The following is a 219592-nucleotide window of genomic DNA, read 5'->3' on the forward strand; positions in this document are numbered from 1 at the left end:
ACCGCGTCGTCGCCATGCCGGCCAGTCCGAAAAGCGGCCCCCACATCAGCGCCGCCCGTACTGGCGCCACAGCCAGATCAGCACGAAAGCGCCCAGAAGCGCCCCGACAAAGCCGCCAAGCGCGCCGGTCAGTGCCATCAGGAAGCGCAGCACCAGCCCGCCGATCAGCGCGCCGATCACGCCGATGGCGACGGTGGTCGGAATGTCGGTTTCCATCTTCATCGCCCGCGTGGCGATGAAGCCCGCCGCGGCACCGATGATGATGAGGGCGATGACCTGCATGGGGTTCTCCGGTTTCAGCCTCAATATGGGCCCCGGGGGCGGCCCGCAAAAGGGGGAAAACGGCACGCCGCGCGGCGCTGATGCGCGAATGCGTCACCCCCTGCCGCGTCCTCTCCGGGCCGAAGATACGCTTTGGTAAGCATTTCCGGCTAGTCTGCAGCCGTGATCGGTAGTCGGAGATGCAGTGATGAACCTTTATGCGGAAGCCCTCGGCGGGGCGCTGGTGGTGCACCTGCAGGAAGAACGCCTCGATGCGGCGATCGCCATCCGCTTCAAGGACCGGATGCGGGAAGTGGCGCTGCAGCCCTCCTCACGCGTCGTGCTCGACCTGTCCGACGTGACCTTCCTCGACAGTTCCGGCCTTGGCGCGATCGTCGCGGTGATGAAATCGCTCGCCCCCGCCCGGCAGCTCGAACTGGCCGGACTGACACCCACGGTCGAGAAGGTGTTCCGACTGACCCGGATGGACACGGTGTTCCGGATTCATCCGGACGTTGCCGCCGCCACATCCGAGAGGTTGCGCGATGCAGGTTGAGAGGAGCTCTCACCCTGCTCCCCGGCCGGACCCCTCAGCGCCGGACCGGGAGGGGTTCCGGCACAGTTTCTGCGCCGATCCGCTGTCCGTTCGGGCCGCGCTGCGCACCACCCTTGCCCGCTTCATCCGCCAGATGACCGAGGAGGAGGCCGGCACGCTCGAGATCGTTCTGGCCGAGGTGTTCAACAACATCGTCAAGCACGGCTACGGCGACAGCGGCAAGGGCACGATCACCATCGCCCTCTCGCGCGATCCGCGCGGGCTGAGCTGCCTGGTCAGCGACGAGGGGATCGCGCTGCCCGACCGCTGCCTGTCCGGCATCGGCGACCATCCGCGCCCGGTGCCGGACACCCTGCCCGAAGGCGGATTCGGCTGGTTCCTGATTCGGGATCTGGTCGAGGATTTGCAGTATTCTCGCCACGACGGCCGCAACGAGCTGGTCTTTCACCTGCCGCTCGCGCCGCTTGCCCTGGCACCGTGAGGCGGCTCAGTTCAGCTGGAACTGCAGCGGATAGCGCCCGTCGGTGAACGCCCCGAACAGATCGTCGAGATCGGGATGCTCGACCGGCTCGCCCGTGGTGTCGGCCACCAGGTTCTGCTCGGAAACATAGGCGACGTAATAATTTTCGTCATTCTCCGCCAGCAGGTGATAGAAGGGCTGATCCTTCTTCGGCCGGCTGCTTTCGGGGATCGCCAGATACCATTCCTCGGTATTCGAGAAGATCGCGTCGACGTCAAAGACCACGCCCCGGAACGACTTGTTCCGGTGCCGGACGATCTGGCCAATGGCGTATTTCGCGCTTGTGGTCTGCATGTCGGCCCCCAATGAAAAGGTAAGTAATCCCTTACCTGCCCCGCTGTCCACCGCACAGCGCCGAGATCGGGGGAAACAGATTGTGGTCCGCTGCCCAACAGTTGCCGCAATCGGGCAGCAGGATCATGGCTTTGTCATTTCCCCCGAAGGGGATTTCCTGTAAAAATGTCCAAAAACAAGACCGATCTGGCAGAGCAGTGATGAACAAGTACCTCAAGCTGGCCGTCTTGCTGATGGTCGCCTCCTGTGGGGGTGGCAGCTCGCAGGCGCCGCGCAACCTCGACAACGCCTGTCTTCTGGCGCGCGAAAAGCCACAGTATTACTCGGCGATGAAGCGTACCGAGGCCCGCTGGGGTGTTCCGGTGCATGTCCAGATGGCGACGATTCATCAGGAATCGAAATTCGTCGGCACAGCCAAGACGCCCTATCGCTTTGCCCTTGGGGTGATTCCGCTCGGCCGCACCAGCTCGGCCTATGGCTACAGCCAGGCGCTCGATTCCACCTGGGACGATTACCGCGAGGCCACGCGCCGCTTCAGCGCCAAGCGCAACCGGATCCAGGACGCGACCGATTTCATGGGCTGGTACATGGACGGCACGGCAAAGAAGCTGGGCGTGTCGAAATACGACGCGCGCAACCAGTATCTGGCCTATCACGAGGGCCGGTCTGGCTTTGCCAACGGCAGCCACAACGCGAAGGGCTGGCTGCTCTCGGTTGCCGACAAGGTGCAGGCCCGCGCCAACATGTATCAGTCGCAGCTGCGCGCCTGCGGCAAGTGATCACTTCTTGCGGGCGTCGAGCTCGGCCGACAGGCTGAACAGCCGTGCGCCGAGGTCGACGCCGGACTTCAGATCGCTCAGCACCACGGCGGTCTTCGCGCCGCTGTCATCGGTGATGATCCACTGCTTCAGCGCCACGGGCGCATTGCTGAACACCAGCCGGATGGTGCCGTATTCCGGGTGCTCGGGGTCCTGCGCGACGATCGTGGTGGTGGTCGCGTCGCTTTCCTGCCCGACCACCATCTTCGCCCGGCCAAGGTCCACCGTCGGCGCCAGAATCAGGTTCAGCGGCGTGCGGGCGAGCGGATATTGCTCGGCCGGCTGGTTCGACTTCGGATCGAAGATCGCCACCTGCCCACCCGAGGCCATCACCAGCGTCTTGTCGGTGGTGTATTCGAACCGCACCCGCCCCGGCCGCTTGATGTAGAGCACCCCTTTCGAGGTCGAGCCATCCGCGTTCACCTGCAGGAAATCCGCCTGCGCCGTCTGCAACCCGTTCAGATAGGTCGAGATCTGGTCGAGCGACAGCGCCCCGGCCATGGCCGGAACCGCAAGAACCAGGGCGAAGACGGGCGCGAGAGCGAAGCGAAGCAGGGTCATGGCGGAAATCTAATCCAAGTGCGGCAAAGAAAAAGCCCCGCCCGATCACTTCGGGCGGGGCGTCGCATCACGTTCGTGCCAGATCACTGCTCGGGCACGAGGATCTCGCGCTTGCCGACGTGGTTCGCCGGGCTGACAACGCCCTGCTCTTCCATCTGCTCGACCAGCCGCGCGGCCTTGTTGTAGCCGATGCCCAGCTTGCGCTGGATATAGGAGGTCGAGCACTTGCGGTCCTTGATGACGATCGCCACCGCGGTGTCGTAGAGCGCGTTCTCGGCGTCGTCGCCCGAGCCGAGGCCCAAGACCGCGTCGATATCGCTCGCCACTTCCTCGTCCGGCCCCTCGAGCACGCCCGACATGTATTGCGGCGGGCCGAAGCTCTTCAGGTGGTTGACGATCTCCTCGACCTCTTCGTCACTGACGAAGGGCCCGTGGATGCGGGTGATGCGCGAGCCCGCGCCCATGTAGAGCATGTCGCCCATGCCCAGCAGCTGTTCCGCCCCCTGCTCGCCCAGGATCGTGCGGCTGTCGATCTTCGAGGTCACCTGGAACGAGATCCGGGTCGGGAAGTTCGCCTTGATCGTGCCGGTGATGACATCGACCGACGGGCGCTGCGTCGCCATGATCAGGTGGATGCCCGAGGCACGCGCCATCTGCGCCAGACGCTGGATGCAGGCCTCGATCTCCTTGCCCGCCACCATCATCAGGTCGGCCATCTCGTCGACGATGACGACGATATAGGGGAAGGGCTGCGGCTGGAATTCCTCGGTCTCGAAGACGGGCTCGCCGGTCTCCTCGTCAAAGCCGGTCTGGACGGTGCGCTTGAACAGCTCGCCCTTGTCCATCGCCTCGCGGACGCGGCCGTTGTAGCCCTCGATGTTGCGCACGCCCATCTTCGACATCCGGCGATAGCGCTCTTCCATCTCGCCGACGACCCATTTCAGCGCGACGACCGCCTTCTTCGGGTCGGTGACGACGGGCGACAGCAGATGCGGGATGCCATCGTAGACGCTGAGTTCCAGCATCTTCGGGTCGATCATGATCAGCCGGCATTCCTCGGGCGACAGCTTGTAGAGGAGCGACAGGATCATCGTGTTGATCGCCACCGACTTGCCCGAGCCGGTGGTGCCGGCGATCAGCAGGTGGGGCATCTTCGCGAGGTTGGCGATCACCGGCTCGCCACCGATGTCCTTGCCAAGCGCCAGCGGCAGCCGCAGGTTGCTGTCACCGAAATCGCGCGCGGCGAGGATCTCGCGCAGCACGACCTTCTCGCGGTGCACGTTCGGCAATTCGATGCCGATCACCGAACGGCCCGGCACGGTCGAGACACGCGCCGACAGCGCCGACATCGAACGCGCGATGTCGTCGGCCAGACCGATGACGCGCGAGGCCTTCAGACCCGGCGCCGGTTCGAGTTCATACATCGTGACCACGGGGCCCGGACGGACCGAGACGATCTCGCCCTTCACGCCGTAATCGTCGAGCACGTTTTCCAGCATCCGCGCGTTTTCTTCCAGCGCGTCGTCCGACAGGCTGTGGCGCTGGATCGTGGTCGGATTGGTCAGCAGGTTCAGCGGCGGCGGCTCGTAGGCCGGATGCGCCGGCGGCTCGAAGCGCAGCTTCGGCTGGGCCTCGGCGATCGCCTGCTTCGAGGGCGCCTGCGCCTTGCGCGGCGGCGCCACCACGCGGCGCTCTGGCGCGGGCGGGATCACCTGACGGTTCAGCATGATCCGCGGCGCCGAGGCCGGAACCTGCGGGATCTCCTCGTCGAGATCGGCAAAGGCGTTGCGGTCGAAATCGGTCTCGGACCAGTCGTCGGCCGGCAGCGGCTCGGGGGCCGACAGCGGCGCGTCCCAGCCGCCCATGGCCGGGTCGACCGCCTCGCGCGGCACGGCGCGCTCGACATAGGCCGGGGCCTGCAGCGGCCCCTCGTCGACGGCGGTCTCCCACACCGGCGGCAGCTCGGGCGCAACGGCCTGCGGCGCGACCGGCGCGGCGGCGCGCAGCACCGGCTCGTTCAGATGCGGCACCGGCGCGGAGACCTGGCCGGGCAGATAGCGGGGGCGGGCCTGCAGCGGCGGTTCCGAGCGCCGGACAGGCGCCGCGGGGGCCGGGGCGGCCGGGCGGGCACCGCGGGCCAGCCGCGCGGCAACCGCCGCCAGAACCGAGGCGGGCGTTGCGGGCGCGGGCGCCGGCTGCGGCGCGTGATAGGCCGGCGCGGGCTCGGCGTAGCGCGGTGTCGCGCGCAGCTCGGGCGTCGGCGCCTGCATCGGCGCGGGCTCGATCGCGTCCCATTCCTCGGGCTCGGCATGGATCATGGGCGCCACGGCGCGGGTCTTGACCGCCTGCGCGATGCGGGCGCGGATGCGGTCCTCGGAGGGGGCTTCCGCCGCCGGCACCTGCCAGCCGCGCTCGACCAGTTCGGATTCGGGCTCGAACAGCATGTCGTCGGGTGCATACTCGGGCTCGGGCGCACGACGGATACGCGACAGCAGCGAGGATCTCTGCGCCTGCGCGCTCATCGCGGGCTGGGCGCCCATGGGCTCATAACCGCCCTGGCTCTGGCCCCAGGCGGCCTGCTGCGCCTCCCAGGCGGCCAGATCGGCGGCACGTTCGGCCGCTTCGGCCCGGCGCTGGCGCGCCCGTTCGGCGGCCTGCTGCGCCGCGCCCTGCGCCATCCGCACCGAGGCGGCGGCGCCACGGCCAAAGGCGGTCAGCGCCGCGTCATAGGCAGCCACCGAGCCGAGCAGCAGGAAGCGGGTGATGGTCTGGATCTCGCGCCGGTCGAAGCCGAGCACGAAGGCGCTCATCGCGATCGTCGCGAGTGCCAGCACCAGCGACATCAGCTTGAGCCCGATCGAGCCCGAGACCGGCGACATGCCCAGCAGCGAGCCGGCGATCATGTCGCCGAAATGGCCGCCCAGACCGAAGGCCTGGCCCCAGTCGGCGCTCGGCACCAGCAGCGCGGCATAGACCGAGGCCAGCGCCACGCCGATCGGCAGGAAGACCGCGCGGGTGCTCAGCCGTTCCTCGCCACGGTGCAGGATGTGGCGCACGCCCCAGGCGATCAGCCCGAGCGGCAGCAGCCAGGCACCGCGCCCGACGATGACGTAAAGCGGCGAAGCGATCCCCGCCCCGATCCGGCCGAGCCAGTTCTGCACCGGCGCATCCGACACCGCCATCCAGCTCGGATCGTCGGGCGAATAGCTTGCCAGCAGCATCCCCACCAGAACGCCCGCAAAGACCAGAACCCCGCCCAGCAATTCCTTGCCGCGCCGTTCAAGCGCTGCCTGGGTGTTCTGGTCCAGAAGCGGGTCGCGTTGCCGTGCCTGATAGGATGCCATGCTCTACCGTCCTCACGTATACAGGCAGTCGCGGAGCCGGATCAGCCCGCGCTGCGTTTCTTCTCTTGGGGCGACCAGGGCCACCCGGATATATCCCTTGCCGGGGTTTTCCCCGTTCACCTCACGCGCGAGATAGGCGCCGGGCAGCACCCGCACCCCGGTCTCACGCCACAGCTTCAGCGCCGCTTCCTCGCCGTCGGGCACCGGCAGCCAGAGGAAGAAGCCGCCGTCGGGCAGGCGGAAGCTGTTGACGCCGGCGAAGATCTCGGCGGCATCGGCGTATTTCTCGGCATAGAGCGCGCGGTTTTCCACCACATGCGCCTCGTCCGCCCAGACCCGTTCGGACACCCGCTGGATCGGCAGCGGCAGCGGCGCCCCGGCATAGGCGCGCAACCGGCGGATATGGCGGATGTTCTCGACGCCGCTCGCGACGAAGCCCGAGCGCAGGCCCGGCAGGTTCGAGCGTTTCGACAGCGAATGGAACACCGCCACCCGCTCGGGGTCGATGCCCTCGGCCGCGGCGACCTCGAGCGCGCCGGGCGGCGGCGCCTCGCGCCACAGCTCGGAATAGCATTCATCGGCGAAGACGCGGAAATCGTGCTTCTCGGCCAGGTGCAGCAGCTGCGCGAGATAGTCGCGCGGGGCCACCGCCCCCTGCGGGTTCGCGGGCGAGCACAGATAGGCGATCGTGGCACGGTCCAGCACCTCGGCCGGCAGGCTCGCGTAATCGGGCAGAAAGCCGGTTTCCTCGGTCGCCGGCACGAAGACCGGCTCGGCGCCGACCTCGACCGCGGCCACGGCATAGACCTGATAGAACGGGTTCGGGATCAGCACGACGGGTTTCTTGCTGCGCTTCGTCTCGGGGCTCAGCGCGACGGCGGCGTTGAACAGCCCCTCGCGCGTGCCGTTGAGCGCCATGATCCGGTTTTCCGCGACCTCGACGTGAAAGCGCCGCTTCAGCCAGGCGGAGATCGCCGCCAGCAGTTCGGGCGTGCCGTCGTTCGCCGGGTATTTGCCAAATTCCGCAAGGCTTTGCGCCAGAACCTCGCCGACGAAGGCGGGCATCGGATGGCGCGGTTCCCCGATGGTGAACGCCACCGCTTCGCCGCCCGGAGCGTGCGAATCGAGAAGCGCCCGCAAACGCGGGAATGCGTATTCGGGCAGGTTCGCAAACCGCTCGGGATAATCCATCTGTGCCTCGTTCATCGGGGTCGTGTCGCCCCGTATGTCGGCAGGTTACCGAAGCCGGGCGCCCGCGTCCAGAAAAAGCACGCCCGCGCCATGGCTTGCCGGGCGTGCCTGTGGCTTTTCAGTGCAGCGCCGCCTCGGCCGCGATCCCCAGTCGCAACAGGCGTTCCTCGGCCATCGGCGCGGCCATGAGCGAAATTCCGCACATCGGTTCGCCGGTCGGCAAGGTCAGGGCGCACAGCCCGAAGATGTTGCCGATCCGGGTGTTGCGCAGGGCGAGCAGATTCTCGGCGGCGAAATAGGCGGGATCGGTCTGCAGCCGGGCGGCGTCGGGCGGCAGGATCGGCGCCGTCGGCACCAGAACCGCGTCATAACCCGCCGTCGCCGCCAGCCAGCGCGCGCGATAGTCGTCCAGTGCCGCCCAGCCCGCGACGTAATCGGCGGCGGACGCCCCTGCCCCGCCGCGGAAACGCTCGAGGATCGGCGGATACATCTTCTCGGGCGCCGCCTCGATCTCGGCCTGCCACAGCCCATAGGCCTCGGGCGCAAACAGAAGCCCCGACAGCGCCATCGCCGGCGCCACCATCGGCAGCGCGCGCCGCTCGATCAGCGCGCCTGCACGGCCCAGCCGCTCGACCGCCGCCTCGAAGCCGCGCAGCGGCTCGGTCCGCGCACCCTCGAGCGGCAGGCCCTCGAGCACCAGAAGCCGCGCGCCCGCAAGTGTCGCGCCGCGCAGATCGGGCGCCGGCTGGCCCTCAAGCGCCGCCAGCACCAACGCACAATCCTCAACGCTGCGCGCAAGCGGCCCGACCGTGTCGAAACGCCGGCACAGCGGCACAACGCCCCGCGTCGACACCCGGCCATGCGTGGTCTTCAGCCCGACGATGTCGTTCCAGGCGGCCGGGATCCGCACCGAGCCGCCGGTGTCCGAGCCCACCGCCGCCGCGGCCAGCCCCAGCTTCACCGAGACCGCCGCGCCCGAGCTCGACCCGCCCGGGGCGAGATGCGGGGTCACGGCATTCGGCGGCGTCGCGGTCATCGGGTTGATGCCAAGCCCGGAGAACGCCAGTTCCGTCATATGAGTCTTGCCAAGGCAGACCGTGCCCGCCAGCGTCGCCTGCGCCAGCACCTCGGCGTCCGCCTCGGGCACCCGGCCCTCGAGCAGGCGCGAGCCCGCCTCGGTCTCGGTGCCGGCGCTGTCGAACAGGTCCTTCCAGCTCAGCGCCACACCGTCGAGCGGCCCGCGCCCGAGGCCAAGCCGCAGCCGCGCCCGCGCCGCCATCGCCTCGCCCCGCGCCCGTTCCGGGGTGAGGCGGGCATAGACGTCGGGCACCGCCGCCGCGGCCTCGAGATAGGCCTCGGCCATCTCCACCGGATCGAGCCGGCCCTTGGCCATCGCCCGCCCCTGCTCCGCCGCCGACCAGAACCGTTCGTCCATCGCGCCCTCCGCTCGTTTGCGCCACGCTAGCCATTGCCCGCCCGCCGGACAATCCCACCCGGACAATCCCGCGCATGGACAATCGCGCGCGCCGCGCCATACTCCGCGCCATGACACATGATTCAGACATCCTCATCGCCGGCGGCGGGCTGAACGGCCCCGCGCTTGCCCTCGCCCTCGCGCAATCGGGGCTGACCGTCACCGTCGTCGACGCCGCCCCCGCGCGGGCGCGGGCCGAGGATGACTTCGACGGCCGCGCCTATGCCCTGGCGCTTGCCTCGCAAAAGCTGCTTTCCGCAATCGGGCTCTGGCCGATGCTGGCGACAAACGCCCAGCCGATGCTCGAGGTGAAGGCCTCGGACGGGCGGCCGGGCGAAGGCGCCGCGCCGTTCTTCCTGCATTTCGACAGCCGCGAGCTTGACCAGACGCCGGTCGGCTACATGCTCGAGGACCGCTTCCTCTACCGCGCCTTCCTGCACGCGATGGAGGTCGACCCGAAGATCACCCTGCTCACCCAGACCGCGGTCACCGCGCAGCAGGTGGTGCCGGGCGGTATCAAGGTGACGCTGTCGGATGGCAGCACGCGGCTGGTGAAACTGCTGGTCGGCGCCGACGGCCGCCGCTCGGGCGTGGCCGAGCGCGCCGGCATCACCCGCGAGGGCTGGGGCTATGGCCAGACCGCGCTGGTCGCGGCGATCGAGCACGAACTGCCCCACCAGGGAATCGCGCAGCAGTTCTTCATGCCGAACGGGCCGCTCGCCATCCTGCCGCTGCCGGGCAACCGCTCGTCGATCGTCTGGTCCGAGACGGACGCGAATGCCAAGGTGATCTCGGCGCTGTCGGACGAGGATTTCCTCGCGATCCTGCGGCCGCGCTTCGGCGATTTCCTCGGCCAGATCCGGCTGGCCGGGCCGCGCTTCAGCTATCCGCTGAACCTGACGCTGGCGAAAAGCTATGTCGCGCCGCGGGTGGCGCTCATTGGCGATGCGGCGCATGGCGTGCACCCGATCGCCGGGCAGGGGCTGAACCTCGGCCTGCGCGATGTGGCGGCCTTGGCCGAGGTGCTGGTCGAAGCGACACGCCGGGGCGAGGATCTCGGCGCCCCCGATGTGCTCGAACGCTATCAGGGCTGGCGGCGTTTCGATTCCGTCTCGCTCGCGCTTGGCATGGACACGGTGAACAAGCTCTTCTCGAACGACAACCCGATCCTGCGGGCCGGGCGCGACCTCGGGCTCGGGATCGTGCAGGCGGCGGGCCCGTTGCGGCGCGCCTTCATGCGGCAGGCGGCGGGGCTGTCGGGGCCCTTGCCGCGGCTGCTTCAGGGCCGCGCGATCTGACCGGAAAGGCCGCCCCTCGGGGCGGCCTTTTCAGTCCAGCGGGCGGGCCTCGTCGGGCACCATGATCGGGATGCCCGCGCGGATCGGATAGGCCAGATGCGCGGGTTTCGAAATCAGCTCCTGCCGCGCCGCATCATAGTGCAGCGGCGCCTGCGTCAGCGGGCAGACCAGCGCCTCGAGCATCCGCCGGTCGAACGCCGCACGGTCCTCTTCCTCGGGTACATCGCTCATTGCTCACGCTCCTCGCAGCCGCCGTGCAGGTGGAATTCCAGCAGCGTCACCAGCGTCTCGCGCCGCGTCGTCAGGCTCGGCGCCTCGAGCAGTGCCTGCTTGTCCTCGGGCTCGAGCGGCAGGAGCATCGAGAGCGAGTTGATCAGCAGCTCGTCCTCCGCCTCCTTCAGCGTCTCCCAGTCGGTGTCGAGCCCCTGCGAATGGAAGAACCGCGCCAGAAGTTCAAGGAAGCCGTCGCGGTCGAAGCCCGGGTCATGCTCGGCCCGGCCAAGGTCGCGCTCGAAATCGCTCCAGCCGACTTCGGCGCGGAGATAGGGGCAGAACCCCTCCTGCTCGCGCAACAGCCGAAACCGCGAGATCCCCGACAGGGTGATCATGTAGCGCCCGTCCTCGGTCTCCGAGAACCCCGTCAGCCGTCCCGCACAACCGATCGCGTTCAGCTTCGCCGCCCCGTCGCGCCCCTTGCAGGGCTGGATCATCCCGATCAGCCGGTGCGGCGTCTTCAGGCAATCCTCGACCATCTGCAGATAGCGCGGCTCGAAGATATGCAGCGGCAACCGCCCCCGGGGCAGCAACAGCGCCCCGGGCAGCGGAAACAGCGGGATCAGATCTGGCAGGTCACAGGCTTTCATCATGCGCATGAGCTAGCCCGCCCGCGCGATCAGGCAAATATCATCGACGAAAGACGCCGACGGCCCTTCACCGCGATCGGGTCGGTGGGCTTCAGCGCGTCGAAGATGGTGAAGAGCTGCGTCTTCGCGGCGCCCTCGTTCCACTCGCGGTCGCGGCGGAACAGCTCGAGCAGCTGCTCGACCGCAGCCTCGACCTCGCCCGCGGCATGCAGCGCGGTGGCATAGTCGAAGCGCGCCTGATGATCGGCGGGGTCAGCCTCGACCTTCGCCTTCAGCGCATCAAGCGGGCCGGCCTTCGCCGCCTGCTTCGCCAGTGCGAGCTGCGCGCGCGCGGCCTCGACCGGCGCGGCGGTCGCGATCTTCGCCGGCACCGCGGCGAGGAACTGTTCCGCCTGCTCGAGATTGCCGAGCGCCAGATGGGCGCGGATCAGCCCGCCATAGGCCTCGGCGTTCTCGGCGTCCTCACCGAGGATCGCGGCGAAGGTCTCGGCCGCGTCGACCGCGGCGCCCTCGGTCAGCATCTCCTCGGCGGCCGCAACCGCATCCGCCAGCCCGCCGTCGCCCGCAAGGGCCGCGAGCTTGTCGACGAAGGTCTTCAGCTGCGAGGCGGGCAGCGCGCCCTGGAACCCGTCGACCGGCTGGCCCTGCCAGAAGGCATAGACGGTCGGGATCGACTGCACCCGCATCTGGCCGGCGATCATCTGGTTCTCGTCGACGTTGACCTTGACCATCACGACCTTGCCCTTGGCCGCCTCGACCGCCGCCTCGAGCGCCGGGCCAAGCTGCCGGCACGGGCCGCACCAGGGCGCCCAGAAGTCGACGATCACGGGAACGGTCATCGACTTGTCGACGACTTCCGCCATGAAGGTGGTCTCGTCGACGTCTTTCACGAATTCGGAATGGGTGGTTTTCGCTTCGGTGCCAATCATGGTCGCCTCTCCCAGATCTTTTGTTCCCTATATGCGCGCCGGGGCGGCCCTCGCCAAGGGGCGGATCGCCTCAGAGATCGAAAGTCGCGAAGACCGGAACGTGGTCGGAGGGCTGCTCCCAGCTCCGCGCGGCGCGCAGGATCCGGCTGCCATGCGCCGCGTTCGAGATGTCGGGCGTCGCCCAGACGTGATCAAGCCGCCGCCCCTTGTCGGCCGCGTCCCAGTCCCTGGCGCGATAGCTCCACCAGGAATAAAGCTGCCCCTCGGGAATGTCCTGCCGGGTCACGTCGACCCAGTTCCCCGCGTCGCGCGTCTGCGCCAGATGCTCGACCTCGATCGGCGTGTGCGAGACGATCTTCAAGAGCGCCTTGTGGCTCCAGACGTCATCCTCGCGCGGCGCGATGTTCAGATCGCCCACCAGGATCGCCTTCTCGGGCCGGTTCGCGAGGAAATCGTCGCGCATGTGGGTCAGGAAATCGAGCTTCTGGCCGAATTTCTCGTTCTCGTCGCGGTCCGGAATGTCGCCGCCCGCGGGCACATAGAAATTGTGGATCGTCACCCCGTTCTCGAGCCGACCGGCGACGTGCCGGGCATGGCCGAGCCCGGCATAATCGCCCGCCCCCGCCTCGACGAGCGGCAGCTTCGACAGGATCGCGACGCCGTTGTAGCCCTTCTGCCCGCGCGCCACCATCCAGTCGTAGCCAAGCGCGCGGAAGCGCTCGAGCGGGATCTTCTCGACCGGGCTCTTGCATTCCTGCAGGCAGAGCACGTCGGGCGCCTCCTCCCGCATCAGCCTCTCGACCAGCCCCTCGCGCAGGCGGACCGAGTTGATGTTCCAGGTGGCAAGGGTGAAGGTCATGGGCGCTCTCCTCTCAGGCCGCGCAGTTTCACCCGCGCGGACCGGAAGGGCAAGGCGCCCGGCCCCGGCGACGGATGAGTATTTTTCCAAGGAAAAGGCGCATCGGCTTTTTCCTGGCCCAAAGACTCATCTTGCCACGCCGGGGCCGGGGGCGACGGCGGGGTTACTCGACCCAGCCGCCGATCGATTTCACGTCGCAGAACTCCTCAATGCCCCAGCGGCCGCCCTCGCGCGCCCGGCCCGACGCCTTGACGCCGCCGAAGGGGGCGCCGGCGCCGCGGCTCTTGCCGTTCGCGACGACCATGCCTGCGTCGAGCGCGCGCAGCAGCCGGTTGGTGCGCACGGGGTCCTGCGTCTGCAGGTAGTTCGTCAGCCCGTAGGGGGTGTCGTTGGCGATCGCCACCGCCTCTTCCTCGGTGTCGAAGGGCATGATCGACAGCACCGGGCCGAAAATCTCCTCGCGCATGATCGTCATGTCCGGGGTGCAGTCGGCAAAGATCGTCGGGCGCACGTAATAGCCCTTGTTCAGCCCCTCGGGCCGGCCAAGACCGCCCGCGATCAGCCGCGCGCCTTCCTTGATGCCGCTCTCGATCAGGCCCTGGATCTTCTCGAACTGGCTCTTGTTGATCACCGGACCAAGGTGACGGCCGGGCTCGCGCGGGTTGCCGGTCTGGGTCTCGGCCGCGGTCTGCGCCGCGATTTCCAGCGCCTTTTCGTAATAGCTGCGCTCGACCAGCATCCGGCTCGGCGCGTTGCACGACTGCCCGGTGTTCTCGAACATGTGGCGCACGCCGCGCTTCACCGCCTTCTCGTCGCAATCGGCAAAGACCAGGTTCGCGCCCTTGCCGCCCAGTTCCAGCACCACGCGCTTCAGCGTCTCGGCCGCAGCGATGGAGATCGCCTTGCCGGCCCGCGTCGAGCCGGTGAAGGAGATCATCTGGATGTCGGGATGGGTCGAGAGCTGCGAGCCCACACCGACGCCATCGCCGTTCACCAGGTTGAACACGCCCGCGGGCACGCCGGCCTGATCGATGAACTCGGCAAAGAGCAGTGAGCTGAGCGGCGCCTCTTCCGAGGGTTTCAGCACCATGGTGCAGCCCGCGATCAGCGCCGGGATCACCTTCAGCGTGACCTGGTTCATCGGCCAGTTCCACGGCGTGATCAGGCCGACGACGCCGATCGCCTCATAGGCGATCATCGCCCCCGGGGTGCCGTCGCCGAGCGGGTGGACCCATTCGAATTCCTTCGCCGCGCGGATGAAATTCTCGATGTGCCAGGTGCCGGCGCCGGCCTGTTCGGAGCGCGCGAAATCGATCGGCGCGCCCATCTCGAGGCTCATCGCCTCGGCCATCTCCTCGTAGCGCGCCTTGTAGATTTCAAGGATCTTCTCGACATAGGCGAGGCGTTCCTCGGGCGCGGTGGCGCGCCAGGCGGGCAGCGCCGCCTTCGCCGCGGCGACGGCCGCCTCGGTGTCGGCGCGATCGCCGAGCGAGATCACCGCGCAGGGCTCTTCGGTCGACGGGTCGATCACCGCATAGTCGCGCGCCGCGGCCGGGGCGGTCCAGCGCCCGTTGATGTAGAAATCGCGTTTTTCGATCATGGAAACCTCCTGTTGGCGCGCAGGGTGGCACCCGCGCGCGGCAAGGGCAAGCCGGCGCTTCGCGCAGCGGCTGCGCAAATCGGCAAGCCCGGCGGATGCAGAAGAACGTTCCACCACGGCGAGTGCGGGTGGCATTTCCTCCCATTCTGCAGCGAATTCACCGCAGGGGGATGAAACTTCGTTCTGCCTGTCTTAAGTTTCCGCCCGAAACGTCAACCAGGGAGACCAGCATGGCTCTGCGCATCAACGACATCGCCCCCGACTTCACCGCCGACACCACCGAGGGCAAGATCAGCTTCCACGACTGGATCGGCGACAACTATGCCATCCTGTTCTCGCACCCGAAGGATTTCACCCCGGTCTGCACCACCGAGTTCGGCGCCGTCGCGCAGCTCGCCGACGAATGGGCGAAGCGCAACACCAAGGTGATGGGCGTCTCGGTCGACACCGTCGAGGAACACAAGAAGTGGAAGGCCGACATCTCGGCCTATGCCGGCGCGCCGGCGACCTTCCCGATCATCGACGACACCTCGCTGACCGTGTCGAAGCTCTATGACATGCTGCCCGCCGAGGCCTATCTGCCCGAGGGCCGCACGCCCGCGAACACCGCGACCGTGCGCACCGTCTTCATCATCGGCCCGGACAAGAAGATCCGCCTGATGATGATCTATCCGATGTCGGTCGGCCGCAACTTCGCCGAGGTGCTGCGCGCCCTCGACGCGATCCAGGCGACCGACGGCGTGCCCTTCGCCACCCCCGCGAACTGGGTGCCGGGCGAGGACGTGATCCTCGCGCTCTCGGTCTCGACCGAGGACGGCAAGGCGAAGTTCGGCGACGTGGACGTCAAGCTGCCCTACCTGCGCTTCGTCAAGAAGCCGGAATGAGGCGGATCTGACCGTTTCGACGCGACGGGGGCCTTCGGGCCCCCGTTTCCGTTTCGGGCCTCAGTAGTCGAAGGCCTCGTAATCGGCGGCATAGATCGCGCGCACCCGCGCCGCCTGCGCCTCGGTCGGGCTGTATTTCCGCGCCCGCGAGACATTGGTGCGCATCGTCAGAAGCCGCTCCAGCTCGGGCCGCCAGACCCCCGATTCCTGCAGCACGCGGGTCATCTCGGCCGCGTAATTCTCGAGCCGGCAGATCCGGCGATACTGCACCGTGCCAAGCGCAAGATTGTGCTTTTGCAGGCGGAAATGCGGGTCGGTCCAAAGCTCGCTTTCGGCGAAGCTCGCCGCGACATAATCGAGGAAGACGTCGAACTGCCGCTCCTCGGAGGTGTCGGGCCGCCAGCCGAACTCGCGCAGCCGCGGCAGGTGGTGACGGGTGCCCGGGTTGGTGCGGTCGAGCACGAAATCCTGAAAGGCCGAGACCGCGCGGGCCAGCGGATCGCGCACGAAGGAGAAGGCATAGACCTTCGGGTCGCGCAGCGCGTCGAGGCATTCGCGCACATGCAGGTGGCCGGCGATCTGCTTCTTCGCGTCATGCACCCGGCCCTGGAAGGTCGCCCCGGTGTCGCAGGCATAGAGCACCTGCGCGACGGTGGTGCAGCCCGCCTTCGAGTTCTTCACGAAGGCCAGCCGGTGATCGCGGGTCAGCACGATATGGGTGGCGATCGCCAGCAGCGCCTCGGGCTCGCCGCGCAGCGTCAACCGCGCGCGATAGCGCGCCGAGAACGGCGCAAGCAGCTGCGCCTTGAGGAAATTCGGGCGTTTCGCCAGGGATACTTTCGCGCTCATGCTGTCTTCTTTCACCTTGCGGGCCCGGGCGGCAAGCCCCGTCGACTCACGCGCCGCGCAACCGGCCGAGGGCCGCCTTCAGCAGGTTGCCCCCCTGCCGGCGCAGCCGCAAGGCGGTATAGCCCGCCGCACGCGTGCCCTTGCGTCCGGCGCCGCTGCCGATCTCGCTTGCCGCGCCCGAAAGGCCGAAGAGCGCCGGCGCGCAGGCCCAGCCCCGGCCGCTGCCGCTCAGCCAGCGCTGCAAGAACACGTCGACCGGCGCCTCGAGCCGGTGCTCGGCCAGGAAACGTTCCGCCCCGGCGCGCGACCACAGCAGCGCACTGGTCGTCACCGGGAAGTAATAGGCCCGGCCAAGCGCGCGCCCCGAGGGCAGCACCCGCTCGGGCCGGAAGAATTTCGAGGGCGCCCGCCCCAGATTGACCAGATCCGCCGCCGCGGGCAGCGCGGCCATCAGACCTGCAAGATCCGCCGCAAGGTCCGGCCCGGGCCGCGCATCATCCTCGAGCACGATCGCATGCGGCAGCCCCGCCGCCACGATCCGCCGCGCCGCCTCCAGATGGCTGAGGAAACAGCCGACCTCGCCCGGGCTCAGCGCCCGGCCGATCGCGGCCATCGCCGCCGCCTCGATCTGCGCCAGTTGCCCGGGCGGCAGCGCGCGGCCGTCGACCGCCGCCACCCGTTCGGGGACGATGCCGACAGGCGCCAGCGCCGCGCGGGCCGTCTCCAGCCGCTCGGGATTGCGATCGAGATTGATGAGAAACACAGGGGGCGTCGTCATGCGCGCTCCGCAAGATGCGGCCGGCGCCCCGAAGGGCGCCGGCTCCGGCCTTATTCGGCCGTTTCTTCTTTCTTCTCGGCGGCGAGTTCCTCGCCGGTCTCCTGGTCGACCATCTTCATGCCGAGCCGGACCTTGCCGCGATCGTCGAAGCCGAGCAGCTTGACCCAGACTTCCTGGCCTTCCTTCAGCGCATCCGACGGATGGTTCAGGCGCTTGTTGGCGATCTGGCTGACGTGCACGAGGCCGTCACGCTTGCCGAAGAAGTTCACGAAGGCGCCGAAATCGACGAGCTTCACGACCTTGCCGCGGTAGATCTTGCCTTCTTCCGGCTCCGCCACGATCGAATAGATCATGTCGTAGGCGCGCTTGATCGCCTCGGCATCGCTCGAGGCGATCTTGATCACGCCGTCGTCGTTGATGTCGACCTTGGCGCCCGAGGTTTCCACGATCTCGCGGATGACCTTGCCGCCCGAGCCGATCACTTCGCGGATCTTGTCGGTCGGGATCTGCATCGTCTCGATCTTCGGCGCGTATTCCGAGAAGCCCTGCGGCGCGGAGATCGCCTTGGCCATCTCGCCGAGGATGTGCATCCGGCCGTCCTTCGCCTGGGCGAGGGCCTGCTCCATGATCGCCGGGGTGATGCCCGCGACCTTGATGTCCATCTGCAGCGAGGTGATGCCGTTCTCGGTGCCGGCGACCTTGAAGTCCATGTCGCCGAGGTGGTCTTCGTCACCGAGGATGTCGGTGAGCACCGCCCAGCGGCCGTCGTCCTCGAGGATCAGGCCCATCGCCACACCCGCGACCGGCGCCTTCAGCGGCACGCCCGCGTCCATCATCGACAGCGACCCGCCGCAGACCGAAGCCATCGACGAGGAGCCGTTCGATTCCGTGATCTCCGACACGACGCGGATCGTGTAGGGGAAGTCGGTCGCCGCCGGCAGCACCGCCTGCAGCGCGCGCCAGGCAAGCTTGCCGTGGCCGATCTCGCGACGGCCGGGCGAGCCCACGCGGCCCACTTCGCCGACCGAGTAGGGCGGGAAGTTGTAGTGCAGCAGGAAGTTCGAGCGGAAGTTGCCGTTCAGCGCGTCGATGATCTGTTCGTCATCGCCGGTGCCGAGCGTGGTCACGACCAGCGCCTGGGTCTCGCCACGGGTGAACAGCGACGAGCCGTGGGTGCGCGGAAGGACGCCGGTTTCCGACACGATCGGACGCACGGTGGTGTTGTTGCGGCCGTCGATACGGGCGCCACCGTTGATGATGTCACCACGCAGGATCGACGATTCAAGCTTCTTGATCGCCATGTCCAGGTTCGGATCGGCAAGCTCTTCCTCGCTCAGGCCGGCCTTCGCGGTCGCCACGGCGGCGGCGATGGCGTCCTGACGGGCGAGCTTGTCCTTGATCGCGAAGGCGGCGCGCATGTCGGCCTCGCCGGCGGCCTTCACCTTGGCGTAGAGCGCGGCATAGTCGGGCGGGGTGAAGTCGAAGGGTTCCTTCGCCGCAACCTCGGCCAGCGAGATGATCAGGTCGATCACCGGCTGCATCTGTTCGTGGCCGAACTTGACCGCGCCCAGCATCTCGGCTTCCGAAAGCTCATAGGCTTCGGATTCGACCATCATCACCGCGTCCTTGGTGCCGGCGACGACGAGATCGAGCCGTTGCTCGGGGTTCTCGCGCAGCTTGGTCATCTCGTCCATCTTCGGGTTCAGGATGTAGGCACCATCCTTGAAACCGACGCGGGCGGCGCCGATCGGGCCGCGGAACGGCACGCCCGAGATCGTCAGCGCGGCCGAGGCAGCGATCATCGCGACGATGTCGGGATCGTTCTCGAGGTCGCACGACAGCACGGTGGCCATCACCAGGACTTCATTCTTGAAGCCCGGCACGAAGAGCGGACGGCAGGGGCGGTCGATCAGGCGGGAGACGAGGGTCTCCTTCTCCGACGGGCGCGCCTCGCGCTTGAAGAAGCCGCCCGGGATCTTGCCGGCGGCGTAGTATTTTTCCTGGTAATGCACGGTCAGCGGGAAGAAGTCCTGGCCGGGCTTCGGCTGCTTGGCGAAGGTGACGTTCGCCATGACCGAGGTCTCGCCGACCGTGGCGATGACCGAGCCGTCAGCCTGGCGGGCGACCTTGCCGGTTTCCAGCGTCAGCGTCTCGTCGCCCCACTGGATGGATTTTTTCATAACGTTGAACATTCAGCGTATCCTGTCTGGGAAACTCCGGACCCTCCGGGTCTCCCGTTTGCATGGCGGCCCCATTGCCGCCGCCCCCTGATCCTTTGCATGTGCCCGGGGGCTCTGGGCGTCACGTCGCAGATGGCCCGGGCCATACAGGAAAACAGGGGTTTTGGAAAGCGGGGAGTTGAGTCGGCCGCCCCGCCGCCTAGGCCAGAGCAAGCAGATCGCGCGCGGTGACCCAGGTCTTTTCGCGCGGGCGCAGGCTGGGGCGGCGACGCTCGAAGGCATCGCAGAACCGCGCCGGATCGTCGAAGGAGAACTCGGCCAGATCCTTCAGCGAATAGTCCCACCACGTCGTCGCCAGAAGACGCGCGCGCAGCTCCTCGGGGAAGCGAGACTTGATCACCCGCGCCGGCACGCCTCCGACGATCGCATAGGGCGGCACGTCCTTGGTGACCACCGCGCGCGCCGCGATCACCGCGCCGTCGCCGATCGTCACGCCGCCGCCAAGCAGCACGTCCTGGCCGATCCAGACGTCATTGCCCACCACGACCGGCGGCTGCGCCCGCACGAAGGGGGTGCCCAGCCGGATCTCCCGCGCGCCCAGCTCTGCCGCCGCAACCCGGTAATACTCGGCATAGCTGAGCGAATGGCTCGACACCCGCTCGTAGGGATGCTGGTCGCCCATCACCTTCACATTCGTCGCGATCGCGCAGAAGGCGCCGATCTGCACCCCCATCAGCGGCGAGTGCGAATAGCTCATGTGGGCAAGAGAGCCGATGACCATCTCCTTCACCGGCCGGATCATGTGGCGGGTGTAGGGCTCGACCCGCAGCGCATCGGGGAAAACGATGCGCTGCAGCCCCGACAGATCCGCCTCGAGCGGCCAGGGCTTTGGGATGATCCGCTTTTCCCAGAGAAAATCACGCAGGGATGAATTGAGGGAAAGGGTGTGAACGGCCAAAATGCGATCCTCCGAAGGTAGCCCCATAGTGCGGCCGGGCCGTCGCAACCGCCAGAGATTTCGCCGCCGAAAAGCAAAACGCCCGCCTCTTTCGAGACGGGCGTCTGCAATCCGGTCAGAACAGGATCAGCGGCGCAGGCCGAGACGCTCGATCAGCGTGGCGTAGCGCGACTCGTCCTTCTTCTTCAGGTAGTCGAGCAGCTTGCGGCGCTGCGCGACGAGCATCAGAAGGCCACGACGCGAGTGGTTGTCCTTCTTGTGCATCTTGAAGTGCTCGGTCAGGTTGGCGATGCGCTTCGACAGCAGCGCAACCTGGACTTCGGGGGAACCGGTATCGCCTTCTTTGGTGGCGAATTCCTTCATCAGGCGGTTCTTGTCTTCGACGGTGATCGACATCGGGATCTCCTGTGTCAAAAGGGTGATGGCGCAAGCCGGGATGTCGTCCAGCAAGGCCCGTGGAGGCATCCGTTCCCGGACCGAGGACCGGCGGACGGATGCGCGCCTATAGGCGAGAATCGCCCGAAAAGGAAGGGCAAAACCCGCGCCGGCTCAGAAATGGGCGAATTCGGCCGGGGTGAGCAGCAGCACATCCTGTGCGGCAAGGCTTCCGGCCCCCAGCACCTCGGCCAGCCGGGTGCCGTTCAGCACCACCCAGGCGGCGCCGTGGGTCTCGGACGGTTCGATGCTCAGCCGTGGCGCCACGCCCGCGTCGGGGTCATAGACGACGACGATCTGATCCTCCCAGGCGTCATAGTCGGCAATCGTCGCCGGGTCGCGCGGGTCGATCCAGTCGCCGAGCGCGAAAAGCTCGCCGCCGGTCTGGTCCTGGCCGTCGCTTTCCGTCCCGATCATCCGCGTCTGCGCCTCCGCGCGCCCCGCCCGTCGCCGTGATCTTGCCACTGTCACCGCTTTCCACCCCCCGCACAAGCCTGCGGCCCCGGGCCCCGCCCGCACCGCCGCCAGCTTAGGCGCGAAATCCCTGACCGAAGGTGAACGGCTCAGCGCGGCCAGAGTTCCGGCTGGCGGTCATAGCCGATGTAGAGCGGATGCTTCGGCGCGCCGGCCTTGGTCAGGCCGAGGTGCCACAGCTCGCGCCCGGTCGCGCGCAGAAGCCGCTCGACCGCCGCGCCGCGATCGAGATGCGCGCCATGCGCCCCCCAGGCACAGACGATCTTCGCGCCCGCGCCCGTGGCCCAGTCGACGCTCGCGCGGATCGCCGCGTCATTCTCGGGCCCGACCGGATCGGGCTGCGCGCGCATCTCCTTCGGGTCGGTGGCACGCCAGGCGAAGATGTTCGTCACCCGGAAGGCGCCGAAGCCCAGCGTCCGCGCCCGCCGCTCGCAGCGCTCGACGGTCGGGTCATTCTGCACCTCGGTCGCGGTCGAGGGGTTCAGCATCACGAAAAGCGCGCGCGGCCGGGTCTCGTCCCAGACCCGGGTGAGCAGATAGCGGTAGTGCTCGCAATCGGAATAGACCGCGACCGAGGGGGCATCGCCCTTGATGTGGCTGCGGGTGATCATGACCCGGCGGTGTTGAACACGCGTGCGGGGTGCAGCTCGCCCCCCATGTAGCGCCCGACCGCCACCGCGCGGCCCTCGAAGCTGGCCCAGGCCTCCTCGCCGAACTCGACATCGCGGGCGATCACCTGCCCCGGATTGCCATGCGACAGCCGCACTGCGCCCTCGGCCGTCGCCCGCACCTCGGGCAGATCGGCCAGCCCGTATTCGAGCGGCAGCAGATGGTTTTCAAGTTCCGGCGTGCGGGCAAGCCGGTCGACCTCGTCAAGGCTCAGCCCCGCCTCGGCCCGGAACGGGCCGGCCCAGTCGCGACGCAGCCACAGCACATGGCCCAGACAGCCAAGCGCCCGACCCAGGTCGCGCGCGATCGAGCGGACATAGCCGCCCTTGCCGCAGACCATCTCCAGCTCAACGGTGTCGCGGTCGGGTCGGGCGACGAAATCGAGGCTCTCAACCCAGAGCGGACGGGCGGCAAGATCCATCACCTCGCCCTCGCGCGCCAGATCATAGGCGCGCTCGCCCTCGACCTTCACCGCGGAAAACTGCGGCGGCACCTGCTCGATATCGCCGCGAAACGCCTTCAAGGCCTCCTCGATCTCGACATCGGTCGGGCGCAGATCCGAGGTCTCGATCACCTCGCCCTCGGCATCGTCAGTGGTGGTGGCGGCGCCCAGCCGGACCTGGAAGCGATAGGATTTCAGCGCATCGGTGACATAGGGCACGGTCTTCGTCGCCTCGCCCAGCGCGACGGCCAGAACCCCGGTCGCCGCCGGATCGAGCGTGCCCGCATGCCCTGCCTTCTTCGCGTCGAACGCCCAGCGCACCTTGCCCACGACCGAGGTCGAGGTCACCCCCGCCGGCTTGTCGATCACGACCCAGCCCGAGATGTCGCGTCCCTTCTTGCGGCCCATCATGCCCTCCGTCTCAGAAGGCCCGCCTGCTAACGCGAAGCGGGGCCCGGGTCAATCTTGCCCGTCGACGGGCGCCACCATGCCGACGATCGGCCCCATCGGCAGGCCGAGATCCGCGCGCCCCTCGGCCGGCACGATCAGCCGCGAGATCGAGCCGTCGAGATAGAGCGCATCGCGCGCGCCCAGCACGTCGCGGAAGAAGCGGGCGAAGCGGTGGAAGGTGACGGGCCGGTCCGAGATCACGAACCAGGCCCGGTCGCCCTCGGCCGAAACGCCGACGCCGTTGCGGATATTGGTGCTGTCGCTGTCGGGCAGGAAGCGCGGATGCAGCGCCCCGTCGATCACCAGCATCGGCCCCGACTGGGTGGCAAAGCGGCACGCCGGCGGCGCCGCGGCAAAGGCGCGGCTCTCGATCACCCGCAGCCGCTCGCCGATGCAGAAGACGCCATTCGGCAGCAGGCCGAAATTCCCCGGCCCCTCGGCGGTGACGATCGGACGAAGCTCGACGCCGTTCTCGATGAAAAGCCCCACCGGCTGCCGGTCGGGCGCATACATGCCGGCGTTCATCGCGAAGACCAGCCGCTCGCTCGGGGCAAGCTGCGCGCGCAGCCGCTCGGGCGTGCCAATGAGCGCGCCGGTTCCGTCCTTCAGCCACAGCCGGATGTCATCGCCCGCCCGCGCCTCGCAGACCGAGAAGGGGATGCCCTCGAAGTCGAGCGTGCGGCACGGATCCGCGGCCAGCGCGACGCGCGGCACAATGAGCGCCAGCGCGGCGAACAGGCTAGCCCAGATCGTCTTCGTCTTCATCGTCGTCGCGCTGCGCAATGTCGCGCTGCACCGTCTCGTCCGAGAACATCCGCCGCGTCTCGTCCAGCCGGTCAAAGGTCTCGTCCAGCCGGAAGCGCAGGTCGGGCGCGTATTTCAGCGTCATCGCCTTGGCGACATGGTGGCGCAACTCGCCGGTGTGGCGGCGCAGTGCCGCGAGCATCGCCTCGGCGGTCTCGCCGCCGAGCGTGCCGCCCAGCGGCGCGACATAGACCGTCGCCACCTTCAGGTCGGCCGAGGGACGCACCTCGCCCACGGTGATCGAGATCCGGTTGAGGTCGGGATCGTGCACCTCGCCACGGATCAGCACGTCCGACAGGGTGCGCCGGATCAGCTCGCCGACGCGGAGCTGACGTTGCGAAGGGCCATCGCCCGAGGAAAAACGGTTCTTTGCCATGACCCGCACATAGTGCCTTGTGCGCGCCCCCGCAACAAGGACTGTCGCGAGCCTTTGCCAAGCCCGCCGCCACGGGCTAGAACGCGGCAAAACAGGAGGGTTTCATGAGCGATCTGCCGGGTATCGTCGTCACCGGGGTCTCGGGCCGGATGGGCCGGATGCTGGCCGAGGTCATCACCGCCTCGGGCAAGGCCCGCCTTGCCGGCGCGGTCGTGCGCAGCGGTCACGACTGGATCGGCCGCGATCTCGGCACCTGCTTCGGCACCGCGCCGATGGGGGTCACCGTCACCGACGACCCGCTGACCGCCTTTGCCGGCGCCAAGGCGGTGATCGACTTCACCACCCCCGCCGCCACCCTCGCCTTCGCGAAGATCGCCGCGCAGGCGCGCTGTGTGCATGTGATCGGCACCACCGGCTTCGAGAAGGAACAGATCGAGGCGCTCGCCCCGGCCTCCCGCCATTGCGCACAGATCCGCGCCGGCAACATGAGCCTGGGCGTCAACCTGCTCACCGTGCTGACCCGCAAGGTGGCCGAGGCTCTCGATGCCGAGTGGGACGTCGAGATCGTCGAGGCGCATCACAACCGCAAGGTCGACGCGCCCTCGGGCACGGCACTGATGCTGGGCGAGGCGGCGGCCGCGGGCCGCGGCATCTCGCTCGAGGAGAACCGCGAATCGGGCCGCGACGGCATCACCGGCGCGCGCAAGCCGGGCGCGATCGGCTTCTCCTCGATCCGCGGCGGCGACATCGTCGGCGAGCATGACGTGATCTTCGCGACGGCGGGCGAGCGGATCGTGCTGCGCCATATCGCCACCGACCGCGCGATCTTCGCCCGTGGCGCGCTCAAGGCCGCGCTGTGGGGGCTGGACCGCAAGCCCGGCCAGTATGACATGATGGACGTGCTCGGGCTGTAAGCGGCCCCCGTCCTTCATCTTGCCTGAAATACCTCGGGGGGCCGAGGCCTTGCCTCGGCGGGGCAGCGCCCCACCGACGCTGCCGCCATCGGCTCAGAAGTCGATGGCGAGCCCCTTCTTCTCCCAGTCGCCATAGCGCACCGGTTCGGGCCCCTCGCGGCCGCCGAGCTCGGGCGGCAGGCCCAGCCCCTTGTCGGCCTTGCGCCGTTCCTCCGCCTCGGCCAGCGCGCGCAGCGCGGCGGCGGGCAGTTCCTTCTTCGGCTCTTCGCTCATCGCGACCTCCGTTTCCTTGTCAGGGCACGGCGCTTGTTATAGGCCGCCCCTCGACACGGAACAAGAAAGCTCAGGAGGGCAGCCATGGCCGGCATCGACCTTGCGCGCCGCGCGGCCGCGGCACTGATCGCCGGGGTGACCGAGGCGCACGAGACACTTGCCGAACAGGCGGGCGTGCTCGAGGGCCTTGCGCCGCCCGACCGCGCCCGGGCGCAGCGGCTTGCCATCGCCACGCTGCGCGCCCTGCCGCGCGCCGATGCAATGCTGAAGCCGCATCTGCGCAAGGCGCCCCCCGCCGATCTGCGCGCACTGCTGCGGCTTGCCACGGTCGAGCTCTGCACCGGTGGCGAGGCGCATGGCGTGGTCAGCGCGGCGGTCGAGCTGACCCATGCCGGCGGCCGGCGGACCGAGGGCTATGCCGGCCTCGTCAATGCCGTGCTGCGCAAGGTCGCGGCCGAGACCGACCGCTGGGCGCGCCTGCCCGAGCCCGCCCTGCCGGGCTGGCTGCGCGGCCGGCTGATGTCGGCCTGGGGCAAGGTTGCGGTGCAGCACATGGAGGCCGCGCATCTTGCCGGCGCGCCGGTCGATCTGAGCGTCAAGGCGGATGCCGAGGGCTGGGCCGGGCGGCTCGGTGCGACGCTGCTGCCCACCGGCTCGCTGCGGCTTGCCCCCGGCATGCAGATCTCGGAGCTTCCGGGCTATGCCGAAGGCGCCTGGTGGGTGCAGGACGCGGCGGCGGCGATGGCGGCGAAGGTGCTCGCCCCCGCCCCCGGCACGCGAGTGCTCGACCTCTGCGCCGCGCCCGGCGGCAAGACACTGCAACTCGCCGCCATGGGGGCCGAGGTCACCGCGCTCGACATCTCGCCCGCGCGGATGGAACGGGTGCGCGAGAACCTCGCCCGCTGCGGCCTGAAGGCCGAGACCGTCACCGCCGACGCGCTCGAATGGCAGCCCCCGGCGCCCTTCGACGCCGTGCTTCTGGATGCCCCCTGCTCGGCCACCGGCACGATCCGGCGCCACCCCGACCTGCCCTTCGTCAAGGATGCGGCCGGGATCAAGCCGCTTTTCGCGCTGCAGACGGCGCTGCTCGAGCGCGCGCTCGAGCTCGTCGCGCCGGGCGGGGTGCTGGTCTTCTGCACCTGCTCGCTGCTGCCCGAAGAGGGCGAGGCGCAGCTTGCCGGCCTGTGTGAGCGTCACCCCGAGCTCAGCGTCGAGGCGCCCGACCTGCCCGGCATCGAGCCCGCCTGGCGGGCGGACAGCGGCGCGCTGCGGCTGCGGCCCGACTTCTGGCCCGAGCGTGGCGGCATGGACGGCTTCTTCATCGCCCGCCTGCGCCGGCCCGCCTGAGCCCCGGAAAACGCCGATGACAGCCGCCGCCCCCCGCACTATGGTGCGCGCGACTTCGACAGGCAGAGACGGGCTGAGTCCGCGACAACCATGACGGGCACGAAACAGGGCACGGGCAGCAACGGGATGCGCGGACGGTGGGCAGGCACGCTCGACCGGCTGGCCGTGCTGCGCGCCACCCGCGCCCGCCCGGCGACCGGCTTTGCCAGCCACCCCGAACCGCGCACCATCGGCTCCTTCGCCCGCGGCCGGCAGCTGATTGCCGGCAACTTCCTGTTCGCGGGCTACCTGATCGAGGGGCCGGGGCTGAAGATCTGGGATCTGCCGATGCCGGATCCCTCCTTCGAGGAAGAGCTGCAGGGCTGCACCTGGCTCGACGACCTTGCCGCCGTCGGCGACCGCGCCGCACGCGAGCGGGCGCAGGACTGGGTCTTCGACTGGATCGCCCGCTATGGCGCGGGCAAGGGCCCGGGCTGGACGCCCGAGCTGACCGGGCGGCGGTTGATCCGGATGATCAACCACGCGCTCCTGATCCTGAACGGCCGCGACCGCGCCGCCTCGGAACTCTTCTTCCGCGCGCTCTCGCAGCAGACGCTGTTCCTCGCGCGGCGCTGGCACTCGGCCGCACCCGGCCTGCCGCGTTTCGAGGCGCTGACCGGGCTGATCTATGCCGGGCTCGCGCTGAGCGGGATGGACCGCCTTGCCGGCCCCGCCGAAGAGGCGCTGGCGCGCGACTGCGCCAGCCAGATCGACGCCACCGGCGGCATCGCCACCCGCAACCCCGAGGAGCTGCTCGAGGTCTTCACCCTGCTGATCTGGGCCGCCGATGCGCTGACCGCCGCCGGCCGCACCCCGGCTCAGGCCCATCGCGATGCCATCGCCCGCATCGCCCCCACCCTGCGCGCGCTGCGTCATGCCGATGGCGGGCTTGCCCGCTTCCATGGCGGCGGCCGCGGGGCCGAGGGGCGGCTTGATACCGCGCTTGGCGCCTCGGGCGCGCGGGCGCCGGCGCGGCCGGGCCTTGCCATGGGCTTTGCGCGGCTCCACGCCGGGCGCACCACGCTTATCCTCGATGCCGCCGCCCCGCCGCAGGGCGAGGCCTCGGCCAATGCCCATGCCTCGACGCTGGCCTTCGAGCTGACCTCGGGGCGCCGGCCGCTGATCGTCAACTGCGGCTCGGGCCGGCTGTTCGGGCCGGAATGGGCGCGCGCGGGCCGCGCCACCGACAGCCATTCGACGCTGGCGATCGAGGGCTATTCCTCGTCGCGGCTCGGCCCCGAACGCCGCTTCGGCACCACCACCCGCACCTGGCTCGACGAGACCCCGCGCGAGGTCTGGATGCGGCCCGAAAGCGACCCGGCGCGCCACGCGCTCTTCGGCCATGACGGCTATGTGCCGACGCACGGGCTGACCCATGTGCGCGAGCTCGAGCTGAGCCCCGACGGCCGCACCCTGCGCGGCGAGGACACGCTCGGCGCGATGATCACCGCCGACCGCAAGCGCTTCGACACCGTGTTCGAGCGCGAGGGGATGCGCGGCATCCCCTTCCAGGTCCGCTTCCATCTGCACCCCGATGTCGACGCCGCGCTCGACATGGGCGGATGGGCGGTCTCGATGGCGCTGAAATCGGGCGAGATCTGGGTGTTCCGCTTCGATGCCCCGGTCGATCTGAGCCTCGAACCCTCGGTCTACCTGGAAAAGGGCCGGTTGCGGCCGCGCGCCACCCGTCAGATCGTGCTTTCCGGCCGCCTCTATGACCATGCCGTCCAAATCGGCTGGACCTTGGCCAAGGCACAGGATACCCCCGCCGCCATCCGTGACACCATTGCCGATGCGCCAATCGACCTCTGAGCATAAGGACTGCCAGCCGTGACCAGAAACGTCCCCCTCACCCGCGCCCTGATCTCCGTCTCCGACAAGACCGGGCTGATCGACTTTGCCCGCGCGCTTGCCGCCCGTGGCGTCGAGCTGCTGTCGACCGGCGGCACCGCCAAGGCGCTGCGCGAGGCCGGGCTGAGCGTGCGCGATGTGGCCGAGGTGACGGGCTTCCCCGAGATGATGGACGGCCGGGTGAAGACGCTGCACCCGAAGGTGCATGGCGGTCTGCTTGCGCTGCGCGACAACGAGGAGCACCTCGCCGCGATGGCCGCCCATGACATCGAGGCGATCGACCTGCTCGTCGTCAACCTCTACCCGTTCGAGGAAACCGTCGCCAAGGGCGCCGATTACGAGACCTGCATCGAGAACATCGACATCGGCGGGCCGGCGATGATCCGCGCCGCCTCGAAGAACCACGCCTTCGTCGCCACCGTGGTCGACGTGCAGGATTACGCGGCGGTGCTGAAGGAACTGGACGCGCAGGACGGCGCCACCAGCTACGAATTCCGCCAGAACCTCGCGCAGATCGCCTATGCCCGCACCGCGGCCTATGACGCGGCGGTCAGCACCTGGATGGCGGGCGCGATCCACGAGGAGACGCCGCGCCGGCGCGCCTTCGCCGGCACCCTCGCCCAGACCCTGCGCTATGGCGAGAACCCGCACCAGAAGGCGGCCTTCTACCTCGACGGCACGAACCGCCCGGGCGTTGCCACGGCGCAGCAGCTGCAGGGCAAGGAACTGTCCTACAACAACATCAACGACACCGACGCGGCCTTTGAGCTCGTCGCCGAATTCGGTGCCGAGACCCCGGCCTGCGCGATCATCAAGCATGCGAACCCCTGTGGCGTCGCCACCGGCACCAGCCTGCTCGACGCCTACAAGCGCGCCTTCGACTGCGACCGCACCTCGGCCTTCGGCGGCATCATCGCGCTGAACCAGACGCTCGACGCGGAAACCGCCGAGGCGATCACCGAGGTCTTCTCGGAGGTCATCATCGCCCCCGCCGTCGACGAGGCGGCGAAGGCGGTCGTGGCGAAGAAGAAGAACGTGCGGCTGCTGGTGACCGGCGCGCTGCCCGACCCGAAGGCCGAGATCACCACCTATCGCCAGGTGGCGGGCGGCTTCCTCGTGCAGGGCAAGGACAACGGCGACATCACCCTTGACGACCTCAAGGTGGTGACCGAGCGCGCCCCGTCCGAGGAAGAGCTGAAGGATCTGCTCTTTGCCTGGAAGGTCGCCAAGCACGTCAAGTCGAACGCCATCGTCTATGCCAAGGCGGGCCAGACCGTCGGCGTCGGCGCCGGCCAGATGAGCCGCGTCGACAGCGCGATGATCGCCGCGAAGAAGGCCGAGCGGATGGCGAAGGCCGTGGGCCTTGCCGAAAGCCCCGCCAAGGGCGCGGCCGTCGCCTCGGACGCCTTCTTCCCCTTCGCCGACGGCCTGCTCGAGGCGGTCGAGGCGGGCGCCACCTGCGTGATCCAGCCCGGCGGCTCGATGCGCGACCAGGAAGTGATCGACGCGGCGAACGAGCGTGGCCTGGCCATGGTGTTCACCGGCATGCGGCACTTCCGCCACTGACACGACCCCGGCCCGTGCCCTGCGGCGCGGGCCTTTCCGACAGCGGAGACAGGAGCGCGGATGCGGCTGACAGCCTGGATTGCGGCGGCGGTGCTGATCGTCGACCAGATCTCGAAATACGTGGTCGTGCACCTGATGGGGCTCGACCGGGTGGGGGCGATCGAGGTGTTGCCGCCCTGGCTCAACTTCCGCATGGCCTGGAACCAGGGCGTGAACTTCGGCCTCTTCGCGGGCGAGGATGCGCTCACCCGCTGGGGGCTGATCGCGCTGGCGCTTGTCATCGTCGTCTGGGTCTGGCGCTGGATCGCGCGCGACGGGGCGGCGGGGCGCGGGCTGCGGGTGTCGGCGGGGCTGCTGATCGGCGGCGCGCTCGGCAATGTGATCGACCGGCTCGCCTATGGCGCGGTGGCCGATTTCCTGAACATGTCGCTGCCCTTCTGGCGCAACCCCTTCTCCTTCAACGTCGCCGATATCGCGATCTTCGTCGGCGCGGTGGGGCTTGTCTTCCTGTCGGGCGAGACGGGGGCGAAACGCCGCCGCTGACGCCGATCAGGGCGTGACGGACGCAAGGCGATAGGCTAAGACGGGATCGAAACGGTGAGGGAGAGCTTCATGCACGGGTCTTTCGGCAAGATCGGGATCGCACTCGCGATTGCCCTGCTGGCGGCCGGCTGTTCCTCGAACCGCACGCCGGAGCTGATGCACCTGCGCTCGGCCACCAACGGGCCGGACGAGTTCGGCATCCTGCCGACGAAACCGCTGCAGATGCCCGAAAGCCTGAGCGAGCTGCCGGTGCCGACCCCGGGCGGCAGCAACATCACCGATCCGACCCCCGTTACCGATGCGGTCACCGCACTTGGCGGCAAGCCGCCGGTTGCCGGCAAGGGCGTGCCGGCGGGTGACGGCGCGCTGGTTGCGCGGGCGGGCCGCTACGGCACCGATGCCGGCATCCGCCAGGAGCTGGCCGCGGCCGATTACGACTACCGCAAAAAGAACGACGGCCGCCTGCTCGAGCGGATGCTCAACGTCAACGTCTATTACAAGGCCTACCGGCCGATGGCGTTGAACCAGGAGGCGGAACTCGAACGCTGGCGCCGGCTCGGCCTGACCACGCCGGCGGCCCCGCCCTCGGGCGTGGCGCAGCAGGCGCTGCCGTAACACCCGTTCAACTCCGCGTTTTTCGGCGCATCGGCGGTTGCCTCGTGCGACGGGCGACGTAAAGTTCGCCCGTCATCAACGAGGAGCCCATGCGCGCATCGCTTGCCACCGCTTTCGCGGCCTTCGCCGTCTTCCAGGCCTCCGCCCTTGCGGCCGAGGCCGCCCCTGTCAGCCATTTCACCCTGCCCAATGGCCTCGAGGCCGTGGTGATCGAGGATCACCGCGCCCCGGTCGTGGTGCAGATGGTCTGGTACAAGGCGGGCTCGGCCGACGAGCAGCGCGGCCGCTCGGGCATCGCGCATTACCTCGAACACCTGATGTTCAAGGGCACCGACACGATGGCGGCGGGGGAACTGTCGAAGACCGTGGCGGCGAATGGCGGCTCGGACAACGCCTTCACCTCCTATGACTACACCGCCTATTTCCAGCGCATCGCCGCCGACCGTCTGCCGCTGGTGATGAAGATGGAAGCCGACCGGATGCGGCATCTGAAGATCTCGCCCGACGACTGGCAGACCGAGCGGGACGTGATTCTGGCCGAGCGCGCGCAGCGCACCGACAGCGATCCGGGCGCGCTCTTCGGCGAGCAGTCGCGCGCCGCGCAATTCCTCAACAGCCCCTATGGCACGCCGGTGATCGGCTGGCGCCAGGAGATGGAACAGCTGACCCGCGACGACGCGCTGGCCTGGTATCGCCGCTTCTATGCGCCGAACAACGCCGTGCTGGTGGTGGCGGGCGATGTCACGCCGGACGAGGTGAAGACCCTCGCCACCGAATATTACGGCCCCCTTGCGCCCTCTGACGACATCCCGCCGCGTGTCCGCCCGCAGGAGCCGCCGCAGCTTGCCGCGCGCCGGCTGACCTTCACCGACGACCGCGTGGCACAGCCCTATCTGAGCCGCTCCTATCTCGCGACCGAGCGCAACCCGGGCGACCAGAAGAAGGCCGCGGCGTTGACGATGCTGGCCGAGATCCTCGGCGGCAATCCGCAGACCTCGGTGCTGTCGCGCAAGCTGGTCTTCGACAAGGGCGATGCGATCTATGCCTCGGCCTTCTACGACGGCATGTCGATCGACAAGACCACCTTCTCGATCGCGCTGATGCCGGCGCAGGACGTCGCCCTGCCCGAGGCCGAGGCGGCGCTTGACGCGGCGTTGAACGAGTTCCTGAAGGAAGGCATCGACCCGGCGCAGTTCGAGCGCATCCGCACCCAGATCCGCGCCGCGCAGATCTATCAGCAGGACGATGCGCAGGGCCTCGCCCAGCAATATGGCGAGGCGCTGGCCTCGGGCTTTTCGGTCGAGGACGTGCAAAGCTGGCCCGACGTGCTGATGTCGGTCACTGCCGATGACGTGATGGCCGCCGCGCGCGAGGTGCTGACCCCCGCCGGCTCGGTCACCGGCTATGTCGAGCGGCCAAAGGACGCGCCGCCCCCCGCCCCCGATGCCCCCGTCTCGCTGCCCGCCACCCAGGAGGTGACGCGATGATCCGCGTGGTTCTCTCCACTCCGCTGCGCCTTGCCGCGCTGACCCTTGCGGCGCTTCTCTTCTCGGTGCCGGCGCAGGCGCTCGACATCGAGGAGGTGACCTCGCCCGGCGGCATCAAGGCCTGGCTGGTCGAGGCGCATGACATCCCCTTCACCGCGCTCGAGATCCGCTTTCGCGGCGGTGCCTCACTCGATGCCGAGGGCAAGCGCGGCGCGATCAACCTGATGACCGCGACGCTCGAGGAAGGCTCGGCCGATCTCGACAGCCAGGGCTTTGCCGCGGCACAGGAGGCGCTGGCGGCGAAATTCGGCTTCGACGTCGATGACGACACGCTCTCGGTCTCGGCCCGGATGCTGAGCGAGAACCGCGACAAGGCGGTGGAACTCTTGCGCGGCGCACTGGCCGATCCGCATTTCGATCAGGCCTCGGTCGACCGGGTGCGCGGCCAGGTGCTGTCGATCCTTGCCTCGGACGCGAAGGACCCGAACGCGATCGCCGGCACCACCTTCCGCAAGCTCGCCTGGGGCGATCACCCCTATGGCAGCTCGCTCAACGGCACCGAGGAGAGCGTCAAGGCGCTGACCCGCGAGGACCTGTTCGACGCCAAGGCGCGGGTGATGGCGAAGGACCGGCTGGTCGTCGCCGCGGTCGGCGACATCACCCCCGAGGCGCTTGGCCAGATGCTTGACCGGCTGCTGGGCGATCTGCCCGCGACCGGTGCGCCGATGCCGCCCAAGGCCGAGCTGAAGCTGACCGGCGGCATCACCACCGTCGACTGGGACAGCCCGCAATCGGTGGTGATGTTCGGCCAGAAGGGGCTGGCGATGGACGACCCCGACTTCTTCCCGGCCTATGTGCTGAACCAGATCCTCGGCGCCGGCGGCTTCTCCTCGCGGCTGATGGACGAGGTGCGCGAGAAGCGCGGCCTGACCTATGGCATCTACACCTATCTGGTGCCGAAGGACCTGTCCGAGACCTGGCAGGGCGGCTTCGCTTCGGCCAATGACAAGGTGGCCGAGGCGGTGACGCTGGTGAAGCAGGAATGGGCGAAAGCCGCGACCGGCACGGTCAGCGACAAGGAACTCGAGGACGCCAAGACCTACCTGACCGGCGCCTATCCGCTGCGCTTCGACGGCAATGCGAACATCGCCGACATCCTCGCCGGCATGCAGCTCGGCCACATGCCGATCGACTACATCGCCACCCGCAACGACAAGGTGAACGCGGTGACGAAGGACGACATCGCCCGCGTGGCGAAGCGGCTGCTCGACGCCGATGCGCTGCGCTTCGTGGTGGTGGGCAAGCCGGTCGGCCTGAACTGAGCCCGGCCCCGGGGCGCGCCCGAATCAATTGGGCTCGCCCCGGGGCTGTGCTATCCCTTGTGGAATGAACGCACAGCCCCCCCAGATCAGCCTCGAACGCCCGGTCATCCGGCAGCTTGACGACGCCGCTGCGAACCGGATCGCGGCCGGCGAGGTGGTCGAACGCCCCGCCTCGGCGGTGAAGGAGCTGGTCGAGAACGCGCTCGACGCCGGGGCGCGGCGCGTCGACATCGCCTATGCCGACGGCGGCAAGACGCTGATCCGCATCACCGACGACGGCTGCGGCATGACCGCCGAGGACCTGCCACTGGCGATGAGCCGGCATGCCACCTCGAAGATCGACGGCTCGGACCTTCTGAACATCCACACCTTCGGCTTCCGCGGCGAGGCGCTGCCCTCGCTCGGCGCCGTCGGCCGGCTGACCATCACCTCGCGCGCCGAGGGGTTCGAGGCGGCGGCGATCACCGTCGCGGGCGGGCAGATCGGCGCGGTCAGGCCCGCGGCGCTGAACCGCGGCACGGTGGTGGAGCTGCGCGATCTGTTCTTCGCCACCCCGGCGCGGCTCAAGTTCATGCGCACCGACCGCGCCGAGGCCGGCGCCATCGCCGATGCGGTGAAGCGGCTGGCGATGGCCGAACCCTATGTCAGCTTCACCCTGCGCGACGTCTCGGGCGGCGGCGAGGGGCGCGAGATCTTCCGCGCCGATGCCGAACAGGGCGAGCTTTTCGGCGCGCTGGCCGGCCGGCTTGGCCGCGTGCTCGGCCGCGCCTTCAGCGACAATGCCCTGCCGCTCGACGCCGAGCGCGAGGGCATCCGCCTGACCGGCTATGCGGCCCTGCCGACCTATTCGCGCGGCGCCGCGGTCGAGCAGTTCCTGTTCGTGAACGGCCGTCCGGTGCGCGACAAGATGCTTCTGGGGGCACTGCGGGCGGCCTATATGGACGTGCTCAGCCGCGACCGCCACCCGGCGGCGGTGTTGTTCCTCGGCTGCGATCCCGAGCGGGTCGACGTCAACGTGCACCCGGCGAAGGCCGAGGTCCGCTTCCGAGAATCGGGCATCCCGCGCGGGCTGATCGTCACCGCGATCCGCCACGCCCTGGCCGAGGCCGGGCACCGTGCCTCCTCGACCGTCGCCACCGCGACGCTCGGCGCGATGCGGCCCGAACCCGCGCAGATGCCGCCGCGGGTCTATCAGATGGACCGGCCGAGCCTTGGCGCGATGCGCACGAGCTATGCCGCGCAGATGCCGCTGATGCCCGAGCCCGGCCTTGCCGAGGCCCCGGCCCCCTTCGCCGCGCCCGCCTGGCCGCCCGTCGAGCCCGCCCCTTACGACGTGCCAAGCGCGCGCGCCGAAGTGCCGCCCGCGCAGGACGAGGCGCTGACCCACGCCCCCCTCGGCGCCGCCCGCGCCCAGGTGCACGAGAATTACATCATCGCCCAGACCGAGCGCGGCATCGTCATCGTCGATCAGCATGCCGCGCATGAACGGCTGGTCTACGAGCGATTGAAACGGCAGATGGCCGAGAAGGGCGTCGCGGCGCAGGCGCTGCTGATCCCCGAGATCGTCGAGCTTTCGCCCGCCGACGCGGCGCGGCTGCTGGACGCCGCCGACGATCTCACCCGCCTTGGCCTGACGATCGAGCCCTTCGGCGGCTCGGCGATCGCGGTGCGCGAGACCCCGGCGATTCTGGGCGAGATCAACGCCGAGGCACTGCTGCGCGACGTGCTCGACGAACTCGCGGACCTTGGCGACAGCGAGCTGGTGCTGGCAAAGATCGACGCGGTGCTGTCGCGCATGGCCTGCCACGGCTCGATCCGCTCGGGCCGCCGGATGCGGGTGGACGAGATGAACGCGCTGCTGCGCGAGATGGAGGCGACGCCGCTTTCCGGGCAGTGCAACCACGGCCGACCGACCTATGTCGAGCTGAAGCTGAGCGACATCGAACGGCTGTTCGGACGGACATGACGACGCTTCCCACCCTGAATGATCCGCTGGTCCTCGCCGGGCTCGGCGGCGCGGCGCTGGTCGTCGTGCTGTTGCTCTTGGTGCTGCGCGCCGCCGGCCGCTCGGCCCGCGCGCTCGATCCGCTGGTGGCGCAGCTCACCGCGCTTGGCGGCCGGGTGCAGGCGCTCTCGGACGGGCAGCACCAGCTTGCGGGCGGGCTCCACCACGTCTCCGAGGCGCAGGCGGCAAGCCAGGCGCGGGTGCTGCAGCTGATGGAGGCACGGCTTGCCGAAGTGAACCGGGCGATGACCGAAAGCCTGCACGGCACCGCCACCCGCACCGCGCGCTCGCTCGGCGACCTGCAACAGCGCCTTGTCGCGATCGACAAGGCGCAGGCGAATATCGAGAAGCTGTCGGGCGACGTACTGGGCCTGCAGGACATCCTGTCGAACAAGCAGACCCGCGGCGCCTTCGGCGAGATCCAGCTGCATGACATCGTGCTGAAGGCGCTGCCCGCCGACAGCTACACGATGCAGGCGACGCTCTCGAACGGGCGGCGGGCGGATTGCCTCATCCACATGCCGAACCCGCCCGGCCCGATCGTGATCGACAGCAAGTTCCCGCTCGAGGCCTACGAGGCGCTGCGCCGCGCGAAAAGCCAAAGTGCGCTGATCGAGGCACAGCGGATGATGCGCATCGCCGTGCGCGCCCATATCCGCGCGATCGCGGAGCGCTACATCGTGCAGGGCGAGACCGCCGACAGTGCGCTGATGTTCCTGCCCTCCGAGGCGGTCTATGCCGAGCTGCACGCGAATTTCCCGGAACTGGTGCGCGAGGGCTTTGCGGCGAAGGTCTGGATCGTCTCGCCCACCACCTGCATGGCGACGCTGCACACCATGCGCGCGGTGCTGAAGGACGCGCGGATGCGCGAGCAGGCCGGCGCGATCCGCCAGGAGCTGGCCGCGCTTTACGCCGACATCGACCGGCTCGGCCAGCGCGTCGGCAACCTCGACCGGCATTTCTCGCAGGCCGCGAAGGACATCGAGGAGATCCGGATCTCCGCCGACAAGGCCGGAAAACGCGCGCATCGGCTCGACAATTTCGACTTCGAGGAGCTGGCCCCCGGCGCTGATGTGACGCGCCCCCCGGGGCTGCTGCCCTGACAGATGCGCCTTGCGCCCGCCGCCGTCTGGGGCGACACTGCAAGACCACAGGAGGTCTCCATGCAGCTGCCGATCAGCCCGTCCAAAGTCGCCCATGTCATCATCCGAGCCCGCAAGTTCGACGCCGACATTCCCGGCTCGGGCCAGGGCCGCGAGCTGCGCGCCTTCATCGCGTCGCTGAACGAGGACGAGCAGGCGGCGCTGACCGCGATCATGTGGATCGGCCGCGAGACCTTTGACGCGAGCGAATTCGACGAGGCCTGGGAGACCGCCAAGGCCGAGGCGAGCGCTCCGACCGAGGATTACCTGCTCGGCGTGCCGATGCTGGCCGATTACCTCGAAGACGGCCTGAACGCGCTCGATATCAGCCTCGAGGAAGCCGAGGAAGGCATCGACCCCTCCGTCTGAGCGCGGATCGAGGGGCGCTGCCCCTCTTCGCCTGCGGCGAATTCACCCCGAGGTATTTGCGGCAAGATGAAAGACCATTTTTCATCTTGCCTCAAATACCTCACGGGGGTGCGGGGGTGTGAAACCCCCGCCCTGATCGCTTACGCCACCAGCCGGTAGCCACCCGATTCCGTCACCAGAAGCCGCGCATTCTGCGGATCGGGCTCGATCTTCTGCCGCAGCCGGTAGATGTGGGTTTCGAGCGTGTGGGTGGTGACCCCGGCGTTATAGCCCCAGACCTCGTGCAGCAGCACATCGCGCGGCACCACGCCATCGGTGGCGCGGTAGAGGAACTTGAGGATGTTGGTTTCCTTCTCGGTCAGCCGGATCTTGCGATCCTTGGCATCGACCAGCATCTTCATCGCCGGCTTGAACGTATACGGCCCAAGCTGGAACACCGCGTCTTCCGACTGTTCATGCGTGCGCAGCTGCGCGCGCAGACGCGCCAGAAGCACCGGGAACTTGAACGGCTTCGTCACGTAATCATTCGCGCCGCTGTCGAGGCCAAGGATGGTGTCGGCGTCGGTGTCATGCCCGGTCAGCATCACGATCGGGCATTTCACCCCCTGCTTGCGCAGCTTCTTGCACAGCTCGCGCCCGTCGGTGTCAGGCAGGCCGACATCCAGCACCACGAGGTCATAGAGCGCTTCCTTCGCCTTCTCCACCGCCTCGGCGCCCGAGCCCGCCTCATACACTTCGAAATCCTCGGTGGCGACCAGCTGCTCGGCCAGCGCCTCGCGCAGATCGGTATCGTCGTCCACCAGAAGGATCTTTTTCAGTCCAGCCATCTTGTTCGGGCCTCCGTTTCTGTCGGTGTCCTGCGTTCGGTGCAAAGCTGATGCCCGATCACGCGAACGGCAAGGGGCGTGAAATCTTTCTCACGCGCTCGTGTCGCAGCACCGCGCCATGTTTCAATTTGTTTCAGGCATCGCTATCTCTTGGGCCATGATGACGCCCTTCTCCCTTGGCCCGACGGCCGCCGAACGCCTGAACCGTGCCCGCGCCGACCTGCGCATGGGGTTGCCCGTAGTGCTGTCGGGAGAGCTTGCCGTGGCGATCGAGACGCTGAGCCCAGAGCGGCTGGCGGCGCTTGCCACACTCGGCCCGCTCACCCTCGCCATCACCTCCTGGCGCGCCGAGACGCTGAAGGCCCGCGTCTATGACAATGACCTCGCCCGGATCGTGGTGCCCGCGGACGCCGATCTTACCTGGCTGCGGGCGATCGCCGATCCGGCCGACGACCTGCGCATGCCGATGAAAGGGCCGCTGACAAGCCGCCGCGAGGGCGACGCCACCCTTGCCCGCGCCGCGATCGCCTTGGCCAAGACTTCGCAGCTGCTGCCCGCGGCGCTGCTTGCCCCGCTTCCCGATCCCGCACCCGAGGGGCTGACCACGCTCGACGCTGCCGAGGTGCTGCGCGAGATCTCGGCCGCGGCGGTGCTTGCTCCGGTCTCGGCCGCCCGCGTGCCGATGCGCGCGGCCGAAAAGGGGCGGCTCCATATCTTCCGCCCCGACGATGGCGGCGAGGAGCATTACGCCGTCGAGATCGGCTCGCCCGACCGCTCCGAGCCGGTGCTGGCCCGGCTGCATTCGGCCTGCTTCACCGGCGACGTGCTCGGCTCGCTGAAATGCGACTGCGGGCCACAGCTTGACGCCGCGCTGACGCAGATGGGGCACGAGGGGGCGGGGATCCTGCTCTACCTCAACCAGGAAGGCCGCGGCATCGGCCTTGCCAACAAGATGCGCGCCTATGACCTGCAGGATCAGGGCTTCGACACCGTCGAGGCAAACCACCGCCTCGGGTTCGAGGATGACGAGCGCGACTTCCGCATCGGCGCCGCCCTGCTGAAGAAGCTCGGCTTCTCGAAGGTGCGGCTGCTGACCAACAACCCCGCCAAGGTGCGGATGCTCGAGGCGAATGGCATCGAGGTGGTCGAGCGCGTGCCGCTGAAGGTCGGCCTCAGCCGCCACAACGCCGCCTATCTGGCCACGAAGGCGGCGAAGTCGGGCCATATCCTGTGAGCGCGCCGCTGCGCCTGACACCGCGCGGGCTGCTCGCCCACGGGCGCTGCATGCCGGTCGAGATCGGCCGCGGCGGGCTCAGCTGCACGAAACGCGAGGGTGACGGCGCGACCCCGGTCGGCCGGCTCAGGATCGTCGGCATGCTCTATCGCGCCGACCGGGTGAAACGGCCCGGCCGCTGGGCGAAACCGATCGGTCCGGGCGATCTGTGGTGCGATGCGCCCACGCATCCCGCCTATAACCAGCCGGTGCGCGGGCCCTTCGCGGCCAGCCATGAACGCCTCGCCCGCCCCGATCCGCTTTACGACATCGTGCTGATCACCGACTGGAATTATCCCGACGCGCAGCCCGGCCGCGGCTCGGCGATCTTCGTGCATCAGCGCCGCCGGCCGGGCTTTCCGACGGCCGGCTGCCTCGCCCTGCGCCGCGCCGACCTGATCCGCCTCGCGCGCAGCCTCCGGCCGGGAACCGAGATCGTGATTCCCGACCTCGCCTGCTTTCATCTTGGCAAAAATACCTCGGGGTCCGGGGCAGCGCCCCGGAACGCCCGCCCCGCCCGCGACAAGGCCTGAGGCTCAGCCCGCCCGCGGCCCATAGTCCCGCGCCCCGAAGATCGCGGACCCCACGCGGACATGCGTTGCCCCGGCGGCGATAGCGGCCTCGAAATCGGAACTCATCCCCATCGACAGCCCGGTCAGCCCGTTGCGTGCCGCCATCCCGGCCAGCGCGGTGAAATGCGGCACCGGGTCCTCGCCCTCGGGCGGGATGCACATCAGCCCGACGACCGGCAGATCCATCCCCCGCGCCTCGGCCACGAAGGCGTCGACGCCCTCGGGCAGCACACCCGCCTTCTGCGGCTCGGCGCCGGTGTTCACCTGGATGAAAAGCTCGGGGCTCGCGCCGCGCGCCTGCGCCAGATGCGCAAGCTTCGTCGCCAGCGACGGCCGGTCGAGGGTGTGGATCGCCTCGAACAGCTCGACCGCGATCTTCGCCTTGTTGGTCTGCAGCGGCCCGATCATGTGTACGGCAACGCCCGGGAAAGCCGCGCGCCAGGCCGGCCACTTGCCCTGCGCTTCCTGCACGTAATTCTCGCCGAAAAGCGTGTGGCCGGCGCGCAGCACCGCCTCGACCCGTTCGGCCGGCTGCACCTTCGACACCGCGATCAGCTGCACCGAACCGGCAGCCCGGCCCGCAGCCGCCTCTGCCGCGGCGACGCGGCGGGTGATTTCGTCAAGTCCCATGGCATCCTCCATCGCGCCCCAGAAACCACGCGATGGCCCAAAAGAAAAGAGCGGGCGCAAGGCCCGCTCTTTCCCAATCAGGTTCTGAAGGATCAGAACTTGAACTTCACGCCGAGGTCGGCAACCGGGTCCGAGCCCTTGATGTCGTCATCAGCGATGCCGCCGACGACCGAAGCGCCGCCGCCCAGATCGTAGGCCGCGCCGAGGCCGTACCAGGTCACGTCGGCGCCGCCGACGAACTCAGCCTTCTGCACGTAGCCCATGACGGTGGTCGCGCCGAAGACCGACGAAACGCCGAGGCCGTAGGAGTTGTCGACCGGGTTCAGGTCGTCGCCCACAGCGTAGTAGGCCTTGACCGAGGTGTCGCCGAAGGTGGCAACGCCGGCCAGCTCGGCCTGGGTCATCTTGCCGCCAGCAGCGAGCTCGAGGTCTTCGTAGCCGAGGCCAACGGTGTAGTTGCCGAAGGTGTAGGCAGCGGCAACGCCGTAAGCCTGGTTCGCATCAACCGAGGTCTGGTCGACGAAGCCGTCCGACAGCGACGCGGCGACCGAGAAGGCACCGGCGGTGTAGGTGTACAGCAGAGCCGACTGGGTGTTGTTGTCGAGGGTCAGGTACGGGATGTCGTTTTCGAGGCCAGCGCCCGAGGTCACGAGATCGGTGTAGCCGACTTCCGGCAGGTCGCCGAACAGGGCTTCCGGAGCCGAGACGACGTCGCCCATTTCGAGCTTGCCGAAGGCGCCCGAAACGTAGACCGAGCCTTCGGTGCCGTAGGCGGCGCCGTTGTTGGCGATCGAGTCGCCAGCCTGGTCAGCGCGGAACGAACCACCGAACTCGAGGCCCGAGTCGGTCTGGCCCGAGAGCGTGAAGGTCACGCGAGCGCGGCTCGAGAAGTTCCAGTCGGAACCGTTGTAGGTGACGCCCATGCGGCCGTCGCCCGAGAGAGTCACTTCAGCAGCGGCGAAGCCAGCCGAGAAGACCAGGGCGGTCGTCGCGAAGAGAACCTTTTTCATCGTTTTCCCTCATTGTCTCTAAGGTAAGCCCCAACTCAGGGAAATCCGAATTGGGTATGGCTGCTTTTTCCCTCCCGGCGCCTCTCATTGCAATGAAAACGACTGGCGTGGGGGCATTGACGCGGGGCGTGGTGCACTCTTGCCACAGTCCACGCGACCCCCTCGGCGCAGCCCTGCACACACGCCCCGCACACGCCCACGTGAAAGCGGTAACCTGCCGGATGAGGCGTGCAAGGGCGCGTCCTGCCGGGAAAATCCTTGTCGCCTCGCGGGGCTTGGGCTAGAGACGGTCAAGGCCATCAGCTCGAAGCTCACGGGGACTGCATCCGATGAAAATCCGACACATCCTGCGCGCCGGGACCATTGCAGGTGTCACCCTCACGCTCGCGGGCTGCGGCGGCATTTCCAGCGGGAATCTCTTCGGTGGCGGCTCGCGAAAGGCCGCTCAGACCGAGACGACCGGGCCGATGCCGGACCCGACGCAGGTCTCGCACATGGCCGGCGGCAACAACGACTGGGAATATCGCCAGAAGTCCTCGACCGTGTGGGATCTGTTCTCGAACAGCGACGATCCGAACGTGAAGCTCGAGGTCAACAAGTACATCTGGAACGCCACGCTCGAGGTGCTCGACTTCCTGCCGATCCAGACCGTCGACCCGTTCTCGGGGCTGATCGTCACCGGCTATGGCACGCCCCCGGGCGGTGGCCGTGCCTATCGCGCCACGATCCACATCACCGATCCGGCGCTCGATGCGCGCAGCCTCAAGGTGTCGCTCGAAAGCAAGGGCGGCGCGGTGTCGCCCGACACCGTGCGCGCGGTCGAGGATGCGATTCTCACCCGCGCCCGTCAGCTGCGGATCGCCGATTCGAACCTCTGAGCCCGGTGCGGGCGGGGAATTTTGCCCCTGCCCGCCGGCTCGTCTCTGGACCTTGAGCCCCGCCACGGTGTAGCAAGCGCCTCGCAGACTTCGTTTGAGGGGCCGAGATGACGCGCTACGCACCCGCCGAGACCGAGAAGAAATGGCAAGCCGCCTGGGATGACGCCGGCGTCTTCACCGCGAAACGCGACCCGGCCAGACCGAAATACTACGTGCTCGAGATGTTCCCCTATCCGTCGGGGCGCATCCACATGGGCCATGTGCGCAACTACACGATGGGCGACGTCGTGGCGCGCTACAAGATGAGCTGCGGCTTTTCCGTGCTGCACCCGATGGGCTGGGACGCCTTCGGGATGCCGGCCGAGAACGCGGCGATGGAGCGTGGCGGCCACCCGAAGGACTGGACCTACGGCAATATCGCCGACATGCGCGGGCAGATGAAGCCGCTCGGCCTGTCGATCGACTGGTCGCGCGAATTCGCCACCTGCGACCCCGAGTATTACGGCCAGCAGCAGGCGATGTTCATCGACATGCTCGAGGCGGGCCTTGTCTATCGCAAGAACGCGGTGGTGAACTGGGACCCGGTCGACATGACGGTCCTGGCGAACGAGCAGGTGATCGACGGCAAGGGCTGGCGTTCGGGCGCGGCGGTCGAGCGCAAGGAACTCACCCAATGGTTCTTCCGGATCTCGGATTTCGCCGGCGAGCTGCTCGATGCGCTCGACGGGCTTGAGCACTGGCCCGAGAAGGTGCGCCTGATGCAGGCGAACTGGATCGGCCGCTCGCGCGGGCTGCAATTCGCCTTCTCGACGATCGACGCGCCGGAGGGATTCGACCGCATCGAGTGCTATACCACTCGGCCCGACACGCTGATGGGGGCAAGCTTCTGCGCGATCTCGCCCGACCATCCGCTGGCCAAGCATCTCGAACGCCACGACCCCGAGATGGCGAAGTTCATCGCCGAGGCGCGCCGCGGCGGCACCACCGAGGAAGCGATCGAGACCGGCGAGAAGCTGGGCATCGACACCGGCATCCGGGTGCGCCACCCGCTCGACGAGGCCTGGGAGCTGCCGGTCTGGATCGCGAACTTCATCCTGATGGATTACGGCACCGGCGCGATCTTCGGTTGCCCGGCGCATGACGCGCGCGACTTCGAATTCGCCACCAAATACGGCCTGCCGATCCACTCGGTGTTCCGCCCGCTGGCCGACGAGGCGGCCGAGGCCGACCTGCCGCCCGCCGAGGAATTCGTGCCGCTGAAGTCGGAGAAGGTCCGCTACATCCGCGGTTTCTCGGGCGAGGAGGTGCAGACCGGCGAGGAAGCCGTCGCCGCCGCGATTGCCTTCTGCGAGGCGAATGGCATCGGCCGCGGCGTGACCAACTATCGCCTGCGCGACTGGGGCCTCAGCCGTCAGCGCTATTGGGGCTGCCCGATTCCGGTGGTGCATTGCCCCGATTGCGGCGTGGTGCCCGAGAAGAAGGAAAACCTGCCGGTCCGCCTGCCCGACGACGTCACCTTCGACAAGCCCGGCAACCCGCTCGACCGCCACCCGACCTGGCGCGACTGCACCTGCCCGAAATGCGGCGGCAAGGCCCGGCGCGAGACCGACACGATGGACACCTTCGTCGATTCGTCGTGGTATTACGCGCGCTTCACCTCGCCGCATGCGACGACGCCGACGGTGGCCGAGGACGCCGATTACTGGATGAACGTCGACCAGTATATCGGCGGCATCGAGCACGCGATTCTGCACCTGCTCTATTCGCGCTTCTTCGCCCGGGCGATGCACCGCACCGGCCACCTGCCGGCAAAAGCGATCGAGCCGTTCAGCGCGCTCTTCACCCAGGGCATGGTGACCCACGAGATCTACATGACCCGCGATTCGTCGGGCCGCCCGGTCTATCACCTGCCCGAGGACATCGACCGCGAGGCCGGCACGGTGAAGGCCACCGGCGAGAAGCTCGAGATCATCCCCTCGGCGAAGATGTCGAAGTCGAAGAAGAACGTCGTCGACCCGATGAACATCATCGCCTCCTTCGGCGCCGATACCGCGCGATTCTTCGTGATGTCGGACAGCCCGCCCGAGCGCGACGTGGAATGGACCGCGGCCGGTGCCGAGGCGACCTCGAAGTTCCTCGCGCGCGTCTGGCGCATCGCCGACGAGATCGCGCAGGGCGCGGGCGGTGATGGCAGCGCCGAGGACGAGGCACTGCTCAAGGCCGTGCACAAGACGATCGACGAGGTCACCCGCTCGATCGACGGCTTCGCCTTCAACAAGGCGGTGGCGGCGATCTATGGCCTGACCAACACGCTGTCGAAATCGGCCGCCTCGAACGGGGCGAAGCGCGACGCGATGAAGCTGATGGCGCAGATCATGGCGCCGATGGTGCCGCATCTGGCCGAGGACGTCTGGTCGATGCTGGGCGGGGCGGGCTTTGTCGTGCAGGCGGGCTGGCCCAAGGCCGACCCGGCGATGCTGGCCGAGGACAGCGTGACGCTGCCGATCCAGATCAACGGCAAGCGCCGCGGCGAGATCACCGTTCCCAAGGACATGCCGAAGGACGAGGTTGAAAAGCGCGTGCTGGCGGACGAAGCTGTGCTCAAGGCGCTGGCCGGTGGCCAGCCGAAGAAGCTCATCGTCGTGCCGGGGCGCATCGTCAATGTCGTCATCTGACCGCAGAACCTTCCTGCTTCTTGCTGCCGCGGCCCTTGCGGGCTGCGGCTTCACCCCCGCCTATGGCCCGCAGGGCGGGGGCGCCCGGCTCCTCGGCACCGTGCAGACCGATTCGCCGAAGACCCGAGACGATTTCGCTCTGACCCGGCGGCTGAGCGAACGTCTCGGCCCGCTGGAAACCGCGCGCTACCGGCTGGCCTACACGGTCAAGACCCAGGCGCTTGGCCAGGCGATCACCCCCTCGAACGCGACGACGCGCTATTCGCTCACCGGCACGGTCGATTACACGCTGCACGACATCGGCACCGATGCCGTGCTGATGGCGGGCAAGGTCGCCTCCTTCACCTCCTGGTCGGCGACCGGCACGGTGGTGGCGACCGATTCCGCCGAGGAAGACGCGCACCGCCGGCTGATGTCGATGCTGGCCGACCAGATCGTCACCCGGCTGCTCGCGCAGGCGGGCTCGCTGCCGCAATGAAGCTCGCGGGCGTCGCAGCGGTCCGCTATTTCGCCAAGCCCGATCCCGCGCGCACCGGGCTGCTGATCTATGGCGCCGACGCGATGCGGGTGGCGCTGCGCCGGCAGGAGGTGATCGCCGCCCTCGTCGGCCCCGAGGGCGAGGCCGAGATGCGCCTGACCCGGATCCCGGCCTCCGAGCTGCGCAAGGACGGCGCGGCGCTCAATGACGCGGTGAAGGCCGTGGGCTTCTTCCCCGGCCCGCGCGTCGTCTTCGTCGAGGATGCGACCGACACCCTTGCCCCCACCGTCTCGGCCGCGCTCAAGGACTGGCGCGAGGGCGATGCGCAGATCATCGTCACCGCCGGCTCGCTCACCGCGAAATCGGCGCTGCGCAAGCTCTTCGAGCCGCATCCGAACGCCGTCGCCATCGGCATCTATGACGATCCGCCGACCCGCGAGGAGATCGAGGAGATCCTGCACCGCGCCGGGCTGCGCCACGTCGATCAGGCGGCGATGACCGACCTTCTGGCGCTGGCGAAGGCGCTCGATCCCGGCGATTTCCGCCAGACCGTCGAGAAGATCGCGCTCTACAAATACGACGATTCGGCGCCGCTGACACCGGCCGAGATCGCCGCCTGCGCCCCCGCCACGGTCGAGGCCGAGGTCGACGACGTGCTGAACATCGTCGCCGAGGGCCGGCCGCAGGAGCTTGGCCCGATGATGCGCCGGATCGAGGGGCAGGGCGTGCTGCCGGTGACGCTGGCGATCATGGCGCTGCGCCATTTCCGCACCCTGCATGCCGCGGCCTCGGACCCGGGCGGGCCCGGCGCCGGCATCGGCCGGGTGCGGCCGCCGGTCTTCGGCCCGCGCCGCGACCGGATGCAGGCGCAGGCCAGCCGCTGGGGCATGTTCCGCCTCGAGGAGGCGCTGAAGTTGCTGATCGAGACCGACCTCACCCTGCGCTCGGCCTCGAAGGCACCGCAGATGGCGGTGATGGAACGCGCGCTGTTGCGCCTGTCGATGCTGGCGCGGCACTGATGGCGCGGGCGCTGGTCATCGGCGGCGGGCCGGCGGGGCTGATGGCCGCAGAGGAGATCGCCCGCTCGGGCCATTCGGTGCTGTTGGCCGAGGCGAAGCCGACGCTCGCGCGCAAGTTCCTGATGGCGGGGAAATCGGGGCTGAACCTGACCAGGGACGAGCCGCTCGACCGGTTCCTGACCGCCTATTCGCCCGACTGGGTGCGGCCGCTGATCGCGGGCTTCGGCCCGGCGGCGGTGACCGCCTTTGCCCGCGGGCTGGGGATCGAGCTCTTCACCGGCACCACCGGGCGGGTGTTTCCGACCGGGATGAAGGCCTCGCCGATGCTGCGCGCCTGGATCGCGCGGCTGACCGGCATGGGGGTCGAGCTCCGCCCCCGCTGGCACTGGCAGGGCTTTGACGGCGACGCCTTCGTCTTCGACACGCCCGAGGGCCGGGTCGAGATGCGCCCCGAGGTCACGGTCCTGGCGCTTGGCGGCGCAAGCTGGCCGCGGCTTGGCTCGGATGCCGCCTGGGTGCCCTGGCTTGCCGCGCGCGGGGTCGAGATCGCCCCCTTCCGCCCGGCGAACATGGGGCTGGTGGTCGAGTGGTCGGCGCATATGGCGCCCTTCCTCGGCCAGCCGGTGAAGGGGGCGGCGCTCGTCACCCCGGGCGCCCGCTCGCGCGGCGAATTCGTGCTGTCGGCCCGCGGCATCGAGGGCGGCGGCGTCTATGCCATCGCCGCCGCGGTGCGCGAGGGGGCGCCGCTGACGCTTGACCTCGTGCCTGATGGCGATGCCGAGACGCTCGCCCGCCGCATCGCCCATGTCAGCCCGAAGGAAAGCGCCTCGAACCGGCTGCGCAAGGCGCTGCGGCTCGATCCGGTGAAGCTCGCGCTGATGAACGAATGGGGCCGGCCGCTGCCCTCGGACCCGATCGCGCTGGCACAGCGGGTGAAGGCGCTGCCGGTGCGGCACGCGGGGCCACGGCCCTTGGCCGAGGCGATCTCGTCCGCCGGCGGCATCACCCGCGACGCGCTGCACGAAGGGCTGGAGCTGGCCGCCCTGCCCGGTGTCTTCGCCGCGGGCGAGATGCTCGACTGGGAGGCGCCGACCGGGGGCTATCTGCTCACCGGCTGCCTCGCCACCGGGCGGGTCGCCGGGCGCGCGGCGGCGCGGCGGCTGGGGCGTTAAACGCCCCAGGTCCGTTCGAGCACCGCCAGCCAGTTGCGGAAGGCAAGCTTCTCGACCAGCGCCGCGCCGAAGCCGTGGTCGTGCAGCGCCGCGAGCAGCCGCGGCAGCCCCGCGACATCGCCCAGATCCGCCGGCACCGTCGCCCCGTCGAAATCGGAGCCGAGCCCGACCCGGTCCTCGCCCAGGATGCCGATCAGATGATCGAGATGGCGCAACACCGGATCCCAGCCGGTGAAACTCTCGCCCACGCCATCCGGGCGCAGGAAGCCCACGGCATAGTTCAGCCCGACCATGCCGTCGCTGTCGCGGATCACCTGCAACTGCCGGTCGGTCAGATTGCGGCTGTGCGGCGACACCGCATGCGCGTTCGAATGGGTGGCGACAAGCGGCGCGTCGGACAGCGCCGCGACGTCGTCAAAGCCCTTCTCGTTCAGGTGGCTGAGGTCGAGCATGATCTTCAGCGCATTGCATTCGCGCACCAGCCGCTTGCCCGCCTCGGTCAGACCGTCGCCGGTATCGGGCGAGGACGGATAGGCGAAGGGCACGCCATGGCCGAAGGCCGTGGGCCGCGACCAGACCGGGCCCAGCGAGCGCAACCCCGCCGCGTGCCAGACATGCAGCGCATCAAGGTCGGGCAGGATCGCCTCGGCCCCTTCCATGTGCAGCACCGCGGCGATCTTGCCCGCCGCCATCGCGGCACGGATCTCGGCCACGCTGCGGCAGATCGCCAGCGTGCCGGTGCGCTCCATCCACCGAAGATGCCCGATCTCGGCCACCGCGACCTCGAGCGCGTCGGCATAGGGCACCGGCTCGGGCAGTGGCACGGCATAGGGCGGATGGCGCAGCATCGCATCGAAATCGGGCGCGTCGGGCGGCATCGGCGAGGGCACCCAGACCGCGAAGAAGCCGCCCGCAAAGCCGCCTGCACGCATCCGCGGCAGGTCGAGATGCCCCTCGCCCGTGCCCTCGAGCCACAGCGCCTCGCGCCGCGCGGGCTCGCGCAGCAGGCGCAGCAGGAAATCGTTGTGCCCGTCAAAAACCGGAATCATCGCCCTCTCCGTCAGTCCTGAGCCTCATGCGCCGCGGCCCGGCCCCAGGCCGGCCGCGCCCGCATCCGTGCCAGATACTCCGTCAGGCGATGCTCGACGATCGGAAACTTGGCGCTCAGCGCCCAGGTCAGGCAATGGGTCAGGATCAGGTCGGGCACGGTCATCGCGTCGCCCATGACGAAATCGCCCTCGCCCATCCGGCTGACCAGCACATGTTGCGAGCGCTCGAACTCCCACCGCAAGGTGTTGCGGATGCCCGACAGGCGCAGCTCCTCGGGCAGGATGTAGCTGTGCCGCGCCGCCATCCACAGCGCCGCATCGAATTCATCAAGCAGGAACTGCGTCAGCCCGTCCTGCCGCGCCCGCGGCAAGGTGCCGGCCTTGTGGGTCAAGGCGCCGTGGCGGTCGGCCAGATACTGGATGATCGCCGTCGTGTCCGACACCGGCGTGCCGTCGACGATCAGCACCGTGCCCTTGCCGGCGGGGGCGATCTCGGCCACGCCTTCGGGCTGCGGATGGGTCTTCACATGGTCGTAGGACTGGCCGAGCTCCTCGAGCATCCACAGCACCCGCATCACGCGCGAGCCCGCGGTTCCGATCACCGTATACATGTCGCCCCCCTTTCGCGCGCATTGGGCCACGCGGCGCGGGCAGGTGCAAGCGGCATTGTTCCCGGCACAATCGCCCCGTTGACGCAGCCGCGCGGGCATGGCGAAAGTGGTCCTCCGCGCGCCGGGAGATGCGCGCAGGGAGACCACACATGACCAAGGCCCGTCTGCTGACCCCCGTGCTGATCGGGGGCTGCGTCATCCTGATGCTGAACTTCGCCGTCCGCGCCTCGTTCGGCGTGTTCCAGATTCCGATCGCGGCAGAGTTCAACTGGCCGCGGTCCGAGTTCAGCCTGGCGATCGCGATCCAGAACCTGGCCTGGGGCATCGGCCAGCCGATCTTCGGCGCGCTGGCGGAACGTTTCGGCGACCGCCGCGCGATCGTCGTGGGGGCCTTGATGTATGCCGCGGGGCTGGTGCTCTCGGCCTTCTCCGTCGCGCCCTGGCAGCACGACCTGCTCGAGATCCTGGTGGGCTTCGGCATCGCCGGCACCGGCTTTGGCGTGATCCTTGCCGTCGTCGGCCGCGCGAGTTCCGACGAGAACCGCTCGCTCGCGCTTGGCATCGCGACCGCGGCGGGCTCGGCCGGGCAGGTGTTCGGCGCGCCGGTGGCCGAGGCGCTGCTCTCCGTGCTGCCGTGGCAGGGCGTGTTCGTGATCTTCGCCGTGGTGATCCTCGCAAGCCTTCTGGCCCTGCCGATGCTGCGCGCCGAGCCCCGCGTGAGCCGCGCCGAGCTTGAGGAAAGCATGGGCAAGGTGCTGGTCCGCGCCTTCCGCGACCCGTCCTACACGCTGATCTTCCTCGGCTTCTTCAGCTGCGGCTATCAGCTGGCCTTCATCACCGCGCATTTCCCCGCGATGGTGACCGAGATGTGCGGCGCGGTGCCGCCTGACAGCATGCTGGCCGGGCTCGGGATTTCCTCGCAATCGGCGCTTGGCGCGGTGGCGATCTCGGTGATCGGGCTCGCCAATATCGTGGGCTCGATCTATGCCGGCTGGGCGGGCAAGCGCTGGTCGAAGAAATACCTGCTCGCAGGCATCTACACGCTGCGCACCATCGCCGCGGCGGTGTTCATCCTGGTGCCGATGACGCCCGCCTCGGTGCTGATCTTCTCGCTCGTCATGGGCGCGCTGTGGCTGGCCACGGTGCCGCTGACCTCGGGGCTTGTCGCCTATATCTACGGGCTGCGCTACATGGGCACGCTCTATGGCTTCGTCTTCCTCAGCCATCAGATCGGCGCCTTCCTCGGCGTCTGGCTGGGCGGCAAGCTCTATGACCTTTACGGCAACTACACCATGGTGTGGTGGGTCGGCGTGGGGGTCGGGGCCTTCTCGGCGCTCGTCCACCTGCCGGTGCGCGAGCGGCCGATGGCGGCTCAGCCGGCCTGAAGCAGCGCCGCGAGCCCAGCGCGATAGTCGGGGTAGCGCAGCCGCACGCCCAGCTCGGTCTTGATCCGGTCGTTCCGCACCCGCTTGTTCTCGGCATAGAAGCTGCGCGCCATCGGGCTGAGCTCGGCCGCGTCGAACGGCACGCCCGGCGGCTCGGGCAGGCCCAGAAGCGCCGCGGCATGGCTCAGCACATCCTCGGGCGGGGCCGGGTCGTCGTCACAGACGTTATAGACCCGCCCCGGGTTCGGCTGCGCGATCGAGGCCGCCAGCACCTGCGCGATGTCGTCCACATGGATGCGCGAGAACACCTGCCCCGGTTTCAGGATCCGCCGCGCCGTGCCCTCGCGCACCTTCTCGAAGGGGCCGCGGCCGGGGCCGTAGATGCCGGCAAGGCGGAAGATGTGCAGCGGCAATCCCGGGATCGCGGCCCAGGCACGTTCCGCCGCCACCCGCATCTCGCCGCGCTTCGTCGCGGGCGTCAGGGGCGTGTCCTCGTCGACCCAGCCGCCGGCATGGTCGCCATAGACGCCGACGGTCGACAGATACCCCACCCAGTCAAGCTGCCCGGCCGCGGCGGCGATCTGCGCGCCGCAGGCCGTCAGCACCGGATCGCCCGCCGCATCGGGGGCGACCGAACTCAGCAGATGGGTGACCCCCGCAAGCGGCAGCGAACCGCCGGCCCAGACCTGCGCCTCGACCCCGGTCGCGCGCAGCGCCACCGCCTTCTCCGCGCTGCGCGTGGTTGCGATGATGCGCCAGCCCTGCGGCCGCAGCACCCGCGCCAGCGCCTGCGCCGAATAGCCGTGACCCACCGACAGCAGCACGCTCATGCGCCGCTCCGGTCGATATGGCCAAGGTCGCGGCCCGGCTCGATGATGTCGCGGATGCGGGCCTTGAGCACCTTCGCCTCGGGGAAACCGCCGTCGCGCTTGCGCTCCCAGACGAGGCTCTCGCCCACCCGCACCTCGTAGATGCCGCCATGGCCGGGGATCAGCGCCACCTCGCCCAGCTCCTCGCCGAAGGTCGACAAAAGCTCCTGCGCCATCCAGCCGGCGCGCAGCAACCAGTTGCAGCCGGTGCAATAGGTGATCGTGATGCGGGGTTTCTGAGCCTGTTCCATCCCCAAGATGTAGCGCGCACCCCCTGTCATCACAACATCACTTGCACGGGCCCGGCACTGGTGGCACCCTGAGACATGGAACAGATGAACACCTTGAAATCATGGCCCGAGGCCGCGCCGCGTCTGATCGCCGTCGCTGCGGGCCGGGCGCCTGCCGACACCGTGATCCGGCAAGGCAAATGGGTCAACGTCCAGTCGCGCGAGGTGCTGGACGGTTATGACATCGCCATCGCCGAGGGGCGCTTTGCCGCCATCGCACCGGATCTGTCGGGCGCCATCGGCCCCGACACCCAGGTGATCGAGGCGAACGGGCGCTTCATGCTGCCCGGGCTGATCGACGGCCACATGCACATCGAATCGGGGATGCTGACGCCCGCGGAATTCGCCGCCGCCGTCATCCCGCACGGCACCACGACGATGTTCACCGACCCGCACGAGATCGCCAATGTGCTTGGCCTTGCCGGCGTGCGGATGATGCATGACGAGGCGCTGATGCAGCCCGTCAGCATCTTCACCCAGATGCCCTCCTGCGCCCCCTCGGCGCCGGGGCTCGAGACCACCGGCTTCGAGATCTCGGCCGAGGACGTCGCCGAGGCGATGACCTGGCCTGGCATCATCGGGCTCGGCGAGATGATGAACTTTCCGGGCGTGATCGCCGGCGATCCGAAGATGCTGGCCGAGATCGCGGCGACGCAGGACGCACGCAAGACCGTCGGCGGCCATTACGCCAGCCCCGACAAGGGCGCGCCGTTCCGCGCCTATCTGGCCGGCGGGCCGGCCGACGACCATGAAGGCACGCGCGAGGATGACGCCATCGCGCGGGTGCGCAACGGCATGCGCTCGATGATGCGGCTGGGGTCTGCGTGGTATGACGTCAAGACGCAGATCACCGCGGTCACCGAGAAGGGCCTTGATCCGCGCAACTTCATCCTGTGCACCGACGATTGCCACTCCGGCACGCTGGTGGAAGACGGCCACATGAACCGCGTCTATCGCCACGCGGTTGCCTGCGGCTGCCCGCCCCTGGTGGCGCTGCAGATGTGCACGGTCAACACCGCGACGCATTTCGGGCTGGAGCGCGAGCTCGGCTCGATCGCGCCCGGGCGGCGGGCGGACGTGATCCTGTCCTCGGATCTCGTCACGCTGCCGGTCGAGACGGTGATCGCCCGCGGCCGGATCGTCGCCGAGGGGGGCCGGCTGCTGGCCGAGTGCCCGCATTACGCCTGGCCCGAAAGTGCGCGCCAGACCGTGCATCTGGGCAAGCACCTGACGGCGGCCGATTTCGCCATCGCCGCGCCCGAGGGGGCGAATACCGTCACCGCCAAGGTGATCGGCGTGGTCGAGAACCAGGCACCGACGAAAGCGCTGACCGCCGAGCTCGCCGTGGCCGACGGCCTCGCCCAGCCCGACGCGGCGAAGGACATCGCCCAGATCGCGCTGGTCGAGCGGCACCGCGGCACCGGCGGCGTGGTGAACGGCTTCGTCTCGGGCTTCGGCTACACCGGCCGGATGGCGATCGGCTCGACCGTCGCGCATGACAGCCACCACATGATCGTCGTCGGCACCGACCGCGACAGCATGGCCGCCGCAGCGAACCGGCTGGGCGAGATGGGCGGCGGCATCACCGTGTGGAAGGACGGCGCCGAGATCGCCGCCGTGCCGCTGCCGATCGCCGGGCTGATGTCGGACGACCCGGCCGCCGAGGTCGCCGCCCGCGCCAGCCGCATGGTCGCCGCGATGGCCGAGTGCGGCTGTACCCTGAACAACGCCTACATGCAGCATTCGCTGCTCGCGCTCGTCGTCATCCCCGAGATCCGGATCTCGGATCTCGGCCTTGTCGACGTGACGCGCTTTGAACTGACGGATCTTTTCGAATGAACGAACCGCTGACCATCCTGACGCCGCATTCCCCCGCGCCCGAGCTGTTCACCGATGCGAAGGCCGCGGTGGCGCGGCTGGAACAGCTTTACGCCGAGGCGACGGAGTTCCTGCTGACGAAATTCAACGAGGTGCTGGAAAGCGGCCGCGCGATGGCGCGGTTTCGCGCCTTCTACCCCGAGGTGCGACTGACCGTCTCCTCGCATCTCAAGGCCGACAGCCGGCTCAGCTTCGGCCATGTGCCGCTGCCGGGCACCTATGTCGCGACGATCACCCGGCCGGACCTGTTCCGCAACTATCTGAGGCAGCAGATCGGGCTTCTGATCCGCAACCACGGCGTGCCGGTGCAGATCGGCCCCTCGGCCACGCCGATCCCGGTGCATTTCGCCGTCGCCGCGCAGCCCGGCGTGACCGTGCCGCAGGAGGGCGTGCTCGCCTTCTCGCTGCGCGACGTCTTCGACGTGCCCGACCTTGCCACGATGAACGACGACATCGTGAACGGCACCGCCGGGCGGAACCCGGACGGCTCGGGCCATCTTGCGCCCTTCACCGCGCAGCGCGTCGACTATTCGCTGGCGCGGCTCAGCCATTACACCGCGACCGCGGCCGAGCATTTCCAGAACCACGTTCTCTTCACCAACTACCAGTTCTACGTCGAGGAATTCGAGAAGGTGGCGCGGGCGAAGCTTGCCGATCCGGCCGAGGGCTATACAAGCTTCGTCGCCCCCGGCAATGCCGAGATCACCAGCCCCGACGGGGTGATCCCGCCGCTGGCGAAGATGCCGCAGATGCCGACCTATCACCTCAAGCGCGCCGACGGGAACGGCATCACGCTGGTGAACATCGGCGTCGGCCCCTCGAACGCCAAGACCGCCACCGACCACATCGCGGTGCTGCGCCCGCATGCCTGGCTGATGGTCGGCCATTGCGCGGGGCTGCGCAATTCGCAGCAGCTGGGCGATTTCGTGCTGGCCCATGCCTATCTGCGCGAGGACGGGGTGCTGGATGACGACCTGCCGGTCTGGGTGCCGATCCCGGCGCTCGCCGAGGTGCAGGTGGCACTGCAGGAGGCGGTGGCCGAGATCACCCGGCTCGAGGGCTACGAGCTGAAGCGGATCATGCGCACCGGCACCGTCGCCACCATCGCCAACCGCAACTGGGAGCTGCGCGACCAGTCCGGCCCGGTGCACCGGCTGAGCCAGTCGCGCGCCGTCGGGCTCGACATGGAATCGGCGACGATCGCGGCGAACGGATTCCGCTTCCGCGTGCCCTATGGCACGCTCCTGTGCGTCTCGGACAAGCCGCTGCACGGCGAGCTGAAACTGCCCGGCATGGCGACCGAATTCTACCGCACCCAGGTCGCCAATCACCTGCGCATCGGCGTGCGCGCGATGGAGAAGTTGCGCGACATGCCGCTTGAGCGCATCCACAGCCGGAAGTTGCGCAGCTTCGAGGAAACAGCCTTCCTCTGACGCGTGGAAATCCGCCCAAGGGCGCCGAAATCGCTTGCCATGCTGGGAAAAACCGTGTGTTAGAGGGCGCACGAAGCCGCGTCACGCGGAAGCTGATGACCCCGGACCACGGGGCACATGAGAGGAAGATTCATGTCGAAACCGATGACCAAGACCCAGCTCGTGGCGGCTGTCGCCGAAGCGATGGGCTCGGACAAGAAGACCGCTTCGGCCGCGCTCGACGCCGTTGCCGCGGTCGTGACCAAGGAAGTCGCCGAGGGTGGCGCCGTCACCCTGCCGGGGATCGGCAAGGTTTCCTGCAAAGCCCGTCCGGAGCGCCAGGTGCGCAACCCCGCCACCGGTGAAACGATCACCAAGCCGGCCGACAAGCAGGTCAAGGTCACCGTTGCGAAGGTCCTGAAGGACAGCGTCAACGGCTGATCATCCGCCGCCCCTTGCGGGGCGCGCCAGGATCGGACAGGGTCGCCCTTCGAGCAATCGGGGCGGCCTTTTTCTTTGCCCCCGCAGGGCAGGAGAACAGCATGGATCTGCGCGCAATCGGCATGGGGCTGGCCTTCGCCCTGATGTGGTCCTCGGCCTTCACCTCGGCGCGGATGATCGTGGCCGAGGCGCCGCCGCTTTTCGCGCTGACGCTGCGCTTCCTGTTCTCCGGGGTGATCGGGGTCGGCATCGCGCTGGCCCTTGGCCAGAGCGCGCGGCTGACCCGGGCGCAGTGGCGCGCGACGCTGATCTTCGGGCTGTGCCAGAACGCGCTTTACCTCGGGCTGAACTTCGTCGCGATGCAATGGGTGCAGGCCTCGGTCGCCTCGATCATCGCCTCGACCATGCCGCTGATGGTGGCCTTCCTCGGCTGGGCGGTGTTTCGCGACAGGGTGCGGCCGCTCGGCCTTGCGGGGCTGGTCGCGGGGGTGATCGGCGTCGCGATCATCATGGGGGCGCGGCTGTCGGGCGGGGTCGATCCGGTCGGCATGGCGCTGTGCTTTGCCGCCGCGCTGGCGCTCTCGGTCGCCACGCTCACCGTGCGTGGCGCCTCGGGCGGGGGCAATGTGATGATGATCGTCGGGTTGCAGATGTTCGTCGGCGCCGCGGTGCTGTCCATCGTCTCGGCGGCGACCGAGGACTGGAGCGCGGTGCAGATGAGCCCGCGGCTGCTCGGCGCCTTCGCCTATACCGTGCTGATCCCGGGCGTGCTGGCGACCTGGGTCTGGTTCAAGCTTGTGGGCCGGATCGGCGCGGTCAAGGCGGCGACCTTCCACTTCCTCAACCCGTTCTTCGGCGTCGCCATCGCGGCCGCGGTGCTGGGCGAGCGGCTTGGCGCGCTCGACCTGCTGGGCGTTGCGGTGATCGCCGGCGGCATCCTGGCCGTCCAGCTCTCGAAACAGGCCTAGTCGCGGAAGGCGGCGGCGAAGGGCTCGGGCAGGTCGAACTCGGCCAGCGCCCGGGCGCGGCCCTCGGCCGACATCTTGCGCGCCGTCTTCTCGACGATCTTCAACAGCGCCTCGGACGATTGCGTCGGCGCGAAGGGCGCGAAGTAGTGGCGCAGGAAGACGAAGCAGATCACGTCTTCCAGCGCCTGCACCTCGGCGTCGCGCTTGATCCCCTCCTTGCGCAGCATCCGCCCGGCCTGCGCGATCGCGTCCTCGTCATAGCCTGCCGCACGCATGATCGCGCCCACCCGCTCGGCATGACGGCGGCCCTGCTCGCGGCGCCACTCCAGATAGCCCGTGCGCCCCTCGGGATAGTCCTTGCGCGGCAGGAGCCAGCGCTCGACATGCTGGCCGCGGGCGGCGATCTGCAAGGGCTCCGAGGCATCGGGGACAAGCCGGGCAAGTTCCGCCGACATCCGCCGGCCATAGAGCAGCGCCGCGGGTTCGCCATCCTCACGCGTCGGATCGGCGGCATTGGCGGTATCGAGCGCGGCAAGCGCGCGGGCAAGGGGCGTGGTCATGGGCAGCTCGGCTGATTGCGGTTTCCTCAGCTTTGCATCATTTCTGGGGACGGTCCAAGAGGAGGCGGCACGATGGCAGGCTGGGGCGAATTTCTTCTGGCAGGGGGTCTGTTCATCGCCTCGCATCTGGTGCCGGCGAATCCACGGCTGAAGGCCCTGCTGATCGCGCGGCTTGGTCGGCGGGGATGGGTCTGGGCCTTCAGCCTGATCTCGACGGCGCTGCTGTTCTGGCTGATCTTCGCCGCCGGGCGGGCGCCCGCTGTGGTGCTGTGGATGCAGCAGGACTGGATGCGCTGGCTCGCCAATCTGGTGATGCCGGTGGCGATCGTTCTGGCCGCCTTCGGCATCGCCGCCCCCAACCCCTTCGCTTTCGAGGGCCGCACCGAGGGTTTCGACCCGGATCACCCCGGCATCGCCGGACTGGTGCGCCAGCCGCTCCTGTGGGCGCTGGTGCTGTGGTCGGGCGTGCACCTGCTGGTGAACGGCGACCTCGCCCATGTGATCCTGTTCGGCGCCTTCCTGATCTTCTCGGTCACCGGCATGCGGGCGATGGAGGGGCGCAAGCGCAAGGCCTGGGGCGCGGCCGAATTCGCACGCCTTTCGGCCCGCACCTCGGCCGTGCCGTTTCAGGCGCTGCTCACCGGCCGCTGGCGCCCGGCGCGAGGTCCGTCGCTTGCCCGGCTCGGCCTGGGGCTTTTCGCCTGGGTCGCTCTGTGGCACCTGCACGCGCCGGTGATCGGCGTCACGCCCCTGCCCTGACGGCCGCGCTCAGCGCAGCCGTTCCAGCAGCGAGAGCGAGGCATAGCCATCGGGCGCCAGCCCGTTCGCGCGCTGATAGGCCTCGATCGCGGCGATGCTGTTCGCGCCGATCATGCCGTCGGTGCCCTGGGTGTCATAGCCAAGCGCGGTGAGCCGCGTCTGCAGCTCGCTGCGCTCGGCCTGGGTCAACGAGCGCGCGTCGCGCGGCCAGGGATGGACAAGGGGCCCCGCCCCCTTCAGCCGGTCGGACAGATGCCCCACCCCGATCACATAGGCATCGGCGTTGTTATAGCGCGAGATCGCGGTGAAATTGCCGAAGATCATCAGCGCCGGGCCGTCCGCGCCGGCGGGCAGCAGGATCGAGGCCGGGCCGTAATTCGGCACCGTGCCACCACCCATCGTGCGCACCCCGAGCGCCGCCCAGTCAGAGGGCGACTTCTTCGTCTTCTTGCCGGCGAGGTTGAAGTTGAACCCCTGCGGCAGGCGCACCTCGACGCCCCAGGGCTGCCCCTTCGACCAGCCCGAACGGGCGAGGTAAGCCGCGGTCGAGGCGAGCGCATCGGCCGGGTTGTCCGACCAGATGTCGCGTTTGCCGTCACCGGTGAAATCGACCGCGAAGGACAGGTAGGACGAGGGGATGAACTGCGTGTGTCCCATCGCGCCGGCCCAGGACCCGGTCATGTGCCGCGCGTCGGTGTCGCCCGCCTGGATGATCTTCAGCGCGTCGATGAACTGCTGCGCGAAGAAGTTGCCGCGGCGGCCATCATAGGCGAGCGTCGCCAGCGCCGGCACGATCAGCACCTTGCCGCGGTTGTTGCCGAAGTTCGACTCCATGCCCCAGACCGCGACGACGACCTCCTTCTCGACGCCATAGCGCGCCTCGATCTGGTTCAGCAGCGCCGCATGCTCGCGCAGCGCCGCGCGGCCGTTCTCGATCCGGGTGTCGGAGACCGCGCTGTCGAGATATTGCCAGATCGTCTTGGTGAACTCGGCCTGATTGCGGTCGCGCTCGATCACCTTCGGGTTGTAGCGGATGCCGCGGGTCGCGTTGGCCCAGGTCGCCTCGCTGATCCCCGAGGCCATCGCGCGCGGCTTGAAGGTGACGAGCCAGTTCTCGAAGCCGCGCTGCACGGCCGGGTCGACGGCGGGAATCTCTTCGATCATCGGGCTCTCCGCGCGTTTCGGCTGCTCGGCGCGGCCGATCGGGCCGGCGCAGGCCGAAAGCCCGGCAAGGGCGACGAGGGACAGGGTGGCAATCTTGACGACACGGATCATGGGCTCTGCTCGGCTGTTCGTTGTTGCGAAACAGTGTAGCAGGCCGGCGCCCGGTCGCAATCCGCCTCGGCGGGCGATCGCTCAGCCGAGATCGCCGCGGTCCTCGCCGTAGAAGGGGGTCATCTGCGCCACGATCACCGAGTTCTCGGCCAGCGCGCGATCCATCAGCGCGCGTTCCTCCTCGTCGATCTCGTGGCCGAGCTTCTCGCGCTCGGCGAGCGTGCCATAGCCGGTGACGTCGAGCGGCGCGAGATCGGCCTGCTTCAGGATCGCCACGGTCTCGCGCACCGCCTCGGCCTCGTCGACGCCCGAGGCATAGATCAACAGCCCCGCCCCGGTCGCGCCCTTCGGCAGGCCGTCGTTCTCGTGCCGGCCGACCTCGACCAGCAGGGTATAGACCTGCTGCGGCCGTTTCGCCTTGGCGGGCTTGTCCTCGGGGGTCTCGGTCATGGCGGGGCTCCGGAAAAGGGGGGCAGGCCCGCGGGCCCGCCCCGGTCGCGCTCAGTCGCGCAGCAGCTCGTTGATGCCGGTCTTCGACCGGGTCTGCGCGTCGACGCGCTTCACGATCACCGCGCAATAGAGGTTCACGCCGTTCTTCGACGGCATCGAGCCCGAGACGACGACCGAATAGGGCGGCACTTCGCCATACATGATCTCGCCGGTCTCGCGGTCGACGATCTTCGTCGACTTGCCGATGAACACGCCCATGCCGAGGACCGAGCCCTCGCGCACGATCACGCCCTCGACCACCTCGGACCGGGCGCCGATGAAGCAGTTATCCTCGATGATCGTCGGGCCGGCCTGCATCGGTTCCAGCACGCCGCCGATGCCGACGCCGCCCGACAGGTGCACGTTCTTGCCGATCTGCGCGCAGGAACCGACCGTCGCCCAGGTGTCGACCATCGTGTTCTCGTCGACATAGGCGCCGAGGTTGACGAAGGACGGCATCAGCACCACGCCCTTGCCGATGAAGGCCGAGCGGCGCACGATGCAGTTCGGCACGGCGCGGAACCCGGCCTGGGTCCATTCCGGCTCGCCCCAGCCGGCGAACTTGCTGTCGACCTTGTCCCACCAGCTCGAGCCCTGCGGCCCGCCCGACTGCATCGCCATGTCCTTCAGCCGGAAGCCGAGCAGCACCGCCTTCTTCGCCCACTGGTTCACGTGCCAGCTGCCGTCGGCCAGCTTTTCGGCGACGCGCAGCTTGCCGGTGTCGAGCGCGGCGAGCGTCTCCTCGATCGCGTCACGCACCGCGCCCTTGGTGGCGGGGGTGATGGTGTCGCGGGTTTCCCAGGCGACTTCGATGGCGGCTTCGAGCGGGAAGTTGGACATGGGCGTCCTCCGGATCTTGCGGTTTCAGGTGGCTTCTGCTTGCCTCTCCCTATAGTTGGTAGCAGCCGCAGGCGCAACGAGCAGGACCGCCATGACAGAAGAGCACCGCAGCCACACCTTCCGTGATTCGATCGAGGATGCGAAGGCCTCGCACCGCATCCCGGACACGCCGCAAAGCCGCTCTCCCGCCTACCGGCTCGCCTTCATCGACGAAGAGTTCATGATGCGCCCCGAGCTGCGCCCGGTGCGGCTGCAGCTCGAACTGCTGAAGCCGCAGATGGTGCTCGACGAGCGCGGCATCGAAAGCACGGTGGTGATGTTCGGCGGCGCCCGCATCCCCGCGCCCGAGAAGAAGGAGACGGCCAAGACCCCGGCCCTGGCCGAGCTGTCGCATTTCTACGAGGAGGCGCGCCGCTTTGCCCGCGCGGTGACCGAGCGTTCGCTCGAGACCTATGGCCGGCAGCTGGTCGTGTGCACCGGCGGCGGGCCGGGCGTGATGGAGGCGGGCAACCTCGGCGCGCACGAGGCCGGCGGCCAGTCGATCGGGCTCAACATCATGCTGCCGCACGAGCAGGCGCCGAACGCCTGGGTGACGCCCGACCTCAGCTTCAATTTCCACTATTTCGCCATCCGCAAGATGCATTTCCTGATGCGCGCGCGGGCGATCTGCGTCTTCCCGGGCGGCTTCGGCACGCTCGACGAGATGTTCGAGGCGCTGACCCTGATCCAGACCCGGCGGATGCGGCGGGTGCCCTTCATTCTCTTCGGCACCGAGTTCTGGAAGAAGGTGGTGAACTGGGAGCTGCTGGCCGAGTCGGGCACGATCGCGGCCGCGGACCTTGAACTGATCTCCTTCGTCGAGACCGCGGGCGAGGCGCTCGAGATCATCGACGGCTGGGACTACGAGTGTGAGTGATCCGATGGACACGACCCGCGCCCGCGCCCTGGCGCTTTCGATGCTGGCGGCCTTTGCCGCTGTCGCCGTGGCGGGCGTGGTGCTGCGCCCGCTGATCCCGATCGACGAGACGCGCTATATCGACGTCGCCTGGGAGATGCGGGTGACCGGCGATTTCCTGGTGCCGCACAAGAACTTCGAGATCTACACCGACAAGCCGCCGATGCTGTTCTGGCTGATGAACCTGGTGTGGTTCCTCACCGGCCATGTCAGCGACATCGGCGCGCGGCTGGTCGGGCCGGCCTTCGGGCTCGCGGCGGTCTGGGGCAGCTGGCGGCTTGGCGCGCGGCTGTGGGACGAGACGACGGGCGCGATCGCCGCCGCGGTTCTGGCCGGAACGAGCTTCTTCGCGATCTATGGCGGCGCGGTGATGTTCGACACGATGCTCGCCGCGGCGACGGTCGGCGGCCTGCTCGCGCTGGTCAGCGCGACCGCGGCGCCGGGGGTGAACCGGCGGGCCTGGGCGGGGTTTGGCCTGGCGCTGGCCTTCGGGGTGCTGGCGAAGGGGCCGGTGATCTTGCTGCACCTCGGACCGGCGCTGCTGACGGTGCCGCTCTGGGCGAATTCCATCCGCCGGCCGGGCGGTGGCGAGATCGCGCGCGGCGCGGCGCTCGCGCTTGTCATCGCGCTGGCGATCATCGGGCTCTGGGTGGTGCCGGCGGCGATTTTGGGTGGGCCGGAATACCGGCACATGATCCTGTGGGAACAGACCGCGGGCCGCACCGTGCAATCCTTTGCCCATGCCCGGCCGTGGTACTGGCTGCTGGCGCTGACGCCGCTGCTGCTCTTCCCCTGGGTCTGGACGCCCTCGCTGTGGCGCGGGCTGCGGCGGCTGTCGCTGTCGGACCGCGCGCTGCGGCTGTGCCTGATCCAGGCCGGGGCGGGGCTCGTGCTGTTCTCGCTCGTCTCGGGCAAGCAGGTGCATTACCTGATCCCGGAGCTTCCGGCCGTGGCGCTGATCTTCGCCCGCGCGCTGATCGCGGGCGGGCGGGGCGAGGTGCGCGGGTCCGGCGCGCTGCCGGCGGCCATTCTGGTGCTGCTTGCGGGCGGGGCGGCGCTGGCCGTCGCACTTGGCAAGGGCGATGCGACGACGGTCGCGATGCTGCAACCGCTCGCCCCGGTCGCGGGCTTTGCGGTCTTGTGCCTGATCCTTGCGCTCGCCGCGCTGGTGCTGCCGCGCGTCGCGGGTCTTGCCACGCTGGGCCTTGGCTTCGTGCTGGCGCTGCTGGGGTTGATCGGCACCACCGGGCTGGCGCCGGCCTATGACACCACCCCGATCGCGCAGATCCTTGCCGCGCATCAGGACCAGGGCATGGCCGTGGTCACCGACCGCTACAATGCCGAATTCGGCTTCGAGGGGCGGCTGACAAAGCCCGTCGACGTGCTGGAACCGGAACAGGCCGAGGGCTGGCTGAGCACGCACCCGGGCGGCATGCTGGCGAGTGAGTGCAAGGCGGTGAAGCGGCCGGGCGAACCCGATCACCGCATCCACTTCTACGGCGCCGACTGGTGCCTGTGGCAGGGTCGCTGAGAACGTCCTGAAACGATCGCGATCCCGGCCGCCTCACGCGGCCGGGCGCGGGGCTTACAGCCCCGCCTCGGCGGCGATCTGCGCCTTCGACTTGCGCGCCCGCTCGGTCGCCGATTTCAGCTGACCGCAGGCGGCCATGATATCCTCGCCGCGCGGGGTGCGGATCGGGCTGGCATAGCCCGCCTTGTAGATGATGTCGGCGAAGGCCTCGATCCGTTCCCAGTCACTGCGCTGATAGGGCGCGCCGGGCCATTCGTTGAACGGGATCAGGTTGATCTTCGCCGGGATGCCGCGGATCAGCTTGACCAGCCGGCGCGCGTCGTCATCGGTGTCGTTCACGTCCTTCAGCATCACGTATTCGAAGGTGATCCGCTCGCTGTTCGACAGCCGCGGGTATTCGCGCAGCGTGTTCAGCAGCGTCTCGATGTTCCAGCGCTTGTTGATCGGCACCAGCTTGTCGCGCACCTCGTCGGTGGTGGCGTGGAAGCTGACCGCCAGCAGGCAGCCGATTTCCTCGGCGGCGCGGGCGATCTCGGGCACCACGCCCGAGGTCGAGAGCGTGATCCGCCGCCGGCTGAGCGAGATCCCCTCGCCGTCCATCACCACCGACATCGCGTCGCGCACGTTGTCGAAGTTGTAAAGCGGCTCGCCCATGCCCATCAGCACGACATTCGACACCAGCCGCACGTCGTTCTTCGGTTCGCCCGGCACGGGCCATTCGCCGAGGTCGTCGCGCGCCACCAGAACCTGGCCGACGATCTCGCCCGCCGTCAGGTTGCGTACCAGCTTCTGCGTGCCGGTGTGGCAGAAGGTGCAGGTCAGCGTGCAGCCCACCTGCGAGCTGATGCACAGCGTGCCGCGGCTCTCCTCGGGGATGTAGACCATCTCCACCTCGTGCCCGCCGGCGATGCGCAGCAGATACTTGCGGGTGCCATCGAGCGAGACCTGCCGGGTCACCACCTCGGGCAGGCCGATCTCGAACTTCTCGTCAAGCAGCGCGCGATAGTCCTTGGCCAGGTTGGTCATCTGCGCGAAGTCGCGCACGCCCCAGTGATAGATCCACTGCCAGATCTGGCCGACGCGCATCTTCGCCTGCTTCTCGGGCGTGCCGGCCTCGATCAGCGCGTCGCGCAGCTGGTCTCGGGTGAGCCCCACAAGGTTCACCTTGCCGCCTTCGGGCAGCTTGCGCGGAATGGTCAGCACGTCTTGAGTGATCGGTGCGGAGGGCGTGGTCATGGCAATGTCCCGGCAATGAAGCGCTTCATATAGGGGATTCGCGCCCGAAACGGTAGTGCAAATGCAAAAGCCCCGGCACTGCCGGGGCCTGCGTCGCGCAACGGGGCGCCTTGCTTACTTGCAGCGCTTGGCCGCCTCGTCCATCGCGGCGGTGAAGCCCATCAGCGAGAACTTGTCGCTGGTCTGCGTGCCGCGCGCCGAATGCGCGGTGATCGTCACGTCGGCACCGCCCTTCAGCGCCGCGATGATCTTCGCGTCCTGATCGGCCGAGCCCGCCCAGGCGCCCTCGCCATCGGTGAACAGCTGGAACTTGGCGCCGTTGTTCACCACCATGTCGGCGGTCGAGCCCGGGGCGAAGGGATAGCCGCCCATGAACGAAACCTCGCCGCCCTTGCCCGGACGGAAGGTGACGAACAGCAGGATGTCGCCGCGCCGCACCTCGGTGGGCTTGCCGTCCTTGGTGTTCACCGATTCCTTGGGCGAGGTGACGCCCCAGCATTCCTTGGGCTTTTCTTCGACGAAGACGCTCCAGTCGGTCTTGGCGGCGACGCGGTTCGAGGTCTGCTGCGCGCCGGCAATCCCGGGAACGAGAAGCGAAGCAGCCAGAATCGCAGCGCCCCGCAGGATGAAAGTCTTCATTGTTACAGCCTCCAGCTGCCTGATGCCTCTAGACCGCCCGCGCGGGCCTTTGGCCCTTCTTGACAATGGCGGTTGCGGATTCAACTCGATATCCCCCAGATAACAAGAAAGTGCCCGGGGACGAAAGCCCCCCGGGCCGCATTTCGCGCATGCGTGAAGAGGAAAAGCCAATGACGGCAGTGCCGATGATCGAACTGTGGCGGGGCGGGATGCTCGAATCGGTCCATGCGGGCCATGCGGTGGTCTTCGGCCCGGGCGGGATCGAGGCGGCCTGGGGCGACCCCGAGGCGGTGATCTTCCCGCGCTCGTCGTGCAAGATGCTGCAGGCGCTGCCGCTTCTGGAAAGCGGCGCGGCCGATGCGGCGGGGCTGAGCGAGCGCCAGCTTGCCCTGTCCTGCGCCAGCCATTCGGGTGCGGCGCTGCACCGCGATGCGGTGGCACACTGGCTCTCCGATCTGGGCATGGCCGAGGGCGATCTGCGCTGCGGCGTGCACATGCCCTGGGACAAGGCCGAGAACACCCGCCTGACCTGCACCCACGAGACGCCCTGCCAGCTGCACAACAACTGCTCGGGCAAGCACGCGGGCTTTCTCACGCTGAACCGCCACCTGAAGGGCGGCAGCGAATATGTCGAGATCGACCACCCGGTGCAGCGCGCGGTGAAGGCCGCCTTCGAGGAGGTGACGCAGGAAACCTCGCCGGGCTACGGCATCGACGGCTGTTCGGCGCCGAACTTCGCCTGCACGGTGACGGGGCTCGCCCGCGCGATGCAGTTCTTCGCCGCGGCGAACCCCGAGGGCTCGATCCGCGAGGCCGCCGCCGCCCGGCTGGCCCGCGCCATGGCCGCCTTCCCCGAGATGGTGGCGGGTGAGGAACGCGCCTGCACCCGGTTGATGCGCGCCATGGGCGGCACCGTCGCGGTGAAGACCGGGGCCGAGGCGGTCTATATCGCGATCCTGCCCGCGCAGAAACGCGGCATCGCGCTGAAGATCGTCGACGGCGGCACCCGCGCCTCGGAAGCGGCGATCACCGCGCTTCTGGTGAAACTCGGCGCGCTCGATCCCGCGCATCCGGTGGTCGAGGAACTGATCCCGAGCGTGCAGAAGAACTGGCGCGGCCTCGTCACCGGCGGCATGCGTCTGGCCCCGGGCTTCGCCTGAACCTTAAAGCATCTGCCAGATCAGCCGCAGCGCGAGCAGGGTCGAGGTGGTCACCAGCAACGGCTTGATCACCTTCGCCCCCACCCGCATCGCCAGCCGCGCGCCCAGCCGGGCGCCGGCCGCCTGCGCGAGCCCCATGGCCAGCCCCATCGCCCACCACGGCGCCCCCGCCGCGGCAAAGGCGATCAGCCCGCCGAGGTTCGAGGCGAAGTTCAGCAACTTCGTATGCGCGGTGGCCTTCAGCACGCCATAGCCCGCGAGCGTGACGAAACCGATCATGTAGAAGGCGCCGGCGCCGGGTCCGATCAGCCCGTCATAAAATCCGATCAGCGGCACCACGAGGGCGGTGAAGGTGGCCGGTCGGATGCGCTCGGCCCGGTCGGTGTCATCCAGCCCCTTCTTCAGCGCGAAAAAACCGGCGATGGCGATCAGCACCACCGGCAGCGCGATCCGCAGCCCGCCGGTCGGGATCACCGAGATGAGCCCCGCCCCCGCAAGCCCGGCAAGGAAGGCCAGCACCGCCGGCCGCAGCTGATGCGACAGCCGCACATGCCCGGCCCGCGCATAGGCGAGCGCCGCCGTCGCCGCACCGAACACCCCCTGCACCTTGTTCGTCGACAGCGCCTGCAGCGGCGTCGCCCCCGCAAGCAGAAGCACGGGCAGGGTGATGAGCCCGCCACCGCCGGCGATCGAATCGACGAAACCGGCGGCAAAGGCCGCGCCGATCAGCATCAGGGCAAGGTCGAGAGACACTTCGAACATCGGGAAAACCGCCGTTGCGCCCGGCGCGCCGCGGGCGGCGCTTCTTCCCCCGCCGCCCGGGCAATGTAAAGCGCGCCTTGCCCCCCGCGCGCCGCAGCATTAGCCTGCGGCGGCCTGCGCAAACCGAGGAAGCAATGCCCTTCAACCTCCTGGTGATCCGTTACGAACCCGCCCGTCTGACGATGGTGGTGATTCCGAAATGCGGCTCCACCACCCTGATCTCGACCTTCCTGATCCTCGCCGGGCTGGGCGACAAGGCCAAGGCGCCCCGCCAGTTCCGCCGCAGCGAGGGCAGCACCGCGCTGATGGCCGCGCATGGGCTGACGATGGAGGCGATGCCGCTTCCCGCGCTGATTGCGCTGCATGAGACCCACCCCGAAGACCGGCTGGTGACCGTGATGCGCGACCCGGCGCAGCGCTTCCTGTCGGGCTATTTCAGCAAGATCAACCGCTTCGCCAAGCGCTATGCAAAGTCCGTCTATCTCTGGGGCAAGCTGTGCCAGGCCTTCGAGGGGCCGCGCGCCTGGGGCGACGTGAACCGCGGCAACCGCCACATGCTGGCCCATATCTCCTTCGAGCGCTTCCTGCGCGGCTTCGAGGAGCACGGCACCGAATGGGACAGCCATTTCGCCTCGCAGGCGCGGATGATCGGACTTGGCCGGCTGCGCTATGACCGGATCTTCGCGCTCGAGCGGCTGGACAGCGAGCTGATCCCCGCGCTTGCCGACTTCGGCGTGCCCGCCGAGGCGCTCGCCCGGCTCGAGGCGCTGCCGCGGATGAACCGCACCTCGCGCGCCGGCGACGGGCGCGAGGCGCTGCTCACCCCCGAAATCCGCGCCCGCATCGCCAAGCTCTATACCGACGATCACGTCGCCCTCGGCGGCGCGGCATGACGCCCGCCTGGCGCCCGCTCGCGGCCTTTGCCGCCCCGGCGCGCCCGCGGGCCGAGCTGTGGCGCACGGCGCTTGGCCTTGTGCTGATCGTCGCGCTCTACTGGGGCGGGGTCTTCGGCCCGCTGACGCTGATCGGCCGTGAACTGAGCGAGATCCGCTTTGCCCGACTGATGGGCGAGATCGCCCGCGCCGGCACGCCTGCGGGGCTGGCGATGCTGCTGGCCACCTTCGTGCCGATGGTGCTTGCCGTGCTCGCCGTGACGCGGGTGCTGCACCGGCGCGGCCCGAAAAGCCTGCTCGGCCTCGGCGCCGGGCGCGACGCGCTGCGCGTGGGCGTGCCGCTCCTCGGCCTTGCCCTCGTGCTCTTCCCGCTGTCGCTGCTCGATCCGAACGTCGGCCGCTCGGTGCCCCTGGCGACGGTGCTGCGCTGGCTGCCGGTGATGCTGCCGCTCCTCTTCGTGCAGATCGCCGCCGAGGAGCTGATCTTCCGCGGCTACCTGCTGCAACAACTGGGCGCGCGCAGCCGTTCGCCCTGGGTGTGGATGGTCGCGCCCTCGGTGCTGTTCGGCGCGCTGCACTACTCGCCGGCCGAATTCGGGCCGATGGCGCTCTGGCCCGCGCTCTGGGCCATGGGCTTCGGCTGCCTTGCCGCCGACCTGACCGCGCGCACCGGCAACCTCGGCGCGGCGCTGGCGCTGCACTTCACCAACAACCTCTCCTCGATGGTCCTCGTCGGGCTCTACGGCCAGCTCGACGGGCTCGCGCTCTACACCATCGTGATCAACCCGCGCGACCCTGCGGCCTTCGGCCCCTATCTCGCCGCCGACGTCGCCGCGATCCTCGTCGCCTGGCTTGCCGCACGGCTTGCCTTGCGCGTCTGATTGCAATTCCCGGCCTGCCGGCTTATCTGGACCAGACGTCGCGGCAAGCGCACGAAAGGGGCTCAAGACCGATGAACTGGATCTCGAACTACGTCAAACCGAAGATCAACTCGTTGTTCTCGCGCCGCGAGATGCCCGAGAACCTGTGGACCAAGTGCCCCGAATGCGGGACCATGCTGTTCCACCGCGAACTCGCCGAGAACCTGAACGTCTGCACGAACTGCGACCACCACATGGCGATCTCGCCGCGCGCGCGCTTCACCGCGCTGTTCGACGGCGGCATCTTCTCCGAGGTCAAGGTGCCCGAGCCGATCGCCGACCCGCTGCAGTTCCGCGACCAGAAGAAATACCCCGACCGGATGCGCGCTGCGCAGAAATCGACCGGCGAGAAAGAGGCGATGCTCGTCGCCGAGGGCGAGATGGGCCGCACCCCGATCATCGCCGCCGCGCAGGACTTCTCCTTCATGGGCGGCTCGATGGGGATGTATGTCGGCAACGCCATCGTCGCCGCGGCCGAACGCGCGGTGAAGACGAAACGCCCGCTGATCCTCTTTGCCGCGGCGGGCGGCGCGCGGATGCAGGAAGGCATCCTCAGCCTGATGCAGATGCCGCGCACCACCGTCGCCGTGCAGATGCTGAAGGAAGCGCACCTGCCCTATATCGTCGTGCTGACCCATCCGACCACCGGCGGCGTCACGGCCTCCTATGCCATGCTCGGCGATGTGCAGATCTCGGAACCGAATGCGCTGATCTGCTTTGCCGGCCCGCGCGTGATCGAACAGACGATCCGCGAGAAACTGCCCGAAGGCTTCCAGCGCGCCGAATACCTGCTCGACCACGGCATGCTCGACCGCGTCACCCACCGCAAGAAACTGCGCGAGGAGCTGGTCACGATCACCCGCATGCTGATGGGCCTCACCCCCGCGATCGCCGGCGACCTGCCCGCCCCGGGCAAGGTCGAAGACCTCGCGAAGGCCTGAGCCCTTCATCTTGCCGAAAATACCTCGGGGGTCCGGGGGCAGCGCCCCCGGCCTCCGACCATTCCGGGGGCCCCGATGGCTGCTGAGACGACCCTTCCCTCCGACGCGATCCTGACGCAGCTGATGGCGCTGCACCCGAAGGTGATCGACCTCACCCTCGACCGGGTCGAGCGGCTGCTCGCCGCCCTCGGCCATCCCGAAAACGCGCTGCCCCCGGTGATCCACATCGCCGGCACCAACGGCAAGGGCTCGACCCAGGCGATGATCCGCGCCGGGCTCGAGGCGGCGGGCAAGCGCGTGCACGCCTATACCTCGCCCCATCTCGCCCGCTTCCACGAGCGCATCCGGCTGGCCGGCACGCTGATCTCGGAACCCGCGCTTGCCGCGCTCCTCGAGGAATGCCGGCAGGTGAACGGGGCAGAGCCGATCACCTTCTTCGAGATCACCACCGCCGCGGCCTTCCTGGCCTTCGCCCGCACGCCCGCCGATTTCACCCTGCTCGAGGTCGGGCTGGGTGGCCGGCTCGATGCGACGAATGTGATCGAGCGACCGGCGCTCACCATCATCACCCCGGTCTCGATCGACCATCAGGCCTTCCTGGGCGAGACCCTGCCCGAGATCGCCGGCGAGAAGGCCGGGATCCTGAAACGCGGCGTGACCTGCGTCGTCGGCCCGCAGGAAGAGGCTGCGCTCGAGGTGATCGAGGCCCGCGCCGCCCGGGTCGGCGCGCCGCTCTTCGTGCATGGCCAGCACTGGCATGCCTTCGAGGAACGCGGCCGGCTGGTCTATCAGGACGAGACCGGGCTGCTTGATCTGCCGCTGCCGGTGCTGCCCGGGCCGCATCAGATCCAGAACGCCGGCGCCGCGATTGCCGCGCTGCGCCTGCTGGGCTTCGACGCCGAGGCCTGCGAGGCCGCGGTCGCCCGCGCCGAATGGCCCGCCCGGATGCAGCGGCTGCGCCGCGGCCCGCTCGCGGAAAGCGCGCCGGGGGTCGAGCTGTGGCTTGATGGCGGGCACAACCCGGCGGGCGGGGCCGCGGTGGCGGCGACGCTGGCGCGCCTGCCAGAACGGCCGACGCATCTGATCTGCGGCATGATCAACACCAAGGACGAGGCGGGCTACATGCGCCCGCTCGCCGCCGTCGCGCAAAGCCTGACCGCGATCACCATCCCCGAGGAGCCGAACTCGCAGCCTGCCGAGGTGACCGAGGCCGCCGCCCGCGCCGCGGGCTTTGCGCGCACCGCCACCGCCCCCTCGGTCGCGGCGGCGCTCGCCACGCTCGCAGCGGCCGATCCCACTGCCCGGGTGCTGATCTGCGGCTCGCTCTACCTCGCGGGCAAGGTGCTGCGCGACAACGGCTGAGCTCCGCATTTCTGCGAAGATCCCTGTGCAGCCCTGCGACTAGGCGCCGGCGCCGCCGGCCCCTATCTTCGCGGCTGCACAACAGGAGCCCCGTCATGACGCAAGCCACGCCCCTCGAATTCGGCCTCGACACCTTCGGGGACATCACCCGCGACGACACCGGGCGCCGCTCGGGCGCCCAGGTGATCCGCGACACCCTGGCCGAGGCGGAACTCGCCGAAGCCGTCGGCGTCGACTACTTCGGCTTGGGCGAGCATCACCGCCCCGATTTCGCGATCTCGGCGACCGAACCGCTGATCGGCGCGATCCTCGCCCGCACGCAGCGGATCCATGTCGGCACCTCGGTGACGGTGCTGTCCTCGGACGACCCGATCCGGCTCTATCAGCGCTTTGCCACGCTCGACGCGATCGCACCGGGCCGCGCCGAGATCACCATCGGCCGCGGCTCCTTCACCGAAAGCTTCCCGCTCTTCGGTTTCGCGCTCGAGGATTACGAGACCCTGTTCGAGGAGAAATCGCAGCTCCTCCACCTGCTCCAGACGCAGGAGAAGGTCAGCTTCCAGGGCCGGCACGTGCCCGCGCTGAAGGGCGTCACCGTCTATCCGCGCGCGGAAACGCCCCTCAAGATCTGGCGGGGTGTCGGCGGCAGCCCGCAATCTGTGGTGGAAGCCGCGGCGATGGACATGCCACTGGTGATGGCGATCATCGGCGGCGACGCCGCCCGCTTCGCGCCGCTCGCCGATCTCTACCGCCGCGCCCGCGCACAGATGGAGGGCCCCATGCTGCCGCTTGGCGTGCATTCGCCCGGCCATGTCGGCGAGACCGACGAGAGCGCGAAGGAGGAGTTCTTCGAGGGCTATGCGACGATGCACGACATGATCGGCCGCTCGCGCGGCTGGCCGCGGCTGACCCGTGCGGCCTACGAGGCCGAGATCGCGCATGGCTCGCTTTACATCGGCTCGCCCGAGACGGTGGCGCAGAAGATCGCGCGCACGGTGCGGGTGCTGGGCCTCGACCGCTTCACGCTGAAATACTCTTCCGGCCCGCAGCGGCCCGAGGTGCAGCTGCGCAACATCGCGCTGTACGGCGAGAAGGTGATCCCGCGGGTGCGCGACCTGCTCGCCTAGTCGCGGGCCCAGTCGGCCGACTGCATCTCGCGCAGTCGGCTGGCGGTGCGCTCGAACTCGAAGCTGCCCTCGCCCTCGATGTAAAGCCGCTCGGGTTCCTCGGCGGCCGAGCAGATCAGCCGCACCTTGGCCTCGTAGAGCGTGTCGATCAGGGTGACGAAGCGCTTCGCCTCGTTGAAGTTCGACGACGACAGATGCGGGATGTCGTCAATCATCAGCACCCGCACGGCGCCGGCGATGGCAAGGTAATCGGCCGGGCCGAGCGCCGCGGCGCAAAGATCCCAGAAGGTGGCGCGACCGACGCCGTTGTGGAAATGCGGGATCACCACCTCGCGTCCCTTCACCTCGAGCCGCAGCACCGCGCTGTCGTCATGGCCCGACAGCTCTTCCCAAAGCGCCGTCATCGCCTCGGTCGCCGGCCGGCCGAGCGGGGTGAAATAGACCTGCGCCCCCGACAGCCGGTGCTGGCGGTAGTCGTTTTCCGAAACGATCTCCTGCACCTCGAGCTCGGCGCGGATGATGCCGATGAAGGGCAGGAACAGCTGCCGGTTCAGCCCGTTCTTGTAGAGATCCTCGGGCACCCGGTTCGAGGTGGTGACCACCGTCACGCCGCGCTTGAACAGCTCGTCGAAAAGCCGCCCGACAATCATCGCGTCGGCGATATCGGTGATCTGCATCTCGTCGAAGCACAAAAGCCGCACCTCGGCCGCGATCGCCTTCGCCACCGGCAACAGCGCATCCTCGGTCTTCGCCCGCCGCGCCGCCTCGATCTGCGCCTGCACCTCCTGCATGAAGGCATGGAAATGCACGCGCCGCTTCGGCACCTCGACCGCGCCGCAGAACAGATCCATCAGCATCGACTTGCCGCGCCCGACGCCGCCCCACAGGTAAAGCCCGCGCACCGTCTCGGGGGGCTTGGCGAAGAGGCCGAAGAGACCCGGCTTCTTCACCGGCGCCTCGAGCTCGGTGCGGATCCGCTCCATCAGCGGCAGGACCGCGCGCTGCGCCGCGTCGGCGTGCAGCGTGCCGGCGGCGACACGGGCGTCATAGATTTGCAGCAGGCTCTGTTTCATCCCCTTTCCCTAGCTGCTCCTCCGGCGCTTGAAAAGCGCTCGCTGCGACATTCGCGCACGGGCGCCGCTTGAGCGCAGGGCGCGCTTGGCATAGGGTTCGCCCGCCATCTCAACGACAGGAGAGATCATGTCCAAATCGACCCAGCGGCTGCACCTCGTGTTCGGCGGCGAGCTCATCGACCCCGCGCACACGCAGTTCAAGGATGTGAGCAAGATCCACATCGTCGGCATCTTCCCGAACTATTCGAGCGCCTTCAACGCCTGGAAGGCCGAGGCGCAACGCTCGGTCGATGACGCCCACATGCGCTATTTCATCGCCCACCTGCACCGGCTGCGCGACGAGGAGGTTCCCGCCTCGCCGACCGAGGAACTCGGCGCCTGATCCCTGACGGAGCCTGCAATGCGCCGGTCCTTCCTGCTGTGGCTGCGCCTCGCGCTCAGCCGCTCGCGCCGGCCGGAGCTGGCGGCCGAGGCCCCGGCGCGTCCGGCGGGCCCCCTGATCTGGCTGGTGCCCGACCCCGGCGCCGCGGACGGGCATGACACCGGCGCCAATGCCGCGCTGCTGCTGCGCCGGTTGCGCCAGCAGCGCCCGGGGCTTTCGCTGCTGGTCAGCGTGCCGCCGACGCTTGAAACCCCCTTGCCCGACAGCGTGATCCGCATCGCCCCGGTCGAGGATGCCCCGACCGCGGTGCGCACGGCGCTGGCACAGTGGCGCCCGGACCTGATCGCGCTGATGGGCAATGCGTTGCCCCCCGCGCTGATCGAGGGCGCGCGCGAGGCCGGTGTGCCGGTGATGCTGACCGATGCCCATGCGCCCGGTCGCGCGGCGCGGCGCGGCTTCTTCGCGCGCCGGTTGCAGCGCGCACTGCTGACGCGCCTCGCCCGGATCAGCGTGCGCGATCCCGAAAGCCAGGCAGCGCTCGTCCGCCTTGGCGCCGATCCCGCCCGGATCGAGGTCGGCGGTCTCCTGTCCGAGCCGCCCGAACCACTGCATTGCTCGGAAACCGAGCGCGCCTCGATCGCGCAGATCACCCGCACCCGGCCGGTCTGGCTGGCCGCCGCGGTGCCGCCGGGCGAGGTGCACGCGGTGCTGACCGCCCATGCCCAGGCACAGCGCCATGCGCACCGCATGCTCTTGATCCTCGCCCCCGACATGCCCGTCGACGGCGCCGAGCTGGTGAGCGAGCTCGAGGCGATGGGATGGGCCGCCGGCCGACGCACGCTCGAGGGCGAGCCGGACGACGAGATGCAGATCTTCGTGGCCGACGACCCAAGCGAATACGGGCTGTGGTATCGCATCGCCCCCGTCACCTACATGGGCGGCACGCTGAGCGGCGCAGCCGGTCAGGCGCGCTCGCCGCTCGAACCCGCGGCGCTCGGCTCGGCGGTGGTGCACGGGCCGCAGACCGCCCCTTACGGGGCCGAATACAGCCGGCTGGATGCCGCCCGCGCGGCGCGCGCGATCTATGACCCGCGCTCGCTTGGTGACGCGCTGGCCGACCTGATCGCGCCCGACCGCGCCGCGATGCTGGCGCACAACGCCTGGGCCGTGACCTCGGGCGGGGCGGGCGCGGCCGAAGCCGTGGCGCGCACCATCCTCGGCACACTCGACACCGCAACGACCGGGGAGATCCGCTGATGGGCGCACCGCTGTTCTGGTTCACCCCGCCCGGCCGCCCGGCGCTTGCGGCGCGGCTTCTTGCCCCGCTCGGGGCGCTTTATGCGGCGGCGACGGCGCGGCGCCTGCGCCGGCCCGGGGCGCGCGTCGGCGTGCCGGTGATCTGCGTCGGCAACATCAACGCCGGCGGCACCGGCAAGACGCCCACGGTGATCGCGCTGGTGCAGCACCTCGCCGCGCGCGGCATCACCGCCCATGTCGTCAGCCGCGGCCATGGCGGCAGCCTGGCGGGCCCGGTGCAGGTCGACGAGCGCCGCCACCGCGCCGCCGAGACCGGGGACGAGCCGCTGCTGATCTCGGCCTTTGCGCCGACCTGGGTGGCGAAGGACCGCGCGGCGGGGGCCCGCGCGGCGGTCGCAGCCGGAGCACAGGCGATCGTGCTCGATGACGGCCACCAGAACCCGGCGCTGATCAAGGATCTGTCGATCGTGGTGGTCGATGCGGCGAAGGGCTTCGGCAACGGCCGCTGCCTGCCCGCGGGCCCGCTGCGCGAGCCCGTCGCCACCGGGCTTGCCCGCGCCCACCTGCTGCTCTCGATCGGCCCCGCCCCGGCACAGGCAGGCTTTGCGGCCGAATGGGGCGGCAAGATCGCCGTGCCGCACCTGACCGGCGCGCTCGAGCCCTTGCAGACCGGGATGGACTGGCAGGGGCTGCGGGTCCTCGCTTTCGCGGGTATCGGCCATCCGGAAAAGTTCTTCGCCACCCTGCGGGGACTGGGCGCCGAGCTTTTGCGCGCCGAGGCGCTCGAGGATCACCAGCCCTACACCCCGCGGCTGCTCACCCGCCTCGAGACCGAGGCGCGGCTTCTGGGCGCGCAGCTGGTGACCACTGAGAAGGACGCCGTGCGCCTGCCCGCACGCTTCCGCCCGCAGGTGCTGGCACTGCCGGTGCGGCTGCAGATCGCCGACACCACAGCGCTCGATGCGGCGCTGGCGCGGCTTGGCCTTTAGGCAAAGGAAAAGGGGGCGCCGCCCCCTCTGCGCCTGACGGCGCATTCACCCCCGAGGTATTTCCGGCAAGGAGAAAGCCCAAAGATCTTTCCGATGGGTTTTTCCCTGGCGCAAATACTCCGGGAGGAGCGCAGCGGGGGGCAGCGCCCCCCGAGCCCCTCAGCCCGCAAGCTTCGCGTCGAGGATCTTCTTCAGCTCCTCGTAGCTCATGTTCGAGTATTTCTCGCCGTTGATGATCAACGTCGGCGTGCCCTCGACCTGGTCGTCGGTCGCGTGCTTCTGGAAGGTGGTCACCATCGCCTCGGCGCGGGCCTGATCCTTCAGGCAGGTGTCGAGCTGCTCGCCGGTCAGCCCGGCCTTCAGCCCGATCTTGCGCAGGTTGTCCGAAATCGTCTGTTCCTTGCCGTCGCCGATCCAGTCGGTCTGCGTGCCATAGAGCATGTCGACGATGCCGTAATACTTCATCGTACCACCGCATTGCGCGATCAGCCCGGCCCAGAGGCCGAACTTGTCGAAATAGACCTCGCGGTGGATGAACTTCACCTTGCCGGTGTCGATATAGTCGCGCTTGAGCGCGCCGAAGACCTCGTCATGGAAATGCGCGCAATGCGGGCAGGTGTAGGAGGCATATTCGATCAGCGTCACCGGCGCATCGGGGCTGCCGAGCGGCACGTCGGGCAAAAGCGCCGCCGCCGGGGCGTCCTCGGCCATCGCCGGCACGGCAAAGCTCGTCTGGCCCGCGCCCTGGCGCGAGGCGATCCAGCCACCCGCGACGGCGATCACGGCGGCCCCGGACAGCCCGAGGAGGAGGGTGCGTCGGTTCATCAGTCAGCCTTTCTTTCTTTCGCCCGCCTTGCGGACTTCATCAGGACGTTTTCAGCAAGTTGTTCGAGTGCGGCGCGCAGGCCGGCGTCAGCGCAGCCCTCGGCGGTCTCGCGCGCCTCGGCGCGCTGCGCCGGGGTGGGTTCGGGGCGGGCCGCGCGCGGCGCCGGGGCGAATTGCGCCTGGCCCTCGGCAAAGCCGGTGGCGGAGGTCTGCGTCAGCACCACCCGCGAGATCGCATTGTAGCCATAGCAGGCGTTCACCTTCTCGCGGATGCGCTCGCGGCTCATGTCGACCATCGGCGCGGCGGCGCCTTCGACGAGCAGCGTCAGCGTCGCGCCGAAGCCGCCCTTGGCATAGCCGATCTTCACCGGGCGGGTGAGGCGGGCGAGATCCTCGCCCACCACCTCGGGCCAATGGGTGAAGAGCCGCGCCACGGCGAACCCGCGCGCCTCGCCCGCGGTGCGGATACGCTCGCGCACGAGCTTCGAGGCGGGCTCGAAGCCGCGGGTGCGGCGCTCTGCATTCGGCGTGGTGCGAGACGTGTCGCTCATCGGCTCCTTCCGGCCTGTCCTTCCCGGCGTTCGGCGTTATTCTAGGCTCCCGCCGGGGCTTTGCCAGATCCCGGACGGGAAGGGGAGCATAAAGATTGCGTGACGGAGACGAAGCGGCGGCGGGCGAGGCCCTTCTGGCCTGGTATGACAGCGCCGCGCGGGTGCTGCCCTGGCGGGTCGGGCCGGCAGAGCACGCCGCGGGTGAGCGCGCCGATCCCTATCGGGTGTGGATGTCCGAGGTGATGCTGCAACAGACCACCGTCGCCGCGGTGAAGGACCATTTCCACCGCTTCACCACGCGCTGGCCGCGGGTCGAGGATCTGGCCGCGGCCGAGGATGGCGCGGTGATGGCGGAATGGGCGGGGCTTGGCTATTACGCCCGCGCCCGGAACCTGCTGAAATGCGCCCGCGTGGTGGCGCAAGACCACGGCGGGGTGTTCCCGGCGACCTCCGAGGGGCTGCGCGCCCTGCCCGGCATCGGCCCCTATACCGCCGCCGCCATTGCCGCGATCGCGCATGACGAGCCCGCGGTGGTGGTCGACGGCAATGTCGAGCGGGTGGTGTCGCGGCTCTGGGCCGTCGAGACACCGCTGCCCGGGGCGAAGGCCGAGCTGACGGCGCTGGCCGGCCGGCTGACGCCCGCGGCGCGCCCCGGCGATCATGCGCAGGCGATGATGGACCTTGGCGCGACGATCTGCACGCCACGCAACCCGGCCTGTGCGATCTGCCCGCTGCGGCCGTTCTGCGCGGCCGCGGCACAGGGCATCGCCGACAGCCTGCCGCGCAAGGCGCCGAAGGCGGAAAAGCCGGTGCGGCAGGGCTTTGCCTTCGTCGCGCGCGACGGCGCGGGGGGCGTGCTGCTGGAACGGCGGCCGGAGAAGGGGCTTCTGGGCGGGATGCTGGGCTTTCCGGGCTCGGACTGGGGGCCGGCGCCCGAATTCACCCCGCCGCTGGCCGCCGACTGGCGCGAGGCGCCCTCGATGGTGCGCCACACCTTCACCCATTTCCACCTGCAGCTGCGGGTCTTCGCCGCGCAGGCGGAGGGGGCGGGCTTCACCCCGCGCGCCGAGTTCCGTCCGGCATCGCTGCCCACCGTGATGCGCAAGGTCTGGGACGCCGCGCAAAGCGCGCTTTCGCCGCATCCCGAGTGATTGCCTCGGGAAAGTCCTCGGCTATCATGGCGCGGCGCGAGAGAGGGGAATGATGTCCAGCCGTGAAGAGATCCGCCGGCCCGGCCGGGCCCTGCCCTTCTGGGTGTCACTCGGCACGCTGCCGCTTGCCGCGATCGAGGCGCGCTTCGGCGGCTGGTCGCTGATCCTGCTGCCGACCTATGCCTGGTGGTCGGTGACCGTGCTCGACCAGATCCTCGGCCGCAACGAGGACCAGCCCGATGTCTCGACCCCGGTCGAGGATCTGTTCTGGTATCGGCTGATCACCCTGATCTGGTTCCCGATCCAGGCGGTGGTGATCTATGGGCTGATCTGGTGGGTGACCCATACCGACCATCTGGCCTGGGGAGAGATCGTCGCGCTGTTCTTCGGGGTCGGCGTGATCTCGGGCACGATCGGCATCGTCTACAGCCACGAGCTGATGCATCAGAAGACCCGGGGCGAGCGCTGGCTCGGCGATCTGCTGCTCGCCTCCGTGCTCTACTCGCATTTCCGCACCGAGCATCTGCTGGTGCATCACCTCTGGGTCGGCACGCCGCGCGACGCGGTGACGGCGCGCTACAATGAAGGTTTCCACCACTTCTTCTGGCGCGTGCTTGCCGAATGCCCCGCAAGTGCCTGGCGTGCCGAGCGGCTGAAGCTTGCCCGTGCCGGCCGGCCGGTCTGGCACGCCAGCAATCCGTTCTGGCGCTATGGCGCGCTGCAACTGCTGACGCTGGCGCTGGCCTTTGCGGTCGGGGGATGGCTGGGCGTCGGGCTCTTCGTGCTGCAAGCCTTCTTCGCCGTCTGGCAGCTCGAGCTGACGAATTACGTCGAGCATTACGGGCTGACCCGCGAATACAAAGGCGAGGGGCGGTACGAGCATGTCCTGCCGCGGCACAGCTGGAACGCCGACCAGATGGCGTCGAACTGGCTGCTGATCAATCTGCAGCGCCATTCGGACCACCATTACAAGCCCGACCGGCGTTTCCCGCTGTTGCAGACCTATGCGCCCGAGGAGGCGCCGCAGCTGCCCTTCGGCTATCCGGCGATGACCGCGCTCGCCATGGTGCCGCCGCTGTGGCGGCGCCGGATGAACCCGCGGGTGCGGGCCTGGCGCAAGCGCTATTACCCGCACATCGAGGACTGGACCCCCTACAGGGAAGGCACCACGCCGATGCCGCGCGGCTCGGTCTGAACCCGCCGGGGGCTTCGCGCCCCCGGACCCCTGCGAGGTATTTTCGGCAAGAAGAAAGCAGCCGGTCTTGCGGGAAGGACCCGTGCTTTGTCCTGGCCCGAATATTCATCTGCCTCAGGTCACCACGCGCAGCGTCAGGTTGAGGCGCCCGCCTTTCGGCAGAAGCATCGAGGTGCCCGCCGCGATCCGGTCGATGCCGTGATGGCGCAGCCGCGCCGCGCCGCCCATCACCAGCACATCGCCCGAGCGCAGCCACAGGCTTTGCGTCGCCCCGCCGCGGCTTTCGTTGCCGATGCGGAAGAGCCCGTCGTCGCCGAGCGAGATCGACACCACAGGTTCGCCGAAATCGGCCTCGTCGCGATCCTGATGCAGGCCCATGCGTGCGCCCGCATCGTAGAAGTTGATCAGGCAGCATTCGGGCTGCCGCGCCGAACCCGAGACCGCGGCCCACACCGAAAGGACGCTGTCGGGGATCGCGGGCCAGGGCGTGCCCTGCGGATGGGTCTCGGCATAGCGGTAGCCGCGCCGGTCGCTGACCCAGCCGAAGCGCCCGGCCGCGCTCATCCGCACCGACATCGGCCGGCCCGAGGGGGTCACCGGCGTGACCATCGGCGCCGCGGCCACCACGGCACGCAGATCGGCAAGCATCTGCCGCTGCTCGGCCGGGGACAGCCAGCCCGGGTAATGCAGAAAGTCCCGGATTTCCTGCGCTTGCGGGCGTTCCGCCGCGTTCTTGTCAGATTCCGTCATTTGTTGCGATCTTCCCCCGGAACGGGTTCTTGCAGGGCCCCGGACCCCTCCTTATATACGCCCAGAAGCCCGGAGAGGACAGTTCCCGCACGGGCAGAGACTTGAACCCTGGGATAGGGGACGGGGGCCTGACGGGACCCGGCCCCGCCGTATCGCCGAAAGAAGAGGTATTGAAATGGCCAAAGTCATCGGGATCGACCTCGGCACCACGAACAGCTGCGTCGCCATCATGGACGGGGCTCAGCCGCGGGTGATCGAAAACTCCGAAGGCGCGCGCACCACGCCGTCGATCGTCGCCTTCACCGACAATGAACGCCTTGTCGGCCAGCCTGCCAAACGTCAGGCCGTCACCAACCCCACCAACACCATCTTTGCCGTGAAGCGCCTGATCGGCCGCCGCGTCACCGACGCCGAGGTGCAGAAGGACAAGAAGCTCGTTCCCTTCTCGATCGTCGACGGCGGCAATGGCGACGCCTGGGTCGAGGTGAAGGGCGACAAGTATTCGCCCGCGCAGATCTCGGCCGTGATCCTGCAGAAGATGAAGGAAACCGCCGAAAGCTATCTCGGCGAGACCGTCACCCAGGCCGTCATCACCGTCCCCGCCTATTTCAACGACGCCCAGCGTCAGGCGACGAAGGACGCCGGCAAGATCGCCGGCCTCGAGGTGCTGCGCATCATCAACGAACCGACGGCCGCGGCGCTTGCCTATGGCCTCGACAAGAAGGACACCAAGACGATCGCGGTCTATGACCTCGGCGGCGGGACCTTCGACATCACCATCCTCGAGATCGACGACGGTCTGTTCGAGGTGAAATCGACGAACGGCGACACCTTCCTTGGCGGTGAAGACTTCGACATGCGGATCGTGAACTACCTCGCCGAGGAGTTCAAAAAGGAGCATGGCGTCGACCTGACCAAGGACAAGATGGCGCTGCAGCGTCTGAAGGAAGCGGCCGAAAAGGCGAAGATCGAGCTGTCGTCGAGCCAGCAGACCGAGATCAACCAGCCGTTCATCTCGATGGATGCCTCCTCGGGCACGCCGCTGCACATGGTGATGAAGCTGACCCGCGCCAAGCTGGAAAGCCTGGTCGCCGACCTGATCAAGGCCTCGCTCAAGCCCTGCGCCGCGGCGCTGAAGGATGCGGGCGTCTCGAAGGACGAGATCGACGAGGTCGTTCTTGTGGGCGGCATGACCCGCATGCCGAAGGTGGTCGAGGAAGTGACGAAGTTCTTCGGCAAGGAACCGCACAAGGGCGTGAACCCGGACGAGGTCGTGGCGCTTGGCGCGGCGATCCAGGCCGGCGTGCTGCAGGGGGACGTGAAGGACGTGGTCCTGCTCGACGTGACCCCGCTGTCGCTCGGCATCGAGACGCTGGGCGGTGTCTTCACCCGTCTGATCGACCGCAACACCACGATCCCGACGAAGAAGTCGCAGATCTTCTCGACCGCCGAGGACAACCAGTCGGCCGTGACCATCCGCGTCTTCCAGGGCGAGCGTGAAATGGCCGCGGACAACAAGCTGCTTGGCCAGTTCAACCTCGAGGACATCCCGCCGGCGCCGCGCGGCGTGCCGCAGATCGAGGTGACCTTCGACATCGACGCGAACGGCATCGTCTCGGTTTCGGCCAAGGACAAGGGCACCGGCAAGTCGCAGAACATCACGATCCAGGCCTCGGGCGGTCTGTCCGACGACGAGATCGAGAAGATGGTCAAGGACGCCGAGGCCAACGCCGAGGCCGACAAGCAGCGCAAGGAGCTGGTCGAGACCAAGAACCAGGGCGAAAGCCTGCTGCACTCGACCCGCAAGTCGCTGGAAGAGCATGGCGACAAGGTCGACGGTTCGACCGTCGAGGTGATCGAGCTGGCCTGCAACGCGCTGGAAGAAGCGCTGAAGTCGGAAGAGCCCGGCAAGATCAAGGGCGCGATCAGCAACCTGACCGATGCCGCGATGAAGCTGGGCGAGGCGATCTACAAGGCGCAGCAGTCGCAGGGCGGCGGCGATGCTGAGGCCGAGGACGAGGCCCGTGGCGGGTCGTCGGATGACGACGACATCGTCGATGCCGACTTCGAGGACATGGGCGAGAACAAGCGCAAGTAAGCGCCGGAACAGCGGAGCGGGCCCCATGGGGCCCGTTCCCGTTCCCCGAAGGGGGCTTCAATGGCAAAACGCGATTTCTACGAGGTGCTGGGCGTTGTCCGCACGGCCTCGTTCGAAGAGATCAAGAAGGCCTATCGCGGCAAGGCGAAGGAACTTCACCCCGATCGCAACAAGGACAACCCCGACGCCGAGGCGCAGTTCAAGGAAGTGAACGAAGCCTATGACGTGCTGAAGGACGCCGAGAAGAAGGCGGCCTATGACCGCTATGGCCACGCGGCCTTCGAGGGCGGCATGGGCGGCGGCCGCGGCGGCTATGGCGGCGGCCAGGGCGATTTCGCCTCGGCCTTCTCGGATGTGTTCGAGGACCTGTTCGGCGACTTCATGGGCGGGCGTGGCGGCCAGGGCGGGCGCTCGCGCGCCACCCGCGGCTCGGACCTGCGCTACAACATGCGGGTCACGCTGGAAGAGGCCTTCAAGGGCGCGCAGAAGACGATCACCGTGCCCGGCTCCTCGGCCTGCACCGCCTGCAACGGCACCGGGGCCGAGGGTGGCGCCGAGCCGCAGACCTGCCCGACCTGTTCGGGTCTGGGCAAGGTGCGGGCGCAGAACGGCTTCTTCACCGTCGAGCGGACCTGCCCCACCTGTGGCGGCCAGGGCCAGGTGGTGAAGAACCCCTGCCGCGTCTGCCATGGCGCCGGCCGGGTCGAGAAGGAGCGCACGCTTTCGGTCAACATCCCCGCGGGGGTGGAGACCGGCACCCGCATCCGGCTTGCCGGCGAGGGCGAGGCCGGGCTGCGTGGCGGACCGGCGGGCGATCTCTACATCTTCCTCGAGGTGCGCGAGCACGCGATCTTCCAGCGCGACGGCGTGCACCTGTTCTGCCGCGTGCCGGTCAGCATCACCTCGGCCGCCCTCGGCGGCGAGGTCGAGGTGCCGACGATCGACGGCGGCCGCTCGCGGGTGAAGATCCCGGCGGGCAGCCAGTCGGGCCGGCAGATGCGGTTGCGCGGCAAGGGGATGCCGGCGCTGCGCGGCGGTGCGGTCGGCGACATGGTGATCGAGCTCGCTGTCGAGACACCGGTGAACCTGACCACGCGGCAAAAGGAACTGTTGCGCGAATTCGAGAAGATCGAGGCCGAGAACAACCCCGAGGGGGCGTCGTTCTTCAAGAAGGTCAAGAGCTTCTGGGACAGCATGACGGGTTGAGAGGGGCGCCTTCGGGCGCCCTTTCCATTTCCGGCCTTCAGGTTTCGTTAACCAGGCGCAGGCACACTTGCCGCATGACCCGCCCGGACCCCGCCTTTGATGACCCGACGCTGCCGCTTTTCGGCGATGCCGACGAGGCGGAGCCGGCCGCGCTGACGGGCGAGCGGCTGCCCTCCTACATCCGCGACCATCGCAAGCGGCTGCGCGCCCGCTTCACCGAGGGCGGCGCGGCGGCGATGCCGGATTACGAACTGCTGGAACTTCTCCTCTTCCGCGCCCTGCCCCGGCAGGATGTGAAGCCCCTCGCCCGCCGCCTGATCGACCGCTTCGGCGATTTCGGCCGGGTGATCTCGGCCGCGCCCTTGCGACTGATGGAGGTCGAGGGCGTCGGCGAGGCGGTGGTGCAGGAGCTGAAGATCACCGAGGCCGCGGCACTGCGGCTCGCGCGCGCCAAGGTGATGCAGCGGCCGGTGCTGTCGTCCTGGGATGCGCTGCTCGATTATTGCCACACCGCGATGGCGCATCGCGAGACCGAGCAGTTCCGCGTGCTCTACCTCGACCGCCGCAACGTCCTGATCGCCGACGAGGAGCAGGCGCGCGGCACCGTCGACCATGTCCCGGTCTATCCGCGCGAGGTGATCCGCCGCGCGCTCGAGATCAACGCCTCGGCGCTGATCCTGGTGCACAACCACCCCTCGGGCGACCCGACGCCCTCAGAGGCCGACATCGCGATGACGGAGCAGATCCGGCAGGCCGGCGCGCTTCTGGGCCTCGTGCTGCACGACCATCTGGTGATCGGCAAGAGCCGCGAGGTCAGCTTTCGCACCGCGGGCTATCTTTAGTTCGTGGCGACCGAGACCGGCAGGTCGGGCAGCGGCACGACCACATCGCCCATCAGGTCGTCGCAGCCGGGCATGGCGACGGCGATCTCCTCGGGCGCCTCGGCCCGGCCGGCGATCACCCGCTGCATCCCCGCCCGCAGATCGGTGCCGCAGGTCACGTCACTCACCGGCGCCTCGAGGTCGAGCGCAAGGCCCGTGAGCCCCGCGGGCGCGGTATAGACCTGCAGATGCGGACCGTCCTCGGCCAGGCCATAGCTCAAGAGCCAGCCCATTCCCGGCGCCTCGGGCATGCCCGGCGCCTCGGCCCGCACATGGCCGGCCCCGCCCCAGGAGGCGCCACGCTCGAAGGCGTTCAGCAGGAACGCGGGCGCGCCGGTCCAGCTCACCACCACCCGGTTCACCGTCTCGAGCCCCGACACCGTGACCGAGGCCGCGAGCGTCTGGCCCTCGGGCAGCTCGAGAGCATAGCCGGCCACGGGCGCCAGTGCCGGCACCAGCCCGCTCCAGTCGCCCGCCGCGTCGAGCTGCACCGGGATCACCAGCCCCTCGTGCCGGATCGCGGCCGCCGCATCCGCCGCACAGGGCGCCGAGATGCTCAGCAGAACCGAAGCCCCCGCGGCGGGGGCAAGCTTCAGCGTCGGCGCGGCGCAGCGGGCAAAACTGGCCGGGGGCGCCTCGGCGAGCGGCAGCGGCCCGATTGCGGCATCCGCGGCCACGGTGCGCCGCGGCAGCGCCTGCAGCTCGGCCACCGCGCCCATGCGCACGCCCGTCACCTCGACCCCGGCGGGGGCATCGGCGATATTCGCGACGGCCGTGACATTGGTCAGGCCGGCGACATCAAGCCCTGCCGGCTGCGACGCCAGACCGAACTGCGAGGCGTTCTGCATCACATGGCCCATCATGCCCGCAAGCGTGACCATCATCGCCGCCGTCGTGATCTTGTGCAGGGCCTTCATCGCCGCCTCCGGAACTTCCACGAGTCGCAGGAGTAGCGGGCGAAACGGGCAAGGCCATGGCCCCGATGGGGCAATGTTTCCAAAATCAGGACGAAGAGGCGGCGTTGTTCACGCGCAGAAAATCAAATGCGATCAACTGGATATGAGAAGGGCGGCCGGTGTCGCCACCGCGCCGCCCCAAGGGTGCCGCAATTCGGTCAGACGATCCGGCCGTGGCAGTGCTTGAACTTCTCGCCCGAGCCGCAGGGGCACGGATCGTTGCGCGAGGGGTTGCCCCAGGTGGTCGGATCCGATTCGACGAAACCGGGCGCCGGCGTGCCGGGCTGCGGCGCCGCACCGGCCGGCAGGTCCGGCTCGGGCTCGATCTCAGGCGCGGCCATCTGCGGCATCTGCTGGGCCAGGATCGCGGCACGCTCCTCGTCGGTCAGCGGGCGGATCTGCGCCAGCCGGCGGGTCACCTCGACGCGCAGCCCGTCGAGCATCGTCTCGAACAGATGGAACGCCTCGGTCTTGTATTCCGACAGCGGGTCGCGCTGCGCATAGCCGCGGAAGCCGACGACCGAGCGCAGGTGTTCGAGCGTCACCAGATGCTCGCGCCACTTGCCGTCGATCGTCTGCAGCAGGATCTGCTTCTCGATCACCCGCATCGTCTCGTCGCCGAAGGCCTCGGCCTTCTGCGCCATGTAGGCATCGGTTGCCGCCTCGAGCCGCTCGCTCACCACGTCCTGATCGACGCCTTCCTCGGCCGCCCAGTCGGCGAAGGGCAGGTCCAGGTTCAGCTGGTCGATGACCGCGGCGCGCATGCCCTCGACATCCCACTGATCGGCATAGGATTTCGGCGGCATGTAGGTGTCGAGGAGATCGGCGACCACCTGCAGGCGCATGTCACGGGTGATCTCCGAGATGTCCTCGGCTTCCATGATCTCGCGGCGCTGGCTGAAGATCGCCTTGCGCTGATCGTTCATCACGTCGTCGAATTTCAGCAGCTGCTTGCGGATGTCGAAGTTGCGGCCCTCGACCTTCGCCTGTGCGCGTTCGAGCGACTTGTTCACCCAGGGGTGGATGATCGCCTCGCCTTCCTTCATGCCAAGCTTCGACAGCACCGCATCAAGCTTGTCCGAGCCGAAGATCCGCATCAGGTCATCTTCGAGCGACAGGAAGAACAGCGAGCGACCCGGGTCGCCCTGACGGCCAGACCGGCCGCGGAGCTGGTTGTCGATGCGGCGGCTCTCGTGCCGTTCGGTGCCCAGAACGAAGAGGCCGCCGGCCTCGATCACCTTCTGCTTCTCCTCGGCGTGCTCGGCCTCGATGCGGCTGCGCAGCGCGTCGGGGTTCGCCTCGGGGTGGGCGGCCAGCTCGTCATGCACCTTCATCTCGACGTTGCCGCCCAGCTGGATGTCGGTGCCGCGGCCGGCCATGTTGGTGGCGATGGTCACCGCGCCCAGACGGCCGGCATCGGCGACAATCTGCGCTTCCTGCGCGTGCTGGCGGGCGTTCAGGACGTTGTGCGGGATGCCGTCCTTCTTCAGCATCTCGGACAGCATCTCGGACTTCTCGATCGAGGTGGTGCCGACCAGGATCGGCTGGCCCTTGGCATGGGCCTCCTTGATCGCCTCGATCACCGCGGCGTATTTCTCGGCGGCGGTGCGATAGACCCGGTCGTGTTCGTCCTTGCGGGCGACGGGGCGGTTCGTCGGCACCTCGACCACGCCGAGGCTGTAGATCTCGGCGAATTCCTCGGCCTCGGTGGCGGCGGTGCCGGTCATGCCGGCCAGCTTGTCGTAAAGGCGGAAGTAGTTCTGGAAGGTGACCGAGGCGAGGGTCACGTTCTCGGGCTGGATCGCCACGCCTTCCTTCGCCTCGATCGCCTGATGCAGACCGTCGGACAGGCGCCGGCCCTTCATCATGCGGCCGGTGAACTCGTCGATCAGCACGATCTCGCCGCCGGCGACAACATAGTTCTGATCCTTGTGGAACAGCTTGTGCGCGCGCAGGGCTTGGGTGATGTGGTGCACGATCGTCGTCGATTCCGGGTCGTAGAGCGATTGCCCCTCGGGCAGGATGCCGACCTCGTGCAGGCGGCGCTCCATGTATTCGTTGCCCTCTTCGGTGAAGGTCGCGTTGCGGGTCTTCTCGTCGACCGTGTAATGCGCCTCGGTCAGCTCGGGGATATACTTGTCGAGCGCGACATAGAGTTCCGAGCGGTCCTGCGACGGGCCCGAGATGATCAGCGGCGTGCGCGCCTCGTCGATCAGGATGCTGTCGACCTCGTCGACGATCGCGAAGAAATGATCGCGCTGCATCATTTCCTCGACCGATCCCTTCATGTTGTCACGCAGGTAATCGAAGCCGAGCTCGTTGTTCGTGGCATAGGTGACGTCGGCGGCATAGGCGATGCGCTTCTCGTCGTCGGGCTGGAACGGATAGACGACACCCGTGGTCAGGCCAAGCGCGCCATAGACCTTGCTCATCCATTCGGCGTCGCGCCGCGCGAGGTAGTCGTTCACCGTGACGACATGCACGCCCTTGCCGGCCAGCGCGTTCAGATAGGCCGGGAAGGTCGCCATCAGCGTCTTGCCCTCGCCCGTCTTCATCTCGGCGATATTGCCCTGATGCAGGAAGATGCCGCCCATCAGCTGCACGTCGAAAGCCCGCAGGCCAAGGGCGCGGCGCGCGCCCTCGCGGCAGTTGGCAAAGGCTTCCGGCAGCAGCGAATCCAGGCTTTCGCCGCCCTCCTGCGCGCGCTTTTGCAGCTCGCGCGTCTTCTCGATGATCTCGGCGTCCGAGAGCTTCACGAAATCGGGTTCGAGCGCGTTGATCTTCGCCACCAGCGGGCGGACCGATTTCACCTTGCGGTCGTTCGGCGTCCCGAAGACCTTTTTCGCGAGTGTTCCGAGGCCCAGCATGTTTTCTCCGCGGGTTGGTCTGACCAAATCGTGTGCATTGCGGCCTTGCCGCCCCCCCGGCCGTTGCCTAGAACAGCGAACGAATACAGGGCGGAGCTGCCTTCACAGGTCCCTAGGCGATGTAAGGGGCGGCCGTCAGAGTGTCAACGCCGCGGGCTGCCGCGGCCCTTGCTGGAGTGGCCTTGATGGCGAAACTGACGAAACTTCTGGGCACCGCCGCGCTGGTGGCCTGCCTTGGCGGCGTGGCCCTGGCCGAGGACGCGAAACCGGCGCCCCGCACCGACCTCGGCGCCGATACCGTCGTCGCCACGGTGAACGGCAAGGACATCACGCTGGGCGAGATGCTGACCGTGCGCAACGGCCTGCCCGCCGAATACAAGCAGCTGCCCGATGACGTGCTGTTCAACGGCATCCTCGACCAGCTGGTCCAGCAGACCGCGCTGTCGCAGATCGGCGAGGGGATGATGACCCACCGCGACGAGATCGCGCTCGAGGTCGACCGCCGCGCCTATCTCGCCGGCGTCGTGCTCGACAGCACCGCGAAGAAGGCGGTGACCGACGAGGCGCTGCAGAAGGCCTATGACGAGAAATACGCCAAGGCCGAGCCGACCAAGGAATATCACGCCGCCCATATCATCGTGCCGACCGAGGACGAGGCGAAGGCGATCAAGGCCGAGATTGACGGCGGCAAGGACTTTGCCGAAGAGGCCAAGGCCAAGTCGCAGGACGGCGCCGCGGCGAATGGCGGCGACCTTGGCTGGTTCGCGCTCGACAAGATGGTGCAGCCCTTCGCCGATGCCATCGCCGGGATGAAGGACGGCGATGTGGTCGGCCCGATCCAGACCGAATACGGCTGGCATGTGGTCAAGCTCTACGGCACCCGCATGGCCGAGGCGCCGAAGCTTGACGACGTGCGCGACCAGCTGACCGGCGATCTGCGTCAGAAGGCGGTCGAGGACCGCGTCAACGACACCATCGCCAAGGCGAAGGTCGAGAAGAAGACGGATGGCATCGACCCTGCCGTCCTGAAAGACGACAAGATCCTCGGCGAGTGAGCCGATTTCGGAGGGGGTGAGCCCATGGCGAAGAAGAAGGACCTCGAGGACAAGGTCGAAAAGCTGAAGTCCAAGGTGAAGAAGCTGAAGACCGAGCTGGCCGATGTGGCCGGCGACGCGGGCGCGGTGGCCGCGGCGGTTCTGGGCGAGATCCGCGAGGAGATCGTCGAGAAGGCCAAGGCAAAGGTGAAGACGGCCAACCCCGTCTCGCCGCTCGCCCCCGAGGCCTTCCCGGCGCTGCCGGTGATCGACGGCGTCGACTTCGCCGCCGCCGCCGCCGGTGTGCGCTATGCCGGGCGCACCGACGTGATGCTCGCCCGCATCGCGCCAGGCTCGGCGATCGCCGGGGTGTTCACCACCTCCTCCACCCGCGCAGCCTGCGTGCTCGATTGCCAGGCGAAACTGGCGGGCCCGGTGGACGAGACCGCGGGCGCCGCGATCATCGTCAACTCGGGCAATGCCAACGCCTTCACCGGCGCGCTTGGCCAGGCCTCGGTCGATGCGGTGACCGGCGCCGTCGCCGAAGCGCTCGGCGTGCCGGCGGCGCGCGTCTTCTCCTCCTCGACCGGGGTGATCGGCGAGCCGCTGCCGCATGACCGCATCGTCGCGGCGATCGACACGCTCAAGGCGGGCCTCAATGCCACCGGCATCGAGGCCGCGGCACGCGCGATCATGACCACCGACACCTTCCCGAAAGGCGCCACCGCCGAGATCGAGGGCGAGGGCGGCACGATCACGATCGCCGGCATCGCCAAGGGCTCGGGGATGATCGCGCCGAACATGGCGACGATGCTGGTCTACATCTTCACCGATGCGAAGATCTCGGCCGCAAATCTGCAGAAGATCCTGTCGCGCAACGTGGACGACACCTTCAACGCGATCACCGTCGACAGCGACACCTCGACCTCGGACGCGCTGATCCTCGCCGCCACCGGCCGTTCGGCCGCGGCCGAGATCGACGACCTGCGCTCGAAGACCGCGCATGCCTTCGAGGCGGCGCTGCGGGGCGTGATGCTCGATCTTGCGCAGCAGGTGGTGCGCGACGGCGAGGGCGCGACGAAGTTCGTCGAGGTCCGGGTCACCGGCGCCGAGACGCCCGAGGACGCGCACAAGGTCGCGATGTCGATCGCCAACTCGCCGCTGGTGAAGACCGCGCTTGCCGGCGAGGATGCGAACTGGGGCCGCGTGGTCGCCGCCGTCGGCAAGTCCGGCGCGAAGGCCGACCGCGACAAGCTGCGCATCGGCTTTGGCGACATGGTTCTGGCCGAGAACGGCTGGCGCGTGCCCGATTACGACGAGGCGGCGGCCTCGGCCTACATGAAGAACAAGGAGCTGGTGATCGCGGTCGATCTCGGCCTTGGCTCGGCGGCGAAGACGGTGTGGACCTGCGACCTGACGCATCGCTACATCGACATCAACGCGGATTACCGCTCTTGAGCGGCGGCTGCGGCCCCGAAGGCGCGCCGGCCCCGGTTTCCCCGGGGCGGGTGCTGCTTGTCTCCGCCGTCGCCCTGATCGACACCGACGGGCGCGTGCTTCTGGCACAGCGCCCGGCGGGCAAGTCGCTGGCCGGGCTGTGGGAATTTCCGGGCGGCAAGGTCGAACCCGGCGAGACACCCGAGGCGGCCCTCATCCGCGAATTGCGCGAGGAGCTCGGCATCGACACCTGGCACAGCTGCCTGGCGCCGCTGACCTTCGCCTCGCACAGCTACGAGGGCTTTCATCTGCTGATGCCGCTCTTCGCCTGTCGCCGCTGGGAGGGCACGCCCATGCCGCGCGAGGGCCAGGTGCTGAAATGGGTGCGGGCGCAGAACCTGCGCGACTATCCGATGCCGCCGGCAGACGAGCCGCTGATCCCGATCCTGCGCGACTGGCTCTGACCGCTCCGGCCCCGCTTCACATTTTGTCCAAAACGCATCCAAAGACCGCGAAAAGCGGTCTTTTTTGTTTGCCAATTAACAATGTTCTGTGACAATGGGCCAGCATGAGAGATTTGGAGGATATCTGATGCTCCGCACCATCACGGTTGGAAGCTGCGTGTCCGTGCAGGGCACCTTCGAAATGCAACATGACGACGGCCGGGTCTCCGTCCGCGTCGACGGGCGTCTCTTTGTCGGGCGCCCCGTCACCCGCAAGGCCGACTGAGCGGCGCTTGCCGCAGCCTGTGCCGCGCACACCATTCACGGAAACGAAGAAGGGGGCCCACCGGGCCCCCTTCGCATTTCGTGCGGCATCCTGCGATTACAGGCTGCGCTCGACCTCTTCTCGTTCGAAGATTTCGATGACATCGCCGGGGCGAACATCGTCGTAATTCTCGAAGGCCATGCCGCATTCCTGGCCGGAGATGACTTCCTTCACCTCGTCCTTGAAGCGCTTGAGCGTCTTCAGCGTGCCCTCGTGGATCACCACGTTGTCGCGCAGCAGGCGCACGCCCGCCGAGCGGCGTGCCACGCCCTCGGTGACGAGGCAGCCCGCGACCTTGCCGACGCCGGAGACCTTGAAGACCTCCTTGATCGTGGCATAGCCGATGAAGTTCTCGCGAACCTCGTTCTTCAGCAGGCCCGAGGCCGCCGCCTTGATGTCGTCGACCAGGTCATAGATGATCGAGTAATAGCGGATCTCGACGCCCTTCTGGTTCGCCGCGGCACGGGCCGGGGCATTCGCACGGACGTTGAAGCCGATGACCGGCGCCTGGCTCGCCTCGGCCAGACCGATGTCGCTTTCGGTGATCGCGCCGACGCCGGAGTGGATGACGCGCACCCGCACCTCGTCGTTGCCGATCTTCTCGAGCGCCTGGACGATCGCCTCGGCAGAGCCCTGCACGTCGGCCTTCACCACCACCGACAGCTCGGCCACGTTCTCGTCGGCCTTGGCCTTCGCCATCAGCTGCTCGAGCGTGGTCGCGGCCCCGGCGGCAGCGCGCTTGTCCTTGGCGGCCTTGATCCGGTAATCGGCGATCTCGCGGGCCTGCGCCTCGGTCTCGACGACGTTCAGGACGTCGCCCGCCTCGGGCGTGCCGTTGATGCCAAGCACTTCGACCGGAACCGACGGACCGGCCTCGTCGACGCGGTCACCCTTGTCGTTGATGAGCGCGCGGACCTTGCCCCACTGCTCGCCGACGACGAAGATGTCGCCCTTCTTCAGCGTGCCGTTCTGCACCAGGACGGTCGCGACCGGACCGCGGCCCACATCGAGCTTCGCCTCGATCACCGCACCCTGCGCCGCCCGGTTCGGGTTGGCGCGGAGTTCGAGGATCTCGGCCTGCAGCGCGATCGCCTCGAGCAGCGTATCAAGCCCCTTGCGGGTCTTGGCCGAGACCTCGACGGTCTGCACGTCGCCGCCCATCTCCTCGACGACAACCTCGTGCTGCAGCAGATCGGTGCGCACCTTCTGCGGGTTGGCAGAGGGCTTGTCGATCTTGTTGATCGCCACGATCATCGGCACCTTCGCAGCCTTGGCGTGGTTGATCGCCTCGATCGTCTGCGGCATCACCGCGTCATCCGCAGCGACGACCAGCACGACGATGTCAGTCACCTGCGCACCACGGGCCCGCATCGAGGTGAAGGCCGCGTGGCCGGGGGTGTCGAGGAAGGTCAGCACCGCCCCCGATTCCGTCGTCACCTGATAGGCACCGATGTGCTGCGTGATACCGCCGGCTTCGCCCGACACGACATTGGTCGAGCGGATCGCATCGAGCAGCGAGGTCTTGCCGTGGTCGACGTGGCCCATGATCGTGATGATCGGCGGGCGCGACTGCCGGTCCTCGTCCTTGTCCTCGACGGTGTCGATCACCTGCTCGACGTCCGAATCCGAGACGCGAACGGCGTGGTGGCCGAATTCCTCGATCACCAGCTCCGCGGTGTCGGCGTCGATGGTCTGGTTGACGGTGACCATCATCCCCATCTTCATCAGCACCTTGACGACATCCGCGGCGCGTTCGGCCATGCGGTTCGCCAGTTCGGAGACGACGATGGTCTCGGGCAGCTGCACGTCACGGGCCTGCTTCTCGGCCTTGTGGCCCATGCCCATGGCCTTCTGCCGCGCCTTCTCCTGCTTGCGCTTCATCGCCGCAAGAGAGCGCTGACGCCCGCCTTCGCCTTCCATCTCGCTCAGGCTGAGCTTGCCGGCGCGACGACCGTCGCCGCCCTTGCCCTTGCCGCGGCTGTCGCGATCCGTCGCGGTCGAGCGATCGTCACGGTCGCGGTCGGTCTTGCGCGGACCGGTGGCCGAAACGCCCTTGGTCGCGGCACGCGCGGCCGCAGCCTCGGCCGCGGCCGGATCGGCCGGGGTCTCGGGCTTCGGCGCAGGCTTCGCCCGGACCTCTTCCTTCTTCTTCTCGCGCAGTTCGGCCTCGCGGGCCTTGCGTTCCTCTTCCTCGGCCTTCAGGCGCAGCGCCTCTTCGCGCTCGCGTTCCTCGCGCTCCTTGGCCTCGATCTCGGCACGCCGGCGCTCGCGCTCTTCCTCGCGGGCCTTCTCATCAGCCTCGCGCTGCGCGGCTTCCTCGACCTCGCGGGCCTTCGCGGCCCGCAGAGCGGCGAGACGGCGTTCCATCTCGGCGTCGGAGATCCCGGCCGGGCGGCGCGACGGATCGCCCAGGTGCGCCTTGCCGGTCCCCTTCACGGGGGCTGCGGCTGCGGGTTTCGGCACCACCACCTTCTTGCGCTTGGTCTCGACCACGACATTCTTCGTGCGCCCGTGGCTGAAGCTCTGCTTCACCGAACCGGGTCGCGCGCCGCCACCAAGGCCGAGGGGTTTTTTGCCGTCCGTATCGCTCATGCCGTCTTACTATCCTTCATGGCGGTCTTGCCGCCGTCCTGCCTGCGCAACCCCGCAAGCCTTGCCGCTTCTCTAATCACACGAGGGGTGAGTCCGCCAGCCGCAAGCGCGCCGTGTATCGCATGATCGCGGCCGAAAGCCAAACCCAATTCCGAGGAGGTCAGGCAGCCAAACCAGCGCCCGCCCTCCGGTGTCCAGAGCTTGCCCTTGCCGCGCTCCGATCCATCGGAGGCTTGCAGGAGGACTTTCGCCTTGCCGTCGGCAAGCCAGCCCTTGACCTTCTCGAATCCGACGACAGCTCCGCCGGCCTTCCTCGCCAGAGAAATAAGCTCAACCACGCGATGCGCAAGCCCTTCCTCGACCATGTCGGCAAGGTTTTCAGGCACCCGCACCTGCGCCCTGGCCGCGCGGGCGAACAATCCCTTCGCCGCGGCCTTCTCGATGACCTCCCGATCGGAGGTCACCCAGATCCCCCGGCCCGGCAGCTTTTCCGCCAGGTCCGGGAAGATCGTGCCATCGGGGCCGACGACGAAACGCACAAGCCCCGGCTTGGGCTGCACGTCACCCGTGACGATGCAGCGCCGTTCCGGCCGCTCGTTTTCCTTTTCCCGGCCCCCGCGGCTCATCTTACTCCTCGACCTCCTCTTCCGACTCCTCGGGCTCTTCGGCGAGCTCCGACGGGTCGACCCAGCCAAGCTGGATGCGTGCGGTCATGATCATGCTCTGCGCGTCCTCGAGGCTCACGCCGAACTTCTCGAGAATGCCCTCGTCCTTGACGCGGGCGCCGTTCACCGTGGTCCAGCCACCGGCAAGTTCCCAGTCGGCGCAGGTGGCGAAGTCCTCGAGCGTCTTGACGTCGTCCTTGGCCAGCGCCTCGATCATCTGCGGCGTCAGCCCGTCGAAGTCAAAGAGCGACTGCTCGACACCCAGAGCCTTGGCGGCCTCGATGGCCTTGCGGTTCTGTTCCTCGATGTAGTCGCGGGCGCGCGCCTGCAGCTCCTCGGCGGTGCCTTCGTCCACACCCTCGATCGACAGCAGCTCGTCGAGATCGACATAGGCCACTTCCTCGAGGTTGGTGAAGCCCTCGGCCACCAGCAGCTGGGCGAAGAACTCGTCCAGATCCAGCGCATCGACGAAGAGCTTGGTGCGCTCGGCGAACTCGGCCTGACGACGCTGCGATTCCTCGGCCTCGGTCAGGATGTCGATATCCAGCCCGGTCAGCTGCGAGGCAAGGCGCACGTTCTGGCCGCGACGGCCGATGGCGAGCGACAACTGCTCGTCGGGCACCACGACCTCGATCTTGCCGGCGTCCTCGTCGACGACCACCTTCGACACTTCGGCCGGCTGCAGCGCGTTCACCAGGAACGTCGCCTGATCCTCGTTCCACGGGATGATGTCGATCTTCTCGCCCTGCAGCTCGCCCACCACGGCCTGCACGCGCGAACCGCGCATGCCGACGCAGGCGCCGACCGGGTCGATCGAGTTGTCATGGCTGAGCACGGCGATCTTGGCGCGCGAGCCCGGGTCGCGCGCGACGGCCTTGATCTCGATGATGCCGTCATAGATTTCCGGCACTTCCATCTTGAACAGTTCCGCCATGAACTGCGGATCGGTGCGGCTGAGGAAGATCTGCGGCCCGCGGGTCTCGCGGCGCACATCCTTCACATAGGCGCGGATGCGGTCGTTCGGGCGATAGCTCTCGCGGCCGATCTTCTCGTTGCGGCGCAGGATCGCCTCGCCACGGCCGACATCGACGATGATGTTGCCGTATTCCTCGCGCTTGACCACGCCGTTGATGATCGTGCCCTTGCGCTCCTTGAACTCGTCGAACTGACGATCGCGCTCGGCCTCGCGCACGCGCTGCAAGATCACCTGCTTGGCCGACTGCGCCGCGATGCGGCCCAGATCGACCGGTGGCACCTCGTCGATGATCTCGTCACCGATCTCGGGATCACGCTTGTACTGCTTCGCCTGGGCGACGGTCAGCTGCGCCTGATAGTTCTCGACCTCTTCATCGGCCACGACCGTGCGCACGCGGGTGAAGGTGGCGCGCCCCGTCTTGCGGTCGATGTGGACGCGGATGTCCATCTCGCTGCCGTAGCGCGACTTTGCCGCCCGCGCGAGGCTGTCCTCCATCGCCTGGATCACCAGATCCGGGTCGATCATCTTCTCGCGCGCGACGGCTTCGGCCGTCTGCAGCAGTTCGAGCTGGTTGGCAGAGGTGATTGCCATCTCTCAGATCTCCTCGTCGGGGGAATTCGTGTCGTCTTCTTCTTCGATCTCGTCGAACTTCGTCTCGTCGAGCGTGCCGTCGGCCTTCTTCTGCCGCAGCATCTCCTCGATCAGCTCGTCGGTCAGCACGAGCTTGGCGTCCGACAGCCAGTCGAACTGCAGCCCGATGGTGACCATCTCGCCCTTCTCCTCGATCTCGACCAGCACCTCGTCGCCCTCGGTGCCACGCAGGATGCCCTTGAAGCGCTTGCGCCCGTCGATCTGCTCGAAGGTCTCAAGACGCGCCTCGTAGCCCTCCCAGACATCGAAGTCCTTCAGCCGGGTCAGCGGCCGGTCGATGCCGGGCGAGGAGACCTCGAGCGTGTATTGGTCCTCGATCGGGTCCTCGACGTCGAGCACGGCCGAGACCGCGGTCGAGATTGCGGCGCAATCGTCAACGACGATGCCGCCCTCGGGCCGGTCCGCCATGATCTGCAGCAGCGGGTGGCGCCCGCCCTGCAGCCGCAGGCGGACAAGCTCGAAGCCCAGCCCCTCGATCACGGGGGAGACGATCTCGGCAAGACGCCGGTCGATCGCGGTCTTGGCGATCAGGTCGGTCATGTTCCGATCCTCTGAATAACAAAAAACGGGCCGAAGCGGCCCGTCACACTTCTCCGGTGGGCGTCAGGTTTGGACCCCGGCGCGCCGCTGTTGAGAAGCCATATAGGGCAAACGCCCCGAGTCTGCAAGCGTTTCACGCCGGGCGCCCCGTGCGGGTGCGCAACAGCGAGGTCACGACGCCGGTGGCGAGGATCGCGACGGTGATGCCAAGCGACCAGACCGGCGGGAATTTCTCCCAGCCCATCAGGTCGGCCACGAACATCTTCGAGCCGATGAAGACCAGCAGGATCGCCAGCGCATATTTGAGATAGGCGAAGCGGTGCAGGATCGCCGACAGCGCGAAATAGAGCGCGCGCAGGCCGAGCACCGCGAAGATGTTCGAGGTGTAGACCACGAAGGGATCGGTGGTGATGGTGAACACCGCCGGCACCGAGTCGACCGCGAAGATGATATCGGCGAACTCGATCATCAGCAGCGCAAGGAGCAGCGGCGTGGCGTGGCGCACGATCCGCCCCGTCCGGTCCGGCTGTTTCACGGTGAAGGCATGCCCCTCGATCCGGTCGGTGACCGGCAGCACCCGGCGCAGCAGCTTCAGCAGCGGGTTGTTCGACAGGTCCGGATGCGCCTCCTCGCGGGTGAACAGCATCTTGACGCCGGTCAGCATCAGGAAGACGGCAAAAAGATACAGAACCCAATGATATTGCGCGACGATCGCCGCACCGAAGCCGATCATCAGCCCACGCAGCACGATCACGCCGAGGATGCCCCAGAACAGGACCCGGTGCTGATATTGCCGCGGTATGCGGAAAAAGCCGAAGATCAGCGCGATGACGAAGATGTTGTCGAGCGCGAGCGTCTTCTCGACGACGAAGGCGGTCACGTAATCAGCCGTCGCCTCCGCCCCCTTGAGAAACCAGACGAAGCCCGCGAAGGACAGGCCAAGCGTGATGTAAAGCGCCGACATCCGCAGGCTTTCGGCAACGCCGATCTCGTGATCGGTGCGGTTCAGAACGCCCAGATCCAGCACGAGAAGTGCCAGAACCAGAGCAAGAAAGACGAGCCACATCCAGACCGGAGTGCCCAGGAACGCAAAGAGAAGGAATTCCACCATGACCTCGTGTTGCAACGCGCCGAGGTCGACCGTGCCACCGGGCCGACATCGAGCGCACTCGATGCGGTCCGACATCGCGTCTCACAGGAAACGCCAGAGGGGCCCGGCCCGCCGGAAACAGATGGGAAGCCGCCATGGACTTTCAAGAGGTCGTGATCGGCTTGCTCTCAGCGCATCCGGTCCATCGCCGCGACCAGCGCCGAGGCGATGCCGGGCTCGCTCAGCGCGTGGCCGGCGGCGGGCACCATGCGCAGCTCGGCCCGGTCCCAGCCCTGCGCCAGCCGCCAGGCCGAGACCGGCGGGCAGATCATGTCCATCCGCCCCTGCACGATCATCGCCGGAATGTGCGCGATGCGGCTGCGGTCGCGGAGGATCTGGCCGTCTTCCTCGAGGAAGGCGCCATGGGTGAAATAGTGGTTCTCGAGCCGCGCGAAGGCGCGGGCGTAATCGGCCGGGGCCTCGCCCGGGAACCCGTCGTAATCCACCGAGGCAAGGGCATTTTCCCACATCGCCCAGTGCCGGCCGAAGCGTGCCTCCTCGGCGTAATCGCCCGAGAAGAGGCGCTTGTGATAGGCCGCGATCAGGTCGCCGCGCTCATCCTCCGGGATCGGCCGGGTGAAGCGCTCCCACAGGTCGGGGAAGAACTGCCCCGCGCCGCCGCCATAGAACCAGTCGAGCTCGCTGCGCATGGCGAGGAACACCCCGCGCAGCACCAGCGCATCGACCCGCTCGGGATGGGTCTCGGCATAAAGCAGCGACAGCGTCGCCCCCCAGCTGCCGCCGAAGACGATCCAGCTGCGCAGCCCGAGGGCGAGGCGGATCTTCTCCATGTCGGCGACCAGATCCCAGCTGGTGTTCCTTGTCACCGAGGCATGCGGGCGCGACAGACCGCAGCCGCGCTGGTCGAACAGAATCACCCGGTAATGCGCCGGATCGAAGAACCGCCGCATCGCCGGGCTGCACCCGCCCCCCGGCCCGCCGTGACACACCACCACCGGGCGCCCCTGCGGATGGCCCGATTGCTCGACATAGATCCGGTGGCCATCGCCCACGTCGAGCATGCGCTGGTCGAAGGGCTCGACCGGCGGGTAGAGAAAGGCGCCGGCTGCGCGTTTTTGCCCTGCGTTTCTATCCATGATCCGACTATATAACGGCTCAGCTCCGCCCGCCACGGGGGAGGCGCAAGGAATGACGGAGGACGGCATGGAAGCTGCGACGCAGACGATCGACCCGGCAGAAGTGGCCAAATTCGAGGCAATGGCCGCCGAATGGTGGGATCCGAACGGCAAGTTCAAGCCGCTGCACATGCTCAACCCCTGCCGGCTCGACTATCTGGTGACGCAGATCGCCGCGCAGTTCGGCCGCGACCTGAAGGCGCCGCGCCCGTTTGACGGGCTGCGGCTGCTCGACATCGGCTGCGGCGGCGGGCTGCTGAGCGAGCCGATGGCGCGGCTTGGCGCGACCGTGATCGGCGCCGATGCCGCCGGCGGCAACATTCCGGTGGCGAAACTGCATGCGGAACAGTCGGGGCTGACGATCGACTATCGCCACTGCGCGGCCGAGGACCTGGCCGCGGCGGGCGAGCGCTTCGACGTGGTGCTGGCGATGGAGATCATCGAGCATGTCGCCGATCCGCAGGGCTTCGTGAACACCTGCGCCGAGCTGCTGGCGCCCGGCGGGCTGATGTTCTGCTCGACGATGAACCGCAATCCGAAAAGCTACATGATGGCGATCATCGGTGCCGAACGGGTGATGCGCTGGCTGCCGGTGGGCACGCATGACTGGTCGAAATTCGTGACGCCCGACGAGCTTTACGCACTGATCCGCGGCGCGGAGCTCGATCCGGTCGACCGCAAGGGGATGGTGTTCAACCCGCTGTCCTGGCGCTGGTCGCTGTCGGACCGCGATCTGAGCGTGAATTACGTCACCGCAAGCGTGAAACGCTGAACCGGGGCGCTGCCCCGGACCCCGGGATATTTGGAGCAATCGGAAGCGGGAAAGCGGCCCGCGCCTTCCGAGGGCGCGAAAGGCCCGTGACCGGCCGTCACTTCGCCTTCGGGCGGAACGCCGCGATCTTCGCGGGATCGGTTTCGATGAAGGCGGCGCCGATCAGGTCGAGGCAATAGGGCACGGCCGCGAAGACCGCATTCAGGCAAGTGGCGATCGCCGAGGGCTTGCCCGGAAGGGTGATGATCAGCGACTTGCCGGCGATGCCCGCCGACTGGCGCGACAGGATCGCCGTCGGCACCTCGAGCAGCGAGGCGCGGCGCATTTCCTCGCCAAAGCCAGCGAGTTCCTTCTCGATCACCTGCGCGACACCCTCGGGCGTCTCGTCGCGCGGCGCCGGGCCGGTGCCGCCGGTGACAAGGATCAGATCCGCCTCTTCCCCGACAAGCATGCGCAGCGTGTCGGCCACGCTCTCGCGCCCGTCGGGGATGATGTGGCGGGTGATGGCGAGGGGGGTGGTGACCACCTCCCGCAGCCAGGCCTCGCAGCCCGGGCCGCCCTTGTCCTCATACTCGCCGCGCGAGGCGCGGTCGGAGACGGTGACGATGGCGGCGCGGGGCTGCGAGTGGCTCATTTCTTCGCCACGCGGGCGTTGCGGGTCGCGATCAGCTTCAGCCGCAGCGCGTTCAGGTGGATGAAGCCTGCCGCGTCGCGCTGATCATAGGCGCCCGCGTCTTCCTCGAAGGTCACGTGCTTCTCGGAATAGAGCGAGTAGTCCGACCACCGCGCCACGGTCCGCGCCGAGCCCTTGTAGAGCTTCAGCTTCACCGTGCCGGTGACGTATTCCTGGGTCTTGTCGATCAGCGCCTGCAGCGCCTCGCGCTCGGGCGAGAACCAGAAGCCGTTGTAGATCAGCTCGGCGTAGCGCGGCATGATCGAGTCCTTGAGGTGGCCCGCGCCGCTGTCCAGCGTGATCTGCTCGATGCCGCGGTGGGCCTCCAGCAGGATGGTGCCGCCGGGGGTTTCGTAGACGCCGCGCGACTTCATGCCGACGAAGCGGTTTTCCACGAAATCGAGCAGGCCGATGCCGTGCTTGCCGCCGAGCTCGTTGAGCTTGGTCAGGATCGTCGCGGGCGACATCTTCTCGCCGTTGATCGCGACCGCATCGCCCTTCTCGAAGGTCACCTCGATGAATTCGGGCTCGTTCGGGGCCTGTTCGACCGGCACGATGCGCTGCGCGACATAGTCGGGCGCCTCTTCGGCCGGGTTTTCCAGCACGGTGCCTTCCGACGAGGTGTGCAGCAGGTTCGCGTCGACCGAGAACGGCGCCTCGCCGCGCTTGTTCTTCGCGATCGGGATCTGGTTCTGTTCGGCGAATTCCAGAAGCTTGGTGCGCGAGGTCAGATCCCACAGCCGCCAGGGCGCGATCGTCTTGATCGAGGGATCGAGCGCCGCGACGCCCAGCTCGAACCGGACCTGGTCGTTGCCCTTGCCAGTCGCGCCATGCGCCACCGCATCGGCGCCGGTGCGCTGCGCGATCTCGACCAGATGTTTCGAGATCAGCGGCCGCGCGATCGAGGTGCCGAGCAGGTAAAGCCCTTCATACTGCGCATTCGCCCGGAACATCGGGAAGACGAAGTCGCGCACGAATTCCTCGCGCAGGTCGAGAATGTTGATGTTCTCTTCCTTGATGCCCAGCATCAGCGCCTTCTGCCGCGCGGGCTCCAGTTCTTCGCCCTGGCCGAGGTCGGCGGTGAAGGTCACCACCTCGCAGCCGTATTCGGTCTGCAGCCATTTCAGGATGATCGAGGTATCGAGGCCGCCCGAATAGGCGAGGACGACTTTCTTGGGCGCGGACATGGAGAGCCTCCGGATATGGTTTTGGCGCGGGATAGTGCGTTTTGCCCTGCATCTCAAGGCCTGCAAGCATGCAGGGGGGCGCGGAATTGTTCCCGACACAAAGGGAATCGGCTTGCCTGCCCGAAGTTTGCGCGCCACAGCTGGCGCCATGACCCAGTTCGCCCTTTCCGCCCTCGCCGCCACCCGCGCCCTGCGCGCACTGTTCGAGCCGACCCCGCTGCAGCGCAACGACTTCCTGTCGAAGCGCCATGGCGCCGAGATCTGGCTCAAGCGCGAGGATCTGACGCCGGTGCGCAGCTACAAGCTGCGCGGCGCCTTCACCGCGATGCGCAAGCTGCGCGAACACGACCCCGAGGCGCGCCATTTCGTCTGTGCCTCGGCCGGCAACCACGCGCAGGGCATGGCCTTCGCCTGCCGTCACTTCGGGGTGAAGGGGACGATCTTCATGCCGGTGACGACGCCGCAGCAGAAGATCGACAAGACCCGCACCTTTGGTGGCGATGCGGTCGAGATCGTGCTGACGGGCGACTACTTCGACCAGACGCTGGCCGCCTCCAAGGCCTATTGCACCGATGTGCAGGCGCATTTCCTGGCCCCCTTCGACGATACGGACGTGATCGAGGGCCAGGCCTCGGTCGGGGTCGAGATCCTCGACCAGCTTGGCCGGGCGCCCGATCTGGTGGTGCTGCCGGTGGGCGGCGGCGGGCTGGCGGCCGGGGTCACGGGCTATCTGCGCGCGACCGCGCCCGGCACCGATTTCCGCTTCGTCGAGCCCGCGGGCGGCGCCAGCCTGACCGCGGCCGTCGCGGCGGGCGAGCCGGTGACGCTGAAACAGGTGAACAGCTTCGTCGACGGCGCCGCGGTGGCGCGGATCGGCGCCCTGCCCTTTGCCGCACTCGACTGGGTCGCGCCCGAACAGATCCTGCGCGCGCCCGAGGACCGGATCTGCGTCACCATGCTCGAGATGCTGAACGTCGAGGGGATCGTTCTTGAGCCCGCCGGTGCGCTTGCCGTCGACGCCCTGCCCGAGCTTGGCCCCGAGATCCGCGGCAAGACCGTGGTCTGCGTCACCTCGGGCGGCAATTTCGACTTCGAGCGCCTGCCCGAGGTGAAGGAGCGCGCGCAGCGATTCTCGGGGCTGAAGAAGTATTTCATCCTGCGCATGCCGCAGCGCCCCGGCGCGCTGAAGGAATTCCTGCAGATGCTGGGCCCGGACGACGACATCGCCCGCTTCGAGTATCTGAAGAAATCGGCGCGCAACTTCGGCTCGGTGCTGATCGGGATCGAGACGAAACAGGCCGGGGCCTTTGCCGCGCTGACCGATCAGCTCGATGCGGCGGGCTTCACCTATCGCGACATCACCGATGACGAGGCGCTGGCCGAATTCCTGATCTGAGCCTCGGGGCGGGACAGGAATTCCGCCGCGCGGGCCATGAAGGCCTGCTTCGAGCGGGCATAGCTTTCGCGCACCGCGCCGATCTCGACGCTGCCCCCCCGCCCCGCGGCACATTGCCTTTCGCCGTCCTGACACAGCGCACCGAATTCGCGGAAACCGAGATTCCACGCCGAGCCCTTGAGAAAATGCAGCTCGTCCTCGAGCTGCCCCGGGGCCTCGCCAAGCCGGGCGAGCGTGGTCTCGACCTCGTCGAGGAACAGATCGACCACCTCGGCGAATTCCTCGGCGCCAACCTCCTCCCGCAACTCCGTCACCCGCTCCCAGTCAATCATCGCGCGCGCCTCCTCGGCATGTCTCCTGATGCGCAAGCTAGGCGGCAATGCTTGCGGAAGGCTTAACCAGATCGATTCACCTGATCTTAAGCCCGTCGCCGGACACTCCGAGCGATGCAGATGGCCCTTGCCGAGAGTTCGAGTCAGACGATGCTGCCCCAGCGCAGGTCCGCGCAAGACGCGGCCACCTTCCGCACGACCCGACGCGTCCTGGTTGTCGACGACAGCCGGATGCAGCGGCGCATCCTCTCGGCGCAGCTCACCCGCGCCGGCTATGAGGTGATCGAGGCGGGCTCTGCCGAGGAGGCGCTCGCGATCTGCACCGAGATCGAGCCTGACATCGTGCTGTCCGACTGGATGATGACCGGCATGACCGGCATCGAATTCTGTCGTCGCTTCCGCCAGATGGACCGTGCGAGCTATGGCTATTTTGTTCTTCTGACCTCGAAGAACGACAAGAACGACGTCAGTTACGGGCTGGAGAGCGGTGCCGACGACTATCTGTCGAAGCCGGTGAACGGCACCGAGCTGCGCGCCCGCCTTGCCGCGGGCGAGCGGATCCTGACGATGGAGCGCGAGCTGCAGGAGAAGAACCGCATGCTCTCCTCCACCCTGCGCGAGCTGCAGGGGCTCTATGATTCGGTCGACCGCGACCTGACCGAGGCCTGCAAGCTGCAGCAGAGCCTGGTGAAGGAACGCTATCGTTCCTTCGGTTCGGCGCAGGTGTCGCTGATGCTGCATCCCTCGGGTCATGTCGGCGGCGATCTGGTCGGTTTCTTCCCGATCAACGCGCGCCGCGTCGGCCTCTACGGGATCGACGTCTCGGGCCACGGCATCACCTCGGCGCTGATGACGGCGCGGCTGTCGGGCTATCTGTCGGGCTCCTCTCCAGACCAGAACATCGCCCTGATCCAGACCGAATACGGCATCTACGACGCCCGCGACCCGGCCGAGCTGGCGGCCTTCCTGAACGCGCTCGTGCTGCAGGAAATGTCGACCGACAGCTATTTCACCCTGATCTATGCCGATGTCGACCTGATCTCGGGCCGGGTGGCGCTGGTGCAGGCGGGCCACCCCTACCCGGCGGTGCAGCGCAAGGGCGGCGAGATCGAGTTTCTCGGCACCGGCGGCATGCCGATCGGTCTGATCGACGATGCGCAATACGAGACCATCACCACCCAGCTCAACCCGGGCGACCGGCTGCTTCTGGCCTCCGACGGCATCACCGAGGCCTCGAGCCAGCACGGCATGCTGCTGGCCGAGGAGGGGCTCGCGCGGATCATGCGCAGCTGCAGCGGCCTGCGCGGCCCCGCCTTCCTCGATGCCTTCTACTGGGATCTCGAGAAATTCACCGGCGGGCAGCTGAGCGACGACGTCTCGGCGATCCTGTTCGAGTTCGACGGCTCCAAGCAGAACGCCGACTAGACCGCGCCCCCGCGCAGCACCTGCGCCAGGAAATGCCGGTCGCCCGCGCTGGCAAGCAGGTCGATCGCCTCCTCGGGCGCCAGCCAGACGGCGCTGTGGCCCGGCTCGCTCGGCGGACCGCGGCGCAGCACCGGGCGTGCGAGGAATACGGTGCAGATCTTCTCGGCCCAGCGGTCGTATTCGGGCATGTAGGCGAAGCGGCGATAGGCGCCAAGCCGCCGCGCCGCGCCGATCGACCAGCCGGTTTCCTCGAACACCTCGCGGTGCAGCGCCTGCAGCGCGCCCTCGCCCGGGTCGATGCCGCCGCCCGGCAGCTGGAACTCGGGATGTGGCCGCGACTGATGGGTGATCAGCACCTGGCCCGCGCGCATCAGCACCGCATAGGCCCCCGGCCGTGGCCGATAGGCCTGCCCCCGCACGATCGCCTCTCCAAACCGCCGCATCCTGCCCTCCTGTGCTGCGCCCCCTTGGTCGAAAGGTTGCCGCGCCTATATAGGCAGGATATGGCAGCCCAAGGGCTGAACGAAAACCCCCGGGAAATACATGACCACGCTTTCGCAAATCGCATGGGACGATACCGTCCTGCCGTTCCAGCTCGACCGTTCCGACGTGCGCGGCCGCATCGCGCGCCTTGACGGCGTGCTCGAGCAGGTGCTCGCACAGCACAATTACCCGCCGATGGTCGAGGCCCTGGTGGCCGAGGTCGCGCTGCTCACCGCGCTGATCGGCCAGACCATCAAGCTGCGCTGGAAACTCTCGATCCAGGTGCGCGGCAATGGCCCGATCCGCATCCTCGCCACCGATTACTACGGCCCCGGCGAGAATGGCGAACCCGCCCGTATCCGTGGCTGGGCGAGCTTCGATGCCGACCGGCTCGACCCCGACGCGCCGCCCTTCTCGCAGATTGGCGAGGGCTATTTCGCCATCCTGATCGACCAGGGCGAGGGCACGCTGCCCTATCAGGGCATCACGCCGCTTGACGGCGGCTCGCTGGCCGCCTGCGCCGAGACCTATTTCGCGCAGTCCGAACAGCTGCCCACCCGGTTCGAGCTGGCCTATGGCCGCTCGATCCTGCCCGGTCAGGGCGAGCGCTGGCGGGCGGGCGGCGTGATGCTGCAGATGATGCCGGCCGTTGCCGGCGCCGCGCGCGAAGGCTCGGGCGAGGGTGGCCTGCTGCGCCACACCGACATCCTTGCGGGGGAAGAAGACGAGAACTGGGTGCGCACCAACGTGCTGCTCGACACCGTCGAGGACATGGAGCTGATCGGCCCGGGCGTCGAACTGACCGGCCTGCTGGTGCGGCTGTTCCACGAGGAAGTGCCGCGCGTCTTCGATCCGCAGCGGGTGGAGTTCGGCTGCACCTGCTCGGCCGAGCGGGTGCGCGACAGCCTGGCGATCTATTCCGCCAAGGACATCGGCCACATGACCACCGAAGACGGCAAGGTCACCGCCGATTGCCAGTTCTGCGGCGCGCACTACGAGTTCGACCCTGCCTCGCTCGGCTTCGAGGCGACGGTGAACCCCGACGGCACGCCGAAGGCGGCTGCCGATGAGTGATGCGTTCGCCCCGGTTCTGGCCGCCCTGGCCCGCCCGGGGCGGCCCTCCTCGGATTACGACCTGAACCCGGACGTCGTCCTGCCCGAGGGGCGCAAGCTGCGCCCGGCGGGGGTTCTGGTCGCGCTCGAGGAACACGAGGCGGGGCTGCGGCTGTGGCTGACCAAGCGCAGCTCGCATCTGCGCCACCACCCCGGCCAGATCGCCTTTCCGGGCGGCAAGGTCGAAAGCGGCGATCCGAGCGCAGCGATGGCCGCGCTGCGCGAGGCGCGCGAGGAAATCGCCCTGCCCCCCGAGAACGTCGAGATCCTCGGCACGCTCGATCCGCACGAGACCGTGACCGGCTTTCTCGTCACCCCGGTGATCGCCCGCGTCGCCCGCCCCTTCGTGCCGCAGGCCGAACCCGGCGAGGTCGAGGAAGTGTTCACCGTGCCCTTCGCCCATGTCGCCGACCCCGCGCGTTTCCGCATCGAGAAGCGGCGCTGGCGCGGCACCTGGCGCAGCTATTACGTCGCGCCCTTCGGCCCCTATTACATCTGGGGGGCAACCGCGCGGATCCTGCGCGCGCTGAGCGACCGGATGGCACCATGAGGCTGACCGGCGCCTGGATCGAGGCCGCGCATGTGCAGCGGGTTCTGGCGCTGCTCGAGGCGGGCGGGCATCTGGCCTTCCTGGTCGGCGGCTGCGTGCGCAACGCCGCCCTTGGCACGGCAGTCTCGGACATCGACATTTCCACCGACGCCCGGCCCGAGCGGGTCGTGGCGCTGGCCGAGGCGGCCGGGCTGCGCGCCGTGCCGACCGGGATCGAGCATGGCACGGTCACGGTGATCGCCGATCACGAGCCGCACGAGATCACCACCTTCCGCCGCGACATCGAGACCTTCGGCCGCCACGCCACCGTCGCCTTCTCGACCCGGATCGAGGAGGACGCGGCGCGGCGCGACTTCACGATGAACGCGCTCTACGCCCGCGCCGACGGCACCGTGCTCGACCCGCTGGGCGAGGGGCTGGCCGATCTGGCGGCGCGCCGGCTGCGCTTCGTCGGCGAACCCACGCAGCGCATCCGCGAGGATTACCTGCGCATCCTGCGCTTCTTCCGCTTCACCGCCTGGTATGGCGCGCCCGAAGAGGGCTTCGATGCCGAAGGGCTGGCCGCCTGCGCGATGCTCGCCGAGGGGATCGAGCGGCTCTCGCGCGAACGGGTCGGCCACGAGATGCGCAAGCTTCTGGGCGCCCCCGACCCCGCGCCCGCCATCGCCGCGATGGCCACGACCGGCATCCTGCCGCATGTGCTTCCGGGCGCCGATCCGGCCGGGCTCGCGCCGCTTGTTCACCTCGAGGCCGGGCTGCCCGCCGACCCGATCCGCCGGCTGGCGGTGCTGGGCGGCACCGATCCGGCCGAGCGGCTGCGGCTGTCGAAACCCGAGGCGCGGCGGCTCGAGCGGCTGCGCGAGGGCGCGCTCTCGGGCGAGGGGCCGGCGGTTCTGGGCTATCGGCTGGGCGCGCGCGACGGGTTGGATGCGGTGCTGATCCAGGCCGCGCTGACCGGCATGCCGCCCGCGGAAACGAGCCGGAACAGGGTCGAATTCGGCGCCGCGCAGCGCTTCCCGGTGCAGGCCGCCGACCTGATGCCCGCACTTCAGGGCGCGGCGCTTGGCGCCCGTCTGAAGGAGCTCGAGGCGCGCTGGATCGCCTCGGGCTTTGCCCTCGACCGCGCCGCCCTTCTGGGCTGAGCCCTTTCCCCCGGCCGCCCCGCCCCTATATTCGGCGGGCAGAAAGGGTTTTCGATGATCGACGCATTCCGCCCCGCCGAGGGGCCACCGCCGCAGCGCCTTGGCGCCTTCTTCCGCTGGTGCCTGCGCGGGGCCTGGCCCGCGATCTGGGTCTCGGGCTTCTTCTCGGCCGCCGCCGGCACGATGGAGGTCGCCGCCGCCTGGCTGCTGGGCCTGGTCATCGACAGCGCCACCGGCACCCCGGGGCCGACCTATCTGCAGGACAACTGGGCGCTGCTGCTGGCCTTTCCGCTGTTCTACCTGGTGATCCGGCCGGCGGCCTTCGGGCTCTCCACCTGGTCGTCGAACATGCTGATCGGGCCGAACGTTCTGCCGCTCGTGCTGTCGCGGCTGCACCGCTGGACGATGGGCCAGGCCGTCACCTTCTTCGACAACGACTTTGCCGGCCGCATCGCGCAAAAGCAGATGCAGACCGCCCGCGCCGTCACCGACACCGTGTCCGAGGTGATCGGCACGGTGTTCTTCGCGCTCGCCTCGATCGTCGGTTCGGTGGTGCTGCTGGCCGGCATCGACGGCTGGGGGGCGCTGGCGCTGGCGATCTGGCTGGTCGCCTATCTGGCGCTGATCCGCAGCTTCCTGCCGCATGTGCGTGGCCGCTCGAAGGCGCGGGCCTCGGCGCGGGCGATGGTCACCGGGCAGGTTGTCGACACCATCACCAACATCAAGACGGTGAAGCTCTTCGCCCATGCCGAGCACGAGGACCGCGCCGCGCTTGGCGCGATGGAGACCTTCCGCGACCGCGCCCGCGACTTCGGCGTCACCAGCACCTGGTACCGGCTGTCACAGATCACCTTCTCGGGGCTGCTGCCCATTCTGCTCGTCGGCGGCGCGATCCTGATGTGGCAAAAGGGCGCTGCGACCCCCGGCGACATCGCCGCGGCCGGCGCCATCGCCATTCGCATCGCGCAGATGTCGGGCTGGGTGTCGCAGGCGCTGATGGCGATGTGGGGCAATGTCGGCGAGGTCGAGGACGGCATGCGCACCCTGACCCCGGCACACGCGCTGACCGATGCCCCCGACGCGCTCACGCTCGCGCGGGTGCGGGGCGAGATCGCCTTCGACCATGTCTCCTTCGCCTATGGCCGGCAGGCGGGCGGGCTCGATGACGTCACCCTGACCATCCGTCCGGGCGAACGCATCGGCATCGTCGGCGCCTCGGGGGCGGGGAAATCGACCCTCGTCGCGCTGCTCTTGCGGCTCTATGACACCGAGAAGGGCGCGGTGCGCGTCGACGGCCACGACCTGCGCGCGGTGACGCAGGAATCCCTGCGCCGGCAGATCGGCATGGTCACGCAGGAGACCGCGATGTTCAACCGCTCGGCGCGCGAGAACATCCTTTACGGCCGCCCCGACGCGACCGAGGCCGAGATGATCGCCGCCGCGAAGGCCGCCGAGGCCGACGAGTTCATCCGTGGCCTCGTCGATTTCCAGGGCAACCGCGGTTATGACGCGGCGCTTGGCGAACGTGGCGTGCGGCTCTCGGGCGGGCAGCGACAGCGCATCGCGCTCGCCCGCGCCTTCCTCAAGAACGCGCCGATCCTGGTGCTGGACGAGGCGACCTCGGCGCTCGACAGCGAGGTCGAGGCGCAGATCCAGGAGGCGCTGACCCGGGTGATGGAGGGCAAGACCGTGCTCGCCATCGCGCACCGGCTGTCGACCATCGCCGAGATGGACCGCATCGTCGTGCTCGACCGCGGCCGCATCGTCGAACAGGGCAGCCATGCCCAGCTGCTGGCGGCGCAGGGGCTCTATGCCCGCTACTGGAGCCGGCAATCGGGCGGATTCCTCGGCACCGAGGAGGTCACGGCCGAGGAGGAGGCCGCGCAATAACGATGGCGCGGCGGGCCCGGCTTTGCTACTTCCCGCGCAAAGGAGCCACGCCATGACGCTGACCATCGACCGCCTTTCGCTGCACGCCGACGGGGTTGCCCACGGCCCCGAAGGCACCGTGCATGTCGCCATGGTCCTGCCCGGCGAGGAGGTCGAGGGCGAGGTCGAGGCCGGCCGCATCGCCGCGCCGCGCATCCTCACCCCCTCGGCCGACCGGGTGAAGCCGCCCTGCCCGCATTACCGCGCCTGCGGCGGCTGCGTGCTGCAGCATGGCTCGGACGGGTTCGTCGCCGGCTGGAAGGCCTCGGTGGTGCTGAACGCGCTTGCGCAGCGCGGCATCGAGGCGACGGTCGCCCGCGTCGAGACCTCGCCCGAATTCTCGCGCCGCCGCGCCACGCTTGCCGGCCGGCGCACGAAGAAGGGCACGCTTGTGGGCTTTCACGCCCGCGCCTCGGACACGCTGGTCGAGGTGCCCGGCTGCCGCATCCTGCGCCCCGAGCTTTTGGCGATGGTGCCAGCACTGCAGGAGGCGACCGCGCTTGGTGCCTCGCGCAAGGGCGAGATCGCCTTCGCCCTGACCCTGAGCGAGGCCGGCGTCGAGATCGCCGCGAAGGGCGGCAAGGACATGGACCCGGCACTCTTCGAGGCGCTCGCGGGGCTTGCCCGCCGCCATGACCTTGCGCGGCTGAGCTGGGGCGAGGAAACCGTCGCCGCCCGGCGCCCGGCGCAGCAGGTCTTCGGCCGCGCCCGCGTCACCCCGCCGCCCGGCGCCTTCCTGCAGGCAACCGCCGAGGGCGAGGCGGCGCTGGTGGGCTTCGTGCGGCAGGCGGTGGGCAAGGCCGCCCGCGTCGCCGACCTGTTTGCCGGCTGCGGCACCTTCGCCCTGCCGCTCGCCGAGACCGCCGAGGTCCATGCCGTCGAGGGCGAAGCGGCGATGCTGGCCGCGCTTGATCGTGGCTGGCGCGAGGCGCAGGGCCTCAAGCGTGTCACCCACGAGGCCCGCGACCTGTTCCGCCGCCCGCTGCTGCCCGACGAGATCGGCCGCTTCGACGCGGTGGTGATCGACCCGCCGCGCGCCGGCGCCGAGGCCCAGATCGGCGAGATCGCCGCCTCGCGACTCGGCCGGCTGGTGCATGTCTCGTGCAACCCCGTCACCTTCGCGCGCGACGCCCGCCGTCTGCTGGATGCCGGTTTTTCGCTCGAAGAACTGATCGTCGTCGATCAATTCCGCTGGTCTGCGCATGTCGAGCTTGCCGCACGTTTCGAACGGCGCTAGGGGCTTCGCGCGATCCGAGAATTGTGCTAGGGTCAGCGAAAAATGAGCAGCAGATAACAGGCATGAACATGCACCGGCGCACGCTTCTTGCGGGACTTTCGACCGTCCCGTTCCTCTCCGCCTGTGGCGGCGATTCCACCAAGTTCCAACGCTATTCCGGCCCGCCCGTGACCCAGATCCAGGTGCACAAGGCGCAGCGGGAGATGTATCTGATCTCGGGCGACAAGGTCGTGCGCGACTACAAGGTCGCGCTTGGCGGCAACCCGGTCGGACGCAAGCAGTTCGAGGGCGACGGCCGCACCCCCGAGGGGCTTTACTACATCAACCGCCGCAATCCGAACTCGGCCTATCACCTGTCGCTCGGCATTTCCTATCCGAACGACCAGGACCGCGTCTTCGCCGAATCGCTCGGCCGCAAGCCCGGTGGCGACATCTTCATCCATGGCCGCGCCGGCAAGGACGGCGGCCGCCAGGACTGGACCGCCGGCTGCGTCGCGGTGACCGATCCCGAGATCGAGGAGATCTACGCCATGGTCGGAACCGGCACCCCGGTCTTCCTGATGCCCTGAGCGGCGGACAGATCCCGGAGACGGCAAAGGGCCCCGCGGGGCCCTTTTTCATGCGCTGTCGGTGGCGGACCGGGCTCAGTTGTGCCCGGTCACCATGGTCCACCAGATCTTGCCCGAGGGCTCCTGATACCAGGCAAAGCCCATCTCGGTCGCAGTCGGGTTCAGGATCACGTCGCGGGTGTCGGAGAGCCCCATCCAGGCCGAGAGCGTCTCGGTCTCGGTCTCATAGGTCTCGGAGATGTTCTCGCCCACCAGCTCGCCGGTGAAGCCCTGCCGGCGCGCCCGGTCGATCGGCGAGGAGCCGTCAGACCCCCAGTGCCACGGCCGGTTCTGCTGCGCCATGTCCTGCGAATGCGCCGCCGCCGCCGCCATCAGCTGCGGGTTCAGCACGACAGGTGCGGTGCCGCGCGCGGCGCGCAGCGAGTTCACCGCTTCGAGCACGCGGCCGGGAATTTCTTTCCCGACCTTCGAGGTGATCTGGTACACCTCCGGCAAGGGTTTGCCGTCAGGGCCGAGTTCGGGCCCCGAAGGCTGGCAGGCGGCCACTGCCATCACGGCAAGCAGCATCAGGGCTTTCACGCTGGTCATTCTCTGTCCCCCGGAATTTCAGCGCCGAGCCTTACACCTCGCGCAAAGGCCACGCAAACCCACAGTTGCGTGAAATCGCCTGATGACGATGGTTTGATTTGCACCTGCGGCAAAGGCGCACTAATGCTGCGCGCGAAGCGGCCGCGGGACTCGGCCGCAAGCGGAGTTGACCCATGACCATCGCGCGCAAAACGCTTGATCGTCGCGCCTTCCTCGGCACTGCGGCCCTTGCCGGTGCAAGCCTTGCCGCCCCTGCCGTGTTCGCGCAGACCCCCGACGCCGGGCTCGAGACCTTCGAGGAATCGGCGAACACCAACATGCGGCGCAACATCTCGAGCTTCCGCGAGCTCGACTGGCATGATTACTTCAGCAACACGACGAACGGCATCATCCTCGTCGACACGATCTCGCGCTGCCTGCATTTCTGGTCCGAGGATCAGTCGGTCTACAAGCTCTACCCGACCTCGGTTCCGGTCTCGAACGAGCTGACCCGCCGCGGTCGCACCGAGGTGATCCGCAAGGTCGAGGGCCCGACCTGGTCGCCCACCCCCTCGATGAAGCAGCGCAACCCCGACTGGCCGGATTTCGTGCCCGCGGGCCCGGACAATCCGCTTGGCACCCACGCGCTCTACCTCAGCTGGCAGTATTACCGCATCCACGGCACCCACGACACGCGCAAGATCGGGCGCAAGTCGTCGAACGGCTGCATCGGTCTTTACAACCAGCACATCAAGGAACTCTACGGCCTGACCAAGGTCGGCACCCAGGTCGTGCTGATCTGACCCCACGCCGCAGACCGGATGCGAAAGGGCCCCTCGGGGCCCTTTTTTCATGACCGTTCGCAGCGGCCGACGCGGATCCTGCAGATCCTGCCGACACGCGGCGCCGCCGTCCCCGGTCTCAGTCGATCCAGCCGGCGAGGTTTTCCTCGACCACTTCCATCAGCGCGCGCACATGCGGTTCGTCGTCGTTGAGGCAGGGGATGTAGGTGAAACTCTCGCCGCCCGCATGCACGAAGGCCTCGCGGATCTCGCCGTTGATCTCCTCGAGCGTCTCGATGCAATCGGCCGAGAAGGCCGGCGAGATCACCGCGATGTTCTTCTTGCCGGCCTTCGCAAGCTCGGCCACGTGCTCGACGGTATAGGGCTTGAGCCATTCCTCGCGGCCGAAGACCGACTGGAAGGTGGTGTCGATATCGCCCTTCTGCCAGCCAAGCCGTTCCATCAGCAGGCGCGAGGTCTTCTGGCACTGGCAATGGTAGGGGTCGCCTTCCATCAGATAGCGCTTGGGCATGCCGTGATACGAGGCCACCAGCACGTCGGGGCGGGCGGGCAGCGTGGCATAGACCCGCTCGACCGACTGCGCGAGCGCGTCGATATAGCTCGGCCGGTCGAAATACTCGGGCACGGTGCGGGCGGCGGGCGCGCGCTTTTGCGTCATCAGCGCGCGGAAGAAGGCGTCGTTCGCGGTGGCGCTCGTCGCGCCCGCGTAGTGCGGGTAAAGCGGGAAGAACAGGATCTTCTCGCAGCCCGCCTGCACCATCCGCTCGACCACCGAGGCGGTCGAGGGATTGCCGTAACGCATGCAGAAATCGACCATCACGCCGGCGCCGAAGCGCGCCTCGATTGCCTCGCGCAGCTTCGCGACCTGGCTCTTGGTGATCGTCATCAGCGGGCTTTCATTCGCCTCGGTATTCCAGATCGAGCGGTAATTCGCCCCCGAGGTGAAGGGCCGCTTCGTCAGGATGATCAGCTGCAACAGCGGCTGCCATTTCCACGACGGGATGTCGATCACCCGCTTGTCCGAGAGGAATTCGTTCAGATAGCGCCGCATCGACCAGTAGTCGGTCGCATCCGGCGTGCCGAGATTGGCGAAGAGCACCCCGATCTTGGCTTGCGGCACCGGCGGGTGGTCGGCGGGGGCGTGGGCAAGGCGCGGGTTCGGGTCGATCTTCATCTCATGTCCTGTCGCTTCGGGAACCACCCCCGACTTATCGCGTTTTCCCCCCGGGTCAATGCGACCGTTGCAATCAGGACAGGATGACCTACCCTTCAGCCATGACTTCCGACAGCCCCTTTTCCGCAAGCGCCCCGCCCGCGCCCGATTTCGCGCGCGCCTCCCTCTTCCTCGACTTCGACGGCACCCTCGTCGGTATTGCGCCGCGACCCGACGCGGTGGTGGTCCCGCCGGGCCTTGCCGCGCATCTGCGCCGGCTGAGCGAGATCTTTGACGGTGCGCTCGCCATCGTCTCTGGCCGCTCCCTGCCCGAACTCGCCCGCTTCCTCGACGGCTTCGACGGGCTCCTCGTCGGCAGCCACGGCGCCGAGGCACGGGGGATGGCCCCGCCCCTCGCCCGCCCCCCCGCCGGCATCGTCGCGGTGCAGGCTGCACTTTCGGGCTTTGCCGCACGCGAAGGCCTGCTTTACGAGCCGAAGACGCTGGGCGGGGCGGTGCATTTCCGCGACCGGCCCGCGGCCGGGGCCGCGGTGGCCGCCTTCGTCGAGGCCCTTGCCGCGGCGAGCCCCGGCTTTGCCGTGCAGCCCGCGAAGATGGCCTTCGAGCTGAAACCCGAGGGCGCCTCGAAGGACCGGGCGCTGGCCGCACTGACCGCGCTGCCCGCCTTTGCCGGCCGCGCGCCGGTGTTCCTCGGCGATGACGCCACCGACGAGCCGGCGCTGGCCTGGGCCGGCGCGCAGGGCGGTTTCGGCATCAAGGTCGGCCCAGGCGACAGTGCCGCGCGCTATCGCCTGCCGGACCCGCAGGCGGTGCTGCACTGGCTTGGCATGGAGGGCTGAGATGGGACGCCTGATCTGCCTCTCGAACCGCCTGCCGCTTGGCCCCACCCCCTCGGGCGGGCTGGTCGTCGCCCTTGCCGATACCCTGGCCGAACGCGGCGGGGTCTGGATCGGCACCTCGGGAGAGCTCTCCGAGACGCCCGAGAACCGCTTCACCGAGATCGAGGGCGGCCCGTTCCGCCGCCTGGCCTTCGACCTCAGCCCCGAGGAGCAGGCAAGCTATTACCACGGCTATGCAAACTCGGTGCTCTGGCCGCTGTTTCACGGCCGAACCGACCTGCTCGACATCCGCGGCGATTATCTCGCGGGCTACAAGGCGGTGAACCGGCGCCTGGCAAAGATGCTGCTCGAGGTGCTGGAGCCCGACGACCGGATCTGGGTGCATGATTTCCATCTGCTGCCGCTGGCCCATGACCTGCGGGTGCTGGGTGCCGAGAACCGGATGGGGTTCTTCCTGCACACCCCCTTCCCGACGCCGCTTGCCCTTCAGGCGCTGCCGAACGGGCCCGAGCTGTGCGCATGGCTTTCCCATTACGAGCTTGTCGGCCTGCAATCCGAACGCGACGTGCGCAACTGCATGGATGCGATGGTGCAGATCGGCGGCGCGACCGAGCTTGCCGGCGGCTTCATCCACCTCGAGCCGCGGCAGGTGCGCATCGCCGCCTTCCCGATCGCCATCGACGCGGCCGAGTTCCGCACGCTCGCCGAAGAGCAGGTGACGAAACTGCCCGAGGGGCTGGTGAAGCCGAACCGGCGGCTGATGATCGGCGTCGACCGGCTCGACTACACCAAGGGCGTGCCGCAGCGCTTCCGCGCCTTCGGGGAATTCCTCGACCGGCACGAGGACTGGCACCGCCTCGTCTCGCTGATCCAGATCTCGCCGCCGACGCGCGAGGGGGTGCCGGCCTATGACGACATCCGCCAGGAGACCGAGCATCTCTCGGGCCAGATCAACGGCACCTTCGCCGACATCACCTGGACGCCGATCCGCTTCATCAACCGCCCCGTCCCGCGCGAGGTGCTGGCCGGGCTCTACCGCGCGGCCGACATCGCGCTGGTGACGCCGCTGATGGACGGAATGAACCTCGTTGCGAAGGAATTCGTCGCGGCGCAGGACCCCGACGACCCCGGCGTGCTGATCCTGAGCCAGTTCGCCGGCGCCTCCGAGCAGCTGGTCGACGCGCTCACCGTGAACCCGCACGACCCCGAGCAGATGGCGACGGCGATGATGACCGCACTCGCCATGCCGTTGGCCGAGCGCCAGCGCCGGCACGAGGGGATGATGCAGCTCCTTCTGAAGAAGGATGTGCACTGGTGGTCGAAAGGGTTCCTGACCGCGCTTGGTTAGCGCCCGGCCTTGTCGCCCGCCAGCAGCTCGAAGGTGCCCAGCACCTCGGCCAGCCGATGCGCGGCCGAGCCGGGGCGCAGCGGCTTCTGCTGGCTTTCATGCGGCTTCCAGCCGGTCAGCCAGACCATGTCGAAGGTCGCCCGCACCCGGCCGTCCGGCTCGGCGAAATTCTCGGCATAGTGGCGCAGCGCCTCGGCCATCACCGCGCGACGGGTGAAATGGCGCGGCCGCGCGCTCAGCGCGTTGGTCTCGCCCATGGCGCGCAGATCGGTCAGCAGCCGCAGCGGGTCGGGATAGGTGACCTTGCGGATCACGCTGTCGGCGACCGGCAGCGCGAGCCCCGCGCGCTGGATCAGCGCGCCGAGGTCGCGGATCTCGCCCATCGGCAGCACCCGCGGGCTGAGCCCGCCGGTGACGGCGATCTCGGCCTCGCCCAGTGCCGCACGCAGCTCGGTCAGGGTCTGGCCGCCGAACATCACCGCGATGAACAGCCCGTCGGGCCGCAGCGCGCGCGCCGCCTGCACCATCTGCCCGACGATGTCGTTCGACCAGTGCAGGCACAGCGCATGGACGACAAGGTCATGCGCGCCGGGGTCGAGGCTCAGCACCTCGTCATCGGCGACGACCTTTGCCCCGGGCAGCACGGCACGCCAGGGACCCGGGAAATTCGTCACCAGGGCCGGGTCCGTAAACGTTCTGTTAACCTCGAGCAGCCTCTCCTGAAGTTCGGCGGCGGCATCCTCGTGCAGGAACAGCGCGGGCTCTGCGGCGGCGCGGCGGCGGTGGCGCGTCAGCGCGTCTCGATCGGTCAGGGGGAGCGGCGTGGTCATGATGGGGCCGGAGATTACGGCGATCCGCGAACGGATGCCAGCGGCGATCCGCGCCATGGCGCTGCAGCTGCTGCATGTCGTGCTGCCACCGCGCTGCATCGCCTGCGGCGCGGCGGTGGCCACCGACTTCGGCCTGTGCGGCCCATGCTGGAGCGAGACCGGCTTCATCACCGGGCTGGCCTGTGACGCCTGCGGCGCACCGCTGCCGGGCGAGGCCGAGGGACAGGTCCAGTGCGACGATTGCCTTGCCACGCCGCGGCCCTGGGCGCAGGGGCGCGCGGCACTGCACTATGCCGGCACCGGGCGGCAGCTGGTGCTGGCGCTGAAACACGGCGACCGGCTTGACCTGGCGCGCCCGCTCGGCGGCTGGCTCGCCCGCGCCGCGGCGCCACTGCTGAGCGCCGAGACGATCGTCGCCCCGGTGCCGCTGCACCGGCTGCGGCTGATCCGGCGGCGCTACAATCAGGCGGCGCTGCTGTCGCGCGAGGTGGCGCGGGCGGCGGGGGGCAGGCATCTGCCCGACCTGCTGGTGCGCCTGCGCGCCACGCCCAGCCAGGACGGCCGCAGCCCTGCCGAACGCTTCGCCAATCTCGACGGCGCGCTCGCCGTGCGGGCACGCCACGCCGCCGCGATCGCCGGCCGGCCGGTGCTGATCGTCGATGACGTGATGACCACCGGCGCCACCCTTGCCGCCGCGGCGCAGGCGGTGCTGGAGGCCGGCGCGGCACGGGTTTCGGTCGCGGCACTGGCGCGCGTTGCGAAAGACGCCTAAATCCCTCTAATCTGCCCGGACCGGAGGGATTGCCCATGAAACGCGTCGAGATCTACACCACCCGCACCTGCCCCTATTGCATCGCCGCCAAGGCGCTGCTGACGAAGAAGGGCGTGACCTTCGAGGAGACCGACGTCGGCGCCGATCCGTCGCTGCGCAGCGCGATGATGGCGCGGGCGAACGGCCGGCGCACGGTGCCGCAGATCTTCATCGGCGGCGCGCATGTCGGCGGCTGCGACGATCTGCATGCGCTTGACGCGGCGGGCAAGCTCGACGCGATGCTGGCCGACGCATGAAGGCCGCTCTTGTCCAGCTGTCGGTCAGCGACGATCCGGCGGCCAACCTGCCGGTCACGCTGGCTTTCATCCGCGAGGCCGCGGCCGCCGGCGCCAGCTTCGTGCTGACCCCCGAATGCACCAACCTGCTGTCCTCGGACCGCGGCTGGCAGCGCGAGGTGCTGTGCCACGAGGAAGACGACCCGACCCTTGCCGCGCTGCGCGCCGAGGCCGCGGCGCTTGGCATCACGCTGCTGATCGGCTCGCTCGGGTTGAAGACGCATGACGCCGATGGCCGCTTCGCCAACCGCTCGTTCCTGATCGGCCCCTCGGGCGCGATCGTCGCGCGCTATGACAAGATCCACATGTTCGACGTCGATGTCTCGGAAACCGAGAAATACCGCGAATCGGAGGGCTATCGCCCCGGCACGCGGGCGGTGGTGGCCGACGCAGGATTCGCGAAGATCGGCATGGCGATCTGCTATGACCTGCGCTTCCCGCAGCTGTTCCGCCGCAGCGCGAAGGGTGGCGCACAGATCCTGACGCTGCCCGCCGCCTTCAACGACACCACGGGCGCGGCGCATTGGGAAAGCCTGATCCGCGCCCGCGCGATCGAGAACACCTGCTTCGTCCTTGCCCCCGCGCAATGCGGCGCCCATGCCGTGCATGACGCCACCCCTGGCCAGCGGCTGCGCCGCACCTGGGGCCACAGCCTGGCCGTCGCCCCCTGGGGCGAGGTGCTGGCCGATGGCGGCGAGGCGCCCGGGGTGACGCTGGTCGAGATCGACATGGCGCGCGTCGCCGAGGCCCGCGGCCGCGTGCCCTCGCTGTCCCACGACCGCGACTTCGAGGGCCCATGAACGACGGCTCGGATCCTCTGGCCGCCTCGCTTTTCGCCGAGGTCTTCATGGTCGACCAGCTTGCCCGCAACACGGTGAGCCGGGCGCTGCCACGCGGCATGGAGATCTCGCATTTCTCGGTGCTGAACCATCTCGCCCATATCGGCGAGGAGCGCACCCCCGCGCAGCTCGCCGCGACCTTTCACGTCACCCGCGGCGCGATGACCAACACGCTGTCGAAGCTTGAATGGGCGGGGCATGTGCATATCCGCCCCGACTGGGACGATGCGCGGCGCAAGTTCGTCTCGATCTCGCCCGCCGGGCGGCATGCCCGCGACGCGGCGCTGGCGGCCTTCATGCCGGTGATCGCGGATGTGGTGCGCTCGGTCGGGCCGGAGAAGGTGCGGGCGGTGCTGCCGGTGCTGCGCGAGCTGCGCGCGCATCTCGAGGACGGCTGAGCGGGATCGGGTGGATCGCGCCGGGGGCTGCGCGCCCCCGGACCCCCGCGAGGTATTTCAGGCAAGATGAAAAGTGCGGCGGCCCTTGGCCAAAAGACCCCGCCGAGCGAACGGCGGGGCAAGGTCGTACCCGCGGGCGGACCACGGGCACTGGCGGTAACCCGTGATCGGGATCAGTTCAGCTCGGCACGGATCTGCTGACGCAGCAGGTCGATCGGCACGAGTTTCCCCTCGCGCTTGAAGTGCCAGTAGGTCCAGCCGTTGCAGGACGGCGCGCCCTCGAGATGGGCGCCGACCTGATGGATCGACCCCTTCACGTCATTGCCGACGAGCGTGCCGTCGGCACGGACCTTGGCCTTGAAGCGGTTGCCGATGGAGTAAAGCTCTTCGCCCGGGCGCAGCATGCCGCGTTCGACCAGCTGGCCGAAGGGCACGCGCGGCTCGGCGCGTTTCGAGGTGGTGGTCTCGAGCGCTTCCTTGTCGAACTTGCGCACCTTCTCGAGCCGCTTCAGAGCGACCTTGCGATAGGCTTCCTCGCGCTCGATGCCGATGTAGTCGCGGCCGAGCATCTTCGCCACGGCGCCGGTGGTGCCGGTGCCGAAGAACGGGTCGAGCACCACGTCGCCCGGGTTCGTCGTGCCGAGGATGATGCGGTGCAGCAGCGCCTCGGGCTTTTGCGTCGGATGCGCCTTGTCGCCGGCGTCGTCCTTCAGCCGCTCGTTGCCGGTGCAAATGGGCAGCACCCAGTCCGAGCGCATCTGCACGCCTTCGTTCAGCGCCTTCAGCGCCTCGTAGTTGAAGGTGTATTTGGCACCTTCGCCCTTCGAGGCCCAGATCAGCGTCTCATGCGCGTTGGTCAGCCGCTTGCCGCGGAAGTTCGGCATCGGGTTCGACTTGCGCCAGACCACGTCGTTCAGGATCCAGTAGCCCTGATTCTGCAGCTCGGCACCGAGGCGGAAGACGTTGTGATAGGAGCCGATCACCCAGATCGCCCCGTTCGGCTTCAGGATCCGGCGCGCGGCGGCGAGCCAGTCGCGGGTGAAGCGGTCGTAATGGTCGAAGGAACCGAACTGGTCCCAGGCGTCATCGACGGCGTCGACCTTGGAATTGTCGGGCCGGTGCAGCTCGCCGCGCAGCTGCAGATTATAGGGCGGATCGGCGAAAATGAGATCGATGCTTGCCTCGGGCAAGCTGTTCATCATCTCGATGCAGTCGCCTGCAAGAATCTGGTTGAGCGGCAGCAAAGGCTGCTGCGCCCGCACGGTGGTTTTCGTCATGTCTGCCTCGTTCTGCCCTTTGCGGGCTTGCCCGTATGGGTGTCGGCTTGTGCCGATCTGGTGGGGTCAAACATGAGTCAAAGGCGATTCCCCGTCAAATTCTTTTTTGAATCAAGCACTTACAGATTTCGCTTGGCACAAGATGTTGTGTACTGGCTTGAACGAACGCCTATGAACGGGGGTCACGCCAAGATCTAGAAGGGCCTGCAGGTGATCCCGTGTCGGGTAGCCCGCATTCCGTTCCCAGCCATAGCCGGGGTATTGTTGCGCCAAGCCCACCATGAGCGCATCGCGTGCTTCCTTGGCCAGGATCGAGGCCGCCGCGATCGAGACGGAGCGCCCGTCCCCCTTCACGATCGCCTCGGCCGAGACCCCAAGATCTTGTGGCAAGCGGTTTCCGTCCACAAGAACATGATCGGGCAGCCGCCGCAGCCCGGCGACGGCGCGGCACATCGCCAGATGGCTTGCGCGCAGGATGTTGAGGCTGTCGATCTCCTCGACGCTGGCGTGGGCCACGCACCAGTCGGCGGAGGCGGTGATCTCCTCGACCAGCGCGGCGCGGCGCTTCGCCGTCAGCTTCTTCGAATCGTTCAGCCCCTCGGGGATGCGCGCAGGATCGAGAATCACCGCGGCGGCGGTGACCGGGCCGCACAGCGGGCCGCGGCCGACCTCGTCGGTACCGGCGATACGGAGCAGGCCGCGCGCCTGCGCCGCCAGCTCGAAGGAATAATCGGGTGCCTGTGTCATGGCCCCGTCCTGCCCGTTCAGCCCCTGCCGCGCAACGGAAAAGGGCGGGGATCCCCCCGCCCTCTCGCCGCAGTCGGCCGACTCAGTACCGGCCGATGCGGAACCCGCGGTCCTCGAGGCAGTTGCGGCCATAGACGCGCTCGCGCCCGCCACGGTCGGTGAGCAGGTCGAAGGCGCAGCTGCGCGGCAGCTCGACCCGGCCAAGCGCGCGCTGCGCACACCTGCCGTCGATCACCTCGCGGCGGCCGTCCCGGGTGCGCACCTGCATCAGGCAGCTGCCCGGGACGGAATTGCGCGAGGGGGAATAGGCGCGGCGATCGTCCCGGTCATAGTGGTCGTCCCGGTCATAGCGGTCGTGGCCGCCGCCGTAATATCCGGCGGGCGGCGCATAGACCGGGGCCGGCGCGGCACGGCGGCGGTCCTTGTCCTTGTCGATCTCGTTCAGCAGCAGCGCCGCGGCGCCGAGGCCGACGACCCAGCCGAGCGCCTGCCGGCCGTCATCGCTGAGCGCGGCGGCCGGGCTGGCGGTGGTGGCGAGAGCGCCGAGCCCCACCGCGGCAGCGGTGATGGCGGCGGTCAGGCGGGTGCGGAAAACTCCGGTCATGGGATCTGTCCTGGCTGATGCGGGAGGGCCCGCAGTTGCGATGCCTCACCCTTGGCCAGAGCCCCTCCGCCGCGCAATATCAGCCCCCGGTTATCCGATAACAACGGGCGCAAACCCCTTTTGTCATTGCATAACCCCGCATCCCATCGCAGCCTGTCAGGCATGATGACACACGCGCTCTCCGCCCTTGCCATTGCCCTTGCCGTGCTGGTCGCCGCCCCGGCGCAGGCGCAGTGCTTTGCCGATTACAAGGCCAAGCGGGACGATCCGCTGCGCCTGCACTACGGCGTGGCGCAGCTGCCCGACAATGCCTGCACGAAACAGGCGGCCTCCCGCGCATTGGCGCCGCGACTGGCGCGAGACGGCTGGACGCTGCTCAACATCGTGTCCATTTTCGGGCCCGAAGGACTCGAGCAGAGGAAAGCCAGTGCCGGACCATACTTCCTCCGTTACTGAGGGGCTGAAGACCGGCGCCCGCGCGGTGACCTGGGGGGTGGCGGGCATCACCGCGATCCTCGGTCTTGCCGCCGCACTGCTGTTCCTGTCGCTGCCCGACGCCGATGCCTTCAACGCGCGCGTCGAGCAGATCTTCGTGCAGAACGATGCCCTGACCGACCCGACGCAGCTGCGCCTGCTCGAGGTGCTGGGCCAGTCCGGCACCGCCTTTTCCGAGATGCTGACCTCCTATCGGATCATCATCTTCATCCTGCTGGTCTTTGCCACCGCGCTGATGGTGGCGGCCCTGGTGCTGCTTTTGACCATCGTCGGGCTGAACCGGCGCATGGGCGAGATCCGCCGCACCGGGATCGAGGTGCAGAGCCTGCGCATCCGCCGCGCCGAGAATGCGGTGATGCTGAACGACATGGCCTTCTCGCTGACCCCCGCCGCGATCGAGACCTTGGCCGTGCTGGCCGAGGCGCGGATGGATGACGACATCCTCACCGGCGCGCAGATCGAATCGGTGATCTCGGGCAAGCCCGAGGCCGAGTGCGACGAGGCCGCCGGCGCCACAAGGATCAAGCGGCTGCGCGACGGGCTCGGCAACGCGCTTGTCTCGGAACTGCTTGTCAGGAACATTTCACGCAAGGGTTACACTCTGGCGGTAGCCAAGGACGCGCTGCGGGTCGACTGAGTTTTCCTTGCGAAGGCAGGGGCGGGGGCCTATATCGCGGCTTCACTTTGCCGCTTGGGGGGGCCCATGATTCCGACACCCTTCTACCTGATCGACGAAGCGCGTCTCCTCGAGAACATGCGCAAGATCGCCGCCCTGCGCGAAGCGTCCGGGGCGAAGGCGCTGCTGGCGCTGAAATGCTTCGCGACCTGGTCGGCCTTCGACATCATGCGCCCCTGGATGGACGGCACCACCTCGTCCTCGCTCTACGAGCTGCGCCTTGGCCGCGAGAAGTTCGGCAAGGAAACCCACGCCTATTCCGTCGCCTGGTCCGACCGCGAGATCGACGAGGCCTGCGGTTACGCCGACAAGATCATCTTCAACACCACCGGCCAGCTGAAACGCTTCGAGGCGCAATCGGCCGGCATCCAGCGCGGTGTGCGGCTGAACCCGCGCTTCTCGACCTCCGGTTTCGATCTGGCCGACCCGGCGCGCCCGTTCTCGCGGCTTGGCGAGTGGGACATCGCGAAACTGCTCGACGTGGCCAGCCTGATCTCGGGCGTGATGATCCACTACAATTGCGAGAACCGCGACTTCGCGCTTTTCGATGAACAGCTCGGCCGGATCGAGCGCGACTTCGCACCGCTTCTGGAAAAGCTCGACTGGGTCAGCCTGGGCGGCGGCATCCATTTCACCGGCGAAAACTACCCGATCGAGGAACTGGCCGCGCGGCTGAAGGCGTTCTCCGAGCGCTTCGGCGTGCAGGTCTATCTGGAACCCGGCGAGGCCTCGATCACGCAATCGACCACGCTCGAGGTCTCGGTCCTCGACCTGCTCGAGAATGACAAGCAGATCGCCATCGTCGACAGCTCGATCGAGGCGCATATGCTCGACCTGCTGATCTACCGCGAAAGCGCGAAGCTGCCGCAGGACGGCGATTTCCCCTATCAGATCGCGGGCAAGAGCTGCCTGGCGGGCGACATCTTCGGCGAGGCGCGCTTTGCCGCGCCGCTGCAGGTCGGCGACCGGATCTCGGTGCGCGACGCGGCGGGCTACACGATGGTCAAGAAGAACTGGTTCAACGGCGTCAACATGCCCTCGATCGCGATCCGTCGCGCCGATGGCACTGTCGAGCTGATCCGCGAATTCACCTATGAGGATTACACCTCTTCCCTGTCCTGAGGGGCTGAACACCCCCCTTCCCCTTGCTCGTGAAAGGAGCCAGCTGAAGTGAAAAAGAACGTGCTCATCATCGGTGCCGGCGGTGTGGCGCAAGTGGTCGCCCACAAATGCGCGCAGTCGAACGACATCCTGGGTGACCTGCACATCGCCTCGCGCACCAAGGCGAAATGCGACGCGATCATTGCCTCGGTCCACGAGAAGAAGGCGATGAAAGTGCCGGGCACGTTCGAGGGACACGCCGTCGACGCGATGGACAGCGCCGCGGTCGCCGCGCTGATCCGCAAGACCGGCGCGGAAATCGTCATCAACGTCGGCTCCTCCTTCGTCAACATGACGGTGATGGACGCCTGCATCGAAACGGGCGCCGCCTATATCGACACCGCGATCCACGAAGACCCGGCGAAGATCTGCGAGATCCCGCCGTGGTATGGCAATTACGAGTGGAAGAAGCGCGAGCTTTGCGCCGAGAAGGGCGTGACGGTGATCCTGGGCGCGGGCTTCGACCCCGGCGTGGTGAACGCCTATGCCCGCTTCGCCGCCGACGAATATCTCGACACTGTCACCGCGATCGACATCGTCGACATCAACGCGGGCAGCCACGGCCGCTATTTCGCGACGAACTTCGACCCCGAGATCAACTTCCGCGAGTTCACCGGCACGGTCTATTCCTGGCAGGGTGGCAAGTGGCAGGAAAACGCCATGTTCGAGGTGGGCAAGGAATGGGACCTGCCCGTCGTGGGCAAGCAGAAGGCCTATCTGTCGGGCCATGACGAGGTGCATTCGCTCTCGGCCAATTACCCGCAGGCCGACGTGCGCTTCTGGATGGGCTTCGGCGATCACTACATCAACGTCTTCACCGTGCTGAAGAACCTCGGCCTCTTGTCGGAACAGCCGGTGAAGACCGCCGAGGGGCTCGAGGTGGTGCCGCTGAAGGTGGTGAAGGCGGTGCTGCCCGATCCGGCCAGCCTGGCGCCGAACTACACCGGCAAGACCTGCATCGGCGACTATGTGAAGGGGCTGAAGGACGGCAAGGAGACCGAGGTCTTCGTCTATAACGTCGCCGATCACAAGGAAGCCTATGAGGAGGTCGGCTCGCAGGGCATCTCCTACACCGCGGGCGTGCCCGCGGTGGCGGCGGCGCTGATGGTGGCCGAGGGCACCTGGGACGTGCACCGCATGGCGAACGTCGAGGAGCTGCCGGCGCGGCCCTTCCTCGAGCGTTTGGGCAAGATCGGCCTGCCGAGCCGGGTGATCGGCCCCGACGGCGTCGACGTCGCGATCTGACCCCGCGCGACACATTGCAAATCATCCCGGGCAGAGGCACTCTCGCCCGGGATTTTCCTTCCCAGCGGCAGCCCGGACCTTCGCGATGACCCTTGCTTCGACCTTCTTTTCAGACTTCGTGACCGATCTCGCGAGTGATCCGCTCACCGCGGCGCTGATCCCGGCCTCGGGCGGCTATACCGTGCCGACGCAGGACCCCGCGCCGGTGGTGGTCGTGGGCACCTCGGTCACCGCGACGGGGCGCGGCGACATCCTCGCAGGCACCGACGGTGCCGACCTGATCGACGCGCGCGGCGGCAATGATCTCGTCGACGGGCTGGGCGGGGATGACACCCTGCTGGGTGGCGGTGGCGGCGACACGCTTTCGGGCGGCGACGGCGATGACCGGCTCGACGGTGGCGCCGGCAACGACCGGCTGAACGGCGACGCAGGCGCCGACACGCTTCTGGGCGGGAACGGAAGCGACCGGATCTATGGCGGCGATGGCGATGACCGGCTGTTCGGCGACGCCGGATCGGACACGCTCGAGGGCGGCGACGGCAACGACCTGCTGGACGGCGGGCGCAGCAACGACCGGCTGGACGGCGGCCTTGGCAACGACAGCCTGACCGGCGCGCGGGGCAATGACGCCCTCGTGGGCGGTGACGGCGCCGACACGCTGGCGGGCGATGGCGGCAACGATTCGCTGGCCGGTGGCGACGGGAACGACCTGCTCAACGGCGGCGACGGGCGCGACCGCCTCGATGGCGGTGCGGGGGCCGACACGCTGTGGGGCGGCGCCGGCGCCGACCGCTTCGTCTTCACCGATCTTTCGGACAGCACGCCCGAGGCGATGGACGTGATCGGCGATTTCATCACCCGCGTCGACCGCATCGACCTGAGCGCGCTTGACGCCGACCTCACCCGCGCGGGCGACCAGGCGTTCCAGTACATCGGATCGGAGACATTCAGCACCGCGGGGCAGCTGCGCGTTGCCTCTGCCGACGGGCATGTCCTGCTTCTGGGCGATGTCGACGGTGACGGAACGGCCGATTTCGCGCTGCAGATCTCGGGCGGCCTGGCGCTGCGCGACCTGCTGCTCTAGCGGCCCCGTCCGCCCCGGCACGCCGTCGGCCGACGGCACACGTGCCGGCGCGGCCCCCTACAGGAGAACCGCGATGGCGCAGATCATCGTTCTGGGCGCCGGAATGGTCGGCGCGGGGGCGGCCCTTGCCCTGCAGGCGCATGGCCACGACGTGACGCTGGTCGACCGGCGCGGCCCCGGCGAGGAGACGAGCTTCGGCAACGCCGGTTTCATCCAGGCCGAGGCGGTCGAGCCCTACCCGATCCCGCGCGACCTGCGCACGCTGGTCGCCTATGCCGCCGGGCGGACGAACGACATCGTCTATGCCCCCGGCGCGCTGCCGAAGATGGCGCCGGGGCTGTGGTCCTATTTCCGCAACTCCGCCCCGGCGCGGCACCGGCAGATCTCGGCGATCTATGCCAGGCTCACCCAGCGGGCGACTGCGGATCATCAGCCGCTGATCGCGGCCTCGGGTCAGGACGCCCTGATCCGCCGCACCGGCTATGGTCAGGTCTACCGCGACCCCCGCGCCCTTGAGCGCGCCGCGCGCGGGGCCGAGCGGCTGCAGCGCGACTATGGGACCGCCTCGGAGGTGCTCGACGGCCCCGCCCTGGCCCGCGCCGAACCCGCGCTCAAGACCGCCGTGCCCGGCGCGCTCTTCTGGCACGACTGCTGGACCTGTGCCGATCCGGGCGGCCTGACCGCCGCCTATGCCGCGCTTCTCGTGCGCCGCGGCGGGCGCTTCCTGACCGGCGACGCCCTCAGCCTTGCGCAGTCGGGCGCCGGCTGGTCGGTCGCAACCAAGGCCGGCCGGATCGATGCCGAACGGGTGGTGGTGGCGCTCGGCCCCTGGGCGCCGGACCTGCTTGCCCGCTTCGGCTATCGCGTCGCGATGCTGTGGAAACGTGGCTATCACGGCCATTTCGACAGCCCCGCAGCGCTGAACCGGCCGCTGATCGACGACGCAAACGGGGTGGTGATGACCCCCACCCGCTTCGGGCTGCGGCTGGCCACGGGCGCCGCACTCGTCGACCGCAAGGCCCCCGCCGACCCGGTGCAGCTGCGCCGCGGCGCGGCCGCCGTCGCCGACCTGATCGAGCTTGGCCCGCGCGTCGAGGAACCGCAGTGGTTCGGCCACCGCCCCTGCCTGCCCGACATGTTGCCGCTGCTGGGCGAGGCGCCGCGCCACAAGGGGCTGTGGCTCGACTTCGGACATGGCCATCAGGGCTTCACCCTTGGCCCGACGACGGGACTGCTGCTGGCCGAGGCGATGGAGGGCCGGCGCGATGCGCTTCTCGACGCGCTCGCCCCCGCCGCCCGGCCATCTGTCCTGCGCTGAGGCCCGGTCCCGATCTTGCCGCCCGCCCGGGCGTTTCGGTCTTGGCGGCGCCGGCTCGGGAACGGATCATCGACCGGGACACTGTGGCGCCCGTCAAGCAGGCGCACTTTCCCGGATCGCCAGAGGCCATGATCCGGCGGCTTTCGGGGTGATACCGAAACCGCCGCCGCGTCCCGCGGCCCTCTATCAGGAAGGCGGCCCGGGTCAGATCTCCGCCGGGACGAGGCGACTCTTCTCGGTGTTCAAAAGCTGCTCGACCCGTTCCATCACTTCGGCAGCGGGCAGGCCAGGCGGAATCGGCGGAAAATAGGAAACGATGATCGTGCCGCCGCTTTTGGCACCCTTGCCCCAGAAGCACCCGGCATTGTGCACCACCGGAACCATCGGCAGGTTGAGCTTGCGATAGAGCGCGATCAGCCCGGGCTGAAATTTGCGCTGCTCATGCACGCCAATGCGCGTGCCCTCGGGGAAGATCAGGATCGAGCGACCGAGCGCCACTTCCTGCCGCGCCTCGGAGATCATCGCAGCCATTGCCCGGCCGCCACCTTTGCGGTCGATCAGGATCATCGGCGCATGGCTCAGGAACCAGCCGAAGACCGGAATCTTGCGCAGCTCCTGCTTGGCGACGATGCAGACATCGGGCACCAGCTGGTTGAACGCAAGGGTTTCCCAGGTGGACTGGTGGTTGCAGACATAGATGCAGGGACTTCCGAGATGCTTGTTCTCGAGCCCCTCCTCACGCAGACGCAGCCCGAGGATGCGGTGCGACAAGCCGACAACGCCGCCCGTCCAGAACCGGATCGCGGCGCGGGTCAGACCCGGGCGCCGCAGCAGGGCGAGCACCGGGATGAAGGGGCTCTGGAGCAGGGTCCAGAGCCCGAAAAGCACGTCGAAAAGTCTCGATCGGACGATCAGCATCCTTGGCCTCGCACAACGTCGGGGGAGTCTGCAGTCAGGGGGTCCTGGCCGCCATCAGGCGGCGCAGAGCTGTTCCGCGCGGCCTTGCGGAACGAAGCCCGCGGTCCTGGCAGCCCGCAGGAAAGCGGTGCGCGCCTCGCCGACGGAGCCCAGACAGTCCATGGCGGCCTCGAGCCGGCCAAGGGCATTGTGCCGGGCCTCATCCGCGACGGGCCATTTCTTGCGCAGCCAGTATTGCGCCTGTTCGATCGTGCTGAACCTCTGCACATCGCCTTCCGGCGAGATGACGAGCGACATGGGTTCACCCCAGTAGATTTCTATCAAAGTCTTGGTCTTTCATGGAAAGCGTGAGGGCCGCGGCAACGCCGGGGGCCCGCTCACGAGAGGCGCTTGCGGTCGATCACCGGTACGCCAGGTGGATTTCTTCGGCGTCGGCTCAGGCAAGCGCATTGCGCAGGACACAGAGCCCGACTGTGTGGTCGACAGCGGCGCACGCCACCATCCGACCAGGGTTCGGCATGGCAAGATGACCTTGCCCACGTGCCGGGACATGCATGCCCCGCTCCATTCCACCGACCGCCGTTGCGGTTCGGTCGCGTGGCTCGGTCTGCTCGACCCGCTTCACGCTGCCCTGCTGGGCCATCGTGTGTTCCTTTCCGATATGCCACCCGCAGGATGCAGAGGCCAGGCAAAGCTCAAGATCGTCGCTGAGCCGAAAGGAACAGGGGCCGAGGAGAAGAGATGCAGGACCTAGATAGGGGCTCGCCCCTCGAATTGCGAGAAAATAAAGCACCCTTCCGGCTGCCGCCCCGCAACCATTTGCCCTAAAAGGAGATTATCTTTCAGATTTCGGCGATCTGCGCAGTGCGGGATGGGTCTCGGTCCGCTCGGCCGCCGGTTTCTGGCGGTTCTTCGGCGCGGGGGCTCGCAATCTCGTGCGCATTGCCCATATCATGAGGACCTGCAGGGGCGATCCCGAGGCGGCGTCCTGTCGGCCTGCGCGAACGCCACAGCGCCGGTCTCGGCACCGGGCGATTCTCCCGGTCGATCCGATCGCCCGGACCTGCAGGCCGAAGGCCTGATCGCGACGGCGCCCTCCGCCCGTGCGACGCGTCATCAGACCCAGAGTGGACGTGTTGCCAGAAAAGGATGCCTCAAGATGAAATCCCCCGAAACAGAAGACCGCAAGCCCGAAGCGGCTGTGCCTTCCCCGACCGTGGCCTCGAAGACGCCGGAATCGCCGCGCGCGGAGCCGCGCAAGTCGATCTTCGACCCCTCCTATGCGCCCGAAGGTGCCGAGCTGCGCCGGGCCTGGTCCCGCTTCGATCGCAAGAAGCAATGAGGCGGGCGGGCATCAACCGGGACCACCGCCCGTCCCTTTCCACGATCCGCGAGGTGCACGATGTCGCCAGATAACCTCCGGATCAAGCTCGGCTGCCGGTTCAACCTGCGCCTGCCGCAGCCGACGCCGATGATTGCACTGCTGAACGTGCATTTCTCGCGCGTGGGCGATCTCGAATACCCCGACCATGTGAAAACCTGGCCGCCTGTGCCGCTGAGCGCCTATCGCGACGGGTTCGGCAACTGGTGCACGCGGCTCGTCGCGCCGCAGGGGGAGTTCTGCATCGGCACCGAGGGGGTGATCGGCGACAGCGGCCTGCCGGACGCCCGCCCGCCCGACGGCGGCCAGAGCGCGGTCGAAACCCTGCCCGACGAGACGCTCGCCTTCCTGCTGGGCAGCCGCTATTGCGAGACGGACGTGCTCTCCGACACCGCCTGGCGACTGTTCGAGCGCACGCCCCCCGGTCGCGCCCGGGTGCAGGCGATCTGCGATTTCGTGCATGGGCACATCCGGTTCGACTACCTCGCCGCGCGGGCGACCCGCAGCGCGGCGCAGGCCTATGCCGAGGCGCAGGGCGTATGCCGCGATTACGCGCATCTGGCGATCACCTTCTGCCGCTGCATGAACATCCCGGCGCGCTACTGCACCGGCTATCTGGGCGACATCGGCATGCCGCCGCCCTATGCGCCGGGCGATTTCGCCGCCTGGATGGAGGTCTGGCTTGACGGTCGCTGGTGGGTGTTCGATCCGCGCAACAACACCCCGCGGATCGGCCGTGTGCTGATCGCCCGCGGGCGCGATGCGGCGGATGTACCGATGATCCATTCCTTCGGAACGAATATCCTGACCGGCTTCGAGGTCTGGACGGATCAGATCGGCTGACGCGCGCAGGAACAGGGTGACGCGGGCGGGGGCCGTTCCGCCATTGGCACATAATATCGGCGGGGGCGTCTTTTCCTTTGCAAAATGCAGTAAAATCTCATATGCAAATTGAGCTACGTTGTTCCCAACTGCACCTGTCTCCTTTGTCGGCTTCAGTCTGCCTTTTAGAATTGACTGAGCCGGGCTGCCGCGTCTTGCGGGCGGTATTTATTTAAGGAGATCTCACGATGGCCAATGGCACCGTGAAATGGTTCAACAGCACCAAGGGTTTCGGCTTCATCGAACCGAAGAACGGCGGACGGGACATCTTTGTCCACATCTCGGCGCTCGAGCGCGCAGGCATCGCGCAGCTCAATGATGGCCAGGCCGTCACCTACGAAGTCGAGACCGGCCGCGACGGCCGTGAATCCGCTCGCGATCTGAAGGTCGCCTGATCGGAACGATCCTGGATCCGGCCCCACCGGCCGGATCACACGATCAAGGAGGCGTCATGCCCCGCAAGGATAAGACCAGCGGTTTTTTCCGCGAAATTGCTCAGGCGCCGACCTCGGCGCAGGAGCGCACCGATGCCGCGGTCAAGCTGATCCGCGAGACCGAAGCGGAATCGCGCGCGGATCTGACCGCAAGCCTGCGCGCTGCACGCATCGCACGTGACGCGGGCGGCATGCCCCCCGCTGCACCGTCCGGCAAGGCCAAGTCGCGCAGCTGAGCCGCGCGCATCCAGCACACAGAGATTCCCGGAGCTTCTCTTCGGGATGTTACGGAGGGCCCAACCATGGCTGCCGAAAAAAAGCCTTCGGGCAAGACCCACGGGGTGCATAAGGCGCCTCATCGGGAAGAGCACCCCAGCCTCGGCTGGCATGAGTTCTTCCAGAGCCTCGTCACCGAGAGATCTCCGGACCGTCGGCGTGCACTGCCGCATGGGATCCAGGAGTAGGCTTTCACCGCCACGACGGTGAAGGGCATTCCCGGTGAGGCGGCTGAGTGCGATATGGCTCCACGTCGAGCCGATCAGTGTTCGTCGGATCACTCACCGGGAGGTGGAGCGGCAGGGGGAAATCCCTGCCGTTTCGCTTTTGGCTGTTCCCGGCGCCCGCACCGACTCAAGGCGGGCGGGCACGATTTCGCGCCCCTCCGCTGCGGCGGCCATGATGGCGTTTCGGCGTTGATCCGGGCCATCTGCCGGCCGGACGTCTCTAGCGCGCTGGTCACTGCTGATCCCGGCCTCGGTTGTCGCCGCGCCGGCATTGAGCATTGCACGCCACATGATCTGCGCCGAACCGCAGGCCGATTCATGGTCGAGGCGGGCGTTCCGATCGAGGAGGTGGCGCAGTATCTCGGGCACTCGAACCCGAGTGTGACCCGCTCGACCTATGCGCAGTTCAGCCCGCAGCATCTGCGCGCCGCGGCAGGTTCACTGGAGCCCTCTGGACCCGTGTTGGTCCAGCGCACTAGAGGGAAAACCCTGAAAAACTCATAAGTATTTGATTTTATTGGTGACCCCGAGTGGATTCGAACCACCAACCTGCCCCTTAGGAGGGGGCTGCTCTATCCAGTTGAGCCACGGGGCCACACTCGTCTTTTTTGCGGGGAAAACCGCTGAAACGCAAGCATGCGGAGGACGAGGATACGGGAAACTGCGGACATGAAAAGGGGGAGCGTATTGGCCCACCGCTCCCCCCCTCAATTTCCCTGCTGCGATCGGAGTCTACACGCGGCAGCTGTTCGGTTTCGGGTTTTTCGGAGTCTCGCCCGTCGCCGTTATCGCTAACATAGCGCTTGCCAGACGCTTGCGCAAGGGAAATATTTGGCGCTAAGCATGAAGGACATTCACGAAAGGTTTTCGATTGGCTCGCTCTCCGGTTGACCCGCGTCGTCCCCTTACCCTGCGTGACGTTTCCGAGGCCTCGGGGGTCTCCGAGATGACGGTCAGCCGCGTGCTGCGCAACCGCGGCGACGTGTCCGAGGCGACGCGCGAGAAGGTGCTCGAGGCGGCGCGCACGCTTGGCTATGTGCCGAACAAGATCGCCGGCGCCCTCGCCTCGCAGCGGGTGAACCTGGTCGGCGTGATCATCCCGTCGCTGTCGAACCTCGTCTTTCCCGAAGTGCTCTCGGGGATCTCGGCCGAGCTCGAGGACACCGGGCTGCAGCCGGTCGTCGGCGTCACCAACTATCGCCCCGACAAGGAAGAGGCGGTGCTCTACGAGATGCTGTCGTGGCGCCCCTCGGGGGTCATCATCGCCGGGCTCGAACACACCGAGGCGGCGCGCGCCATGCTCGAGAACGCCGGCGTGCCGGTGGTCGAGATCATGGATGTCGACGGCGAGGGGGTCGACTCGGTCGTCGGCATCTCGCACCGGCGCGCCGGGCGGCACATGGCCGAGGCGATCATCGCCGCGGGCTATCGCAAGATCGGCTTCCTCGGCACCAAGATGCCCGAGGACCACCGCGCCCGCAAACGCTTCGAGGGCTTCAGCGAGGGCCTCGCCGCCGCCGGGCTGACGGTCAACGACACCGAGTTCTACTCGGGCGGCTCGGCGCTGCTGAAGGGGCGCGAGATGACCCAGGCGATCCTCGCGCGCAGCCCGGAGCTCGATTTCCTCTATTACTCAAACGACATGATCGGCGCGGGTGGACTCCTGTGGTGTCTCGAGAATGGCTATGACGTGCCCGAACGGCTGGGCCTTGCGGGGTTCAACGGCGTCGACCTGCTCGAGGGGCTGCCACGGCGGCTCGCCACGATGGACGCCTGCCGGCGCGAGATCGGCCGCAAGGCGGCCGAGATCATCGCCGGGCGCCCGCACAGCGGCATGATCGGCGGCGAGGTGATCGAGCTTGAACCCGTGCTGCAGCTCGGCGACACGATCCGGCGGCGCTGATCAGCGCCGCGCCGCCCAGCTGGCGGAAGCATATTGCCGGGTGTAGAATTCGCCCATCAGCCCGATCATCAGCAGCGCCAGCCCGAAGACCAGCGAATAGTGCCAGTTCGAGAAATGCGGGTTGTAGTTGATGAAGGTGTATCCCCGCGCTTGGTCGATGGTGTGGAACAGCGGGTTCCAGCTGAACAGCGCCAGCATCTTGTGGGTCAGGTTGTTCGCCACGAACATCTTGCCCGAGGCGATCATGTTCGCACGCGAATAGACCGCCTGGAGAATGCTGACGAAGCCCGGCGCCCAGGGCTTGGCCGCGAGGAAGACGAGGCCGAGCGCCACCCCGGTGAACCACGACAGCAACACCATCCCCATCGCCCCCACCCAGTCGTAGATCTCGATCGGTCCCCAGGCGGCGTGGTAGATGTAGAGCACCACCACCATCGACAGCACCTGCAGGTAAAGCGCGCTCAGAGCCGCCGCGGTGATCGAGACGGCCGTGGTCATCGGCGCATGTTTCATCATCGCCGAGGTCGAGCTTTCGGCCCCGAAGACCGCCCCCATGGCCTTGGTATGGGTCAGGTAGAGAAAAATCCCGCTCATGATGTAGAGCAGGAAGTTGCCGCGGATCGCGCTGCCGCGCATCCCGAGCAGCGAGTACATCACGTAAAAGCTCACCACGAGCAGCACGGTCTGCACCATGTTACGCAGAAGGCCGAGGATGGCGTTGCCCTGCGAACGGCGGATATGCCGCACCGTGGCGTGATAGATCAGCTCCAGAAGACTGAAGGTCGACCCGAGGGTACTTTTGCTGCGCTCTGCCCTGAACATGGTCCCGCCCTGCTGCCTCGCGACGATTGTGGCCCGGGAACCTTGCCGATCCCTTGACAGTCATCTTAAGTTCCCCGTCAGATCATGGCAATTGGGCCTGGATGTGGCCGGAATGGAGTTGAAAATGGATTTCGAGCGTCTCGTGACGATCATGCGCAGGCTGGCCCTCGAGGCGGGCGACAGGATCATGGAGATCTACAACTCGCCTGATTTCGAGGTGAAATCGAAATCCGACAACTCGCCGGTGACCGAGGCCGATGAGGCAGCGGATGCGCTGATCTCGGAGGGGCTGGCCGAGGCCTTCCCGCAGATGGCCCTCGTCACCGAGGAACAGGCCGCCTCGCACGGCCAGCACGTCAGCACCTTCCTGATCGTCGACCCGCTCGACGGCACGAAGGAATTCGTCCAGCGCCGCGGCGATTTCACCGTCAACATCGCCTATGTCGAGAACGGCGTGCCGCTGCGCGGCGTGGTCTATGCCCCGGCGAAGGGGCGGCTTTTCTACACCCTCGCCGATGGCCGCTCGGTCGAGGAGGTCGGCCCCGACTTCGCCAAGGACGCGCCCGGCGAACAGCGCCCGATCACCGCCTCGGTGCCGGACAACCGCGGGCTGATGGTCGTCGCCTCGAAGTCGCACCGCGACCAGGCGACGGACGATTACATCGCGCGCTATGCGGTCAAGGACATGACCTCGGCCGGCTCCTCGCTGAAGTTCTGCCTGGTCGCCACCGGCGAGGCGGATCTTTACCCGCGCCTTGGCCGCACCATGGAATGGGACACCGCGGCGGGCGATGCCGTGCTGCGCGGCGCGGGCGGCACCATGGTCCGCTTCGAGGATCACGCCCCCTTCGTCTATGGCAAGGAAGGCTTCGCCAACCCGTTCTTCATCGCCTATGCGCCCGGCGTTCTGCTGGTGAAGTGACCCCGGCTGCCGCGGCGTGCCCCCGATTCGCCGCGGCAGCCCCCCGTTCCGGGCCCCTGCCCGCGCCGCCCCCCGCGGCCGGAAATATCCGCCCAAGCAACAATGAGCCGAAATCCGCGGCTTTTTCTCACAACTCATTTTTCCGCTCGGCAGCGCGCTTGAGAACCCCGCGGTTCTGGACGAGAATGCCGCCGTGTCTACGCGAGCCGACAGGCTCAAATCAAAAAGGTGCATAATGAAACGCAAGGTCACGAAAGCGATTTTCCCCGTCGCCGGCCTCGGGACCCGCTTCCTCCCGGCCACCAAGTCGATCCCGAAAGAGATCCTGACCCTGGTCGACCGGCCGCTCATTCAATACGCGATTGACGAGGCCCGTGCGGCCGGCATCAAGGAATTCATCTTCGTGACCTCGCGCGGCAAGTCCGCCCTGGAAGACTATTTCGACGACGCCCCCGAACTCGAAGCGTCGCTGCGCAAGAAGGGCAAGACCGAGCTTCTCGAAGCGCTCCAGGCCACCAACATGGATTCCGGCGCCATCGCCTACGTTCGTCAGAACCGCCCGCTCGGCCTTGGCCATGCGGTGTGGTGCGCGCGCAAGCTCGTCGCCGACGAGCCCTTCGCGGTGATCCTGACCGATGACGTCATCGCCGCCGACAAGCCCTGTCTGCAGCAGATGATGGAAGCCCATGCCGAAACCGGCGGCAACGTCGTCGCGGCGATGGAAGTCCCGACCGAGAAGACCTCGTCCTATGGCATCCTCGACATCGAGAGCGAGAACGGCCAGATGGTCAAGGTGCGCCACATGGTCGAGAAGCCGAAGGCGGAAGAGGCGCCCTCGAACCTCGCCGTCATCGGCCGCTACATCCTGACGCCCGAGGTGATGAACAACCTCAACCAGAAGAAGGAAGGCGCCGGCGGCGAGATCCAGCTGACCGACGCGATCGCCGAGGAACTGACCAAGGGCAACCCGGTCTATGGCTTCCGCTTCCGCGGCCAGCGCTATGACTGCGGCTCGAAGGCGGGCTTCCTGCAGGCGACGGTGGCCTTCGGCCTTGCCCGTCCGGACCTGCGCGACGAGTTCGCGGGCTTCCTTTCCGACATCATGGCGATGCAGAAGGCGGCCGAGTAAGCAACGATGGCAAAGCACGTTCTGGTCACCGGCGGCGCCGGCTACATCGGCTCGCACGCCTGCAAGGCGCTGCGGGCGGCGGGCTATGTGCCCGTCACCTATGACAGCTTCGTCACCGGCTGGCGCGACGCGGTGAAGTTCGGTCCGCTCGAAGAGGGCGAGCTTGCCGACCGCGCGCGGCTCGACGAGGTCTTCGCCAAGTGGAAACCGGTCGCGGTGATGCATTTCGCCGCGCTCAGCCTCGTCGGCGAGTCGATGAAGGACCCCGGCAAATACTGGCGTGCGAACGTGCTTTCGTCACTCACCCTGATCGAGGCGGCCGCCGCGGCCGGCTGCCTCGATTTCGTCTTCTCCTCGACCTGCGCCACCTATGGAGACCAGGACGGGGTGGTGCTGGACGAGACGACCCGGCAGATGCCGATCAACGCCTATGGCGGCTCGAAACGCGCGATCGAGGACATCCTGCGCGATTTCGGCAACAGCCACGGGCTGCGTTCGGTGATCTTCCGCTATTTCAACGTGGCGGGCTGCGACCCGGAGGCCGAGGTCGGCGAATTCCACCGCCCCGAGACGCATCTGATCCCGCTGATGCTCGACGCGATCGACGGGCGGCGCCCGGCGCTGACCGTCTTCGGCTCGGATTATGCCACCCCCGACGGCACCTGCATCCGCGATTATGTCCATGTCTCGGACCTGGTCGATGCGCATGTGCTCGGCCTGAAATGGCTCGAGGAGGGCAAGCCGTCCGAGGTGTTCTGCCTCGGCACCGGCAAGGGCTTCTCGGTGCGCGAGGTGATCGCGCAGTCGCGGGCGGTGACGAACCGCGACGTGCCGATCATCGAGGGCGACCGGCGGCCGGGCGATGCCGCGGTGCTGGTCTCGGGCTCGACCAAGGCGGTCAACACGCTGGGCTGGACCCCGAAGCGGGCCGACCTGACGACGATGATTGCCGACGCTTGGCGCTGGCATCAGAGCGGACATTATGAAAAATGACACCCCACGGGGGGTGCCATGATTTCACTTGCTGATCTGTGGCAGGCAGGACGGCTGCGCGCGAAGCGCCGCTACCTGCTGGCCCGCGCGATCCGGCGGCGGCGTCATCTCACGTCGCGCGTCGACCGGACGGCGCAGATCCGCAAGGGGGATATCCTTCTCTTCGCCACGATCCGGAACGAGGCGGCGCGACTGCCGTTCTTCCTGCGCCATTACCGCGCGCTTGGGGTGAATCATTTCCTGTTCGTGGACAATGCCAGCGACGATGGCAGCCCCGAGGCGCTGGCGGCCGAGCCCGACGTGTCGCTCTGGACGACGCGGGCCAGCTATCGCGGTTCCCGCTTCGGGATGGACTGGCTGAACGGGCTGCTCGCGCGCCACGGCAGCGGGCACTGGTGCCTGACCGTCGACGCCGACGAGCTTTTGCTGATTCCGCATGGCGATCGCGCGACGCTGCGCGAGCTGACCGCGGCACTCGATGCGCGCGGCCTGCCGATGATGGCGGCGATGATGCTCGACCTCTATCCCGAGGGGCCGCTGTCCACCGCCCATGCCGCGCCCGGCGAGGACCCGACTCGGGCCCTGCCGCTCTTCGACGCCGAGGGTTACGATTGGGAATATCAGCCGAAATTCGGCAATATCTCGATCCGCGGCGGGGTGCGCCAGCGCGTCTTCTTCGCCGACGCCCCGGACCGTGCGCCGCATCTGCACAAGACCCCGCTGATCCGCTGGCACTGGCGCTATGCCTATGTCAGCTCGACCCATATCGCCCTGCCCCGGCGGTTGAATGCGGGCTTCGATGTCCGGCTCGACGCGCCGACCGGGGTGCTCCTGCACACCAAGTTCCTCGGCGAGGTGATCGCGAAATCCCGCGATGAAAAGCTGCGGCGCGAGCATTTCACCCATGCCGAGCGCTATGATGGTTACTATGACGGGATCATCGCCGATCCGGTCTTGCGCGATGCGCAGTCGCACCGGCTTTCGGACTGGCGCGATCTGGAGGCCCTCGGACTGATGACGCGCGGCAACTGGCAGGAGCCAAACCGTTGACCACACAGAGACAATTGTTTACGCGACCGCCGCGACCGCCTATTCTCCCCCCGAATTCGTGAGGCCGGAAGGAACGGGCGGGCGAGGCGGGCAAGATGTTTCCGGAACGGAGACGATTTTACCCAGTTTCAACGGCTTTCCGTCACATTCTGGCCGGATGTGCAGATTTCTGGTGAGAGACGATCGGTGAACCTGAGAAGCCTATATCGCCTGAGGATGGAGCGCCGGCGACGTCAGCTGCGCGCATTCCGCAAGCGGCGGGAGCTTCGCATCGTCATCGACCGCACCAAGGCGATCGCGCCCTCCGACATCCTCGCCTTCGTCACCTTGCGCAACGAACGCATCCGCCTGCCCTATTTCCTGCGCTATTACCGCAACCTGGGGATCAAGCACTTCCTGATCGTCGACAATGGTTCGGACGACGGCTCGGACGCCTATCTCGAGGCGCAGGAAGACGTGTCGCTGTGGAGCACCGGGGCAAGCTACAAGGCCTCGTCCTTCGGTGTCGACTGGCTGAACCACCTGCTGCGCCATTATGGCACCGGGCACTGGACGCTGACCGTCGATCCGGACGAGTTCTTCGTCTACCCGTTTTGCGACACCCGCCCGATCGAGGCGCTGACCGACTGGCTCGACACCTACGACATCCGCTCCTTCCCGGCGATGCTGATCGACATGTATCCGAAGGGGCCGATCGACGCGGTGCCCTATCGCGAGGGGCAGAACCCGTTCGAGATCGCCTCGTGGTTCGATGCCGGCAATTACACGATCGCGCGCAACTGGTATTTCCAGAACCTCTGGATCCAGGGCGGGCCGCGGGCGCGGATGTTCTTCTCGAAGACGCCCGAGGCGGCGCCCTCGCTGAACAAGATCCCGCTGGTGAAATGGGAGCGAGACTTCGTCTTCGCCTCCTCGACCCACATGCTGCTGCCGCGCGGGCTGAACATGGTCTATGACGAATGGGGCGGCGAGAAGGCCTCGGGCTGTCTGCTGCACGCAAAGTTCCTCTCGCCCCTCACCGCCAAGGTCGCCGAGGAGATGAAGCGGCGCGAGCATTACGCCGGCTCGCGCGAATATGCCGCCTATCAGGAGACGCTGAGCGCCGAGCCGGACCTGTGGACGAAATGGTCCGAGAAATACATCAACTGGCGCCAGCTCGAGATTCTCGGGCTCATGTCGAAGGGCAACTGGGCATGAGGGGTCGGCGGTGACGGTCGGGTTCGTGATGATGTGCCACACGGCGCTGCACCGGGCGGCGCAGGTGGCGCGCTACTGGGCCGAAAGCGGCGCGCCGGTGGTGATCCATGTCGATGCGCGCGTGCCGTCGAAGGAGTATTCCGCGCTCGGCAAGAGCCTCGCCGATCTCGACACCGTCTCCTTTTCGAAGCGCTACAAGTGCGAATGGGGCACCTTCTCGCTGGTCGCGGCGGCGCAATCGGGGGCCGAGCAGCTGCTGGCCCGCCACGCCGACGTGCGCCACGTCTTCCTCGCCTCGGGGTCCTGCCTGCCGCTGCGCCCGGTCGAGGAGCTGGTCGACTATCTCGACGCCCGCCCGCACACCGATTTCATCGAGAGCGTCACCACCGCCGAGGTCGGCTGGACCGTCGGCGGCATCGACATGGAGCGCTTCACCCTGCGCTTCCCGTTCTCGTGGAAGAAGCAGCGCCGGCTCTTCGACCGCTATGTCGATTTCCAGCGCCGCATCGGCGTCAAGCGCCGCCTGCCCGACGGGCTGGTGCCGCATCTGGGCAGCCAGTGGTGGTGCCTGACCCGGCAGACGCTCAGCGCCATCCTCGAAGACCCGGACCGGCCGATGTATGACCGCTTCTTCAAGCGGGTCTGGATCCCCGACGAAAGCTATTTCCAGTCGCTCGCACGGCTCTATGCCACCAGCATCGAAAGCCGCTCGCTGACGCTGTCGAAGTTCGACTATCAGGGCAAGCCGCATATCTTCTACGATGACCACCTGCAGCTGCTGCGCCGCTCGGACTGTTTCGTCGCGCGCAAGATCTGGCCCAAGGCGGACCGGCTCTACGCCACCTTCCTCGCCCCCCGCCCCGCCGTCAGCCCGCCGGCCGAGCCCAATCCGGCGAAGATCGACCGGCTGTTCTCGAAGGCGGTCGAGCGGCGCACCAAGGGGCGGCCGGGGCTTTACATGCAAAGCCGCTTCCCCCGTCAGGACCAGGAAAACGGCAAGACCTCGGCGCCCTACTCGGTGTTCCAGGGATTTTCCGATCTTTTCGAAAACTTCGAAGGATGGCTCGCGAAATACGTCGTCGCCCGCGTGCACGGCCATCTCTTCGGCCACGACAGGGCCGAGTTCGCCGGCGGCGAGACGATGTTCAACGGCTGCCTCTCCGACAGCGCCAGACTGCGCGACTACAACCCGCGCGGCTTTCTCACCAACCTGATCTGGAACGCCCGCGGCGAGCGGCAGTGCTTCATGTATTCGCCGCGCGACAACCAGTCGATCGACTGGTTCACCGCCACCGACCCCAATGCACAGATCTCGGTGATCAGCGGGGCCTGGGCGGTGCCGCTGTTCCGCTCGAACCGCAACTTCCGCGACATCCGGCGCGAGGCGGCGCGGCTGCAGCGGATCGAGACCTATCACCTCGACATCCTGCGCTCGATGTATGTGAAGGCCCGGGTCCGGATCTGGACCATGGCCGATTTCATCGAGAACCCGATGGAGCCGCTGCAGACGATCATCGACGAGATCAGCCCGCGCAGCGCCCGCCGGCTGACCGAGGCGCCGCAGATGGTCGACCTGACCGGCTTCGGCCAGTTCCTGCAGAACCTGAAGAACCAGGGCATGCAGCCGCGCCTGATGGGCGACTTCCCCGTGGGCGACGACCCGCAGCCGAAACACACGCGCCGTGGGCGCCCCTATCTGGTGAAATGAGATGGCCTCCTTCGACAGCTTCGTGATCTTTGCCGAGATGCGCACCGGCTCGAACCTGCTCGAGGCGGCACTGAACCTGCTCGACGGCGTCACCTGCCACGGCGAGGCCTTCAACCCCGCGCTGATCGGTTATCCGAAGAAGACGTCGCTTCTGGGCGTCAGCCGGGCCGAGCGCGACGCTGACCCGATGGTGCTGTGGGACCGCATCCGCAGCGCGCCGGGGCTGAACGGCTGCCGCTATTTCCACGACCACGACCCGCGCGTCCTGCGCGCGCTGCTGGACGATCCGCGCTGCGCCAAGATCGTTCTGACGCGCAACCCGATCGAAAGCTATGTCAGCCTGCAGATCGCCCGCGCCACCGGGCAGTGGAAGCTCGGCGATGCCAAGCACCGCAAGGCGGCGCAGGCACATTTCGACGCCGCGGGCTTCGAGGAACATCTGGCCGAACTGCAGGATTTCCAGGTGCTGCTGATGCACGCGCTGCAGGTCTCGGGGCAAAGCGCCTTCTACATCGATTACGAGGACGCGCAGGATCTCGAGGTGCTGAACGGGCTCGCCGCCTGGCTGGGCGTCGCGGGGCGGCTGAGCGCCCTGCCCTCGAGCCTTGTGGTGCAGAACCCCGAGGCGCTCGAGGCGAAGGTGACGAACTTCCCCGAGATGGAAGCCTCGCTTGCCCGGATCGACCGTTTCAACCTGTCGCGCACCCCGAATTTCGAGCCGCGCCGCGGCCCGAACGTGCCCGGGTTCATCGGCTGCGATGCGGGACTTCTCTACATGCCGCTGCGCCCGGCCTCGGACGGGCCGTTGCGCGCCTGGCTGGGCGGGCTTGGCGCGCTGACCGAGGATTTCTCGCAAAAGACCCTGCGGCAGTGGAAGCGCCAGCACCCGGGGCATCGCAGCTTCACCGTGCTGCGCCACCCGCTTCTGCGCGCCCATCTGGCTTTTGCCGCGGTGCAAAGCTGGAACAACCTGGCCGAGACCCGGGCCGTCTTGCGCGACACCTACAAGCTGCCCCTGCCCGAGGAGGGCAAGACCCTCTCCGCCGCCGACTGGGCCGCGGGGCTCGAGGCCTTCCTCGGCTGGCTGAAGTCGAACCTGAACGCGCAGACGAGCCTGCCGGTGCACACGCTCTGGGCCAGCCAGTCGGCCGCGCTGCAGGGCTTTGCGCAGGTCGCACCGCCCGATCTGGTCGCGCGCGAAGACCAGCTGGCGGACGACCTCGCCTATCTCGCCCGCACCGCCGGACTCGAGGCGCCGGCCTTCGCAGCGCAGGACGGCGACACCGCACCGGTGAAGCTTGCGCAGATCTGGACCCCGTCCCTGGAAAAAGCCGCGCGTGAGGCTTACACGCGCGACTTCATGCAATTCGGGTTTTCGGACTGGAAGCGGGCCTGACTCAGGCCGCCTGCGCACCCTGCGCCGCGGTCAGCACCGCGTGCAGCGCCGCCGGGTCGGTGTTCGCCCGCAGCTTGGCGCAGGTCTCGGCGTTGCGCATCGTGCGCGACACCAGAGCCAGCGCCTTCAGGTGCTCGACCCCGGAATCCTTCGGCGCGAACAGCGCGAAGACGAGGTCGACCGGCTGCCGGTCGACTGCGTCGAAATCAAGCGGCTTTTCCAGCCGCAGGAACACGCCGATCACCGTCTTCAGACCGTGCAGACGCGCATGCGGCAACGCCACGCCATGCCCCACGCCGGTGGGGCCGAGCGTCTCGCGTTCCTGCAGCGCGTCGACGGTCTGGATCGCATCCAGCCCGTAGGCTGAATGCGCGATGTCGCCAAGGTCCTGGAACAGGCGCTTCTTGCTCGTCGCGGTTGCCAGAACCTTGACGGCATCCGGCTTGAGCAATGTCGAAAGATCCATCTGTCCTTTTTCTGCGCCCGCCATGGATCAGACGCTCACTTGCTGTGACGCGGGTCGATCCAGCCGACGTGACCGTCGTCGCGACGGTAGACGACGTTGACCCCGCCATGTTTCTCGTTGCGGAAGACGAGCAGAGGCTTCGAAGCGAGCTCCATCTGCATCACCGCCTCGCCGACCGAGATCGTGGGGACGCGGGTCTCCATCTCGGCGACGATGACCGGGGTGAGGCTTTCGCCCTCGGCCGCCGACTCGTCTTCATCCGAGGCGAGCACATACAGATCCGCGGCGTCGAATTCAACCGGCTCCGAACGTTCCTTGTGGTGGTCCTTCAGGCGGCGCTTGTGGCGACGCAGCTGCTTGTCCATCTTCTCGCGGCACGCTTCGAAGGCCGCATAGACCTCGGTGGCGCGCCCGCTGGCGGAAGCGGTGAGGCCGGTGGACAGGTGGACCGTGGCCTCGCAGATGTATTCATGCGCGTTGCGCGAAAAGACGACAGTCGCATCGGTCGGACGCTGCATGTACTTGTCCACGGTTTCGCCAAGTTCGGACTTCACGTGGCTTTGCAGCGCTTCCCCGATGTCGATCTGTTTTCCGCTGATCTGGTAACGCATGGCTTCTCCTTCACGTCAGTGACCTGCGAGCGGGACAGAACGTCCACGCGGCAGGCTGGTTAAATCCTTGGGGGAACTGCCACATTGCACCCTGGAAGCAAAGCCCCAATGATGCCGTGTTTGAGGCGGCGCGGTCGCTCGGGAAGGGGGGCGGTGTTCACGCATTTGTCTCATTTGGGAACGGAACGGCGGGGGTGTCAACGGGGGACCTACGCCGCGGCGCAGCACCGGTCAGCTGATCCGGAAATTCTCGCCCAGATAGACCCTGCGGACGTTCTCGTCGCGCACCACCTCGTCGGTGGTTCCGGACATCAGAACCTGCCCATCGTGCAGGATATAGGCCCGTTCCACGATCTCCAGCGTCTCGCGCACGTTGTGGTCGGTGATGAGCACGCCGATGCCACGTTCCTTGAGGTGCGACACCAGAGCGCGGATCTCGCCGACGGCGATCGGATCGACGCCCGCAAAGGGTTCGTCGAGCAGCAGATATTTCGGGTCGGCGGCGAGGCAGCGGGCAATCTCCACCCGGCGCCGCTCGCCCCCCGACAGCGCCAGCGCCGGCGCCTGGCGCAGATGCGCGATCGAGAAGTCACCCAGCAGCTCCTCGAGCCGCTCGCGCCGCCGGTGCGGCTCGGGCACGGCGATCTCGAGAATGGCCATGATGTTCTGCTCGACCGTCAGGCCGCGGAAGATCGAGGCCTCCTGCGGCAGATAGCCGATGCCCATCCGGGCGCGGCGATACATCGGCAGGCCGGTGGCCTCGCGGCCGTCGATCGTCACCTTGCCCGAATCGGGGCTGATCAGCCCGGCGATGGCGTAAAAGCAGGTGGTCTTGCCCGAACCGTTCGGGCCGAGCAGCGCCACGACCTCGCCGCGATCGAGATGCAGCGACACGTCGCGCAGCACCAGCCGCTTGCGATAGCTCTTGCGCAGGTTGACGACGCGCAGCCCGCCTGCCTCGGCCGGCGCCTGCAGGCCGAGATCCGCCACCGGATCGAGGTCGTTCATTTCTTCGTCTCCGGCTGCAGGATGGTACGCACCCGCCCGTCCATCTGGCCGGTGCCGGTCTTCAGATCGACGGTCAGCTTCTGGCCCGACATCACGTTCTGGCCCTGCGTCAGCAGCACGTCGCCGGTCATCACCACATTCGAGGCGGCGACGTCATAGACCGCCTCCTTCGCTTCGGCGGCCTCGGTGGGCGACACCAGCGTCACCCCGCCGGTCGCATGCATGCGGTTGATCTTGCTGCGGTCCTTGGGGTCGTATTCGACGCTCACCACGGCCGCCTTCAGCCGCATGCCGCCCTGTACCACCAGCACATTGCCGGTGAAGGTGGCGGTGCCGTCGGTCTGGTTCACCGCAAGACTGTCCGCGGTCACCTCGACCGGGGCCTTGGCATCGGCGCGGATACCGCCAAGCGCGATCTGCTGGGCAAGGACCGGCCCGGGCAGAAGACCAAGGCACAGCAGGGCGAGAACGGCGGGCAAACGCATCGGAACCTCTTTATTGCGGCTGATATATCAGCTTCACGCCGCCGTTGAAAACCAGATCATAGGGCGTCTCGGGGGTGGCGCGGGTCATCTGCATCGCGCCCGAGGTGATCGTGCCATAAGGCGCCTCGGCCGAGACCGCCCCGGGCGCCACGACGCTCGAGCGGTCGGTCGCCATGTCGACCGCCGCCGTGCTCATCCGGTAGCCGGTCGAGGTCTGCAGCGCGACGCCCTCGCTCAGGTGGATCTGCTTCGACTGCGGGTCGATCACCCCGGCCTTCGCGGTCAGATCGGCGACCACCCCGCTTTTCGCCTCGAGCTTGGCAACGATCGCCTGGGCGCTGGCCCCCGACCCGCCCTTGGCATCGGGAAAGGCGGTCTTCGCCTTCACCGTGATCGAGGCGCCATCCTCGGTCAGGCCCGAATATTCGGGCATGGTCAGCCGTGGCTCGTTCGCGAGCTCGGTCACGTCGACATTGGCATAGGGCGTCGCGGTGGTCGGATCGACCTTGTCCGAAAACAGGAACATCGTCGACAACAGCGCCAGCGCCGCCAGCGGCAGCGCGACCTTGGCCAGGGCCACAAGCCGCGAATGGCGGTTGTCGAACACCATCAGACCACCCCGGCGCGCAGGCAGTCGTGGATATGCAGGATGCCGACCGGGCGGCGCCCGTCGACGGCGAAGAGACAGGTGATCTTGCGCTCGTTCATCAGCGCCACCGCCGCCTCGGCCAATGCGCCGGGCGCGATGGTGCGCGGGTTGCGCGTCATCACCTCGGCCGCCGCGTGATCCAGAAGCCCCGCCATGTGGCGCCGCAGGTCGCCATCGGTGATGATGCCGATCAGATCGCCGCGCGAGTCGGTCACGCCGACGACGCCGAAGCCCTTGCGCGAGATTTCCAGCAGCACCTCGGACATCGGCGTCGCCTCGCCGACCAGCGGCATGTCGTCGTGCATCAGGTCCGCCACCTTCGACAGCCGCGCGCCCAGCTTGCCGCCCGGGTGGAAGGTGCGGAACATCTCGGGGGTGAAGTGCCGATGCTCCATCAGCGCCACGGCGATCGCGTCGCCAAGCGCCAGGGTCATCGTCGTCGAGGTGGTGGGCACCACACCCGAACCGCAGGCCTCGGGCGCCTGCGGCAGCACGAGGGCCACGTCCGACTGCCGCAGCAGCGTCGACTCGGGCCGGCTCGCCACGCCGATCAGCGGGATCGAGAAGCGCCGGGTATGCGCGATCAGGTCGGCGAGCTCCGGCGTCTCGCCCGAATTCGACAGCACCAGCGCCACGTCGTCGCGGGTGACCATGCCAAGGTCGCCGTGGCTGGCCTCGGCCGGGTGGACGAATTGCGCCGGCGTGCCGGTCGAGGCGAAGGTCGCCGCGATCTTGCGCGCGATATGACCCGACTTGCCCATGCCCGAGACGATCACCCGGCCCTTCGCCTGCAGGATCGTCTCGACCGCGCGGGCAAAGCTGTCGTCAAGGCTGGCGGCGAGTGCCGTCAGCCCCTCGGCCTCGATCGCGATGACCTTGCGCCCGGTGGCCAGATACTCAGTGGTGGAAGAGGTCATTGGGCTCGTCCCATCCCATCAGGTCGAGCCGCGCGCGCGTCGGCAGGAAGTCGAAACAGGCCTGCGCCAGCTCGGTCCGGCCCTCGCGCGCCAGCCGCTTCACCAGCTCGGCCTTCAGCGCGTGCAGGTAAAGCACGTCCGAGGCGGCATAATCGAGCTGCGCCGGGGTCAGCTCGGCCGCGCCCCAGTCCGAGGTCTGCTGCTGCTTCGAGACATCGACGCCCACCAGTTCCTGCAGCAGGTATTTCAGCCCGTGCCGGTCGGTGAAGGTGCGCACCAGGCGCGAGGCGATCTTGGTGCAGAACACCGGCGCCGTCACCACGCCAAAGGCGTTGTACAGCGCGGCGATGTCGAAACGGCCGAAATGAAAGAGCTTTTCCACCGCCGGATCGGCCAGCATCGCGCACAGCCGCGGCGCCTCGGTCTGCCCCTTGGCGATCTGCACCAGATGCGCATTGCCGTCGCCCGAGGACATCTGCACGAGGCAGAGCCGGTCGCGCCGCGGGTCGAGCCCCATCGTCTCGGTGTCGATCGCGACCACCGGGCCGAGGTCGAGCCCCTCGGGCAGGTCGTTCTTGTGCAGATGGATGGCCACGCCTGTCCCCTTCGATGCTGTCGAGCGAGATATAGGCCGTATCAAGCGCCTTTGCCACCGGACCGCAAGGGCGCGCCGGCATGAAAACCCCGTGACCGGCAGCTTCCGGCCGCAGCCGCACTGCGGGGCCCGGACAATGTCATTCAAATCGGAAGCAAAGACCGCCGTTGCGCCGCAATCCGCTCAGCCCCCGTTAACGGCGACAGGCGCAGAATGGACCCTGGCGAACACGGGGGATCGCGCGATGGCGGAGATCAGGCTCACCCATCTGGGCACCGAGACGGCGGCGGGCGACACCTGGCTCGAGGGAATCACCGATCTCGTGGTCGAGCAGGGGCCGGACGGGCCGCGCATCCTCTCCGTGACCCGGCCCGATGGCGGGCTTGGCCTTGCCGTGTGGGAGCTTGACGCAGGAGGCGACGGGCTCGACCTCGTCAGCCGGAAGCCGATCGCGGGGGCGGCCACCGTCGGGGTCGAACCGACGATCGAGGTGGTTTCCTTCGACGGCGAGAGCGAGGTGGTCACCCTGACCGGCGTCGGCAGCAGCGGGCTGACCGGGGTCGAGATCGACGACGCGGGCCGCCTTGGCGCCAGCACCCGCAGCTTTGCCACCGCCGCCCTGCCCGAAGGCCTCTCCGAGATCGAGCTGGTCGAGGTCGGAAGCCGCCGCTTCGTCTTCGGCGCGGTGCATGGCTCGGACGGGCTCGAGCGCTGGCAGGTCGGGGCGGATGGCACGCTTGGCAACCATGTCACCCTCGCAAGCGGGGCAATCGGCGGCGCCACCGGACTCACCTGCCTCGAGCAGGTGCAGATTGACGGCACGCCCTTCCTGCTCGCGGGCTTCGATGGCGCCACGGCCTTTGCCGCCTATTCCGTCGGGCCGAACGGCACCGTCACCCAGACCGGCCGGCTCGACGTGACCAGCGGCCTTGGCATCGCGGGCGCGGTGCAGATGCAGACGACGACGGTCGCCGGCGTCACCTATGCGGTGCTGACCGGCGCCACCTCGAACAGCCTGAGCGTGGTCGAGATCACCGCGACCGGTGCCCTCGTCGCGCATGACCACGTGATCGACGATCTGGGCACCCGCTTCGCCAATGCCTCCCACATCGCGATCACCGAGGTGAACGGACAAAGCTTCATCGCCGTCAGCGGCTCGGACGATGGCGTCAGCCTGTTCCAGCTGCTGCCCGGCGGCTATCTGCTGCTGCTCGACACCATGGCCGACAGCGATGCGATGACGCTCGACGCGATCTCGGCGCTGGCGATGACCGCGACCGACGAGGCGGTGCAGATCCATGTGGCAAGCGGCACCGAGGCCGGGATCACCACGCTCGAGGCGACGCTCGGCCCGATCGGCGCGACACTCCTCGGCAGCCACGGCGCCGACACGCTGTCGGGCGCGGCCGCGGGACGCAACGTGATCGACGGCGGCGCCGGCAACGACCGGATCGAGGCCGGCAGCGACGGCGCCGTGCTGATCGACGGGGCGGGCACCGATACGCTGATCGGCGGCGCCGGCACCGACATCTTCGTGCTGTCGCCCGACGGGATGCATGACGTCATCACCGGCTTCGACCTCGCCACCGACCGCATCGACCTGTCGCTCTGGCCGATGCTGCGCTCGGTCTCGCAGCTGACGATCACCGAGACCGCGACCGGCGCCACGATCACCTTCGGCCGCGAGAGCCTGACCATCGTCTCGCGCGATGGCCGGCCGATCGGTGCTGCGGCGCTGGCGGCGGATGGCATCATCAGCATCGCCCATTACCTGCCCGAAGACCCGACGGACACCACCGGGCCAGAGCCCCCCGGCACGGTCTCGGTGATTCTGGGCGACGATCAGGCGAACAGCCTCGCCGGAGGCGCCGGCGCCGACCGCCTGGAAGGGCGCGGCGGCAACGACACGCTGATCGGCGGCGCCGGAAACGACCTGCTGATCGGCGGGGCGGGGGCGGACAGCATGGTGGGCGGACCGGGCTGCGACCGGTTCTGGGTCGATAATCCGAATGACGTGATCGTCGAGGCGGCGGGCGCGCCCGGCGTCGACACGGTGCTGAGCCGCGTCACCTACCGGCTGAGCGCCGGCGCCGATGTCGAGAACCTCACCCTGCTCGGCACCCGCGCCCTGAACGGCACGGGCAATTCGCTGGCGAATGTGATCACCGGCAATGTCGGCGACAACGCGCTGGCCGGCGGGGCGGGCGCCGACACCATCTTCGGCGGCGCCGGCGACGACACGATCTGGGGCGGGACCGGCGCCGACCGGATGGTGGGCGGCTCAGGGTCCGACCGCTTCTTTGTCGACAATCCGAATGACGTGGTGGTCGAGCTGCCCGCCTGGGCCGGCCGCGACACCGTCGTCAGCAGCGTCAGCTTCCGCCTCGGCGCCACCACGGCGATCGAGAACCTGACACTCACCGGCACGGCCGATCTGCAGGGCTTCGGCAATGCGCTGGCGAATGTGTTGGCCGGCAACACCGGTAACAACCTGCTCGTCGGCGGGGCGGGCGCCGACACCATCTTCGGCGGCGCCGGCGATGACACGATCTATGGCGGCGCCGGCATCGACCGGATGACCGGCGGCCCGGGGTCCGACCGCTTCTTCGTCGACACCCCGAATGACGTGGTGATCGAACTTCCCGCCTGGGCCGGCCGCGACACCGTCTTCAGCAGCGTCAGCTATAGGCTTTCCGCCGCGGTCGAGGACCTGACGCTCACCGGAACCGCCGATCTGCAGGGCTTCGGCAATGCGCTGGCGAATGTCCTGACCGGCAACACGGGCGACAACCGCCTTGCCGGTGGCGCGGGCGACGACACGCTGATCGGGGGCGACGGCAACGACACGCTGGCCGGCGGCGCCGGTGCCGATACGTTCCTGTTCGACACCGCACCGGATGAGGACACCGTCGACACGATCGTCGATTTCGAACCGGGGCGCGACCGGCTGGTGCTGCGCATGGCCGTCTTCACCGGCATCGGTGCCGGGCGGCTCGGCAATGCGCTTTTCGCCGAGGGCACCGAGGCGCAGGACGCCAATGACCGCTTCTTCTACGATCACGACAATGGCGCGCTCTGGTATGACCCGGATGGCACTGGCGACATCCGGGCCCAGCTGGTGGCCGAGTTCACCACCCACCCGGATCTCGATGCGGCCGACATCTTCGTGGTCTGAAGCCCGGCGCCGCCCTCCCGTTCCGGACCGAACCACGCAGTGGACGCGACGAAACCGGCCAGAAAACCTCGGAAATGGCGCAAGTCGGTGCCGTTTTCGGCGCAATTCCCCTCCCAAATGCGGCAGCCGGATGCTAGCCCTTTGGGGGACGCCGCATTTGTCCGGCCGACACTGATCTTGCACAACGGGTCATTGAACACATGTCTGGAAGAAAAATTGCCGTTGCCGGCATCGGCTATGTCGGCCTTTCCAATGCGGTTCTGCTGTCGCAGCGCAACCGCGTCCGCGCCCTCGACGTCGACCCCATGCGGGTCAAGCTGTTGAACGATCGCAAGAGCCCGATCATCGACACCGAGCTCGAGGCCTATCTCGCCGAAAAGCCGCTCGACCTGACCGCGACCACCGACCCCGCCGTGGCCTTCGAGGATGCCGAGTTCATCATCGTCGCGACGCCGACGAACTATGACCCGCACACCAACTATTTCGACACCTCCTCGGTTGAGACGGTGGTGAAGGAGGCGCTTGCGATCGCGCCCGCGGCAACCATCGTCATCAAGTCGACGATCCCGGTGGGCTATACCCGCCGGCTGAACGCCGAGCTTGGCACCGACCGGATCATCTTCAGCCCCGAATTCCTGCGCGAGGGCCGCGCGCTTTACGACAACCTGCACCCTTCGCGGATCGTCGTCGGCGAGCGGTCGGAGCGGGCCGCGGCCTTCGCCGGTCTGCTGAAGGAAGCCGCGCTCGACCCCGATGTGCCGGTGCTGCTCACCGATTCCGCCGAGGCCGAGGCGATCAAGCTCTTCGCCAATACCTTCCTTGCGCTCCGCGTCGCCTATTTCAACGAGCTCGACAGCTATTCGCTGGCGCATGGGATGGACACGCGGCAGATCATCGACGGCGTCTGCCTCGATCCGCGCATCGGCCGGCATTACAACAACCCGTCCTTCGGCTATGGCGGCTATTGCCTGCCGAAAGACACCAAGCAGCTTCTGGCGAATTACAGCCATGTGCCGCAGAACCTGATCAGCGCGATCGTCGATGCGAACCGCACCCGCAAGGATTTCATCGCCGATCAGATCCTTGCCAGGAAGCCGAAACGCGTCGGCGTCTACCGGCTGGTGATGAAGGCGGGCTCGGACAATTTCCGGCAAAGCTCGATCCAGGGGATCATGAAGCGGATCAAGGCGAAGGGCGTCGAGGTCATCGTCTATGAACCGGCGATGAAGGAGGCGGATTTCTTCGGCTCGCGGGTGACGCATGACCTGGCCGAGCTGAAGGCCTCGTCCGATCTGATCCTGGCGAACCGGATGGTGCCCGAACTCGGCGACGTCGCCGACAAGGTCTTCACCCGCGACCTCTTCGGCGCCGACTGAGGTCGCCCGAAAGCAAAAAGGGGCAGCCCATCGGCTACCCCTTTTGTATTTTCAGAACGATCCGAAATTTCGGGAAGATCAGAGGCTCGCGTCCAGCGCGGCGATGATCTTGGCGCCCATCTCGGTGGTCGAGACCGGGGTGCCGCCCTCGGGGCCCATCAGATCCGCGGTGCGCACGCCATCGGCCAGCACCTTCTCGACCGCCTTCTCGAGACGGGTGGCCTCGTCGCCCTGGTCGAAGCTGTAGCGCAGCGCCATCGCGAAGCTGAGGATGCAGGCGATCGGGTTCGCCTTGCCCTGGCCGGCGATGTCGGGGGCCGAGCCGTGCACGGGTTCGTACATCGCCTTCGGCCGGCCGTTCGCCATCGGCGCACCGAGCGAGGCCGAGGGCAGCATGCCGAGCGAGCCGGTCAGCATCGCGGCGCAGTCGGACAGGATGTCGCCAAAGAGGTTATCGGTCAGGATCACGTCGAACTGCTTGGGCGCACGCACCAGCTGCATCGCGCAGTTGTCGGCATACATGTGGTTCAGCGTGATCTCGGGGTATTCGGCGTCGCGGATCGCGGTGACGACCTCGCGCCACAGGATGCCCGACTCCATCACGTTCGCCTTCTCGACCGAGGTCACGCGGTTGTCGCGGCGCTTGGCCAGCTCGAAGGCCGAGCGGGCAACGCGGGCGATCTCGCTTTCGGTGTAGCGCTGCGTGTTCAGGCCGACGCGCTCGCCGTTCTCCTCGAAGATGCCGCGCGGCTGGCCGAAATAGACGCCCGAGGTCAGCTCGCGCACGATCATGATGTCGAGCCCGGCGACCACGTCCTTCTTCAGCGAGCTGAAGTCGGCGAGCGCGTCGAAGCACTGCGCCGGACGCAGGTTCGCGAACAGGTCCATCTCCTTGCGCAGGCGCAGCAGGCCACGCTCGGGCTTCACCGAGAAGTCGAGCACGTCGTATTTCGGGCCGCCCACGGCGCCCAGCATGACCGCGTCCACTTCCTGCGCCTTGGCCATGGTCTCGTCGGTCAGCGGCACGCCATGCGCGTCATAGGCGGCACCGCCGACGAGATCCTCGGTCACGTCGAAGGCAAGGCCGCGCTTGTCGCCGTACCAGGTGATGATCTTCTTCACCTCGTCCATGACTTCGGGGCCGATGCCGTCGCCGGCAAGGATCAGGATAGAGGGGTTCGACATGCTTTCCTCCCATAGAAAAAAGGGTTGCAAGCGGCCTAGCGAATGCCCCGCCCGGGGTCAAGCGCGGCCCCTCTCAGGGCAGGGAAATATCGACCCAGACAAGGGCGCGGCGGGGCGCGGTCTCGCCCGCCTCCGGCCAGATCACCCCCGCGCCGGTGACGCGCAGATCGGCCGAGGGCATGATGTAGTGAAGCCGAAGCGGCGCGCCATAGAGGGCCGTGGCCGTGCCCTGCGCGCCCTCGGGGCGCGGGTCCTGCAACCGCGGGTCAGCGAGCAGCGCCACCAGCGCATCGCGCCGCCCCTCGCCCGCCACCTGGTCGATATCAGCATCCCCCAAGATCGCGAAGGGTGCGAGCGGCGGAGGCACCGGCAACGCGCCGTCGAGATAGCGCAGCCAGAAGGCCGTCTCGTCGCGGTTGCGCCTGCCGTTGCGGTCCTCGGGCCCGTCGAAGAGCGGCGGCGTCGCGGCGAAGGCCAGCAGGTGCAGATCCCGCCCCGAGGGCAGCGCGACCGGCACATCCCAATGCCCGGTCGAGGACAGCCGCTGCACCGCCCGCGCCGCAGGCGACAGCCCGGCGCCGTCGATCAGGCTGCCGGGCAGATCGGCCCAGAGAAAAGCCGAGAAGTCGCGCGCGGCCTCGGTCCGCAGCGGCAGGCGCGACAGCAGCGCCATGCCGCCCTGCCCGGTGAAGCGGCCATAGCCCTGCGCGTCGCGCGGCTCGCCCATCCGGCCGTTGCCGTCAAGGTCGAGCCAGCTTTGCACCCCGGCATTCGGGCGGGGCGCGTAGCGATGGGGCAAAACCAGCCCGGCGGCGTCGAGGGCCGCCGAAAAGGCCGCAAGCGCCCGCCCGTCGTGGTCCCAGTCAAAGCCTGTCAGCAGCAGAACGTCCGGCCGCGCCCCGGCGATCAGCGCCGCCGCCGCCGTCACCTGCGGATCGCCCGTCTCGATGTCGGCCAGCAAGAGCCCCGGCCCGCGCCGGCTCAGCCCCGCATCCCAGGTGGCGAGCCGCAGGCTCTCGGCCGCGGCCGGCGCGGCCAGCAGGCACAGCGCCGCGATCAGGCCGGCAGCAGACCGGTGGCCCCCGCCTCGCGGCGCTTGTCCTCGATCATCTGCGCGATCCGGCCGACCGCGATACCGCGCATGAAAAGGCTTGCCGGAAGGAATGCCCATGCCGTCACCACCCAGATCATCGTCAGCGGACTGTCGAGCGTGACCGGTGAGACCGCGACGGAGACCGCCTTGATCACCACCGGCACGAGGAAGGGCAGAAGGAAGCCCAGCGAGATGTTGAACCAGGCGTCGCGGCGCAGCCGCTCGACCACATCGGCGCCCGCCGTCGGCTCGAAGGTGGGCAGGTTCACCCAGACGTTGAAGCTGCCCTGCGACTTCGGCCAGCCAAGCGCGCGGATCGTCACCACGAAATAGCCAAGCGCGATCAGCGCCGTCATGTAGGCGATGCCGGCGGCGGTGCGCAGCGCCTCGACACGCGCGGCGGGGGCGTCCTCGGGCAGGATCAGCACCAGAAGCCGCACCGGGCTGTAGGGGATGTCGACCGAGCGCGCCATCATCGCGCCGAGCACATAGACGAATTGCGACAGCGTCGAGGGCTCGATCTGCGCAAGCGCCGTCACCGAAAGCAGCGTCACCATGGCGAAAAGGGCGGTGAAGCGGATGCGGTTGTAGGGCGGGGCGTCGCGGAACTCGATCAGGCCGGGATAGACCGAGGCATATTCGAAGAAGGTGATTGCGGCGGCAAAGAAGGAGACGAGGGCGACGATCTGCGTGGCATCGTCGCTGACGACATGCAGCGTCATCGACGGGATGGACACCACCAATGCCACGAGCAACGCCCGCAGCAATGCGCCTGCATAGCGAGAAACCACGATACTGCCCTTTGCCTTCCGCGCCCCCGATCGAATGCCGGGGTTTCGCCGTCTGGACCCGCCAATTGTGACGGACTGCCTCAATATTGCCTTGATTTTGTCCATTTTTGCCTCGGCTGGCAATGTCTGGTTAACCAATGGCGCGACAATCGGGCGATTTGGTGAAGGAACTGGTGCCGCATTGCATCAAATCCGGCGCAAAAATAAGGCCGCCTCGAAAGGCGGCCTTCATCTTGTGTTTCAAGGGCTTGCAGCCACTAGACCGGATCAGACCCAGGGGCGCGACTGCGCGGCCTGCGCCTCGAATGCGTCGATCGCCGCGACCTTTTCCAGCGTCAGCCCGATGTCGTCGAGGCCGTTCAGCAGGCAGTGCTTCTTGAACGGGTCGATCTCGAAGGGAATCACCACGCCGTCCGAGGTGGTGATCTCCTGCGCCTCGAGATCGACGGTCATGCGCGCGTTCGATCCCTTCTCGGCATCCTTCATCAGGATGTCGACCTGCTCTTGCGGCAGAACGATCGGCAGCATGCCGTTCTTGAAGCAGTTGTTGAAGAAGATGTCGGCGAAGGAGGTGGAGATGACCGCCTTGATGCCGAAATCGGCCAGCGCCCAGGGCGCATGCTCGCGCGAGGAGCCGCAGCCGAAGTTGTCGCCGGCGACGAGGATCTCGGTCGCGCGATACTGCGGCTTGTTCAGCACGAAGTCGGGCTTTTCGGTGCCGTCGAGGTTGTAGCGCATCTCGTCGAAGGCATGGACGCCAAGCCCGGTGCGCTTGATCGTCTTCAGAAAGCCTTTCGGGATGATCATGTCGGTGTCGATGTTGACCAGCGGCATCGGCGCCGCGATCCCCGTGAGTTTCGTGAACTTCTGCATTTCAGTTTTTTCCGATTTTCTTGAGCTCAAGGCCCAGAGCAATGAGAGAGGAGCCGATCACCACCAGCTCGACCGCAAGCAGCGTGCCAAGCAGGATCGGGCTCGAGTCCGGAACGGTGAACAGGATGAACAGGCCCAGCCCGCCGGAGATCACCCCCGACAGCAGCATCGCCCAGAAGGTCGAGCTGCCGCTGAAGGCGAAGGCGACGATCAGCCGCCCGATCCCCGAGACGAGGAACAGCGCCCCCACCACGATCGTCAGCGAGACGAGACCGGCGAGCGGGTTCGCCAGGATCCAGACGCCGACGACGAGATCGAGCAGGCCGAAGCCCATCAGCCAGCCGCGCGCCGGGATTGTCTTGTCCGAGAACCCGGCCCAAAGGGCGAAGACACCGCTGAACAGGAACAACCAGCCCACGAAGACCGCCACGGCAAGCGAGGCGGGCAGCGGGAACAGGATCGCGACCAGCCCGCCCAGAAGGGCGAGCGTGCCGGCGACGAAAAGGGAAGTCGTGCCTTTCATGGGTCCACTCCTGTGAGGTTTGCCGAAAGCTTACCCCATCCGTCCGCTGTTCACATCAGTTCCCGCACGTCGGTCAGGTGGCCGGTGATCGCCGCCGCCGCGGCCATCGCCGGCGAGACGAGGTGGGTGCGGCCGTTGCGGCCCTGACGGCCCTCGAAGTTGCGGTTCGAGGTCGAGGCGCAGCGCTCGCCCGGGCTCAGCTGGTCCGGGTTCATCGCGAGACACATCGAGCAGCCGGCAAGGCGCCATTCAAAGCCCGCGTCGATGAAGATCTGCGCCAGGCCTTCCTCTTCCGCCTGCAGCCGCACGAGGCCCGAGCCCGGCACGACCATGGCGCGCATGCCGTCCTTGACCTTCTTGCCCTTCACGATCTCGGCCGCGGCGCGCAGATCCTCGATCCGGCCGTTGGTGCACGAGCCGATGAAGACGGTGTCGATGGCGATGTCGGTCAGCTTCATGCCAGGCGTCAGCCCCATGTAGTCGAGCGAGCGCTTCGCCGCCTCGACCTTGCCGCCGTGGAAGTCCTCGGGCGAGGGCACCACGCCCGAGATCGGCAGCACGTCCTCGGGCGAGGTGCCCCAGGTCACGACCGGCTCGATCTCTTCGCCCTTCAGCGTGACGACCTTGTCGAAATGCGCGCCCTCATCGGTGAAGAGGGTCTTCCACCAGGTCAGCGCGGCCTCGAACTGCGCGCCCTTCGGCGCGTGCGGACGGCCCTTGATGTAGTCGAAGGTGGTCTCGTCGGGGGCGATCAGGCCGGCGCGCGCGCCACCTTCGATCGCCATGTTGCACACCGTCATCCGGCCTTCCATCGACAGATCGCGGATCGCCTCGCCGCAATATTCGATGACATGGCCGGTGCCGCCGGCGGTGCCGGTCTTGCCGATCACCGCAAGGGTGATGTCCTTGGCGGTGACGCCCGGACGCAGCTTGCCGGTGATCTCCACCTTCATGTTCTTCGATTTCTTCTGGATCAGCGTCTGCGTCGCCAGGACGTGCTCGACCTCCGAGGTGCCGATGCCATGGGCGAGCGCGCCGAAGGCGCCATGCGTCGCGGTGTGGCTGTCCCCGCACACCACGGTCATCCCCGGCAGCGTCCAGCCCTGCTCAGGCCCGACGATGTGCACGATGCCCTGACGGATATCGGAGACCGGGTAGTAGTTGATGCCGAAATCCTTGGCGTTCTTGTCGAGCGCCTCGACCTGGATCCGGCTTTCCTCGTTCTTGATCCCCTGCTCGCGGTCGGGGGTGGTCGGAACGTTGTGGTCGGGAACGGCGATGGTCTTTTCCGGCGCGCGCACCTTGCGGCCGGCCAGACGCAGCCCCTCGAAGGCCTGCGGGCTGGTCACCTCGTGCACGAGGTGGCGGTCGATGTAGAGCAGGCAGGTGCCGTCGGCGTCTTCGGAAACGACGTGGGCATCCCAGATCTTGTCATAGAGGGTCTTCGGAGCGGACATGGCTCTCTCTTTCGATGGCTTGTAACGGATCGGGCGGGCGGTCGGGCAAAGGGCGCGGCCGCGGGCGACAGGGGCGCAAAAGGCGCCCCCGCGCCGACATCAAAGTCGGGCGAGGATGGAGCGGCTTTCGCCGTAGAAGCGCTCTTTCAGCCGGGCGCGGTCATCCATGTCGAAAACGGTGATCATGCCCGGCGATATAGGCGATCCCCTGCTCCCAGGCAAGAAAATCTCGCCCCGCCGCAGCGCAGCAAGGGCCGCAGGGGTTGACAATCGGCACCAAATCGCAGAGCCGGCTCGGATTGCGCGCTCCGATCGGTTGAGATTTCAGGGGCGCGATGCTACGTTTTTGTCATGCCCCGCGCCGGGGCGGAGGCGGCGCGCGAACCTTCGGAGGACAATGTCCTGTCTCATCTCTCACTCGCGTCCGGTGTCTCGGACGCAAAGGCGGCACCCATGAGCACGAAGCTCGCCGGGGCCGACCCCACGAGCGACCAGATCCTGGCGCGCGTGATCTCTTCGCTCGAGGACGACAAGGCCGAGGACATCATCACGATCGACCTGCGCGGCCGGTCGTCGATCGCGGATTACATGGTGATCTGCTCGGGGCGCAGCTCGCGGCAGGTCGGCGCCATCGCCGAGAAGCTGGTCGAGCGGCTGAAGGAAGACTTCGGGCGCAACAGCAAGATCGAGGGCAAGGACCAGGGCGACTGGGTCCTGATCGACACGCAGGACGTCATCGTCCACGTGTTCCGCCCCGAGGTGCGCGAGTTCTATCAGCTCGAGAAGATGTGGATGCCCTCGGGCGCCCACGTCTGATCCGGCGATGAAGGTGACGGTCTGCGCGGTCGGCCGGCTGCGCAAGGGGCCCGAGCTCGACCTGATCTCCGATTATCTCGAACGGTTCTCCAAGGCCGGGCGGTCCTACGGGCTGGGCCCGGCCTCGGTCGTCGAGGTCGAGGACAAGAAGAACCTCGGGATGGAGGCGGAGGCGGTCCTGCTCAAGCGTGCGATCCCGGCCGGCGCGGTGCTCGTCACGCTTGACGAGCGCGGCGATCTGCTCACCTCGCCCGAGTTCGCGGCGAAACTCGCGGGCTGGCGCGATGCCGGGCGCGATCTGGCCTTCGTCATCGGCGGCGCCGACGGCATCGCCCCCGCCCTGCGCGCCAAGGCCGACTGGTCGCTCAGCTTCGGGAAGATGGTCTGGCCGCACATGCTGGTGCGGGTGATGCTGGCCGAACAGCTGTATCGTGCCGGCCAGATCCTCGCCGGCACGCCCTATCACCGCGCCTGAACCTCAGGCCGGCAGCAGCCCCCGCCCGCGCATCGCCTCGATCATCATCGCCCCGCATTCCGCGGTGGCATGAATGCCGTCCTCGGCCATCAGGTCTTCCGGCAGGAAACCATCCTCCCCGGCAAGATCGTCGGCCGGGTCATAGACCGTCAAGCCGAGGCCACGCAGATCCTCGGTGATGATCCTCTGGAAGCTGTCGTAATTCGGCCGGTCATGCACCCGCGGCGGCACCACGACGATCAGCGGCGTCAGCCGGGCAAGGCGGCGCAGCAGCCGGAAATGCCGCCGGCGGTAGTGCTGCACATAGTCCTGCGTGAAGGCGCGCGAGGCGGTCAGCCCTTCGGTGATCCCGGGGGCATCCTCCTCTTGCACCTGATGGCCGTTCCAGCCGAAGGGCGGCACCAGCCGGCCAAGGTGGAAGCCCACCGTGGTCAGTACCGGAATCCCCGAAGCAAAGACATCCACGACCCCCAGCTTCTCGCGCAACGCGCGCAGCTGGCCGGCGGCCCGCGGAATACCCCGCACCTCGAGCCCGTTCTCGCCCAGTGCGAAGCGCTGGTCGTGCCAGCCCGCGCCCGAGAATTGCAGCTCTTCCGCCGCCAGGCCAAGCATGTCGGCGCCCTGCCTCAGCGCGATGGCGTGGCTGTCGCCAAGGATCAGCAGCGCGGGCTTATCGCTCATTGAAGGTCTCCAGCAGCATTTCCTCGCAGACCAGTTCCTCGGCCTGCATCTGCGCCTCGGCCGCGGCGCGACCGGCATCGGGGGCCGCGCCCGCGCGCCGTGACGGCGCCGACAGGTCAAGCCCGGCGAAGAAGTGCCGCATCACCAGGTCGACGCCGTCATGGGCGATGGCGCGCATGTTCGGCTCGAAGAAGGTGGCGCGCGACGAAGGGGCGGCGATGATCTCGTAGGAGGGGAAATAGTCGACCTGCGCATGGCTGCGCGCCATGTCACCCGCCACCGCCCGCAGCACCGATTTCGAATATTGCGTGGCGACAAGGACATGATCGCCCGAGGCGGTCGCGACCAGCGGCACCGGCGAGACGGTCAGCAGCACGTGCAGATCCGGGTTCATCTGCCACATGATCGCCAGCGCCGCCTCGAGATCGCGCAGGATCTCGGGATAGGTATAGTTGTGGAAGGCATGCACCCCCTCGTCGAAGGTGCCGACGCCAGTGCCCGGACAGATCGAATAGCTCTGCCCGGTCGCGGTGTTGATCCAGCCCTCGGTCAGGCCGAGGGTGAAGACCAGCACGTCCGCCTCGGTGATGCAGCGGGCAAAGGCGCGGGCGGTCGAGGCGACCGAGGCCTCGGCCTCCTTGCGCGACACGAACCCCTGCGGCTCGATCTTCGGGCGCAGCATGTCATGCACGAGGCCCTTCTCGTCGGTCCAGTATTCGATGCTGTCCGTGCCCGCCGCACCGCTCGCCAGCCGCGCCCAGAGCAGCAGCTGCGCCGCGGTGTAGATATTGCCGGTACGCGCCGAGAACACGCCGTAATTGTATTTCTGCGCCAGCTCCGGCGGGGTGCGCCCCGGCGCCGGCTCGGCGTTCAGCCAATTCATCTTGCGGCTGATCAGCGCGCGGCTGATGTGCTGGGCAAAGCAGGAGCCGAAGGTGGCGAATTGCGCATCCGCGGGCAGCGTCCAGGCCGAGGACCAGAGCTGCGACAGGCCGAAAAGACCCGCCTCGGCGACGCCCGTGCGCCAGAAGGCCTTTGCCGGCAAATGCCGGTAAGGGTTGTCGGATTTCTCGCCCATTCTGCCCTGCCGAAAACACTGAACTATCGGGGCCGATGCTAGGACCGGCACCCGGGGGCGTCAACTCGGCATCCTGTGGGCTCAGGGCGTGTCGGCCAGAATCGTGGCGAGCGTGGTGAAACTTGCGGCGGTGTCGTCGGGCTCGTCGCGGGCGATGAAACCATCGAGCGCCGGCCAGACCCGGATCGCGGCGTCGATCACCGGGTCGGAGCCTGCGGCATAAAGCCCCGCCTGGATCATCAGCTCGGCCCGGTCATAGGCGCCCAGCAGCCGCCGCGCCCGGGCGATCAGCGCATTCTCGGCCGGGGTCGCCGCATCGGGCAGCGCGCGCGAGACCGAGCGCAGCAGGTCCACCGCCGGAAAGCGGCCGCGTTCGGCAATGGTGCGGTCGAGAATGACATGACCGTCGAGCGTGCCGCGCAGGATGTCGGCCACCGGCTCCTCCATGTCCGAACCCGCGACCAGCACCGAGAACACGGCGGTGATGTCGCCCGCCCCCTCGGGCCCCGGCCCCGAGCGTTCGGCCAGCGCCATGATCTGATGCGCGGTCGAGGGCGGATAGCCGCGCAGGCTGGGCGGTTCGCCCGCAGCGAGCGCCACCTCGCGATGCGCCTCGGCAAAGCGGGTGACGCTGTCGGCGAGGAACAGCACCTGCCGGCCCGCGTCGCGGAAATGCTCGGCCACCGCCATCGCCGCCCAGGCACAGCGGCGGCGCACCAGCGGTGACTGGTCCGAGGTGGCGGCGACGATCACCGAGCGCGCCATCCCCTCGGGGCCGAGCACCTTCTCGACGAATTCGCGCAGCTCGCGGCCGCGCTCGCCCACCAGCGCGATGACGACGACATCGGCCGCCACCCCGCGCGCGAATTTCGCCAGCAACGAGGATTTGCCCACGCCCGAGCCCGCGAAGAGCCCGATGCGCTGGCCCCGCACCAGGGGCAGCAAGGTGTTGAACACCGCCTGCCCGGTTTCCAGCCGCGCCCCCAGACGACGGCGCTGCGCAGCGGGCGGCGGGTCGGCGCGCAGCGGCCGTTCGGTGGTGCCGCGCAGGATCGGCCGGCCATCGAGCGGGCGGCCGAACGGATCGATCACCCGGCCGATCCAGCTGTCATCGGGGGCGATGCCGGTCTGACCCAGCACCTCGACCGCATCGCCGATCGCGACGCCTTCGGGCGCGCAATCGGCCAGCAGTGTCACCGCCTCGGGCCGCAGCCCGATCACCTCGGCGCCGAAAAGGCGCCCCGAGCGGCAGCGGATCTGCGCGCGATCGCCCAGCGAGACCCGCACCGACAGCCCGCCCGCGTCGATCGTGCCGCCGCCCACGCCCAGCACCCGCCCCACCGGGCGCAGCGCCGCGATCTGCGAGATTTCCGCACACAGCCGTTCAAGCCCCGCTGACGCCATCCTGCACTCCCGTGTTTCTGAAAGGTTTTCTTAAATGATTCGCCCTTAAGCGAGTGTTGATGGCTCGGAGGAGAAACCCCGATGTTCGAGAAGATCCAGCTGATGCAGATGGCCCAGTCGATGGCCCAGCAGGCCGCGTTCCGGCAAAATGCCGTGGCGCAGAACGTCGCCAATGCCGACACTCCCGGTTATCGCGCCCTCGACGTGCCGAGCTTTGCCGAGACCTATCAGGAAGAACTTGCCACCCCGATGCGGTCAACGCGGACAGGCCACCTTGGCGCCTCGAACGGCCTCACCGTGGCAATGGCCCCCGACCCGACGGCCGAGGCGACCTCGCCCAGCGGCAATTCCGTCTCGCTCGAGGACGAGATGGTGAAATCGGCCGAGGTGCAGCGCTCGCACACTCTGGCGCTCACCGTCTATCGCAGCTCGCTCGACATCCTGCGCACCAGCCTCGGAGGGAAATGACGATGAACGATTTCAATTCGGCCTTCTCGCTCTCCGCCTCGGGGATGAAGGCGCAGGCGCAGCGGCTGCGGCACGTGTCCGAGAACATCGCGAATGCCGACACCCCCGGCTATCACCGCAAGATCTCGTCCTTCGAACAGGTCGCCGAGATGGGCGAGACGACCGGCGCGGTCGCCCTCGGCCCGGTCGAGCTGGACCGGTCCGAGCTCGAGCAGGTCTATGACCCGTCGAACCCGCTGGCCGACGAGACCGGCTATTACCAGGGCTCGAATGTCGACCTCGTGGTCGAGATCGCCGACGCGCGCGAGGCGCAGCGCAGCTACGAGGCGAACCTGAAGATGTTCGACCAGACGCGACAGATGTCCTCGGCGCTGCTCGACCTGCTGCGCCGCTGATCCGGAAAGGCCCCTCCCCCCATGGAACTCAATACCTCCGTCGCCGCCCAGGCCTATGCCCGCGCCCGGACCGCCGCAGCCCCGGACACGGGCTCACCCGCGAAAACCACGCTCGGCTCGCTGGCCAACAGCTTCGAGGCGACGCTGCGCTCGGGCGAGGAAACGGCCAAGGCCACGATGCTCGGCAAGGCCGATCCGCATTCGCTGGTGCAGGCCCTGGCCGAGACCCAGCTTGCCGTCGAGACCGCGGTCACCGTGCGCAACAAGGTGGTCGAGGCCTATCAGGAAATCCTGCGGATGCCGGTGTGAGATGAACGACCTCGTCTTCTTCGACACGATGCGCCAGGCGCTGTGGATCGCGGTGATGATCTCGGCCCCGATGCTGACCGTGGCGCTGATCGCCGGCGTCACCATCGGCCTGTTCCAGGCGCTGACCTCGGTGCAGGAGATGACGCTGACCTTCGTGCCGAAGGTGGGGGCGATGCTCGTGGTGTTCTGGGTGTCGATGTCCTTCATGTCGGAAACGCTGGTCGATTTCTTCACCACGCGGATCATTCCGATGATCGCCGGGAGCTGAGCCATGGACAACGCGATCTACGCCACCCTTGCCCGCCAGTCCGGCCTGATGCGCGAGATGCAGAGCGTCGCGAACAACATCGCGAACGTCTCGACCACCGGCTTCCGGCGCGAGGGGGTGATCTTCTCGGAATATGTCGCCGATCTCGGGCTCGAGAGCGAACCGCTCTCGATGGCCTATGCGCATGGCCGCAACGTCGACCTGTCGCAGGGCCCGATCGACCAGACCGGCGGCGCCTTCGACTTCGCGATCGAGGGCGACGGCTTCTTCCAGATCGAGACGCCCGAGGGCAATCAGCTGACCCGCGCCGGCAGCTTCACCCCCTCGGCCGAGGGCGAGCTGGTCACCCCCGACGGCTTTCGCCTGCTCGACGCGGGCGGCGCGCCGATCTTCGTGCCGACCGACCAGGGCCCGGTTGCCCTGGCGCAGGACGGCACCCTGTCGGTCGCCGGCGCGCCGGTGGCGCAGGTGGGGGTGTTCCTGCCCGCCGACCGCACCGAACTGCGCCATGTCGCCGGCACCCGCTTCTCGGCCCCCTCGGGCGTCGAGCCGGCCGAGAAGGCAACCCTGCTTCAGGGCTTCGTCGAGGGATCGAATGTCGATCCCGTGTCCGAAATCTCGCGGATGATCGAGGTTCAGCGCGCCTACGAGCTGGGCCAGAACTTCCTTGACCGCGAGGATGAACGCATCCGCGGCGTCATCTCGACGCTTGGCAAATAGGAGATCTGAATGCGTGCCCTGCAGATAGCCGCCACCGGGATGAGCGCCCAGCAGACGCGGGTCGAGGTGATCTCGAACAACCTCGCGAACATGTCGACGACGGGGTACAACGCCCGCCGCGCCGAATTCGCCGACCTGTTCTACCAGCAGCAGACGCGCCCCGGCACGATCAGCTCGACCGATGGCACGGTGATCCCGGCCGGGGTGCAGCTGGGCCTCGGCGTGCGCCCGACGGCGGTCAGCGTGAACCTTGCCCAGGGCACGCTCACCCAGACCGGCGGCGATCTCGACCTCGCCATCGACGGCGCCGGCTATCTCGAGGTGACGATGCCCTCGGGTGCCTCGGGCTATACCCGCGACGGCGGTCTGAAACGCTCGCCCGATGGCGAGATCGTCACCTCGGACGGCTATCCGGTGGCCCCCGGCATCACCATCCCCGACGATGCCAGCACGCTTGCGATCAACGCCGCGGGCGAGGTCTATGCCTATTTCAACACCCAGGTGCAGCCGCAGCTTCTGGGCCAGATCACGCTGGCGAATTTCACCAATGACAAGGGGCTCGAGGCGATCGGCTCGAACCTCTTCCTCGAGACCGAGGCCTCGGGCCCGCCGCAGGTCTCCGAACCCGGGCAGAACGGGCTCGGCACGCTGCGCCAGGGCTATCTCGAGGAAAGTTCGGTCGATGCGGTGCGCGAGATCACCGAGCTGATCAAGGCGCAGCGCGGCTACGAGCTGAACGCCAAGGTCATCACCGCCGCCGACGAGATGCTCGGCGCCACCACGCAGCTGCGCTGATGCGGACCGCGCTGCCCCTTGTGCTTGCCCTGCTCGCCGCGGCCCCCGCCCCGGCCGAGACGCTGGTCGCGGCGCGCGTGCTGCGCGCGCAGACCGTGCTGACCGCCGCGGACGTGACGGTCGACGGGCAGACGGTGCCGGGCGCTCTGACCGACCCGCGCGACGCGATCGGGCTCGAGACCCGGGTCGCGATCTACCCGGGCCGGCCGATCCTGCTCGCCGATCTCGGCCCGCCCGCGATCATCGAGCGCAACCAGACCGTGCCGCTCGCCTATCACCGCGGCCCGCTCGACATCCGCACCGAGGGCCGCGCCCTCGAGCGGGGCGGTGTCGGCGACACGATCCGCGTGATGAACACCGCCTCCAAGGCCATCGTCCTCGCCACCATTGCGGCCGACGGCTCAACCCAGGTCCAGTCGCAATGAAAGGGCTGCCATGCGTCCGCTGATCCTGATCCTCCTCGCCGGATCGCTTATCGCCTGCCAGAGGCTCGAGAACGTCGGCAAGGTGCCCGGCATGACCCCGGTCGAGGATGGCGACGAATTCTTCGCGATGAACAGCGCCGCGATGCCCGACCGGCTGAACCGGCAGACCCCCGCGCAGGAGGCCTCGCTGTGGTCGGGCACCCGCGGCTCGCTGCTCGGCGACCGGCGCGCGATGGGGCGCGGCGACATCCTGACCGTGGTGATCGAGATCGACGACAAGGCCGAGATCTCGAACACCACCGGCCGCAGCCGCTCGGGCTCGGACAAGATGGGCATCCCGAACCTCGGCGGCATCCCGCAGCGCATCGACCGGCACATGCCCGACGGCGCCTCGATGGCGAACGCCTACGAGACGAATTCAAGCTCGTCCTATCAGGGCGACGGCTCGGTCGCGCGCAAGGAAAAGCTGACGCTGCGGGTGGCGGCGACGGTGCTCGACCGGCTGCAAAGCGGGGTGCTGCGGATCCAGGGCAGCCAGGAGGTGCGGGTGAACTACGAGGTGCGCGAGCTGCTGGTCTCGGGCTTCGTCCGGCCCGAGGACATCAGCCGGCAGAACGAGATCACCTATGACAAGATCGCCGGCGCGCGGATCTCCTATGGCGGGCGCGGCCAGATCACCGACGTGCAGCAGCCGCGCTATGGCCAGCAGGTCGCCGACGTGCTGTTGCCGTTCTGAGGCCCGGGAATGCGCAGGCTGCTCCTCCCCATCCTGCTCGCGCTGCTCGGCATCGGCGCCGGCGCCGCGGCCGGCTATTTCCTGCGCCCGGCCCCAGCAGACCCGGCCGAGCCCCCCGCCGAGGCAGCCCCCACAGCACAGGCCGCAGGCACCGAGAGCGCGGCGGACGGCGTGGCAAGCTCCGAATTCGTCAAGCTGAACAACCAGTTCATCGTGCCTGACGTCGAGGACGGCGCGATCGTCTCGCTGGTCGTGCTGTCGCTCAGCCTCGAGGTCGCGACGGGCGGCACCGAGGCGGTCTATGCCGCCGAGCCGAAGCTGCGCGACACGCTGCTGCAGGTGCTGTTCGACCATGCCAATGCCGGCGGCTTCCGCGGCGATTTCACCTCTGCCGGGCAGATGGAGGACCTGCGCCGGGCGCTGCTCGAGGCCGCGCGCCGGGTCCTCGGGCCAACGGTGAAGGCGGTGCTGATCTCCGACATCGCGCGTCAGGACAATCGCTGAGTTCAGCGGCGCAGCCCCTTGCGCAGCCGCTCGGTGATCTGGTCGAGCACCTGCTGGCGGCCGACGGCCTGCGCCGCCACCGCGCGCTGCGCGGCCTTCTGCGCCTCGGCCTCGGCGAGTGCGGCCCGCAGCGCCGCATCCTGACCGTCGACCCAATGGCCGAACTGCTCGGCCGCCTGTGCGGCGGCAACCGAGCCCTGCCCGTCGCGCCGCGCGATCTGCGCCGCCTCGGCCAGCGCGGCGCGCGCCGCACTCAGCCGCGCCGCCTCGGCCGCGCGGGCGGCCAGCTCGGCCAGCTCGATCTCGCGGCGCATCCGCGCGATGCGGTTCAGCCCGGCCAGATCCTTCGCGCGCATCACCGCCTGCCTTTCGCGCGGGCGCGCATCTTCTCGGCGAAGCGGATCGCGGCGGCGACGGCCCGATACTGCTCGGGCCGGATCTCCTCGCCGATGTCGATCGTCGCATAAAGCGCGCGCGCCGTGGGCGGGTCGGAATGGATCGGCACCGCGGATTTCTGCGCCACCTCGCGGATCCGCGCGGCAATCTCGTCGACGCCCTTGGCGATGCAGACCGGCGCCCGACCCGAGCCGCGCTGCCATTGCAGCGCGACGGCATAATGGGTCGGGTTCACCACCACGACATCGGCCTTCGCCACCTCGGAAATCATCTGCCGCGTGGCGATCGCGATCGCCTTCTGCCGGCGCTGCTGACGGATGTGCGGATCGCCCTCGGACTGCTTCATCTCGTCCATCAGCTCCTTGCGGGTCATCCGGTTGCGGCGCAGGAATTCGGCGCGCTGCCACAGGTAATCGATCGCCGCGATCACCGCCGCGATCACCGCCAGAAGCGTCAGGAAATCGAGCAGCATCCGCAGCATCTCGCGCACCGCGATCTGCACGCCCATCTCCTGCGTGGCGATGATCTGCGCCACCTTGCCCGACAGGAACCGCGCCAGGATCACCGCGATCACCACCAGCTTGACGAAGCTTTTCAGGAATTCGAAAAGCCCCGTGCGACCGAATTTCTGCCGCGCATTGCCCAGCGGGTCGATGCGGCTGAGCTTGGGCATGATCTTGTCGGGCGCGACGACAATCGCCCGCTGCGCGAGCAGGGCGAGCAGCACGAGGACTGCCGGCGCCAGAAGCCACAGCATCGCCGGTCCCAGCAGCCGCGCCACCACCCCCGCGGCCACCGCGCTGCCGCCACCGAGCATCTGCCGCGACAGCCCGTCCGCCTGATCGAGCAGCACCATCGCCTGATCGCCAAAGGCGATCAGCGCCCGCCCGCCAAGCGCAAGCGAGGCGAGCAGGATGCCGCCATAGGCCGCGGCCACGGTGATCTCGCTCGAGCGCACGATGTCGCCCTTGCGCCGCGCCTCCTCGAGCTTGTGCGGCGTCGGGTCGAATTCGCGTTCGCTGTCGTCCTCCTCGCTCATCGGCTTACCTCGTACGGGTCGGCGATGAAGGCGTCGAAGGCGCCGTACCAGAGCATCAGCCCCGAGGGCAGCGCTATGAACAGCAGGATCAACCCGCCGAGCGTCAGCGCCGGCGCGCCGACGAAGGCCACCATCAGCTGCGGCATGGCGCGGTTGATGGCGCCAAGCGCGACGTTGTAGACGAGCGCGCCCAGCACGAAGGGCATGGCGATGGAGAAGGCAAGCGTGAAGGTCTGCGCCACGCCCGACAGCCCCCAGGCCTGCACCAGCGCCCCGTCCGGGAAGCGCCCCGGCGGCAACGCGTCATAGGACAGCACCAAAAGCTGCGCGAGCTTGACCGGCAGGCCAAGATGCACCGCCACCGCCAGCCCCGACAGGATCAGCAGGTTGCCGACCGCGGGTTGCGGCTCGCCATCGGTGCCGCCGAAGAGCTGCGACAGCGAGATCGACTGCGCGATCATCGTGCCCGCGACCTGCAGCGCCAGCACGAAAAGCCGCAGCATCATCCCCAGAAGCAGGCCGATCAGCACCTCGGCGAAAAGCACCGGCGAAAAGCCCGCGACGGGCAGACCGGGGCCAAGCGCCGGCAGCACGATCAGGGTGAAAGCGACGGCCAGCGCCAGCCGCACCCGCATCGGCAGCAGCTGCTCGCCGAAGGCCGGCATCAGCGCCATCGCCGCACCGACACGCAGGAAGACGACGAAGGCCGCGGCCAGAAAGCCCTGCGCCTGCGCCATCAGCTGCGCAAGCTCGGCCGTCATGCCGGCACCACGCCGACCATCGCCGGGCGTGCATCGAGGCCGATCTCCTCGAAGCTGAGCACCGGCGTGGTGATCCCCTTCGCGCCCAGCACCGTGCGCAGGAACCGCCGCCGCCGGGTCGAGGTGACAAGCGCCGGGAAGATCCCGGCCTCGCCCGCCCGCGCGATGCGCTCGGCCACATTGGTGGCCAGACGGTTGAACTTGTCGGGCGGCAGGGCCACATCGCCCGCGCCGCGATCGCCCGGCAGCTGATAGGCGGCGAAGGTCTCCTCCCACTCGGGCGCCAGTTGCAGAAGCGGCAGCGTGCCATCCTCGCGCCGCAGCTCGGCCACCAGCTGGAAGCCGAGACGCTGACGCACATGCTCGCAGATCGCCTCGGGCGATTGCAGCGCGCGCACCTCGGCGATCGCCTCGACGATCAGCAGCAGGTTGCGGATCGAGACCCGCTCCTCGAGCAGCAGCCGCAGCACCGCAAGCAGCAGATCGATCGGCACCTTGTCGGGGATCAGCTCGTCGAGGATGCGCCGGTTCGACTCGGCGCGCGCCGGGTCGGACAGGTTGCCCATCTCCTCGAGCAACCGGCGCAGCGCGCGCAGCGTCATCAGCCGCGGGAAGTTGCGCTTGATGACCTCGAGCAGATGCGTCGCCAGCACCTCGGTCGGCGAGACCACAGTCGAGCCGGACAGCGACGCCTCTTCCTGCTGCGCGCGCGGCAGCCAGCGCGCCGGGGCGCCATAGACCGGCTCGCGCACATCCTCACCCTCGGGCAGCAGGTCGCGGTTGTCGGCGATCAGCGCCAGCACCCGGTCGGGATGCAGCCGGTCCTTCGCCTGCTCGACCCCCTGGATGCGGATGCGGTAGCAGCCGGGGTCGAGCGTCGGGTCGTCGGTCAGCCGGATCTCGGGCAGGATCAGCCCGTAGCTTGCCGCGACATGGTTGCGCATGTTCGTGATCCGCGCATCGAGGCCCGTCGCCGGATCAAGCGCCATGGTCACCAGATCGGGCGCGAATTCGACATGGATGTCATCGACGTCGAGCACATCGCCCATCGAGCGCCGCTTCGGCTCGGCCGGCAGCGGCATCTTCATCGCCTCGCGTCGGGCACGCTTCTGCTCGGCGCGCTGCACCATCCAGGCAGTGCCGCCAAGGATCAATGCCCCGGCCATGAAGGGCAGGAAGGGCAGCCCCGGCACCAGCGCGAAAAGCGCCATCAGCACCGCGACGGTGCCAAGCGCCGGCGGATAGCGCGAGAGCTGGCGGAACAGGTCCATGTCGGCCGAGCCCTTGGCGCCGCCGCGCGACAGCAGGATCGCCGAGGCGATCGAGATGATGACCGCGGGGATCTGGCTGGTCAGCCCGTCGCCCACCGTCAGGATCGCATAGGTTTCCAGCGCATGGCCGATCGGCATGCCATGCACCACGGTGCCGATGATCAGCCCGACGACAAGGTTCAGCAGCGTGATCATCAGCCCCGCCACCGCATCGCCCTTGACGAATTTCGACGCGCCGTCGAGCGAGCCGAAGAAGGTGGTCTCGGCCTGTTCGCGCTCGCGCCGGGCGCGGGCCTCGGCGTGGTCGATGGCGCCGGCATTCATGTCGCTGTCGATCGCAAGCTGCTTGCCCGGCATCGCGTCAAGGGCGAAGCGCGCGCCCACCTCGGCCATGCGGCCGGCGCCCTTGGTGATGACGATGAAGTTCACGATCAGGATCACACCGAAGACCACAAGGCCGATCAGCACCGAGCCGCCCATGATGAAATTGGCAAAGCCCTGGATCACGTGCCCCGCGGCGCCGGTGCCGGTGTGGCCCTGGCCGATGATCAGCTTGGTCGAGGAGACGTTCAGCGACAGCCGCAGCATCAGCGAGGCCAGCAGGATCGTCGGGAAGGCCGAGAAGTCGAGCGGCCGCTCGATGAACAGGGTGACGGTGAAGATCAGGATCGCCAGCGCGAAGGAGGTGGCGAGGCCGATGTCCAGCACGAAGGAGGGCACCGGCAGGATCATCATCACGATCACCGCCATCAGCGCCAGGGCCAGCAGGATCGTCGGCTGGAACAGGGTGGTCAGCAGAAGGCGCTGCATTCTCACTCCACCCCGGCGCGGGTGAGCGCGGCGGCGAACAGGCTGGCGCCCGCGGCGGCGCCAAGCGGCGGCGGCGCGGCGTCCTCCTTGCGCTGCAACAACGGATAGGTGTTCACCCGCGGCGGCCGCTCGGGCCCGTTCATCGCCATCACGATATCCGGGATCTCGGGGATCCCGTCCCCGGGCGCCGAGGAACCGCCGGGCGGCAGCGGCATCCCGTCCTGCGCGGCGAACCGCTGCCGCAGCGTGGCAAAGCGGGCGGCATAGCGATCGGCGAATTCCTTGGTGCGCGAGTGATAGGCGCCCGCTGCCGTGTTCCAAGACCCGGATTCGGCATAAAGCTCGGCGAGGAATTTCGCGGCGTAGACCGCGCTCGACATCGGGTCGAACATCTCGTCGATCGACGAGAAATTCTCGTTGTGCCACTTGTAGTTGATCTGGAAGCAGCCGACGTCGAAGCTGCGCGCGCCGCGCTTGAACTCCTGATAGACATAGGCGCGCGCCTCGTCGAGCGTGTCGAACCAGTGTCCGGCGCCTTCCATGTTCACCGTCCAGGGCCAGGGGCCGAAGCCCGCGCCGACCTTGCGCCCGCTTTCATTGAGCGCAATCGCCTTCAGCACCGAGACCGGCACGCCGGTGCGGCGCGAGGCATCCTCGGCCGCGCGTTCGCAACTTGCCGACAGCTCCACAGGCGTCGCGGCGACGGCCGGCAGCGCAGCGCAAAAGGGCAGCACGGCCAGGAGGATGCGCCAGAGGGTCTGCAATGGGATTCTCCCCGCTTCAGCAGTTCTTGCCGAGGCCGAAGCTAGGGGGTGAATCTTTACATCCGGTAAGTGCCGCTCAGCCCGGCCAGGGGCGCAGCCGGCGGATGTAATCGGCGTGCAGATCCTGCGGTGCCACAACGAGCCCGTTCGCCTGCGCATTGGGAGAGTTGAAGGCGATCGCGCGGCCCAGCCGGTCGCTGGCGACGGCGCCGGCACGCTCGGCGATCAGGCTGCCGGCGGCGATGTCCCATTCCCAGGCCGGGCGCAGCGAGATCGTCGCATCGAACCGCCCCTCGGCCACGAGGCACAGCCGCCAGGCCAGCGAGGTGCGCAGGCTGCGCCGATAGTCGGGCACCGGGCCGCGCCACTGCGCGGGATCGTCCGAAAGCTTCGAGGTCAGCACCGTGCTGCCGTCGACCGCGGCCGTGGCGCTCGGCCGGATCGGTTCGCCGTTCAGCAGCGCCGGACCGGTCGCGGTGGCGCTGTAGTGCAGGTTCAGCACCGGCAGGTGCACCACCCCCGCCACCACCCGGCCGCGCTCGACCACCGCCAGCGCATGGGCGAACCCGCCCTCCTCGTTCAGGAAGGCGCGGGTGCCGTCGATCGGATCGACGACGAAGATCTTCTCGGCCTGCAACCGCGCCGGATCGTCGAGGCTTTCCTCGGACAGCCAGCCATACCCGGGCCGCGCCGCGCGCAGCCGCGCCTCAAGCAGATCGTTGACCGCCAGGTCGGCCTCGGACACCGGGCCGGCACCGCCGTCCTTTTCCCAGGCGCTCGGCCGGTGCTTCCAGTAGCGCAGCGCAAGCGCGCCTGCCTCTTCGGCCGCCTCGCTCAGAAGCTGAAGATCCGCGTCGTTCTCAGGCACCGGCAAGCGTCAGCCCCTCGACCAGAAGCGACGGCACGACATGGCTCAGATGCGCGCGCGCGTCGTTCGCCGGGGTGATCCGGCGCAGCATCTCGTGCAGGTTGCCGGCGATGGTGCATTCGTTCACCGGATACAGAATCTCGCCGTTCTCGACCCAGAAGCCCGAGGCGCCGCGCGAATAATCGCCCGTCGTCGGGTTGATCGTCGCGCCGATGAAGGAGGTAACCAGAAGCCCCGTCCCCATCTCGGCAATCAGCCCGTCGCGGCCGAGGTTGCCCTGCGTCAGCGCGACATTGCCGACCGACGGCGACGGCGGCGAGGCCGTCCCGCGTGAGGCGCTCGCGGTGCTTTCAAGACCGAGCTTGCGCGCCGTGGCCAGATCGAGCGTCCAGCCCTGCAGCACGCCATCCGCCACGATCGCGCGCCGCGCCGTGGCCAGCCCCTCGGCATCGAAGGGGCGCGAGCCCGAGATCCGCGGCCGCAGCGGGTCCTCGATCAGGCTGATGCCGGCGGGCAGCACCTGGGTTCCCATCGCGTCGCGCAGCCACGAGGCGCCGCGGGCGATCGCCGTGCCGTTGATCGCGGCCAGAAGGTGACCGATCAGGCTGCCCGAGATGCGTTCGTCGAACAGCACCGGGAAGGCGCCGGTCTTCGGCCGGCGCGGATTTGCCCGCTCGACCGCGCGCTCGCCCGCCTGCCGGCCGACGCTGTCGGCTGCCGGCAGATCCGACTGGAAGGTGCGGCTTTCGGCAGCCCAGTCGCGCTCCATCGACAGCCCCTCGCCCGAGATCGCCACCGCCGAGACCGAGCGCGAGGTGCGGGCATAGCCGCCGGAAAAGCCGTTCGTCGCGGCGAAATGCAGCCGCCGCGCGGAATAGGAGGCGGAGGCCGACTGCACCTGCGACACGCCTGCGACGGCCAGCGCCGCGGCCTCGGCCGTGCGGGCGTCGTGCTCGAGATCGGCCGCTGCCGGTTCCGCCGCGGGATCGGCCAGCTCAAGCGCCGCCACATCCCAGCCCCGCGCCAGCTGGGCAGGATCGGCAAGGCCGATATAGGGGTCTTCGGGTGCCAGCCGCGCCATTGTCACCGCACGTTCCGCCATCTCGGCGATGGTGCGCGCGGAGATGTCCGAGGCCGAGACGCAGGCCTGGCGCTGGCCAAGCAGCACGCGCAGCCCGATCTCGACGCCCTCGGCGCGCTCGGCCTGCTCGAGCCGGCCCTCGCGCACGTCGATCGACACCGCCCGGCCATCGACGGCAATCGCGTCGGCCGCCCCCGCACCCGCCTTTTTCGCCGCGTCGAGAAGGGCTTCGGTCAGATCGCTCAGGCGTGTGTCGGACATGGGGTCTCCGTGACTCAGAAGCCGCCCGGAAATTCCCGGGCGGCCCCGCAATGTGGGTCTCTTACTGGATCTGCTGGCCGTTGGCGAGGATCTTGCCGCCTTCCTTGAACTCGATCTTCGAGGTCATCAGGTCGTCGCCCGCCGGAACGGCATAGAGCCCAAGCATCATGCGCGCGAACATCACCTGATCTTGCGGCATCAGCCCCATCTTCACCAGGCTGTCCATCAGCTTGTTCGCGCCCGACAGTTTCAGATCGACCGCGCCAAGCGGCGTCGGCGTGCCCAGCGAATTGTCGAAGGTCACGCCCCCCTGCCCCGACAGATCGGCCCCCGCCAGCGTCAGCTGCAGCCGCTTGACCTCGAGGCTGTTGACCTCGACCGGCGGCATCTGCGCCTGCGCCGCCTCGGGCGAGAACAGATCGATCAGCGGACGCGCGGTGCCGGTGAGGTCGACAACCAGCGTCGCCGGATCATGCGGCAGAAGACCCTGCGCATCGACCATCTTCCAGACGTCCTCGGAAAGCCCGAGCCCGTCGAGCGCGATCCGCCCGGTGAAGGGCTGCGGGGCATCGCTGCTCTTGAGCGGGAAGGAGGCCTCGAAATCCGCGCGATCGAGCGTGGCCGACAGCGGCACCGGCACCTGCGCCGTCTTCGCCTCGATCGTCGCGCCTTCGCCGGTCGCGGCGTATTTCATCCCCTCGGGCGCCAGCGTCATCGTGAAGCTGCCCGATTGCGCCCCGCCCGACAGCCCCGAGGGCCCCTCGGCAGCGGCGGCGTCGACAGTGAAGGTGGTGGCGCCGTAGCTGCCCGAGACATCCATGGCGAGGCCCTTGCCAAGCGCCGCGCCCAGATCCTCGAGATCGGCGCCCTCGGGCATCCTCATGGTGCTCTTCATCTTCAGGTTCACCAGGCTGGCCGCCAGGTTGAAGGTGCCGTTGGTCTCGGGATCGGCGCCCGAGGCGGTCATCTTCATCCCGGCGATGGCGAAGTCCGAGGTCTCGTTCTGGCCGCCGTCCGTGGTGACCTGATAGGTCCCGTCGATGCCCGACATCGACATCCACACCTTCACCGGCACCTCGGTCTGCGCGCCCGCGGTGGTCTGGTCCATGTCGATCACCAGCTCGGGCGCGGTGACGTGATAGGACAGCGCATCGGGCGTGCCCGAGACGATCGTCACCCCGTTCGCCTGGGTGATGCCGATTTCCATCTGCAGCGGCGTCTGGCCCTCGACGGCGCTCGTCGCCTGGGCGCTGATCTTTTCGGAGCCGGTCACCTCGACGGTGCCGTCGCCCATCTCGCGCAGGCGCAACTCGGGGATCGTCATGGTGAAATCCGATCCCTCGACATGGTTCGTCAGCTGCACGTCGCGCTGCGTCAGCGTATCGCCCGCGCGGGCACTGTCGCCGATCGCCACCTGATAGCCATAGGCCGTGTATTGCTTGGTCCAGGCCTGCCAGACCTCGTCGGCCGTCACATCGGCATGAAGCGCCGTCGTCGCCATCAGCGTGAAAATCGCCGCGCTCATCGCCGCGGAACCGACCCGTGCCATTGTGCACCCTTCCAAAAGAACTGTCGCGCGAAGCATCCTTTGGCCCGGGGTGATGGTCAAGAGCCCGCGGCCTTGCTAGGACTTTCACGAATGCCTGCGCGAGGGGAGAAGGATGATCCAGGTTGAAACCGCGGACGGTGTCCGCACCGTCACCATCGACCGGCCGGAAAAGGCCAATTCGCTGACCACCGAGATGCTGACGACGATCGCCGTGGCAGCCGAGACGGCGGCCGAGGCCGGGGTGAAGGTCTTCGTTCTGCGCGGCACCGGCAAGGTGTTCTCGGCCGGCGCCGACCTTGACGAGGCGCGGGCGGGTCTGGCCACCAGCCCGGTCTGGGAACGGCTGTCGGGCGCGATCGCGCGCATGCCCTGCCTGACGATCGCGGCGCTGAACGGCACGCTGGCGGGCGGCGCGATGGGGATGGTGCTGGCCTGTGACCTGCGCCTTGCGGTGCCGGGCGCGAAGTTCTTCTATCCGGTGATGAAGCTCGGCTTCCTGCCGCAGCCCTCGGACCCGGGCCGGATGGCGGCGCTGATCGGGCCGGCGCGGGCGAAGATGATCCTGATGGCGGGGCAGAAGATCGAGGCCGAGGAGGCGCTGGCCTGGGGGCTGATCGACCGTATCGTCGCCCCCGAGGCGATGGCCGAGACCGTCACAGCGCTGGCCGCCGATGCCGGGGCCGCGGCGCCCGCGCATATCGCCGGGATCAAGGCGCTGTTCTGAAACGAAAGCGCCCGGGAGTGCCCCGGGCGCCTTCGGCAGCCTTGCGGCTCAGGCGTAGACGGCTTCCTTGCCGAATTGCTTGACCAGCATGTAATAGACCACGGCGCGATACTTGTTGCGTTCCGACCGGCCATAGGTCTCGACCACGGCGTCGATCGCGTCCATCAGCTCGGGCCCGTCGGCAAGGCCCAGTTTCTTCATCAGGAAATTGGTCTTCACCGTCTCGAGCTCGCTCGGGTCGGAAGCGGCGACGGTCTCGGCATCGGCATTGTAGATCGCCGGGCCGCAGCCGATCGTGACCTTGGTCAGCAGATCCATGTCCGGCGTCATGCCGCATTTGGACTGCAGGTCCTCCGCGTATTTCGCAATCAGTTCGTCTCTCTTCCCCATCCCGGAATCCTCACCTGAAATGTCGATCTCGCGGCCGTCTTCGGGGCGGCCTCGCGGTCGAAGCCTAGGACAGGGCGCGCCGGGAACAAAGTCATTCTTCCGCGGCAGATCCCCACAGGGGAAAATCCGCCGATCAGGCCCCCTGAAACGCGAAAACCGCGCCCCCGGAAGGAGGCGCGGCCTGATGTCGCCGGTCGGGCGGCTCAATAGCGGTAGTGATCGGCCTTGTAGGGGCCTTCGACGGTGACGCCGATATATTCGGCCTGATCCGGGCGCAGCTCGGTCAGCTTGACGCCGATCTTCGCCAGATGCAGCCGCGCCACCTTCTCGTCGAGATGCTTGGGCAGGATGTAGACGCCCGGCGCATACTCCGCGCCCTTGGTGAAGAGCTCGATCTGCGCCAGCACCTGGTTGGTGAAGGAGGCCGACATCACGAAGCTCGGGTGGCCGGTGGCGTTGCCGAGGTTGAGCAGACGCCCTTCGGAGAGCAGGATGATCCGGTTGCCCGAGGGCATCTCGATCATGTCCACCTGATCCTTGATGTTCGTCCACTTGTGGTTGCGCAGGCTGGCGACCTGGATCTCGTTGTCGAAATGGCCGATGTTGCCGACGATCGCCATGTCCTTCATCACCCGCATGTGCTCGATGCGGATCACGTCCTTGTTGCCGGTGGTGGTGACGAAGATGTCGGCCTTCGGCGCCTCGTCCTCGAGCAGGACCACCTCGAAGCCGTCCATCGCCGCCTGCAGCGCGCAGATCGGGTCGACCTCCGTCACCTTCACCCGCGCCCCCGCACCCTGCAGCGAGGCGGCGCAGCCCTTGCCCACGTCGCCATAGCCGCAGACGACGGCGACCTTGCCCGCCATCATCACGTCGGTGGCGCGGCGGATGCCGTCCACGAGCGATTCCTTGCAGCCATACTTGTTGTCGAACTTCGACTTGGTCACGCTGTCGTTCACGTTGATCGCCGGGAAGGGCAGCAGGCCCTTCTTGTGCAGGTCATACAGGCGATGCACGCCGGTGGTGGTTTCCTCGGACACGCCCTTGATCGCGGCGCGCTGCTGGGTGAACCAGCCGGGGGTTTCCGCCATCCGCTTCTTGATCTGGTTGAACAGGCAGACCTCTTCATCCGAGGTCGGCACCGCGATCAGGTCCGTCTCGCCCGCCTCGACCCGCGCGCCGAGCAGGATGTAGAGCGTCGCGTCGCCGCCATCGTCGAGGATCATGTTCGCCGTGCCCTCGGCAAAGCGGAAGATCTGGTCGGTATAGGCCCAGTATTCCTCGAGGCTCTCGCCCTTGATCGCGAAGACCGGCGTGCCGGTCGCGGCGATCGCGGCGGCGGCGTGGTCCTGGGTCGAGAAGATGTTGCACGAGGCCCAGCGGACATCGGCGCCCAGCACCTTCAGCGTCTCGATCAGCACCGCGGTCTGCACCGTCATGTGCAGCGACCCGGCGATGCGCGCGCCCTTGAGCGGCTTGGTCTTCCCGAACTCCTCGCGGCAGGCCATCAGGCCCGGCATCTCGGTTTCGGCGATATCAAGCTCCTTGCGGCCAAAACCGGCCAGAGCAATGTCCTTGACGATGTAATCGGCCATGAGAGGCTCCCCAATGTCGGAATTGGGGCGTTGTCTATCATTTCAGGGCCCGGGCGGCAATCAGGACCGGGCCGGGCTCAGGCGGGCAGGAGCCCCTCGGATTTCAGCAACGCAACGGGGTTGTCGCCTTTCTCCCAGCCAACGCCCGAGGAGATCACGCAGGCCACCCCGTCGGCACGGGTATAGACCGCCGTCCAGGTGCCCATGATGTCCGACGCCCAGAGCTCGACCGAGCGGTTCTGCTCAAGCGGAGTGATCACCCGCGGCTTCTCGGCGAAGTCGTGGTCGAGCGTGTCGAGCAGCGCGCGGCGGTGATCGCAATAGGGCACATCGGGCGATTGTTCCGCACCGATCTCGGAGATCGAGTCGAACACCGACAGATCGCCCCAGCGGAGATCGGGGCCGACGTCATCCATCGGCCGATCGGCGCCGGCCGACACCTGCGGGAAGACCGAGGTGCGGGCAAGCGGTGCGGCCTCGCGCGGGCCGACCATCGAGACGGCCATGCTGACCGAGCCCGCAAGGGCGATCGCCATCACCGCGGCCACGGCGGAAAGCTTCTTCGGATCGGGCGTCATGCGTATCCTCTCCTGTCATCCGTTCAAGGGGGGAACGCGGGCCGTGCCGATCCGGTTCCGCGCCGTTTACAGCCCGGCACGCTTTCGCTAGCACGGGCAGGACCACAGGGAGGGCGGCATGAAACGGGCATGGCAGCGGATGCTCTCGGGGCGCAGGCTCGACCTGCTCGACCCGACACCGGTCGATATCGAGATCGAGGACATCGCCCACGGCCTTGCCTTCGTGGCGCGCTGGAACGGCCAGACCCGGGGCGATTTCCCCTATTCGGTGGCGGAACATTCACTGCTGGTCGAGCAGATCTTCGACCGGCAGAACCCGGGCGTCGGCGCGCGCTGGCAACTCGCCGCGCTGCTGCACGATGCGCCCGAATACGTTCTGGGCGACATGATCAGCCCGGTGAAGGCGGCGATCGGCGAGGGCTATGGTGAACTCGATGCGCGGCTGAGCGCGGCGGTGCACCTGCGCTTTGGCCTGCCCGCGGTGCTGCCCGGCCCGATCAAGACGGCGATCAAGAAGGCGGACATCCTGTCGGCGCGGCTCGAGGCCGAGGCGATCGCGGGATTTTCACGGGAAGAGGCGGACCGGATCTTCGGGCGCCCCGATGCGGGGCTGATGCGGGGGCTCGCGATCCGGCTGCGCCCCCCGGCCGAGGTGCGCGCGGACTATACCGCGCGCCACATGGCCTTGCTGAGCGCGCTCAGCGATTGAACTTGTATTCACCCTTGCCCGCGGCACGCGGCGCATAGCCGCCCATGGCGAGGGTCATCACTTCTGCAAGCATGCGGATCATTTCCTGATCTCCTTTCTTGTGTTGATGCCCTGTATTTGCGTTGACGCGCGGATTTTTGCGAGTCAGGAATTTTTCCAGACCTGCAAGAATGGCTAACAGATGAGTGAAATCGACTGGCGTCACATGCCGGCGCTGACGGCGCTGCGCGCCTTTGCCGCAACGGCGCGCGAGGGTGGCTTCAGCGCCGCCGCGCGCAAGCTCAACGTCACCCATGCGGCGGTGCAGCAGCAGGTGCGCGCGCTCGAGGCCGAGCTTGGCATCGCGCTGCTGTGGCGCGAGGGCCGGCACGTGCATCTGACGGCCGAGGGCGAGCGGCTGGCCTCGGCGCTGACCGATGGCTTCCTGCTGATCCAGACCGCGGTCGAGGGGCTGCGCGCGGCGCGCACGGAACGGCCGCTGACCGTGACCCTGCCCCCGGCCTTCGCCGCGGAATGGCTGATGCCGCGGCTGGCGAAATTCTGGAAACGGCATCCGGAAATTGCGCTCTCGCTCTTGCCCGAACCGCGCGTCGGCGATCTGCGCGAAATGGGCGCGCATCTGGGCATCCGCTTCGGCAATGGCCGCTGGCCGGGGGTGAATTCCGAATTTCTCACCTCGGCTCCGCAAATCGTGGTCGCCGCACCGGAATTGCTGGGCGGGCGGCAGAAACTCAGCCTGCGTGAAATGTCGATGCTGCCCTGGATCCGCGAGGGCGATTGGCCAGAACAGATGCAATTGCTGGAATCCATCGGGTTGAAACCCGCCGCGCTGAAATTCGTCGACTTCCCGAACGAGGAACTGGCGCTGTCGGCCGCACGCGAAGGCATTGGCCTGCACCTCGAAACCGAGGCGCTGATCGAGGAAGACCTGAAAATCGGCTGGCTGATTAAAATCCGCGAGCTGAACGAGGAAAGCCTCGGCTATTATCTGGTCTGGCCACCGGGCCCGTTGAGCCCGGCAGCACAGATTTTCGTCGACTGGCTGAAAGCCGAGGTCTGAGCCTCAGATTGCCAGATCTTCCAAAGACTTGCCGGCCGCCAGCGCCGCCTCGACCCATTTCGGCTTGCGCCCGCGCCCGGTCCAGGTTTCGGCCGGATTTTCGGAGTTGGCATATTTCGGTGCCACCGCCTTGCGGGGTTTTGCGCTGCTCAGCTCGGCCAGTTCGGCAAGCGAATAGCCCATCTTGCGCGCGCTTTCCTCAAGCTCGGCCAGCGCCTCGCGCTTCTTGCGATCCTCGTAGGTTTCAATCGCACGGTCGACCTTGGTGCGCAGCGTCTTGAGTTCGGCAAGCGTCAGATCGTCGAAACTGATATCCATTCCAGAGCCTCCGGGGTGGGTTTCCCGGAAGATAAACATCAAAATGGAGTGGATTTCAAGTTTTTCCGAAAATCAGCGCGGGCTGCGTTTCGCCAGAATGCGCTGCAGCGTGCGACGGTGCATATTCAGCCGGCGTGCAGTTTCAGAAACGTTGCGGTCGCACATTTCATAAACGCGCTGGATATGTTCCCAGCGCACGCGGTCGGCGCTCATCGGGTTTTCCGGCGGCGGCGGCAGGGCCTCGCCATTCGCCAGAAGCGCGCTGGTGATGTCATTCGCATCCGCGGGCTTCGACAGGTAGTCGGTCGCCCCCATCTTCACCGCGGCCACCGCCGTCGCGATCGCGCCATAGCCGGTCAGAACCACGATCCGCGCATCGGGGCGTTTCTCGCGCAGCGCCTCGACCACCTCGAGCCCGTTGCCATCCTCAAGTCGCAGGTCGATGACCGCATAGGCGGGCGGGCGCCCCTGCGCGATCGCCTTGCCGGCGGCGACGGTCTCGGCGGTCTCGGTCTCGAAGCCGCGCTTTTCCATCGCCCGGGCGAGACGGGTCAGGAAGGGCACGTCGTCATCGACCAGAAGCAGCGTCCGGTCCGCCCCCAGTTCCACGAATTCGTCCTCGGCCATCTTCCGTCCCCCGCATGTTTGCTGAGACGGTTCTAAGGCGTCCCGCGGAACGGGTCAATTTCCGGCTGCCCCGGAAATCCCTTATTTTCCCGCGCCCTTCCACGCATCGACGAAACAGGCGACCGAGTCGGCCATCTGTTCGGCGGTGGTGTCCCGGTTGTAGAATTCCACAAAGCCGATCTCGGGGAAGACCAGATAGGTCTGCGTCGAGTGGTCGATCAGCGTGTAGGGGTCGCCCGGATTCTGCACCTTGAAATAGGTACGATAGGCGCGCGAGGCCGCCGCCACCTGCTCTTTCGAGCCCGTGAGCCCGATCATCTTCGGGCTCATGATATCGGTGAATTCGCGCAGCAGTTCGGGCGTGTCGCGGTCGGTGTCGACCGAGATGAACACCGGCGTCACGTCATAGCCGCGCCCGTCGAGGATATCCGTCGCCTCGGCATTGCGCGAATTGTCCATCGGGCAGACATCGGGGCAATAGGTATAGCCGAAGTAGAGCAGGCTCGGCTTGGTGAAGACGTCCTTGTCGGTGACGGTCTTGCCGTTCTCGTCGACCAGGGTGAAGGGCCCGCCGATCTTCGCGGTGCCGCCGACGACACCCTTGCGGCATTGCGCGAACATGTCGGCATCGCCGCCGCGGGTGGCAAGCCAGGTGGCGCCCAGTCCGGCGACCACGAGGACGGCGGCGGCGATGGCGGCGGCTTTCGGGGTGATCTTCATCGTCGGTCCTTCCGGTGGGCTGTGCATTGATCGCAGGGCGGGACGCTACTATCAAGGTTCGCAACGGAAAATGTGACAACAGGACCCATCAATTCCGGGTCCGGATCGGAGCAGAGATGGCGGAACGGCCCGAACCCGGACTGCGCCTGGCCGAAAGCCATCAGGACTGGGTCCGCCTGCGCACGCTGATCTTCCTGCGCTGGACGGCGATCGCCGGGCAGCTTGGCGCGCTGCTGGTCGCCCTTTACTGGTTCGACATCGCGCTTGATCTGCCGCTGTGCCTGGCCACCATCGGCGCCGCGGTCGCGGCAAACCTGGTGGCGATCCGGCTCTTCCCGGAAAGCCGGCGGCTGAGCCAGGCCGAGGTGACGGCGACGCTGCTCTTCGACACCGCCCAGCTCGCGCTGCTGCTCGCCCTCACCGGCGGGCTGAACAACCCCTTCGCGCTGCTGATCCTGGTGCCCGCGACGATCGCCGCCACCGCGCTCGAGCTGCGCCCGACGCTGCTTCTGGGCACCGCGACGATCGCGATGATCTCCTGCGTGGCGCTGTTCAACCTGCCGCTGACCACAAAGGACGGGATCGAGCTGGCGATGCCGCCGGTGATCGAATTCGGCACCTGGGTCGCGATCGTGGTCGGGGTGATCTTCCTCGGCGGCTATGCCCACCGCATCGCCGGCGAGATCCATTCGATGGGCGATGCGCTGCTGGCGACACAGCTGGCGCTCGCCCGCGAGCAGAAGCTGACCGACCTCGGCGGCGTGGTGGCGGCGGCGGCGCATGAGCTCGGCACGCCGCTCGCGACGATCAAGCTGGTGTCCTCGGAGCTTGCCGACGAGCTTGATGACCGGCCCGAGCTGTACGAGGACGCGCTGCTGATCCGCGAGCAGGCCGACCGCTGCCGCGACATCCTGCGCTCGATGGGCCGCGCCGGAAAGGATGACCTGCACCTACGCTCGGCACCGCTGCTTGCCGTGCTGCGCGAGGCGGCCGAGCCGCATCTCGACCGTGGCAAGGAGATCCGCTTCGAGGCCGCCCCGGCCCCCGGCGGGTCCGACCGGCAGCCGACGATCTACCGCTATCCCGAGCTCATCCACGCGCTGCGCAACCTGGTGCAGAACGCCGTCGACTTCGCGCAAAGCACGGTCTGGGTCGACGCCGAATGGACCGGCCAGCAGATCACCGTGCGCATCACCGACGATGGCCGCGGCTATGCGCCGGGGGTGATCGGCCGGATCGGCGACCCGTTCCTGCACAGCCGCCCGACCGAACGCGGCACCCGCCCGGAATACGAGGGCATGGGTCTTGGCCTGTTCATCGCCAAGACCCTGCTCGAGCGCACCGGCGCCCGGCTGCGATTCGCCAATGGCCTGGAACCTGCAGGCGAGGACGGCGCCGCGCCGCGCCGTTCAGGCGCGGTGGTCGAGGTGCGCTGGCCCGCCGCGCGCCTTCTTGCCCCCGAAACCGGCCCTCTGGGCGAAAATGTCCCGATCACGGCATAACCCCAGGGCGAAAACTCTCGCGCAATACACGCTTAACGTGTAATTCACCATTCTGCCCGGAGGATTCCCTCGAAGGGCGGAAAGGACATGGGCGATGCAGGGTGGATGGCTCGAGGCCGTGATCATCGTGACCACCTCGATCGGCGCGGCGATGCTGGCGCTGCTGCTGCTGTCGCATTTTGCGCCGCGCCAGACCCCTGCACGCCCGAGCGCCGCCGCGCATCCGGTTCTGGAACCCGCGGTGTTCCTGTTCGACGATCATCACCTTGTCGATGCCACCGGCCCCGCCCGCAGCCTGATCGCCGCGACCCGCGCCAGCGGCAGCGACTGGGACCGGCTCTGCGCCTTCCTCGCGCCGCGGTTCGAGGGCTTTGCCCGCGCCATGGGCGCACTGGCCGAACAGGGCCGGATCGAGCTGACCTCGGTGCCCGATCCGGAACGCCGCCCACCGCTGCGGCTGCTGGCCGAACATCTTGGCGGCCTGGCCCGCATCACCCTGATCGACCCAGCGGCCGAGGGCAGCGGCGTGCTGGTCGACGGGCTGTCGCAGCGCGCCCTCGAGGACGAGCTCGCCCTGCTGCGCCAGGCCTTCGACTCACTGCCCGCCCCGGTCTGGCGCGAGGATGCGCAGGGCGGCATCTGCTGGGCCAACCGCGCCTATCTGCTGCTGTCCGAGGCCTTCGGCGACAGCGAGGAGTGCCTCGTCTGGCCGCTGCCGCGGCTGTTCCCGCATGAGGAGACACCGCATCCGACGCCGCGCCGGCTGCGTCTGGCCCGGCAAAGTGGCCCGGTCTGGTTCGACTGCCACAGCTTCGCGCTGACCGACGGCACGCTGCATTACGCCCAGCCCGCCGATGCCGCCGTGCGCGCCGAGACCGCGCTGCGCGATTTCGTGCAGACCCTGACGAAGACCTTCGCCGGCCTGCCGATCGGCCTTGCGATCTTCGACCGCGAGCGCCGGCTGCAGTTGTTCAACCCGGCGCTGATCGACCTGACCCAGCTCAGCCCCGATTTCCTCTCGGCGCGGCCGACGCTCTATGCCCTGCTCGACCGGCTGCGCGAGTCGCGGATGATGCCGGAACCGAAGGACTATCGCAGCTGGCGGCTGCAGATGACGGCGCTGGAAAAGGCCGCCGCCGCGGGCTTTCACACCGAGACCTGGAGCCTGCCGGGCGGGCAGACCTATCGCGTCACCGGCCGCCCGCATCCCGATGGGGCCGTCGCCTTCCTGTTCGAGGACATCACCGCCGATATCTCGCTGTCCCGCCGCTTCCGCGCCGAACTCGAGCTTAGCCAGGAGGTGCTCGACCTGATGCCCGAGGCCGTCGCGGTCTTCCGCGCCTCGGGCGAGCTTGCGCTGTCGAACCGTGCCTATGACCGGCTGTGGCAGGTGGAGCCCGGCACCACGCTGGGCCGCGTCACCATCCTCGATGCAACCCGGCGCTGGCAAGAGGTTTGCGGCGCAAGCATGCTCTGGCCGCAGGCGCGCGCCTTCTGCCTGCGCTCGGCGGAACGCCTGACGATCGAGGACGAGGTGTCGCTGCCCGACGGCACGCCACTGCACTGCCGCTTCGTGCCGATCCAGGGCGGCGCGATGTTGGCCGGCTTCAGCCCCGCCCGGGTCCCCGTCGGCGCCCTGCCGCAGTCGAGTATCTGATACGGGTTGCGGCGCGGACCGGGCGCGGTAGAGTGCGCCCATGCCGACCCAGACGCCCCCCCTCTTCACGCTTGACCTGCCCGATGCCGAGGCCACCGCCCGGCTGGGTGAAACCCTCGCCCCGCTGCTGCATGCGGGCGACGTTCTGCTGCTCGAGGGCCAGATCGGCGCCGGCAAGACGCATTTCGCCCGCGCCCTGATCTCGGCCCGGCTTGCGGCCCTTGGCCGGCACGAGGACATTCCCTCGCCGACCTTCACGCTGGTGCAAAGCTATGATGCTGCGCCCGAGATCTGGCACGCCGACCTCTATCGGCTGACCCACCCCGACGAGGCGATCGAGCTCGGCCTGGAAGAGGCGTTCGAGAGCGCGATCTGCCTTGTCGAATGGCCCGACCGGCTGGGGGATCTGACCCCTGCGGGCGCCCTCACCCTGCGCTTTTCGCTGCGCGCGGGCGGCGCGGCGCGCGCAGTCGAGATCGCGGGCGATGCCGGCTGGCGCACCCGCCTGCAGCCGTTGGAAAGCTGGCCCGATGCCTGAGACACTCAATGCCTTCCTCGCCGCCGCCGGCTGGGCCGACGCCACCCGACGCCCGCTGGCGGGCGATGCCTCAGCCCGCCGCTATGAACGCCTGGCGCGCCCCACGGGCGCCCGCGCGGTGCTGATGATTTCGCCCTCGGCCGACGAGATCAGCCGCTTTTCCCGCATCGGCCGCTGGCTGCGCGCGGCCGGCTTTTCCGCCCCCGAGATCTTCGCCGAAGACGCGGCGGCAGGGTTGATGCTGCTCGAGGATCTGGGCGATGACCTGCTGTCGCGGCTGCTGCACGACGATCCGGCGCGCGAGGGCGAGATCTATGGCTTCGTCACCGAGTTCCTGCTCGACCTGCACCGCCTGCCCGCGCCGGAATTCGTCGCGCCCCTCGACGGGCCGGCGCTGGCCGAGCTGGTCGAGCTGACCGTCGAACACTATCCGACCCTGTCGCAGACTGCCGCCGAGGCGGTGCCGGGCCAGATCACGGCGCTTTACGCCGGGCTTGTCCCCGTGGCCCCGGTGCTGTGCCTGCGCGATTTCCATGCCGAGAATGCGCTCTGGCTGCCCGGGCGCAGGGGCACGGCGCGGCTTGGTCTGCTCGACTTCCAGGATGCCGTTGCCGCGCACCCGGCCTATGACCTCGTCTCGGCATTGCAGGACGTGCGCCGCGCCGTCTCGCCCGCAGTCGAGGCGCGCGAAAGGGCCCGCTATGCGGCGGCACGCGGGCTCGATCCGGTTGATTTCGACAGGGCCTGCGCCCTGCTCGGCGCACAGCGGGCACTGCGCATCCAGGGTGTCTTCGCCCGCCTCGCGAAGCTTTACGGCAAGCCGCATTACCTCGATCTGATGCCGCGCAACTGGGCGAACCTGATGCACAACCTCGCCCATCCGGCGCTCGCCGATCTGGCGGCGACGGTCACCGCGGCCTTCCCCGCCCCCGATGCCGCGCTCATCGCCCGGCTGAAGCAGGAGGCCGCATGAGCCCCGACGCGCTGATGCTGTTTGCCGCGGGATTCGGCACCCGGATGGGAGAGCTGACCCGCAGCCGGCCGAAGCCGCTGGTCGAGGTGGCCGGACGGCCGCTTCTCGACCACGCGCTCGACATCGCGCGTGCGGCGGGCGTCGCCCGGATCGTCGCAAACACGCATTACCTTGGCGAACAGGTCGCGGCACATCTTGCCGGCAGCGAGGTGCGGATCTCGGACGAGAGCGAGCGCATCCTCGAAACCGGCGGCGGGCTGCGCAAGGCGCTGCCGCTGCTTGGCCCCGGCCCCGTCTTCACCCTGAACACCGACGCGATCTGGACCGGGCCGAACCCGCTCGCCACACTGCGCGCCGGATGGGACCCCGCCCGGATGGGCGCGCTGCTTGCCCTCGTGCCGGTCGAACGCGCCACCGGCCACAGCGGCACGGGCGATTTCTCGCTGGCCCCCGATGGCCGCATCCGGCGCGGGCCGGGCTATGTCTACACCGGCGCGCAAATCCTCGATCCGGCCGGAATAGAGACGATTTCGGACGAGATCTTCTCGCTTAACCGGCTCTGGGACCGGATGCTGGCCGAGGGCCGCGTCTTCGGCGTGGTGCATCCGGGCGGCTGGTGCGACGTCGGTCGGCCCGAAAGCATCCCGCTGGCCGAGGCGATGCTGGGCGCCCGCCATGGCTGAGGCGCCGCTCTTCGCCCTGCCGCCGGGCGTCGACTTCGCGCGCGAGCTTGTCACCGGCCTGATCGCCCGCATGCAGGCCGAACCGCCCGAGGCGATGGCGCGGCTGCGGCTGTACCTGAACTCGGGCCGGATGATGCGCCGCGTGCGCGAGGAATTCGACCGTGCCGGCGCCCGCTTCCTGCCCCGCCTCGCGCTGATCTCCGACCTGCGGCGCGAGCCCGTTGCCGGCATCCCGGCCAATGTCTCGCCGCTGCGCCGGCGGCTGGAACTCGCTCAGCTGGTGGCGGGGCTGGTCTCGCGCCTGCCCGCTTTCGAGGCGGGCGCAGGTCTGTTCAGCCTGACCGACAGCCTTGCCACGCTGATGTCCGAGATGCAGGGCGAGGGCGTGCCGCCCGAGGCGCTCGAGGCGCTCGACATCCGCGACAGCCACGCCGAGCACTGGCAGTTCAGCCTCGAGTTCATCCGCATCGTCGCCCGCTTCTTCGAGGAAGACAGCGCCCCCGACATCGAGGCGCGCCAGCGCCGCATCGTCGAGGCGCTGGCCGCGCGCTGGCGCGACGCGCCCACGGACGAGCGGATCGTCGTTGCCGGTTCGACCGGCTCGCACGGGGCGACGGCGCTGTTCATCGAGGCGGTGGCGGCGCTGCCGAACGGGCTGATCGTGCTGCCGGGCTTCGATTTCCAGATGCCCGAGCCAGCCTGGAACAGTCTCTGTTCCGGCAAGATGCCGATCGAGGATCATCCGCAATTCCGCTTCCGCGCGCTGCTCGACCGGCTTCACCGCAGCCCGGCCGAGGTGCAGCGCTGGACCGATGCCGAGCCCGACACCGGCCATCGCAATGCGCTTGTCTCGCTCGCGCTGCGGCCGGCGCCGGTCACCGACCAGTGGCTGAACGAGGGCGCGCAGCTCGGTGACCTGCGCCCGGCCTGCGAGGGGCTGTCGCTGATCGAGGCGCCCGATCCGCGGCACGAGGCGCTTGCGCTTGCACTGATCCTGCGCGAAGCGGCCGAGCGGGGCGAACCCGCCACGCTGATCACCCCGAACCGGATGCTGACCCGCCGCGTCGCCGCCACGCTCGACCGCTGGGGCATCCTGCCCGATGACAGCGCCGGCGCGCCGCTGCACCTGTCGGCCCCAGGCCGTCTGCTGCGCCATGTCGCGCGGTTGCGCGGCCGCACGCTGATGATCGAACCGCTTCTGGTGCTGCTCAAGCATCCGCTGACCGGCGCCGGCGCCACGATGCGCGGCCATCACCTGCGCTTCACCCGCGAGCTTGAACTCTGGCTGCGCCGCCATGGCCCGGCCTTCCCCGATGCCGCGGCGCTGACCCGTTGGGCTGGGGGCGATGCGGCGAAACAGGCCTGGGCCGACTGGCTGGCCGCCCTTCTGCCGCGCTTCGAGGACGCCCCGGTTCAACCACTTTCGGCCTGCATCGAGACGCATCTGGCGCTGGTGGCCGCGCTGGCCGCCGGCCCGGACGGCTCGCCCGAAGCCAGCGGTTTCTGGCAGCTTGATGCCGGGCAGGAGTGCCTGCGGGTCTTCACCGAACTGGCGGCCGAGGCCGAGCATGGCGGCAGCTATGGCCCCGCCGATTACGCCGATCTGGTCGACACGCTCTTGCGCGCGGGGCAGGTGCGCAACCCGCTCACCGTGCATCCTGGCATCACCTTCCTCGGCGCGCTCGAGGCCCGCGTGCAGGGCGCGGGGCTTGTGCTTCTGGGCGGGCTGAACGAGGGCAGCTGGCCCGAGGCGCCGGCCCCCGACCCGTGGCTCAGCCGCAAGATGCGGCTCGATGCCGGCCTGCCGCTGCCCGAACGCCAGATCGGCCTCTCGGCGCATGACTTCCAGCAGGCGATCGGCGCACGACAGGTGGTGCTGTCACGCTCGCGTCGCGATGCCGATGCGGAAACCGTGCCCTCGCGCTGGCTGAACCGGCTGACGAACCTGCTGGGCGGGCTGACCGAGGGCCATGGCCCCGAGGCGCTGGCCGCGATGCGGGCGCGCGGCAGCGGCTGGCTGCAGCTCGCCGAGGCCGCCGAGGCGCCGCGGCTGAGCCTGCCCCCCGCCCCCCGCCCCGCGCCCCGCCCGCCCGCCGAGGTCCGCCCGCGCGAGCTGCCGGTGACCGCGATCAAGACGCTGATCCGCGACCCTTACGCGGTTTACGCCGGGCGCATCCTGCGCCTGCGCCCGCTCGATCCGCTCCGGCCCGAACCCGACCCACGGCTGCGCGGTCAGGTGCTGCACCTGATCGTCGAACGCTTCCTGAAGACCCGGCCCGAGGTCGAAAGCCTCGACGCAGCCGAGGCGCGGCTGCTGGCGATCGCCGAAGAGGTGCTTGCGACCGAGATCCCCTGGCCAAGCGCACAAAGGCTCTGGCTCGCCCGGATCCGCCGCATCGCCCGCCGCCTGGTCGAGGACGAGGCCCGCCGTCAGGCCGAGGGCACGCCCGTGGTGATCGAGACCCGCGGCACCCAGGCCCTGCCTGCGCTCGGCTTCACCCTGACCGCGAAACCCGACCGCATCGACATCCGCACCGACGGGCGCGCGCATCTGTTCGACTACAAATCCGGCCTGCCGCCCTCGGACAAGGAAGTGCGCTATTACGACAAGCAATTGCTGCTGGAAGCCGCGATGATCGAGCGCGGCGCCTTCACCGCGCTTGGCCCGCGCGAGGTGGCGGCAATGACCTATATCCGGCTTGGCGGCGAGGGCGAGACCCGCGACCTGGCCATCCCGCGCGAGGAGGTCGCCGAGAGCTGGGAGAAATTCACCCGGCTGATCGCGCGCTATATCGACCCGAAGACCGGCTATACCGCGCGCCGCGCGCTGCGCTCGACCCGCGACGTGAGCGATTACGACCAGCTCTCGCGCTTTGGCGAATGGCAGCTGAGCGACCGGGCCGAACCGGAGGATCTGGCATGAACAGACCCGATCTGGCGACCGAGCGGCAGATCCGCGCCGCCGATCCCGCCGCCTCGACCTGGCTGTCGGCGAATGCCGGCTCGGGCAAGACCAAGGTGCTGACCGACCGCGTGGCGCGGCTGCTTCTGGGCGGGACCGAGCCGCAGAAGGTGCTGTGCCTGACCTATACCAAGGCCGCGGCAAGCGAGATGCAGAACCGGCTGCTGAAGCGGCTCGGGGCCTGGGCGATGCTGGAAGACGGCGCGCTGCGGGGCGAGCTTGACCGGCTGGGCGAGGCGGGACCGATCACCGACGAGCGTCTGGCGCAGGCGCGGCGTCTCTTCGCGCAGGCGATCGAGACCCCGGGCGGGCTGAAGATCCAGACGATCCATTCCTTCTGCGGCGCGCTTCTGCGCCGCTTCCCGCTCGAGGCGGGGGTGCCGCACGGCTTCACCGAGCTTGACGACCGCAGCGCAGCCGAGCTGCGCGCCGATGTGCTGGAAGAGATCGCGGCGGGACCGGAGCGGGCGGTTCTGGATGACCTCCTCGCCTTCCACACCGGCGAGGATCTGGGCGAGATCATCGACGAGATTCGCAAGAACAGGGTCGCTTTCCAGCGCGAACCGGACCGCGCGGCGCTGCTCGAGGGGCTGGGCCTGCCCGCCGGTTTCGGCCCCGACGATCTGCCCGGGATCGCCTTCGACGGCAGCGAGGCGGCGCTGATCGAGGCGGTGCTGCCGGTCTTGCGCGGGCAAAGTGCGACGATGAAGAAGCTGGCCGAGGTGCTGGCCGCGATCGACTGGCGCGACCCGGGCCCCGCGGCACTGCCCCCGCTGTTCGCACAGTTCCTCTACAGCAAGGACGGCCTGCGCATCGCCGAGGCGAAAAGCGCCAGCCTGCTGACCAAGGGCGCGGTCAAGGAGCTGGGCGAGGATCTGACCGACGCCTTCCGCGCCCTGATGGAGCGCGTGGCCGAGGCGCGCGGCGCCGAATTCGCGCTGGCCAATGTCGGCCGCAGCCTGGCGCTCCACCGCTTCGCCCGCGTCTTCCTGCCGCGCTATCGGGCGCGCAAGACGCTGGGCGGCTGGCTCGACTTCGACGACCTGATCGACCGCGCGGCACAGCTTCTGTCGCGTGGCTCGGTGGCACAATGGGTGCTGTTCCGTCTCGATGGCGGCATCGACCACATCCTCGTCGACGAGGCGCAGGACACCAGCCCCGGGCAATGGGCGGTGATCGAGCGGCTGGCCGACGAGTTCACCGCCGGCGAGGGCGCCCGGCAGGAAACCCGCACGATCTTCGTGGTGGGCGACCGCAAGCAGTCGATCTATTCCTTCCAGGGCGCCGACCTGCACCGTTTCGAGGCGATGCAGAGCCACTTTTCGGCGAAATTCGCGGCGATCGAGCGGCCCTTGCAGGTGAGCGAGCTGCAGCACTCCTTCCGCTCCTCGCCGGCGATCCTGCGGCTGGTCGATCTGACCTTCGCGGGCGAGGCGGCAGGCGGGCTCGGTGGCGTGCCCGAGCATATCGCCTTCAAGACCGGCCTGCCCGGCCGCGTCGACCTCTGGCCCGCGATCGAGCAGTCGAAGGACGAGAGCGAGGACGACTGGGAGGCCCCGGTCGATCTGCCCGGTGCGGAAGATGCACAGGTCATTCTGGCCCACACCATCGCCGCCGAGATCGCCGCGATGATCGCGCGCGGCGTGCAGATCCCCGAGGGCGCGGGCGCGCGGCCGGTGCACGAGGGCGACTTCCTGGTGCTGGTGCAGCGCCGCGGCCCGCTCTTTGCCGAGATCATCCGCGCCTGCAAGGCGGCGGGACTTGCCGTCGCCGGCGCCGACCGGCTCAAGCTGGGCGCCGAGCTTGCGGTGAAGGATATCGGCTCTGTTCTGGCCTTTCTGGCCACGCCCGAGGATGACCTGTCGCTCGCCGAGGCGCTGCGCTCGCCGATCTTCGGCTGGAGCGAGCGCGAACTTTACGCGCTCGCCCAGCCCCGCAAGGGCTATCTGTGGCAGGCGCTGCGGCGCGACGGCACCCGCCCCGAAACGCTCGAAATCCTGCAGGACCTGCTCGATCAGGCCGACTTCCTGCGCCCCTATGACGTGATCGAGCGGTTGCTGAACCGTCACGGCGCGCGCGAACGGCTGATCGCGCGGCTTGGCGTCGAGGCGGAGGATGGCATCGACGAGCTGATCTCGCAGGCGCTGGCCTATGAGAGCACGGAAATCCCCAGCCTCACCGGCTTTCTCGGCTGGCTTGGCGCCGAGGAGATCGAGGTCAAGCGGCAGCTCGAGAACGAGGGCCGCACCGTCCGCGTGATGACCGTGCACGGCGCCAAGGGGCTCGAGGCGCCGATCGTGATCCTGCCCGACACCGCGAAACCGCGCCCGCCGAACGGCTCCGATGTCTACACCACGACCGAGGGCACCGCCTATTGGAAGGGCCCGACGGCCGAGATGCCGCCGGTGCTGCGCGGCTTGCACGAGGCAGCGATTGCGCGGGCGCGCGAGGAGCGGATGCGGCTTCTGTATGTGGCGCTGACGCGGGCCGAGAAATGGCTGATCGTGGCGGCTGCAGGCGATGTCGGCGAGGACGAGGACAGCTGGTACACGCTGGTACAGGCGGGGCTCGAACGGGCCGGAACAGAGCCTGTTTTGGCGCAATCGGTGCAGGCGCAGGCGCTTGGGCCCGTCGCGCGCCTTGCGCATGGCGACTGGCCCGCCTCTGCCGCGCCTGCGGCCGCAGCACGCTCCGATGCCACCGCCCTGCCCGACTGGATCCGCAGCCGGGCGCCGCGGGGCGAGCGGCCGGCGGCGGCGCTCTCGCCCTCGGACCTTGGCGGGGCGAAGGCGCTGCCGGGCGAGACCGACTTCGCCACCGAGGAGGAAAGCAAGCGCCGCGGCCGACAGCTGCACCTGCTCCTTGAACACCTGCCCGAGCGGCCGCGCGAGGACTGGCCCGAGGTCGCGCGCGACCTGCTGGCCACCGGACCGGACCGCACCGACGCGACCGAGGCCGAGGCACTTCTGACCCTCGTCACCCCGGTGCTCGACCGGCTGGACGAGATGGGCTTTCTCGGCCCCGACACGCTCGCCGAAGTGGAGATCACCGCGACCCTGCCCGAGCTGGAGAACCAGCGCATCCACGGCACCATCGACCGGCTGCGGGTGACGCCCGATCTGGTCAGCGTGCTCGATTACAAGTCGAACGCGGTGCTGCCGGGCAGCGCCGAGGAGGTGCCGCCTGGCCTTGTCCGCCAGCTCGCCGCCTATCGCGCGGCGCTGCGGCAGATCTATCCCGGGCGGCGCATCGAATGCCTGCTGGTCTGGACCCGCAGCGCCACGCTGACACGGCTTGACGACGCACAGATGGATGCGGCATTGCGCACAGCCCCCGCGTCTTGACGCTTCGGGGGGCGGGGCCTACCTTCCCCGCAACCAGACCCTCAGGAGAACCCCATGACCACTGTTGCCGTCACCGACGCCACTTTCGATCAGGAAGTGCGCAATTCCGACATCCCCGTCGTCGTCGACTTCTGGGCTGAATGGTGCGGCCCGTGCCGCATGATCGGCCCGTCGCTCGAGGAGATCGCGGCCGAGTTCGAAGGCAAGGTGAAGATCGCCAAGGTCAACGTCGACGAGAACCCCGACAGCCCGGCCGTTCTGGGCGTGCGCGGCATCCCGGCGCTGTTCCTGTTCAAGAACGGCCAGGTCGTCTCGAACAAGGTCGGCGCCGCGCCGAAGGCCGCGCTGAAGTCGTGGATCGAATCGGCGCTCTGATCGCCGCCAGACCGGATTGACAGAAAGGGCGCCGTCGGGCGCCCTTTTTCAGATCGGCCAGCCGTTGCGGCGCAAGGCGGTCAGGATGCGGTCGCCACTGTCGCCCCGCCCGGCGTTGATCGCGCGCTGCTGCAGGAACCAGTAGAGATAGCGGCGCACATCGGGCGCTGGCCGCGGCGCAAGGGCCGCCTCGATCCCGTCGCGCGGCACGCTCGCCGCGATGTGATGAAAGTCGATCTGCGCGAAAAGCAGCGCGGGCTTTTCCAGGAAATACCCCTCGAAGGCCATCGCGCTGTTCTCGCAGGCGACCATGGTGCAGCCTGCCAGCACCTCGGCCGAACCGCCCTTCTGCACGGTGAGCCGCGGATGGCGTGCGGCCAGCGCCGCGAGCGCCGCGGTCTCGTCGTCGAGATAGATCTCGTTCGGGTGCAGCGTAGCGATGATCGGCCGGTAGGTCCGCGCGAGCAGCGTCTCGAGCATCGCAAGCGGGCTCATCGACTGGAAGCTGCGATGATCGAGCAGCCGCCCCTGCAGCGGCACGAAGATGTGGCCGCGGTCGGTGGTGTCGCACCCGCCGGGCCAGAGCCTGTTTCTCCAGTTCCGGAAGAAGATTTCGGCCTGCCGCGCATCGACCGTTTCGGGGTCGAAAGCCGCCCGCGCCACCGGCCAGTGCCAGCGCTCCGCCACCGCCTCGATCTGCCAGAAGGCGCCGACATAGCTGCGCCGGCAGGTCAGCGCGCGCTCATGCGTCGGCTCTTCCATGTGGAAAAGCGCATGACCCGGCCGCGCCGGCGCGGCAAGGCGGCTTGCCAGCGTGCTTTCCTCAAGCGCCACCTGCCAGCCCGCGCCCGTCACCGCCGCAATCACCTTGCCGAAGAAGTTGTGCGTGCCGGCCTCGACCCGCCGCAGCGCGGGGGCGTCAAGATACAGGGTCAGGGTCTCGCGGGAACTCATGGTGCGCAGGCTACGCGGGCGGCACGCGCCCGGCAAGGGTTGCAGCGCGACCGAAGCGCCCTCATATCTGGCAGCGCAAACGGAGGGTGACATGGCGGAAGACAAATTCCCCGGCTGGCACGGCACGACGATCATCGGCGTGCGCAAGGGTGGCCGCGTTGTGGTGGCGGGCGACGGGCAGGTCAGCCTTGGCCAGACGGTGATCAAGGGCACGGCGCGCAAGGTGCGTCGTCTCTCGCCCGGCGGGCGCGACGTGGTGGCGGGCTTTGCCGGCTCGACCGCCGATGCCTTCACCCTGCTCGAGCGGCTGGAGAAGAAGCTCGAGGCCGCGCCCGGGCAGCTGGCCCGCGCCTGCGTCGAGCTGGCGAAGGACTGGCGCATGGACAAGTATCTGCGCAACCTCGAGGCGATGCTGATCGTCACCGATGGTGCCGACCTTTACGTCATCACCGGCGCGGGCGACGTGCTGGAACCCGAGCATGACATCGCCGCGATCGGCTCGGGCGGCAATTACGCGCTCGCCGCGGCACGGGCGCTGATCGACAGCGATCTCGACGCCGAAACGATCGCCCGCAAGGCGATGGCGATCGCGGCCGAGATCTGCGTCTACACGAACGGCAACCTGACGGTGGAGAGCATCGCGAAATGACCGACCTGACCCCGCGCGAGATCGTCTCGGAACTTGATCGTTTCATCATCGGCCAGGGCGACGCCAAGCGCGCCGTCGCCGTCGCCCTGCGCAACCGCTGGCGGCGCAGCCACCTTGCGCCCGAGCTGCGCGAGGAGGTCTATCCGAAGAACATCCTGATGATCGGGCCGACCGGCGTCGGCAAGACCGAGATCTCGCGCCGCCTGGCCAAGCTTGCGAAGGCGCCCTTCCTCAAGGTCGAGGCGACGAAATTCACCGAGGTCGGCTATGTCGGCCGCGATGTCGAGCAGATCATCCGCGACCTGACCGATGTCGCCGTGACCGAGACCCGCGAGCGGATGCGCGAGGAGGTCAAGGCGCGCGCCCACAAGGCCGCAGAGGACCGGGTGATCGAGGCGCTCGCGGGTTCCGACGCACGCGAAGGCACGCGCGATCTGTTCCGCCAGAAGCTGAAGAAGGGCGAGCTCGACGACAAGGTGATCGAGCTCGAGGTCGCCGATGCCGCCCCGGCGATGCCGATGATGGGCATGGGCGGTCCGGGCATGGAAACGCAGATGCAGGGTCTGCAGGACCTGTTCAAGGCCTTCGGCGGCGCGCGGCGCACCCGGCGCAAGATGACCGTCGCGGAAAGCTATGAGGTGCTGATCCAGGAAGAGGCGGACAAGCTTCTCGATGACGAGGCGGTGAAGACCGCGGCGCTCGAGGCGGTGCAGCAATCGGGCATCGTCTTCATCGACGAGATCGACAAGGTTGCCGCCCGCGCCGAGACCCGCGGCGCCGATGTCTCGCGCGAAGGCGTGCAGCGCGACCTGCTGCCGCTGATCGAGGGCACCACCGTCTCGACGAAATACGGCCCGGTGAAGACCGACCACATCCTGTTCATCGCCTCGGGCGCCTTCCACATCGCCAAGCCCTCGGACCTGCTGCCCGAATTGCAGGGCCGCCTGCCGATCCGGGTCGAGCTTCGGGCGCTGACCGAGGACGATTTCACCCGGATCCTGACCGAGACCGACAACGCCCTGACCCGGCAATACACCGCGCTGATGGCCACCGAGGAGGTCACCGTCAGCTTCACCCCCGAGGGCATCGCGGCGCTCGCCCGCATCGCCGCCGAGGTCAACCGCACGATCGAGAACATCGGCGCGCGGCGTCTCTACACGGTGATGGAGCGGGTGTTCGAGGAGCTGTCCTTCTCGGCCCCCGACCGCGGCGGCGAAAGCGTCGTGGTGGATGCGGCCTTCGTCGAGAAGCATCTGGGCGATCTGTCCCGCTCGACCGATCTGAGCCGCTACGTGTTGTGACGCGCGTCTGGTGAAGCGGGCGGCATCTGCTATCTTGCGCGCAGCCAAGGAGGCCCCGTGCGCAAGATCGTCCTCGCCCTGCTGATCGCCCTTGCCGGCTGCGCCCCGCGCGCCGAGATCGCCTATGCGCCCGATCCCGCCGCGCCGGCGCGGCCGATCTTCGTCGGCTCGACCCGGGGCGCGAACCTGCAAAGCGGGCAGGACTTCAGTTTTGCCCGCAGCCCGGCGCTGGCACTGGCGCGCTTCGACGTGGCGGTGCCGCCCGAGCACAAGACGGGCGAGCTGCAGGTGCCCGAGGAAGGGCACAGGCCCGACCCGAAGCGCGACTTCCTCGTCGCCCGCTCCGAGATCTACCCGACCCCCGCCGCCTTCCGCACCGACCTGCACCGTGCGCTCGCCCAAAACGGCAACGAGGCGATCGTCTTCGTGCACGGCTACAACACCAATTTCGCCGAGGGGCTCTACCGCTTTGCCCAGCTTGGCGCCGATTTCGATCTGCCCGGGGTGCTGGTGCATTACTCCTGGCCCTCGCGCGGGCAGGTGATGGGCTATGCCTATGACCACGACTCGGCGCTGTTCGCGCGTGACGGGTTCGAGACGCTGCTGCGCGACCTGCGCCTTGCGGGCGCGCGCCACATCCTGATCGTCGCCCATTCGATGGGCGCGGCGCTGAGCATGGAAACCCTGCGGCAGGTGTCAATTTCAGCTGATACAGAGACGATGTCGCGGATCTCGGGCGTGGTGCTGATCTCGCCCGACATCGACGTCGACGTGTTCCGCGCGCAGGCAAAACGCATCGGCCGGCTGCCGCAGCCCTTCATCATCTTCACCTCGCAAAAGGACAAGGCGCTGCTGCTGTCCTCGCGGCTGAGCGGCGAGCGCGCCCGGCTCGGCAACATGACAAGCGTCGACCGGCTGGCCGACCTGAAGGTGACGGTGGTGGAAACCGGCGCCTTCAACACCCGCGAGGGGCATTTCAACATCGGCAATTCGCCGGCGCTGATCCAGCTTCTGCGCAGCTCCAGCCGTCTCGCGAAGATCCTCGAGGGCGCGCAATCGGCGAATTCCACCTTCATCGCCGGGGTGGTGATGACGGTGCAGGACGCCAAGCAGGTGATCCTGACCCCGGTGCAGGCGATCGGCGGCTAGCGGCGGCGCAGGTAGATGTAATAGGCGCCCGAGCCGCCGTGCTTCAGATGCGCCTCGCTCACCTGCATCACCACCGCGCCCAAGGGCGGCAGCCGCAGCCAGTGCGGCACCTGATGGCGCAGCACGCCCATGCGCTGCGGGATCGGTCCGTCGTCAAGGCCGCGCTTGCCCTTGCCGGTGATGACCAGGATCAGCCGGCAGCCGCGATCGGCTGCGCTGAGCACGAAGTGAATGAGTTCCGGATGCGCCTCGGACAGCGTCATCCCGTGCAGGTCAAGCCGCGCCTCGGGCTCGAGCTTGCCGCGGGTCATGGCGCGATGCGCCTTGCGGTCCATCACCACCGGCTGCCGTGCCAGATGCTCGCCGATGCTGGGGGCCAGGTCATGGCCGTGCCGCGGCGGCGCGGCGGTCTGGCCAAGACGGAAGGCCTTCGCCTCGAACCGCGGCGGCTTTTCCGGCGGCAAGACGGGGTCTGGCGGCAAAACAGGCTCTGTTTCGGCCGGTTTCGGGTGTTTCGGGTGCATCGCCCGGGCCGAGGCCGCGACCTTGTCCCACAGCTCCCGCTCTTCCGAACTCAGCTTGCGGCGCCGTTTCATCCCCGCCTCCGCAGCCAGATCATCCGCCCGCGGGCGTTGATCGCCCCAGCCTGCCGCCCGGCCTCAGCCCCGGATCCCAAGAACAGATCGCCGCGCCCCGCGCCGCGGATCGCCGAGCCGGTGTCCTGCGCCACCATCAGCCGCCGGCCGAAGCCCGGGCAATCGACCCAGACCGGGCTGCCAAGCGGGATGACCTCCGGATCGACCGCAAGGCTGCGCCCGGCGGTCACCGGCTGGCCCATGGCGCCGATCGGGCCGGTGCCCTCGGGCAGGTCGAGCAGGCGGAAGAACACGAAGGACGGGTTGGTGTTCAGCAGATCCTGCACCGCCGCCGGGTTCTGCGCGCACCAGCGGCGGATGCGGTCGGGCGTCATCTCGGCCACCGGTGCAACACCCCGCGCCACCAGCTCGGCCCCGATCGAGCGATAGGGCTGGCCGTTCTTGCCGGCAAAGCCGAGGCGCAGCGTGCCGCCTTCGGCAAGCCGCAACCGCACCGAGCCCTGGACCTGCGCCAGGAACGCCTCGATCGCGCTTTCGACGAAGGCGATCTCATGGCCCGCCAGCAGATCGCCCGCGACGATCTCGGCCCGGCTGGCCCAGGGGCGGGAGAAATCGACCCCGGCGGGCAGCGCGTAAAGCGGCGCCGGAAAGCGGACCGAGCGCGACCGCGAGGCCGGAAGTTCGGGCTCGTAATAGCCGGTGAAATGCGCGCTTCCCGGATCGGTCACCTCGACCGGCTCGAAAACCGTCTCGAACCAGGTGCGGGCATCGCCCTCGGGCGCCACGCCCGTCACGCAAAACGCCGCCCGTGCGGCGGCGTGATCGTCTGCGTCCCAGCCGGGAATCTCTGCCCAGTCGAGCGGGCGCATGGCTCAGCCGCCCGTCGCCACAAGCTGCCAGTTCGGGTCGGCGCTGCCCATCTTGCGCGCGAAGGTCCACAGATCGCGCTGCTTGCGCGGCGCGCGGGCATCGCCCTCGACCACCGTGCCCGCGGCATCGCGCGCCACCGAGATCAGCTCGCCACCGAAGCGCACGGTGATTTCGGCCTCCTGCGTGGCGGGGTCGAAGCTCGCCTCGCTCAGCACAAGCTCGCGCAGGCCGACGAATTCCGCCTGCACCTCGAGCCCGCGGGCGGCGCGGTCCTGCACCGCCGCGTTGAAGGCATCGAAAACGTCGGGCGACAGGAAGGGACGCACCTTCTCCAGATCGCCGGTCTCGAAGGCCATCACGATCATCTCGTAGGCGCCGCGCGCCCCTTTCAGGAACTCGGCCACGCTGAAGGCGGGCTCGAGCCGCTTCATCTGCGCCAGCGCCACGGCGGCGTCCGAGCCCTCGGGCACATGGTCGATGATGTCGCGATCGGGGCCGCCCTCGATCACCTCGAAGGCGCGGCGTTCGGCCGGTTCGGGCGCCTCGAGCGGCGGCACGACCGGCTTTTCGAACCCGTCGCGGGTGCCAAGCACGTTCTTCAGCCGCAGGATCAGGAAAATGGCGATCCCGGCGAGGACGATGAGCTGAATGACGGCGTTCGACATGAGGTTCCGTTTCGAGGCAGGTTTGTAAATTCGCACTCCCCACTTATGTAGGCTACGGGCGCGATCAAGTCCACCGGCGCCCAAGGAGTGATGTATGTGGATCTTTCTGGCCTTCCTGGCCGTACCCGTGATCGAGATTGCCCTGTTCATCCGCGTCGGCGGCTTGATCGGGCTGTGGCCGACACTGGCTCTGGTCGTGCTGGGGACGCTGGCCGGGGCGCTGGTGGTCCGGAGCCAGGGAACGCGAACGCAGACCGAGCTGCGTCGCGCCATGGCCGGGCTCGGCGACCCGGCCGAGCCGCTTGCCCATGGCGCGATGATCCTGCTTGCAGGGCTTTTGCTGATGCTGCCGGGCTTCTTCTCCGATGCCTGCGGTCTTGTGCTGCTGATCCCGCAGGTGCGCTCGGCGGTGTTGCGCTGGCTGTCTGGGCGGGTTCGGGTGAGCGGGTTCACGACCCGTAGCGGCGCCTTTGCCGACAGCAGCTTCGTCCGGCGCGATACCGGCCCCGGCGTGATCGACGGCGATTTCCACGAGATCGACCCCACGAACCTGCCGCCGCGTGGTCCCTCGGGCTGGACGCGCCATTGAGACGCGCGGGCCGGGATGCTACACCCGGCGCAGACAGAGTGTGGAGGGACACATGACCCAGCAGACGAACGGCGCCGCGCCCGAAGCGCCGCAGATGAAAATGAGCATCCTCGCGCAGTTCGTGCGCGACATGTCCTTCGAGAACGCGGTGGCGCTGAAGGGGCTGCAAAGCAACGACGTGCAGCCCGAGATGCAGGTGCAGGTCAGCCTCGACGCGCGCAAGCGCTCGGTCGAGCACCAGTTCGAGGTGATGGTGAAGCTGAAGATCACCGCCACCAACAAGGCGAACAACACGCCGCTCTACCTGCTCGAAGTCGATTACGGCGGGATCTTCCACATCGAGGGCGTGCCGGAAGAGCAGATGCACCCCTTCCTGCTGATCGAATGCCCGCGGCAGCTGTTCCCCTATGTGCGGCGCATCGTCTCGGACGTGACGCGCGACGGCGGCTTCCCGCCCTTCAACCTCGAGCCGATCGATTTCGTCGCGCTCTACCGCGCCGAGCTTGCCCGCCGGGCCGAACTGCAGGCCGCCGAGGCGCCCGCCCACGTGTCCTGAGCCCGTCCGGGGCCGCGGCACGCTGCCTCAGGGGCGCCATGACCCGATGACATCGACCGCCGCCGCGAGCATTCTGCGGCGGCGTTTCCATTCCCGCAGGACAGCGATGAACGACCAGATCCCCGCCTGGGTCGGCGACCGGCTGACCCCCATGGACAAGATGGAGGTGCACCGTCAGGGCTTGCGCCATCCGGCGGTGTCGATCTTCGTGCTCGACGGCAACAAGGTGCTGATCCAGCGCCGCGCCGAGACGAAATATCACTCGCCCGGGCTTTGGGCGAACACCTGCTGCACCCATCCGAAATGGAACGAGCGGCCCGAGCACTGCGCCCTGCGCCGGCTGAACGAGGAGCTGGGCATCACCGGCCTCTATCCGGCCCATGCCGACCGGCTCGAATACCGCGCCGAGGTCGGCAACGGGCTGATCGAGCATGAGGTGGTGGACATCTACCTCGCCTATGCCCGCCCCGGCATGACGATCACCCCGAACCCCGAGGAAGTCGCCGAGATCCGCTGGGTCGGGCTTTACGACCTTGCCGCCGAGGTCCGCCGCCACCCCGAGCGCTTCTCGAAATGGCTGGCGATCTATCTGGCCGAGCACATGGACCGGATCTTCGGCGCGCTGATCCGCGGCTGAGCGCGCGGTCAATTTTCCGCCGATGGCCGGAAAAACCCCGCAGGGCGGGGCCTCGGCTCTGGGCATTCGGCACCCGATCCTGCATCTTGGAAACACTGTGATGGGAGTGTTTCCGTGCGTCGTCCGCAATTCGTGTTTTCCGCCCTTCTCGCGGCCTCGGTTCTGGCCGGGCCGGCCCATGCCGCGGATCTTGTCAGTTTCATCACTCCGGGCGCCGACGAGGCGTTGCGCACGACGTTGCAGAACGCCTCGCTCTCGCGCGAGGCGGGGGCCGCCAAAACCCCGAACGCACAGGATCTTTTCGCCTCTGCGCGGGCCGATTACGCCCGGCTTCTGGGCGTGCTCTACGATCAGGGCTATTACTCGGGCACGATCTCGATCCGCATCGACGGGAACGAGGCGGCGGCGATCGCGCCGATGGATGCGCCGGCCCGGATCGGCAAGATCGAGCTGACGATCGAACCGGGCCCGCGCTTCGTCTTCTCGCAGGCGGCGATCGCCCCGGTCGCCCCCGGCACCCAGCTGCCGAAGGACTACAGGATCGGCGCCACCGCCCGATCGGGCCTGATCGTCGAGGCGGCGACCGCGGGTGTCAGCGGCTGGCGCGAGGCCGGCCACGCCAAGGCCGCCGTCGCCGGCCAGAAGATCATCGCCGATCACCGCGAGAACACCCTTGCCGCCGATGTCACCCTGGCCCCCGGCCCGGTCGTGCATTTCGGCGATCTGCACACCTCGGGCAACGAGCGGCTGCGCACCAAGCGTCTGGTCGAGATCGCGGGCTTTCCGACCGGCGCGACATACGCGCCCGAGAAGATGGACGAGGTCCGCACCCGGCTGCGCCGCACCGGCATCTTCAGCTCGGTCACCCTGACCGAGGCCGACAAGCTCGGCCCCGGCAACAGCCTTGATGTCGAGCTGGCCGTGGTCGAGGAAAAGCTGCGCCGGATGGGTGTCGGCGCCGAGATCGCCAGTTCCGACGGGTTGACGCTGAACGGCTACTGGCTGCACCGCAACCTTTTCGGCGGCGGCGAGAAGCTGCGCATCGACGCCGAAGTCGCAGGGGTCGGCGGCGCGACCGGCGGCACCGATTACACGCTCGGCGCCCGGCTCGACCGGCCCGCCACCTTCACCCCAGACACCTCGGCCTTCGTCGTCTCGGAAATCGCCAAGACCTATGAGGAGGATTACGACGAGCGCACCTTCACCCTCGGCTTCGGCCTGTCGCATATCTTCAGCGACCGGCTGACCGGCGAAAGCGCGGTCGAATACCAGTGGTCGGAGGTGAACGACGCCGCCGGCAAGACCATCTTCCGCCAGGTCGCCTTCCCGAACACCCTCACCTGGGACAACCGCGACGTCGCCGCCAATGCCACGAAGGGCTATTACGGGATGGTCGCGCTGACGCCCTTCGTCGGACTTGGCGACACCGGATCGGGGGCGCAGCTGAAGGGCGATTTCCGCGCCTACAAGGGCTTTGGCACCGGCAACCGCTTTGTGCTGGCCGGGCGCGCGCAGATCGGTGGCGTCTTCGGGCCAAGCCTTGCCGCGACACCGCGCGACTATCTCTTCTATTCGGGCGGCGGCGGCACGGTGCGCGGCCAGCCCTATGAATCGCTTGGCGTCAACGTGCTCGAGGGCGGCACGCTGCGCACCGGCGGCACCCGCTTCCTCGGCGTCTCGGGCGAGTTGCGCGCCGGCATCACCGATGCGATCGGCATCGTCGCCTTCTATGACGCGGGCTTCATCAGCGCCGACGCGTATTTCAGCGGCGGCGAATGGCAATCGGGCGCGGGCCTCGGGCTGCGCTACAACACCCCGATCGGGCCGATCCGGCTTGATGTCGCGGCGCCGGTCAGCGGCAGCACCGGCGACGGGGCACAGATCTATCTCGGGATCGGGCAGGCCTTCTGATGCGCATTCTGGCTCTTCTCCTCCTGCTTCTGACCCCGATCGCCGCCGCCGCACAGGACGCGACGCTTCCCGACGCGCCCGCCACGGTCGAGGCCCCGGCCGAACCCACCGCCGAGCAGACCGAGCGCGACCGCTCCTATCTGACCGGGCTGATCGAGGACAATCTCTCGGGCGCGGGCCGCACGATCCGGCTCGAGGGGTTCAAGGGCGCGCTGTCGTCGCGCGCCACCTTCGACACGCTGACCATCGCCGATGACGAGGGGGTCTGGCTGACCATCCGCAACGGCGCGCTCGCCTGGGACCGCACCGCGATCCTGACCGGGCGGATCAAGATCGGCGAGCTGTCGGCCGACGAGATCGACCTGCCCCGCCTGCCGGTCGCCGCCGCGAGCAGCGCCCCAGGCCCCGAGGCCAAGCCCTTCTCGCTGCCCGAGCTGCCGGTCTCGGTCGAGATCGGCGCGCTCAAGGCGCAAAAGGTCGTGCTCGGCGCCCCGGTTCTGGGCGAGGAGGTCACGCTGGCGGTGAACGGCGCGATGTCGCTTGCGGGCGGCGAGGGCAGCGCGAAGCTCGACGTCACCCGCAGCGGCGGGCCGAAGGGCAAGGTCTCGTTCAACGGCAGCTATGCCAATGCCAGCCGGGCGCTCTCTCTCGACCTGCTGGTCGACGAGGGCAAGGACGGGATCGTGTCGAAACTGGCGGGCCTGCCCGGCACGCCGGCGCTGACGCTCGCCGTTGCCGGCTCGGGCACGCTCGACGCGTTCAGCGCAGATACCGTGCTCAGCACCGAGGGTGCGCCGCGGCTGACCGGCAAGGTGACGCTGACCTCTGCCGTGCCGAAGGGCGCGCCCGCGGGCAGCACCCCGGTGCAGGGCTTCCGCGCGCTTCTGGGCGGCGACATCACGCCGCTGCTGCCGCCCGACTACCATGACTTCTTCGGCACCCAGAGCGCGATCTCGGTCGCGGGCGAGCGGGCTCCCAGCGGTGCTCTCAGCCTGACGAGCCTGAGCGTCAAGAGCGACGCACTTGACCTCTCGGGGCAGCTTGACCTGCTGCCCTCGGGTCTGCCCTCGCGCTTCGACCTGACGGCGAAGCTGGGCCTTGCCTCGGGCGCGCCGGTGCTGCTGCCGGTGTCGGGCGGGCAGACGATGGTTCAGAAGGGCACCGTCTCGCTCGCCTATGACAGCGCCACCGCGGATGGCTGGACACTCGACGCCCGGCTCGACGCGCTGGAACAGCCGACGGCCAGGGTGCAAAGCCTGCGCCTTGCCGGATCGGGCCGGATCGGCACGGCGAGCGGCACCCCGACCGCCGGCGGCACGCTGACCTTCACCGCGAACGGCATCGAGATGACGGACCCGGCGCTCGCCTCGGCGATCGGCCCCTTCGTCACCGGCCGCACCGTGTTCTTCTGGCAGCAGGGCAAGCCGCTGCGCCTGCCGGCACTGAAGCTGATCGGCCGCGACCTGTCGCTCTCGGGCCTTCTCACCCTCGACAACCTGTCGGGCGGTGTGGACGTGACCGCCGATCTCGACGCCCGCGCCGCGGCGCTGTCGAACTTTGCCGCACTTGCCGGCCAGCCGCTCTCGGGCGCGGCCGAGGGCAAGGTGAAGGGCAGCATGACCCTGCTCACCGGCGCCTTCGACCTCGAGACGACCCTGACCGGGCAGGACATCAAGACCGGCGTCGCCGAGGCGGATGCGCTGCTCGCCGGCACCTCGGTGATCGAGGCCTCGGCCAAGCGCGACGAGACCGGGCTCTTGCTGCGCAGCTTCCACGCCAGTGCCGGCAGCCTTGATGCCACCGCCTCGGGCAGGCTCTCGACCGGCAAGAACGACCTGACCGCGAAGATCACCCTGCCCGATCTCTCGGTGCTGGGCCGCGGCTATCGCGGCGCGCTGAACGCCACGGCACGGGTCTCGGACGTCGAGGGCGCGCGCGAGATCAGCGCCGAGGCGGTGGCGAAGAACCTGGCCTCGGGCCGGGCCGAAATCGACCGGATTCTGGCGGGCGAGAGCCGCATCTCGCTGCTGATCGACCAGAAGGACGGACGCACGCTGCTGAAAAGCCTCGACCTCGCCGCGCCGCAGCTGACGGCAAAGGCGAGCGGCACGGCCGAGGGCGCGGGGCAACGCATCGCACTTTCGGCGCGGCTCGCGAATGCGGCGCTGCTGGCGCCGGGCTTTGCCGGGCCGGTCACCCTTGCGGGCACCGTCACCGACACCGGCAAGGGCTATGGCGTCGACCTCAAGGGCACCGGCCCGGGCGGCACCCAGGCCGCCGTCACCGGCTCGGTCGCGGCCGATTTCGCCAGCACCGACCTGAAGATCACCGGCACCACCGAGACCGCGCTGGCGAACACCTTCCTCTCGCCGCGCTCGGTGCAGGGGCCGCTGCGCTTCGATCTGCAGATGAAGGGGGCGCCCGGGCTGCCGGCGCTGTCGGGCCGGATCACCGGCACCGATCTGCGGCTGACCGCGCCCACCTTCGGTCTGGTACTGCAAAACATCGGGCTGCGTGCCGATCTGTCGGGCGGGCGGGTGCAGCTCGCACTCGACGGCGCGCTGAAGGGCGGCGGCACCGTCGCGCTGAAGGGGCCGGTGACGCTGTCGGCGCCCTATGCGACCGACCTTGCGCTGACGCTGAACGGCGCGCATCTGCGCGACCCCGAGCTGTATGACACCCGCGTTTCAGGAGCGCTGCGCATCGCCGGACCGATGGCGGGCGGCGCAAAGATCTCGGGCGCGCTGACGCTGGCCGAGACCGAGTTGCGCGTGCCCTCGACCGGGCTTGGCGGCGCGGCCGCGATCCCCGACATCACCCACCTGCACGAATCCGCCGCCACCCGCACCACCCGCGCCCGCGCGGGCCTGTTGCAGCAGGATAATGGGGGCGGTTCGGGCAGCAGCAGACCCTATGCGCTCGACATCACCATCTCGGCGCCGAAGCAGATCTTCGTGCGCGGCCGCGGCCTTGACGCCGAGCTGGGCGGGGCGCTGCGGCTGACCGGCACCACGGCGAACATCGTGCCGGTGGGTCAGTTCAGCCTGATCCGCGGCCGGCTCGACGTGCTGGCCAAGCGCTTCACGCTGAGCGAGGGGCAGGTCGCGATGCAGGGGGCGCTGGTGCCCTGGATCCTGTTCAGCGCAGTGACCGAGCAGGACGGCTACACCATCACCCTGACGCTTGAAGGCGAAGCCTCGGCGCCCGAGCTGAAGATCTCCTCCTCGCCGGAACTGCCCGAGGAAGAGGTGCTGGCGCGGCTGCTGTTCAACCGCGGCCTGACCAACCTGTCGCCGCTTCAGGCGGCGCAGCTCGCCTCGGCCGTCGCCTCGCTCGCCGGCAAGGGCGGCGAGGGGATTGTGGCCAAGCTGCGTCAGGGCTTCGGCCTCGATGACCTCGACATCGGCACGGATGCCTCGGGCAATGCCACGCTGCGCGCCGGCAAATACCTGTCCGAGAACATCTATACCGACGTCGAGGTGGAAAGTTCGGGCTCGACCGCGATCAACCTGAACCTCGACCTGACCTCGCATCTGACGGCGCGCGGCAGCGTCGATTCGACCGGCGATAGCGCGCTCGGCCTCTACTTCGAAAAGGACTACTGAGCCGCGACCGAGGCGATCCAGTCGCGAAAGGCGATCAGCGGCGGCGAGGGCGCGACATCGGCCGGCCAGACCAGCGAATAGGTGCCCACCCCCGCGACCACGTCGCCGGGGGTGCGCACCAGCCGCCCCTCGTCGATCTCGGTGCGGGCCAGGAACTCGGGCAAGAGCGCGATGCCGACGCCATGCACCGCGGCCTGGGTCATCGGCGCGAACTGGTCGAACATGATGCCCTGCGTGTGCGGCGCCTCGAGCCCGTGATGCGCGAACCAGGCGTTCCAGGCATTCGGCCGCGATTCCAGCTGCAACAGGGACTGTTTTTCCAGATCCGCCGGCACCGTCATCGGGTGCTGGCGGGCAAACTCGGGCGAGCAGGCGGCGACGATCCGCTCCTCGAAGAGCGTCAGATGCTCGGCCCCGGGCCAGGGCCGCACGCCGAAATGAATGGCCGCATCGAAGGTTTCCGAGGCGAAATCGAAGGGCCGCATCCGGGTGCCGAGATTGAGCGTGATCCCCGGATTGGCGGCCAGAAAGGCGCCAAGCCGCGGCGCCAGCCAGCGCGTGCCGAAGGTGGGCAGGATGGCGAGGTTCAGCACCCCGCCCCCCGGGTTCGCCCGCAGCCCGAGCGAGGCCCGCGCGATCAGCTCGAGCGCCTTGCGTACGTCGCGCGCATAGGAGAGCGCCGGTTCCGTCGGCTGCAACCGCCGCCCCTCGCGGCGAAACAGCGTGACGCCGAGCTGCCCCTCGAGGTTTTGCACCAGCCGACTGACCGCGCCTTGCGTCAGGTTCAGCTCGCGCGCCGCGGCGGCGGTCGAGCCAAGCCGGCACACCGCCTCGAAGGCAGACAGCAGCGAGACCGAGGGGATATAGCGGCGCGGCAGGCTCATGTATGTGCTCCGTGCATGATCTGCCGCCAGAATAGCGGTAGAAACACGCGGGAAACAGGCCCATAAAGCATGAAACACATGGAGGACCCCCGATGGCCCTGAAGCCGAAAGACGCCCCTGACCTCTCCAGCTTCAACTGGGAAGACCCTTTCCGCCTGGATCTGCAGCTCACCGAAGAAGAACGGATGCTGCGCGACGCGGCCCGCGCCTATGCGCAGGAAAAGCTGCAGCCGCGCGCCATCGAGGCCTTCGAGAATGAGAAGACCGATCCGGCGATCTTCCGCGAGATGGGCGAGATGGGCCTGCTGGGCGTGACCGTGCCCGAGGAATACGGCGGCATCGGCGCCTCCTATGTGGCCTATGGCCTTGTGGCGCGCGAGATCGAGCGGGTCGATTCGGGCTATCGCTCGATGATGTCGGTGCAAAGCTCGCTGGTGATGTACCCGATCTATGCCTACGGCTCGGAAGAGCAGCGGATGAAATACCTGCCAAAGCTCGCCTCGGGCGAATACATCGGCTGCTTCGGCCTGACCGAGCCGGACGCGGGCTCGGACCCGTCCTCGATGAAGACCGTGGCGAAGAAGACCGCCGGCGGCTATGTGCTGAACGGCTCGAAGATGTGGATCTCGAACAGCCCGATCGCCGATGTCTTCGTCGTCTGGGCGAAGTCCGAGGCGCATGGCGGCAAGATCCGCGGCTTCGTCCTCGAGAAGGGGATGAAGGGTCTGAGCGCGCCGAAGATCGGCAAGAAGCTCAGCCTGCGCGCCTCGATCACCGGCGAGATCGTGATGGACAATGTCGAGGTCGGCGAAGACGCGCTGCTGCCCGGCGTCGAGGGGCTGAAGGGCCCGTTCGGCTGCCTCAACCGCGCCCGCTATGGCATCGCCTGGGGCGTGATGGGCGCCGCCGAGTTCTGCCTGCATGCCGCGCGGCAATACGGGCTTGATCGCAAGCAGTTCAACAAGCCGCTGGCACAGACCCAGCTGTATCAGCTCAAGCTCGCCAACATGCTGACCGAGATCAGCCTCGGCCTGCAGGGCTGCCTGCGCGTCGGCCGGCTGATGGACGAGGCGAATGCCGCGCCCGAGATGATCTCGATCATCAAGCGCAACAACTGCGGCAAGGCGCTGGATGCGGCGCGGCTGGCGCGTGACATGCACGGCGGCAACGGCATCTCGGGCGAGTTCCAGGTGATCCGCCACATGGTGAACCTTGAGACGGTGAACACCTACGAGGGCACGCATGACGTGCATGCGCTGATCCTCGGCCGCGCGATCACCGGGCTTCAGGCGTTCTTCTGAAGGGCACGGCGCGCCCTGCACGCGGCCAGTTCCGCGTTCAGGGCCGCCCCCAGAAGAACCGAAAACACGCTGAGATAGAGCCACATCATCAGCGCGATCACCGCGCCGATCGAGCCGTAGATCTTGTTGTAGCTGCCGAAGTTCGCAAGATAATAGGTCAGCGCCAGTGAGGCCCCGGCCCAGACCAGCGCGGCGAGGATCGCGCCGAAGGTCAGGATCGGGTCACGCCCGCCGCGGGTGTTCGGCCCGTAGCGGTAGAGGATGCCAAGCGCGGTCAGCATCAGAAGCAGCATCCCGCCCCAGGGCAGCCCCGACAGCAGCCAGCCCGTGAGCGCGTGAAACGGCAGGAAGTTCACCGCGATCGGCACCACGACGATCGTCGCCAGCGCGGCAAGCATCACCCCCACCAGCGCCAGCGTCATCACATAGCCGAAGAGATAGCTGAGCAGCGTGGTGCGTGAATGCGTGCCGTGGATCACGTTCAGCCCCTCGATCAGCGCGCCGACGCCCGCCCGCGCCGACCACAGCGCGACGGCGACCGAGATCAGCGTCGACAGCCCGATGCTGTCGCGCGGCCCGTTCAGCAGCGCCAGAATCTGCGTGTTCAGGATCTCGTAGGCCTCGGGCGGAATGAAATCATCGGCCACCTGCAGATAGGATTCGATCACCATCGGATCGGAAAAGGCGCTCCAGACCGCGATCGTCGCCGAGATGCCGGGAAACACCGCCAGCATCGCGTAGAAGGCGACGCCCGCCGCGATCAGCGTGATCTTGGTGTCGGCCAGCCGACCGGCCAGCGCCAGAAGAAATGTCCAGATGCCGCGCACGCGAAAACCCTTTTTCGCCACCTTCCCCCAAGGCGACGACCGGCGCAACCATGCCGGCACACGCAACTGCGACTGCAAGGCCCTTTCCGTCCGGCTTCGAAAAGGCTAGCGATATCGAAAGGTTCCTCTGGCTCTTCGAGGTTGTCATGAGCAAACGGATCATCGCCTTCGTCGACGGCTCGATCTATTCGGCCAGCGTGTGCGATCACGCGGCCTGGGTGGCCAAACGCATGGGCACCTCGGTCGAGCTTTTGCACGTTCTGGGTCGGCGCGGCTCCACTGCCCCCTCGGAGGGGCTGGGCACGCGTTCGGCGCTGCAGGCCGAGCTTGCCGCGGTCGATGAACAGCGCGCCCGCCTTGTCACCCATCGCGGCATCGCCATCCTCGAGGATGCGCGCCACATGCTGACCAGGGGCGGCGTGCAGGCGGTTTCGAGCGAGCTTGTGCATGGCGATCTGCTCGACACGCTCGCGCGGCACGAGATGGGCGCCGAGATGGTGCTGATCGGCAAGCGCGGCGAGGCGGCCGATTTCGCCATCGAACACCTCGGCTCGAATCTCGAACGGATCGTGCGCTCGGCACAGCATCCGGTTCTGGTCGCCTCGCGTGCCTTCCGGCCGATCAAGAAGGTGCTGGTGGCGCATGACGGCGGCGCCTCGTCACTGAAGGCAATCGACTATATCGCGCGCTCACCGCTGTTCCCCGATCTGCAGATCACCGTCGTCGCGGTCGGCGTGAAGACCGCCGAGACCGAGCGCCGGCTGGCCGATGCGGCGGCGCTGCTGCGGGCCGGCGGCATCGCGACCGAGACGCTGACGGTGGGCGGCGTGCCCGATGTGGCACTTGGCAATCTGGTCGACAGCGCCGGCTTCGACATGCTGGTGATGGGCGCCTATGGCCATTCGCGCATCCGCTCGCTGATCATCGGTTCGACCACCACGGCGATGATCCGCTCGTGCAAGGTGCCGGTGCTTCTGGTGCGCTGAGCCGGGCAGGACAGCGCCCCGAGACCAGCGGCCCCGGGGCGTGAAAAAGGCTCTGTGCCGGCTTATTTCAGCGATTTCACCACATGGTCGGCAAAGGCGTTGACCATCGCCTGGTAATAGACCGGGCTGTCCTTCGTCAGGCTGGTCACGTCCGCCCCCTCGGGCAGGAAGGCGATCACGTCCGGATAGGCGACGGTCAGCGTGTAATTGTCGAAGTTCGAGTTGTCGACGTCGGAGGTCACGCTCACCGTGCCGGTCAGCTTCGACTGCGACAGGTCGTTCAGCGCGGCCCAGCTGCTGGCCAGCGCCAGCGCGTCGATGTCGACGGTGATCTTCGAGCCGCCTTCGGTCACCAGCCGGTCAGGCGCGAGATCGGCGGCGATGCGCGCCTGAAGATCGTCGGGCAGCTTGGCGAAATAGGCCGCGGCGGCGGGGTTCTTGATCGCGGTCAGATCGGCGTTCACGTCGATCTCCTGCACCGGGGTCGGCTGGGCGAACGCCCCACCAGCCAGAAGCAGCGTCGCGGTCGTGGTCATCAGGATCTTGCGGATCATGGGTCTCTCTCCTTCATGGGCGGACGTCGTCCGCTGATGGAAGGGAAACGAGCGAGCGACGGCCCCGGTTCCGGCACGATCGCGTCAACAGACCCTGTTCCGGCGGAAATCCGCATGAGAAAGGCCCCGACATGATGCCGGGGCCCTGCGTCATTCCAACCGGTCCTCAGGCGACGAGGGTCTCGGTCGAGGAGAAGAACATCGCCTGGCTGACCGCCGAGCGCACCTGCGTCTCGGTATAGGGCTTGGTGATCAGGAAGGCGGGTTCGGGGCGTTCGCCGGTCAGCAGCCGCTCGGGGAAGGCGGTGATGAAGACGACGGGCAGCTCGTCGAACTGCTCGAGGATGTCGTTCACCGCGTCGATCCCCGAGGAATTGTCGGCCAGCTGGATGTCGGCAAGGATCAGATCGGGCTTTTCGCGCGCGGCCAGCGCCACGGCGGTGCTGCGGGTGGCGGCGATGCCGGTGACGCGGTGGCCCATCTCCTCGACGATGCTCTGGATATCCATCGCGATGATCGCCTCGTCCTCGATGATCATCACCTTGCCGGCGACCGAGGCCTCCATCTCGCGCAGCGCGATCTCGATCAGCTCGGCCGCCTCCTCGGCGCCGACCTGCATGATCGCGCCGATCTCCTCGACGCGGAACCCCTCGATCGTGTTCAAGAGCAGCGCCTCGCGGGTGTTCGGCGTCAGCGTCGCCATGTGGTCCTGCGCCCGCGCCGAGAGCCGCGTGTCGGGCTCGCCCAAGGGCGCCCCGGCCGAGGCCCAGACCAGGTGGAAGGCGTGGAACAGCGCCACCTTGGGATCGCCCGCGCCGTCGAAGGGCGTCGGATCGGCCAGAATCGCCTCGAGCGTCGCGGCGGCGAAGCGGTCGCCCGAGTCCTGACTGCCCGTCAGGGCCCGCGCATAGCGGCGCAGGTAGGGCAGGTTCGCGCCAATGGACCCTGCGAGATCGGTGGACATGAAAAGCTCCCTCTTTTCGTTTTTTCGGGAACCAAACGTCTGGCCCCGCGTTCGGTTCCATGAGAAGTTACGGGGATCCGAGGAAAATGTACAAAGACATGGCTGACGATACGTCGAAAGCCAGCATCCGGGAACAGATCAACGAAAACCTGAAGCGGGTCTACGAGGACACGCTGAAGGAAGAGGTTCCCGATCGGTTCAAGATCCTGCTGGCACAACTCAAGGAAAAGGAGGGCGGCAAATGACGGCGCCCTCCGACACCTTGACCGATCCGCGCGACGAGCTGCCCGAGCATCTGCCGGCGCTGCGCGCCTTCGCGATGTCGCTGACCCGCAATTCCGCCAGTGCCGACGACCTCGTGCAGGACACGATCGTCAAGGCCTGGAGCAACATCGGCAAGTTCCAGGCCGGCACGAACCTGCGCGCCTGGCTCTTCACCATCCTGCGCAACACCTTCTATTCCGACCAGCGCAAGCGCAAGCGCGAGCTGCCCGACCCCGACGGCATCCACGCCGCCAGCCTGTGCGAGAAACCCGCCCATGACGGGCGGCTTGCGATGAACGACTTCCTGCAAGCCTTCGACCAGCTGTCGCCCGAACACCGCGAGGTTCTGGTGCTCGTCGGCGCCTCGGGCTTCGCCTATGAGGAGGCGGCGCAGATGATGGGCGTCGCGGTCGGCACGGTCAAAAGCCGCGCAAACCGCGCCCGCGCGCGTCTGGCCGAGCTGTTGCAGCTCGAGGATGGCGAGGATCTGCTGGTCGAGGCCGACAAGGCCGCACTTGGCGTTCTCGGTCAATCGGGGATCGCGGCTGCATGAGCACCGAAGCCGGCGACACGGCGCGCAGCCATCCCTTCGGCCGGCTGGGGGTGCGGCTGGCCTTCCTGCTGGCGGTTGCGCTGTTCCCGCTGCTGCTGATCGCGATCGTGCAATCCCTGTCGACGATGCGCGAGACCCGCGCCCGCTCGGAGGCGGCGCTGATGGGCGAGACGCTGCGCGCGGTCTCGGGTGAGACCCGGCTGATCCAGCAGGCGCAGGCCGAGGCGCGGCTGCTGAGCGACGCGGTGCGGCCGCTGATCGGCGACCCCGCCGCCTGCTCGGCGCTGATGCGCCGGGTGGCGGCCTCCGACGGGCATATCTCGCTTGCCGCCTTCATCCCGCGCGACGGCCAGATGACCTGCGCCTCGACCGGGCGGGGTTATGACTTTTCCGGCAACCCGCTGTTCGAGCGGATGCTCGAGGCCGAAGGGCCCTCCTTTGCGGTGAATCCGGCAGGGCCGATCTCGAAAGCCTCGATCCTCGGCATTGCCCACCCGGTCACCGACGACGCCGGCAACCGGCTTGGCGTGATCTCGCTGTCGCTGCCGCATTCGGAACTCGCCCGGGCCGAAGACGCGCAGGCGCCGTCCGACGAGCGGCCGCTGGTGATCATGACCTTCGATGCCGATGGCAATATCCTGACCTCCTCGGGCGGGGTCGAGGATGCGCCAAGCCGCCTGCCCGTCGATCATTCGCTGCAGCAACTGGCCCGCGACCGCGCGACCACCTTCACCGCCGAGTCGCGGCGCGGCAACACCCGGGTCTATTCCGTGGTCGAGCTGGTGCCGAACCTGCTCTATGCGCTTGGCTCCTGGCCCGCGGACGAGGCCTTCGGCTTCGGCCCCGTCACCCGTTTCCCGCCGGTGCTGTTTCCGGCGCTGATGTGGGCGGCCTCGCTTTTCGTCGCCTATTTCGCGATGCAGAAACTGGTGATCGGGCATGTGCAGAGACTGTCACGGGCGTTGGCCAGCTTTGCCTCGGGCAACCGCATCGTCGGCGACCTGGAGGTCGAGGGCGCGCCGCAGGAGATCCGTGATCTCGCCGAGAATTACGAGAAGATGACCGAGACGATCCTGCATGACGAGGCCGAGCTCGAGGACATGATCCACCACAAGGAGGTGCTGCTGCGCGAGGTGCACCACCGGGTGAAGAACAACCTGCAGCTCATCGCCTCGATCATCAACATGCAGATGCGCAAGGCCCGCTCGCCCGAGGCGAAGGGGATGATGCGCTCGCTGCAGGAACGGGTGATCAGCCTCGCCACCATCCACCGCGGGCTTTACCAGACCTCGGGCCTGTCGGACATCAGCGCGAACGAGCTGATCCCCGACATCGTGCGCCAGATCACCCGCCTGGCCACCGGGCCGGGCCGCCGCATCGAGGTGACGACCGAGATCGCGCCGATCCGCCTGACCCCCGATCAGGCGGTGCCGCTGTCGCTGCTGGTGACCGAGGCGATGACGAATGCGATGAAATACGCCTCGGCCGATGCCGGCACGCCGCAGCTGAGCGTGACGCTGGGCACGCCCGAAGCGGGACGCGCCCTGCTCGTCGTGCGCAACACCGTGGCGACCGAGGCCGCGCATCAGGCGCCGCCCGAAGCGGCCGAGGGCACGGGGCTTGGCTCGCAGCTGGTCGGCGCCTTCGTGCAGCAGCTGGGCGGGCAGATGGAGATCGACGCGCCGCCCGGAAGCTATGCGCTGACGGTGCGCTTCGAGATTCGGCCCCTCGACGAGGCCGAGCTGCGACACGAGGAGGGGGCGCGGGGCTGATTTTCCGGGAACCGGACGGGGCGATCCCCGTTCATCCGGAAAGACGGCCGGGGAGGCGCAGCAGGAAGGACCATGGAACGGCTCAGACAGGCAGGCATCAACGCCCGCGGGCGGATCGGTTGGGAGCTTGACGGCTCGAAGGCGCGCATCGCCTTCGAGGCCGCGGTGCTGGATGCCCGCCACAGCCTTGACGCAAGCTTTCAGCGCTTCGATCCGACCCGGCCGCTGATCTCGGCCCGGGCGCGGCGCTTCGGCCCCTCCTGGGCGGATCTGCTGCATCACCTGCTGCGCCGGGGCGTCACCGTGTCGATCGCGCTCGACGCGACCGAGGGCGCGGCAGACGCCGACGCCCTGGCCGCGATCGCGCAGGCGGCCGAGGCAAGCGGCATGGCCGGCCGGCTGACGGTGACGCGCGTCGCACATCCCGCCGCGCGCCGGTCGCCCCTGCTGCCCTTCGCGCTGTTCCCGCGCGGCCATCGGCAATCCCTCGCGCTGATCGACGACCGGCGGCTGTTCCTGTCGGGCACCCCCGCAGGCACGGCCACCACCGGGCGCAGCCTGTTCCTGCAGGCCGAGGGCCCGGTGGTGGCCGAGGCCCGCCGCCATCTCGACGGTTTTGCCGCCTTCACCGCGGGCACGCGCCCGCCGCCGCCTGCGCAACGGCTGCTGCGCACGCTCTCCTGCCCGCGGCCCGGGCTTGCGGGGCTTTTCGCGCCGCGCCACCTCGCGATCGAATTCGAGACCGCGCATCACATGCTGCTGCGCCGGGCGCAGCGGCTGGTCTATGTCGAGACCCAGAACTTCGACTGCCTCGGCCTGGCCCGCCATTTCGCGCAGCGCGCGGCGGCGGCACCACAGCTGGGCCTGATCCTGATCCTGCCCGCGACCGAACCCGCGGACCGCAACTGGTTCGACCGGCTGCGCCAGCGACAGGCGCTCTCACTCGTGACGCGGGCCTTCGGCGCCCGGCTGTTTCTGGGCCTTGCGCCCGGGGGCTGCGCCAATGTCACCCTGTTTGACGAGGAGGCGGCGATCGCCGGCTCGGCCGATCTGAGCCGCCGCGCGCTGCGCGCCGAAACCCATGCCGGGCTCTATCTGCGCCGTGGCGACGACATCGCCGGGCTGCGCTGCGCGCTGATGCGGCAGTGGCTGCCCGAGGCGGCCGGCGACAGCTTTTTCGACCCTGTACGGGCGGTTTCTGCCTGGCGCGAACTCGCACAGGAGAATGCCCGCAGCGGCGTGAGCGGTGCCCGCGTGCTGCTGCCCTGCAACCGTCTGCCCGGCTGAGCGCACAGAAAAAGGCCCCGCATCCGAAGAGGCGGGGCCAGGTGAGGGAAGGGAAAACGCGGCGGATCAGCCGTTGCGCGAGGAGGCGCGCGGCCCCGCCAGGAGCCAGACGAGAAAACCCAGGACAGGCAGCAGGATCACCAGAAGCGCCCAGAGAACCTTGGACCCGGTGCTGCGACCCGAGGTGACGATCGAGACCAGCGCCCAGAGATCGAGCGCCAGGATCACCAGCCCCCAGACCCCGTTCAGATGCATGATGTTGCCGCCCATCGCCGATATCCTCGCCTGCAATCCGCGGGGGAAACGCAGGCTTTGCCGTTCGGGTTCCCGCCGGGACGAAAAATTTCTGCGCGCGCCAAACCGGAACCCCGCCGGGCGCCGGACGTTGGAATGGCATGAGATGCAGGGACAGCCCGCATCCCCCATTCACAAGGAGAGACACCATGCTTGGCTGGGCACTGACCTTCCTGATCATCGCGCTGATTGCCGCGGCGCTCGGTTTCGGCGGCATCGCCGGCGCCTCCGCCGGGATCGCGCAGATCCTGTTCGTGATCTTCCTGATCCTCTTCGTCGTCGCCATGCTGGCGCGCGCGCTGCGCGGTCAGCCGCCGGTCTGACCGGACGGCAAACGCACATGGAAGGGCCGCCCCGGGGCGGCCCTTTTCAGGTCAGGCCTCGCCCACGGCGGCCGCAGCCGTGGCCAGTTCGACGATCTCCGTCGTCATCTGCTCCTGCCGCACGCGCTGGAAGCCCTGCCGCAGGTCACCCGAGATCCGCTTCACCGCGCTCTGCGCGCGCCCCATCGCCTCGGCCCGCGCAGCATTCTCGGCGGCAAAGCCCAGCATCAACCCCTCGCAGATCTCCGTGAAGACATATTCCTCGATCAGCGACGCAATCAGGCTCTGCGCCGGCAGGTTCAGCATCGGCGCGGGCCGGGCGTCGGGCAGGAAGCGGCTGGTGTCGAAGGGAAA

Annotated in this window: 224 protein-coding genes, 1 tRNA gene and 1 pseudogene (2 of these 226 running past the window's edge); 123 read left to right on the forward strand and 103 right to left on the reverse strand. The window is 68.2% G+C overall.

Features of this window, described 5'->3' with window-relative positions; translation table 11 throughout:
- Together DYS74_RS18570 and DYS74_RS02190 are read right to left on the reverse strand one after the other, a co-directional pair.
- Nucleotides 1-46, reverse strand: partial view of a hypothetical protein gene (locus DYS74_RS18570; RefSeq protein ID WP_183077431.1) — the 5' end (the start) only. The gene continues 110 nt to the left of window position 1, outside the view; 46 of the gene's 156 nt are visible here — the first part of the coding sequence; its start codon is at nucleotides 44-46; the stop codon falls past the left edge of the window.
- Nucleotides 46-282, reverse strand: a complete 237-nt coding sequence (locus DYS74_RS02190; protein ID WP_121530524.1) for a GlsB/YeaQ/YmgE family stress response membrane protein — start codon at nucleotides 280-282, stop codon at nucleotides 46-48. Before DYS74_RS02190 ends, DYS74_RS18570 begins: the two co-directional genes overlap by 1 nt.
- A 187-nt stretch (nucleotides 283-469) precedes the next feature.
- Here DYS74_RS02190 and DYS74_RS02195 point away from each other — a divergent pair, with 187 nt between their 5' ends.
- Nucleotides 470-817: an STAS domain-containing protein gene (locus DYS74_RS02195; RefSeq protein ID WP_121530525.1), complete on the forward strand. Its 348-nt coding sequence runs from the start codon at nucleotides 470-472 to the stop codon at nucleotides 815-817.
- On the forward strand, nucleotides 807-1298 hold the full coding sequence (locus DYS74_RS02200) for an ATP-binding protein (RefSeq protein ID WP_121530526.1): 492 nt from the start codon (nucleotides 807-809) through the stop codon (nucleotides 1296-1298). Before DYS74_RS02195 ends, DYS74_RS02200 begins: the two co-directional genes overlap by 11 nt.
- Nucleotides 1299-1304: 6 nt before the next feature.
- Here DYS74_RS02200 and hspQ read toward each other — a convergent pair whose 3' ends face one another.
- Nucleotides 1305-1631: a heat shock protein HspQ gene (gene hspQ / locus DYS74_RS02205; protein WP_121530527.1), complete on the reverse strand. Its 327-nt coding sequence runs from the start codon at nucleotides 1629-1631 to the stop codon at nucleotides 1305-1307.
- A 200-nt stretch (nucleotides 1632-1831) separates the two neighbouring features.
- Here hspQ and DYS74_RS02210 point away from each other — a divergent pair, with 200 nt between their 5' ends.
- Complete coding sequence (locus tag DYS74_RS02210; protein WP_121530528.1) at nucleotides 1832-2410, forward strand: transglycosylase SLT domain-containing protein; 579 nt, start codon at nucleotides 1832-1834, stop codon at nucleotides 2408-2410.
- Here the strand turns inward: DYS74_RS02210 and DYS74_RS02215 are convergent, their stop codons facing one another.
- The 4 genes from DYS74_RS02215 to DYS74_RS02230 form a co-directional block, all read right to left on the reverse strand.
- Entirely contained in the window at nucleotides 2411-3010 is a 600-nt protein-coding gene (locus DYS74_RS02215) for a LolA family protein (RefSeq protein ID WP_121530529.1), read from the reverse strand.
- Nucleotides 3011-3093: 83 nt separating this feature from the next.
- Nucleotides 3094-6354 carry a DNA translocase FtsK gene (locus DYS74_RS02220; protein WP_121530530.1) on the reverse strand — a complete coding sequence of 1087 codons (3261 nt, stop codon included), beginning with the start codon at nucleotides 6352-6354 and terminating at the stop codon, nucleotides 3094-3096.
- A 12-nt stretch (nucleotides 6355-6366) separates the two neighbouring features.
- Nucleotides 6367-7545, reverse strand: a complete 1179-nt coding sequence (locus tag DYS74_RS02225; RefSeq protein WP_121530976.1) for an aminotransferase class I/II-fold pyridoxal phosphate-dependent enzyme — start codon at nucleotides 7543-7545, stop codon at nucleotides 6367-6369.
- A 118-nt stretch (nucleotides 7546-7663) separates the two neighbouring features.
- A complete protein-coding gene (locus DYS74_RS02230; RefSeq protein WP_121530531.1) occupies nucleotides 7664-8980 on the reverse strand; it encodes an amidase in 1317 nt (438 codons plus the stop codon).
- Nucleotides 8981-9090: 110 nt separating this feature from the next.
- On the opposite strand from DYS74_RS02230, the gene DYS74_RS02235 reads away from it, so the two are divergent.
- Complete coding sequence (locus DYS74_RS02235) at nucleotides 9091-10317, forward strand: FAD-dependent monooxygenase (protein WP_121530978.1); 1227 nt, start codon at nucleotides 9091-9093, stop codon at nucleotides 10315-10317.
- Between the two features lie 30 nt (nucleotides 10318-10347).
- On the opposite strand, the gene DYS74_RS02240 is transcribed toward DYS74_RS02235, so the two are convergent.
- The 5 genes from DYS74_RS02240 to DYS74_RS02260 all read right to left on the reverse strand — a co-directional run bounded on the left by DYS74_RS02240 (nucleotide 10348) and on the right by DYS74_RS02260 (nucleotide 14568).
- Nucleotides 10348-10548, reverse strand: coding sequence for a Trm112 family protein (locus DYS74_RS02240; protein ID WP_121530532.1), 201 nt, complete (start codon nucleotides 10546-10548; stop codon nucleotides 10348-10350).
- Entirely contained in the window at nucleotides 10545-11183 is a 639-nt protein-coding gene (locus DYS74_RS02245) for an LON peptidase substrate-binding domain-containing protein (RefSeq protein ID WP_121530980.1), read from the reverse strand. The genes DYS74_RS02240 and DYS74_RS02245 overlap by 4 nt, the downstream gene beginning before the upstream one ends.
- Nucleotides 11184-11209: 26 nt before the next feature.
- The gene (trxA, locus tag DYS74_RS02250) at nucleotides 11210-12109 is read right to left on the reverse strand and encodes a thioredoxin (protein ID WP_121530533.1); all 900 of its coding nucleotides are present in this window, start codon (nucleotides 12107-12109) and stop codon (nucleotides 11210-11212) included.
- Nucleotides 12110-12179: 70 nt separating this feature from the next.
- Entirely contained in the window at nucleotides 12180-12968 is a 789-nt protein-coding gene (locus DYS74_RS02255; protein WP_121530534.1) for an exodeoxyribonuclease III, read from the reverse strand.
- Nucleotides 12969-13131: 163 nt separating this feature from the next.
- Nucleotides 13132-14568, reverse strand: coding sequence for an aldehyde dehydrogenase family protein (locus DYS74_RS02260; RefSeq protein ID WP_121530535.1), 1437 nt, complete (start codon nucleotides 14566-14568; stop codon nucleotides 13132-13134).
- Between the two features lie 230 nt (nucleotides 14569-14798).
- On the opposite strand from DYS74_RS02260, the gene DYS74_RS02265 reads away from it, so the two are divergent.
- Nucleotides 14799-15452, forward strand: coding sequence for a peroxiredoxin (locus tag DYS74_RS02265; RefSeq protein WP_121530536.1), 654 nt, complete (start codon nucleotides 14799-14801; stop codon nucleotides 15450-15452).
- Nucleotides 15453-15512: 60 nt separating this feature from the next.
- Here the strand turns inward: DYS74_RS02265 and DYS74_RS02270 are convergent, their stop codons facing one another.
- From DYS74_RS02270 to rbfA, 10 genes and pseudogenes are all read right to left on the reverse strand, one after another.
- Entirely contained in the window at nucleotides 15513-16301 is a 789-nt protein-coding gene (locus DYS74_RS02270; RefSeq protein ID WP_121530537.1) for a sulfotransferase family 2 domain-containing protein, read from the reverse strand.
- Between the two features lie 46 nt (nucleotides 16302-16347).
- Nucleotides 16348-17079 carry a glycosyltransferase family 25 protein gene (locus tag DYS74_RS02275; RefSeq protein WP_121530538.1) on the reverse strand — a complete coding sequence of 244 codons (732 nt, stop codon included), beginning with the start codon at nucleotides 17077-17079 and terminating at the stop codon, nucleotides 16348-16350.
- Nucleotides 17080-17129: 50 nt separating this feature from the next.
- Nucleotides 17130-19271, reverse strand: coding sequence for a polyribonucleotide nucleotidyltransferase (pnp, locus tag DYS74_RS02280; RefSeq protein ID WP_121530539.1), 2142 nt, complete (start codon nucleotides 19269-19271; stop codon nucleotides 17130-17132).
- A 390-nt stretch (nucleotides 19272-19661) separates the two neighbouring features.
- Nucleotides 19662-19806 (reverse strand): annotated as a pseudogene (locus DYS74_RS19105) (CatB-related O-acetyltransferase); the annotation flags it as partial.
- A gap of 537 nt (nucleotides 19807-20343) precedes the next feature.
- Nucleotides 20344-20613, reverse strand: a complete 270-nt coding sequence (gene rpsO, locus DYS74_RS02290; RefSeq protein ID WP_121530541.1) for a 30S ribosomal protein S15 — start codon at nucleotides 20611-20613, stop codon at nucleotides 20344-20346.
- A gap of 153 nt (nucleotides 20614-20766) precedes the next feature.
- Entirely contained in the window at nucleotides 20767-21069 is a 303-nt protein-coding gene (locus DYS74_RS02295) for a hypothetical protein (RefSeq protein WP_121530542.1), read from the reverse strand.
- 146 nt (nucleotides 21070-21215) lie between these two features.
- A complete protein-coding gene (locus tag DYS74_RS02300) occupies nucleotides 21216-21737 on the reverse strand; it encodes a DUF1643 domain-containing protein (RefSeq protein WP_121530543.1) in 522 nt (173 codons plus the stop codon).
- On the reverse strand, nucleotides 21734-22645 hold the full coding sequence (gene truB / locus DYS74_RS02305; RefSeq protein WP_121530544.1) for a tRNA pseudouridine(55) synthase TruB: 912 nt from the start codon (nucleotides 22643-22645) through the stop codon (nucleotides 21734-21736). The genes DYS74_RS02300 and truB overlap by 4 nt, the downstream gene beginning before the upstream one ends.
- 51 nt (nucleotides 22646-22696) lie before the next feature.
- On the reverse strand, nucleotides 22697-23452 hold the full coding sequence (locus DYS74_RS02310) for a phosphodiester glycosidase family protein (RefSeq protein WP_121530545.1): 756 nt from the start codon (nucleotides 23450-23452) through the stop codon (nucleotides 22697-22699).
- Nucleotides 23427-23867, reverse strand: a complete 441-nt coding sequence (rbfA, locus tag DYS74_RS02315; RefSeq protein WP_121530546.1) for a 30S ribosome-binding factor RbfA — start codon at nucleotides 23865-23867, stop codon at nucleotides 23427-23429. The genes DYS74_RS02310 and rbfA overlap by 26 nt, the downstream gene beginning before the upstream one ends.
- A gap of 104 nt (nucleotides 23868-23971) precedes the next feature.
- On the opposite strand from rbfA, the gene dapB reads away from it, so the two are divergent.
- Nucleotides 23972-24781 carry a 4-hydroxy-tetrahydrodipicolinate reductase gene (dapB, locus tag DYS74_RS02320; RefSeq protein WP_121530547.1) on the forward strand — a complete coding sequence of 270 codons (810 nt, stop codon included), beginning with the start codon at nucleotides 23972-23974 and terminating at the stop codon, nucleotides 24779-24781.
- A 93-nt stretch (nucleotides 24782-24874) separates the two neighbouring features.
- Here dapB and DYS74_RS02325 read toward each other — a convergent pair whose 3' ends face one another.
- A complete protein-coding gene (locus DYS74_RS02325) occupies nucleotides 24875-25054 on the reverse strand; it encodes a DUF1674 domain-containing protein (protein WP_113898589.1) in 180 nt (59 codons plus the stop codon).
- A gap of 84 nt (nucleotides 25055-25138) precedes the next feature.
- On the opposite strand from DYS74_RS02325, the gene DYS74_RS02330 reads away from it, so the two are divergent.
- From DYS74_RS02330 to DYS74_RS02375, 10 genes are all read left to right on the forward strand, one after another.
- Entirely contained in the window at nucleotides 25139-26401 is a 1263-nt protein-coding gene (locus DYS74_RS02330) for an RsmB/NOP family class I SAM-dependent RNA methyltransferase (RefSeq protein ID WP_121530548.1), read from the forward strand.
- Nucleotides 26402-26491: 90 nt separating this feature from the next.
- Nucleotides 26492-28252 (forward strand): heparinase II/III family protein, encoded by a 1761-nt coding sequence (locus DYS74_RS02335; RefSeq protein ID WP_245965170.1) that lies wholly within the window; start codon nucleotides 26492-26494, stop codon nucleotides 28250-28252.
- 18 nt (nucleotides 28253-28270) lie between these two features.
- Entirely contained in the window at nucleotides 28271-29857 is a 1587-nt protein-coding gene (gene purH / locus DYS74_RS02340) for a bifunctional phosphoribosylaminoimidazolecarboxamide formyltransferase/IMP cyclohydrolase (RefSeq protein ID WP_121530549.1), read from the forward strand.
- 60 nt (nucleotides 29858-29917) lie between these two features.
- Nucleotides 29918-30400 carry a signal peptidase II gene (lspA, locus tag DYS74_RS02345; RefSeq protein WP_121530550.1) on the forward strand — a complete coding sequence of 161 codons (483 nt, stop codon included), beginning with the start codon at nucleotides 29918-29920 and terminating at the stop codon, nucleotides 30398-30400.
- Between the two features lie 69 nt (nucleotides 30401-30469).
- Nucleotides 30470-31015, forward strand: coding sequence for a DUF3035 domain-containing protein (locus tag DYS74_RS02350; RefSeq protein WP_121530551.1), 546 nt, complete (start codon nucleotides 30470-30472; stop codon nucleotides 31013-31015).
- 89 nt (nucleotides 31016-31104) lie between these two features.
- Complete coding sequence (locus tag DYS74_RS02355) at nucleotides 31105-32502, forward strand: M16 family metallopeptidase (protein ID WP_121530552.1); 1398 nt, start codon at nucleotides 31105-31107, stop codon at nucleotides 32500-32502.
- A complete protein-coding gene (locus tag DYS74_RS02360; protein WP_121530553.1) occupies nucleotides 32499-33824 on the forward strand; it encodes a M16 family metallopeptidase in 1326 nt (441 codons plus the stop codon). The genes DYS74_RS02355 and DYS74_RS02360 overlap by 4 nt, the downstream gene beginning before the upstream one ends.
- Nucleotides 33825-33888: 64 nt before the next feature.
- Nucleotides 33889-35790: a DNA mismatch repair endonuclease MutL gene (mutL, locus tag DYS74_RS02365; protein WP_121530554.1), complete on the forward strand. Its 1902-nt coding sequence runs from the start codon at nucleotides 33889-33891 to the stop codon at nucleotides 35788-35790.
- Nucleotides 35787-36932, forward strand: coding sequence for a DNA recombination protein RmuC (locus tag DYS74_RS02370; protein WP_121530555.1), 1146 nt, complete (start codon nucleotides 35787-35789; stop codon nucleotides 36930-36932). Before mutL ends, DYS74_RS02370 begins: the two co-directional genes overlap by 4 nt.
- Before the next feature lie 60 nt (nucleotides 36933-36992).
- Nucleotides 36993-37340 (forward strand): DUF3775 domain-containing protein, encoded by a 348-nt coding sequence (locus DYS74_RS02375; protein ID WP_121530556.1) that lies wholly within the window; start codon nucleotides 36993-36995, stop codon nucleotides 37338-37340.
- A gap of 140 nt (nucleotides 37341-37480) precedes the next feature.
- Here DYS74_RS02375 and DYS74_RS02380 read toward each other — a convergent pair whose 3' ends face one another.
- Nucleotides 37481-38167 carry a response regulator transcription factor gene (locus tag DYS74_RS02380; RefSeq protein WP_113898578.1) on the reverse strand — a complete coding sequence of 229 codons (687 nt, stop codon included), beginning with the start codon at nucleotides 38165-38167 and terminating at the stop codon, nucleotides 37481-37483.
- Nucleotides 38168-38324: 157 nt separating this feature from the next.
- Here DYS74_RS02380 and ribA point away from each other — a divergent pair, with 157 nt between their 5' ends.
- Nucleotides 38325-39401, forward strand: a complete 1077-nt coding sequence (gene ribA, locus DYS74_RS02385; RefSeq protein WP_121530557.1) for a GTP cyclohydrolase II — start codon at nucleotides 38325-38327, stop codon at nucleotides 39399-39401.
- Between the two features lie 50 nt (nucleotides 39402-39451).
- Complete coding sequence (locus DYS74_RS02390) at nucleotides 39452-39973, forward strand: L,D-transpeptidase family protein (RefSeq protein ID WP_183077441.1); 522 nt, start codon at nucleotides 39452-39454, stop codon at nucleotides 39971-39973.
- Between the two features lie 3 nt (nucleotides 39974-39976).
- On the opposite strand, the gene DYS74_RS02395 is transcribed toward DYS74_RS02390, so the two are convergent.
- Together DYS74_RS02395 and DYS74_RS02400 are read right to left on the reverse strand one after the other, a co-directional pair.
- Nucleotides 39977-40642 (reverse strand): YggS family pyridoxal phosphate-dependent enzyme, encoded by a 666-nt coding sequence (locus DYS74_RS02395; protein WP_121530558.1) that lies wholly within the window; start codon nucleotides 40640-40642, stop codon nucleotides 39977-39979.
- A gap of 92 nt (nucleotides 40643-40734) precedes the next feature.
- The gene (locus tag DYS74_RS02400; protein WP_121530559.1) at nucleotides 40735-41652 is read right to left on the reverse strand and encodes a porin; all 918 of its coding nucleotides are present in this window, start codon (nucleotides 41650-41652) and stop codon (nucleotides 40735-40737) included.
- A gap of 329 nt (nucleotides 41653-41981) precedes the next feature.
- Between DYS74_RS02400 and DYS74_RS02405 the strand changes: the two genes are divergently transcribed.
- From DYS74_RS02405 to DYS74_RS02425, 5 genes are all read left to right on the forward strand, one after another.
- Nucleotides 41982-42530 (forward strand): DUF3576 domain-containing protein, encoded by a 549-nt coding sequence (locus tag DYS74_RS02405; protein ID WP_121530560.1) that lies wholly within the window; start codon nucleotides 41982-41984, stop codon nucleotides 42528-42530.
- Nucleotides 42531-42637: 107 nt separating this feature from the next.
- Nucleotides 42638-45205, forward strand: coding sequence for a leucine--tRNA ligase (leuS, locus tag DYS74_RS02410; protein WP_121530561.1), 2568 nt, complete (start codon nucleotides 42638-42640; stop codon nucleotides 45203-45205).
- The gene (gene lptE, locus DYS74_RS02415; RefSeq protein WP_121530562.1) at nucleotides 45192-45683 is read left to right on the forward strand and encodes an LPS assembly lipoprotein LptE; all 492 of its coding nucleotides are present in this window, start codon (nucleotides 45192-45194) and stop codon (nucleotides 45681-45683) included. The genes leuS and lptE overlap by 14 nt, the downstream gene beginning before the upstream one ends.
- Complete coding sequence (gene holA / locus DYS74_RS02420; protein WP_121530564.1) at nucleotides 45680-46702, forward strand: DNA polymerase III subunit delta; 1023 nt, start codon at nucleotides 45680-45682, stop codon at nucleotides 46700-46702. Before lptE ends, holA begins: the two co-directional genes overlap by 4 nt.
- On the forward strand, nucleotides 46702-47874 hold the full coding sequence (locus DYS74_RS02425) for a TIGR03862 family flavoprotein (RefSeq protein ID WP_121530566.1): 1173 nt from the start codon (nucleotides 46702-46704) through the stop codon (nucleotides 47872-47874). Before holA ends, DYS74_RS02425 begins: the two co-directional genes overlap by 1 nt.
- Here the strand turns inward: DYS74_RS02425 and DYS74_RS02430 are convergent.
- Entirely contained in the window at nucleotides 47871-48923 is a 1053-nt protein-coding gene (locus DYS74_RS02430) for a dipeptidase (RefSeq protein WP_121530568.1), read from the reverse strand. The genes DYS74_RS02425 and DYS74_RS02430 overlap by 4 nt on opposite strands.
- An 11-nt stretch (nucleotides 48924-48934) precedes the next feature.
- Nucleotides 48935-49534, reverse strand: coding sequence for a glutathione S-transferase family protein (locus tag DYS74_RS02435; protein WP_121530570.1), 600 nt, complete (start codon nucleotides 49532-49534; stop codon nucleotides 48935-48937).
- Nucleotides 49535-49683: 149 nt separating this feature from the next.
- Here DYS74_RS02435 and DYS74_RS02440 point away from each other — a divergent pair, with 149 nt between their 5' ends.
- Nucleotides 49684-50919, forward strand: coding sequence for an MFS transporter (locus DYS74_RS02440; RefSeq protein WP_121530572.1), 1236 nt, complete (start codon nucleotides 49684-49686; stop codon nucleotides 50917-50919).
- Here DYS74_RS02440 and DYS74_RS02445 read toward each other — a convergent pair.
- Together DYS74_RS02445 and DYS74_RS02450 are read right to left on the reverse strand one after the other, a co-directional pair.
- Nucleotides 50907-51749, reverse strand: coding sequence for an SDR family oxidoreductase (locus DYS74_RS02445; protein WP_121530574.1), 843 nt, complete (start codon nucleotides 51747-51749; stop codon nucleotides 50907-50909). The two genes, DYS74_RS02440 and DYS74_RS02445, sit on opposite strands and share 13 nt — an antisense overlap.
- On the reverse strand, nucleotides 51746-52069 hold the full coding sequence (locus DYS74_RS02450; RefSeq protein WP_245965171.1) for a SelT/SelW/SelH family protein: 324 nt from the start codon (nucleotides 52067-52069) through the stop codon (nucleotides 51746-51748). The genes DYS74_RS02445 and DYS74_RS02450 overlap by 4 nt, the downstream gene beginning before the upstream one ends.
- Nucleotides 52070-52114: 45 nt before the next feature.
- Here DYS74_RS02450 and ade point away from each other — a divergent pair, with 45 nt between their 5' ends.
- From ade to DYS74_RS02470, 4 genes are all read left to right on the forward strand, one after another.
- Nucleotides 52115-53917 (forward strand): adenine deaminase, encoded by a 1803-nt coding sequence (gene ade, locus DYS74_RS02455; RefSeq protein WP_121530578.1) that lies wholly within the window; start codon nucleotides 52115-52117, stop codon nucleotides 53915-53917.
- Complete coding sequence (locus DYS74_RS02460) at nucleotides 53914-55389, forward strand: AMP nucleosidase (RefSeq protein ID WP_121530580.1); 1476 nt, start codon at nucleotides 53914-53916, stop codon at nucleotides 55387-55389. Before ade ends, DYS74_RS02460 begins: the two co-directional genes overlap by 4 nt.
- Before the next feature lie 132 nt (nucleotides 55390-55521).
- Nucleotides 55522-55809: an HU family DNA-binding protein gene (locus tag DYS74_RS02465; RefSeq protein WP_121530582.1), complete on the forward strand. Its 288-nt coding sequence runs from the start codon at nucleotides 55522-55524 to the stop codon at nucleotides 55807-55809.
- 101 nt (nucleotides 55810-55910) lie between these two features.
- A complete protein-coding gene (locus DYS74_RS02470) occupies nucleotides 55911-56777 on the forward strand; it encodes a DMT family transporter (protein WP_121530584.1) in 867 nt (288 codons plus the stop codon).
- Here DYS74_RS02470 and DYS74_RS02475 read toward each other — a convergent pair.
- Complete coding sequence (locus DYS74_RS02475) at nucleotides 56774-57337, reverse strand: DUF4202 domain-containing protein (RefSeq protein ID WP_121530586.1); 564 nt, start codon at nucleotides 57335-57337, stop codon at nucleotides 56774-56776. The genes DYS74_RS02470 and DYS74_RS02475 overlap by 4 nt on opposite strands.
- A 72-nt stretch (nucleotides 57338-57409) precedes the next feature.
- Here DYS74_RS02475 and DYS74_RS02480 point away from each other — a divergent pair, with 72 nt between their 5' ends.
- Nucleotides 57410-58096 carry an NnrU family protein gene (locus DYS74_RS02480; protein ID WP_121530587.1) on the forward strand — a complete coding sequence of 229 codons (687 nt, stop codon included), beginning with the start codon at nucleotides 57410-57412 and terminating at the stop codon, nucleotides 58094-58096.
- Nucleotides 58097-58105: 9 nt separating this feature from the next.
- Here the strand turns inward: DYS74_RS02480 and DYS74_RS02485 are convergent, their stop codons facing one another.
- The 3 genes from DYS74_RS02485 to dapD form a co-directional block, all read right to left on the reverse strand.
- A complete protein-coding gene (locus DYS74_RS02485; protein ID WP_121530589.1) occupies nucleotides 58106-59371 on the reverse strand; it encodes a lytic murein transglycosylase in 1266 nt (421 codons plus the stop codon).
- Between the two features lie 81 nt (nucleotides 59372-59452).
- Entirely contained in the window at nucleotides 59453-59821 is a 369-nt protein-coding gene (locus DYS74_RS02490) for a hypothetical protein (RefSeq protein ID WP_121530591.1), read from the reverse strand.
- 51 nt (nucleotides 59822-59872) lie between these two features.
- Nucleotides 59873-60700, reverse strand: a complete 828-nt coding sequence (gene dapD / locus DYS74_RS02495) for a 2,3,4,5-tetrahydropyridine-2,6-dicarboxylate N-succinyltransferase (protein WP_121530593.1) — start codon at nucleotides 60698-60700, stop codon at nucleotides 59873-59875.
- A 91-nt stretch (nucleotides 60701-60791) separates the two neighbouring features.
- Between dapD and DYS74_RS02500 the strand changes: the two genes are divergently transcribed.
- Both DYS74_RS02500 and DYS74_RS02505 read left to right on the forward strand, forming a co-directional pair.
- Nucleotides 60792-61616, forward strand: a complete 825-nt coding sequence (locus DYS74_RS02500) for an LOG family protein (protein WP_121530595.1) — start codon at nucleotides 60792-60794, stop codon at nucleotides 61614-61616.
- A gap of 4 nt (nucleotides 61617-61620) precedes the next feature.
- On the forward strand, nucleotides 61621-63186 hold the full coding sequence (locus tag DYS74_RS02505; RefSeq protein ID WP_121530597.1) for an ArnT family glycosyltransferase: 1566 nt from the start codon (nucleotides 61621-61623) through the stop codon (nucleotides 63184-63186).
- 54 nt (nucleotides 63187-63240) lie between these two features.
- Here the strand turns inward: DYS74_RS02505 and rlmN are convergent, their stop codons facing one another.
- Entirely contained in the window at nucleotides 63241-64422 is a 1182-nt protein-coding gene (rlmN, locus tag DYS74_RS02510; RefSeq protein WP_121530599.1) for a 23S rRNA (adenine(2503)-C(2))-methyltransferase RlmN, read from the reverse strand.
- Nucleotides 64423-64536: 114 nt separating this feature from the next.
- Complete coding sequence (locus DYS74_RS02515; protein WP_121530600.1) at nucleotides 64537-65061, reverse strand: invasion associated locus B family protein; 525 nt, start codon at nucleotides 65059-65061, stop codon at nucleotides 64537-64539.
- A 170-nt stretch (nucleotides 65062-65231) separates the two neighbouring features.
- Between DYS74_RS02515 and DYS74_RS02520 the strand changes: the two genes are divergently transcribed.
- A complete protein-coding gene (locus DYS74_RS02520) occupies nucleotides 65232-66221 on the forward strand; it encodes an asparaginase (protein ID WP_121530602.1) in 990 nt (329 codons plus the stop codon).
- Nucleotides 66222-66224: 3 nt separating this feature from the next.
- Here the strand turns inward: DYS74_RS02520 and DYS74_RS02525 are convergent, their stop codons facing one another.
- The gene (locus DYS74_RS02525) at nucleotides 66225-66983 is read right to left on the reverse strand and encodes a TSUP family transporter (RefSeq protein WP_121530604.1); all 759 of its coding nucleotides are present in this window, start codon (nucleotides 66981-66983) and stop codon (nucleotides 66225-66227) included.
- A gap of 134 nt (nucleotides 66984-67117) precedes the next feature.
- Here DYS74_RS02525 and DYS74_RS02530 point away from each other — a divergent pair, with 134 nt between their 5' ends.
- The 5 genes from DYS74_RS02530 (at nucleotide 67118) to DYS74_RS02550 (ending at nucleotide 72226) form a co-directional block, all read left to right on the forward strand.
- Nucleotides 67118-67876, forward strand: coding sequence for a sulfotransferase family 2 domain-containing protein (locus tag DYS74_RS02530; protein ID WP_121530606.1), 759 nt, complete (start codon nucleotides 67118-67120; stop codon nucleotides 67874-67876).
- Nucleotides 67873-68757, forward strand: coding sequence for a CPBP family intramembrane glutamic endopeptidase (locus DYS74_RS02535; RefSeq protein WP_121530608.1), 885 nt, complete (start codon nucleotides 67873-67875; stop codon nucleotides 68755-68757). The genes DYS74_RS02530 and DYS74_RS02535 overlap by 4 nt, the downstream gene beginning before the upstream one ends.
- 71 nt (nucleotides 68758-68828) lie before the next feature.
- Nucleotides 68829-69737, forward strand: coding sequence for an acetyl-CoA carboxylase, carboxyltransferase subunit beta (accD, locus tag DYS74_RS02540; RefSeq protein WP_113898549.1), 909 nt, complete (start codon nucleotides 68829-68831; stop codon nucleotides 69735-69737).
- 75 nt (nucleotides 69738-69812) lie between these two features.
- A complete protein-coding gene (locus DYS74_RS02545) occupies nucleotides 69813-71099 on the forward strand; it encodes a bifunctional folylpolyglutamate synthase/dihydrofolate synthase (RefSeq protein WP_121530610.1) in 1287 nt (428 codons plus the stop codon).
- Between the two features lie 95 nt (nucleotides 71100-71194).
- Nucleotides 71195-72226, forward strand: coding sequence for an LLM class flavin-dependent oxidoreductase (locus DYS74_RS02550; protein ID WP_121530612.1), 1032 nt, complete (start codon nucleotides 71195-71197; stop codon nucleotides 72224-72226).
- Here the strand turns inward: DYS74_RS02550 and zapE are convergent.
- Nucleotides 72223-73299: a cell division protein ZapE gene (gene zapE, locus DYS74_RS02555; RefSeq protein WP_121530614.1), complete on the reverse strand. Its 1077-nt coding sequence runs from the start codon at nucleotides 73297-73299 to the stop codon at nucleotides 72223-72225. The two genes, DYS74_RS02550 and zapE, sit on opposite strands and share 4 nt — an antisense overlap.
- Nucleotides 73300-73426: 127 nt before the next feature.
- On the opposite strand from zapE, the gene DYS74_RS02560 reads away from it, so the two are divergent.
- From DYS74_RS02560 to lpxK, 3 genes are read left to right on the forward strand one after another with little or no spacing between them, the layout of a single operon-like run.
- The gene (locus tag DYS74_RS02560; protein ID WP_113898545.1) at nucleotides 73427-73681 is read left to right on the forward strand and encodes a DUF4170 domain-containing protein; all 255 of its coding nucleotides are present in this window, start codon (nucleotides 73427-73429) and stop codon (nucleotides 73679-73681) included.
- Nucleotides 73682-73699: 18 nt separating this feature from the next.
- Entirely contained in the window at nucleotides 73700-74938 is a 1239-nt protein-coding gene (locus DYS74_RS02565; RefSeq protein ID WP_121530615.1) for a 3-deoxy-D-manno-octulosonic acid transferase, read from the forward strand.
- Entirely contained in the window at nucleotides 74938-75927 is a 990-nt protein-coding gene (gene lpxK / locus DYS74_RS02570; protein ID WP_121530617.1) for a tetraacyldisaccharide 4'-kinase, read from the forward strand. The genes DYS74_RS02565 and lpxK overlap by 1 nt, the downstream gene beginning before the upstream one ends.
- Nucleotides 75928-76086: 159 nt before the next feature.
- Here lpxK and DYS74_RS02575 read toward each other — a convergent pair whose 3' ends face one another.
- On the reverse strand, nucleotides 76087-76752 hold the full coding sequence (locus DYS74_RS02575; protein WP_121530619.1) for a DsbA family protein: 666 nt from the start codon (nucleotides 76750-76752) through the stop codon (nucleotides 76087-76089).
- Entirely contained in the window at nucleotides 76752-77303 is a 552-nt protein-coding gene (locus DYS74_RS02580; RefSeq protein ID WP_121530621.1) for a DUF721 domain-containing protein, read from the reverse strand. The genes DYS74_RS02575 and DYS74_RS02580 overlap by 1 nt, the downstream gene beginning before the upstream one ends.
- 95 nt (nucleotides 77304-77398) lie before the next feature.
- Between DYS74_RS02580 and mutY the strand changes: the two genes are divergently transcribed.
- Both mutY and DYS74_RS02590 read left to right on the forward strand, forming a co-directional pair.
- Entirely contained in the window at nucleotides 77399-78454 is a 1056-nt protein-coding gene (mutY, locus tag DYS74_RS02585) for an A/G-specific adenine glycosylase (RefSeq protein ID WP_121530623.1), read from the forward strand.
- 52 nt (nucleotides 78455-78506) lie between these two features.
- Nucleotides 78507-79649, forward strand: a complete 1143-nt coding sequence (locus DYS74_RS02590; RefSeq protein WP_121530986.1) for an alkane 1-monooxygenase — start codon at nucleotides 78507-78509, stop codon at nucleotides 79647-79649.
- A 114-nt stretch (nucleotides 79650-79763) separates the two neighbouring features.
- Here the strand turns inward: DYS74_RS02590 and DYS74_RS02595 are convergent, their stop codons facing one another.
- On the reverse strand, nucleotides 79764-80399 hold the full coding sequence (locus tag DYS74_RS02595; RefSeq protein ID WP_121530625.1) for an alpha-ketoglutarate-dependent dioxygenase AlkB family protein: 636 nt from the start codon (nucleotides 80397-80399) through the stop codon (nucleotides 79764-79766).
- Between the two features lie 175 nt (nucleotides 80400-80574).
- Here DYS74_RS02595 and dnaK point away from each other — a divergent pair, with 175 nt between their 5' ends.
- From dnaK to radC, 3 genes are all read left to right on the forward strand, one after another.
- A complete protein-coding gene (dnaK, locus tag DYS74_RS02600; protein ID WP_121530627.1) occupies nucleotides 80575-82497 on the forward strand; it encodes a molecular chaperone DnaK in 1923 nt (640 codons plus the stop codon).
- A gap of 60 nt (nucleotides 82498-82557) precedes the next feature.
- Nucleotides 82558-83703 (forward strand): molecular chaperone DnaJ, encoded by a 1146-nt coding sequence (gene dnaJ, locus DYS74_RS02605; protein ID WP_121530629.1) that lies wholly within the window; start codon nucleotides 82558-82560, stop codon nucleotides 83701-83703.
- Nucleotides 83704-83777: 74 nt separating this feature from the next.
- Complete coding sequence (gene radC / locus DYS74_RS02610) at nucleotides 83778-84545, forward strand: RadC family protein (protein ID WP_121530631.1); 768 nt, start codon at nucleotides 83778-83780, stop codon at nucleotides 84543-84545.
- Here radC and DYS74_RS02615 read toward each other — a convergent pair.
- Together DYS74_RS02615 and secA are read right to left on the reverse strand one after the other, a co-directional pair.
- On the reverse strand, nucleotides 84542-85501 hold the full coding sequence (locus tag DYS74_RS02615) for a hypothetical protein (protein ID WP_121530633.1): 960 nt from the start codon (nucleotides 85499-85501) through the stop codon (nucleotides 84542-84544). The two genes, radC and DYS74_RS02615, sit on opposite strands and share 4 nt — an antisense overlap.
- 197 nt (nucleotides 85502-85698) lie before the next feature.
- Nucleotides 85699-88407: a preprotein translocase subunit SecA gene (gene secA, locus DYS74_RS02620; protein WP_121530635.1), complete on the reverse strand. Its 2709-nt coding sequence runs from the start codon at nucleotides 88405-88407 to the stop codon at nucleotides 85699-85701.
- 185 nt (nucleotides 88408-88592) lie between these two features.
- On the opposite strand from secA, the gene DYS74_RS02625 reads away from it, so the two are divergent.
- The 4 genes from DYS74_RS02625 (at nucleotide 88593) to DYS74_RS18575 (ending at nucleotide 91607) form a co-directional block, all read left to right on the forward strand.
- A complete protein-coding gene (locus tag DYS74_RS02625; RefSeq protein ID WP_121530637.1) occupies nucleotides 88593-89462 on the forward strand; it encodes a peptidylprolyl isomerase in 870 nt (289 codons plus the stop codon).
- Nucleotides 89463-89486: 24 nt separating this feature from the next.
- A complete protein-coding gene (gene argJ, locus DYS74_RS02630; protein WP_121530639.1) occupies nucleotides 89487-90899 on the forward strand; it encodes a bifunctional glutamate N-acetyltransferase/amino-acid acetyltransferase ArgJ in 1413 nt (470 codons plus the stop codon).
- A gap of 50 nt (nucleotides 90900-90949) precedes the next feature.
- On the forward strand, nucleotides 90950-91342 hold the full coding sequence (gene mutT / locus DYS74_RS02635; protein ID WP_240664615.1) for an 8-oxo-dGTP diphosphatase MutT: 393 nt from the start codon (nucleotides 90950-90952) through the stop codon (nucleotides 91340-91342).
- Nucleotides 91343-91469: 127 nt separating this feature from the next.
- On the forward strand, nucleotides 91470-91607 hold the full coding sequence (locus tag DYS74_RS18575; RefSeq protein WP_183077433.1) for a hypothetical protein: 138 nt from the start codon (nucleotides 91470-91472) through the stop codon (nucleotides 91605-91607).
- Nucleotides 91608-91703: 96 nt separating this feature from the next.
- Here DYS74_RS18575 and infB read toward each other — a convergent pair whose 3' ends face one another.
- The 6 genes from infB to pip all read right to left on the reverse strand — a co-directional run bounded on the left by infB (nucleotide 91704) and on the right by pip (nucleotide 99317).
- Nucleotides 91704-94238, reverse strand: coding sequence for a translation initiation factor IF-2 (gene infB, locus DYS74_RS02640; RefSeq protein WP_121530643.1), 2535 nt, complete (start codon nucleotides 94236-94238; stop codon nucleotides 91704-91706).
- On the reverse strand, nucleotides 94235-94864 hold the full coding sequence (locus tag DYS74_RS02645) for an RNA-binding protein (protein WP_121530645.1): 630 nt from the start codon (nucleotides 94862-94864) through the stop codon (nucleotides 94235-94237). The genes infB and DYS74_RS02645 overlap by 4 nt, the downstream gene beginning before the upstream one ends.
- 1 nt (nucleotide 94865) lies before the next feature.
- A complete protein-coding gene (nusA, locus tag DYS74_RS02650) occupies nucleotides 94866-96470 on the reverse strand; it encodes a transcription termination factor NusA (RefSeq protein WP_121530647.1) in 1605 nt (534 codons plus the stop codon).
- 3 nt (nucleotides 96471-96473) lie between these two features.
- Entirely contained in the window at nucleotides 96474-97070 is a 597-nt protein-coding gene (gene rimP, locus DYS74_RS02655) for a ribosome maturation factor RimP (protein WP_121530648.1), read from the reverse strand.
- Nucleotides 97071-97203: 133 nt separating this feature from the next.
- Nucleotides 97204-98181 (reverse strand): TerC family protein, encoded by a 978-nt coding sequence (locus tag DYS74_RS02660; protein ID WP_245965172.1) that lies wholly within the window; start codon nucleotides 98179-98181, stop codon nucleotides 97204-97206.
- 167 nt (nucleotides 98182-98348) lie between these two features.
- The gene (pip, locus tag DYS74_RS02665; RefSeq protein WP_121530650.1) at nucleotides 98349-99317 is read right to left on the reverse strand and encodes a prolyl aminopeptidase; all 969 of its coding nucleotides are present in this window, start codon (nucleotides 99315-99317) and stop codon (nucleotides 98349-98351) included.
- 67 nt (nucleotides 99318-99384) lie between these two features.
- Here pip and ubiG point away from each other — a divergent pair, with 67 nt between their 5' ends.
- Nucleotides 99385-100128 carry a bifunctional 2-polyprenyl-6-hydroxyphenol methylase/3-demethylubiquinol 3-O-methyltransferase UbiG gene (gene ubiG / locus DYS74_RS02670; RefSeq protein ID WP_121530652.1) on the forward strand — a complete coding sequence of 248 codons (744 nt, stop codon included), beginning with the start codon at nucleotides 99385-99387 and terminating at the stop codon, nucleotides 100126-100128.
- 97 nt (nucleotides 100129-100225) lie between these two features.
- Here the strand turns inward: ubiG and mog are convergent, their stop codons facing one another.
- Both mog and DYS74_RS02680 read right to left on the reverse strand, forming a co-directional pair.
- Nucleotides 100226-100762 carry a molybdopterin adenylyltransferase gene (mog, locus tag DYS74_RS02675; RefSeq protein ID WP_121530654.1) on the reverse strand — a complete coding sequence of 179 codons (537 nt, stop codon included), beginning with the start codon at nucleotides 100760-100762 and terminating at the stop codon, nucleotides 100226-100228.
- Nucleotides 100759-101988: an argininosuccinate synthase gene (locus DYS74_RS02680; RefSeq protein ID WP_121530656.1), complete on the reverse strand. Its 1230-nt coding sequence runs from the start codon at nucleotides 101986-101988 to the stop codon at nucleotides 100759-100761. The genes mog and DYS74_RS02680 overlap by 4 nt, the downstream gene beginning before the upstream one ends.
- Before the next feature lie 148 nt (nucleotides 101989-102136).
- On the opposite strand from DYS74_RS02680, the gene ilvA reads away from it, so the two are divergent.
- Entirely contained in the window at nucleotides 102137-103384 is a 1248-nt protein-coding gene (gene ilvA, locus DYS74_RS02685) for a threonine ammonia-lyase IlvA (protein WP_121530658.1), read from the forward strand.
- Here the strand turns inward: ilvA and DYS74_RS02690 are convergent.
- Entirely contained in the window at nucleotides 103336-103716 is a 381-nt protein-coding gene (locus DYS74_RS02690) for an Hpt domain-containing protein (RefSeq protein WP_121530660.1), read from the reverse strand. The genes ilvA and DYS74_RS02690 overlap by 49 nt on opposite strands.
- Before the next feature lie 150 nt (nucleotides 103717-103866).
- On the opposite strand from DYS74_RS02690, the gene DYS74_RS02695 reads away from it, so the two are divergent.
- The gene (locus DYS74_RS02695; protein ID WP_121530990.1) at nucleotides 103867-105141 is read left to right on the forward strand and encodes a PP2C family protein-serine/threonine phosphatase; all 1275 of its coding nucleotides are present in this window, start codon (nucleotides 103867-103869) and stop codon (nucleotides 105139-105141) included.
- Here the strand turns inward: DYS74_RS02695 and DYS74_RS02700 are convergent.
- Entirely contained in the window at nucleotides 105138-105584 is a 447-nt protein-coding gene (locus tag DYS74_RS02700) for an NUDIX hydrolase (protein WP_121530662.1), read from the reverse strand. The two genes, DYS74_RS02695 and DYS74_RS02700, sit on opposite strands and share 4 nt — an antisense overlap.
- A 100-nt stretch (nucleotides 105585-105684) precedes the next feature.
- On the opposite strand from DYS74_RS02700, the gene hslO reads away from it, so the two are divergent.
- The 6 genes from hslO (at nucleotide 105685) to DYS74_RS02730 (ending at nucleotide 112164) form a co-directional block, all read left to right on the forward strand.
- Nucleotides 105685-106698 carry an Hsp33 family molecular chaperone HslO gene (hslO, locus tag DYS74_RS02705; protein WP_121530664.1) on the forward strand — a complete coding sequence of 338 codons (1014 nt, stop codon included), beginning with the start codon at nucleotides 105685-105687 and terminating at the stop codon, nucleotides 106696-106698.
- Nucleotides 106691-107287 (forward strand): CoA pyrophosphatase, encoded by a 597-nt coding sequence (locus tag DYS74_RS02710; protein ID WP_121530666.1) that lies wholly within the window; start codon nucleotides 106691-106693, stop codon nucleotides 107285-107287. The genes hslO and DYS74_RS02710 overlap by 8 nt, the downstream gene beginning before the upstream one ends.
- Entirely contained in the window at nucleotides 107284-108429 is a 1146-nt protein-coding gene (locus DYS74_RS02715) for a CCA tRNA nucleotidyltransferase (protein WP_121530668.1), read from the forward strand. The genes DYS74_RS02710 and DYS74_RS02715 overlap by 4 nt, the downstream gene beginning before the upstream one ends.
- Nucleotides 108430-108483: 54 nt before the next feature.
- Nucleotides 108484-110319, forward strand: coding sequence for an ABC transporter ATP-binding protein (locus tag DYS74_RS02720; RefSeq protein ID WP_121530670.1), 1836 nt, complete (start codon nucleotides 108484-108486; stop codon nucleotides 110317-110319).
- Nucleotides 110320-110371: 52 nt separating this feature from the next.
- On the forward strand, nucleotides 110372-111595 hold the full coding sequence (locus tag DYS74_RS02725) for a class I SAM-dependent RNA methyltransferase (RefSeq protein WP_121530672.1): 1224 nt from the start codon (nucleotides 110372-110374) through the stop codon (nucleotides 111593-111595).
- A gap of 68 nt (nucleotides 111596-111663) precedes the next feature.
- Nucleotides 111664-112164, forward strand: a complete 501-nt coding sequence (locus DYS74_RS02730) for a L,D-transpeptidase family protein (protein WP_121530992.1) — start codon at nucleotides 111664-111666, stop codon at nucleotides 112162-112164.
- Nucleotides 112165-112239: 75 nt separating this feature from the next.
- Here the strand turns inward: DYS74_RS02730 and DYS74_RS02735 are convergent, their stop codons facing one another.
- Nucleotides 112240-112752: a CAP domain-containing protein gene (locus tag DYS74_RS02735; RefSeq protein ID WP_121530674.1), complete on the reverse strand. Its 513-nt coding sequence runs from the start codon at nucleotides 112750-112752 to the stop codon at nucleotides 112240-112242.
- A gap of 173 nt (nucleotides 112753-112925) precedes the next feature.
- Here DYS74_RS02735 and DYS74_RS02740 point away from each other — a divergent pair, with 173 nt between their 5' ends.
- Entirely contained in the window at nucleotides 112926-113534 is a 609-nt protein-coding gene (locus DYS74_RS02740) for a L,D-transpeptidase (protein ID WP_121530676.1), read from the forward strand.
- 118 nt (nucleotides 113535-113652) lie between these two features.
- Here DYS74_RS02740 and hemH read toward each other — a convergent pair whose 3' ends face one another.
- Nucleotides 113653-114708: a ferrochelatase gene (hemH, locus tag DYS74_RS02745; protein WP_121530678.1), complete on the reverse strand. Its 1056-nt coding sequence runs from the start codon at nucleotides 114706-114708 to the stop codon at nucleotides 113653-113655.
- A gap of 83 nt (nucleotides 114709-114791) precedes the next feature.
- Between hemH and otsB the strand changes: the two genes are divergently transcribed.
- On the forward strand, nucleotides 114792-115547 hold the full coding sequence (gene otsB, locus DYS74_RS02750; protein ID WP_245965174.1) for a trehalose-phosphatase: 756 nt from the start codon (nucleotides 114792-114794) through the stop codon (nucleotides 115545-115547).
- Nucleotide 115548: 1 nt separating this feature from the next.
- Nucleotides 115549-116895 carry an alpha,alpha-trehalose-phosphate synthase (UDP-forming) gene (locus DYS74_RS02755; protein WP_121530682.1) on the forward strand — a complete coding sequence of 449 codons (1347 nt, stop codon included), beginning with the start codon at nucleotides 115549-115551 and terminating at the stop codon, nucleotides 116893-116895.
- On the opposite strand, the gene DYS74_RS02760 is transcribed toward DYS74_RS02755, so the two are convergent.
- A complete protein-coding gene (locus DYS74_RS02760) occupies nucleotides 116892-117725 on the reverse strand; it encodes a methyltransferase domain-containing protein (RefSeq protein WP_121530994.1) in 834 nt (277 codons plus the stop codon). The genes DYS74_RS02755 and DYS74_RS02760 overlap by 4 nt on opposite strands.
- Before the next feature lie 55 nt (nucleotides 117726-117780).
- Between DYS74_RS02760 and DYS74_RS02765 the strand changes: the two genes are divergently transcribed.
- From DYS74_RS02765 to DYS74_RS02780, 4 genes are read left to right on the forward strand one after another with little or no spacing between them, the layout of a single operon-like run.
- A complete protein-coding gene (locus DYS74_RS02765; RefSeq protein WP_121530684.1) occupies nucleotides 117781-118497 on the forward strand; it encodes a ComF family protein in 717 nt (238 codons plus the stop codon).
- Nucleotides 118498-118532: 35 nt separating this feature from the next.
- Nucleotides 118533-118793 carry a glutaredoxin 3 gene (gene grxC / locus DYS74_RS02770; RefSeq protein WP_121530686.1) on the forward strand — a complete coding sequence of 87 codons (261 nt, stop codon included), beginning with the start codon at nucleotides 118533-118535 and terminating at the stop codon, nucleotides 118791-118793.
- Nucleotides 118790-119632 carry a carbon-nitrogen hydrolase family protein gene (locus DYS74_RS02775; RefSeq protein ID WP_121530688.1) on the forward strand — a complete coding sequence of 281 codons (843 nt, stop codon included), beginning with the start codon at nucleotides 118790-118792 and terminating at the stop codon, nucleotides 119630-119632. Before grxC ends, DYS74_RS02775 begins: the two co-directional genes overlap by 4 nt.
- Nucleotides 119629-120069, forward strand: coding sequence for a MarR family winged helix-turn-helix transcriptional regulator (locus tag DYS74_RS02780; RefSeq protein ID WP_121530690.1), 441 nt, complete (start codon nucleotides 119629-119631; stop codon nucleotides 120067-120069). The genes DYS74_RS02775 and DYS74_RS02780 overlap by 4 nt, the downstream gene beginning before the upstream one ends.
- 173 nt (nucleotides 120070-120242) lie before the next feature.
- Here DYS74_RS02780 and DYS74_RS02785 read toward each other — a convergent pair whose 3' ends face one another.
- The 3 genes from DYS74_RS02785 to DYS74_RS02795 form a co-directional block, all read right to left on the reverse strand.
- Nucleotides 120243-121346 carry a site-specific DNA-methyltransferase gene (locus tag DYS74_RS02785; protein ID WP_121530692.1) on the reverse strand — a complete coding sequence of 368 codons (1104 nt, stop codon included), beginning with the start codon at nucleotides 121344-121346 and terminating at the stop codon, nucleotides 120243-120245.
- A 111-nt stretch (nucleotides 121347-121457) separates the two neighbouring features.
- Nucleotides 121458-122093, reverse strand: coding sequence for a ribonuclease HII (locus DYS74_RS02790; RefSeq protein ID WP_121530694.1), 636 nt, complete (start codon nucleotides 122091-122093; stop codon nucleotides 121458-121460).
- 82 nt (nucleotides 122094-122175) lie between these two features.
- Nucleotides 122176-122697 carry a hypothetical protein gene (locus DYS74_RS02795; RefSeq protein ID WP_121530696.1) on the reverse strand — a complete coding sequence of 174 codons (522 nt, stop codon included), beginning with the start codon at nucleotides 122695-122697 and terminating at the stop codon, nucleotides 122176-122178.
- Between the two features lie 165 nt (nucleotides 122698-122862).
- Between DYS74_RS02795 and DYS74_RS02800 the strand changes: the two genes are divergently transcribed.
- The 6 genes from DYS74_RS02800 (at nucleotide 122863) to DYS74_RS02825 (ending at nucleotide 128676) form a co-directional block, all read left to right on the forward strand.
- On the forward strand, nucleotides 122863-123153 hold the full coding sequence (locus DYS74_RS02800) for a hypothetical protein (RefSeq protein ID WP_394342932.1): 291 nt from the start codon (nucleotides 122863-122865) through the stop codon (nucleotides 123151-123153).
- Nucleotides 123125-123829, forward strand: a complete 705-nt coding sequence (locus DYS74_RS02805; RefSeq protein WP_121530700.1) for a winged helix-turn-helix domain-containing protein — start codon at nucleotides 123125-123127, stop codon at nucleotides 123827-123829. The genes DYS74_RS02800 and DYS74_RS02805 overlap by 29 nt, the downstream gene beginning before the upstream one ends.
- A gap of 66 nt (nucleotides 123830-123895) precedes the next feature.
- Entirely contained in the window at nucleotides 123896-124990 is a 1095-nt protein-coding gene (locus tag DYS74_RS02810) for a carboxynorspermidine decarboxylase (RefSeq protein WP_121530702.1), read from the forward strand.
- Nucleotides 124991-125038: 48 nt separating this feature from the next.
- A complete protein-coding gene (locus tag DYS74_RS02815; RefSeq protein ID WP_121530704.1) occupies nucleotides 125039-126274 on the forward strand; it encodes a saccharopine dehydrogenase family protein in 1236 nt (411 codons plus the stop codon).
- Nucleotides 126275-126359: 85 nt separating this feature from the next.
- Nucleotides 126360-127358, forward strand: coding sequence for a calcium-binding protein (locus DYS74_RS02820; protein ID WP_121530706.1), 999 nt, complete (start codon nucleotides 126360-126362; stop codon nucleotides 127356-127358).
- A gap of 73 nt (nucleotides 127359-127431) precedes the next feature.
- Nucleotides 127432-128676, forward strand: coding sequence for an NAD(P)/FAD-dependent oxidoreductase (locus tag DYS74_RS02825; protein ID WP_121530708.1), 1245 nt, complete (start codon nucleotides 127432-127434; stop codon nucleotides 128674-128676).
- A gap of 204 nt (nucleotides 128677-128880) precedes the next feature.
- Here DYS74_RS02825 and DYS74_RS02830 read toward each other — a convergent pair whose 3' ends face one another.
- Both DYS74_RS02830 and DYS74_RS02835 read right to left on the reverse strand, forming a co-directional pair.
- Nucleotides 128881-129519 (reverse strand): lysophospholipid acyltransferase family protein, encoded by a 639-nt coding sequence (locus DYS74_RS02830; protein ID WP_220668813.1) that lies wholly within the window; start codon nucleotides 129517-129519, stop codon nucleotides 128881-128883.
- Between the two features lie 129 nt (nucleotides 129520-129648).
- Entirely contained in the window at nucleotides 129649-129891 is a 243-nt protein-coding gene (locus DYS74_RS02835) for a DUF982 domain-containing protein (protein ID WP_121530712.1), read from the reverse strand.
- 862 nt (nucleotides 129892-130753) lie between these two features.
- Here DYS74_RS02835 and DYS74_RS02845 point away from each other — a divergent pair.
- From DYS74_RS02845 to DYS74_RS19020, 5 genes are all read left to right on the forward strand, one after another.
- Nucleotides 130754-130936: a hypothetical protein gene (locus DYS74_RS02845; protein ID WP_121530716.1), complete on the forward strand. Its 183-nt coding sequence runs from the start codon at nucleotides 130754-130756 to the stop codon at nucleotides 130934-130936.
- 60 nt (nucleotides 130937-130996) lie between these two features.
- Nucleotides 130997-131818, forward strand: coding sequence for a transglutaminase-like domain-containing protein (locus DYS74_RS02850; protein WP_245965175.1), 822 nt, complete (start codon nucleotides 130997-130999; stop codon nucleotides 131816-131818).
- A gap of 227 nt (nucleotides 131819-132045) precedes the next feature.
- Entirely contained in the window at nucleotides 132046-132252 is a 207-nt protein-coding gene (locus DYS74_RS02855) for a cold-shock protein (RefSeq protein ID WP_121530718.1), read from the forward strand.
- Between the two features lie 56 nt (nucleotides 132253-132308).
- Nucleotides 132309-132527, forward strand: a complete 219-nt coding sequence (locus DYS74_RS02860) for a hypothetical protein (protein WP_121530720.1) — start codon at nucleotides 132309-132311, stop codon at nucleotides 132525-132527.
- Nucleotides 132528-132809: 282 nt separating this feature from the next.
- Nucleotides 132810-133298, forward strand: coding sequence for a tyrosine-type recombinase/integrase (locus DYS74_RS19020; protein ID WP_121530722.1), 489 nt, complete (start codon nucleotides 132810-132812; stop codon nucleotides 133296-133298).
- A 14-nt stretch (nucleotides 133299-133312) separates the two neighbouring features.
- Here the strand turns inward: DYS74_RS19020 and DYS74_RS02870 are convergent.
- Nucleotides 133313-133389: transfer RNA gene (locus DYS74_RS02870), tRNA-Arg, on the reverse strand.
- Nucleotides 133390-133704: 315 nt separating this feature from the next.
- Between DYS74_RS02870 and DYS74_RS02875 the strand changes: the two genes are divergently transcribed.
- Nucleotides 133705-134697: a LacI family DNA-binding transcriptional regulator gene (locus DYS74_RS02875; RefSeq protein WP_394342933.1), complete on the forward strand. Its 993-nt coding sequence runs from the start codon at nucleotides 133705-133707 to the stop codon at nucleotides 134695-134697.
- Here the strand turns inward: DYS74_RS02875 and DYS74_RS02880 are convergent, their stop codons facing one another.
- Nucleotides 134698-135519, reverse strand: a complete 822-nt coding sequence (locus DYS74_RS02880; RefSeq protein ID WP_121530726.1) for an ABC transporter permease — start codon at nucleotides 135517-135519, stop codon at nucleotides 134698-134700.
- A gap of 124 nt (nucleotides 135520-135643) precedes the next feature.
- On the opposite strand from DYS74_RS02880, the gene cysQ reads away from it, so the two are divergent.
- The 7 genes from cysQ (at nucleotide 135644) to DYS74_RS02915 (ending at nucleotide 143914) form a co-directional block, all read left to right on the forward strand.
- Nucleotides 135644-136441 carry a 3'(2'),5'-bisphosphate nucleotidase CysQ gene (cysQ, locus tag DYS74_RS02885; protein ID WP_121530728.1) on the forward strand — a complete coding sequence of 266 codons (798 nt, stop codon included), beginning with the start codon at nucleotides 135644-135646 and terminating at the stop codon, nucleotides 136439-136441.
- Nucleotides 136442-136676: 235 nt separating this feature from the next.
- A complete protein-coding gene (galU, locus tag DYS74_RS02890; protein WP_183077434.1) occupies nucleotides 136677-137570 on the forward strand; it encodes a UTP--glucose-1-phosphate uridylyltransferase GalU in 894 nt (297 codons plus the stop codon).
- Nucleotides 137571-137576: 6 nt separating this feature from the next.
- Entirely contained in the window at nucleotides 137577-138563 is a 987-nt protein-coding gene (gene galE / locus DYS74_RS02895; protein WP_121530730.1) for a UDP-glucose 4-epimerase GalE, read from the forward strand.
- 18 nt (nucleotides 138564-138581) lie between these two features.
- Nucleotides 138582-139613 (forward strand): glycosyltransferase family 2 protein, encoded by a 1032-nt coding sequence (locus DYS74_RS02900; protein WP_121530732.1) that lies wholly within the window; start codon nucleotides 138582-138584, stop codon nucleotides 139611-139613.
- A 216-nt stretch (nucleotides 139614-139829) separates the two neighbouring features.
- The gene (locus DYS74_RS02905) at nucleotides 139830-140810 is read left to right on the forward strand and encodes a glycosyltransferase family 2 protein (RefSeq protein ID WP_121530734.1); all 981 of its coding nucleotides are present in this window, start codon (nucleotides 139830-139832) and stop codon (nucleotides 140808-140810) included.
- Between the two features lie 10 nt (nucleotides 140811-140820).
- A complete protein-coding gene (locus DYS74_RS02910; RefSeq protein WP_121530736.1) occupies nucleotides 140821-142518 on the forward strand; it encodes a DUF5927 domain-containing protein in 1698 nt (565 codons plus the stop codon).
- A gap of 1 nt (nucleotide 142519) precedes the next feature.
- Entirely contained in the window at nucleotides 142520-143914 is a 1395-nt protein-coding gene (locus tag DYS74_RS02915; protein ID WP_121530738.1) for a nodulation protein NodH, read from the forward strand.
- A gap of 1 nt (nucleotide 143915) precedes the next feature.
- On the opposite strand, the gene DYS74_RS02920 is transcribed toward DYS74_RS02915, so the two are convergent.
- The 7 genes from DYS74_RS02920 to DYS74_RS02950 all read right to left on the reverse strand — a co-directional run bounded on the left by DYS74_RS02920 (nucleotide 143916) and on the right by DYS74_RS02950 (nucleotide 148645).
- Nucleotides 143916-144380 carry a PTS sugar transporter subunit IIA gene (locus DYS74_RS02920; protein WP_121530740.1) on the reverse strand — a complete coding sequence of 155 codons (465 nt, stop codon included), beginning with the start codon at nucleotides 144378-144380 and terminating at the stop codon, nucleotides 143916-143918.
- A 35-nt stretch (nucleotides 144381-144415) separates the two neighbouring features.
- A complete protein-coding gene (hpf, locus tag DYS74_RS02925; protein ID WP_121530742.1) occupies nucleotides 144416-144991 on the reverse strand; it encodes a ribosome hibernation-promoting factor, HPF/YfiA family in 576 nt (191 codons plus the stop codon).
- 231 nt (nucleotides 144992-145222) lie between these two features.
- Nucleotides 145223-145999 (reverse strand): LPS export ABC transporter ATP-binding protein, encoded by a 777-nt coding sequence (lptB, locus tag DYS74_RS02930; RefSeq protein ID WP_121530744.1) that lies wholly within the window; start codon nucleotides 145997-145999, stop codon nucleotides 145223-145225.
- Nucleotides 145996-146484: a lipopolysaccharide transport periplasmic protein LptA gene (gene lptA / locus DYS74_RS02935; protein ID WP_121530746.1), complete on the reverse strand. Its 489-nt coding sequence runs from the start codon at nucleotides 146482-146484 to the stop codon at nucleotides 145996-145998. The genes lptB and lptA overlap by 4 nt, the downstream gene beginning before the upstream one ends.
- A 10-nt stretch (nucleotides 146485-146494) precedes the next feature.
- Nucleotides 146495-147094 carry a hypothetical protein gene (locus DYS74_RS02940; protein ID WP_121530748.1) on the reverse strand — a complete coding sequence of 200 codons (600 nt, stop codon included), beginning with the start codon at nucleotides 147092-147094 and terminating at the stop codon, nucleotides 146495-146497.
- On the reverse strand, nucleotides 147094-148050 hold the full coding sequence (locus DYS74_RS02945) for a KpsF/GutQ family sugar-phosphate isomerase (RefSeq protein ID WP_121530750.1): 957 nt from the start codon (nucleotides 148048-148050) through the stop codon (nucleotides 147094-147096). Before DYS74_RS02945 ends, DYS74_RS02940 begins: the two co-directional genes overlap by 1 nt.
- Nucleotides 148031-148645, reverse strand: coding sequence for a ribonuclease D (locus DYS74_RS02950; RefSeq protein ID WP_121530751.1), 615 nt, complete (start codon nucleotides 148643-148645; stop codon nucleotides 148031-148033). The genes DYS74_RS02945 and DYS74_RS02950 overlap by 20 nt, the downstream gene beginning before the upstream one ends.
- 244 nt (nucleotides 148646-148889) lie before the next feature.
- Here DYS74_RS02950 and DYS74_RS02955 point away from each other — a divergent pair, with 244 nt between their 5' ends.
- Both DYS74_RS02955 and DYS74_RS02960 read left to right on the forward strand, forming a co-directional pair.
- Nucleotides 148890-151820: a calcium-binding protein gene (locus DYS74_RS02955; RefSeq protein ID WP_121530752.1), complete on the forward strand. Its 2931-nt coding sequence runs from the start codon at nucleotides 148890-148892 to the stop codon at nucleotides 151818-151820.
- A gap of 200 nt (nucleotides 151821-152020) precedes the next feature.
- A complete protein-coding gene (locus DYS74_RS02960) occupies nucleotides 152021-153196 on the forward strand; it encodes a nucleotide sugar dehydrogenase (protein ID WP_121530754.1) in 1176 nt (391 codons plus the stop codon).
- A gap of 78 nt (nucleotides 153197-153274) precedes the next feature.
- On the opposite strand, the gene leuB is transcribed toward DYS74_RS02960, so the two are convergent.
- The 6 genes from leuB to leuC form a co-directional block, all read right to left on the reverse strand.
- The gene (gene leuB, locus DYS74_RS02965; protein ID WP_121530756.1) at nucleotides 153275-154381 is read right to left on the reverse strand and encodes a 3-isopropylmalate dehydrogenase; all 1107 of its coding nucleotides are present in this window, start codon (nucleotides 154379-154381) and stop codon (nucleotides 153275-153277) included.
- A gap of 73 nt (nucleotides 154382-154454) precedes the next feature.
- On the reverse strand, nucleotides 154455-155552 hold the full coding sequence (locus tag DYS74_RS02970) for an endonuclease/exonuclease/phosphatase family protein (RefSeq protein WP_183077435.1): 1098 nt from the start codon (nucleotides 155550-155552) through the stop codon (nucleotides 154455-154457).
- Nucleotides 155438-156265 (reverse strand): hypothetical protein, encoded by an 828-nt coding sequence (locus tag DYS74_RS02975; RefSeq protein WP_121530758.1) that lies wholly within the window; start codon nucleotides 156263-156265, stop codon nucleotides 155438-155440. The genes DYS74_RS02970 and DYS74_RS02975 overlap by 115 nt, the downstream gene beginning before the upstream one ends.
- A 267-nt stretch (nucleotides 156266-156532) precedes the next feature.
- Nucleotides 156533-157138, reverse strand: coding sequence for a 3-isopropylmalate dehydratase small subunit (gene leuD / locus DYS74_RS02980; protein ID WP_121530760.1), 606 nt, complete (start codon nucleotides 157136-157138; stop codon nucleotides 156533-156535).
- Nucleotide 157139: 1 nt separating this feature from the next.
- On the reverse strand, nucleotides 157140-157661 hold the full coding sequence (locus DYS74_RS02985; RefSeq protein WP_121530762.1) for an HdeD family acid-resistance protein: 522 nt from the start codon (nucleotides 157659-157661) through the stop codon (nucleotides 157140-157142).
- Between the two features lie 50 nt (nucleotides 157662-157711).
- The gene (gene leuC, locus DYS74_RS02990) at nucleotides 157712-159118 is read right to left on the reverse strand and encodes a 3-isopropylmalate dehydratase large subunit (protein ID WP_121530764.1); all 1407 of its coding nucleotides are present in this window, start codon (nucleotides 159116-159118) and stop codon (nucleotides 157712-157714) included.
- 453 nt (nucleotides 159119-159571) lie between these two features.
- Here leuC and rsfS point away from each other — a divergent pair, with 453 nt between their 5' ends.
- Nucleotides 159572-159934 carry a ribosome silencing factor gene (gene rsfS / locus DYS74_RS03000; RefSeq protein WP_121530766.1) on the forward strand — a complete coding sequence of 121 codons (363 nt, stop codon included), beginning with the start codon at nucleotides 159572-159574 and terminating at the stop codon, nucleotides 159932-159934.
- Nucleotides 159935-159941: 7 nt separating this feature from the next.
- Nucleotides 159942-160409, forward strand: a complete 468-nt coding sequence (gene rlmH, locus DYS74_RS03005; RefSeq protein WP_121530767.1) for a 23S rRNA (pseudouridine(1915)-N(3))-methyltransferase RlmH — start codon at nucleotides 159942-159944, stop codon at nucleotides 160407-160409.
- 3 nt (nucleotides 160410-160412) lie between these two features.
- Here the strand turns inward: rlmH and DYS74_RS03010 are convergent, their stop codons facing one another.
- The 3 genes from DYS74_RS03010 to DYS74_RS03020 form a co-directional block, all read right to left on the reverse strand.
- The gene (locus DYS74_RS03010; RefSeq protein ID WP_121530769.1) at nucleotides 160413-161090 is read right to left on the reverse strand and encodes a hypothetical protein; all 678 of its coding nucleotides are present in this window, start codon (nucleotides 161088-161090) and stop codon (nucleotides 160413-160415) included.
- Nucleotides 161080-162168 (reverse strand): GSCFA domain-containing protein, encoded by a 1089-nt coding sequence (locus DYS74_RS03015; protein ID WP_121530771.1) that lies wholly within the window; start codon nucleotides 162166-162168, stop codon nucleotides 161080-161082. The genes DYS74_RS03010 and DYS74_RS03015 overlap by 11 nt, the downstream gene beginning before the upstream one ends.
- Before the next feature lie 81 nt (nucleotides 162169-162249).
- Nucleotides 162250-163572, reverse strand: a complete 1323-nt coding sequence (locus tag DYS74_RS03020) for a FliI/YscN family ATPase (RefSeq protein ID WP_121530773.1) — start codon at nucleotides 163570-163572, stop codon at nucleotides 162250-162252.
- A gap of 81 nt (nucleotides 163573-163653) precedes the next feature.
- On the opposite strand from DYS74_RS03020, the gene DYS74_RS03025 reads away from it, so the two are divergent.
- The 9 genes from DYS74_RS03025 to DYS74_RS03065 are packed head-to-tail and all read left to right on the forward strand — an operon-like array spanning nucleotide 163654 to nucleotide 168192.
- On the forward strand, nucleotides 163654-164040 hold the full coding sequence (locus DYS74_RS03025; protein WP_121530775.1) for a FlgB family protein: 387 nt from the start codon (nucleotides 163654-163656) through the stop codon (nucleotides 164038-164040).
- A 2-nt stretch (nucleotides 164041-164042) separates the two neighbouring features.
- Entirely contained in the window at nucleotides 164043-164435 is a 393-nt protein-coding gene (flgC, locus tag DYS74_RS03030; protein ID WP_121530777.1) for a flagellar basal body rod protein FlgC, read from the forward strand.
- 21 nt (nucleotides 164436-164456) lie between these two features.
- A complete protein-coding gene (fliE, locus tag DYS74_RS03035; protein WP_121530778.1) occupies nucleotides 164457-164744 on the forward strand; it encodes a flagellar hook-basal body complex protein FliE in 288 nt (95 codons plus the stop codon).
- Nucleotide 164745: 1 nt separating this feature from the next.
- Nucleotides 164746-165012 (forward strand): flagellar biosynthetic protein FliQ, encoded by a 267-nt coding sequence (locus tag DYS74_RS03040; RefSeq protein ID WP_121530780.1) that lies wholly within the window; start codon nucleotides 164746-164748, stop codon nucleotides 165010-165012.
- Nucleotides 165013-165015: 3 nt separating this feature from the next.
- A complete protein-coding gene (locus DYS74_RS03045; protein WP_121530782.1) occupies nucleotides 165016-165732 on the forward strand; it encodes a flagellar hook-basal body complex protein in 717 nt (238 codons plus the stop codon).
- A gap of 9 nt (nucleotides 165733-165741) precedes the next feature.
- Entirely contained in the window at nucleotides 165742-166527 is a 786-nt protein-coding gene (gene flgG / locus DYS74_RS03050; RefSeq protein ID WP_121530784.1) for a flagellar basal-body rod protein FlgG, read from the forward strand.
- Nucleotides 166527-166952, forward strand: a complete 426-nt coding sequence (gene flgA / locus DYS74_RS03055) for a flagellar basal body P-ring formation chaperone FlgA (protein ID WP_121530786.1) — start codon at nucleotides 166527-166529, stop codon at nucleotides 166950-166952. Before flgG ends, flgA begins: the two co-directional genes overlap by 1 nt.
- A gap of 10 nt (nucleotides 166953-166962) precedes the next feature.
- A complete protein-coding gene (gene flgH, locus DYS74_RS03060) occupies nucleotides 166963-167688 on the forward strand; it encodes a flagellar basal body L-ring protein FlgH (RefSeq protein WP_121530788.1) in 726 nt (241 codons plus the stop codon).
- Nucleotides 167689-167697: 9 nt separating this feature from the next.
- On the forward strand, nucleotides 167698-168192 hold the full coding sequence (locus DYS74_RS03065; protein ID WP_121530789.1) for a flagellar basal body-associated FliL family protein: 495 nt from the start codon (nucleotides 167698-167700) through the stop codon (nucleotides 168190-168192).
- Nucleotides 168193-168194: 2 nt separating this feature from the next.
- On the opposite strand, the gene DYS74_RS03070 is transcribed toward DYS74_RS03065, so the two are convergent.
- The 8 genes from DYS74_RS03070 to DYS74_RS03105 all read right to left on the reverse strand — a co-directional run bounded on the left by DYS74_RS03070 (nucleotide 168195) and on the right by DYS74_RS03105 (nucleotide 176992).
- Nucleotides 168195-168548, reverse strand: a complete 354-nt coding sequence (locus DYS74_RS03070; RefSeq protein ID WP_121530791.1) for a hypothetical protein — start codon at nucleotides 168546-168548, stop codon at nucleotides 168195-168197.
- A complete protein-coding gene (locus tag DYS74_RS03075) occupies nucleotides 168548-169627 on the reverse strand; it encodes an EscU/YscU/HrcU family type III secretion system export apparatus switch protein (protein WP_121530793.1) in 1080 nt (359 codons plus the stop codon). The genes DYS74_RS03070 and DYS74_RS03075 overlap by 1 nt, the downstream gene beginning before the upstream one ends.
- A complete protein-coding gene (locus DYS74_RS03080; protein ID WP_121530795.1) occupies nucleotides 169624-170388 on the reverse strand; it encodes a flagellar biosynthetic protein FliR in 765 nt (254 codons plus the stop codon). Before DYS74_RS03080 ends, DYS74_RS03075 begins: the two co-directional genes overlap by 4 nt.
- Nucleotides 170385-172469 carry a flagellar biosynthesis protein FlhA gene (gene flhA / locus DYS74_RS03085; RefSeq protein ID WP_121530797.1) on the reverse strand — a complete coding sequence of 695 codons (2085 nt, stop codon included), beginning with the start codon at nucleotides 172467-172469 and terminating at the stop codon, nucleotides 170385-170387. The genes DYS74_RS03080 and flhA overlap by 4 nt, the downstream gene beginning before the upstream one ends.
- Nucleotides 172470-172471: 2 nt before the next feature.
- Entirely contained in the window at nucleotides 172472-173233 is a 762-nt protein-coding gene (locus DYS74_RS03090) for a transglycosylase SLT domain-containing protein (protein ID WP_245965178.1), read from the reverse strand.
- A 76-nt stretch (nucleotides 173234-173309) separates the two neighbouring features.
- A complete protein-coding gene (locus tag DYS74_RS03095; RefSeq protein ID WP_121531002.1) occupies nucleotides 173310-174101 on the reverse strand; it encodes a 3'(2'),5'-bisphosphate nucleotidase CysQ in 792 nt (263 codons plus the stop codon).
- Entirely contained in the window at nucleotides 174094-175443 is a 1350-nt protein-coding gene (locus DYS74_RS03100; RefSeq protein WP_121530801.1) for a TldD/PmbA family protein, read from the reverse strand. Before DYS74_RS03100 ends, DYS74_RS03095 begins: the two co-directional genes overlap by 8 nt.
- Before the next feature lie 61 nt (nucleotides 175444-175504).
- Nucleotides 175505-176992 (reverse strand): DUF2125 domain-containing protein, encoded by a 1488-nt coding sequence (locus DYS74_RS03105; protein WP_183077436.1) that lies wholly within the window; start codon nucleotides 176990-176992, stop codon nucleotides 175505-175507.
- Nucleotides 176993-177104: 112 nt separating this feature from the next.
- Between DYS74_RS03105 and DYS74_RS03110 the strand changes: the two genes are divergently transcribed.
- Nucleotides 177105-177716: an enoyl-CoA hydratase/isomerase family protein gene (locus tag DYS74_RS03110; protein ID WP_121530805.1), complete on the forward strand. Its 612-nt coding sequence runs from the start codon at nucleotides 177105-177107 to the stop codon at nucleotides 177714-177716.
- A 48-nt stretch (nucleotides 177717-177764) separates the two neighbouring features.
- Here DYS74_RS03110 and DYS74_RS03115 read toward each other — a convergent pair whose 3' ends face one another.
- From DYS74_RS03115 to DYS74_RS03125, 3 genes are all read right to left on the reverse strand, one after another.
- The gene (locus tag DYS74_RS03115; protein WP_121530807.1) at nucleotides 177765-178106 is read right to left on the reverse strand and encodes a DUF2853 family protein; all 342 of its coding nucleotides are present in this window, start codon (nucleotides 178104-178106) and stop codon (nucleotides 177765-177767) included.
- 203 nt (nucleotides 178107-178309) lie between these two features.
- Nucleotides 178310-179701 (reverse strand): adenosylhomocysteinase, encoded by a 1392-nt coding sequence (gene ahcY, locus DYS74_RS03120; RefSeq protein WP_121530809.1) that lies wholly within the window; start codon nucleotides 179699-179701, stop codon nucleotides 178310-178312.
- A 77-nt stretch (nucleotides 179702-179778) separates the two neighbouring features.
- Entirely contained in the window at nucleotides 179779-180279 is a 501-nt protein-coding gene (locus tag DYS74_RS03125; RefSeq protein WP_121530811.1) for a hypothetical protein, read from the reverse strand.
- Nucleotides 180280-180397: 118 nt separating this feature from the next.
- Between DYS74_RS03125 and DYS74_RS03130 the strand changes: the two genes are divergently transcribed.
- Both DYS74_RS03130 and DYS74_RS03135 read left to right on the forward strand, forming a co-directional pair.
- Entirely contained in the window at nucleotides 180398-180988 is a 591-nt protein-coding gene (locus DYS74_RS03130) for an HD family hydrolase (RefSeq protein ID WP_121530813.1), read from the forward strand.
- A gap of 181 nt (nucleotides 180989-181169) precedes the next feature.
- Nucleotides 181170-182048 (forward strand): LysR family transcriptional regulator, encoded by an 879-nt coding sequence (locus DYS74_RS03135; protein ID WP_121530815.1) that lies wholly within the window; start codon nucleotides 181170-181172, stop codon nucleotides 182046-182048.
- 3 nt (nucleotides 182049-182051) lie between these two features.
- Here the strand turns inward: DYS74_RS03135 and DYS74_RS03140 are convergent, their stop codons facing one another.
- The 3 genes from DYS74_RS03140 to DYS74_RS03150 all read right to left on the reverse strand — a co-directional run bounded on the left by DYS74_RS03140 (nucleotide 182052) and on the right by DYS74_RS03150 (nucleotide 183713).
- Entirely contained in the window at nucleotides 182052-182366 is a 315-nt protein-coding gene (locus DYS74_RS03140) for an H-NS histone family protein (RefSeq protein ID WP_121530817.1), read from the reverse strand.
- A gap of 72 nt (nucleotides 182367-182438) precedes the next feature.
- Nucleotides 182439-182993 carry an ActR/PrrA/RegA family redox response regulator transcription factor gene (locus DYS74_RS03145; RefSeq protein ID WP_121530819.1) on the reverse strand — a complete coding sequence of 185 codons (555 nt, stop codon included), beginning with the start codon at nucleotides 182991-182993 and terminating at the stop codon, nucleotides 182439-182441.
- An 81-nt stretch (nucleotides 182994-183074) separates the two neighbouring features.
- Nucleotides 183075-183713 carry an SCO family protein gene (locus tag DYS74_RS03150; RefSeq protein WP_121530821.1) on the reverse strand — a complete coding sequence of 213 codons (639 nt, stop codon included), beginning with the start codon at nucleotides 183711-183713 and terminating at the stop codon, nucleotides 183075-183077.
- Nucleotides 183714-183829: 116 nt separating this feature from the next.
- Here DYS74_RS03150 and regB point away from each other — a divergent pair, with 116 nt between their 5' ends.
- The 8 genes from regB (at nucleotide 183830) to trxA (DYS74_RS03190) (ending at nucleotide 195747) form a co-directional block, all read left to right on the forward strand.
- On the forward strand, nucleotides 183830-185215 hold the full coding sequence (gene regB, locus DYS74_RS03155; RefSeq protein WP_121530823.1) for a sensor histidine kinase RegB: 1386 nt from the start codon (nucleotides 183830-183832) through the stop codon (nucleotides 185213-185215).
- 94 nt (nucleotides 185216-185309) lie between these two features.
- Nucleotides 185310-186872, forward strand: coding sequence for a PAS domain-containing protein (locus tag DYS74_RS03160; protein ID WP_245965179.1), 1563 nt, complete (start codon nucleotides 185310-185312; stop codon nucleotides 186870-186872).
- A gap of 40 nt (nucleotides 186873-186912) precedes the next feature.
- Nucleotides 186913-187410: a tRNA (adenosine(37)-N6)-threonylcarbamoyltransferase complex ATPase subunit type 1 TsaE gene (gene tsaE, locus DYS74_RS03165; protein ID WP_121530825.1), complete on the forward strand. Its 498-nt coding sequence runs from the start codon at nucleotides 186913-186915 to the stop codon at nucleotides 187408-187410.
- Complete coding sequence (locus tag DYS74_RS03170) at nucleotides 187403-188383, forward strand: aminoglycoside phosphotransferase family protein (protein WP_121530827.1); 981 nt, start codon at nucleotides 187403-187405, stop codon at nucleotides 188381-188383. The genes tsaE and DYS74_RS03170 overlap by 8 nt, the downstream gene beginning before the upstream one ends.
- A complete protein-coding gene (locus tag DYS74_RS03175) occupies nucleotides 188380-189066 on the forward strand; it encodes a nucleotidyltransferase family protein (RefSeq protein ID WP_121530829.1) in 687 nt (228 codons plus the stop codon). Before DYS74_RS03170 ends, DYS74_RS03175 begins: the two co-directional genes overlap by 4 nt.
- A complete protein-coding gene (gene addB, locus DYS74_RS03180) occupies nucleotides 189059-191989 on the forward strand; it encodes a double-strand break repair protein AddB (RefSeq protein WP_121530831.1) in 2931 nt (976 codons plus the stop codon). The genes DYS74_RS03175 and addB overlap by 8 nt, the downstream gene beginning before the upstream one ends.
- Nucleotides 191986-195372, forward strand: a complete 3387-nt coding sequence (gene addA, locus DYS74_RS03185; protein ID WP_121530833.1) for a double-strand break repair helicase AddA — start codon at nucleotides 191986-191988, stop codon at nucleotides 195370-195372. Before addB ends, addA begins: the two co-directional genes overlap by 4 nt.
- 54 nt (nucleotides 195373-195426) lie before the next feature.
- A complete protein-coding gene (trxA, locus tag DYS74_RS03190; RefSeq protein ID WP_121530835.1) occupies nucleotides 195427-195747 on the forward strand; it encodes a thioredoxin in 321 nt (106 codons plus the stop codon).
- Nucleotides 195748-195795: 48 nt separating this feature from the next.
- Here trxA (DYS74_RS03190) and DYS74_RS03195 read toward each other — a convergent pair whose 3' ends face one another.
- Nucleotides 195796-196701: a hypothetical protein gene (locus DYS74_RS03195; RefSeq protein ID WP_121530837.1), complete on the reverse strand. Its 906-nt coding sequence runs from the start codon at nucleotides 196699-196701 to the stop codon at nucleotides 195796-195798.
- Between the two features lie 91 nt (nucleotides 196702-196792).
- Here DYS74_RS03195 and hslV point away from each other — a divergent pair, with 91 nt between their 5' ends.
- From hslV to DYS74_RS03210, 3 genes are read left to right on the forward strand one after another with little or no spacing between them, the layout of a single operon-like run.
- The gene (hslV, locus tag DYS74_RS03200) at nucleotides 196793-197350 is read left to right on the forward strand and encodes an ATP-dependent protease subunit HslV (protein ID WP_121530839.1); all 558 of its coding nucleotides are present in this window, start codon (nucleotides 196793-196795) and stop codon (nucleotides 197348-197350) included.
- Nucleotides 197347-198651 (forward strand): ATP-dependent protease ATPase subunit HslU, encoded by a 1305-nt coding sequence (gene hslU / locus DYS74_RS03205; protein ID WP_121530841.1) that lies wholly within the window; start codon nucleotides 197347-197349, stop codon nucleotides 198649-198651. Before hslV ends, hslU begins: the two co-directional genes overlap by 4 nt.
- Before the next feature lie 57 nt (nucleotides 198652-198708).
- Nucleotides 198709-199800, forward strand: coding sequence for an alpha/beta hydrolase (locus DYS74_RS03210; protein WP_183077437.1), 1092 nt, complete (start codon nucleotides 198709-198711; stop codon nucleotides 199798-199800).
- Here the strand turns inward: DYS74_RS03210 and DYS74_RS03215 are convergent.
- Genes DYS74_RS03215 through DYS74_RS03225 form a run of 3 tightly spaced genes read right to left on the reverse strand, consistent with a single transcriptional unit; the run spans nucleotide 199797 to nucleotide 201931 of the window.
- Nucleotides 199797-200396: a Smr/MutS family protein gene (locus DYS74_RS03215; RefSeq protein WP_121530845.1), complete on the reverse strand. Its 600-nt coding sequence runs from the start codon at nucleotides 200394-200396 to the stop codon at nucleotides 199797-199799. The two genes, DYS74_RS03210 and DYS74_RS03215, sit on opposite strands and share 4 nt — an antisense overlap.
- Nucleotides 200393-201265 (reverse strand): murein transglycosylase A, encoded by an 873-nt coding sequence (gene mltA, locus DYS74_RS03220; RefSeq protein WP_121530847.1) that lies wholly within the window; start codon nucleotides 201263-201265, stop codon nucleotides 200393-200395. Before mltA ends, DYS74_RS03215 begins: the two co-directional genes overlap by 4 nt.
- 3 nt (nucleotides 201266-201268) lie before the next feature.
- Complete coding sequence (locus DYS74_RS03225; protein WP_121530849.1) at nucleotides 201269-201931, reverse strand: Tim44/TimA family putative adaptor protein; 663 nt, start codon at nucleotides 201929-201931, stop codon at nucleotides 201269-201271.
- Nucleotides 201932-202025: 94 nt separating this feature from the next.
- Here DYS74_RS03225 and DYS74_RS03230 point away from each other — a divergent pair, with 94 nt between their 5' ends.
- The 5 genes from DYS74_RS03230 (at nucleotide 202026) to DYS74_RS03250 (ending at nucleotide 209229) form a co-directional block, all read left to right on the forward strand.
- On the forward strand, nucleotides 202026-202520 hold the full coding sequence (locus DYS74_RS03230) for an FxsA family protein (protein ID WP_121530851.1): 495 nt from the start codon (nucleotides 202026-202028) through the stop codon (nucleotides 202518-202520).
- A gap of 52 nt (nucleotides 202521-202572) precedes the next feature.
- Entirely contained in the window at nucleotides 202573-203076 is a 504-nt protein-coding gene (gene secB / locus DYS74_RS03235) for a protein-export chaperone SecB (RefSeq protein ID WP_121530853.1), read from the forward strand.
- Nucleotides 203077-203182: 106 nt separating this feature from the next.
- On the forward strand, nucleotides 203183-203713 hold the full coding sequence (gene idi, locus DYS74_RS03240) for an isopentenyl-diphosphate Delta-isomerase (protein WP_121530855.1): 531 nt from the start codon (nucleotides 203183-203185) through the stop codon (nucleotides 203711-203713).
- A 114-nt stretch (nucleotides 203714-203827) separates the two neighbouring features.
- Nucleotides 203828-205624, forward strand: coding sequence for an autotransporter assembly complex protein TamA (locus DYS74_RS03245; RefSeq protein ID WP_245965180.1), 1797 nt, complete (start codon nucleotides 203828-203830; stop codon nucleotides 205622-205624).
- A complete protein-coding gene (locus DYS74_RS03250) occupies nucleotides 205624-209229 on the forward strand; it encodes a translocation/assembly module TamB domain-containing protein (protein ID WP_121530857.1) in 3606 nt (1201 codons plus the stop codon). Before DYS74_RS03245 ends, DYS74_RS03250 begins: the two co-directional genes overlap by 1 nt.
- On the opposite strand, the gene DYS74_RS03255 is transcribed toward DYS74_RS03250, so the two are convergent.
- A complete protein-coding gene (locus tag DYS74_RS03255) occupies nucleotides 209223-210113 on the reverse strand; it encodes a LysR family transcriptional regulator (protein WP_121530859.1) in 891 nt (296 codons plus the stop codon). The two genes, DYS74_RS03250 and DYS74_RS03255, sit on opposite strands and share 7 nt — an antisense overlap.
- A gap of 92 nt (nucleotides 210114-210205) precedes the next feature.
- On the opposite strand from DYS74_RS03255, the gene DYS74_RS03260 reads away from it, so the two are divergent.
- On the forward strand, nucleotides 210206-211414 hold the full coding sequence (locus DYS74_RS03260; RefSeq protein ID WP_121530861.1) for an acyl-CoA dehydrogenase: 1209 nt from the start codon (nucleotides 210206-210208) through the stop codon (nucleotides 211412-211414).
- Here DYS74_RS03260 and DYS74_RS03265 read toward each other — a convergent pair.
- The gene (locus DYS74_RS03265; RefSeq protein WP_183077438.1) at nucleotides 211399-212241 is read right to left on the reverse strand and encodes a YihY/virulence factor BrkB family protein; all 843 of its coding nucleotides are present in this window, start codon (nucleotides 212239-212241) and stop codon (nucleotides 211399-211401) included. The two genes, DYS74_RS03260 and DYS74_RS03265, sit on opposite strands and share 16 nt — an antisense overlap.
- 146 nt (nucleotides 212242-212387) lie before the next feature.
- Between DYS74_RS03265 and DYS74_RS03270 the strand changes: the two genes are divergently transcribed.
- Nucleotides 212388-213227, forward strand: coding sequence for a universal stress protein (locus tag DYS74_RS03270; protein WP_121530865.1), 840 nt, complete (start codon nucleotides 212388-212390; stop codon nucleotides 213225-213227).
- Nucleotides 213228-213289: 62 nt separating this feature from the next.
- Here DYS74_RS03270 and DYS74_RS03275 read toward each other — a convergent pair whose 3' ends face one another.
- Nucleotides 213290-213781 carry a hypothetical protein gene (locus DYS74_RS03275; protein WP_121530867.1) on the reverse strand — a complete coding sequence of 164 codons (492 nt, stop codon included), beginning with the start codon at nucleotides 213779-213781 and terminating at the stop codon, nucleotides 213290-213292.
- Between the two features lie 166 nt (nucleotides 213782-213947).
- Nucleotides 213948-214745 (reverse strand): response regulator, encoded by a 798-nt coding sequence (locus DYS74_RS03280; RefSeq protein WP_121530869.1) that lies wholly within the window; start codon nucleotides 214743-214745, stop codon nucleotides 213948-213950.
- A 98-nt stretch (nucleotides 214746-214843) separates the two neighbouring features.
- Between DYS74_RS03280 and DYS74_RS03285 the strand changes: the two genes are divergently transcribed.
- The 4 genes from DYS74_RS03285 to DYS74_RS03300 all read left to right on the forward strand — a co-directional run bounded on the left by DYS74_RS03285 (nucleotide 214844) and on the right by DYS74_RS03300 (nucleotide 218621).
- The gene (locus DYS74_RS03285; protein ID WP_121531008.1) at nucleotides 214844-214990 is read left to right on the forward strand and encodes a NepR family anti-sigma factor; all 147 of its coding nucleotides are present in this window, start codon (nucleotides 214844-214846) and stop codon (nucleotides 214988-214990) included.
- Nucleotides 214987-215562 (forward strand): RNA polymerase sigma factor, encoded by a 576-nt coding sequence (locus DYS74_RS03290; RefSeq protein WP_121530871.1) that lies wholly within the window; start codon nucleotides 214987-214989, stop codon nucleotides 215560-215562. The genes DYS74_RS03285 and DYS74_RS03290 overlap by 4 nt, the downstream gene beginning before the upstream one ends.
- Complete coding sequence (locus DYS74_RS03295; protein ID WP_121530873.1) at nucleotides 215559-217334, forward strand: sensor histidine kinase; 1776 nt, start codon at nucleotides 215559-215561, stop codon at nucleotides 217332-217334. The genes DYS74_RS03290 and DYS74_RS03295 overlap by 4 nt, the downstream gene beginning before the upstream one ends.
- A 72-nt stretch (nucleotides 217335-217406) precedes the next feature.
- On the forward strand, nucleotides 217407-218621 hold the full coding sequence (locus tag DYS74_RS03300) for a hypothetical protein (protein ID WP_121530875.1): 1215 nt from the start codon (nucleotides 217407-217409) through the stop codon (nucleotides 218619-218621).
- 66 nt (nucleotides 218622-218687) lie between these two features.
- On the opposite strand, the gene DYS74_RS03305 is transcribed toward DYS74_RS03300, so the two are convergent.
- Nucleotides 218688-218891, reverse strand: coding sequence for a PLD nuclease N-terminal domain-containing protein (locus tag DYS74_RS03305; protein WP_281272449.1), 204 nt, complete (start codon nucleotides 218889-218891; stop codon nucleotides 218688-218690).
- A gap of 173 nt (nucleotides 218892-219064) precedes the next feature.
- Here DYS74_RS03305 and DYS74_RS03310 point away from each other — a divergent pair, with 173 nt between their 5' ends.
- Nucleotides 219065-219238, forward strand: coding sequence for a DUF1328 domain-containing protein (locus tag DYS74_RS03310; protein ID WP_121530877.1), 174 nt, complete (start codon nucleotides 219065-219067; stop codon nucleotides 219236-219238).
- A 51-nt stretch (nucleotides 219239-219289) separates the two neighbouring features.
- On the opposite strand, the gene DYS74_RS03315 is transcribed toward DYS74_RS03310, so the two are convergent.
- Nucleotides 219290-219592, reverse strand: partial view of a F0F1 ATP synthase subunit gamma gene (locus tag DYS74_RS03315; protein ID WP_121530879.1) — the 3' portion only. It continues 531 nt past the right edge of the window; 303 of the gene's 834 nt are visible here — the last part of the coding sequence; its start codon lies off the right edge, out of view — the gene reads right to left on this strand; the stop codon is at nucleotides 219290-219292.

Origin of the sequence: Paenirhodobacter hankyongi, assembly GCF_003664585.1 — a bacterium.
Lineage (GTDB): Bacteria > Pseudomonadota > Alphaproteobacteria > Rhodobacterales > Rhodobacteraceae > Rhodobacter > Rhodobacter hankyongi.

Coding starts and splice junctions, on each gene's coding strand:
- DYS74_RS02790 (WP_121530694.1), bottom strand. CDS start 122,093: ATGACACAGGCACCCGATTATTCCTTCGAGCTGGCGGCGCAGGCGCGC.
- DYS74_RS03020 (WP_121530773.1), bottom strand. CDS start 163,572: ATGGCGTCAGCGGGGCTTGAACGGCTGTGTGCGGAAATCTCGCAGATC.
- DYS74_RS02820 (WP_121530706.1), top strand. CDS start 126,360: ATGACCCTTGCTTCGACCTTCTTTTCAGACTTCGTGACCGATCTCGCG.
- DYS74_RS02855 (WP_121530718.1), top strand. CDS start 132,046: ATGGCCAATGGCACCGTGAAATGGTTCAACAGCACCAAGGGTTTCGGC.
- leuD (WP_121530760.1), bottom strand. CDS start 157,138: ATGCAGAAGTTCACGAAACTCACGGGGATCGCGGCGCCGATGCCGCTG.
- leuS (WP_121530561.1), top strand. CDS start 42,638: ATGACGCGCTACGCACCCGCCGAGACCGAGAAGAAATGGCAAGCCGCC.
- trxA (WP_121530835.1), top strand. CDS start 195,427: ATGACCACTGTTGCCGTCACCGACGCCACTTTCGATCAGGAAGTGCGC.
- DYS74_RS02275 (WP_121530538.1), bottom strand. CDS start 17,079: ATGACGACGCCCCCTGTGTTTCTCATCAATCTCGATCGCAATCCCGAG.
- mog (WP_121530654.1), bottom strand. CDS start 100,762: ATGAGCCACTCGCAGCCCCGCGCCGCCATCGTCACCGTCTCCGACCGC.
- mltA (WP_121530847.1), bottom strand. CDS start 201,265: ATGCGCCCGCTCGACTGGGCAGAGATTCCCGGCTGGGACGCAGACGAT.
- DYS74_RS02260 (WP_121530535.1), bottom strand. CDS start 14,568: ATGATCGAAAAACGCGATTTCTACATCAACGGGCGCTGGACCGCCCCG.
- DYS74_RS02375 (WP_121530556.1), top strand. CDS start 36,993: ATGCAGCTGCCGATCAGCCCGTCCAAAGTCGCCCATGTCATCATCCGA.
- DYS74_RS02565 (WP_121530615.1), top strand. CDS start 73,700: ATGCGCCGGTCCTTCCTGCTGTGGCTGCGCCTCGCGCTCAGCCGCTCG.
- DYS74_RS02795 (WP_121530696.1), bottom strand. CDS start 122,697: ATGACCGGAGTTTTCCGCACCCGCCTGACCGCCGCCATCACCGCTGCC.
- DYS74_RS03160 (WP_245965179.1), top strand. CDS start 185,310: ATGCAGGGTGGATGGCTCGAGGCCGTGATCATCGTGACCACCTCGATC.
- DYS74_RS02310 (WP_121530545.1), bottom strand. CDS start 23,452: ATGAAGACGAAGACGATCTGGGCTAGCCTGTTCGCCGCGCTGGCGCTC.
- ribA (WP_121530557.1), top strand. CDS start 38,325: ATGATGACGCCCTTCTCCCTTGGCCCGACGGCCGCCGAACGCCTGAAC.
- DYS74_RS02710 (WP_121530666.1), top strand. CDS start 106,691: ATGAGTGATGCGTTCGCCCCGGTTCTGGCCGCCCTGGCCCGCCCGGGG.
- DYS74_RS02785 (WP_121530692.1), bottom strand. CDS start 121,346: ATGACGAAAACCACCGTGCGGGCGCAGCAGCCTTTGCTGCCGCTCAAC.
- addA (WP_121530833.1), top strand. CDS start 191,986: ATGAACAGACCCGATCTGGCGACCGAGCGGCAGATCCGCGCCGCCGAT.
- DYS74_RS02490 (WP_121530591.1), bottom strand. CDS start 59,821: ATGACCGAGACCCCCGAGGACAAGCCCGCCAAGGCGAAACGGCCGCAG.
- DYS74_RS02715 (WP_121530668.1), top strand. CDS start 107,284: ATGAGGCTGACCGGCGCCTGGATCGAGGCCGCGCATGTGCAGCGGGTT.
- DYS74_RS03140 (WP_121530817.1), bottom strand. CDS start 182,366: ATGGATATCAGTTTCGACGATCTGACGCTTGCCGAACTCAAGACGCTG.
- DYS74_RS03230 (WP_121530851.1), top strand. CDS start 202,026: ATGTGGATCTTTCTGGCCTTCCTGGCCGTACCCGTGATCGAGATTGCC.
- trxA (WP_121530533.1), bottom strand. CDS start 12,109: ATGATTGGCACCGAAGCGAAAACCACCCATTCCGAATTCGTGAAAGAC.
- tsaE (WP_121530825.1), top strand. CDS start 186,913: ATGCCGACCCAGACGCCCCCCCTCTTCACGCTTGACCTGCCCGATGCC.
- rsfS (WP_121530766.1), top strand. CDS start 159,572: ATGAGCACGAAGCTCGCCGGGGCCGACCCCACGAGCGACCAGATCCTG.
- DYS74_RS02505 (WP_121530597.1), top strand. CDS start 61,621: ATGGACACGACCCGCGCCCGCGCCCTGGCGCTTTCGATGCTGGCGGCC.
- idi (WP_121530855.1), top strand. CDS start 203,183: ATGAACGACCAGATCCCCGCCTGGGTCGGCGACCGGCTGACCCCCATG.
- DYS74_RS02850 (WP_245965175.1), top strand. CDS start 130,997: ATGTCGCCAGATAACCTCCGGATCAAGCTCGGCTGCCGGTTCAACCTG.
- truB (WP_121530544.1), bottom strand. CDS start 22,645: ATGGGCCGCAAGAAGGGACGCGACATCTCGGGCTGGGTCGTGATCGAC.
- DYS74_RS03135 (WP_121530815.1), top strand. CDS start 181,170: ATGAGTGAAATCGACTGGCGTCACATGCCGGCGCTGACGGCGCTGCGC.
- DYS74_RS02370 (WP_121530555.1), top strand. CDS start 35,787: ATGACGACGCTTCCCACCCTGAATGATCCGCTGGTCCTCGCCGGGCTC.
- DYS74_RS02430 (WP_121530568.1), bottom strand. CDS start 48,923: ATGATTCCGGTTTTTGACGGGCACAACGATTTCCTGCTGCGCCTGCTG.
- ahcY (WP_121530809.1), bottom strand. CDS start 179,701: ATGGCCGATTACATCGTCAAGGACATTGCTCTGGCCGGTTTTGGCCGC.
- flgA (WP_121530786.1), top strand. CDS start 166,527: ATGCGGACCGCGCTGCCCCTTGTGCTTGCCCTGCTCGCCGCGGCCCCC.
- secA (WP_121530635.1), bottom strand. CDS start 88,407: ATGCTGGGCCTCGGAACACTCGCGAAAAAGGTCTTCGGGACGCCGAAC.
- DYS74_RS02330 (WP_121530548.1), top strand. CDS start 25,139: ATGGCCGGCATCGACCTTGCGCGCCGCGCGGCCGCGGCACTGATCGCC.
- rlmH (WP_121530767.1), top strand. CDS start 159,942: ATGAAGGTGACGGTCTGCGCGGTCGGCCGGCTGCGCAAGGGGCCCGAG.
- DYS74_RS03175 (WP_121530829.1), top strand. CDS start 188,380: ATGAGCCCCGACGCGCTGATGCTGTTTGCCGCGGGATTCGGCACCCGG.
- galU (WP_183077434.1), top strand. CDS start 136,677: ATGAAACGCAAGGTCACGAAAGCGATTTTCCCCGTCGCCGGCCTCGGG.
- DYS74_RS03270 (WP_121530865.1), top strand. CDS start 212,388: ATGAGCAAACGGATCATCGCCTTCGTCGACGGCTCGATCTATTCGGCC.
- DYS74_RS03080 (WP_121530795.1), bottom strand. CDS start 170,388: ATGACGGCCGAGCTTGCGCAGCTGATGGCGCAGGCGCAGGGCTTTCTG.
- DYS74_RS02255 (WP_121530534.1), bottom strand. CDS start 12,968: ATGACCTTCACCCTTGCCACCTGGAACATCAACTCGGTCCGCCTGCGC.
- DYS74_RS03290 (WP_121530871.1), top strand. CDS start 214,987: ATGACGGCGCCCTCCGACACCTTGACCGATCCGCGCGACGAGCTGCCC.
- DYS74_RS03255 (WP_121530859.1), bottom strand. CDS start 210,113: ATGAGCCTGCCGCGCCGCTATATCCCCTCGGTCTCGCTGCTGTCTGCC.
- DYS74_RS02680 (WP_121530656.1), bottom strand. CDS start 101,988: ATGTCCGCGCCCAAGAAAGTCGTCCTCGCCTATTCGGGCGGCCTCGAT.
- DYS74_RS02460 (WP_121530580.1), top strand. CDS start 53,914: ATGAACGAACCGCTGACCATCCTGACGCCGCATTCCCCCGCGCCCGAG.
- DYS74_RS02405 (WP_121530560.1), top strand. CDS start 41,982: ATGAAAATCCGACACATCCTGCGCGCCGGGACCATTGCAGGTGTCACC.
- DYS74_RS02325 (WP_113898589.1), bottom strand. CDS start 25,054: ATGAGCGAAGAGCCGAAGAAGGAACTGCCCGCCGCCGCGCTGCGCGCG.
- regB (WP_121530823.1), top strand. CDS start 183,830: ATGGCGGAACGGCCCGAACCCGGACTGCGCCTGGCCGAAAGCCATCAG.
- DYS74_RS02800 (WP_394342932.1), top strand. CDS start 122,863: ATGACACACGCGCTCTCCGCCCTTGCCATTGCCCTTGCCGTGCTGGTC.
- DYS74_RS03130 (WP_121530813.1), top strand. CDS start 180,398: ATGAAACGGGCATGGCAGCGGATGCTCTCGGGGCGCAGGCTCGACCTG.
- DYS74_RS02230 (WP_121530531.1), bottom strand. CDS start 8,980: ATGGACGAACGGTTCTGGTCGGCGGCGGAGCAGGGGCGGGCGATGGCC.
- DYS74_RS02530 (WP_121530606.1), top strand. CDS start 67,118: ATGCCCTTCAACCTCCTGGTGATCCGTTACGAACCCGCCCGTCTGACG.
- pnp (WP_121530539.1), bottom strand. CDS start 19,271: ATGTTCAACGTTATGAAAAAATCCATCCAGTGGGGCGACGAGACGCTG.
- DYS74_RS03170 (WP_121530827.1), top strand. CDS start 187,403: ATGCCTGAGACACTCAATGCCTTCCTCGCCGCCGCCGGCTGGGCCGAC.
- hslO (WP_121530664.1), top strand. CDS start 105,685: ATGACCACGCTTTCGCAAATCGCATGGGACGATACCGTCCTGCCGTTC.
- DYS74_RS02575 (WP_121530619.1), bottom strand. CDS start 76,752: ATGAACCGACGCACCCTCCTCCTCGGGCTGTCCGGGGCCGCCGTGATC.
- rbfA (WP_121530546.1), bottom strand. CDS start 23,867: ATGGCAAAGAACCGTTTTTCCTCGGGCGATGGCCCTTCGCAACGTCAG.
- DYS74_RS02470 (WP_121530584.1), top strand. CDS start 55,911: ATGGATCTGCGCGCAATCGGCATGGGGCTGGCCTTCGCCCTGATGTGG.
- DYS74_RS02590 (WP_121530986.1), top strand. CDS start 78,507: ATGTCCAGCCGTGAAGAGATCCGCCGGCCCGGCCGGGCCCTGCCCTTC.
- hslV (WP_121530839.1), top strand. CDS start 196,793: ATGGCGGAAGACAAATTCCCCGGCTGGCACGGCACGACGATCATCGGC.
- DYS74_RS02940 (WP_121530748.1), bottom strand. CDS start 147,094: ATGGTGTTCGACAACCGCCATTCGCGGCTTGTGGCCCTGGCCAAGGTC.
- DYS74_RS03300 (WP_121530875.1), top strand. CDS start 217,407: ATGGAACGGCTCAGACAGGCAGGCATCAACGCCCGCGGGCGGATCGGT.
- otsB (WP_245965174.1), top strand. CDS start 114,792: ATGACCTACCCTTCAGCCATGACTTCCGACAGCCCCTTTTCCGCAAGC.
- DYS74_RS03115 (WP_121530807.1), bottom strand. CDS start 178,106: ATGGGGAAGAGAGACGAACTGATTGCGAAATACGCGGAGGACCTGCAG.
- DYS74_RS03295 (WP_121530873.1), top strand. CDS start 215,559: ATGAGCACCGAAGCCGGCGACACGGCGCGCAGCCATCCCTTCGGCCGG.
- lptB (WP_121530744.1), bottom strand. CDS start 145,999: ATGAACGACCTCGATCCGGTGGCGGATCTCGGCCTGCAGGCGCCGGCC.
- nusA (WP_121530647.1), bottom strand. CDS start 96,470: ATGGCAATCACCTCTGCCAACCAGCTCGAACTGCTGCAGACGGCCGAA.
- DYS74_RS02485 (WP_121530589.1), bottom strand. CDS start 59,371: ATGATCCGTGTCGTCAAGATTGCCACCCTGTCCCTCGTCGCCCTTGCC.
- DYS74_RS02900 (WP_121530732.1), top strand. CDS start 138,582: ATGATTTCACTTGCTGATCTGTGGCAGGCAGGACGGCTGCGCGCGAAG.
- hslU (WP_121530841.1), top strand. CDS start 197,347: ATGACCGACCTGACCCCGCGCGAGATCGTCTCGGAACTTGATCGTTTC.
- DYS74_RS02970 (WP_183077435.1), bottom strand. CDS start 155,552: ATGGGCATTCCTTCCGGCAAGCCTTTTCATGCGCGGTATCGCGGTCGG.
- DYS74_RS03305 (WP_281272449.1), bottom strand. CDS start 218,891: ATGGGCGGCAACATCATGCATCTGAACGGGGTCTGGGGGCTGGTGATC.
- DYS74_RS02215 (WP_121530529.1), bottom strand. CDS start 3,010: ATGACCCTGCTTCGCTTCGCTCTCGCGCCCGTCTTCGCCCTGGTTCTT.
- DYS74_RS03075 (WP_121530793.1), bottom strand. CDS start 169,627: ATGAGCGAGGAGGACGACAGCGAACGCGAATTCGACCCGACGCCGCAC.
- DYS74_RS02860 (WP_121530720.1), top strand. CDS start 132,309: ATGCCCCGCAAGGATAAGACCAGCGGTTTTTTCCGCGAAATTGCTCAG.
- DYS74_RS02200 (WP_121530526.1), top strand. CDS start 807: ATGCAGGTTGAGAGGAGCTCTCACCCTGCTCCCCGGCCGGACCCCTCA.
- dapB (WP_121530547.1), top strand. CDS start 23,972: ATGAGCGATCTGCCGGGTATCGTCGTCACCGGGGTCTCGGGCCGGATG.
- DYS74_RS02545 (WP_121530610.1), top strand. CDS start 69,813: ATGGCTGCTGAGACGACCCTTCCCTCCGACGCGATCCTGACGCAGCTG.
- mutL (WP_121530554.1), top strand. CDS start 33,889: ATGAACGCACAGCCCCCCCAGATCAGCCTCGAACGCCCGGTCATCCGG.
- pip (WP_121530650.1), bottom strand. CDS start 99,317: ATGGATAGAAACGCAGGGCAAAAACGCGCAGCCGGCGCCTTTCTCTAC.
- lptE (WP_121530562.1), top strand. CDS start 45,192: ATGTCGTCATCTGACCGCAGAACCTTCCTGCTTCTTGCTGCCGCGGCC.
- flgG (WP_121530784.1), top strand. CDS start 165,742: ATGCGTGCCCTGCAGATAGCCGCCACCGGGATGAGCGCCCAGCAGACG.
- DYS74_RS02845 (WP_121530716.1), top strand. CDS start 130,754: ATGAAATCCCCCGAAACAGAAGACCGCAAGCCCGAAGCGGCTGTGCCT.
- DYS74_RS02645 (WP_121530645.1), bottom strand. CDS start 94,864: ATGAGCCGCGGGGGCCGGGAAAAGGAAAACGAGCGGCCGGAACGGCGC.
- DYS74_RS02440 (WP_121530572.1), top strand. CDS start 49,684: ATGACCAAGGCCCGTCTGCTGACCCCCGTGCTGATCGGGGGCTGCGTC.
- zapE (WP_121530614.1), bottom strand. CDS start 73,299: ATGAAACAGAGCCTGCTGCAAATCTATGACGCCCGTGTCGCCGCCGGC.
- DYS74_RS02780 (WP_121530690.1), top strand. CDS start 119,629: ATGAACGACGGCTCGGATCCTCTGGCCGCCTCGCTTTTCGCCGAGGTC.
- DYS74_RS03105 (WP_183077436.1), bottom strand. CDS start 176,992: ATGGCACGGGTCGGTTCCGCGGCGATGAGCGCGGCGATTTTCACGCTG.
- DYS74_RS02225 (WP_121530976.1), bottom strand. CDS start 7,545: ATGGATTATCCCGAGCGGTTTGCGAACCTGCCCGAATACGCATTCCCG.
- DYS74_RS02400 (WP_121530559.1), bottom strand. CDS start 41,652: ATGAAAAAGGTTCTCTTCGCGACGACCGCCCTGGTCTTCTCGGCTGGC.
- DYS74_RS02265 (WP_121530536.1), top strand. CDS start 14,799: ATGGCTCTGCGCATCAACGACATCGCCCCCGACTTCACCGCCGACACC.
- hpf (WP_121530742.1), bottom strand. CDS start 144,991: ATGCGTTACCAGATCAGCGGAAAACAGATCGACATCGGGGAAGCGCTG.
- DYS74_RS02720 (WP_121530670.1), top strand. CDS start 108,484: ATGATCGACGCATTCCGCCCCGCCGAGGGGCCACCGCCGCAGCGCCTT.
- DYS74_RS02725 (WP_121530672.1), top strand. CDS start 110,372: ATGACGCTGACCATCGACCGCCTTTCGCTGCACGCCGACGGGGTTGCC.
- addB (WP_121530831.1), top strand. CDS start 189,059: ATGGCTGAGGCGCCGCTCTTCGCCCTGCCGCCGGGCGTCGACTTCGCG.
- dapD (WP_121530593.1), bottom strand. CDS start 60,700: ATGTCCAACTTCCCGCTCGAAGCCGCCATCGAAGTCGCCTGGGAAACC.
- DYS74_RS18575 (WP_183077433.1), top strand. CDS start 91,470: ATGCTCCGCACCATCACGGTTGGAAGCTGCGTGTCCGTGCAGGGCACC.
- secB (WP_121530853.1), top strand. CDS start 202,573: ATGACCCAGCAGACGAACGGCGCCGCGCCCGAAGCGCCGCAGATGAAA.
- DYS74_RS03070 (WP_121530791.1), bottom strand. CDS start 168,548: ATGCGCGCGAAGGATCTGGCCGGGCTGAACCGCATCGCGCGGATGCGC.
- lpxK (WP_121530617.1), top strand. CDS start 74,938: ATGGGCGCACCGCTGTTCTGGTTCACCCCGCCCGGCCGCCCGGCGCTT.
- DYS74_RS03125 (WP_121530811.1), bottom strand. CDS start 180,279: ATGACGCCCGATCCGAAGAAGCTTTCCGCCGTGGCCGCGGTGATGGCG.
- DYS74_RS03260 (WP_121530861.1), top strand. CDS start 210,206: ATGGCCCTGAAGCCGAAAGACGCCCCTGACCTCTCCAGCTTCAACTGG.
- DYS74_RS02810 (WP_121530702.1), top strand. CDS start 123,896: ATGATTCCGACACCCTTCTACCTGATCGACGAAGCGCGTCTCCTCGAG.
- DYS74_RS02615 (WP_121530633.1), bottom strand. CDS start 85,501: ATGAAGGCCCTGCACAAGATCACGACGGCGGCGATGATGGTCACGCTT.
- DYS74_RS02500 (WP_121530595.1), top strand. CDS start 60,792: ATGACAGAAGAGCACCGCAGCCACACCTTCCGTGATTCGATCGAGGAT.
- DYS74_RS03310 (WP_121530877.1), top strand. CDS start 219,065: ATGCTTGGCTGGGCACTGACCTTCCTGATCATCGCGCTGATTGCCGCG.
- DYS74_RS02700 (WP_121530662.1), bottom strand. CDS start 105,584: ATGCGGCGGTTTGGAGAGGCGATCGTGCGGGGGCAGGCCTATCGGCCA.
- DYS74_RS02240 (WP_121530532.1), bottom strand. CDS start 10,548: ATGAGCGATGTACCCGAGGAAGAGGACCGTGCGGCGTTCGACCGGCGG.
- DYS74_RS19020 (WP_121530722.1), top strand. CDS start 132,810: ATGGCTCCACGTCGAGCCGATCAGTGTTCGTCGGATCACTCACCGGGA.
- DYS74_RS02955 (WP_121530752.1), top strand. CDS start 148,890: ATGGCGGAGATCAGGCTCACCCATCTGGGCACCGAGACGGCGGCGGGC.
- DYS74_RS03195 (WP_121530837.1), bottom strand. CDS start 196,701: ATGAGTTCCCGCGAGACCCTGACCCTGTATCTTGACGCCCCCGCGCTG.
- DYS74_RS02755 (WP_121530682.1), top strand. CDS start 115,549: ATGGGACGCCTGATCTGCCTCTCGAACCGCCTGCCGCTTGGCCCCACC.
- DYS74_RS02765 (WP_121530684.1), top strand. CDS start 117,781: ATGGCGCTGCAGCTGCTGCATGTCGTGCTGCCACCGCGCTGCATCGCC.
- hspQ (WP_121530527.1), bottom strand. CDS start 1,631: ATGCAGACCACAAGCGCGAAATACGCCATTGGCCAGATCGTCCGGCAC.
- DYS74_RS03015 (WP_121530771.1), bottom strand. CDS start 162,168: ATGGGCGAGAAATCCGACAACCCTTACCGGCATTTGCCGGCAAAGGCC.
- lptA (WP_121530746.1), bottom strand. CDS start 146,484: ATGCGTTTGCCCGCCGTTCTCGCCCTGCTGTGCCTTGGTCTTCTGCCC.
- galE (WP_121530730.1), top strand. CDS start 137,577: ATGGCAAAGCACGTTCTGGTCACCGGCGGCGCCGGCTACATCGGCTCG.
- DYS74_RS03215 (WP_121530845.1), bottom strand. CDS start 200,396: ATGAAACGGCGCCGCAAGCTGAGTTCGGAAGAGCGGGAGCTGTGGGAC.
- accD (WP_113898549.1), top strand. CDS start 68,829: ATGAACTGGATCTCGAACTACGTCAAACCGAAGATCAACTCGTTGTTC.
- DYS74_RS02825 (WP_121530708.1), top strand. CDS start 127,432: ATGGCGCAGATCATCGTTCTGGGCGCCGGAATGGTCGGCGCGGGGGCG.
- DYS74_RS02520 (WP_121530602.1), top strand. CDS start 65,232: ATGACGGCAGTGCCGATGATCGAACTGTGGCGGGGCGGGATGCTCGAA.
- DYS74_RS02295 (WP_121530542.1), bottom strand. CDS start 21,069: ATGATCGGGACGGAAAGCGACGGCCAGGACCAGACCGGCGGCGAGCTT.
- rlmN (WP_121530599.1), bottom strand. CDS start 64,422: ATGACCACGCCCTCCGCACCGATCACTCAAGACGTGCTGACCATTCCG.
- DYS74_RS02390 (WP_183077441.1), top strand. CDS start 39,452: ATGCCGGTCGAGATCGGCCGCGGCGGGCTCAGCTGCACGAAACGCGAG.
- DYS74_RS02740 (WP_121530676.1), top strand. CDS start 112,926: ATGACCATCGCGCGCAAAACGCTTGATCGTCGCGCCTTCCTCGGCACT.
- DYS74_RS02695 (WP_121530990.1), top strand. CDS start 103,867: ATGCTGCCCCAGCGCAGGTCCGCGCAAGACGCGGCCACCTTCCGCACG.
- DYS74_RS02465 (WP_121530582.1), top strand. CDS start 55,522: ATGTCGAAACCGATGACCAAGACCCAGCTCGTGGCGGCTGTCGCCGAA.
- DYS74_RS02660 (WP_245965172.1), bottom strand. CDS start 98,181: ATGGTGGAATTCCTTCTCTTTGCGTTCCTGGGCACTCCGGTCTGGATG.
- hemH (WP_121530678.1), bottom strand. CDS start 114,708: ATGAAGATCGACCCGAACCCGCGCCTTGCCCACGCCCCCGCCGACCAC.
- DYS74_RS02435 (WP_121530570.1), bottom strand. CDS start 49,534: ATGTATACGGTGATCGGAACCGCGGGCTCGCGCGTGATGCGGGTGCTG.
- DYS74_RS02730 (WP_121530992.1), top strand. CDS start 111,664: ATGCACCGGCGCACGCTTCTTGCGGGACTTTCGACCGTCCCGTTCCTC.
- DYS74_RS02945 (WP_121530750.1), bottom strand. CDS start 148,050: ATGACCTCTTCCACCACTGAGTATCTGGCCACCGGGCGCAAGGTCATC.
- leuC (WP_121530764.1), bottom strand. CDS start 159,118: ATGTCCGCTCCGAAGACCCTCTATGACAAGATCTGGGATGCCCACGTC.
- DYS74_RS02880 (WP_121530726.1), bottom strand. CDS start 135,519: ATGTTCAGGGCAGAGCGCAGCAAAAGTACCCTCGGGTCGACCTTCAGT.
- DYS74_RS02625 (WP_121530637.1), top strand. CDS start 88,593: ATGGCGAAACTGACGAAACTTCTGGGCACCGCCGCGCTGGTGGCCTGC.
- DYS74_RS02300 (WP_121530543.1), bottom strand. CDS start 21,737: ATGATCACCCGCAGCCACATCAAGGGCGATGCCCCCTCGGTCGCGGTC.
- DYS74_RS02335 (WP_245965170.1), top strand. CDS start 26,492: ATGACGGGCACGAAACAGGGCACGGGCAGCAACGGGATGCGCGGACGG.
- DYS74_RS02595 (WP_121530625.1), bottom strand. CDS start 80,399: ATGACGGAATCTGACAAGAACGCGGCGGAACGCCCGCAAGCGCAGGAA.
- DYS74_RS02775 (WP_121530688.1), top strand. CDS start 118,790: ATGAAGGCCGCTCTTGTCCAGCTGTCGGTCAGCGACGATCCGGCGGCC.
- DYS74_RS02985 (WP_121530762.1), bottom strand. CDS start 157,661: ATGAAAGGCACGACTTCCCTTTTCGTCGCCGGCACGCTCGCCCTTCTG.
- rpsO (WP_121530541.1), bottom strand. CDS start 20,613: ATGTCGATCACCGTCGAAGACAAGAACCGCCTGATGAAGGAATTCGCC.
- DYS74_RS02245 (WP_121530980.1), bottom strand. CDS start 11,183: ATGATGAAAGCCTGTGACCTGCCAGATCTGATCCCGCTGTTTCCGCTG.
- fliE (WP_121530778.1), top strand. CDS start 164,457: ATGGAACTCAATACCTCCGTCGCCGCCCAGGCCTATGCCCGCGCCCGG.
- dnaK (WP_121530627.1), top strand. CDS start 80,575: ATGGCCAAAGTCATCGGGATCGACCTCGGCACCACGAACAGCTGCGTC.
- ilvA (WP_121530658.1), top strand. CDS start 102,137: ATGACCCAGTTCGCCCTTTCCGCCCTCGCCGCCACCCGCGCCCTGCGC.
- DYS74_RS03025 (WP_121530775.1), top strand. CDS start 163,654: ATGTTCGAGAAGATCCAGCTGATGCAGATGGCCCAGTCGATGGCCCAG.
- DYS74_RS02535 (WP_121530608.1), top strand. CDS start 67,873: ATGACGCCCGCCTGGCGCCCGCTCGCGGCCTTTGCCGCCCCGGCGCGC.
- DYS74_RS02550 (WP_121530612.1), top strand. CDS start 71,195: ATGACGCAAGCCACGCCCCTCGAATTCGGCCTCGACACCTTCGGGGAC.
- DYS74_RS03010 (WP_121530769.1), bottom strand. CDS start 161,090: ATGAGCGATAAGCCCGCGCTGCTGATCCTTGGCGACAGCCACGCCATC.
- DYS74_RS02835 (WP_121530712.1), bottom strand. CDS start 129,891: ATGTCGCTCGTCATCTCGCCGGAAGGCGATGTGCAGAGGTTCAGCACG.
- DYS74_RS03280 (WP_121530869.1), bottom strand. CDS start 214,745: ATGTCCACCGATCTCGCAGGGTCCATTGGCGCGAACCTGCCCTACCTG.
- leuB (WP_121530756.1), bottom strand. CDS start 154,381: ATGTCGAACCCCTCTATCCTGATCCTTGCCGGCGACGGCATCGGCCCC.
- DYS74_RS03065 (WP_121530789.1), top strand. CDS start 167,698: ATGCGCAGGCTGCTCCTCCCCATCCTGCTCGCGCTGCTCGGCATCGGC.
- DYS74_RS02515 (WP_121530600.1), bottom strand. CDS start 65,061: ATGAAGACTTTCATCCTGCGGGGCGCTGCGATTCTGGCTGCTTCGCTT.
- DYS74_RS02235 (WP_121530978.1), top strand. CDS start 9,091: ATGACACATGATTCAGACATCCTCATCGCCGGCGGCGGGCTGAACGGC.
- DYS74_RS02690 (WP_121530660.1), bottom strand. CDS start 103,716: ATGATTGACTGGGAGCGGGTGACGGAGTTGCGGGAGGAGGTTGGCGCC.
- DYS74_RS02580 (WP_121530621.1), bottom strand. CDS start 77,303: ATGAGCGACACGTCTCGCACCACGCCGAATGCAGAGCGCCGCACCCGC.
- DYS74_RS02905 (WP_121530734.1), top strand. CDS start 139,830: ATGGAGCGCCGGCGACGTCAGCTGCGCGCATTCCGCAAGCGGCGGGAG.
- DYS74_RS02190 (WP_121530524.1), bottom strand. CDS start 282: ATGCAGGTCATCGCCCTCATCATCATCGGTGCCGCGGCGGGCTTCATC.
- DYS74_RS02920 (WP_121530740.1), bottom strand. CDS start 144,380: ATGGATCTTTCGACATTGCTCAAGCCGGATGCCGTCAAGGTTCTGGCA.
- DYS74_RS02915 (WP_121530738.1), top strand. CDS start 142,520: ATGGCCTCCTTCGACAGCTTCGTGATCTTTGCCGAGATGCGCACCGGC.
- cysQ (WP_121530728.1), top strand. CDS start 135,644: ATGGATTTCGAGCGTCTCGTGACGATCATGCGCAGGCTGGCCCTCGAG.
- ade (WP_121530578.1), top strand. CDS start 52,115: ATGGAACAGATGAACACCTTGAAATCATGGCCCGAGGCCGCGCCGCGT.
- DYS74_RS02735 (WP_121530674.1), bottom strand. CDS start 112,752: ATGACCAGCGTGAAAGCCCTGATGCTGCTTGCCGTGATGGCAGTGGCC.
- dnaJ (WP_121530629.1), top strand. CDS start 82,558: ATGGCAAAACGCGATTTCTACGAGGTGCTGGGCGTTGTCCGCACGGCC.
- DYS74_RS02475 (WP_121530586.1), bottom strand. CDS start 57,337: ATGACCACGCCCCTTGCCCGCGCGCTTGCCGCGCTCGATACCGCCAAT.
- DYS74_RS02270 (WP_121530537.1), bottom strand. CDS start 16,301: ATGAGCGCGAAAGTATCCCTGGCGAAACGCCCGAATTTCCTCAAGGCG.
- argJ (WP_121530639.1), top strand. CDS start 89,487: ATGGCGAAGAAGAAGGACCTCGAGGACAAGGTCGAAAAGCTGAAGTCC.
- DYS74_RS02350 (WP_121530551.1), top strand. CDS start 30,470: ATGCACGGGTCTTTCGGCAAGATCGGGATCGCACTCGCGATTGCCCTG.
- DYS74_RS02355 (WP_121530552.1), top strand. CDS start 31,105: ATGCGCGCATCGCTTGCCACCGCTTTCGCGGCCTTCGCCGTCTTCCAG.
- DYS74_RS03100 (WP_121530801.1), bottom strand. CDS start 175,443: ATGTCCGACACACGCCTGAGCGATCTGACCGAAGCCCTTCTCGACGCG.
- rimP (WP_121530648.1), bottom strand. CDS start 97,070: ATGACCGACCTGATCGCCAAGACCGCGATCGACCGGCGTCTTGCCGAG.
- DYS74_RS02525 (WP_121530604.1), bottom strand. CDS start 66,983: ATGTTCGAAGTGTCTCTCGACCTTGCCCTGATGCTGATCGGCGCGGCC.
- DYS74_RS03275 (WP_121530867.1), bottom strand. CDS start 213,781: ATGATCCGCAAGATCCTGATGACCACGACCGCGACGCTGCTTCTGGCT.
- DYS74_RS02760 (WP_121530994.1), bottom strand. CDS start 117,725: ATGACCACGCCGCTCCCCCTGACCGATCGAGACGCGCTGACGCGCCAC.
- DYS74_RS02220 (WP_121530530.1), bottom strand. CDS start 6,354: ATGGCATCCTATCAGGCACGGCAACGCGACCCGCTTCTGGACCAGAAC.
- flgC (WP_121530777.1), top strand. CDS start 164,043: ATGAACGATTTCAATTCGGCCTTCTCGCTCTCCGCCTCGGGGATGAAG.
- DYS74_RS03150 (WP_121530821.1), bottom strand. CDS start 183,713: ATGAAGATCACCCCGAAAGCCGCCGCCATCGCCGCCGCCGTCCTCGTG.
- DYS74_RS03110 (WP_121530805.1), top strand. CDS start 177,105: ATGATCCAGGTTGAAACCGCGGACGGTGTCCGCACCGTCACCATCGAC.
- DYS74_RS02450 (WP_245965171.1), bottom strand. CDS start 52,069: ATGACAGGGGGTGCGCGCTACATCTTGGGGATGGAACAGGCTCAGAAA.
- ubiG (WP_121530652.1), top strand. CDS start 99,385: ATGGAAGCTGCGACGCAGACGATCGACCCGGCAGAAGTGGCCAAATTC.
- DYS74_RS02380 (WP_113898578.1), bottom strand. CDS start 38,167: ATGGCTGGACTGAAAAAGATCCTTCTGGTGGACGACGATACCGATCTG.
- DYS74_RS02445 (WP_121530574.1), bottom strand. CDS start 51,749: ATGAGCGTGCTGCTGTCGGTGGGTCACGGCTATTCGGCGCAGGCGCTG.
- DYS74_RS02360 (WP_121530553.1), top strand. CDS start 32,499: ATGATCCGCGTGGTTCTCTCCACTCCGCTGCGCCTTGCCGCGCTGACC.
- DYS74_RS03145 (WP_121530819.1), bottom strand. CDS start 182,993: ATGGCCGAGGACGAATTCGTGGAACTGGGGGCGGACCGGACGCTGCTT.
- holA (WP_121530564.1), top strand. CDS start 45,680: ATGAAGCTCGCGGGCGTCGCAGCGGTCCGCTATTTCGCCAAGCCCGAT.
- DYS74_RS03225 (WP_121530849.1), bottom strand. CDS start 201,931: ATGTCGAACGCCGTCATTCAGCTCATCGTCCTCGCCGGGATCGCCATT.
- DYS74_RS03285 (WP_121531008.1), top strand. CDS start 214,844: ATGGCTGACGATACGTCGAAAGCCAGCATCCGGGAACAGATCAACGAA.
- DYS74_RS02395 (WP_121530558.1), bottom strand. CDS start 40,642: ATGGGACTTGACGAAATCACCCGCCGCGTCGCCGCGGCAGAGGCGGCT.
- DYS74_RS02560 (WP_113898545.1), top strand. CDS start 73,427: ATGTCCAAATCGACCCAGCGGCTGCACCTCGTGTTCGGCGGCGAGCTC.
- flgH (WP_121530788.1), top strand. CDS start 166,963: ATGCGTCCGCTGATCCTGATCCTCCTCGCCGGATCGCTTATCGCCTGC.
- DYS74_RS02210 (WP_121530528.1), top strand. CDS start 1,832: ATGAACAAGTACCTCAAGCTGGCCGTCTTGCTGATGGTCGCCTCCTGT.
- infB (WP_121530643.1), bottom strand. CDS start 94,238: ATGAGCGATACGGACGGCAAAAAACCCCTCGGCCTTGGTGGCGGCGCG.
- DYS74_RS02480 (WP_121530587.1), top strand. CDS start 57,410: ATGGCAGGCTGGGGCGAATTTCTTCTGGCAGGGGGTCTGTTCATCGCC.
- DYS74_RS02195 (WP_121530525.1), top strand. CDS start 470: ATGAACCTTTATGCGGAAGCCCTCGGCGGGGCGCTGGTGGTGCACCTG.
- grxC (WP_121530686.1), top strand. CDS start 118,533: ATGAAACGCGTCGAGATCTACACCACCCGCACCTGCCCCTATTGCATC.
- lspA (WP_121530550.1), top strand. CDS start 29,918: ATGCGGCTGACAGCCTGGATTGCGGCGGCGGTGCTGATCGTCGACCAG.
- radC (WP_121530631.1), top strand. CDS start 83,778: ATGACCCGCCCGGACCCCGCCTTTGATGACCCGACGCTGCCGCTTTTC.
- DYS74_RS03040 (WP_121530780.1), top strand. CDS start 164,746: ATGAACGACCTCGTCTTCTTCGACACGATGCGCCAGGCGCTGTGGATC.
- DYS74_RS02960 (WP_121530754.1), top strand. CDS start 152,021: ATGTCTGGAAGAAAAATTGCCGTTGCCGGCATCGGCTATGTCGGCCTT.
- DYS74_RS02425 (WP_121530566.1), top strand. CDS start 46,702: ATGGCGCGGGCGCTGGTCATCGGCGGCGGGCCGGCGGGGCTGATGGCC.
- flhA (WP_121530797.1), bottom strand. CDS start 172,469: ATGCAGCGCCTTCTGCTGACCACCCTGTTCCAGCCGACGATCCTGCTG.
- DYS74_RS03045 (WP_121530782.1), top strand. CDS start 165,016: ATGGACAACGCGATCTACGCCACCCTTGCCCGCCAGTCCGGCCTGATG.
- DYS74_RS03250 (WP_121530857.1), top strand. CDS start 205,624: ATGCGCATTCTGGCTCTTCTCCTCCTGCTTCTGACCCCGATCGCCGCC.